This window comes from Rhizobium sp. S152, from assembly GCF_030380735.1.
Taxonomy (GTDB): Bacteria; Pseudomonadota; Alphaproteobacteria; order Rhizobiales; family Rhizobiaceae; genus Rhizobium.
This window is the reverse complement of sequence record NZ_JAUDRZ010000026.1, coordinates 735,365-961,438: the sequence shown is the minus strand read 5'-3', so window position 1 is coordinate 961,438 and position 226,074 is coordinate 735,365. Positions and strand designations below refer to the sequence as shown.

At 62.4% G+C, this 226,074-nt stretch carries 217 protein-coding genes and 1 pseudogene (1 of these 218 running past the window's edge); 102 read left to right on the top strand and 116 right to left on the bottom strand.

The window, feature by feature from the left end:
- Together QTL95_RS23815 and QTL95_RS23810 are read right to left on the bottom strand one after the other, a co-directional pair.
- A protein-coding gene (locus QTL95_RS23815; RefSeq protein ID WP_289722344.1) for a hypothetical protein crosses the window boundary here: on the bottom strand, positions 1–73 show its 5' end (the start). 566 nt of this gene lie to the left of the window's left edge; 73 of the gene's 639 nt are visible here — the first part of the coding sequence; its start codon is at positions 71–73; its stop codon lies beyond the left edge, outside the window.
- Entirely contained in the window at positions 73–414 is a 342-nt protein-coding gene (locus QTL95_RS23810; RefSeq protein ID WP_289722343.1) for a type II toxin-antitoxin system prevent-host-death family antitoxin, read from the bottom strand. The genes QTL95_RS23815 and QTL95_RS23810 overlap by 1 nt, the downstream gene beginning before the upstream one ends.
- A 235-nt stretch (positions 415–649) precedes the next feature.
- On the opposite strand from QTL95_RS23810, the gene QTL95_RS23805 reads away from it, so the two are divergent.
- Positions 650–982 carry a hypothetical protein gene (locus QTL95_RS23805; RefSeq protein WP_289722460.1) on the top strand — a complete coding sequence of 111 codons (333 nt, stop codon included), beginning with the start codon at positions 650–652 and terminating at the stop codon, positions 980–982.
- On the opposite strand, the gene QTL95_RS23800 is transcribed toward QTL95_RS23805, so the two are convergent.
- Positions 976–1,881 carry a LysR substrate-binding domain-containing protein gene (locus QTL95_RS23800; RefSeq protein WP_289722342.1) on the bottom strand — a complete coding sequence of 302 codons (906 nt, stop codon included), beginning with the start codon at positions 1,879–1,881 and terminating at the stop codon, positions 976–978. The genes QTL95_RS23805 and QTL95_RS23800 overlap by 7 nt on opposite strands.
- A gap of 101 nt (positions 1,882–1,982) precedes the next feature.
- On the opposite strand from QTL95_RS23800, the gene QTL95_RS23795 reads away from it, so the two are divergent.
- Complete coding sequence (locus QTL95_RS23795) at positions 1,983–2,198, top strand: hypothetical protein (RefSeq protein WP_289722341.1); 216 nt, start codon at positions 1,983–1,985, stop codon at positions 2,196–2,198.
- Here QTL95_RS23795 and xdhC read toward each other — a convergent pair.
- From xdhC to QTL95_RS23770, 5 genes are all read right to left on the bottom strand, one after another.
- Positions 2,171–2,989 carry a xanthine dehydrogenase accessory protein XdhC gene (gene xdhC, locus QTL95_RS23790; protein ID WP_289722340.1) on the bottom strand — a complete coding sequence of 273 codons (819 nt, stop codon included), beginning with the start codon at positions 2,987–2,989 and terminating at the stop codon, positions 2,171–2,173. The genes QTL95_RS23795 and xdhC overlap by 28 nt on opposite strands.
- A gap of 187 nt (positions 2,990–3,176) precedes the next feature.
- Positions 3,177–3,719, bottom strand: coding sequence for an endonuclease domain-containing protein (locus QTL95_RS23785; protein WP_442981347.1), 543 nt, complete (start codon positions 3,717–3,719; stop codon positions 3,177–3,179).
- Positions 3,644–5,986: a xanthine dehydrogenase molybdopterin binding subunit gene (gene xdhB, locus QTL95_RS23780; RefSeq protein ID WP_289722339.1), complete on the bottom strand. Its 2,343-nt coding sequence runs from the start codon at positions 5,984–5,986 to the stop codon at positions 3,644–3,646. The genes QTL95_RS23785 and xdhB overlap by 76 nt, the downstream gene beginning before the upstream one ends.
- Positions 5,986–7,452 (bottom strand): xanthine dehydrogenase small subunit, encoded by a 1,467-nt coding sequence (gene xdhA, locus QTL95_RS23775; RefSeq protein ID WP_289722338.1) that lies wholly within the window; start codon positions 7,450–7,452, stop codon positions 5,986–5,988. The genes xdhB and xdhA overlap by 1 nt, the downstream gene beginning before the upstream one ends.
- Positions 7,453–7,485: 33 nt before the next feature.
- On the bottom strand, positions 7,486–8,262 hold the full coding sequence (locus QTL95_RS23770; protein ID WP_289722337.1) for a 3-hydroxybutyrate dehydrogenase: 777 nt from the start codon (positions 8,260–8,262) through the stop codon (positions 7,486–7,488).
- An 895-nt stretch (positions 8,263–9,157) separates the two neighbouring features.
- On the opposite strand from QTL95_RS23770, the gene glpK reads away from it, so the two are divergent.
- The gene (gene glpK, locus QTL95_RS23765) at positions 9,158–10,651 is read left to right on the top strand and encodes a glycerol kinase GlpK (protein WP_289722336.1); all 1,494 of its coding nucleotides are present in this window, start codon (positions 9,158–9,160) and stop codon (positions 10,649–10,651) included.
- Positions 10,652–10,690: 39 nt separating this feature from the next.
- Here the strand turns inward: glpK and QTL95_RS23760 are convergent, their stop codons facing one another.
- From QTL95_RS23760 to QTL95_RS23750, 3 genes are all read right to left on the bottom strand, one after another.
- Complete coding sequence (locus QTL95_RS23760; protein ID WP_289722335.1) at positions 10,691–11,719, bottom strand: acyltransferase family protein; 1,029 nt, start codon at positions 11,717–11,719, stop codon at positions 10,691–10,693.
- Positions 11,720–11,825: 106 nt separating this feature from the next.
- On the bottom strand, positions 11,826–12,767 hold the full coding sequence (locus QTL95_RS23755) for an HlyD family secretion protein (protein WP_289722334.1): 942 nt from the start codon (positions 12,765–12,767) through the stop codon (positions 11,826–11,828).
- The gene (locus QTL95_RS23750; protein WP_289722333.1) at positions 12,764–13,009 is read right to left on the bottom strand and encodes a DUF3302 domain-containing protein; all 246 of its coding nucleotides are present in this window, start codon (positions 13,007–13,009) and stop codon (positions 12,764–12,766) included. The genes QTL95_RS23755 and QTL95_RS23750 overlap by 4 nt, the downstream gene beginning before the upstream one ends.
- Before the next feature lie 186 nt (positions 13,010–13,195).
- Here QTL95_RS23750 and QTL95_RS23745 point away from each other — a divergent pair, with 186 nt between their 5' ends.
- The 7 genes and pseudogenes from QTL95_RS23745 to map all read left to right on the top strand — a co-directional run bounded on the left by QTL95_RS23745 (position 13,196) and on the right by map (position 18,229).
- Positions 13,196–13,570 carry a YciI family protein gene (locus tag QTL95_RS23745; RefSeq protein WP_289722332.1) on the top strand — a complete coding sequence of 125 codons (375 nt, stop codon included), beginning with the start codon at positions 13,196–13,198 and terminating at the stop codon, positions 13,568–13,570.
- A complete protein-coding gene (locus QTL95_RS23740) occupies positions 13,567–14,841 on the top strand; it encodes an RNA polymerase sigma factor (RefSeq protein ID WP_289722331.1) in 1,275 nt (424 codons plus the stop codon). The genes QTL95_RS23745 and QTL95_RS23740 overlap by 4 nt, the downstream gene beginning before the upstream one ends.
- A gap of 96 nt (positions 14,842–14,937) precedes the next feature.
- Entirely contained in the window at positions 14,938–15,399 is a 462-nt protein-coding gene (locus QTL95_RS23735) for an SRPBCC family protein (RefSeq protein WP_289722330.1), read from the top strand.
- Positions 15,400–15,429: 30 nt separating this feature from the next.
- Positions 15,430–15,846 (top strand): annotated as a pseudogene (locus QTL95_RS23730) (DoxX family protein).
- 72 nt (positions 15,847–15,918) lie between these two features.
- Positions 15,919–16,176, top strand: a complete 258-nt coding sequence (locus tag QTL95_RS23725) for a type II toxin-antitoxin system Phd/YefM family antitoxin (RefSeq protein ID WP_289722329.1) — start codon at positions 15,919–15,921, stop codon at positions 16,174–16,176.
- Between the two features lie 119 nt (positions 16,177–16,295).
- Positions 16,296–17,357: an LLM class flavin-dependent oxidoreductase gene (locus tag QTL95_RS23720; protein ID WP_289722328.1), complete on the top strand. Its 1,062-nt coding sequence runs from the start codon at positions 16,296–16,298 to the stop codon at positions 17,355–17,357.
- Positions 17,358–17,470: 113 nt separating this feature from the next.
- Positions 17,471–18,229, top strand: a complete 759-nt coding sequence (gene map / locus QTL95_RS23715; RefSeq protein WP_112536873.1) for a type I methionyl aminopeptidase — start codon at positions 17,471–17,473, stop codon at positions 18,227–18,229.
- A gap of 106 nt (positions 18,230–18,335) precedes the next feature.
- On the opposite strand, the gene QTL95_RS23710 is transcribed toward map, so the two are convergent.
- On the bottom strand, positions 18,336–18,902 hold the full coding sequence (locus tag QTL95_RS23710) for a PadR family transcriptional regulator (RefSeq protein ID WP_289722327.1): 567 nt from the start codon (positions 18,900–18,902) through the stop codon (positions 18,336–18,338).
- 151 nt (positions 18,903–19,053) lie between these two features.
- Between QTL95_RS23710 and QTL95_RS23705 the strand changes: the two genes are divergently transcribed.
- Both QTL95_RS23705 and bacA read left to right on the top strand, forming a co-directional pair.
- Positions 19,054–20,250: a YbfB/YjiJ family MFS transporter gene (locus QTL95_RS23705; RefSeq protein WP_289722326.1), complete on the top strand. Its 1,197-nt coding sequence runs from the start codon at positions 19,054–19,056 to the stop codon at positions 20,248–20,250.
- 154 nt (positions 20,251–20,404) lie between these two features.
- Positions 20,405–21,670 (top strand): bacteroid development protein BacA, encoded by a 1,266-nt coding sequence (gene bacA, locus QTL95_RS23700; RefSeq protein WP_289722325.1) that lies wholly within the window; start codon positions 20,405–20,407, stop codon positions 21,668–21,670.
- An 874-nt stretch (positions 21,671–22,544) separates the two neighbouring features.
- On the opposite strand, the gene QTL95_RS23695 is transcribed toward bacA, so the two are convergent.
- Positions 22,545–23,585 carry a polysaccharide deacetylase gene (locus QTL95_RS23695; protein WP_289722324.1) on the bottom strand — a complete coding sequence of 347 codons (1,041 nt, stop codon included), beginning with the start codon at positions 23,583–23,585 and terminating at the stop codon, positions 22,545–22,547.
- 134 nt (positions 23,586–23,719) lie between these two features.
- On the opposite strand from QTL95_RS23695, the gene QTL95_RS23690 reads away from it, so the two are divergent.
- The 3 genes from QTL95_RS23690 (at position 23,720) to der (ending at position 26,546) form a co-directional block, all read left to right on the top strand.
- A complete protein-coding gene (locus QTL95_RS23690; RefSeq protein WP_289722323.1) occupies positions 23,720–24,304 on the top strand; it encodes an NnrU family protein in 585 nt (194 codons plus the stop codon).
- A 103-nt stretch (positions 24,305–24,407) separates the two neighbouring features.
- On the top strand, positions 24,408–25,091 hold the full coding sequence (locus QTL95_RS23685) for a tetratricopeptide repeat protein (protein ID WP_037184134.1): 684 nt from the start codon (positions 24,408–24,410) through the stop codon (positions 25,089–25,091).
- Positions 25,092–25,106: 15 nt separating this feature from the next.
- Positions 25,107–26,546, top strand: a complete 1,440-nt coding sequence (der, locus tag QTL95_RS23680) for a ribosome biogenesis GTPase Der (RefSeq protein ID WP_289722322.1) — start codon at positions 25,107–25,109, stop codon at positions 26,544–26,546.
- Positions 26,547–26,575: 29 nt separating this feature from the next.
- Here the strand turns inward: der and QTL95_RS23675 are convergent, their stop codons facing one another.
- Positions 26,576–27,748: a glycosyltransferase family 4 protein gene (locus QTL95_RS23675; protein ID WP_289722321.1), complete on the bottom strand. Its 1,173-nt coding sequence runs from the start codon at positions 27,746–27,748 to the stop codon at positions 26,576–26,578.
- A gap of 215 nt (positions 27,749–27,963) precedes the next feature.
- Here QTL95_RS23675 and QTL95_RS23670 point away from each other — a divergent pair, with 215 nt between their 5' ends.
- Together QTL95_RS23670 and QTL95_RS23665 are read left to right on the top strand one after the other, a co-directional pair.
- Positions 27,964–28,875 (top strand): hypothetical protein, encoded by a 912-nt coding sequence (locus QTL95_RS23670; RefSeq protein ID WP_289722320.1) that lies wholly within the window; start codon positions 27,964–27,966, stop codon positions 28,873–28,875.
- A gap of 2 nt (positions 28,876–28,877) precedes the next feature.
- Positions 28,878–29,195: a hypothetical protein gene (locus QTL95_RS23665; protein ID WP_289722319.1), complete on the top strand. Its 318-nt coding sequence runs from the start codon at positions 28,878–28,880 to the stop codon at positions 29,193–29,195.
- On the opposite strand, the gene QTL95_RS23660 is transcribed toward QTL95_RS23665, so the two are convergent.
- Complete coding sequence (locus tag QTL95_RS23660) at positions 29,192–30,235, bottom strand: hypothetical protein (RefSeq protein WP_289722318.1); 1,044 nt, start codon at positions 30,233–30,235, stop codon at positions 29,192–29,194. The genes QTL95_RS23665 and QTL95_RS23660 overlap by 4 nt on opposite strands.
- Before the next feature lie 266 nt (positions 30,236–30,501).
- The gene (locus tag QTL95_RS23655; RefSeq protein WP_289722317.1) at positions 30,502–31,413 is read right to left on the bottom strand and encodes a sugar kinase; all 912 of its coding nucleotides are present in this window, start codon (positions 31,411–31,413) and stop codon (positions 30,502–30,504) included.
- Between the two features lie 191 nt (positions 31,414–31,604).
- On the opposite strand from QTL95_RS23655, the gene bglA reads away from it, so the two are divergent.
- The 3 genes from bglA (at position 31,605) to QTL95_RS23640 (ending at position 33,906) form a co-directional block, all read left to right on the top strand.
- Positions 31,605–33,254 (top strand): beta-galactosidase BglA, encoded by a 1,650-nt coding sequence (bglA, locus tag QTL95_RS23650; RefSeq protein WP_289722316.1) that lies wholly within the window; start codon positions 31,605–31,607, stop codon positions 33,252–33,254.
- Positions 33,255–33,317: 63 nt separating this feature from the next.
- Positions 33,318–33,623, top strand: coding sequence for a type II toxin-antitoxin system RelE/ParE family toxin (locus tag QTL95_RS23645; protein WP_289722459.1), 306 nt, complete (start codon positions 33,318–33,320; stop codon positions 33,621–33,623).
- On the top strand, positions 33,616–33,906 hold the full coding sequence (locus QTL95_RS23640) for an addiction module antidote protein (RefSeq protein ID WP_289722315.1): 291 nt from the start codon (positions 33,616–33,618) through the stop codon (positions 33,904–33,906). Before QTL95_RS23645 ends, QTL95_RS23640 begins: the two co-directional genes overlap by 8 nt.
- A 22-nt stretch (positions 33,907–33,928) precedes the next feature.
- Here QTL95_RS23640 and ade read toward each other — a convergent pair whose 3' ends face one another.
- The 4 genes from ade to QTL95_RS23620 all read right to left on the bottom strand — a co-directional run bounded on the left by ade (position 33,929) and on the right by QTL95_RS23620 (position 40,036).
- A complete protein-coding gene (gene ade / locus QTL95_RS23635; protein ID WP_289722314.1) occupies positions 33,929–35,626 on the bottom strand; it encodes an adenine deaminase in 1,698 nt (565 codons plus the stop codon).
- Between the two features lie 1,062 nt (positions 35,627–36,688).
- Entirely contained in the window at positions 36,689–37,792 is a 1,104-nt protein-coding gene (locus QTL95_RS23630; RefSeq protein WP_289722313.1) for a branched-chain amino acid ABC transporter substrate-binding protein, read from the bottom strand.
- A gap of 276 nt (positions 37,793–38,068) precedes the next feature.
- Positions 38,069–39,061 carry a CorA family divalent cation transporter gene (locus QTL95_RS23625; protein ID WP_289722458.1) on the bottom strand — a complete coding sequence of 331 codons (993 nt, stop codon included), beginning with the start codon at positions 39,059–39,061 and terminating at the stop codon, positions 38,069–38,071.
- Between the two features lie 141 nt (positions 39,062–39,202).
- Positions 39,203–40,036 (bottom strand): helix-turn-helix transcriptional regulator, encoded by an 834-nt coding sequence (locus QTL95_RS23620; protein ID WP_289722312.1) that lies wholly within the window; start codon positions 40,034–40,036, stop codon positions 39,203–39,205.
- Positions 40,037–40,133: 97 nt separating this feature from the next.
- Here QTL95_RS23620 and QTL95_RS23615 point away from each other — a divergent pair, with 97 nt between their 5' ends.
- Entirely contained in the window at positions 40,134–41,033 is a 900-nt protein-coding gene (locus QTL95_RS23615) for an SDR family oxidoreductase (RefSeq protein WP_289722311.1), read from the top strand.
- A 208-nt stretch (positions 41,034–41,241) separates the two neighbouring features.
- Here the strand turns inward: QTL95_RS23615 and QTL95_RS23610 are convergent, their stop codons facing one another.
- The 5 genes from QTL95_RS23610 to choX form a co-directional block, all read right to left on the bottom strand.
- The gene (locus tag QTL95_RS23610) at positions 41,242–41,559 is read right to left on the bottom strand and encodes an ArsR/SmtB family transcription factor (protein WP_289722310.1); all 318 of its coding nucleotides are present in this window, start codon (positions 41,557–41,559) and stop codon (positions 41,242–41,244) included.
- A 101-nt stretch (positions 41,560–41,660) separates the two neighbouring features.
- On the bottom strand, positions 41,661–42,413 hold the full coding sequence (locus tag QTL95_RS23605) for a HugZ family pyridoxamine 5'-phosphate oxidase (protein WP_289722309.1): 753 nt from the start codon (positions 42,411–42,413) through the stop codon (positions 41,661–41,663).
- Between the two features lie 31 nt (positions 42,414–42,444).
- Positions 42,445–43,497, bottom strand: a complete 1,053-nt coding sequence (gene choV, locus QTL95_RS23600; RefSeq protein WP_289722308.1) for a choline ABC transporter ATP-binding protein — start codon at positions 43,495–43,497, stop codon at positions 42,445–42,447.
- A complete protein-coding gene (gene choW / locus QTL95_RS23595; RefSeq protein WP_289722307.1) occupies positions 43,494–44,339 on the bottom strand; it encodes a choline ABC transporter permease subunit in 846 nt (281 codons plus the stop codon). The genes choV and choW overlap by 4 nt, the downstream gene beginning before the upstream one ends.
- 90 nt (positions 44,340–44,429) lie before the next feature.
- Positions 44,430–45,383 (bottom strand): choline ABC transporter substrate-binding protein, encoded by a 954-nt coding sequence (gene choX, locus QTL95_RS23590; RefSeq protein WP_289722306.1) that lies wholly within the window; start codon positions 45,381–45,383, stop codon positions 44,430–44,432.
- Positions 45,384–45,626: 243 nt separating this feature from the next.
- On the opposite strand from choX, the gene QTL95_RS23585 reads away from it, so the two are divergent.
- From QTL95_RS23585 to QTL95_RS23575, 3 genes are all read left to right on the top strand, one after another.
- Complete coding sequence (locus QTL95_RS23585) at positions 45,627–46,229, top strand: thymidine kinase (protein WP_289722305.1); 603 nt, start codon at positions 45,627–45,629, stop codon at positions 46,227–46,229.
- A gap of 69 nt (positions 46,230–46,298) precedes the next feature.
- Positions 46,299–47,372 carry a hypothetical protein gene (locus QTL95_RS23580; RefSeq protein WP_289722457.1) on the top strand — a complete coding sequence of 358 codons (1,074 nt, stop codon included), beginning with the start codon at positions 46,299–46,301 and terminating at the stop codon, positions 47,370–47,372.
- Between the two features lie 108 nt (positions 47,373–47,480).
- Positions 47,481–48,611 carry a DUF2333 family protein gene (locus tag QTL95_RS23575; RefSeq protein WP_289722304.1) on the top strand — a complete coding sequence of 377 codons (1,131 nt, stop codon included), beginning with the start codon at positions 47,481–47,483 and terminating at the stop codon, positions 48,609–48,611.
- Between the two features lie 5 nt (positions 48,612–48,616).
- Here the strand turns inward: QTL95_RS23575 and QTL95_RS23570 are convergent, their stop codons facing one another.
- The gene (locus QTL95_RS23570) at positions 48,617–49,345 is read right to left on the bottom strand and encodes a helix-turn-helix transcriptional regulator (RefSeq protein WP_289722303.1); all 729 of its coding nucleotides are present in this window, start codon (positions 49,343–49,345) and stop codon (positions 48,617–48,619) included.
- 411 nt (positions 49,346–49,756) lie between these two features.
- Between QTL95_RS23570 and QTL95_RS23565 the strand changes: the two genes are divergently transcribed.
- Entirely contained in the window at positions 49,757–51,436 is a 1,680-nt protein-coding gene (locus QTL95_RS23565) for a formate--tetrahydrofolate ligase (protein WP_289722302.1), read from the top strand.
- A gap of 73 nt (positions 51,437–51,509) precedes the next feature.
- On the opposite strand, the gene QTL95_RS23560 is transcribed toward QTL95_RS23565, so the two are convergent.
- The gene (locus QTL95_RS23560; protein WP_442981337.1) at positions 51,510–52,409 is read right to left on the bottom strand and encodes an extensin family protein; all 900 of its coding nucleotides are present in this window, start codon (positions 52,407–52,409) and stop codon (positions 51,510–51,512) included.
- A 268-nt stretch (positions 52,410–52,677) separates the two neighbouring features.
- Between QTL95_RS23560 and QTL95_RS23555 the strand changes: the two genes are divergently transcribed.
- The 8 genes from QTL95_RS23555 to queF all read left to right on the top strand — a co-directional run bounded on the left by QTL95_RS23555 (position 52,678) and on the right by queF (position 61,065).
- Positions 52,678–54,933, top strand: coding sequence for a TonB-dependent hemoglobin/transferrin/lactoferrin family receptor (locus tag QTL95_RS23555; RefSeq protein WP_289722301.1), 2,256 nt, complete (start codon positions 52,678–52,680; stop codon positions 54,931–54,933).
- 247 nt (positions 54,934–55,180) lie between these two features.
- Positions 55,181–57,370 (top strand): anthranilate synthase, encoded by a 2,190-nt coding sequence (locus QTL95_RS23550; protein ID WP_289722300.1) that lies wholly within the window; start codon positions 55,181–55,183, stop codon positions 57,368–57,370.
- A gap of 278 nt (positions 57,371–57,648) precedes the next feature.
- Positions 57,649–57,885 (top strand): hypothetical protein, encoded by a 237-nt coding sequence (locus tag QTL95_RS23545; RefSeq protein WP_289722299.1) that lies wholly within the window; start codon positions 57,649–57,651, stop codon positions 57,883–57,885.
- An 8-nt stretch (positions 57,886–57,893) separates the two neighbouring features.
- Positions 57,894–58,580 (top strand): DUF2161 domain-containing phosphodiesterase, encoded by a 687-nt coding sequence (locus QTL95_RS23540; protein WP_289722298.1) that lies wholly within the window; start codon positions 57,894–57,896, stop codon positions 58,578–58,580.
- Between the two features lie 352 nt (positions 58,581–58,932).
- Positions 58,933–59,142 (top strand): cold-shock protein, encoded by a 210-nt coding sequence (locus tag QTL95_RS23535; protein ID WP_289722297.1) that lies wholly within the window; start codon positions 58,933–58,935, stop codon positions 59,140–59,142.
- 114 nt (positions 59,143–59,256) lie between these two features.
- Positions 59,257–59,439: a hypothetical protein gene (locus QTL95_RS23530; protein ID WP_289722296.1), complete on the top strand. Its 183-nt coding sequence runs from the start codon at positions 59,257–59,259 to the stop codon at positions 59,437–59,439.
- 246 nt (positions 59,440–59,685) lie between these two features.
- Positions 59,686–60,600 carry a CDF family cation efflux transporter EmfA gene (gene emfA / locus QTL95_RS23525; protein WP_289722295.1) on the top strand — a complete coding sequence of 305 codons (915 nt, stop codon included), beginning with the start codon at positions 59,686–59,688 and terminating at the stop codon, positions 60,598–60,600.
- Entirely contained in the window at positions 60,601–61,065 is a 465-nt protein-coding gene (queF, locus tag QTL95_RS23520; protein WP_112432626.1) for a preQ(1) synthase, read from the top strand.
- Positions 61,066–61,612: 547 nt separating this feature from the next.
- Here the strand turns inward: queF and QTL95_RS23515 are convergent.
- Positions 61,613–62,410, bottom strand: a complete 798-nt coding sequence (locus QTL95_RS23515; protein WP_289722294.1) for a DUF2076 domain-containing protein — start codon at positions 62,408–62,410, stop codon at positions 61,613–61,615.
- Positions 62,411–62,635: 225 nt separating this feature from the next.
- Between QTL95_RS23515 and QTL95_RS23510 the strand changes: the two genes are divergently transcribed.
- From QTL95_RS23510 to leuA, 6 genes are all read left to right on the top strand, one after another.
- On the top strand, positions 62,636–63,220 hold the full coding sequence (locus tag QTL95_RS23510; RefSeq protein WP_289722293.1) for an ATP-dependent Clp protease proteolytic subunit: 585 nt from the start codon (positions 62,636–62,638) through the stop codon (positions 63,218–63,220).
- A 91-nt stretch (positions 63,221–63,311) separates the two neighbouring features.
- Complete coding sequence (locus tag QTL95_RS23505; protein ID WP_289722292.1) at positions 63,312–64,040, top strand: class I SAM-dependent DNA methyltransferase; 729 nt, start codon at positions 63,312–63,314, stop codon at positions 64,038–64,040.
- Positions 64,041–64,159: 119 nt separating this feature from the next.
- Positions 64,160–65,338, top strand: a complete 1,179-nt coding sequence (locus tag QTL95_RS23500; protein WP_289722291.1) for a benzoate/H(+) symporter BenE family transporter — start codon at positions 64,160–64,162, stop codon at positions 65,336–65,338.
- A 38-nt stretch (positions 65,339–65,376) separates the two neighbouring features.
- Positions 65,377–65,646: a BrnT family toxin gene (locus tag QTL95_RS23495; RefSeq protein ID WP_289722290.1), complete on the top strand. Its 270-nt coding sequence runs from the start codon at positions 65,377–65,379 to the stop codon at positions 65,644–65,646.
- Positions 65,627–65,869 (top strand): type II toxin-antitoxin system BrnA family antitoxin, encoded by a 243-nt coding sequence (gene brnA, locus QTL95_RS23490; protein WP_289722289.1) that lies wholly within the window; start codon positions 65,627–65,629, stop codon positions 65,867–65,869. Before QTL95_RS23495 ends, brnA begins: the two co-directional genes overlap by 20 nt.
- Before the next feature lie 338 nt (positions 65,870–66,207).
- Complete coding sequence (gene leuA / locus QTL95_RS23485) at positions 66,208–67,917, top strand: 2-isopropylmalate synthase (protein WP_289722288.1); 1,710 nt, start codon at positions 66,208–66,210, stop codon at positions 67,915–67,917.
- 76 nt (positions 67,918–67,993) lie between these two features.
- Here the strand turns inward: leuA and QTL95_RS23480 are convergent, their stop codons facing one another.
- From QTL95_RS23480 to QTL95_RS23465, 4 genes are all read right to left on the bottom strand, one after another.
- Positions 67,994–68,842, bottom strand: a complete 849-nt coding sequence (locus QTL95_RS23480) for an anti-sigma factor family protein (protein WP_289722287.1) — start codon at positions 68,840–68,842, stop codon at positions 67,994–67,996.
- A gap of 1 nt (position 68,843) precedes the next feature.
- Entirely contained in the window at positions 68,844–69,344 is a 501-nt protein-coding gene (locus tag QTL95_RS23475) for an RNA polymerase sigma factor (protein ID WP_289722286.1), read from the bottom strand.
- Positions 69,345–69,513: 169 nt separating this feature from the next.
- Complete coding sequence (locus QTL95_RS23470) at positions 69,514–70,074, bottom strand: tetratricopeptide repeat protein (RefSeq protein WP_289722285.1); 561 nt, start codon at positions 70,072–70,074, stop codon at positions 69,514–69,516.
- A gap of 158 nt (positions 70,075–70,232) precedes the next feature.
- Positions 70,233–71,141, bottom strand: coding sequence for a metallophosphoesterase family protein (locus QTL95_RS23465; RefSeq protein WP_442981346.1), 909 nt, complete (start codon positions 71,139–71,141; stop codon positions 70,233–70,235).
- A gap of 112 nt (positions 71,142–71,253) precedes the next feature.
- On the opposite strand from QTL95_RS23465, the gene QTL95_RS23460 reads away from it, so the two are divergent.
- A complete protein-coding gene (locus QTL95_RS23460; protein WP_289722454.1) occupies positions 71,254–71,691 on the top strand; it encodes an NUDIX domain-containing protein in 438 nt (145 codons plus the stop codon).
- Positions 71,692–71,694: 3 nt separating this feature from the next.
- Here the strand turns inward: QTL95_RS23460 and QTL95_RS23455 are convergent, their stop codons facing one another.
- Positions 71,695–72,681 carry a glutathione S-transferase family protein gene (locus QTL95_RS23455; RefSeq protein WP_289722284.1) on the bottom strand — a complete coding sequence of 329 codons (987 nt, stop codon included), beginning with the start codon at positions 72,679–72,681 and terminating at the stop codon, positions 71,695–71,697.
- Positions 72,682–72,744: 63 nt separating this feature from the next.
- Between QTL95_RS23455 and QTL95_RS23450 the strand changes: the two genes are divergently transcribed.
- The 3 genes from QTL95_RS23450 to QTL95_RS23440 all read left to right on the top strand — a co-directional run bounded on the left by QTL95_RS23450 (position 72,745) and on the right by QTL95_RS23440 (position 74,842).
- A complete protein-coding gene (locus QTL95_RS23450; protein ID WP_289722283.1) occupies positions 72,745–72,906 on the top strand; it encodes a hypothetical protein in 162 nt (53 codons plus the stop codon).
- A 49-nt stretch (positions 72,907–72,955) separates the two neighbouring features.
- Complete coding sequence (locus QTL95_RS23445) at positions 72,956–73,456, top strand: GNAT family N-acetyltransferase (protein ID WP_336622296.1); 501 nt, start codon at positions 72,956–72,958, stop codon at positions 73,454–73,456.
- Positions 73,457–73,528: 72 nt separating this feature from the next.
- Complete coding sequence (locus QTL95_RS23440) at positions 73,529–74,842, top strand: MFS transporter (protein WP_289722281.1); 1,314 nt, start codon at positions 73,529–73,531, stop codon at positions 74,840–74,842.
- Here QTL95_RS23440 and QTL95_RS23435 read toward each other — a convergent pair.
- The 5 genes from QTL95_RS23435 to QTL95_RS23415 are packed head-to-tail and all read right to left on the bottom strand — an operon-like array spanning position 74,839 to position 82,104.
- Positions 74,839–75,261: a GNAT family N-acetyltransferase gene (locus QTL95_RS23435; protein WP_289722280.1), complete on the bottom strand. Its 423-nt coding sequence runs from the start codon at positions 75,259–75,261 to the stop codon at positions 74,839–74,841. The genes QTL95_RS23440 and QTL95_RS23435 overlap by 4 nt on opposite strands.
- Positions 75,262–75,264: 3 nt before the next feature.
- A complete protein-coding gene (locus tag QTL95_RS23430) occupies positions 75,265–77,334 on the bottom strand; it encodes a hypothetical protein (RefSeq protein ID WP_289722279.1) in 2,070 nt (689 codons plus the stop codon).
- Between the two features lies 1 nt (position 77,335).
- Positions 77,336–80,149 (bottom strand): DUF4159 domain-containing protein, encoded by a 2,814-nt coding sequence (locus QTL95_RS23425; protein ID WP_289722278.1) that lies wholly within the window; start codon positions 80,147–80,149, stop codon positions 77,336–77,338.
- A complete protein-coding gene (locus tag QTL95_RS23420) occupies positions 80,146–81,066 on the bottom strand; it encodes a DUF58 domain-containing protein (protein WP_289722277.1) in 921 nt (306 codons plus the stop codon). The genes QTL95_RS23425 and QTL95_RS23420 overlap by 4 nt, the downstream gene beginning before the upstream one ends.
- Positions 81,067–81,093: 27 nt before the next feature.
- Complete coding sequence (locus QTL95_RS23415; RefSeq protein WP_289722276.1) at positions 81,094–82,104, bottom strand: AAA family ATPase; 1,011 nt, start codon at positions 82,102–82,104, stop codon at positions 81,094–81,096.
- Between the two features lie 157 nt (positions 82,105–82,261).
- Between QTL95_RS23415 and QTL95_RS23410 the strand changes: the two genes are divergently transcribed.
- The 3 genes from QTL95_RS23410 to QTL95_RS23400 are packed head-to-tail and all read left to right on the top strand — an operon-like array spanning position 82,262 to position 84,782.
- Positions 82,262–82,885 carry a DUF1285 domain-containing protein gene (locus QTL95_RS23410; RefSeq protein WP_289722275.1) on the top strand — a complete coding sequence of 208 codons (624 nt, stop codon included), beginning with the start codon at positions 82,262–82,264 and terminating at the stop codon, positions 82,883–82,885.
- On the top strand, positions 82,882–83,532 hold the full coding sequence (locus QTL95_RS23405) for a CoA pyrophosphatase (protein ID WP_289722274.1): 651 nt from the start codon (positions 82,882–82,884) through the stop codon (positions 83,530–83,532). The genes QTL95_RS23410 and QTL95_RS23405 overlap by 4 nt, the downstream gene beginning before the upstream one ends.
- The gene (locus tag QTL95_RS23400) at positions 83,529–84,782 is read left to right on the top strand and encodes a CCA tRNA nucleotidyltransferase (RefSeq protein WP_289722273.1); all 1,254 of its coding nucleotides are present in this window, start codon (positions 83,529–83,531) and stop codon (positions 84,780–84,782) included. Before QTL95_RS23405 ends, QTL95_RS23400 begins: the two co-directional genes overlap by 4 nt.
- 7 nt (positions 84,783–84,789) lie before the next feature.
- Here the strand turns inward: QTL95_RS23400 and QTL95_RS23395 are convergent, their stop codons facing one another.
- From QTL95_RS23395 to hemF, 3 genes are all read right to left on the bottom strand, one after another.
- On the bottom strand, positions 84,790–84,975 hold the full coding sequence (locus tag QTL95_RS23395) for a DUF1059 domain-containing protein (RefSeq protein ID WP_289722272.1): 186 nt from the start codon (positions 84,973–84,975) through the stop codon (positions 84,790–84,792).
- 115 nt (positions 84,976–85,090) lie between these two features.
- Positions 85,091–85,366, bottom strand: a complete 276-nt coding sequence (locus QTL95_RS23390; RefSeq protein ID WP_289722271.1) for a hypothetical protein — start codon at positions 85,364–85,366, stop codon at positions 85,091–85,093.
- Between the two features lie 100 nt (positions 85,367–85,466).
- Positions 85,467–86,381 carry an oxygen-dependent coproporphyrinogen oxidase gene (gene hemF, locus QTL95_RS23385; RefSeq protein ID WP_289722270.1) on the bottom strand — a complete coding sequence of 305 codons (915 nt, stop codon included), beginning with the start codon at positions 86,379–86,381 and terminating at the stop codon, positions 85,467–85,469.
- Between the two features lie 164 nt (positions 86,382–86,545).
- Here hemF and QTL95_RS23380 point away from each other — a divergent pair, with 164 nt between their 5' ends.
- Entirely contained in the window at positions 86,546–86,806 is a 261-nt protein-coding gene (locus tag QTL95_RS23380; RefSeq protein WP_289722269.1) for a hypothetical protein, read from the top strand.
- A gap of 6 nt (positions 86,807–86,812) precedes the next feature.
- Here the strand turns inward: QTL95_RS23380 and QTL95_RS23375 are convergent, their stop codons facing one another.
- Positions 86,813–88,459, bottom strand: a complete 1,647-nt coding sequence (locus tag QTL95_RS23375; protein WP_289722268.1) for a Na/Pi cotransporter family protein — start codon at positions 88,457–88,459, stop codon at positions 86,813–86,815.
- Positions 88,460–88,685: 226 nt separating this feature from the next.
- Entirely contained in the window at positions 88,686–89,147 is a 462-nt protein-coding gene (locus tag QTL95_RS23370; protein ID WP_289722267.1) for a tRNA (cytidine(34)-2'-O)-methyltransferase, read from the bottom strand.
- 382 nt (positions 89,148–89,529) lie between these two features.
- Between QTL95_RS23370 and QTL95_RS23365 the strand changes: the two genes are divergently transcribed.
- A complete protein-coding gene (locus tag QTL95_RS23365; RefSeq protein ID WP_289722266.1) occupies positions 89,530–91,383 on the top strand; it encodes an ABC transporter ATP-binding protein in 1,854 nt (617 codons plus the stop codon).
- Between the two features lie 50 nt (positions 91,384–91,433).
- Here the strand turns inward: QTL95_RS23365 and QTL95_RS23360 are convergent, their stop codons facing one another.
- Positions 91,434–91,661 (bottom strand): hypothetical protein, encoded by a 228-nt coding sequence (locus QTL95_RS23360; RefSeq protein WP_289722265.1) that lies wholly within the window; start codon positions 91,659–91,661, stop codon positions 91,434–91,436.
- A gap of 163 nt (positions 91,662–91,824) precedes the next feature.
- On the opposite strand from QTL95_RS23360, the gene QTL95_RS23355 reads away from it, so the two are divergent.
- From QTL95_RS23355 to QTL95_RS23335, 5 genes are all read left to right on the top strand, one after another.
- Positions 91,825–93,738, top strand: a complete 1,914-nt coding sequence (locus QTL95_RS23355) for an ABC transporter ATP-binding protein (RefSeq protein WP_289722264.1) — start codon at positions 91,825–91,827, stop codon at positions 93,736–93,738.
- 285 nt (positions 93,739–94,023) lie between these two features.
- The gene (gene petA / locus QTL95_RS23350) at positions 94,024–94,602 is read left to right on the top strand and encodes a ubiquinol-cytochrome c reductase iron-sulfur subunit (RefSeq protein WP_037184323.1); all 579 of its coding nucleotides are present in this window, start codon (positions 94,024–94,026) and stop codon (positions 94,600–94,602) included.
- Positions 94,603–94,615: 13 nt separating this feature from the next.
- Entirely contained in the window at positions 94,616–95,893 is a 1,278-nt protein-coding gene (locus tag QTL95_RS23345) for a cytochrome b (protein ID WP_289722263.1), read from the top strand.
- 23 nt (positions 95,894–95,916) lie between these two features.
- Entirely contained in the window at positions 95,917–96,783 is an 867-nt protein-coding gene (locus QTL95_RS23340) for a cytochrome c1 (protein WP_289722262.1), read from the top strand.
- A gap of 114 nt (positions 96,784–96,897) precedes the next feature.
- The gene (locus QTL95_RS23335; protein WP_289722261.1) at positions 96,898–97,440 is read left to right on the top strand and encodes an adenine phosphoribosyltransferase; all 543 of its coding nucleotides are present in this window, start codon (positions 96,898–96,900) and stop codon (positions 97,438–97,440) included.
- A gap of 10 nt (positions 97,441–97,450) precedes the next feature.
- On the opposite strand, the gene QTL95_RS23330 is transcribed toward QTL95_RS23335, so the two are convergent.
- A complete protein-coding gene (locus QTL95_RS23330; protein WP_289722260.1) occupies positions 97,451–97,918 on the bottom strand; it encodes a MaoC family dehydratase in 468 nt (155 codons plus the stop codon).
- Positions 97,915–98,385 (bottom strand): MaoC family dehydratase, encoded by a 471-nt coding sequence (locus tag QTL95_RS23325; RefSeq protein WP_289722259.1) that lies wholly within the window; start codon positions 98,383–98,385, stop codon positions 97,915–97,917. Before QTL95_RS23325 ends, QTL95_RS23330 begins: the two co-directional genes overlap by 4 nt.
- Before the next feature lie 82 nt (positions 98,386–98,467).
- Between QTL95_RS23325 and QTL95_RS23320 the strand changes: the two genes are divergently transcribed.
- On the top strand, positions 98,468–99,541 hold the full coding sequence (locus QTL95_RS23320; protein WP_289722258.1) for a hypothetical protein: 1,074 nt from the start codon (positions 98,468–98,470) through the stop codon (positions 99,539–99,541).
- A gap of 124 nt (positions 99,542–99,665) precedes the next feature.
- Here the strand turns inward: QTL95_RS23320 and ychF are convergent, their stop codons facing one another.
- Positions 99,666–100,769 carry a redox-regulated ATPase YchF gene (gene ychF / locus QTL95_RS23315; RefSeq protein WP_289722257.1) on the bottom strand — a complete coding sequence of 368 codons (1,104 nt, stop codon included), beginning with the start codon at positions 100,767–100,769 and terminating at the stop codon, positions 99,666–99,668.
- A gap of 192 nt (positions 100,770–100,961) precedes the next feature.
- Here ychF and clpS point away from each other — a divergent pair, with 192 nt between their 5' ends.
- Complete coding sequence (clpS, locus tag QTL95_RS23310; RefSeq protein WP_037184351.1) at positions 100,962–101,273, top strand: ATP-dependent Clp protease adapter ClpS; 312 nt, start codon at positions 100,962–100,964, stop codon at positions 101,271–101,273.
- A gap of 3 nt (positions 101,274–101,276) precedes the next feature.
- Here clpS and QTL95_RS23305 read toward each other — a convergent pair whose 3' ends face one another.
- The 5 genes from QTL95_RS23305 to QTL95_RS23285 all read right to left on the bottom strand — a co-directional run bounded on the left by QTL95_RS23305 (position 101,277) and on the right by QTL95_RS23285 (position 106,439).
- Positions 101,277–101,729, bottom strand: coding sequence for a GNAT family N-acetyltransferase (locus tag QTL95_RS23305; RefSeq protein WP_289722256.1), 453 nt, complete (start codon positions 101,727–101,729; stop codon positions 101,277–101,279).
- A 2-nt stretch (positions 101,730–101,731) separates the two neighbouring features.
- Complete coding sequence (gene pth, locus QTL95_RS23300; RefSeq protein ID WP_289722255.1) at positions 101,732–102,463, bottom strand: aminoacyl-tRNA hydrolase; 732 nt, start codon at positions 102,461–102,463, stop codon at positions 101,732–101,734.
- An 89-nt stretch (positions 102,464–102,552) separates the two neighbouring features.
- Positions 102,553–103,272 (bottom strand): substrate-binding periplasmic protein, encoded by a 720-nt coding sequence (locus QTL95_RS23295; protein ID WP_289722453.1) that lies wholly within the window; start codon positions 103,270–103,272, stop codon positions 102,553–102,555.
- Between the two features lie 22 nt (positions 103,273–103,294).
- Positions 103,295–105,637, bottom strand: coding sequence for an EAL domain-containing protein (locus tag QTL95_RS23290; RefSeq protein WP_289722254.1), 2,343 nt, complete (start codon positions 105,635–105,637; stop codon positions 103,295–103,297).
- Between the two features lie 184 nt (positions 105,638–105,821).
- Entirely contained in the window at positions 105,822–106,439 is a 618-nt protein-coding gene (locus QTL95_RS23285) for a 50S ribosomal protein L25/general stress protein Ctc (protein ID WP_289722253.1), read from the bottom strand.
- Positions 106,440–107,072: 633 nt separating this feature from the next.
- Here QTL95_RS23285 and QTL95_RS23280 point away from each other — a divergent pair.
- Together QTL95_RS23280 and QTL95_RS23275 are read left to right on the top strand one after the other, a co-directional pair.
- Positions 107,073–109,853 (top strand): bifunctional diguanylate cyclase/phosphodiesterase, encoded by a 2,781-nt coding sequence (locus QTL95_RS23280; RefSeq protein WP_289722252.1) that lies wholly within the window; start codon positions 107,073–107,075, stop codon positions 109,851–109,853.
- Between the two features lie 82 nt (positions 109,854–109,935).
- Positions 109,936–111,387 carry a hypothetical protein gene (locus QTL95_RS23275; protein ID WP_289722251.1) on the top strand — a complete coding sequence of 484 codons (1,452 nt, stop codon included), beginning with the start codon at positions 109,936–109,938 and terminating at the stop codon, positions 111,385–111,387.
- A gap of 78 nt (positions 111,388–111,465) precedes the next feature.
- Here the strand turns inward: QTL95_RS23275 and QTL95_RS23270 are convergent, their stop codons facing one another.
- The 7 genes from QTL95_RS23270 to lgt form a co-directional block, all read right to left on the bottom strand.
- Positions 111,466–111,936, bottom strand: coding sequence for a Kazal-type serine protease inhibitor family protein (locus QTL95_RS23270; RefSeq protein WP_289722250.1), 471 nt, complete (start codon positions 111,934–111,936; stop codon positions 111,466–111,468).
- Positions 111,937–112,021: 85 nt separating this feature from the next.
- Positions 112,022–112,954 (bottom strand): ribose-phosphate pyrophosphokinase, encoded by a 933-nt coding sequence (locus tag QTL95_RS23265; RefSeq protein ID WP_289722249.1) that lies wholly within the window; start codon positions 112,952–112,954, stop codon positions 112,022–112,024.
- A 106-nt stretch (positions 112,955–113,060) separates the two neighbouring features.
- Positions 113,061–113,888, bottom strand: coding sequence for a hypothetical protein (locus QTL95_RS23260; RefSeq protein ID WP_289722248.1), 828 nt, complete (start codon positions 113,886–113,888; stop codon positions 113,061–113,063).
- Between the two features lie 98 nt (positions 113,889–113,986).
- Positions 113,987–115,138, bottom strand: coding sequence for a M24 family metallopeptidase (locus QTL95_RS23255; protein WP_289722247.1), 1,152 nt, complete (start codon positions 115,136–115,138; stop codon positions 113,987–113,989).
- Positions 115,139–115,143: 5 nt separating this feature from the next.
- Positions 115,144–115,938 (bottom strand): peptidoglycan editing factor PgeF, encoded by a 795-nt coding sequence (gene pgeF / locus QTL95_RS23250; RefSeq protein ID WP_289722246.1) that lies wholly within the window; start codon positions 115,936–115,938, stop codon positions 115,144–115,146.
- Between the two features lie 95 nt (positions 115,939–116,033).
- Positions 116,034–117,134 carry a class I SAM-dependent methyltransferase gene (locus QTL95_RS23245; RefSeq protein WP_289722245.1) on the bottom strand — a complete coding sequence of 367 codons (1,101 nt, stop codon included), beginning with the start codon at positions 117,132–117,134 and terminating at the stop codon, positions 116,034–116,036.
- A gap of 22 nt (positions 117,135–117,156) precedes the next feature.
- A complete protein-coding gene (gene lgt, locus QTL95_RS23240; RefSeq protein ID WP_289722244.1) occupies positions 117,157–118,005 on the bottom strand; it encodes a prolipoprotein diacylglyceryl transferase in 849 nt (282 codons plus the stop codon).
- Positions 118,006–118,296: 291 nt separating this feature from the next.
- On the opposite strand from lgt, the gene QTL95_RS23235 reads away from it, so the two are divergent.
- The 4 genes from QTL95_RS23235 to QTL95_RS23220 all read left to right on the top strand — a co-directional run bounded on the left by QTL95_RS23235 (position 118,297) and on the right by QTL95_RS23220 (position 120,623).
- On the top strand, positions 118,297–118,557 hold the full coding sequence (locus QTL95_RS23235; RefSeq protein WP_289722243.1) for an accessory factor UbiK family protein: 261 nt from the start codon (positions 118,297–118,299) through the stop codon (positions 118,555–118,557).
- A gap of 392 nt (positions 118,558–118,949) precedes the next feature.
- Entirely contained in the window at positions 118,950–119,450 is a 501-nt protein-coding gene (locus tag QTL95_RS23230; protein ID WP_289722242.1) for a YbjN domain-containing protein, read from the top strand.
- Positions 119,451–120,269 carry a pyrroline-5-carboxylate reductase gene (gene proC, locus QTL95_RS23225; RefSeq protein WP_289722241.1) on the top strand — a complete coding sequence of 273 codons (819 nt, stop codon included), beginning with the start codon at positions 119,451–119,453 and terminating at the stop codon, positions 120,267–120,269.
- Between the two features lie 12 nt (positions 120,270–120,281).
- A complete protein-coding gene (locus tag QTL95_RS23220) occupies positions 120,282–120,623 on the top strand; it encodes a tRNA-binding protein (protein WP_289722240.1) in 342 nt (113 codons plus the stop codon).
- On the opposite strand, the gene QTL95_RS23215 is transcribed toward QTL95_RS23220, so the two are convergent.
- The 5 genes from QTL95_RS23215 to QTL95_RS23195 all read right to left on the bottom strand — a co-directional run bounded on the left by QTL95_RS23215 (position 120,624) and on the right by QTL95_RS23195 (position 124,786).
- A complete protein-coding gene (locus QTL95_RS23215; RefSeq protein ID WP_289722239.1) occupies positions 120,624–122,003 on the bottom strand; it encodes an ATP-binding protein in 1,380 nt (459 codons plus the stop codon).
- 28 nt (positions 122,004–122,031) lie between these two features.
- A complete protein-coding gene (locus tag QTL95_RS23210) occupies positions 122,032–122,733 on the bottom strand; it encodes a response regulator (RefSeq protein WP_289722238.1) in 702 nt (233 codons plus the stop codon).
- Between the two features lie 17 nt (positions 122,734–122,750).
- A complete protein-coding gene (locus QTL95_RS23205) occupies positions 122,751–123,182 on the bottom strand; it encodes a MarR family winged helix-turn-helix transcriptional regulator (RefSeq protein WP_442981345.1) in 432 nt (143 codons plus the stop codon).
- 472 nt (positions 123,183–123,654) lie between these two features.
- Positions 123,655–123,921 carry a hypothetical protein gene (locus QTL95_RS23200; protein WP_289722236.1) on the bottom strand — a complete coding sequence of 89 codons (267 nt, stop codon included), beginning with the start codon at positions 123,919–123,921 and terminating at the stop codon, positions 123,655–123,657.
- A 250-nt stretch (positions 123,922–124,171) separates the two neighbouring features.
- The gene (locus QTL95_RS23195; protein WP_289722235.1) at positions 124,172–124,786 is read right to left on the bottom strand and encodes a DUF1236 domain-containing protein; all 615 of its coding nucleotides are present in this window, start codon (positions 124,784–124,786) and stop codon (positions 124,172–124,174) included.
- Positions 124,787–125,071: 285 nt separating this feature from the next.
- Between QTL95_RS23195 and QTL95_RS23190 the strand changes: the two genes are divergently transcribed.
- Entirely contained in the window at positions 125,072–125,719 is a 648-nt protein-coding gene (locus QTL95_RS23190; RefSeq protein WP_289722234.1) for an MBL fold metallo-hydrolase, read from the top strand.
- A gap of 63 nt (positions 125,720–125,782) precedes the next feature.
- Here QTL95_RS23190 and QTL95_RS23185 read toward each other — a convergent pair whose 3' ends face one another.
- The 6 genes from QTL95_RS23185 to QTL95_RS23160 form a co-directional block, all read right to left on the bottom strand.
- Complete coding sequence (locus QTL95_RS23185; protein ID WP_289722452.1) at positions 125,783–126,202, bottom strand: BA14K family protein; 420 nt, start codon at positions 126,200–126,202, stop codon at positions 125,783–125,785.
- 143 nt (positions 126,203–126,345) lie between these two features.
- On the bottom strand, positions 126,346–126,561 hold the full coding sequence (locus QTL95_RS23180; protein WP_018897410.1) for a cold-shock protein: 216 nt from the start codon (positions 126,559–126,561) through the stop codon (positions 126,346–126,348).
- Positions 126,562–127,016: 455 nt separating this feature from the next.
- Positions 127,017–127,931 (bottom strand): DMT family transporter, encoded by a 915-nt coding sequence (locus tag QTL95_RS23175; RefSeq protein ID WP_289722233.1) that lies wholly within the window; start codon positions 127,929–127,931, stop codon positions 127,017–127,019.
- 110 nt (positions 127,932–128,041) lie between these two features.
- On the bottom strand, positions 128,042–129,187 hold the full coding sequence (locus tag QTL95_RS23170; RefSeq protein ID WP_289722232.1) for a PQQ-dependent sugar dehydrogenase: 1,146 nt from the start codon (positions 129,185–129,187) through the stop codon (positions 128,042–128,044).
- 56 nt (positions 129,188–129,243) lie between these two features.
- Positions 129,244–130,023, bottom strand: a complete 780-nt coding sequence (locus QTL95_RS23165) for a class GN sortase (protein ID WP_289722231.1) — start codon at positions 130,021–130,023, stop codon at positions 129,244–129,246.
- A complete protein-coding gene (locus QTL95_RS23160) occupies positions 130,023–130,382 on the bottom strand; it encodes a hypothetical protein (protein ID WP_289722464.1) in 360 nt (119 codons plus the stop codon). The genes QTL95_RS23165 and QTL95_RS23160 overlap by 1 nt, the downstream gene beginning before the upstream one ends.
- 373 nt (positions 130,383–130,755) lie before the next feature.
- Between QTL95_RS23160 and QTL95_RS23155 the strand changes: the two genes are divergently transcribed.
- Positions 130,756–131,958 (top strand): pyridoxal phosphate-dependent aminotransferase, encoded by a 1,203-nt coding sequence (locus QTL95_RS23155; protein ID WP_289722230.1) that lies wholly within the window; start codon positions 130,756–130,758, stop codon positions 131,956–131,958.
- 141 nt (positions 131,959–132,099) lie between these two features.
- The gene (locus QTL95_RS23150) at positions 132,100–133,263 is read left to right on the top strand and encodes a GGDEF domain-containing protein (protein ID WP_289722229.1); all 1,164 of its coding nucleotides are present in this window, start codon (positions 132,100–132,102) and stop codon (positions 133,261–133,263) included.
- Between the two features lie 75 nt (positions 133,264–133,338).
- Here the strand turns inward: QTL95_RS23150 and QTL95_RS23145 are convergent, their stop codons facing one another.
- Positions 133,339–134,445 carry a calcium:proton antiporter gene (locus QTL95_RS23145; RefSeq protein ID WP_289722228.1) on the bottom strand — a complete coding sequence of 369 codons (1,107 nt, stop codon included), beginning with the start codon at positions 134,443–134,445 and terminating at the stop codon, positions 133,339–133,341.
- 229 nt (positions 134,446–134,674) lie between these two features.
- On the opposite strand from QTL95_RS23145, the gene QTL95_RS23140 reads away from it, so the two are divergent.
- A complete protein-coding gene (locus QTL95_RS23140; RefSeq protein ID WP_037184440.1) occupies positions 134,675–134,956 on the top strand; it encodes a DUF2188 domain-containing protein in 282 nt (93 codons plus the stop codon).
- A 5-nt stretch (positions 134,957–134,961) separates the two neighbouring features.
- On the opposite strand, the gene QTL95_RS23135 is transcribed toward QTL95_RS23140, so the two are convergent.
- Positions 134,962–135,879 carry a LysR family transcriptional regulator gene (locus tag QTL95_RS23135; protein WP_289722227.1) on the bottom strand — a complete coding sequence of 306 codons (918 nt, stop codon included), beginning with the start codon at positions 135,877–135,879 and terminating at the stop codon, positions 134,962–134,964.
- 92 nt (positions 135,880–135,971) lie between these two features.
- Between QTL95_RS23135 and QTL95_RS23130 the strand changes: the two genes are divergently transcribed.
- The gene (locus tag QTL95_RS23130; protein WP_289722226.1) at positions 135,972–136,982 is read left to right on the top strand and encodes an NAD-dependent epimerase/dehydratase family protein; all 1,011 of its coding nucleotides are present in this window, start codon (positions 135,972–135,974) and stop codon (positions 136,980–136,982) included.
- Between the two features lie 88 nt (positions 136,983–137,070).
- A complete protein-coding gene (locus QTL95_RS23125; RefSeq protein ID WP_289722225.1) occupies positions 137,071–137,478 on the top strand; it encodes a DUF1801 domain-containing protein in 408 nt (135 codons plus the stop codon).
- 8 nt (positions 137,479–137,486) lie between these two features.
- Here the strand turns inward: QTL95_RS23125 and QTL95_RS23120 are convergent, their stop codons facing one another.
- The 6 genes from QTL95_RS23120 to trxB form a co-directional block, all read right to left on the bottom strand.
- Complete coding sequence (locus QTL95_RS23120) at positions 137,487–138,290, bottom strand: aminoglycoside phosphotransferase family protein (protein WP_289722451.1); 804 nt, start codon at positions 138,288–138,290, stop codon at positions 137,487–137,489.
- Positions 138,291–138,366: 76 nt separating this feature from the next.
- Positions 138,367–139,488 carry an alkene reductase gene (locus tag QTL95_RS23115; RefSeq protein WP_289722224.1) on the bottom strand — a complete coding sequence of 374 codons (1,122 nt, stop codon included), beginning with the start codon at positions 139,486–139,488 and terminating at the stop codon, positions 138,367–138,369.
- Between the two features lie 28 nt (positions 139,489–139,516).
- Complete coding sequence (locus QTL95_RS23110; RefSeq protein ID WP_289722223.1) at positions 139,517–140,683, bottom strand: MFS transporter; 1,167 nt, start codon at positions 140,681–140,683, stop codon at positions 139,517–139,519.
- A gap of 2 nt (positions 140,684–140,685) precedes the next feature.
- Positions 140,686–140,979: an ArsR/SmtB family transcription factor gene (locus QTL95_RS23105; protein ID WP_289722222.1), complete on the bottom strand. Its 294-nt coding sequence runs from the start codon at positions 140,977–140,979 to the stop codon at positions 140,686–140,688.
- Between the two features lie 545 nt (positions 140,980–141,524).
- Positions 141,525–142,421, bottom strand: a complete 897-nt coding sequence (locus QTL95_RS23100) for a LysR family transcriptional regulator VtlR (protein WP_037184465.1) — start codon at positions 142,419–142,421, stop codon at positions 141,525–141,527.
- A 22-nt stretch (positions 142,422–142,443) separates the two neighbouring features.
- A complete protein-coding gene (gene trxB, locus QTL95_RS23095; protein ID WP_289722221.1) occupies positions 142,444–143,418 on the bottom strand; it encodes a thioredoxin-disulfide reductase in 975 nt (324 codons plus the stop codon).
- A 230-nt stretch (positions 143,419–143,648) separates the two neighbouring features.
- Here trxB and QTL95_RS23090 point away from each other — a divergent pair, with 230 nt between their 5' ends.
- Positions 143,649–144,116 (top strand): Lrp/AsnC family transcriptional regulator, encoded by a 468-nt coding sequence (locus tag QTL95_RS23090; protein WP_037184645.1) that lies wholly within the window; start codon positions 143,649–143,651, stop codon positions 144,114–144,116.
- Positions 144,117–144,133: 17 nt separating this feature from the next.
- Here QTL95_RS23090 and QTL95_RS23085 read toward each other — a convergent pair whose 3' ends face one another.
- The 3 genes from QTL95_RS23085 to QTL95_RS23075 form a co-directional block, all read right to left on the bottom strand.
- On the bottom strand, positions 144,134–144,919 hold the full coding sequence (locus QTL95_RS23085) for an FkbM family methyltransferase (protein ID WP_289722220.1): 786 nt from the start codon (positions 144,917–144,919) through the stop codon (positions 144,134–144,136).
- Positions 144,916–145,887 carry a hypothetical protein gene (locus QTL95_RS23080; RefSeq protein WP_289722219.1) on the bottom strand — a complete coding sequence of 324 codons (972 nt, stop codon included), beginning with the start codon at positions 145,885–145,887 and terminating at the stop codon, positions 144,916–144,918. Before QTL95_RS23080 ends, QTL95_RS23085 begins: the two co-directional genes overlap by 4 nt.
- 273 nt (positions 145,888–146,160) lie before the next feature.
- On the bottom strand, positions 146,161–146,955 hold the full coding sequence (locus QTL95_RS23075; protein ID WP_289722218.1) for a glycosyltransferase family 25 protein: 795 nt from the start codon (positions 146,953–146,955) through the stop codon (positions 146,161–146,163).
- A gap of 284 nt (positions 146,956–147,239) precedes the next feature.
- Between QTL95_RS23075 and QTL95_RS23070 the strand changes: the two genes are divergently transcribed.
- Complete coding sequence (locus tag QTL95_RS23070) at positions 147,240–148,262, top strand: glycosyltransferase (RefSeq protein WP_289722217.1); 1,023 nt, start codon at positions 147,240–147,242, stop codon at positions 148,260–148,262.
- Here the strand turns inward: QTL95_RS23070 and QTL95_RS23065 are convergent.
- Positions 148,246–149,304: a glycosyltransferase family 4 protein gene (locus QTL95_RS23065; protein WP_289722450.1), complete on the bottom strand. Its 1,059-nt coding sequence runs from the start codon at positions 149,302–149,304 to the stop codon at positions 148,246–148,248. The genes QTL95_RS23070 and QTL95_RS23065 overlap by 17 nt on opposite strands.
- Before the next feature lie 30 nt (positions 149,305–149,334).
- On the bottom strand, positions 149,335–149,811 hold the full coding sequence (gene greA, locus QTL95_RS23060; RefSeq protein ID WP_037184477.1) for a transcription elongation factor GreA: 477 nt from the start codon (positions 149,809–149,811) through the stop codon (positions 149,335–149,337).
- 250 nt (positions 149,812–150,061) lie between these two features.
- Here greA and QTL95_RS23055 point away from each other — a divergent pair, with 250 nt between their 5' ends.
- The 4 genes from QTL95_RS23055 (at position 150,062) to QTL95_RS23040 (ending at position 154,395) form a co-directional block, all read left to right on the top strand.
- On the top strand, positions 150,062–151,294 hold the full coding sequence (locus tag QTL95_RS23055; RefSeq protein ID WP_289722216.1) for a putative DNA modification/repair radical SAM protein: 1,233 nt from the start codon (positions 150,062–150,064) through the stop codon (positions 151,292–151,294).
- Positions 151,294–152,754: a UdgX family uracil-DNA binding protein gene (locus tag QTL95_RS23050; RefSeq protein WP_289722215.1), complete on the top strand. Its 1,461-nt coding sequence runs from the start codon at positions 151,294–151,296 to the stop codon at positions 152,752–152,754. The genes QTL95_RS23055 and QTL95_RS23050 overlap by 1 nt, the downstream gene beginning before the upstream one ends.
- A 126-nt stretch (positions 152,755–152,880) precedes the next feature.
- Positions 152,881–153,909, top strand: a complete 1,029-nt coding sequence (locus QTL95_RS23045; protein ID WP_289722214.1) for an alpha/beta fold hydrolase — start codon at positions 152,881–152,883, stop codon at positions 153,907–153,909.
- A gap of 108 nt (positions 153,910–154,017) precedes the next feature.
- Positions 154,018–154,395, top strand: coding sequence for a VOC family protein (locus QTL95_RS23040; protein WP_289722213.1), 378 nt, complete (start codon positions 154,018–154,020; stop codon positions 154,393–154,395).
- A gap of 60 nt (positions 154,396–154,455) precedes the next feature.
- On the opposite strand, the gene carB is transcribed toward QTL95_RS23040, so the two are convergent.
- Both carB and QTL95_RS23030 read right to left on the bottom strand, forming a co-directional pair.
- On the bottom strand, positions 154,456–157,944 hold the full coding sequence (gene carB, locus QTL95_RS23035; protein ID WP_289722212.1) for a carbamoyl-phosphate synthase large subunit: 3,489 nt from the start codon (positions 157,942–157,944) through the stop codon (positions 154,456–154,458).
- A 173-nt stretch (positions 157,945–158,117) separates the two neighbouring features.
- Entirely contained in the window at positions 158,118–159,146 is a 1,029-nt protein-coding gene (locus QTL95_RS23030; RefSeq protein WP_289722211.1) for a zinc-dependent alcohol dehydrogenase family protein, read from the bottom strand.
- Between the two features lie 264 nt (positions 159,147–159,410).
- Here QTL95_RS23030 and QTL95_RS23025 point away from each other — a divergent pair, with 264 nt between their 5' ends.
- The 4 genes from QTL95_RS23025 (at position 159,411) to QTL95_RS23010 (ending at position 164,512) form a co-directional block, all read left to right on the top strand.
- Positions 159,411–160,457, top strand: coding sequence for a phosphatase PAP2 family protein (locus QTL95_RS23025; RefSeq protein WP_289722210.1), 1,047 nt, complete (start codon positions 159,411–159,413; stop codon positions 160,455–160,457).
- Positions 160,458–160,568: 111 nt separating this feature from the next.
- Positions 160,569–161,495, top strand: a complete 927-nt coding sequence (gene ypfJ / locus QTL95_RS23020; protein WP_289722209.1) for a KPN_02809 family neutral zinc metallopeptidase — start codon at positions 160,569–160,571, stop codon at positions 161,493–161,495.
- 211 nt (positions 161,496–161,706) lie between these two features.
- Positions 161,707–162,951, top strand: a complete 1,245-nt coding sequence (locus QTL95_RS23015; RefSeq protein WP_289722208.1) for a TCR/Tet family MFS transporter — start codon at positions 161,707–161,709, stop codon at positions 162,949–162,951.
- A gap of 145 nt (positions 162,952–163,096) precedes the next feature.
- A complete protein-coding gene (locus QTL95_RS23010; protein ID WP_289722207.1) occupies positions 163,097–164,512 on the top strand; it encodes an MATE family efflux transporter in 1,416 nt (471 codons plus the stop codon).
- Between the two features lie 72 nt (positions 164,513–164,584).
- Here QTL95_RS23010 and carA read toward each other — a convergent pair whose 3' ends face one another.
- Positions 164,585–165,790 (bottom strand): glutamine-hydrolyzing carbamoyl-phosphate synthase small subunit, encoded by a 1,206-nt coding sequence (gene carA / locus QTL95_RS23005; protein WP_289722206.1) that lies wholly within the window; start codon positions 165,788–165,790, stop codon positions 164,585–164,587.
- Between the two features lie 271 nt (positions 165,791–166,061).
- Here carA and QTL95_RS23000 point away from each other — a divergent pair, with 271 nt between their 5' ends.
- Entirely contained in the window at positions 166,062–166,514 is a 453-nt protein-coding gene (locus QTL95_RS23000) for a GatB/YqeY domain-containing protein (RefSeq protein ID WP_289722205.1), read from the top strand.
- Here the strand turns inward: QTL95_RS23000 and QTL95_RS22995 are convergent, their stop codons facing one another.
- Complete coding sequence (locus QTL95_RS22995) at positions 166,515–167,393, bottom strand: hypothetical protein (RefSeq protein WP_289722204.1); 879 nt, start codon at positions 167,391–167,393, stop codon at positions 166,515–166,517. It abuts the gene before it with no gap.
- Positions 167,394–168,050: 657 nt separating this feature from the next.
- On the opposite strand from QTL95_RS22995, the gene dnaG reads away from it, so the two are divergent.
- The 10 genes from dnaG (at position 168,051) to QTL95_RS22945 (ending at position 179,673) form a co-directional block, all read left to right on the top strand.
- Entirely contained in the window at positions 168,051–170,048 is a 1,998-nt protein-coding gene (gene dnaG, locus QTL95_RS22990) for a DNA primase (RefSeq protein ID WP_289722203.1), read from the top strand.
- Complete coding sequence (gene recQ, locus QTL95_RS22985) at positions 170,048–171,904, top strand: DNA helicase RecQ (protein ID WP_289722202.1); 1,857 nt, start codon at positions 170,048–170,050, stop codon at positions 171,902–171,904. The genes dnaG and recQ overlap by 1 nt, the downstream gene beginning before the upstream one ends.
- A gap of 85 nt (positions 171,905–171,989) precedes the next feature.
- On the top strand, positions 171,990–173,177 hold the full coding sequence (locus tag QTL95_RS22980; protein ID WP_289722201.1) for a glycine C-acetyltransferase: 1,188 nt from the start codon (positions 171,990–171,992) through the stop codon (positions 173,175–173,177).
- A gap of 75 nt (positions 173,178–173,252) precedes the next feature.
- Positions 173,253–174,287: an L-threonine 3-dehydrogenase gene (gene tdh, locus QTL95_RS22975; protein WP_289722200.1), complete on the top strand. Its 1,035-nt coding sequence runs from the start codon at positions 173,253–173,255 to the stop codon at positions 174,285–174,287.
- Between the two features lie 15 nt (positions 174,288–174,302).
- The gene (locus QTL95_RS22970; RefSeq protein ID WP_289722199.1) at positions 174,303–174,650 is read left to right on the top strand and encodes a GFA family protein; all 348 of its coding nucleotides are present in this window, start codon (positions 174,303–174,305) and stop codon (positions 174,648–174,650) included.
- Positions 174,651–175,083: 433 nt separating this feature from the next.
- Entirely contained in the window at positions 175,084–177,138 is a 2,055-nt protein-coding gene (gene rpoD / locus QTL95_RS22965; RefSeq protein ID WP_289722198.1) for an RNA polymerase sigma factor RpoD, read from the top strand.
- A gap of 173 nt (positions 177,139–177,311) precedes the next feature.
- A complete protein-coding gene (locus tag QTL95_RS22960; RefSeq protein ID WP_289722197.1) occupies positions 177,312–177,605 on the top strand; it encodes a GYD domain-containing protein in 294 nt (97 codons plus the stop codon).
- Between the two features lie 80 nt (positions 177,606–177,685).
- Entirely contained in the window at positions 177,686–178,924 is a 1,239-nt protein-coding gene (locus QTL95_RS22955) for a DUF930 domain-containing protein (protein ID WP_289722196.1), read from the top strand.
- 89 nt (positions 178,925–179,013) lie between these two features.
- The gene (locus QTL95_RS22950) at positions 179,014–179,175 is read left to right on the top strand and encodes a hypothetical protein (protein ID WP_197069554.1); all 162 of its coding nucleotides are present in this window, start codon (positions 179,014–179,016) and stop codon (positions 179,173–179,175) included.
- Between the two features lie 117 nt (positions 179,176–179,292).
- Positions 179,293–179,673 (top strand): DUF427 domain-containing protein, encoded by a 381-nt coding sequence (locus QTL95_RS22945; protein ID WP_289722195.1) that lies wholly within the window; start codon positions 179,293–179,295, stop codon positions 179,671–179,673.
- A 185-nt stretch (positions 179,674–179,858) separates the two neighbouring features.
- Here QTL95_RS22945 and QTL95_RS22940 read toward each other — a convergent pair whose 3' ends face one another.
- Complete coding sequence (locus QTL95_RS22940) at positions 179,859–180,896, bottom strand: porin (RefSeq protein WP_289722194.1); 1,038 nt, start codon at positions 180,894–180,896, stop codon at positions 179,859–179,861.
- Between the two features lie 492 nt (positions 180,897–181,388).
- Here QTL95_RS22940 and QTL95_RS22935 point away from each other — a divergent pair, with 492 nt between their 5' ends.
- The 5 genes from QTL95_RS22935 to QTL95_RS22915 all read left to right on the top strand — a co-directional run bounded on the left by QTL95_RS22935 (position 181,389) and on the right by QTL95_RS22915 (position 184,207).
- A complete protein-coding gene (locus tag QTL95_RS22935) occupies positions 181,389–182,339 on the top strand; it encodes a LysR substrate-binding domain-containing protein (RefSeq protein ID WP_289722193.1) in 951 nt (316 codons plus the stop codon).
- Positions 182,340–182,463: 124 nt separating this feature from the next.
- Positions 182,464–182,817, top strand: coding sequence for a DUF1428 domain-containing protein (locus QTL95_RS22930; RefSeq protein ID WP_289722192.1), 354 nt, complete (start codon positions 182,464–182,466; stop codon positions 182,815–182,817).
- A gap of 36 nt (positions 182,818–182,853) precedes the next feature.
- Positions 182,854–183,276 carry a secondary thiamine-phosphate synthase enzyme YjbQ gene (locus QTL95_RS22925; protein ID WP_289722191.1) on the top strand — a complete coding sequence of 141 codons (423 nt, stop codon included), beginning with the start codon at positions 182,854–182,856 and terminating at the stop codon, positions 183,274–183,276.
- Between the two features lie 104 nt (positions 183,277–183,380).
- Positions 183,381–183,686 carry a hypothetical protein gene (locus QTL95_RS22920; protein ID WP_289722190.1) on the top strand — a complete coding sequence of 102 codons (306 nt, stop codon included), beginning with the start codon at positions 183,381–183,383 and terminating at the stop codon, positions 183,684–183,686.
- 158 nt (positions 183,687–183,844) lie between these two features.
- Positions 183,845–184,207: a hypothetical protein gene (locus QTL95_RS22915; RefSeq protein WP_289722189.1), complete on the top strand. Its 363-nt coding sequence runs from the start codon at positions 183,845–183,847 to the stop codon at positions 184,205–184,207.
- 88 nt (positions 184,208–184,295) lie between these two features.
- Here the strand turns inward: QTL95_RS22915 and QTL95_RS22910 are convergent, their stop codons facing one another.
- The 3 genes from QTL95_RS22910 to QTL95_RS22900 form a co-directional block, all read right to left on the bottom strand.
- On the bottom strand, positions 184,296–185,249 hold the full coding sequence (locus tag QTL95_RS22910; protein WP_289722188.1) for a DMT family transporter: 954 nt from the start codon (positions 185,247–185,249) through the stop codon (positions 184,296–184,298).
- 95 nt (positions 185,250–185,344) lie between these two features.
- The gene (locus QTL95_RS22905; protein WP_289722187.1) at positions 185,345–185,848 is read right to left on the bottom strand and encodes an NUDIX domain-containing protein; all 504 of its coding nucleotides are present in this window, start codon (positions 185,846–185,848) and stop codon (positions 185,345–185,347) included.
- Positions 185,849–185,854: 6 nt separating this feature from the next.
- Positions 185,855–186,115, bottom strand: a complete 261-nt coding sequence (locus tag QTL95_RS22900; protein WP_289722186.1) for a hypothetical protein — start codon at positions 186,113–186,115, stop codon at positions 185,855–185,857.
- A 356-nt stretch (positions 186,116–186,471) separates the two neighbouring features.
- Here QTL95_RS22900 and QTL95_RS22895 point away from each other — a divergent pair, with 356 nt between their 5' ends.
- Positions 186,472–186,960, top strand: coding sequence for a GAF domain-containing protein (locus QTL95_RS22895; RefSeq protein WP_289722185.1), 489 nt, complete (start codon positions 186,472–186,474; stop codon positions 186,958–186,960).
- A gap of 70 nt (positions 186,961–187,030) precedes the next feature.
- Here QTL95_RS22895 and cydX read toward each other — a convergent pair whose 3' ends face one another.
- From cydX to hemN, 7 genes are all read right to left on the bottom strand, one after another.
- Positions 187,031–187,141: a cytochrome bd-I oxidase subunit CydX gene (gene cydX, locus QTL95_RS22890; RefSeq protein ID WP_037184568.1), complete on the bottom strand. Its 111-nt coding sequence runs from the start codon at positions 187,139–187,141 to the stop codon at positions 187,031–187,033.
- Between the two features lie 14 nt (positions 187,142–187,155).
- A complete protein-coding gene (gene cydB / locus QTL95_RS22885; protein WP_289722184.1) occupies positions 187,156–188,310 on the bottom strand; it encodes a cytochrome d ubiquinol oxidase subunit II in 1,155 nt (384 codons plus the stop codon).
- A gap of 6 nt (positions 188,311–188,316) precedes the next feature.
- Positions 188,317–189,897, bottom strand: a complete 1,581-nt coding sequence (locus tag QTL95_RS22880) for a cytochrome ubiquinol oxidase subunit I (RefSeq protein WP_289722183.1) — start codon at positions 189,895–189,897, stop codon at positions 188,317–188,319.
- Between the two features lie 77 nt (positions 189,898–189,974).
- The gene (locus tag QTL95_RS22875; protein ID WP_289722182.1) at positions 189,975–191,663 is read right to left on the bottom strand and encodes an amino acid ABC transporter ATP-binding/permease protein; all 1,689 of its coding nucleotides are present in this window, start codon (positions 191,661–191,663) and stop codon (positions 189,975–189,977) included.
- Positions 191,660–193,327 (bottom strand): thiol reductant ABC exporter subunit CydD, encoded by a 1,668-nt coding sequence (cydD, locus tag QTL95_RS22870; RefSeq protein WP_442981336.1) that lies wholly within the window; start codon positions 193,325–193,327, stop codon positions 191,660–191,662. The genes QTL95_RS22875 and cydD overlap by 4 nt, the downstream gene beginning before the upstream one ends.
- Positions 193,328–193,331: 4 nt before the next feature.
- Complete coding sequence (locus QTL95_RS22865) at positions 193,332–193,910, bottom strand: GbsR/MarR family transcriptional regulator (protein ID WP_289722181.1); 579 nt, start codon at positions 193,908–193,910, stop codon at positions 193,332–193,334.
- A 143-nt stretch (positions 193,911–194,053) separates the two neighbouring features.
- Positions 194,054–195,400 (bottom strand): oxygen-independent coproporphyrinogen III oxidase, encoded by a 1,347-nt coding sequence (hemN, locus tag QTL95_RS22860; protein ID WP_289722180.1) that lies wholly within the window; start codon positions 195,398–195,400, stop codon positions 194,054–194,056.
- A 186-nt stretch (positions 195,401–195,586) separates the two neighbouring features.
- On the opposite strand from hemN, the gene QTL95_RS22855 reads away from it, so the two are divergent.
- Positions 195,587–196,234: a Crp/Fnr family transcriptional regulator gene (locus QTL95_RS22855; protein WP_289722448.1), complete on the top strand. Its 648-nt coding sequence runs from the start codon at positions 195,587–195,589 to the stop codon at positions 196,232–196,234.
- A gap of 111 nt (positions 196,235–196,345) precedes the next feature.
- Positions 196,346–197,506: an aminotransferase gene (locus QTL95_RS22850; RefSeq protein WP_289722179.1), complete on the top strand. Its 1,161-nt coding sequence runs from the start codon at positions 196,346–196,348 to the stop codon at positions 197,504–197,506.
- A gap of 721 nt (positions 197,507–198,227) precedes the next feature.
- Here QTL95_RS22850 and QTL95_RS22845 read toward each other — a convergent pair.
- Complete coding sequence (locus QTL95_RS22845; RefSeq protein ID WP_289722178.1) at positions 198,228–198,470, bottom strand: hypothetical protein; 243 nt, start codon at positions 198,468–198,470, stop codon at positions 198,228–198,230.
- 161 nt (positions 198,471–198,631) lie between these two features.
- Between QTL95_RS22845 and QTL95_RS22840 the strand changes: the two genes are divergently transcribed.
- Positions 198,632–198,970 carry a hypothetical protein gene (locus QTL95_RS22840; RefSeq protein WP_289722177.1) on the top strand — a complete coding sequence of 113 codons (339 nt, stop codon included), beginning with the start codon at positions 198,632–198,634 and terminating at the stop codon, positions 198,968–198,970.
- 13 nt (positions 198,971–198,983) lie between these two features.
- On the opposite strand, the gene QTL95_RS22835 is transcribed toward QTL95_RS22840, so the two are convergent.
- Both QTL95_RS22835 and QTL95_RS22830 read right to left on the bottom strand, forming a co-directional pair.
- Positions 198,984–200,648, bottom strand: coding sequence for a sensor domain-containing diguanylate cyclase (locus QTL95_RS22835; RefSeq protein ID WP_289722176.1), 1,665 nt, complete (start codon positions 200,646–200,648; stop codon positions 198,984–198,986).
- A gap of 173 nt (positions 200,649–200,821) precedes the next feature.
- Positions 200,822–201,715, bottom strand: coding sequence for a LysR family transcriptional regulator (locus QTL95_RS22830; protein ID WP_289722175.1), 894 nt, complete (start codon positions 201,713–201,715; stop codon positions 200,822–200,824).
- A gap of 212 nt (positions 201,716–201,927) precedes the next feature.
- Between QTL95_RS22830 and QTL95_RS22825 the strand changes: the two genes are divergently transcribed.
- Positions 201,928–202,584: a hydrolase gene (locus tag QTL95_RS22825; RefSeq protein ID WP_289722174.1), complete on the top strand. Its 657-nt coding sequence runs from the start codon at positions 201,928–201,930 to the stop codon at positions 202,582–202,584.
- Between the two features lie 140 nt (positions 202,585–202,724).
- Here QTL95_RS22825 and QTL95_RS22820 read toward each other — a convergent pair whose 3' ends face one another.
- The 5 genes from QTL95_RS22820 to QTL95_RS22800 form a co-directional block, all read right to left on the bottom strand.
- Complete coding sequence (locus tag QTL95_RS22820) at positions 202,725–203,831, bottom strand: Gfo/Idh/MocA family protein (protein WP_289722173.1); 1,107 nt, start codon at positions 203,829–203,831, stop codon at positions 202,725–202,727.
- Between the two features lie 10 nt (positions 203,832–203,841).
- Positions 203,842–204,627, bottom strand: coding sequence for a ThuA domain-containing protein (locus QTL95_RS22815; RefSeq protein WP_289722172.1), 786 nt, complete (start codon positions 204,625–204,627; stop codon positions 203,842–203,844).
- A gap of 232 nt (positions 204,628–204,859) precedes the next feature.
- Positions 204,860–205,690 (bottom strand): carbohydrate ABC transporter permease, encoded by an 831-nt coding sequence (locus QTL95_RS22810; RefSeq protein ID WP_289722171.1) that lies wholly within the window; start codon positions 205,688–205,690, stop codon positions 204,860–204,862.
- Positions 205,690–206,676 (bottom strand): carbohydrate ABC transporter permease, encoded by a 987-nt coding sequence (locus QTL95_RS22805; RefSeq protein WP_289722170.1) that lies wholly within the window; start codon positions 206,674–206,676, stop codon positions 205,690–205,692. The genes QTL95_RS22810 and QTL95_RS22805 overlap by 1 nt, the downstream gene beginning before the upstream one ends.
- 84 nt (positions 206,677–206,760) lie before the next feature.
- Positions 206,761–208,026: an ABC transporter substrate-binding protein gene (locus QTL95_RS22800; protein ID WP_289722169.1), complete on the bottom strand. Its 1,266-nt coding sequence runs from the start codon at positions 208,024–208,026 to the stop codon at positions 206,761–206,763.
- A 308-nt stretch (positions 208,027–208,334) separates the two neighbouring features.
- Here QTL95_RS22800 and QTL95_RS22795 point away from each other — a divergent pair, with 308 nt between their 5' ends.
- The 4 genes from QTL95_RS22795 to ligD all read left to right on the top strand — a co-directional run bounded on the left by QTL95_RS22795 (position 208,335) and on the right by ligD (position 213,103).
- A complete protein-coding gene (locus tag QTL95_RS22795) occupies positions 208,335–209,348 on the top strand; it encodes a substrate-binding domain-containing protein (protein WP_289722168.1) in 1,014 nt (337 codons plus the stop codon).
- 96 nt (positions 209,349–209,444) lie between these two features.
- Positions 209,445–209,708: a hypothetical protein gene (locus QTL95_RS22790; protein WP_289722167.1), complete on the top strand. Its 264-nt coding sequence runs from the start codon at positions 209,445–209,447 to the stop codon at positions 209,706–209,708.
- Positions 209,709–209,720: 12 nt separating this feature from the next.
- A complete protein-coding gene (gene ku, locus QTL95_RS22785) occupies positions 209,721–210,566 on the top strand; it encodes a non-homologous end joining protein Ku (RefSeq protein WP_289722166.1) in 846 nt (281 codons plus the stop codon).
- Between the two features lie 2 nt (positions 210,567–210,568).
- Positions 210,569–213,103 carry a DNA ligase D gene (ligD, locus tag QTL95_RS22780; protein ID WP_289722165.1) on the top strand — a complete coding sequence of 845 codons (2,535 nt, stop codon included), beginning with the start codon at positions 210,569–210,571 and terminating at the stop codon, positions 213,101–213,103.
- A gap of 7 nt (positions 213,104–213,110) precedes the next feature.
- Here ligD and ku (QTL95_RS22775) read toward each other — a convergent pair whose 3' ends face one another.
- The 10 genes from ku (QTL95_RS22775) to QTL95_RS22730 all read right to left on the bottom strand — a co-directional run bounded on the left by ku (QTL95_RS22775) (position 213,111) and on the right by QTL95_RS22730 (position 225,895).
- Complete coding sequence (ku, locus tag QTL95_RS22775) at positions 213,111–213,920, bottom strand: non-homologous end joining protein Ku (RefSeq protein ID WP_289722164.1); 810 nt, start codon at positions 213,918–213,920, stop codon at positions 213,111–213,113.
- Between the two features lie 80 nt (positions 213,921–214,000).
- Positions 214,001–215,008 carry a DNA topoisomerase IB gene (locus tag QTL95_RS22770; RefSeq protein ID WP_289722447.1) on the bottom strand — a complete coding sequence of 336 codons (1,008 nt, stop codon included), beginning with the start codon at positions 215,006–215,008 and terminating at the stop codon, positions 214,001–214,003.
- Positions 215,009–215,127: 119 nt separating this feature from the next.
- Positions 215,128–215,547 carry a hypothetical protein gene (locus tag QTL95_RS22765; protein WP_289722163.1) on the bottom strand — a complete coding sequence of 140 codons (420 nt, stop codon included), beginning with the start codon at positions 215,545–215,547 and terminating at the stop codon, positions 215,128–215,130.
- An 86-nt stretch (positions 215,548–215,633) separates the two neighbouring features.
- Positions 215,634–217,967 (bottom strand): tetratricopeptide repeat protein, encoded by a 2,334-nt coding sequence (locus QTL95_RS22760; protein ID WP_289722162.1) that lies wholly within the window; start codon positions 217,965–217,967, stop codon positions 215,634–215,636.
- Positions 217,964–219,013, bottom strand: coding sequence for a glycosyl hydrolase family 8 (locus QTL95_RS22755; protein ID WP_289722161.1), 1,050 nt, complete (start codon positions 219,011–219,013; stop codon positions 217,964–217,966). Before QTL95_RS22755 ends, QTL95_RS22760 begins: the two co-directional genes overlap by 4 nt.
- Positions 219,010–221,619 (bottom strand): cellulose biosynthesis cyclic di-GMP-binding regulatory protein BcsB, encoded by a 2,610-nt coding sequence (locus QTL95_RS22750; RefSeq protein ID WP_289722160.1) that lies wholly within the window; start codon positions 221,617–221,619, stop codon positions 219,010–219,012. The genes QTL95_RS22755 and QTL95_RS22750 overlap by 4 nt, the downstream gene beginning before the upstream one ends.
- Positions 221,619–223,808, bottom strand: coding sequence for a UDP-forming cellulose synthase catalytic subunit (bcsA, locus tag QTL95_RS22745; RefSeq protein ID WP_289722159.1), 2,190 nt, complete (start codon positions 223,806–223,808; stop codon positions 221,619–221,621). Before bcsA ends, QTL95_RS22750 begins: the two co-directional genes overlap by 1 nt.
- Positions 223,809–223,864: 56 nt before the next feature.
- Positions 223,865–224,872, bottom strand: coding sequence for a cellulose biosynthesis protein BcsN (gene bcsN / locus QTL95_RS22740; RefSeq protein WP_289722158.1), 1,008 nt, complete (start codon positions 224,870–224,872; stop codon positions 223,865–223,867).
- Between the two features lie 370 nt (positions 224,873–225,242).
- Positions 225,243–225,689, bottom strand: a complete 447-nt coding sequence (locus QTL95_RS22735) for a type II toxin-antitoxin system HicB family antitoxin (protein WP_289722157.1) — start codon at positions 225,687–225,689, stop codon at positions 225,243–225,245.
- Between the two features lie 17 nt (positions 225,690–225,706).
- Positions 225,707–225,895 carry a type II toxin-antitoxin system HicA family toxin gene (locus tag QTL95_RS22730; RefSeq protein ID WP_289722156.1) on the bottom strand — a complete coding sequence of 63 codons (189 nt, stop codon included), beginning with the start codon at positions 225,893–225,895 and terminating at the stop codon, positions 225,707–225,709.
- Positions 225,896–226,074 lie beyond the last annotated feature (179 nt).

Below are 226,074 nucleotides of genomic sequence, written 5' to 3'. Positions count from 1 at the left end.
CCATCGAAAGCAGGGATAGAGGTGAGGTGTCGGGGATCAACAGGCGAGGGATGCGCGCAACCTCCTCGTCCATCAGCGCAGTCTCCAGCGGCGCATCGCGTCGTCGATTTCGCGCATGATTTCCTCGGGGTGCTTTCCATCCCTCGCGTCGCTCGCCGCCTGCTTGATATAGCCGGGATCGCGGGTGTCGTAGCCCAGCGGGTCCGCGGTCCGGCGATGAAGCGTGGGGCGGGATTTGCGCACCTCGTTCGGCACCGGCTCGCCGGCGGCCGTCTTCAGCCGAATGAACTCTTCCGCTGACATGACGACGGCTCGTGGTTGATCCCGGTTCGTCACCAGCACCGCTTCCACGTCCGCCGTTCTCAGGACATCGCCAAGGTTTTTCTGCAGGTTGATCGAGCGAATGGTCTGCATTGGTTCGCCTCCCGTCCATTTACGTAAATTTACATATCGTCGAGCTTCTCGGCAATACCTCTAATGGGCATCCGCCTCATGGTTGCATCAACTCGCCTCCTGCATCCTCCTAATATTCAGGATCGAAAATTTAGCGGCAATTGAAATGTCGGGACTCGGTTACACTTTCTTAACTGAGGCCGCCGGCTTTGTTGCAATCTGTTCGGCGGCGCATTCATCGATGGAGAAGATGCCGATGCGCAGTATTCTTATGTTTTTGATGATTGCTTTTCCTTTTGCCGCGCAGGCCCACGATGCGCCGTCCGGATGGGCCTATGAGCCCTATTGCTGCAATGGCGACAACGAGACCGGCGATTGCCAGATGATCCCGCCGAAGAGCGTGGCAGTGACGCCTCAAGGCTACCGGGTGACGCTGATGCCGGGCGACCACAGGCTCGTCACCCATGCCCATGTCTTCGTGCTGCCGATGGGGCGGGCGATGAAATCGGGCGATGGCGATTACCATCTCTGCCTGTTTCCCGATGAAAACACCCCGCGCTGCTTCTATGCACCTGAAATGGGTTACTGAGCTGCGTCCCTGTCGCGGGCGATTTCCTCCAGAATCCAGGTCCTGAACGCCTTGATCTTCGGAACGTTGCGGCGGCTTTCGGCGTAGACCAGCCAATAGCCGCGATCGTCGCTGCAGATCATCTCGAAGGGCTGATAGAGCCGCCCCTGGGCAAGCTCGTCGCCGTAGAAGGCGGGCGTCAGGATGGCGACGCCCTGGCCGGCCATCGCCGCACTCGCCTCGAATGTCTGCGAGCCGTACTGGCTGCGCGGGCGCGATTCCAGGCCGAGATCGGTCAGTCCCGCTGCCGTAAACCAGATCTGCCACCAGGGATCGGTGGCGCCGATGATCGGCAGCTTCATCAGATCCTCGGGCCTATGGATGCCGCCGATGCTCTCTGCCAGCTTCGGGCTCAGCATCGGGGTGAAGTCGACATCAAGCAGCTTGTCGGCGATCAGCCCGCGCCAGTTGCCGTCGCCGGAGCGGATGGCAACGTCGACGGATTCGCGGGTGAAGTCGATCAGCGCCTCGGAGGTCGATAGCCGCACCGCGATCGCCGGATGCCTGAGCTGGAAGGTGCCCAGGCGGCGCGCCAGCCAGTGCGAGGCGAAGGTGGCGATGGTGTTGATCAGAAGCGTCGATTCGATCTCGCCGCGCGCCTCGGCCATCGCCTCGTTCAAAAGTACGAAGGCCTCCGTCACTTTCGGCAACAGCAGTTCGCCGGTGTCGGTGAGGCTGATCTGGCGCGGACGGCGCAGGAAGAGCGGCTCGCCGATATTCTCTTCCAGCAGCTTCACCTGATAGCTGACGGCCGTCTGCGTCATGCCGAGCTCGTCGCCGGCCTTGGTGAAGCTGCCGAGCCTTGCCACGGCCTCGAAGACGCGCAGCGCATTGAGCGGAACCTGCTTGGACAGCTTCATGGATAAGTTCTCTTCATGCATGCAGTCGGTTGTTCGATTGGAATTGCAGCATTTTCAGGAGCAATCTGCAAGCCATCAGATCAGATTGTCGAGGTGATGTAATGGCTTGCGTAACGAACGAACAGACCGTCGGCCGCGTAGACCAGCCAACCCAAAGCAGGGCTTTCGAGTGGCTGGCGCATCTGTTGAGGGGACTTGCCGTCCGCCTTGCTCGGCCGGACCGGCTGGATCTCGAGGGCATGCCGGATCGCGTCAAGCGCGACCTCGGCTTCATGGATGGCCGCGAGCCCTACATCGAGGATGCGCGGGCACGGTAAGCGGCGAGCGCGGTCAGGATTTCGGCAGCGGTCATGGCGGCGATCACTTCCGGTCGCTTGTCGCGCACCTGTTGACCGCCGATCGGCAGCGTCAGCCGCTCCATCCACGCTCTCTCGCCACCCGCCTCGCGCTGCAGCCAGTTTGCGAAAGTGGCGCGCTTGGTGGCCGAGCCGATCATGCCGACATAGGCGAGATCGGTGCGGGCGAGCGCCTCGCGGGCGATCAGGAAATCCAGCGCATGGTCGTGGGTGAGGATGACGACGACGGCGCCCTCGCGCATCTCTTTCACCAACGCTTCCGGCATTGGCACGAGCCGGGCATTGATGCCTTCAGGCAGATGCGCAAGCTCGTCTTCGCGGGTCTCGATCACTGTTACGTCGAGCGGTAGCGGCGAAAGTGCCGAGGCAAGCGCGCGGCCGACATGGCCGGCGCCGAACAGCCAGACCTCCGGCCGCCGCTCGGCCTCATCGTTGCGCCTTTCCTCCAATTCACGAATCACCGCGTCCGTCACCTTGCGAAACCGCAGCTGCGTGCGGCCGCCACAGCATTGGCCGATTTCCGGCCCGAGCGGGATGTCCATCATCTCGCTGGCGTCAGCGCCCTGCAGAAGCTTGCGGGCGTTGGTGATCGCCATGAACTCGAACTGCCCACCTCCGATCGTGCCCCAGATGGTGTCGGCTGCGACCAGCATGAAGGTGCCGGTTTCGCGCGGGGTGGAGCCCTGCGTGCCGGTGATGTCGATCAGGATGGTTTCGGCGTGGGTGACGAGGAATTGGGGGAGGGTGGTCATGAGGATGCGCCGCGCTTTTGCTGGCGACGTTGCGCCAGCCGCGCCCCCTCATCTGCCTGCCGGCATCTTCTCCCCATGGGGGAGAAGAGACTCGTGGCGGCCGCTCGTGCCTCTTGCTCCCTCTTCTCCCCAACGGGGAGAAGGTGGCCCGAAGGGTCGGATGAGGGGGCGTGGTTCGAAGGTGAGGTCAACGCCGCATCTCCCGCGGAACGATCGCAGGATAGAATCGCAAAACCTCATCGCGCGCGAAGATACGCCCTTCCACGGCCGCCAAGATCGTCTCCAATACCGCCTGGCGTTCGCGGGTAATCTCATGGTTCCGGAAGCGCAGGATCGAATAGCCGTTGGCGTTCAGCCAGTCTGTTCGCCTGTCATCCTTCGCACTATCTGCATGCTGGAAGCCGTCGATCTCGACGATCAAGCGGATACGCCTGCAGAGAAAGTCCGCAATGTAAGGTCCGATCGGAACCTGCCGCACGAATTTGTACCCATTGAGCTCGCGGTTGCGCAGATCGCGCCAAAGCTGATGTTCCTCGTCCGTTTCATCATGCCGCAAGCGGCGAGCCTGCGTCGTCTTGCCTGGCCTACGCTTGGTGATGACGGGACGAGGCGGCTGCACACGACACCTCAGCTCTCTCGTGCCAAACGGGTCATTCATCCCACCGCCTTCATCCGCTCGACCGCCATCAGCACCCGCTCCGGCGTCGCCGGCGCGTCCAGCCTCGGGCAGACCTTGTAGTCCGCCACGCTCGCCACCGCCATCGACAGCGCTTCCAGCACCGAGATCGCCAGCATGAAGGGCGGTTCGCCGACGGCCTTGGAGCGGCCGATGGTGGCTTCGGCGTTTTCGGACCATTCGGCGAGCTTCACGTTGAAGATCTTCGGACGGTCGGAGGCGAGCGGGATCTTGTAGGTGGAGGGGGCGTGGGTGCGCAGACGGCCCTTGTTATCCCACCAGAGTTCTTCCGTCGTCAGCCAGCCCATGCCCTGCACGAAGGCGCCCTCGACCTGGCCGATGTCGATGGCGGGGTTGAGCGAGCGGCCGACGTCGTGGAGGATGTCGGTTCGGTCGACGAGGTATTCGCCGGTCAGCGTGTCGATCGACACTTCGGTGCAGGAGGCGCCGTAAGAGTAGTAGTAGAAGGGCGTGCCACGGCCGGCGGCGCGGTCCCAGTGGATCTTCGGGGTCTTGTAGAAGCCGGCGGCCGAGAGCTGGACGCGGGCGAAATAGGCCTGCTTGACGAAATCCGGGAAGGAGATGTCCCGGTCGCCGACACGCACGCGGTTCGGCAGGAAGATGACGTCAGTCGGTTGCACGTTCCACTTCTCGACGGCGAAGGCGACAAGGCGTTCCTTGATCTGCCGTGCGGCATCGTAGGCGGCCATGCCGTTGAGGTCCGAGCCGGAAGACGCGGCGGTGGCCGACGTGTTTGGCACCTTGCCTGTGGTGGTCGCCGTGATCTTCACATGCTCGATATCGACCTGGAAGCTGTCGGCCAGAACCTGTGCCACCTTGGTGTAGAGCCCCTGGCCCATCTCGGTGCCGCCGTGGTTCAGGTGGATCGAGCCATCCTGGTAGACGTGCACGAGGGCGCCGGCTTGGTTGAAGGCGGTCATGGTGAAGGAAATGCCGAACTTCACAGGGGTGAGCGCAATGCCCTTCCTGATGTAGCGGCTGTCGCGGTTGAATTCGATGATTGCCTGGCGACGCGCCTGGTAATCGGCGCTCTCCTCGAGTTCGCCGACGATCCGCTCCAGGATGCTGTCCTCGACTTCCTGGTGGTAGGGCGTCAGCGTGCGGCCGGAGCCGGGCTGGCCGTAAAAGTTCAGTTTTCTGATATCGAGCGGATCCTTGCCGACGGCATAGGCGATCTCCTCGATGAAGCGCTCGGCACCGAGCATGCCCTGCGGTCCGCCGAAGCCGCGGAAAGCGGTGTTTGAAACGGTGTGGGTCTTCAAGGGCTTCGAGGTCAGGTGCACATGAGGGTAGAAATAGCTCGAATCGGCGTGGAACAGCGCGCGATCGGTGACCGGGCCGGAGAGGTCGGACGAGAAGCCGCAGCGGGCCGCATAGGTGGCGTCGACCGCATGGATGCGGCCTTCCTCGTCGAAGCCGAGTTCGTAATCGACCATGAAGTCGTGGCGCTTGCCGGTTGCCGCCATGTCCTCGTCGCGGTCGGGGCGGAATTTCACGGCGCGCTTCAGCTTCTTGGCGGCGATGGCGGCCAGTGCGGCAAACTGGTTGCCCTGCGTTTCCTTGCCGCCGAAACCGCCGCCCATGCGCCTGACGTTGACGGTGATGGCGTTGGAGGGAATGTTCAGCACATGGCCGACGATATGCTGGATCTCGCTCGGATGCTGCGTCGAGGACCAGATCGCGACATCGTCGTCCTCGCCGGGGATGGCGAGCGCGATGTGGCTTTCGAGATAGAAATGCTCCTGGCCGCCGATGCGCATGCGGCCCTTCAGCCGGCGCTGCGCATTCTCCATCTCGGCCTTGGCCTCGCCGCGTGCCAGTGTCATCGGGGTGATCACCAGCGGGCTGCCGTTTTCGATCGCGCCGTCTATGTCGCTCCAGTGCGGCAGATCGCGATACTCGATCTTCGCCTTGCGGGCGGCGCGGCGCGCGATGTCGCGGGTCTCGGCGATCACGGCGAAGATCGGCTGCTGGTGGAACTCCACCCTAGTTTCGGCGAGCAGCGGCTCGTCATGGCTGCCGTTGGAGCTGACGTCGTTGACACCAGGCACGTCCTTGCCGGTCAGAACGCAAACGACACCAGGCGTGGCGGCCACTTCGGAGAGGTCCATGCTCAGGATATCGGCGTGGGCGCGGTCGGAAAGGCCGAGCGCGCCGTGCAGCAGGCCTGCCGGTTCCGGCAGGTCGTCGATGTAATCGGCGGTGCCGGTCACGTGCTTGTGGGCGCTGTCATGCTTCAGCGAACCATGCATGGCGCCGGAGATGATGAACTGCGGATCGGGGAGGGCAGACTTGTCCATCACGCCACCTCCTCGAACCGCCGCAGTTCCGCCGGCGCACCCGTGGTCTCCAGATAAAACCGCGTCAGCAAGTTCTTCGCGGTCAGCTGGCGGTACTCGGCCGTGGCGCGCCAGTCGGTCAGCGGCTGATAGTCGCTGTCGAAGGCGTCGCGGGCGGCGGCGATGGTGTCTTCGGTCCAGGGTTTACCCATCAACTCGTTCTCCACGGCGCGCGCGCGTTTCGGGGTGCCGGCCATGCCGCCGAAGGCGATGCGGATGTCGTTGACGTCGCCCTGTTCGTCAAGCGTCAGGTAGAAGGCGCCGAGCACGGCGGTGATGTCCTCGTCGCGGCGCTTGGTGATCTTGTAGACGGCGAATCTGGTGTCCTCGGCCGGATATGGCACGAAGATGCTTTCGACGAACTCGCCGGGGCGGCGATCCTGCTTGCCGTAATCGATGAAGAAGTCCTCCAGCCGAAGCATGCGCGTGCCCTCGACCGATCGCAGCTTGACGGTGGCGCCGAGCGCGATCAGTGGCGGCGGGCTGTCGCCGATCGGCGAGCCGTTGGCGATGTTGCCGCCGATCGTGCCCATATTGCGCACCTGCTCGCCGCCGATCCGATCGATCAGCCGGCCGAGCGTCGGCATTTTCGCCGCGATCGCCGAGAAGGCGCGGGTATAGGTGACGCCGGCGCCGATGGTGAGCCCGCCTTCGCCCGTCGTGATTCCCTGCAGTTCGGAGAGGTGGTTAATGAAGACGACGGGGTTCAGCGCCCGCATCTGCTTCGTCACCCACAGGCCGACATCGGTGGAACCGGCAACCACAGTCGCGTTCGGCTCGGCGGCAAGGACGCGGGCGAGCGCGTCGAGCGAACCCGGCACGACGAGCCGGTCATCGCCGGAGACGATGGTGATTGTCTGATTGTTCTTCATCGCCCAGAGGCGGGCGATGATGTCGGCGCGGGTCTTTTCCAGGGGGTCGAAGAGCGTGCTCGGCCGCGTCCGGCTCACCTGCTCGGCCGCCTTGACGATCGGCTCATAGCCGGTGCAGCGACAGAGGTTGCCCTGCAGCGCCTTTTCGATATCGGCACGGCTGGGCTTGTCGTTGGAGAGCCACAACCCATAGAGCGACATGACGAAACCGGGGGTGCAGAAGCCGCATTGCGAGCCGTGACAGTCGACCATGGCCTGCTGCACGGGATGCAGCGCGCCGTTCTTGGCCGCCAGATGCTCGATGGTGACCACATGGGTGGCATTGAGCGAGCCGATGAAGCGGATGCAGGCATTGACCGATTCGTAATAGAGCTTGCCATCGACCAGCCGGCCGACGAGCACCGTGCAGGCGCCGCAATCGCCTTCCGCGCATCCTTCCTTCGTTCCGGTCAGCCGGCGCTGCAGTCTGAGGTAATCGAGCAGCGTTTCGGTCGGCCGGACGTCTTTCAGCGAAACGTCCTCGCCATTGAGTATAAAGCGGATGCAGTCGTTCATGTCGTTCCCGATTTTATTCTTTGCCTTGAATGGTTATGCCGCGGTCCAGCCACCGTCAATCGAGATGTGCGTGCCTGTCACCTGCCGGGCCTCGTCGCCGGCGAGATAAAGCGCCAGCGCGCCGATCTCCTCGGCCTTGACGAATTCATGCGTCGGCTGGGCCTTGAGGATGACCTCGGTCTTCACCTCATCCTCGGTCATGCCGCGGGCCTTGGCGGTGTCGGGTATCTGCTTTTCGACCAGCGGTGTCAGCACGTAGCCCGGGCAGATCGCGTTCACCGTCACGCCGAACTCGGCAAGCTCCAGGGCCGCGGTCTTCGTCAGCCCCAATATACCATGCTTTGCCGCCACATAGGCGGATTTGAACGGCGAGGCCACCAGCGCGTGCGCGGAGGCGATGTTGATGATGCGGCCGCGCTTCCTTGCCTTCATCAGCGGAATCGCTGCGCGCATGGTATGAAACGAGCTGGACAGATTGATGGCAATGATCTGGTCCCACTTGTCGACCGGGAAATCCTCGATCTTCTCGACATGCTGGATGCCGGCATTGTTGACGAGGACATCGACCGTTCCAAAGGTTCTGGCGGCGGCGGCGATCAGGTCGGCGATCTCGTCGGGCCTGGTCATGTCGGCCGAGTGATGGATGACGCCGGCTTTCGAGAGCGATTCAAGCCGTGCCGTTATCTCCTTGATATCCTCGGGCTTTCCAAAGCCGTTGATGACGAGGTTGTCGCCCTTGCCGGCAAAGGCCGTGGCGATCGCCAGCCCGATGCCGCTGGTTGATCCGGTGACGACGACTGTTCTTGCCATGGTTCTCTCCGCTTCGGTTGCCGCAACGCAATGTTGCGAGCCTAGTCCCAAACCGGAGGGGCTGGCAATCGGGGAGGTGTGGTGGGTGGGGGAGGCAGCATTGGTAAGCCATTGAAGTGACGCCATTCCCATCCCCGCAACGTCATTCTCGGCCTTGTGCCGAGAATCTAAGCACGTCTGCGGGAATGCAACGGTGCTGTTTGGCGCAGGCGGGCCAACATACGATGTTTGCGTCGGCCCTCACCGGGTGGTCCACTGGCGTTGAGGACGCGCAGGCGTGCTTAGGTCCTCGGGACAAGCCCGAGGACGACGGCGGAGACGGAGGCGGCGTCGGCAAGCCGTTGAAATGGTGAGGCCTGCATCCGCGCGACGTCATTCTCGGCCTTGTGCCGAGAATCTAAGCACGTCTGTCGGAATGCAACGGTGCGGCGTTGGCGCAGGCGGGCCAACATACGATGTTTGCGTCGGCCCTTACCGGGTGGTCCACTGGCGTTGAGGACGCGCAGGCGTGCTTAGGTCCTCGGGACAAGCCCGAGGACGACGGCGGAGAGGGAGGCGGCGTCGGTAAGCCGTTGAAATGGTGAGGCCTGCATCCCCGCAAGTCATTCTCGGCCTTGTGCCGAGAATCTAAGCACGTCTCCGGGGATGCAACGGTGCTGTTTGGCGCAGGCGGGCCAACATACGATGTTTGCGTCGGCTCTCACCGGGTGGTCCACTGGCGTTGAGGACGCGCAGGCGTGGTTAGGTCCTCGGGACAAGCCCGAGGACGACGGCGGAGAGGGCGGCGGCGGCATCTCCCGCAACGTCATTCTCGCCCCGATTTTCGTTTTAATTTCTTTTCACATTCGTTTTGCTGATTTATTCATTCATTCGACGCAGCCAACGGGAGGACGATATGGCGGGGTATGTTCTGGCGATCGATCAGGGGACGACGTCCACGCGGGCGATCATCTTCGATGGCGAGATGAAGATGGCCGGAGTTGGCCAGAAGGAATTCAAGCAGATCTATCCGCGTTCGGGCTGGGTCGAGCACGATCCGGAGGAAATCTGGGATTCGGTGGTCTCGACCATCAAGATGGCGCTCCGGCAGGCGAAGATCAAAGCCTCGGAGATCGCGGCGCTCGGGATCACCAACCAGCGCGAGACGGTCGTGGTGTGGGAGCGCGACAGCGGCAAGCCGATCCACAACGCCATCGTCTGGCAGGACCGGCGCACGGCCAGCTATTGCGAGAAGCTGAAGAAGCAGGATCTGGAAAAGACCTTCACCAAAAAGACCGGGCTGCTGCTCGATCCTTACTTCTCCGGCACCAAGCTTTCGTGGATGCTCGCCAACGTCAAGGGCGCGCGGGCGCGGGCGGCCAAGGGCGCCTTGTGCTTCGGCACCATCGACACCTTCCTGATCTGGCGGCTCACCGGTGGCAAGAGTTTCGTGACCGACGCCACCAATGCCTCGCGGACGCTGATGTACAACATCGCCGACAATGCGTGGGACGAGGATCTGCTCGATATCCTGCGCGTGCAGGCGGCGATGCTGCCCGAGGTGAAGGATTGCGCCGCCGATTTCGGCGTCACCGATCCCGATATCCTCGGCGCGGCCATCCCCATTCTCGGCGTTGCCGGCGACCAGCACGCCGCGACCATCGGGCAGGCCTGCTTCGAGCCGGGCATGCTGAAATCCACCTACGGCACCGGCTGCTTCGCCCTGCTCAACACCGGCAGCGACATGGTGCGTTCCAGAAATCGGCTGCTGACGACCATCGCCTACCGGCTCGACGGCGAGACCACCTATGCGCTGGAGGGCTCGATCTTCATCGCCGGGGCTGCCGTGCAGTGGCTGCGCGACGGGCTGGGGATCATCGACAGCGCGGCGAAGACCGGCGAACTCGCCGAGGCGGCCGATCCCTCGCAGGACGTCTATCTCGTGCCGGCCTTTACCGGGCTCGGGGCGCCGCATTGGGACCCCGAGGCGCGCGGCGCCATCTACGGGCTGACGCGCAACAGCGGCCCTAGGGAATTCGCCCGGGCGGCGCTGGAGGCCGTCTGCTACCAGACGCGCGATCTCCTGGAAGCGATGCAGAAGGACTGGAAGGGCGGGGCGGCCGATACCGTGCTGCGCGTTGACGGCGGCATGGTGGCGTCGGACTGGACGATGCAGCGGCTGGCCGACCTTCTCGACGCGCCGGTCGACCGGCCGACGATCCTGGAGACCACGGCGCTGGGCGCTGCCTGGCTTGCCGGCAGCCGCGCCGGCGTCTGGCCGGATCGCAAGGGCTTCGCCAAGAGCTGGAAGCGCAACCGCCGCTTCGAGCCCGCCATGGACGAAAAGACACGCGCCGCCAAGTTCAAGGGCTGGCGCAGCGCTGTGAAGCGGACGCTCAGCGACGCCTGAGACGAAGCCTTGGATGCGGAGGGCTCTGGCGGCTCCGAACTACGCCGCAACCACCTGCCGCTGGCGTCGGGCCGGCGGTGAATACAGCCAGCCGGCGCCGGTGCGGTCGGCGACCGCGCGGATGGCAAGCGAGAGGCCGATGGCGACGGTGACGACAACAGGCGCGGTGAGGTAGCCGAGCGTGGTGCCGGTGCCGATCAGCGCGGCGATGGTGGCGACCAGCAGCGAGACGATCATCACGTGGGTGACGTAGACGGGAAGCGTGTTGCGGCCGAAATAGGCGAAGGCGCTGCGCACCGCCTGCCAGCGCGACATCAGGACGGCGGTGCCGCAAAGCCAGGCGAGGCCGGCGATGGAGGACACCAGCGCCCAGCTACCCTTGTCGACGGCCTGCAGGCGCCAGCGCAGCACATAGAGCGCCGCAAAGATCAGGAAGCCGCCGAGCGCCGTCAGGACCGGGCGCTCGGTGATGCCGTTCACGACCGATTTGCCATACCAGCAGCCGAAGAGAAAGAAGACGAAGTACTGCAGCACGTTGCGGTGCGTGAAGAGATCGATCGGCAGCCGGTCGCCGAAGGTGAGGATCGAGACGATCGCGGCGGCTGCGATGGTCAAGGCGTGCGGCGTCGCCTGCAGCGCCTTGGTCGCGACCATGAAGATGGCGAGCGCCCAGATGAACCAGATGCCGGTGTTCGGCGCCCACCACATCTGGATGAGCTGATAGGGGTCGCTGCCTTCGGTGGGCACCAGCACGTTGGTCTGGACATAGCGGAAGAACAGCCAGCGGGCGGTGCTCCAGATGGCGAAGAGATAGACGAGTAGCCAGATCTTGCGGCGCAGGAAATCGCCCCATGGCGCGCGCATGGCGGATGCCGCCAGGAAGCCGGACACGGTGAAGAACAGCGGCATGCGGATCGGTGTCATGACGGCGCTGAAGCGGGTGTAGAGATCGGGCGCGATGGCATGAAAGTCGTGATAGAGCAGGGTGTGATAGATCACCACCAGGATGATCGACATGCCCTTGGCGATATCCAGCCACTCGATCCGCGTCTTCTGCTGCCGCTCCACCTGCCGCCCTCCGTTTTGCGTTGCAGCAAATAAAGCGGCCTAATGCGGCGAAAACGTGGGGTGGCATTCGTTTTTGTAGGCCGCCATCTTCGGTTGTCTCGTTTGCTCAGAACGGATTGACGTAGTTGGTGATGGCGATCTGGCGCAGCAGCACCTTGCGGATGATGTGGGTCGGCTTGACGTGGTCGGTGTAGATCGCCGCAGCGCCGGTGCTGCCGGCCGGCAGCACGTCGGCGAAGTCCTTGTCGTCGAGCCTGATCCTTACGGCAAGCGGCAGGGAGGCGATCTCCTTGGGCGCTACGGCGAGGCCCGAGGTCTGCGTCTGGCCGCTCGCCACCGCCTGCAGCACGCTTTCCACCTTGCCGGCATAGACCTTGCCCGGCGCATATTTGAAGGTGATCTCGACCGGCTGGCCGGGGGTGATGTAGCGCGCGTTGATTTGCGCGATCTCGACGCCGATGATCGTGTCCGACGTATCGATGAAGGCCATGACGGGGGCCAGCGGCAGGCTGCTGACGCGGGCGCCCTTGCGCAGCGCGAGATTGGTGACGTAGCCATCGGCGGGCGCGCGGACCACCGTCTTGTCAAGATTCCACTGTGCCTCGGCGATCTCGGCCGTCAGCTGGTCGGTTTGTGCCTGCGCCTGTTCCACGTCGAAGCCGCGGCCGGCGCCCGTGGTTTGCAGCCGTGTCGTCTCGGAGAGCCGCAGCGTGGCGAGTTCGAGTTGTGCCTTCAAGGCGTCGAGCTTGGCCTGGTAGGGCACGGGGTCGATGCGGAACAGCACATCGCCCGCCTTCAACGGCATGTTGGCGAGAACAGGGACATCGATGACCTCGCCGGCGACATTGGGGACGATGGCCACGGAATTGCGCACGACGAGCGCCGCGCCCTGCGGCGCGCCCCAGCCCATCGGGATGAACAGGCCGATCAAGAGAAGCAGGAAGACCAGTGCCGGGGAGACCTTCCAGAACAGGTTGAAGGGCACGATCCTCAACTTCACCAGCAGGAAGAGAATGACGAGATAAACGTTGAGGAGAACGACGATCATCGGTTCTTCTCCGCATCAGGTACGCGGGGGATGTCGACATAGGCCCAGATCACCACAAGGGGCCAGAAGGCGAAGCCGAGCAGCAGCGTTACCCAGCCGCCGACGCTGACGGCCTGCGCCCAGGGGTGGTTGCGCCTTCGGGCGATCATGCCGGGCAGCATCGCCAGGAAGAGGATGACCGCCAGCGTGCTTGCCGCAAGCACGATGAGGACGATCCACGCGAAAATATCCACGGCGCTCATGCCGGTTCTCCTGCCGATCGAGATCGGCGGCAAGAGATCATGCGAGGCCGGTGAAGGGGAAGTACGTTACCGTAAATGCGACCTTGCCACCCAGACGTAGCCTGACCGAGATCCGCGCCCGAAATTTTTGCTGCGCCCTGTCGGCAGCTGCGCTACTCCTTCGTCATTGAGGAAGAGGAGTATGAGATGCTGTATGCGATCCTTTGCTATGCCGATGAAGAGCGGGTTTTCTCCTGGACCAAGGAGGAAGAGGACGCCGTGATGGCGAAGCTCTATGCGGTTCAGGCGCCCTTGGCCGAAAGCGGCAAGCTCGGGCCTGTCGGCCGGCTGATGCCGACGACGGCGGCGACCACGGTGCGCAAGGGGAAAGAAGAGCCGCTGGTGCTCGACGGTCCGTTTGCCGAGACAAAGGAAGCGCTGCTTGGTTTCTATGTGGTCGATTTCGACACGCTGGACGAGGCCGTTGCCTTTTCCAAGGAGCTTTCCGACGTCAATCCCGGCTCCACATCCTATGAGATCCGGCCGTTCTACGTGTTCAGGCCGGGAGAGAGTGCGACATGACGGACATTGCCTGGATCGACGTGACGCTCTCATCGGCTCGGCCGAAGGCGCTTGGCGCGCTGCTCAGATACTTCCGCGATCTCGATATCGCGGAAGAGGCCTTCCAGGAGGCCTGCCTGCGCGCTGTCAGGACTTGGCCGGAAAAGGGGCCGCCGCGCGATCCGACGGCATGGCTGATCTTCGTCGGCCGCAACAGCGGTATCGACGCGGTGCGCAAGCGATCGAAGACGCAGGCGCTGCCGGATGAGGAACTGATCTCCGACACGGAGGATGCCGAGAGCGATATCGCCGAGCGGCTGGATAGCTCCAACTACCGCGACGACATCCTGCGGCTGCTCTTCATCTGCTGCCATCCCGACCTGCCGGCAACGCAGCAGATCGCGCTGGCGCTGAGGATCGTTTCCGGTCTTTCGGTGCAGCAGATCGCGCGGGCCTTTCTGGTCGGCGAAAGCGCCATGGAGCAGCGCATCACCCGGGCCAAGGCGCGCGTCGCCAAGGCCGGCGTTCCATTCGAGACGCCGGATGCGGCGGAGCGCGCCGAGCGGCTGTCGATCGTCTCGACGATGATCTACCTCGTCTTCAACGAAGGCTACAGCCAGGCCGATCCCAGAGCGGAGGCCTGTGCGTTTTCCGACGAGGCAATCCGGCTCGGCCGGCTGATGCTGCGGATGTTTCCCGGCGAGCCGGAGTTGATGGGTCTTCTGGCGCTGATGCTCTTGCAGATCTCACGCCGCCCGGCGCGCTTCAGCGCCGACGACGAGATCGTGCTGCTGGAGGATCAGGATCGGTCGCTCTGGAACCGCGAGCTGATCAATGAAGCGCTGGTTTTGCTCGACAAGGCGATCCGCCACCGGCAGCCGGGGAGCTATCAGTTCCAGGCGGCAATCGCGGCGCTGCATTCGCGCGCAAAAAGGGCTGAAGATACCGACTGGGAGGAAATCGAGCTGCTCTATCGCGCCTTGGAGCGCATGCAGCCGTCACCCGTTATCACGCTCAACCGCGCGGTTGCCGTGTCGAAGCTCAGGGGACCTGAGGAGGCGCTGGCGCTGGTGGAGACGCTTGGCGAAAAGCTCGACGGCTATTTCTATTATCATGGCCTGCGGGGTGGGCTGTTGAAGCAGATCGGCCGCCCGCGCGAGGCGCGCGAGGCTTTCGATAGGGCGATCGCGCTGGCGCATTCGGCGCCCGAGGCCGCGCATATCCGCCGGCAGATCGATAGCCTGAAGACGGATTGCCTCAAGGCGGCACCGGCGCTGCCGGCGGTGAAATAATTCCGGATATTTTCCGTACGATGTCGGATCGGAGCAACCAGCCGCGTCCTTGCAACAGACTGATGCGAATGTGCTTTCACGAATAGGAGACGACCTATGACCGCCACCCACGAACTCACCCTCGTCCGCGAATTCGACGCGCCGCGCGAGAAGATCTTCAGGGCCTGGACCGATGCGGAGCTGATGAAGGAATGGTTCGTGCCGCGGCCGTGGACGATCGCCAGCGCCGAGCTCGACGTTCGTCCCGGCGGCGCCAATCTGATCGTCATGCGCAGCCCGGAGGGCCAGGAGTTTCCCAATCGCGGCGTCTATCTCGAGGTGATCGAGAACGAGAAGCTGGTCTTCACCGACGCCTATACCAGCGCCTGGGTACCATCCGAAAAGCCGTTCATGACGGCGACCGTGCTGCTCGAGGACCTCGGCAATAGCCGCACCAAATACACGGCGACGGCCGCGCACTGGACGGCGGAGGACAAGAAGGCGCACGAGGAAATGGGCTTTCACGAGGGATGGGGCAAATGCGCCGACCAGCTCGCCGAGCTTCTGGCGCGGATGTGATTTGACGAGTTGAAACAGGGGGATGGGACGATGTCCGCAGTCATTGATTCAAATCCGGCGCAGCCGCGCCGGCAAACGATCGCAGGCCTTGTGCTGAGCGGCCTCATCGTCGCCTTCCTCGTCTTCGACGGCGCAATCAAGCTGGTGCCGATCGCGCCCGTCACCGAAACGCTGACGGCGCTCGGCTACTCCGCCGACCCGATGCTGGCCCGCAGCCTCGGCATCATCACTCTCGCCTGCGCCCTGCTATACGCCATCCCGCGCACCTCGGTGCTGGGAGCGATCCTGCTCACCGGCTTGCTCGGCGGCGCGATCGCCACGCATCTGAGGGTCGGGAGACCGGTATTCTCGCATCTGTTGTTCGGCGTTTAACTCGGGCTGATGGCCTGGGGCGGGCTTTACTTGCGCTATGAGGCGGTTCGCGGGATGATTCCGTTCAGGCTCTGAAGTGGTTGAAATGAGAGTCGGATTTGGCGGCGAGGGCGGGATGTCGTAACATCCCCGACGAGAGGTGTTGCCATGACGGTCATCAGCAGTCGGGAATTTTACAGAAAGCGGCGATCGGACGTTTTTCATGCCGCCGCGCGGGAGCCTCTGATCATCACCCGCAGAGGGCAGCCGGCCTATGTACTGATGTCGATCGAAATCTATGAGGCGACGGTCAAGGCCAAGCGACCAAGCCTCATCGAAGCCCTCACGATGCCGGGAGCAGAAGATATCGAGTTCGAGATTCCCAAGTTCGATGATATCGGTATCAAGCCCGTAGACTTCGATTGAGTGGCCGCCCTGACGCCATTCTCTCATCAAGTTTATCGAAGAATTCGTTCTAGAATTTGTCATTGCGCCCCTGCTGCCCCATCCTTATCTGCAAGGATGATGACAACGGGATGCACGCCATGGAACTCGGCCTTTATACCTTCGCAGACGTCAACCCCAATCCCGAGAGGAGCAAGGGGGCGGAGGGGGCCGAGAGGCTGAAGCATCTGATCGAGGAGATCGAGCTGGCCGATCAGGTGGGGCTCGACGTCTTCGGGCTCGGCGAGCATCACCGCCCTGATTACGCGGCGTCTGCGCCCGCCGTGGCGCTGGCGGCGGCGGCCGTGAAGACGAAGAACATCCGGTTGACGAGTGCAGTCACCGTGCTCTCCTCCGACGATCCGGTCAGGGTGTTCCAGCAGTTCTCGACGCTGGATCTTCTCTCCAACGGCCGCGCCGAGATCATGGCGGGGCGGGGGTCGTTCATCGAATCCTTCCCGCTATTCGGTTACAATCTCGAAGATTACGACCAGCTGTTCGAGGAGAAGCTCGACCTGTTGCTGGCACTTCGCGACAGCGAAATGGTGACGTGGTCGGGGGAGACGCGCGCCGCCATCAACGGGCGCGGCGTCTATCCGCGGCCGTTCCAGGATCCGCTGCCGATCTGGGTCGCCGTTGGCGGGACGCCGCAGTCGCTGGCGCGCGCCGGCGCGCTCGGGCTGCCGGTGGCGCTGGCCATCATCGGCGGCGAGCCGCATCGCTTCGCACCGCTGTTCGATCTTTACCGCGAGGCAGCGCGGCGGGCAGGGCAGGACCAGTCGAAGCTCAAGACATCGATCAACGTCCACGGCTTCGTCGCCGACACCACGGATACGGCGGCCGATCAGTTCTATGGGCCGCAGGCCGAGGTGATGAACCGGATCGGCCGCGAGCGCGGTTGGGGCCCGACCAACCGGGCGCATTTCGATGCCTCACGCGGGCCGAAGGGGGCGCTGTTCGTCGGCGATCCGGAAGTGGTGGCCGAGAAGATCATCGCCCAGCACAAGCTCTTCAAGAACGACCGCTTCCTGCTGCAGATGGCGATCGGCCTGATGCCGCACAGTGAGATCATGCGCGGCATCGAGCTCTACGGCACGAAAGTCGCGCCGATCGTCAGAAAGGCATTGACTGAGAGCGGCGAAGGGGCGAAAGCCAGCGCCTAAAGCAGGAGCATGATGGCGTAAAGGATGAATTGGATTTCCCGCAGCGTCGTGCTTCCTTCCTGATCTGAAAGCAGGCCGACCGGCCGCACAGGCAAGGCCGGAAACGGAATTCCATGATTATCGAGACTGAAGACGAACTCCTGAAGCTGAAAGAGATCGGCCGCATCTGCGCCAACGCGATCCAGATCATGTCGGCGTCGCTGGAGCCCGGGATCACCACGCAGGAGCTCGATGATATCGGCCGCCGCGTGCTGGAAAGCGCCGGTGCACGCTCGGCGCCGGAGTTCTGCTACCAGTTCCCGGGTGCCACCTGCATCAGCGTCAACGAGGAGATCGCGCACGGTATTCCCGGTTCGCGCGTCATCCGCCCGGGCGATCTCGTCAATATCGACGTTTCGGCCGAGAAGGACGGCTTCTTTTCCGATACCGGCGCCTCCTTCGTGGTGCCGCCGACGAAATCCAAGCTCGACAAGCTCTGCCGTGACGGCAAGCGGGCGCTTTGGGTGGGCCTCAACCAGGTGAAATCGGGCGAGCCGCTGGCCAAGATCGGCCAGGCGATCGGCGCGTTCGCGGCCAAGAACCGCTATACGCTAGTGGCGAACCTCGCCAGCCACGGCGTCGGCCGCTCGCTGCACGAGGAGCCGGGCGAGCTATCGACATGGCCGGATCCGTCCGAAAAGCGGATCATGACGGATGGGCTGGTCTTCACGGTCGAGCCGTTCCTGTCGCTCGGCGCCACATGGGCCGAGGGCGGCGACGATGCCTGGACGCTCTATGCCGATCCGCAGGCGCCCACCGTGCAGTATGAGCACACGGTTGTCGCGACCCGCAACGGGCCGATGATCCTGACGCTGCCGGATGGGCAGGCGTGAAATCGCTTCGACGATCTGTCTTACGATATAGCGGCCCATAATGCGAGACGCCCTGCTGCTGAGCAGGGCGGCCTGGCTTGGTTTGGCTTGATGAATCCGGTCAAGTTCAGTCGTTCTTTGGCGACTGCAGGATCTCGGCGGCGGCGCGTTCCAGAATGCCGGCAATGCGTTTGGCTTCGTCCTTCGACCAGGGATAGCGCAGCTTCAGCGCGGACTTCAGAAGCATGCGGGCGGCGGCGACTTCGCTCTTGTCTTCGGGGAAGGCCTCTTCCTCGCGCTCGCCATGACGGCTTTCCGGATCGAAGATGCGGCGCACATGCGCCATCTTCTCGCCGATCTTCTCCAGCTTCCCAAGCGTCATGTCGATCATGGAACTGTTCTCCTCGACCTGTTTGCGGCCGGTTTCGGTGATGCGATAGAGCTTCTTCGTGCCCTCCGCCTCGACCTCGGCGAGGCCGGTTTCTTCCAGATAGGTCAGCGCCGGATAGATGACGCCGGGGCTCGGGACATAGAAGCCGCCGGAGCGCTCTTCCAAGAGCTTGATCAACTCGTAGCCATGGCGCGGCTGTTCGGCCAAAAGCGCCAGGATCACCAGTTGCAGGTCGCCGGCCGCGAACTTCCGCCCCATGCGAAAGCCGCCGCCACCCATCATTCCACCTCTAAAACCTCTCATCGATCACTCCTTATGATGTATCGTTGATTATGTCGTAAAACATATATCGTAAGATATGGCGTTTCAAGGGCGGCATGAAAATTCCTGAAATTGATGGATCGATCAGAAAATCTTGATTGCGGCCGGCGTTGTGCAGCGCGATAAGCGGGGCATGTTGGCTCGCAATGAACTTCCCTCCGCACCCGCTCATGCACCGTTGTTTCGCACGGCTCTGGCCGGAATGATCGCCATGGCGGCGGCCATGGGCTTCGGGCGGTTCTCATACACGCCGATCCTGCCCGGCATGATGAGCGGCGTGCCGCTGTCGGCCGCCGATGCCGGTTTCGTCGCGTCCGCCAATTTCGTCGGCTATCTCGTGGGCGCGGTTCTCGCTGCCTATGGCTGGGCGGCGGGGCGGGAGCGCAAGGTGGTGCTGTCAGCGCTTGCGGCGAACGCCATCCTGTTGGCCGCGATGGCGATGACCCATTCCGTCATGGTCTTTGCCGTCATCCGCTTTTTCGCCGGCGTTGCCAGCGCATTCGCGATGATCTTTACCTCATCGATCGTGCTCAGCCATGGCGCCGCCGCCGGCAACGACCATGTGCAATCGGCGCATTTCGGCGGGCCGGGGGCGGGGATCGCTTTGTCGTCGGTCATGGTCTTCGTCATCGGTCTGATCTCGCATGGCGGCCCTGACGCCTGGCGGATCGACTGGATCGGCGGGGCGATCTATTCCGCGATCAGCCTCGGGCTCGTCTGGCTGCTTCTGCCTGCGGGCCCTGTTTCGGGCGGGCAGACGGGAAAGGAGCCGCCGATCGTGTGGAGCCGGCCGATGCTGCTCGTCACGCTCTCCTACGGTCTGTTCGGCTTCGGCTATGTCATCACCGCCACCTTCCTCGTCACCATTGCCCGAATGGCCGCCGCAGGTGCCGTGGTCGAATTCCTCTGCTGGTTCATCGCCGGGCTGACGGCGGCCGTGGCACTGTTCGTCTGGAAGCCGTTGGTGCGGCCGCTCGGCCTCGGCTGGATCTATGTCGCGGCCCTTCTCGTTGAAGCGCTGGGCGTGCTCGCAACCGTCATGCTGCCGCCATCGGTGGCGCCGTTGATCGGCGGCGCGCTGTTCGGTGCGACCTTCCTGGCGATCACCGCCTACGGTCTGCAGATCGGCCGCAAGCTGGTGCCTTCAAGCCCGCGCCGGGCCTTCGCGACGATGACGGCCGCCTTCGGCCTCGGCCAGATCGTCGGCCCGATCGTTGCCGGCGCACTGGCCGAGCGCACGGGAAGCTTCGTGGCGCCGACCTATGTCGCGGCGGCGGCGCTGGTCGTCTGCGCCGTCTTGGTCGTGCCTGTTATCAGGAAGCTCTCCTAGATTGTTGCCGTTTGGCAATGAACGGCGCTAAGCGGTTACAATTGCGTAACAATGCTTTGGGGCCATTGCCGCGTTTGGCGAACTGCCTTAATTTCCGGCGCAATCGCTCTTATAGAGCTTGCGAAGACACTCGTTCAGGAAAGCAATCCCTCCCGTGTTCCTATCCTACTTCCCGAAGCCGAAACTCTTCTTCACATCCGCCGTCGTCTGGGCACTCATCGGCGTCCTCCTCTGGTATTTCGGAGGCTCGAGCCTCGGCGCTGTGATCGGCCTGCCGCCGCTGCCGGCCGGACAGGATGCGCCGATCGGTGTTTCCCTGTTCTGGTCAGCGCCGTTCCTGTGGTTCTACATCTACTACGCCGTCTTCGTGGCGCTTTTCGCGGGCTTCTGGTTCACCTACAGCCCGCATCGCTGGCAGATGTGGTCGGTGCTCGGCTCGGCGCTGATCATCTTCAACACCTATTTCTCGGTGCAGGTGAGTGTCGCCATCAATGCCTGGTACGGCCCGTTCTACGACATGATCCAGCAGGCGCTGGCAAAGACGGCGCCGGTCACCGCCTCACAGCTCTATCTCGGCATGCTCGGCTTTGCCGGCATCGCCTTCGTGGCGATCACGGTCGGCGTGCTCAACCTGTTTTTCGTCAGCCACTGGATCTTCCGCTGGCGCACGGCGATGAACGAATACTACATGGCCCACTGGCCGAAGCTGCGTCACATCGAAGGCGCCTCGCAGCGTGTCCAGGAAGATACGATGCGCTTCTCGACGACGGTCGAGAGCCTCGGCGTCAGCCTCGTCAGCTCCGTCATGACGCTGATCGCCTTCCTGCCTGTTCTCTTCAAGATCGGCGCCAACATCACCGAGCTGCCTCTCATCGGCGAGGTGCCGCATGCGCTCGTCTGGGCGGCGATCTTCTGGTCGGTGTTCGGCACGGTGTTCCTCGGCCTCGTCGGGATCAAGCTGCCGGGCCTGGAATTCCGCAACCAGCGCGTCGAGGCGTCCTACCGCAAGGAACTCGTCTACGGCGAGGACCACGCCGACCGCGCTACGCCGCCGACGGTGGCCGAACTCTTCGCCAATGTGCGCCGCAACTACTTCCGGCTCTATTTTCACTACATGTACTTCAACGTCGCCCGCATCTTCTATCTGCAAGCCGACAACCTGTTCAGCCTGATCGTGCTGGTGCCGTCGATCGTCGCCGGCAAACTGACACTCGGCCTGATGACGCAGATCAACAACGTCTTCGACCAGGTGCGCGGCTCCTTCCAGTATCTCGTCAATTCGTGGACGACGATCGTCGAGCTGCTCTCCATCTACAAGCGCCTGCGCACCTTCGAATCCGCCATCGATGGCGAGCCGTTGCCGGATATCGACCAGCGCTATCTGGAGCGCGAGCAGGGGATCATTCACGCCGACGGCTAGTTGGGGTGAGGTTGGGTTTGGGAGACGCCGCGTGTCTTGGATGCGCGGCGTTTTTTGTTTGTGGGGTAAAAGACCCTCTCTGCCTGCCGGCATCTCCCCCACAAGGGGGGAGAACGCTGGGGGTGGCCGCTCGCTCCACGTTTGCTGTCTGGGCGAGCGATATCCGCGAGTCTTCTCCCCCCTTGTGGGGGAGATGGCCGGCAGGCCTGAGAGGGCATGACCCGGCAAAGCGCCAAACTTATCCCACCCACCACGCACGCCAAAACCGCGCGCGCAGCAAAGCTCCGCGACGGCCGGCCTTCGCAAATTGGGAAGGGCAGGCGATTGGTTGTCGGTGGTATTGGATGTCAGGTCGTTCGCCTGCCCGATCACCTCGGTTTCCGGTTCGCCCGACCCGACAGGAGCGTCTCTCGGATCGGTCTTGCCGGTGGATCATCCGCCCTGACGGCATCCGATTCCCTTGGCAACCATCACCACACGCCGGATTTCGAGCGGCTGAGCCTCCGGTTCGCGACCCGGCTCCCTGTGCGGTGACGAGAGGAGTATGGCGGAGTCGGGTTGGGTGGGGATGAGAAATGTGTGGTGGTGGGCTCAAGGTGTTGAGCGGGTTGAGGGATTTGTTTTGTGGGGTGGGTGGTCGTGCCCGTGGGGCGGGGTGGTGTTATGGGGGCTGATGCTGTGGCTCAAATACCCTCTCTGCCTGCCGGCATCTCCCCCACAAGGGGGGAGAGCGCTGGGGGCGACCGCTCGTTCCACGTTTGCTGTCTGGGCAAGCGATAGCCGCGAGTCTTCTCCCCCCTTGTGGGGGAGATGGCCGGCAGGCCAGAGAGGGCGTTACACGGCAAAACGTTGACTGCCCTAAGTGAGCCCCCAATCACAACCCCGAAGCCGGCGTCGCCTGCAGCTTCCCGCGCGCCTTGATCACAGGGATCGCCTCCGAATAGCTCACGCAAGCGACATCGGCGCGATGGCAGACATCGCTGACCAGCCGGTCTAGCGCCCGCCAGTAGGCGCCGCCGTTCATCTCAACGAAATGGAAGCCGAGCTGCAGCGGGATGCGGTCGCCGGAATATTGCTTGTCGAAGGCTTCCTTGAACGCCGTGTAGGCGCGTTGTTCGAACTCAGCGCTGTCGGCCTTGTCCTCCTCGCCCTTGGAATGGCGGACGAAGAGGTTGTAGTCCATGCCGATGATCGGTCTTTCGCGCGGGCCCTCGGGGATGAGGGGGAGACCGAAGCGGATGATGCCGCCTTCCTCGACCGGCATGGCCGGGCCCTTGGTGACGAGGCTGGCGTCATAGGTGAAGCCGGCCTTCTTTTCCGCCGCGATCATGTCGGCGCCCGCGGTGGCCGAGAGGTAAGGCGCGCGAAAACCGTGGATGCCGTGGTCGACCAGATCCTGCCAGCCCTTCGGCTCTTCGAGGTCGACGCCCGTCCAGGCATTCTTCAGGGTCCGGTGGAAGGTGGCGTATTCCGCCGACCAGTCGGCCTCGCTCCACTGGCGACCGTCGAAATGGCCGCAGGCGTGGCTGGAAATGTCGTGGCCCTCGAGATGGGCGTGCCAGATGTTGCCGAGGCGCTCGCGGATCTCGTCGTCGCTCTGAGCGAAGCCGATGTTGGAGCGGCCGGGCTTCTGGTGCGGCGCCTGGTAGGCCTTCTTCGCGTCCTTGTTCATCAGGAAGGTGCAGGAGAGGAAATAGGTGAAATGCGCGCCGTTCCTGGCCGCCATCTCGCGGCTCTTCGCCCACAGCGCGTTGTCGTGGGCGCCGTCGAAGGAGATCATCACCAGCTGCTTCGGCTTTTCCGTCGTGTTGGCGGCAGCATTGGCGACGCCATCAGCGGTCTGTGCGAGCGACGGGGCAGCGGCCGGAGCGAGCAGCGAGAGGGCAAGCGAAATGGAAAGCAAGGAGCGAGACATAAAACCAGACATGGACACCGCGACAATTTGTTTCGGGCTTTTCTGTTACAGAATTGAGGCGAAGCTGCGGTGCCGCTGGCATTTTCCTGCTCACGACGATAAGCCTGTCTCATAATCAAAACAGGAATTTAGCGATGCAGCTTCTCATCTTGAGCCTCATCCTCTTTATCGGCCTTCATCTGATCCGCGTGGTCGTGCCGGATTTCCGCCGGTCGATGATCGACAAGCTCGGCAAGCCGGTCTGGGGCGCGGTCCACGGCATCCTCAGTATCGTGACGCTGCTGTTCCTCGCTTACGCCTTCGATCAGGCGCGCGGCATGTATGGCACGCTCTACGATCCGCCGATCTGGATGAAGCATATCACGCTGACGCTGATGCTGATCGCCTCCATCTGTCTGGTGGCGGGTTTCCTACCCGCCGGGCATATCCGCGCCAAGCTCAAGTTTCCGCTTCTGGTAGCGATCAAGATCTGGGCGCTGTCGCATCTTCTCGCCAATGGCGAGCCGGAGGCGATCGTGCTGTTCGGCGCCTTTCTCGCCTGGGCGGTGCTGCTTCGGATCTCGATGAAGCAGCGGCTGCGCAACGGCGAAATCACGCTGCCAGTGTTCGTCTCGGCCAAGTATGATCTCTACGCCGTCATCGTCGGCGCGGTGCTCTGGGCGGTCATCCTGTTCAAGCTGCACGAACTGGTGATCGGCGTTTCTCCGCTCGTGATGTGACTTTCCTTTCACATCCCCCTTACAACGGCTGCAAAATGGGGTAGAAGGCCCGACAATGTGCGTGCAACCCGCATGATTTTGCATATCCGTGCCGGAGACGAGAATGGCATTCAACGACGATAGCTTCATTCGTGAAGTCAATGAGGAACTGCGTTCCGACCAGATGAAGGGTGCGTGGCAGCGGTTCGGCCGCTACCTGATCGTGCTCGCCGTTCTCATCGTTCTCGGCACTGTCGGCTATAAGGTGTTCGAATACTGGGACAACAACCAGTCATCGGGCACCGGCGACCAGTTCATCGCCGCCATGAAGCTCGCCGACGAGAACAAGAGCGACGAGGCGCTGGCAGCGCTAGAAAAGCTCGAGAAGGAAGGGCACGGCGACTACCCGATCCTGGCGCGGCTGCGCGCCGCCTCGGTGCTGGCCCAGAAGGGCGATACGGCGGGCGCGGTTGCTGCCTTCGACGTGATCGGCAAGGACCAGAAGGCGCCGGCTCCGGTGCGCGATGCCGCCAAGATGCGCGCCGGCTGGCTTTTGATCGATACCGGCACCTACGAGCAGGTCTCCGCCCAGCTCGAGGAAATGGCCGTTCCGACCAACGCATTCCGTCATTCCGCCCGCGAGGCGCTCGGTCTTGCCGCCTACAAGGCCGGCAACCTGACCCAGGCCCGCCAGTGGTACCAGGCGATCGTCGACGATGCGCAGACGCCGCGCAATGTTGCCAATCGCGCCCAGATGATGCTTGATAACATTACCGCATCCGGCAAGGCGCCCGCCGCACAGGGCTGAGTTTAGGGTATTTCAATGAGCTTTACGGTCGCGATCGTCGGTCGCCCGAATGTCGGCAAGTCGACGCTTTTCAACCGCCTCGTCGGGAAGAAGCTGGCGCTGGTCGACGACACGCCCGGCGTCACCCGCGACCGCCGCCCCGGCGATGCGCGGCTGATGGGGCTGACCTTCACCATCATCGACACCGCCGGCCTCGAAAAGGCCGATGCCGAGAGCCTGCAGGGCCGCATGCGCGCCCAGACGGAAGCGGCGATCGACGAGGCCGATATCTCGCTCTTCGTGGTCGATGCCAAGTTCGGCCTTACGCCTGTCGACAAGGAACTGGCCGAGATGCTTCGGCGTCGCGGCAAGCCGGTCGTGCTGGTCGCCAACAAGTCGGAAGCCAAGGGCTCCGATGGCGGTTTCTACGACGCCTATACGCTTGGCCTTGGCGAACCTGTGCCGATTTCGGCCGAACACGGCCAGGGCATGCTCGACCTTCGCGACGCGATCGTCGATGCCGTCGGCAAGGATCGCGCCTACGCCAAGGACGAGGAAGACGTCGCCGAGACCAACGTCGACCTTCCCCATGAGATGGAGGAGGACGAGGACTACGAGCCCGAGTATGACGACACCAAGCCGCTGCGCGTGGCGATCATCGGCCGTCCGAACGCCGGCAAGTCGACGCTGATCAACCGCTTCCTCGGCGAGGACCGGCTGCTGACCGGCCCCGAGGCCGGCATCACCCGCGACAGCATCTCCGTCGAGTGGGACTGGCGCGGCCGCACGATCAAGATGTTCGACACGGCAGGCATGCGCCGCAAGGCGCGCGTCACCGAGAAGCTGGAGAAGCTTTCCGTCGCCGATTCGCTGCGTTCCATCCGTTTCGCCGAAACCGTGGTCATCGTCTTCGACGCCACCATCCCGTTCGAGAAGCAGGACCTGCAGCTGGCGGATCTGGTTATCCGCGAGGGGCGTGCCGCCGTGCTCGCCTTCAACAAGTGGGACCTGATCGAGGATCCGCAGGCGGTGCTGGCGGATCTGCGCGAAAAGACCGAGCGGCTGCTGCCGCAGGCACGCGGCATCCGCGCCGTGCCGATCTCGGGCCAGACCGGTCGCGGCCTCGACAAGCTGATGCAGTCGATCGTCGATACCGACATGGTGTGGAACAAGCGCGTTTCGACCGCCAAGCTCAACCGCTGGCTCGACGCAATCACCACGCAGCATCCGCCACCGGCGGTTTCCGGCCGCCGCCTGAAGCTGAAATACATGACCCAGGTCAAGGCCCGCCCGCCTGCCTTCATGATCTCCTGCACCCGTGCCGACGCATTGCCGGAGTCCTACACACGCTACCTGACCAACAGCCTGCGCACGGATTTCAACATGCCGGGCGTGCCGATCCGGATCATGTATCGCGAGAAGGACAATCCGTACGAAGCGAAGAGCGGCGGTCGCCGGAAGCCTCAGCCGAAGTAGGGCGATCGGGCGCCGCCGGGCTTTTGCCGTCAAGCCCCTGACTTCATCGGTCCCGCGGCATCAGCCGTCTTCCGCCGCGGCAGCGTCCTGGCGTATTGCCAGGCCTTCTTCCACTTCGGGGTGATGACGCCGTTGGCTGCCCTTATGTTGTTGATGAACTGCTGGCTGGCGGCCTCCCAGGAATATTGCATTGCGAGCTCGCGGGCCTTTTCGCGCGAGGCGGTGAGCGCTGAAAGGCAAGCGGTCTTCAGGTCGTCGTCCAGCGCGCCAACATCGCTGTCCTCGCCGATGATGTCGAGCGGACCGGTGACCGGGTAAGCTGCAACGGGGACGCCGGAGGCGAGCGCTTCCAGGATCGTGTTGCCGAAGGTATCCGTCAGCGACGGAAAGACGAAGACGTCGGCCTGGGCGTAGATATCCGCCAGTTCTCGGCCCACCTTCATGCCGGTGAAGAGCACGTTCGGATAGCGTTTCTCAAGGTCCACGCGGGCGGGACCGTCGCCGACCACGACCTTGGAGCCCGGCAGGTCGAGATCGAGGAAGGCCGGCAGGTTCTTTTCCAGCGCAACGCGGCCGACCGTCATGAAAATAGGCCGCGGCAGGCCGAAAGGTGCTTCCTCGAGTTCCGCCGGATGAAACTGGCCGGCGTCGATGCCGCGGCTCCACGGCATGAGGTTGCGGATGCCGCGGGCGGCGAGTTCGCGCGCCAGGCTCGGCGTTGCCACCATGCAGCCGGCGCCGGAATTGTGGAACCAGCGCACGAAGGCGTAGAGCCAACTCTCCGGCACCGGCAGGCGGGCTGAGACATATTCCGGGAAGCGGGTGTGGTAGCTGGTGGAGAACGGCATGCGGTTCTTCAGGCACCAGCGCCGGGCCGTCAATCCGAGCGGGCCTTCGGTGGCGATGTGCACATAGGACGGCTTGTGCTTCTCGATTTCGCGGGCGACGCGGCGATAGGTGGCGATCGACAGGCGGATCTCGGGGTAAGTCGGGCAGGGGATACTGGTGAAGCCCTGCGGCGTCACCATGGCGACATCGACACCCATGGCCGAGAGCTCGCGGTTGGTATTCTCGATCGAGCGGACGACGCCGTTGACCTGCGGGTGCCAGGCATCGCTGACGATGACAAGACGCTCTGGCTGGCCGTTGCGCGTGGCGTCGGTGACTTCGCCGGAATAAGTGTTCGACAAACGCTGCAGCATGACCCGGTTTCCATCCGCGCCCTCGATAGGCGCACCATGCCGGGCGGGCGCCGGCCATCGATTCCCGCGCCGCTATTGTCGCTGTGGTCGATGATGGAAATATTACAGCCCCTGCTACACGCGCCTACAACCGTTTGCGCCATTCCTGACTGTGGTCGATTTGTTGTTTGCAATCAGCAATCTGCTATCCCTTGGCGAGGTCAGGGGAACAATTCATGTTGAAACGATTGCGGATGCTTGCATTGCTTGCGGCCACGGCTCTTGCCGGCTGCGCGAATATCGACGCCGAGGATATCCAGACGTTCGGCGTGGCCACGACGGCGGTGGCGGACGCGGCCAAGAGTACCGGCGCAATGCGGCGGACAATGGATGGGCGCTACTATATCGAGCAGCAAGCCTACCTATTCTCTTTGGGCGATGCGCCCTACAAGTTTCCTCCGCCAAGGACCAAGCCCTCAGACGTCGACAGCCAGTGGAACCAGCGCGTTGCGTTTGCGCAGGCGCTCGCCGACTACGGCGCCGCCCTAGCGAAAGCCGCGGCCGGCGTCGCTGGAGACGATCTCGGGACGGCTCTCGGCAATCTTCAGAAGACGGTCGACGGCGTCATTCCCGCTACCGCCAAGACCAGCAATTACGGCCCGGTTTCCGACGCTACGCTGCTCGTTGCGCGAAAGGCCATCACCGAAATGCAATATCGGCGAATACAGCGGATCGTCGAGAAAGCCCATCCGTCGATCGTCAAGGGAAGGGCACTGCTGGCGGCGGATTTCGCGGCGATGGCCGACAACATAGCCGGGCTACACAAGACATGGCAGGCACAGCAGGCAGTCGCGCTTGCAAAAATCCATGGCGCGCGCGCGTCCCATAGCCCGGCCGACACAGGCGCACGCTATCGCGCTTATCGGGAGTTCCTGAAGGATCGGCAGGAAATGGACGCCGCCGTCGAACCCTTCCTGCCCGCCGCGCCGGGAAAAAGGCCACCCTATGAAACGCTGCTCGATAATTTTGTGGCCGCGCACAAGGAGCTCGCCGAGAACAAACCGGACCCGCTCACCCTGGAGCGCTTCATCGAAGCGGCAAAGGAACTGCAGGCGGCAGTCGAACCGTTTCTATCCGCAAAGGGATGACCATGACGAGTTACAGGACCGCATATAATCGTATCGTGAATGGCATGCTGACAATGACCGAGGCCAGCGGCAACGCTGTCGATGGCGCTGCGGCTGCGCGATGTATCGATGAGGCCAACATGTTCAAGGACGAGCTGGATGCCTTGACCGCCGCACAGCTCAAGACCAGTTCGAAGCAGTACCAGGCACTCACCGCTGCGATGAAACAGTCGAAGCAGAGGCTCGACGAACTCAGTCAGGAGATCGCCGATCTCGTCAAAACGGCGGAGACAGTCGCCAAGGTCGTCGCGGCGCTGGCAAAGATCATCACACTTCTTTAGGTCTGACCGACGTTGCCATACGGCAGCGTCTCCACCTGCTGAATCCTATCCCGAAGCGCCTGCATTTCCTTGTCCAGCCGTGGGGACTTGACGTCAAGCGCGTTCAGAAGCTTTGCAAATCTCCAACGCCAATCGAGTTGACGCAAAGCGCCCAGATGATTTCTCGCGGCCACGGCCGGCGTCCAGTCGGCCAACGCGGACTGGAGCTGATCGAGGCCGTCGCGGCGGTCGAGATTGCGAAACCTCAGCAGCGCCTCCGGCCAGTCGAGCAGGGCGATATCGCCTTCCGGAGGAATGCCCGCGACCGTGGCGCCGCAGGCAAGCGCATCGGTCCAACGCCCTGTCATATAAGCCTTCGTGGGGTGGGTGTATGGCGCCGGGGCTGCAATGTTGGAGTTCGCGAGAACGTATTTCGTCCTGCTGTAATGGGCGCGCATCAGTTCAGGGAAGTCATCGACCTTGGATAGAAGGGGGGGCCGTCCGCGGAACCTGATGCCTCTATTCGCGCAATCCTGCATGGTCACGTCGTCGTCTTCCCAATCGGCGGGTTGCCGGCCCATCCTGAGAAGATCTACTTCCCTGTCCGCACCCGCCGTACCGAGATTGAGCGCGTCGCTGCCCCATTCCAGCCGGAGCGCGCGATCACCGAACAGCTTCCGGTAAAGCTCGTCGTCGTAGGACTGCATGTAGGCCACGATGTCGAAGTGCCTGTCGATCAGTTTCCTTTCCTGAACCGCGGCGTCCGTCCAGAAGCTGTCGATGATCCAGATCGCGGTGCGGGAAAATCCTCCGAGCGCCTTGGCGACAGGCACAAACTTGCGGGCTTCCATGGCGCTCGTCGTAATGAACAAGGCGACACGATCATCCGTCGAGTAAGGTCTCGGCGCATATCGGTAATACAGCGACTTCAGCCGATTGCTCTTGCTTTGCGAGACATCCTCAATCTTGGAATCGGTCAGGTCCGCCAGCAGTTGCTGCATGTGCGAGATCGGCGACCAGCCCGTTTCAAACGGAACTTCACTTACAATTGTCAGACCCATCCAAAGGAGACCTTGAATTCAACTGAAAAATAGCAACGATACAAACGGTCATGAAGACTTACGTATTTCATCGTTCAGTTTCAGTGTTGATGCGATTTCCGTTGGGATGAAATACTAAAATCGAATGCGATTCAAATACTGTTTACAAACAGTATTAACTCAGGCAGCCCGTCGATCAACGTTCTTCCCAAGTATAGGTCTGCTTTATTTGTCGTCGGGGACTTTGGCGAGATCGAGAAACTCGGTTGGGCAAGGGGCAGTCGGTCTCAAATTCCCAGCTTGTCGTGCGCCACCAGCGCCCCGTGCTCGCTCACCACGCGGGCGGCGATCCTCGCGGCGAAGCGGGCGGCCTCGGGGGCGTTGCGGTCATTGAGGTAGCGGGCCAGGAAGGCGCCGTTGAAGCTGTCGCCGGCGCTTGTCGTATCGACCACCTGCTCGACCTTCTCGGCCGGTACGAAGGTTTCCGCGCCTTCGAAGTTCAGCGTGACGCCGTCGGCGCCGTTCTTGACGACGACCTCAGGCACGCCGAGCGCCCGGTAACGGCGGATCGTCGCCTCGATCGAATCGTCGCCGAAATGGGCGGCCTCGTCGTCGAAGCTCGGCAGCACCAGCGAGGAGGCGCGCGCACCTTCGGTGATCGTCGCGTGCATGACGTCGTAGCTCGACCAGAGGCGCGGGCGGATGTTGGGGTCGAAGGCGACGAGCTTGCCGGATGCCTTGGCGCGACGCACTTCGGCGAGCAGCGTATCGGCGTCGTCGCGCGACAGGATCGCCAGCGTGATGCCCGAGAAATAGACGACGTCGGCGCTTTCGATCGCGGTGCGCAGCAGATCCGGATCGGCGGCGAGCTGGCGGGCAGCCGAGCTTTCGCGCCAGTAGCTGAAGGAGCGCTCGCCGTCCTTCAGGCTGATCATGTAGAGCCCGGGCGCCTTGCCCTTGATGCGGCGGATGAGATCGCTGCCGATGCCAGCCTCGCGGAAAAAGGCGATCATCTCGTCCGACATGGCGTCATCGCCGAGCGCGGTGAAATAATCCACCGACCAATCCTTCGTGAAGCAGGCGCGGGCATACCATGCGGTGTTCAGCGTGTCGCCGGCAAAGCCCTTTCGTAGCAGACCGGCTCCGGCCTGCGACAGCTCCACCATGCATTCGCCCATCGATAGAAAACGCCCGCCCACTGATAACCTCCCTGAAATGTCCCTGTTCGCTGATACGCGCAGAGGAGGCCGGTGACAAGCGCGGAGCAGTGGCGGAACTGGTCCACGGCCTACACGGGGGTGTGATCGGCAAAGATTTGCCCAGCCGGTTGTCTTTTATGCGCCGCGCTTTAGTCTGGCAGCGGTTCGAAAAAGGCAGGGAAGAGCGGCAGATGGGTTTGCAGACAGGCGGAATTTCCGATTGGTGGCGCGGCGCGGTGATCTACCAGGTCTATCCTCGCTCCTTCCAGGACACCAACGGCGACGGTCTCGGCGACCTCAAGGGCATCACCCGCCGTCTTCCCTATATCGCCAGCCTCGGCGTGGACGCCATCTGGCTGTCTCCCTTCTTCAAGTCGCCCATGGCCGACATGGGCTACGACGTGTCCGACTACTGCGACGTGGATCCGATCTTCGGCACGCTCGCCGATTTCGACGAGATGATGGTGGCCGCGCATGCACTGGGCCTGAAGGTGATCATCGACCAGGTGATCTCGCACACCGCTGATGTGCACCCGTGGTTCGTCGAAAGCCGCTCCAGCCGCACCAACGACAAGGCGGACTGGTATGTATGGGCGGACCCTAAGCCGGATGGAACGGCGCCGAACAACTGGCTGTCGATCTTCGGCGGGCCGGGCTGGGAATGGGACGGCGTGCGCCGGCAATATTATCAGCACAATTTCCTGACGTCGCAGCCGGATCTCAACTTCCACAACACGGAGGTTCAGGACGCGCTGCTGAAGACCGTGAAGTTCTGGCTCGACCGCGGGGTCGACGGCTTCCGGCTCGACACCGTGAACTACTATTTCTGCGACAGGCTCCTGCGCGACAACCCTCCGCACGAGCCCGATGCCAGCGACGGCGGGCTGGATGCGCCGGATACCAACCCCTATGGCATGCAGAACCACCTCTACGACAAGACGCAGCCCGAAAACATCGGCTTCCTGCAGCGCTTCCGCGCGCTGCTTGACCGCTACGAGGGGCGCACCACGGTCGGCGAGGTTGGGGACGGGGCACGCTCGCTGAAGACGGTTGCGGCCTACACCACGGGCGGCGACAAGCTGCACATGTGCTACACCTTCGACCTGCTTGGCCCGGATTTCACGGCCGCCCATATCCGCAACTGCGTCGATGCCTTCCAGACATCGGTGGCCGACGGCTGGGTCTGCTGGGCCTTCTCCAACCACGACGTCAACCGCCACCTCAGCCGCTTCGCCAGGACGGTGGAGGAGCGGCCCGTGGTCGCGAAGCTGGCGATCTCGGTGCTGTCTGCGCTGCGCGGCTCGATCTGCCTCTATCAGGGCGAGGAACTGGGGCTGCCGGAAGCCGATCTCGCCTTCGAGGACCTGCGCGACCCCTACGGCATCCGCTTCTGGCCGGCCTTCAAGGGCCGCGACGGATGCCGCACGCCGATGCCCTGGGAAGCGGCCAAGGCGCATGCCGGCTTCACCACGGCCGAGAAATCCTGGCTCCCGGTTCCGTATGAGCAGGCGGCATTGTCCGTCGACGTGCAGGAAGGCGACGCGCATTCGGTGCTCAGCCATTACCGGGACACGCTGGCCTTCCGCAAAAAGCATCCGGCGCTGATCGACGGTTCGATGACCTTCCTGGATACCAACCAGGATCTGCTGGTGTTCACACGGAAGAAAGACGTTGAGACGCTGCTTTTTGTGTTCAACCTGACACGCGAGCCGGCGGCGTTTGGCTTGCCTGCGGGCATGGTGCTTGGCGAGCGGCTGGCGATGCCGGGGATGGGGGGAACGGTTGACGGCGACAAGGTGATGCTCGGGGCGCTGGATGGGTTTTGCGCGCGGGTTGCCTAGAGAGATATGCCCACGCTGCTTGCGCCGAGTTTTATTGACAATTGTAACTTTAAACGTACAGTCATGATCACTTTGAAACAGACTGCCACGTTTCAGAAGTGGCAGAAGCGGCTGCGAGATGGACGGGCAAAGGCTATCATCGCCTTGCGCTTGCAACGGCTTGCCGCTGGGCTTGTTGGAGATGCCGAACCCGTCGGGGAGGGCATCAGTGAACTGCGTATCCACTATGGGCCTGGCTACCGCATCTATTTCAAGCGGAGAGGCGAGGTCATCATCATACTCCTGTGCGGTGGCTCCAAGAGCACGCAGGAGGCCGATATCAGGATCGCGAAGCGGATTGCTTCGGAATGGACGAACGACGATGACTGAAGAGATATTCGACTTTGATCCCGCCGAAATGCTCGATTCCGATGAGGCCGTCGAAGCCTATCTCGATGAGGTGCTGAAGACGGGCGATGCGAAGTTCATCGCTTCTGCGCTCGGCGTCGTCGCCCGCGCTAAGGGCATGACGAAAATTTCGCGAAAAACCGGGCTGGCGCGCGAGCATCTCTATGTGGCGCTCAGTGAAAACGGCAACCCGACGCTGGAGACGACGCTGGCGGTGCTCAAGGCCTTTGGGCTCGAGTTGACCACCAAACGTCACGCCGCGTAGGCAACATCTGCCAACCCAGACCTCATCCGATCAGCTTGAACTGATCGACATCCACCATGCCCATGTCCGATATCTTCAGATGCGGGATAACCGGCAGCGGCAGGAAGGCGACCTGGAGGAAGGGTTCTTCGAGGGTCGTGCCGAGGGCGTAGGCGGCCTTTCGCAGGTCGTGCAGCGTGTCGCGCACGGTCTCGTAGGGCTCAAGGCTCATCAGGCCGGCGATGGGGAGCGCGATCTCGCCCGTAACCTTGCCATCCTCGACGACGACGAAGCCGCCCTTGATGTCGCCGAGCCGGTTGGCGGCCATCGCCATGTCGTCTTCCGAAACGCCGACCACGCAGATGTTATGGCTATCATGACCGACGGTGGAGGCGATCGCGCCCTTCTTCAGGCCGAAACCCTGGACAAAGCCGTTGGCGTGGTTGCCGTTCTTGCCGTGGCGCTCGATGACGGCGACCTTGATGATGTCGTTATCCAGATCGACCGCCGTCTGGTTGCCCTTCATCGGCAGGCGGTAGCGGCGGTGTTCGGTGATGATCTTGCCCGGCATGACGCCGATGACGGGCGTTTCGCCATCGGCAACCGGCACGCCGAAGTGAGCGGCGTTGACCGGGCGGGCCTTGACGCTGTCGAGGCCGACGGGGGAAACGGGCTTGCGGGTCGCGAAGAGCTCCGGTGTCACCTCTCGACCAGCCGCAAAGATCGTCTCGGCCTTGCAGTTCTCCAGGCTGTCGATGATTACAAGATCGGCGCGCCAGCCGGGGGCGACGAGGCCGCGGTCTCTGAGGCCAAAGGCGCGGGCGGCCGAAATCGAGGCGGCGCGGTAGATGGCGAGCGGCTCGACGCCGTGTTTGATGGCGGTGCGGATCATGTAGTCGAGGTGGCCCTGCTCGGCGATATCGAGCGGATTGCGGTCGTCCGTGCAAAGCGCCAGATGCGGGGACAGGCGCTCGGTGATGATTGATATCAGCGCGTGAAGATCCTTGGAGACGGAGCCCTCGCGCACCAGGATGTGCATGCCTTTGCGAATCTTTTCGAGCGCTTCCTCGGCGCTCGTGCATTCATGCTCTGTGCGGATGCCGGCCGAGAGGTAGCCGTTGAGGTCGTTGCCCGAGAGAAGCGGCGCGTGGCCGTCGATATGGTCGCCCTGGAATGCCGCCAACTTCGCCATGCAGACGGGATCCTTGTGGATCACGCCGGGGAAATTCATGAATTCGGCAAGACCGATGACTTTCTTGTGGTCGCGGAAGGGCAGGAGCTTTTCGATCGGCAGGTCGGCGCCGGAGGTTTCCAGATGCGTGGCGGGGACGCAGGAGGAGAGCTGGACGCGGATGTCCATGATCGTTTGTTCGGCAGACTCCAGGAAGTAGCGGATGCCTTCGGCGCCGAGCACGTTGGCGATCTCGTGCGGGTCGCAGATCACGGTCGTCACGCCATAGGGGAGAACGCAGCGGTCGAACTCGTGCGGGGTGACGAGCGAGCTTTCGATGTGCAGGTGCGTGTCGATGAAGCCGGGGACGACGATGCGGCCAGATATGTCGATCTCGGTCTTGCCGTTGTAACCGCCGCAGGTGCCGACGATGGTGTCGCCCGAGATCGCGATATCCGACGCCACCAGTTCGCCCGTCACCAGATCAAAGAACCGCCCGCCCTTGAGCACGATATCGGCCGGTTCGCGGCCGGTTCCCTGGTCGATGAGGCGTTCGAGGCGTTCGGTCATGGGGCTCTCTGGTTTGTTTTGAATCATCGGGGTTATAGCGCATTTGAGGTGGTGTGTGGATCGGATGATGCGGCTTTGTGGACGGCGGGGCTGGGTCCATGCACGTCGCGTGCGCCGAGGCGTGCTTAGATCCTCGGGACAAGCCCGAGGACGACGTCGCGGGTGGGGTTTTGGTATTACTCCAAAGCAGTATCGGTGCCAGGCGCTGCCGTTTCGAAACGCAATCTTTGCGTTCTATCCGGGCGCTTAGCCACGCTCTCGGCGTCATCCTCGGCCGTCGTGCCGAGGATCTAAGCACGGTGCTGCGAATGCAACGTTCATGGCTGTGATGGCTTAGGCCTGCGATCCGCTCGGGGCAGGGTCCATGAGCGTTGAGTGCGCGGAGCCGTGCTTAGGTCCTCGGGACAAGCCGGAGGACGACGACCGCGGGTGGGGTTTTGGTATTACTGCCAAAGCAGTATCGGTGCCAGGCGCAGCCGTTTCGAAACGCAATCTTTGCGTTCTATCCGGGCGCTTAGCCACGCCCTCGGCGTCATCCTCGGCCATCGTGCCGAGGATCTAAGCACGGTGCTGGGAATGCAACAGTCGTGGATGTGACGGCTTAGGCCTGCGATCCGCTCGGGGCAGGGTCCATGAGCGTTGAGTGCGCGGAGGCGTGGTTAGGTCCTCGGGACAAGCCCGAGGACGACGTCGCGGGTGGGGTTTTGGTATTACTCCAAAGCAGTATCGGTGCCAGGCGCTGCCGTTTCGAAACGCAATCTTTGCGTTCTATCCGCGCGCTTAGCCACGCTCTCGGCGTCATCCTCGGCCGTCGTCCCGAGGATCTAAGCACGGCGCTGCGAATGCAACGTTCATGGCTGTGATGGCTTAGGCCTGCGATCCGCTCGGGGCAGGGTCCATGAGCGTTGAGTGCGCGGAGGCGTGCTTAGGTCCTCGGGACAAGCCCGAGGACGACGACCGCGGGTGGATTGCCTGTGTCTCTGAACATCATAGTCACGGCGTCGCCCACAAACGAAAACGGGCGCCCAAGACGCCCGTTCCTATGCGTATCGACTGGCCGAATTACTCGGCGGAGACGATCTTGCCGGCTTCCCACTTGTAGAGGGAGAAGCTCTGCGAGGTCAGGTCGCCGGTTTCGCCGTAGGTGAGCTTGCCGATGGCGGTGGCGATCGGTTCGCCGGCCTTGAGCGCGGTCGTCACGGCTTCGGAATCCTCGGCGCTGCCGGCCTTCTCGATGCCGGCCTTGATGACTTCTACGGCGGCATAGGCGTTCAGCGTGAAGGCTTCGGCCGGGATGCCCTTGGCCTTCAGCGCGTCGGCGGCTGCCTTGGAATCGGGGCTCTTGGTGGCGTCGACGGCGTTGGTGAAGATGGTGCCGGCGGCGGCATCGGTGCCGATGTTCCAGAACTCGCTGTTCGACAGGCCGTCGCCGCCGATGATCACGGCATTGACCTGCAGGTCATGCAGCTGGCGAGCGAGCAGGCCGCCTTCCGGGTGGTAGCCGCCGAAATAGACGACGTCGACCTTCTCGGCCTTCAGGCGCGTGGTAAGCGCGCTGAAGTCCTTGTCGCCGGGCGAGAGCGCGTCGTCGAGGACTTCCTTGATGCCGCCGGCGTTCAGCGTCGCCTTGAACGAGTCGGCCAGGCCCTTACCGTAAGCGCCCTTGTCATTGATGATGGCGACGCGCTTGTCCTTGAAGTTCTTCAGGACGTAGTTGGCGGCGACTTCGGCCTGCTGGTCGTCGCGGCCGCAGGTGCGCAGCACGTTGGCAAGGCCACGCTTCGTCAGGTCAGGGGCGGTCGCGGTCGGGGTGACCATCAGCACGCCGTTTTCAGCGAAGACGTCGGACGCCGGGATGGCGACGCCCGAAGTGACCGGGCCAACGACATAGCGGATGCCGTCGCCGACGAGCTGGTTGGCGGCCGAAACACCCTGCTTGGGTTCGCCGGCGTCGTCGGCGAACTTCAGCACGACCTTCTCGCCGAGGATGCCGCCGGCCTTGTTGATTTCGTCAACGGCGGTCTGGGCGCCGTTCTTCACCTGGTCGCCGTAAGCGGCAACGGGGCCGGTCAGCGGCGCGATGAGGCCGATGGTGATGTCGGCATGCGCCAGCGATGCGAAAGAGATGGAGGCAACCAGCGCCGCCGTCAGGGTCTTCAGGATCATTTTGTCTCTCCTTGGATGGGTCTTCGACCCGCGTTGGGAGATCGCATTCCGGATCGTTCCGCGGCTTGGAGCCGCGCCAAAGGACGATCGACGGCGATGCGATCAATACGCGATACGGCCATGTTTGGCTCGCAGCGCGCAGGGGAGATTTTCTAGGAATTTTGGCGGGATTCCGCAAGATAATAACAAAAGGACCGATGTTTTTGTCCGGATTGCCATGGACCGGGCGCGTTTGTTGTTCGGATTGCGATTTTTCTGGAATTCTTCCTCCGGCCCTCACAGCCAGTTGATCCGCTTCAGCACCCATAGCGTGGCGACGGATACGATGGTGACGCAGCCGACGATGGCGAGGAAGGCCCAGCCGTCGTTGACGCCGGGAATGCCGCCGACGTTCATGCCGAAGAGGCCGGCCACCACGCTTGGCGGCAGGAGCAGGGCGGCGAGTGCCGCGAGGCGGTTGGAGCTGTGGGCGATGCGCTCGCTGATCACGGTGGAAAGGTCGTCGTGGAGGATGCCGGTGCGGTCGCGGATGGCGTCGAGGTAGTCGATGTAGCGCATCAGCTTGTCGATCACCTCGCGGAACCGCAGGCGGTCGCGTTCGGTGATCCAGGGGGCATCCTCGTGCTCGATGCGGTTGAGCGCGTCGCGCTGCGGGTAGAGGTAGCGGCGCAGCTGCACGGCGCGGCGGCGCAGGAGCTTCAGCCGCTCGCGCACGGCCCCGGCATCGCCGTGGAAGATCATCTCGTCGAGTTCGTCGACCTCTTCGTCCATGGCGTCGAGGACGGGCTCGATGTCGCGCACCAGCTTTTCGCTGACGAGGGCCAGCAGTTCGCCGGCCTGCTTCGGGCCCTTGCCCTTGTCGAGCGCGAGCCGGATGTCGCGCAGGGCGGTCAGGTAATGGCCGCTGTCGCGGAGGGTGATCAGGCGATGCTCGTCCACCCAGATATGCAGCGGCACCAGATCGATCTCCTCGTCGGGAAGCGGCGCTTCATCGGGCGGGGCGGTGCAGACGCCGCGCAGGATAATCAGCAGGCCGTCATCGATCTGCTCGACGCGCGGGCGGGAATCCTCATCGATCAGTGCTTCCACGACCAGAGGATCGAGCGCCGCCTTGTCGCTGACCCATGCAGCGGCGGCCGGATGGTCGCGCTCGAGGTGGAACCAGGCAATGCCGTCTGCCGGCGTCCAGTTGCACATCTCGGTCATGGTCAGCGCGCGGCTGCCGCCCTGTCCGTCGAGCAACTGGGCGAAACGCAGGCCGGGCTCCATGCCGTAGCGCAAGGTGGTTTTCGTCTGGTCCACGACGCTCTCCTCCCGTCCGCTTTTCCGCCCTCCCGGCGGAATGCCAAAGCGACACATCATAGCAGAAAATCGTGGCCTGACGAAGAGATAGCGAAGAGGCGGGGGCTTCTAGAGAGGGGCCGCGGCGCTCTCGGCGACCATTGCGCGGACGCGCGCGGCCACTGCTGGATCGACGGGGTTGTAGACGACCAGATTGAGATCCGGGCGGCCATCGACCGCAAAGCCGGAATATTCGAGTTCGATGTCGCCGAGCACGGGATGGCGCAGGCGCTTGGTGCCTTCGCTCGGGCCGACAACCTCGTTTTCGCGCCAGAGAGCCTCGAATTCGGGGCTGGTGCGGCAAAGCTCGTCCACCAGTTCGGTGATCTCGGAGGTGGCGCCGGCGCGGGCGACGTCGGCGCGAAACGAGCCGACGATGAAGCGGGCCATCGTCTGCCAGTCGTGCTGGATGTTGCGGATATCGCGCTTGACGAAAAGCAGCCGAAGGATGTTGCGGTCGCCGGGCGCGAGCTTGCCGTAATCCGTCATGACGAACGTCGCGGCGCGGTTCCAGGCAACGACGTCCCAGGCCGCGGTCCTGACGAGCGCGGGACTGCCGTCGAGCGTGTCGATCAGGCGCTGCAGGCGTGGGCTGATGCCCTCGGCGCTGTGGTAGCGGACTTCCGGCGGGCGGCCGAGCGCCAGCATGAAGACATGCTCACGCTCCGGCTCGGTGAGCATGAGGCCGCGCGCGATGCGGTTCAGGACATCGGAGGAGGGGGCGCCGCCGCGTCCCTGTTCGAGCCAGGTGTACCATGTGGGGCTGATGTTGGCGCGCTGGGCGACTTCCTCGCGCCTGAGGCCGGGCGTGCGCCTGCGGCCGGAGAATCCGAAGACGGCGGGATCGAGCCGCATGCGGCGATCGCGAAGGAAGAGGCCCAGGGCGTTGGTCTCGGCGGTCATGGCATTCCTGTTGAGAATTATAATAGGATAATGTCACTACTTTAACAGCATAAAAGATACGCGATAGTTGGCCTGTCATCAAGAAGGAGACATCCAAATGCGTATCTTCCTCACGGGAGCAACCGGCTTCATCGGATCGGCGGTCGTGCCTGTACTTCTGAAGGCCGGGCATCAGGTGATCGGCATGACCCGGTCGGACGCCGGCGCGCGGGCGCTGGAAAAGGCGGGTGCGGAGGTTCATCGTGGCACGCTGGAGGAGCCGGAAAGCCTTCGCAGTGGCGCGGAGAAGGCCGATGCCGTGATCCACACGGCCTTCGACCATGATTTCTCACGCTTCGTCGAGAATTGCCAGAAGGACAGCCGCGTCATCCATGCCATGGGCGAGGCGCTGAAAGGATCGAACCGGCCGCTGGTCATCACCTCTGGAACCGGGCTCGGCAATTCCGAGCTCGGTAAGCCGGCCAGCGAGGATATCTGCAATCTCGAGCATCCCAACCCGCGGGTCGCTTCGGAACTGGCGGGCAACGCGCTGCTCGACGAGGGTGTGAACGTCTCGGTCGTGCGGCTGCCGCAGGTGCACAACACGGTCAAGCAGGGGCTGATCTCGCCGCTGGTGGAAATCGCGCGGGAGAAGGCCGTGGTCGGCTATGTCGGCGAAGGGCGCAACCGCTTTCCGGCGGGTCATCTCGCGGACGTCGCCTTGCTCTACAGGCTGGTGATCGAGCGGGCGGAGCCGGGCGCGCGCTATAATGCGGTGGGTGAGGAAGGGATTACCACCCGTGACATCGCCGAGGCGCTTGGGCGTGGGCTGAAGCTTCCCGTGGTCTCGATCCCGGCGGAGCAGGCGGCCGCGCATTTCGGCTGGATGGCGATGTTCGCCGGGCTCGATTTCCCGGCATCGAGCGAAAAGACGCGCCGCGTCCTGAACTGGAACCCGACCGGTCCGGGGTTGATCGCCGATCTCGACGCAATGGACTATCGCAGCCTCGCGGCCTGACGCCGGGAGCTCGAACCGTCCGCCATATAGCGAGGCCGCCTGTTTTGTGCAGGCGGCCTTTGTCGTTTCAGCCTTGCAAAACAAAACCGGCAAACCTTGGTTTGCCGGTTCACAAATATGGTCAGGTGCTGAAATGATGTTGCCGAACTATTCCGGGTTCATCTCCGGATAGCGCGGCTTATGAACCGACGTGATGTCGGAGCATTCGTCAGGCCGCAGACTTGTTCTGGTTGTTGACGGCGTAGATGTCTTCGAGGGTCTCGAGGATCTTCAGAACAGGAGCGGAATTGCTGGAGTAGTAGATCGTCTGCGCATCGCGGCGGGTCTTGACCAGCTTCTGCGCGCGCAGCTTCGAAAGGTGCTGGGAAAGAGCCGACTGGCTGAGGCCGACCTGCGTTGCAAGCGCACCCACCGGAATCTCGCCTTTCACCAAATTACAGAGGATCAGCAATCTTTTCGGGTTTGCCATTGCCGAGAGCAAAGCGGCCGCTACGTTTGCATTGGCGGCCAAATCTATTGTGTCCATAATCGTCTTCCCGATGTGAAACAAATTTGAAAAAAAGCCTGTCCGCAATCAGGGACGGCGGCGGAGGGAAATTAGCAATTGGGTCTCAAGATTGTATATAGCTAAATTTCAGGTATTGAGTATTTTATGTTAGATATATGTGAATAAAGAGCGTTAACGTCGGTCGCGACGGTATCCAGTTCGCAACGCAGCAACAAATCCCCCGAAATAAGGTCAAAACCCCCGCAATCCAGGCCATAGATGCGCCAATTACCTTTTGGCGCCTTAAGGCCGGTCGCTGTTGCGGAGGCGAGATTCGGGTCTCTTTCTACTAGATCTCGCACTATCTCGTCGGCTCGCGCCGCCACCGCCTCATTGGCGGGAGACAGAATCAGCAGGTCTTCGCCGGTCAAAACATAGGCTCTGCCGAAGCCGCCGTTGAGGCTTGCCGACTGAGGAGCCAAACGAAAGAAACGAAAGTCCGGGAAATCGATATAGAGATTCGCCTTTGCGTGGCGGGCGAGAAATCGGGTGCGAATTCGCGCATGCGTATCGCTGTCGCGCTCGACGGGCTCGGCCAGGCACAGTGTCGTCAGGCGGGCATAGGCCAGCGGATCGCCCTTGCCGGGCTCGCCGGTGAGAAGTGACGCGCGACGGTCCTTTTCCAGCGCACGCGTGTGCGCCGAAAGGCCGGAAACGAGGATCACGGGCGCGCCGTCGATATCGGTGCCGACGAGCACGCGGCTGGCGAAGGGGAAGCCGGTCTCGGGATCGAGAACGGCAATGGCGGCGTAGCGGGCCGAGCGCAGAAGCGTGCGCGCGAGCTTGCGCGCTTCCGCGTCGGTTTCTCTCAGAACGGATGGTTTGTCTGTCATCCCCGCTTTCTGACGGAAGCAGGGATGGGGATCAAGCCTGTTCCTTGCGGCGGTGCTGGGTCAGGCCGTTGACGATGTCCTGGGCGGAGATCGTGCCGACGATCGAGCCGTTCTCGACGACGCCGATGCTGCCCGGCTGGCGGGCGAGCGCATCGAGGATGTCGATCAGCGGCGTTTCCGCCTTGGCGGTGCCGCTGACACTGGCGCCGGCCGCGGTGTGGCCGAGACCGCGCTGCATGACGTCCTGCGCCGTCAGCATGCTGATCGGATTCATGTGCTGGACGAAATCGGCGACATACTGGTCGGCAGGGTTCTTGACGATATCCTGCGGCGTGCCGCACTGGATGATGCGCCCACCTTCCATGATGGCGATACGGTTGCCGATGCGGAAGGCCTCGTCGAGGTCGTGGCTGACGAAGAGGATCGTCTTCTTCAGGCGACGCTGGAACTCGAGCAGTTCGTCCTGCAGGCGGGTGCGGATCAAGGGATCGAGCGCGGAGAACGGTTCGTCCATGAGCAGGATCGGCGCACCTGTTGCAAAGGCGCGGGCAAGTCCCACGCGCTGCTGCATGCCGCCGGAGAGCTCGTTGACCTTGCGGTCCGCCCATTTCGTCAGATTGACGAGCTCGAGCTGTTCGGCGACGCGCTTCTTGCGCTCGCCTTCCGGCACGCCCGCCAGTTCCAGGCCAAAGCCGACATTGTCGGCCACCGTGCGCCAGGGCAGCAGCGCGAACTGCTGGAACACCATGGAGACCGTGTGCATGCGCAGGTCGCGCAGGCCCTTGGCGTTGGCTGTGTAGGGGTTGACCGGACCCGAGGAGGTGTTGACCGTGACCTCGCCGCGCACCACGGGCGCCAGTCCATTGACGGCGCGCAGCAGCGTCGACTTGCCGGAGCCGGACAGGCCCATGAGGACGAGGATTTCGCCTTCCTGGATATCGAGTGTGGCATCGGCGACGCCGAGCACCTTGCCGGTGGCGGCGCCGATCTCGTCGCGGTTCTTGCCCTGGTCGGCGAGCGCCAGCGCCGCCTGCGGGTCATCGCCGAAGACGATGCTGACATTGTTGAAGCGAACGGCCGTCATGCAACGTCTCCTTCATCGGCGATGCGCAGCATGCGGTCGAGGATGATGGCCAGCATGACGATGCAGAAGCCGGACTCGAAGCCTGCCGGGATGTTGAGCGTGTTCAGCGCGGTTACGACAGGAACGCCGAGGCCCGGCGCGCCGACGAGAGCGGCGATAACCACCATCGAGAGGGAGAGCATGATCGTTTGCGTTAGGCCGGCCATGATCTGCGGCATGGCGTAGGGCAGTTCCACCTTGCGCAGCACCTGCGAGGGCGTGGCGCCGAAGGCTTCGGCGGCCTCGACCAGCGAGGGTGGTGTCGAGACGATGCCGAGCCGCGTCAGTCGAATAGGGGCGGGTATCGCGAAGATGACGGTCGCGACCAGACCGGGAACCATGCCGAGACCAAACAGAATAAGCGCCGGGATGAGGTAGACGAAGGTCGGGATGGTCTGCATCAAATCGAGGATCGGTCGAATCGCCTCGTTGAGCCATGGACGGCGGGCTGCGGCGATACCGATCGGGATGCCGATGATCATACAGACGAACGTCGCGGCGAGAACCAGCGCCATCGTCTCGGTCGTTTCCGTCCAATAGCCCTGGTTGATGATCAGAAGCAGTCCGACGCAGGTGAAGACGGCAAGCGGGATCGAGCGGCGCATCCAGTAGGAAAACCCGGTCATGACGGCGACCACGACCAGTGGATGCGGCCACTGGAAGGCCAACAGAATGCCGTTGATGATGGAAAGCAGGAGCGCGGAGAGAAAATCGAAAAATCCGGCGCCGTTGTCGGTCAGCCAGTCGACGGCAATCTTTGCCCATGGGCCGATCGGAATGGGGTTATCGGTCAGGTAGTCCACAGATTAAGGCCTCTCTGTCATGAGCCAAGAACGACCCGGCACGCCGGGCAGAGACAGAAAGGGCGGGATCGCTCCCGCCCTTGATGAGCCTTAGAGGCCGAGCTCTTTCTTGACCGCAGCGAGGCCGTCGCCGCCGTCAACCGTGGTCACGCCGGCAAGCCACGGCTCGAACACAGCCGGGTTGGCCTTCAGGTAGTCCTTGGCGGCCTTGGCGGGCTTTTCACCGTCGTTCATGATCTTGCCCATGAGATAGTTCTCGATGTCGAGCGTGAACTTGGTGTTGGAGAGCAGCTTGGCCACGTTCGGGCACTCGGCCGCATAGCCACCGCGCACGACGGTGTAGACCGTGGCGCCGCCGTAGTTCGGGCCGAAGACGGTGTCGTCACCGCCAGCGAGATAGGTGACCTCATGAGCGGTGTTCATCGGGTGCGGCGCCCAGGCGAGGAAGATGACCGGCTTGTTGTCCTTGTCGGCGCGCGTCACCTGCGTGAGCATGCCCTGTTCAGAAGACTGAACGAGTTCAAAGCCCTTCAGGTCGAAGGTGTTCTCGTCGATCAGCTTCTTGATCATGCCGTTGCCTTCGTTACCGGCTTCGATCCCGTAGATCTTGCCGGCGAGATCGGCCTTGTGCGTGGCGATGTCCTTGAAGTCCTTGATGCCGAGCTTGGCGCCTGCGCCATTGGTCGCAAGCGTGTACTTCGCGCCTTCGAGATTGACGCTGAGGCTTTCGATCGTCTTGTCGTCGAGATAGGGCTTGATGGCGCCCGTCTGTGCCGGCATCCAGTTGCCGAGGAAGACGTCGATGTCCTTGTTCTTCATCGAAGCATAGGTGACCGGCACGCCGAGCTTCTTGGAATCGACCTTGTAGCCAAGAGCTTCGAGGACGTTGGTCGTCAATGCGTTCGTGGAAGCGAGGTCGGTCCAGCCGACGTCGGAGATGCGGACGGTTGAACAGCTGGCCGGCTCGGCGGCGAAAGCAGTGGTGGCAGCAAAGAGGGCCGCAACGGCCGTAAGCGTCGTCAGTTTGTATGCGCTTGTTGTCATTTGAAGACTCCCAGTCTTTATCGTTTATTCCCCAAGCCAATCATCAATAGCCGACTTTGACAAGCGACCTCATTGCGTTTGCGCCGCATTAACCTATCCGATTGCGACGTCGGGCATTTTTCTTGAATTCAACGATTTAAGGGGTTCTCGCCGGTTTTCGGGCGGCAATTTCCTGTGATTATAAAAATGAGAGGCTTTTCTTCGTGGTTTCCAGCTTCCAAGAAGCGAAAGACGGAGAAAAAGATGGCAAAACTCTATTTCAACTACTCGACGATGAACGCCGGCAAGTCGACGATGCTGCTGCAGGCCTCCTACAATTACCAGGAGCGCGGCATGCGGGTGGTTCTCCTGATTGCCGCCTTCGACGAGCGCGCCGGCAGGGGCGTGATCGGTTCGCGGATCGGGCTCGAGGCCAGTGCCATCGCCTTCGAGCCGGACACCGATTTGCAGGCGCTGATCGGCGCGCTCAGTGCCGAGGGCGAGCCGATCGCCTGCGTGTTCGTCGACGAGGCTCATTTCATGACGCGCGAGCATATCTGGCAGCTCGCGCGCGTCGTCGACCGGATGAACATTCCGGTCATGGTCTACGGCCTCCGGACGGATTTCCAGGGCAAGCTGTTTCCGGCTTCGCAGGAGCTGATGGCGATTTCGGACGAAATGCGCGAGGTGCGCACCATCTGCCATTGCGGCCGCAAGGCGACCATGGTCGTGCGCCTCGATGCGAACGGCGAGGTCGCCCACGAGGGCGCCCAGATCGAGGTGGGCGGCAACGAAAAATACGTGTCGCTCTGCCGCCGCCACTGGGACGACGCCATGAACGGGGAATGGCGCGCCGAGCCGGTTTGATGCCGCAACTGCTTCCATTTGGCGGTGAACGGCTCTAATTTCGTGGCGATCGATTCCCTGGGGCATCCGGTGCGCAAGCCATTTTCCTTCGACATGCAATATGAGGCCGCGCTTGCGCTGGCGGAGGAACTGCGGCCCGAGGCGAAGCTTTGCGCCGATTTCATCGCCGAGTTCGCCCGCGACAACGCGCAGGCCGACGACGATCGCTTCCTGACCGAGAACGGTCGCTTCCAGGGCTTTGTCTCGAACGGCGCCAATCTGACCGATATTCTGGCTGAACTGGTGTCCGGGCTGGATGCGATGACCGTGAAGGTATCGGCTGATCTCGACAGTTTTCGCGGACTCACAGCCGGCGAGAGGCTGATCGGCAAAATCTCGCGCCAGCGAATGTGGCGGCGGCACAGCGCCCGGGTGCGGGCGGCACCTGTCGTGCAGCGGCTCGCCGATCTGCTGTCGAAATCCAATTCACTCGCCGGCCTCATCGAGAAGCATCGCGTCATGGCAATGGAGGCGCACAAGTCGGCGGAGCAAAAGCTGGTCGATATCGTCGATCACCGTCGTCGACTCGTCGACGAGATCGACATCGCCCGCATGCGCATCAGGGAGCTTAACGCCAAGGCGCTGACCACGCAGGGGCGTATCGGGGTTTACGGCAACCGGGCCGAATGGGACCGGATGGAGGAGGAGCGCCGGGTTCTGAAGGCCGAGGCGGACGACATTTCGGAGAACGAAAAGCGGATGCGCGACGACAGCCAGCGCCGCGAACGCTTCATAGGTCTTTTCGAGATGTTCGTGGACGGCCTGAACAGGCAGGCAGGGCTCTGCAACGCTCTGATCCGCAAGGTCATGATCGATACCGAGGAGCGGCTGCTGATCTATATCGCGCAGGTGGATACCGACGTTCCCGGATCCAAGGTGCGGATATCGACGGAGATCTATCCCGATATAGCAGGTCCGATCTCGCTGTTCGAGCGCGACATGCTGGTGCCGCAGGAGCTTGAGATGCGCAAGCGCGACGCGGATGCGAATTTCCACAAGAGGTTTCCTGCTTTTGCCGGAGATCACGATGTGGAGGAGGGGGCGCCGCTCATCGACTTCACGAAAATTTCCTCGCGGCTGCGCATTCGTTTGCCGCACCGCTAGTTCAGGGCGGAACCAACAATAATATCAGCGTCATGTTGTCCTCGGCGGGGCGAGCACATATGTCTGTGCTGAGATGAACGCGCGGCTGGCATGGCCGAGGAGGGGACGATGCTCGACCGGATCACCGGTTTCTTCAGGATGATCGGCCGAACCATTGGTCGCTGGCTGCGGCTGTTTGCGGCATGGGCCTTCTGGCCGGTGATGGCGGCGCGGGGCTGGTATGTCCAGCGGACCTGGCTGGTGCGGCTGCCGATTCTGGGCTTCGTGGCGCTGATGGTCGTTCTGTATGGTTATTTCGTCTGGCAGACGCAGGTGTGGAGCGGTTTCAACCCGAATTTCGTCGCCGAATATCGGCTTGCGGAGCGCAAGGTTCCGGCCGGGCAGGAACTGCCCGGCGCCGCCGATGCCGCGGCCGGCGCGCCGAAGACCTGCCAGCGTTCCGCGATCGTCGACGTTTCGGCCGATCTCATCGATTTCAACGTCAACCAGAACGCATGGATCTCCTCCATGCTGCTTTATCGAATGGGCTTCTTCGGGGTCGACTGGGATCACACGCCGTTCCTCGACAACAAGGCCTCGTTCCAGCGCGGCATCAACCAGGCCGTTCGCCGCACCTCGGCGGAGCTCGTCGATACGCTCGGCCGCGTGCGGGGCACGTCGGGCATCAACAACGACCTACAGAGCGCGCGCGGCAACCTGCAGTTCGACGAATACAGCTGGTACTTCGGCTTCAATCCATTCGGCTTCAAGACGCCATCGCCGAGCTACTACCGGTCGGCCATGGACAGCTTGCGCAAGTTCAACACCTCGCTCGCCGGCTGCAACGCGGTGTTCGACGGCCGTGCCGACAATCTGATCCAGTTCATCGACCGCGTCGCCAACGATATCGGCGGTACGTCGGACATGCTGGCGGAGCGCTCTGAGAACCACCACCGCGGCTGGTTCGATACGCGTGCGGACGACCGCTTCTGGTTCGCCTACGGGCAGCTCTATGCCTACTACGCGATCCTTTCGGCGGCACAGTCAGACTTCTCGAATGTGGTGGCGGAGCGCAATCTGAACGCGATCTTCAATGCTACGATCAAGCAGTTCCAATCCGCGCTGAGAATCCAGCCCGCGATCATCTCGAACGGGCGGGAAGACGGCTGGATCATGCCCAGCCATCTGGCGACGATGGGCTTCTACATCCTGCGTGTACGCTCGAACCTGGTGGAAATGCGCTCGGTCCTCGACCGCTGATCAGCTTAGCTGATCAGCTTCATGCGGATCGCCTTGGCGACCAGCTGCGTGCGGTTGACGCAATCGAGCTTGCGGATCGCGCTCGTCATGTAGGCGTTGACCGTATGATCGGAGAGAGACAGGATCTGGCCTATCTCGATCGATGTCTTGCCCTGCGCCGTCCAACGCACGACTTCACGCTCGCGAGCGGAAAGGGTAGGCAGCGAGGCGTTCGCACCGGATTGCCTGACGAGATTGTAGGCGCCCACCAAGTGGTGCGTAATCATCATCAGCTCGTTGAGCTCGATCTGCCCGAGTGGCGCGCGATCGCCGCCATACCATATGACAACGCGTTCTCCGTCCACCAGATAGGCGGGGAAGGTTACGCCCATCGTCATGCCGTAGGAGAGCAAAAGCTCCTTAAGATCACTTGTCAGCACGATCGGCGATGTCGCGCTGAAGTTATTCCACACACGTGGCAGCGTCGACTGGTGCAGCCCAGCCGAAAAATGAGGGGCGCTCATCATCCGGGCGCGGTCGAACTGGTTGAAATAGGCCGATTGCAGCGTGGTTTCGATAACGAGTGCCTTCGACAAAATGTTTTCCGGCGTCGCGGCATTCATCAATGTCACGTGTTCGAAACCGAATGCCCGCGCGCTTCTGCCGAGCGCCTGAGCGAACTCGGCTCTCGTCTTGACACTCCCGATTTCCGCGGACAAAGACATCTGTCTTTCCGAGGTAGTCATGTACGACATCAATGCGTCCCTGCTTACCTTCATGCCCAATCCATAAAATATGGAAGCTGATATATTTGCTAGTGCTATCCAGTGTGGTGCGCATTGATTAATTTTAATCTGCCCATTTAATCAGTGAATAATCGCCATACGGTTGCGCATTTGCCACGGTCGAATGTGCGGTAGCGTACGAATGGCGGCGTTCTGAGCGCACTTTTCATGCGACAAATGCAGTTCCGGATGCGACAGCCCGCTGGATTTCAAGAATTCTCGGGGTTCGCGAATCGGCAGCCTCCTAATTCCGTCAATTGTGGAAACCAAAGGCATGGACTGTGCCTTGGACAGGCGTGAATCTTCACAACGAGCGGATATTTCGGTATCCGGTCGGGACATTCCCGTCCGTGGCCGGGTGCAACAGGTGAGGGAACTGCGATGGCAACCTATAAATCCGATATCGAGATTGCGCGCGCGGCCGATAAAAGGCCGATCTTCGAGATCGGCACGAAGCTCGGCATTCCGGCGGATCAGCTTTCTCCCTACGGCCATGACAAGGCGAAGGTGAGCGCGGATTTCATCGCCGCGCAAGCGGGAAAGCCCGACGGCAAGCTGATCCTCGTGACGGCGATCAATCCGACGCCGGCGGGAGAGGGGAAGACGACGACGACCGTCGGGCTCGGCGACGGGCTCAATCGCATCGGCAAGAAGGCGGTCGTCTGCATCCGCGAGGCGTCGCTCGGTCCCTGCTTCGGCGTGAAGGGCGGGGCAGCCGGTGGAGGATACGCGCAGGTGGTTCCTATGGAGGATATCAATCTGCACTTCACCGGCGATTTCCATGCGATCACCTCGGCGCACAATCTGCTCGCGGCGATGATCGACAACCACATCTACTGGGGCAACGAGCTCGACATCGACCTGCGCCGCGTGACCTGGCGGCGGGCGATGGACATGAACGACCGGGCGCTCCGGCAAATGGTCTCATCGCTCGGCGGCGTCGCCAACGGGTTTCCGCGTGAGAACGGCTTCGACATCACCGTGGCCTCGGAAGTGATGGCGATCCTTTGCCTGGCGACCGACCTCAAGGATCTGGAAGCGCGGCTCGGCAACATCATCATCGGCTACCGCCGCGACAAGACGCCGGTCTATGCCCGCGACCTGAAGGCGGACGGGGCGATGGCGGTGCTCTTGAAGGACGCGATGCAGCCGAACCTCGTGCAGACGCTGGAGAACAATCCGGCCTTCGTGCATGGCGGTCCCTTCGCGAATATCGCCCATGGCTGCAATTCGGTGGTGGCGACGAAGACGGCGTTGAAGCTCGGCGACTACGTGGTGACCGAGGCGGGCTTCGGGGCCGATCTCGGGGCGGAGAAATTCTTCGACATCAAGTGCCGCAAGGCGGGGCTGAAGCCGGATGCCGCCGTCATCGTCGCGACCGTGAGGGCGCTGAAGATGAATGGCGGCGTGAAGAAGGAGGACCTCGGCGCGGAAGACGTGGCGGCCCTGAAGAAGGGGTGCTCCAATCTCGGCCGGCATGTCGCCAATGTCAGAAAGTTCGGCGTGCCCGTCGTGGTCGCGATCAATCACTTCGTTTCCGACACCGAGGCTGAGATTGCCGCGGTGAAGGACTACGTGTCGCGGCTCGGAGCGGAGGCGATCCTCTGCCGGCACTGGGCGGAAGGCTCCGCCGGCATCGAGGAACTGGCCTACAAGGTGGTGGAGCTTGCCGAATCCGGCCAGGCGAAATTCGAGCCACTCTATCCGGACGAGGTGTCGCTGTTCGAAAAGATCGAGATCGTGGCCTCGAAAATCTATCATGCCGGCGAGGTAACGGCCGACAAGGCAGTGCGCGACCAGTTGCACGCCTGGGAGGAACAGGGCTACGGCAATCTGCCGGTCTGCATGGCGAAGACGCAATATTCCTTCTCGACCGATCCCGCGTTGCGCGGCGCGCCGGAAGGCCACGTGGTGCCGGTGCGCGAGGTCAGGCTATCGGCCGGCGCCGGCTTCATCGTCGTCATCACCGGCGAGATCATGACCATGCCAGGCCTGCCGAAATCACCATCGGCGGAGCGGATCTATCTCAACGAGCAGGGGTATATCGAGGGGCTGTTCTGACTTCTAAAGTCGATTCAACGGCTTCGGTTTTCGATTCATGTTCTTCGGGTAAGTCGCTGACCTCATTGCCGTTTCAATGGCAATAGCGATATCCGCCCTTCCGCTCCAGCACGTCGAGATGGAAGTGGGTTTCGTGGGCCGCGTCGCTTTCGGGGTCGAGCACGGTCGTGAAGTAGAGGCAGCCGGCGGCGCTGACGGTGCGCTGGAAGGCGCCGATCAGGGTTGAATCCTCGCGCCTTGGCTTCACGGCGATATCCTCGCCCTTCTCGAAGCTGAAGCTCGCGATGTCGACGGCGTTGCCGCGGGCGTGCTCGGAGACCTTGCCGGTTTCGGCGCTGTTGCGCAGGCGGCAGATATAGGACGAGGCCTGATTGACCGTGGTGATGGCGCCCTGATCAGCAGCGGCAACGCGGGCGGCGGGGATCACGGTCTCCTTCATCCAACGCGCCAGCGCCAATGCGACCGGGCAGCGGAAGACGGCGTCGGGCTTCAGCTTGATGCCGGGAAGAACCTCCGAGACCTTGATCGGCTTGTCGATGCCGCAGCCATTGCCGTCGTCGATGCGGGAGATGTCCTGGAAGACGACGCCGAGGCTCTGCAGTTCCTTGACGCACTCAGAATGATCCGCCTCGCTTTCCGGCGCGATCGTCAGGTGCTGCTCTTCCAGTGTCTGCTGCGAGGGCAGCTTCGGGCCTTGCTTCTCGGCAGGGGCGGCGGGCTTGTCTTCGGGAGTGGGCGTTGCGGTGTCCGGCGCGGCGGGCTGCGGCTCGGCCGGTACATCCGATCGGGTTTCCGGCTTTTTCTCGGACCCGCTTTCAGGTTTTTGCTCCGGTTTCGGTACATCGCCCGACGCCGGAGCCTCGCTCGCCTCTGCGGGCTTCGGCAGCGGTACGGGCGCCTGTACAGGCAGCCGCGCCGAGGTCAGGAGAGCCAGGCAGACAAGAGACATCGCGATTGCCAGTGTTTTTCGCACCAATCCATCCTGCGTTGTTTTTTCGTGCAGGATGAGAACGCACGGCTGCATATTTCGTTGCAATTTCGCAACGTTGGCCAGTGTGGCGTAAACATGATTGAATAAATCAAGATAACGGCGGTGCGATATATTGACAACGAAACTCATGTTTTTTATGCGGCAGAAAGAAGGCGGAATTTTCCGCCGAAACACCTAGCCAGCCCCTCCAAGCGCGGATGCGTGAAGACCAGCCAGCCCGGTACATTCTGTCACTTGAGGGGTTGATTTTATGGTTATCCGACACTGGCGCTCGGCTTTGCTCGGCGCGGCGTTTGTTGCTGTGCCTGTTGCCCAGGCCTATTCGCAAAGTGCCAACACATCCACGCAGGCTGCTGCTGCAACGGATGAGAACGATACGACGCTGCAGAAGATTGTGGTGAAGGGCAAGCGTGTCGTCAACGCAGGCGATGAGGCAAACACTCCGCTTGCCACGGAGACCAGCGAGGTCACGCTGGAGGCAAAGCAGGTTCGTAGCATTGAGGACTTTGGTCGTACCATCGATCCGGGTGTGAATTATAACCGCTCCACAAACACAGTGAACATTCGCGGTTTGGAAGGTAATCGCGTCGCAACGTTGGTAGACGGCATTCCGCTGACCTATTTCAGAGACGGCGCGCGCGGGACGAGCGGCGGTACCGACAGCTTCGACTTCTTCTCGCTAACGACCGTCGACGTTTTGAAAGGTGCGGATTCGAGTCGCATTGGCGGCGGTGCACTCGGTGGCGCCCTTCTGTTGCGCACGCTCGAGCCCGCAGACCTTATTGGGGAAGGGAAGGATTGGGGTGGTAAGGTCGGAACCGGTTACGACGGCACCGACAATAGCTGGTTCAGCGGTGCGGCTGTAGCCAAGCGGATCGAGAACACTTCGATCATGTTCCTCGGTAGCTACAAGAAGGGACACGAGAGAGAGAACCAAGGCACGGTCGACACCTATGGTTCGACTCGTACGAAGGCAAACCCGGCTGACTATGATCAGTACAATATGCTTTTCAAGGTTCGCCAGGATACAGATTCCGGGCATTCATTTGGCTTCACTGCGGAGCGCTTTCGTTACGACAAGGACACAGACCTCAAGCAAGGACAAACTCCGACCGGAAACTACCGACCGGGAAACTACTCCTCCGGCGAACTTAACGAGCGTACCCGCGTTTCGCTTGACTACGAATATGAAGCGCCAAGCACCGATGGGCTCATTGATGCAGCGCAGGCATCGCTTTACTGGCAGAAGCAGGAGCGAATGCTGAGCACAGATGCCTATCGTTTTACCACGGTGCCAGGCGTCTACCTTCGTCGTAACAGCATGGACCAATCCGGTTTTGGCTTTAACGGCTATATAGACAGCGGTTTCAAGACAGGTAATGTTGATCACGTCCTGACGTTGGGAACGACTGCGTTTCTTGCTCAGGCGGGGCAGTATTCAGCAGGTGTTGACTCTTGCCCGGCAGCGCCCCCGTACCTGCCTCCCTACACAGCTTGCTCCAACCTCCATACGAACCAGTCCGACATGCCTGATGTCGACAGTAAAGACTTCAGCGTCTTTGCCCAGGATCGGATGGCTTTCGGCAACAGTGGATTTTCTTTGACGCCGGGCCTTCGATTCGACTGGTATGATCGCGATCCACAGGACACGCCTGCCTATACCAATAGTCCTCTCGGACCATCGATGCCACGAGGCTCGCAGGACAGCGCTTTCTCACCCAAACTGCTAGCAGAATATGAGTTGAACGATAGCGTCACCCTCTTTGCGCAGTGGGCAATGGCTTTCCGCGCTCCTACCACAAACGAGCTGTACCTAACCTATGGCGGTGTAGGCACCTATCTCTCGGTGGGCAATCCGGACCTTAAGCCAGAAACGAGCAACGGCTTCGATATAGGCGCGCGCTTTGGCGATGATGATTTTGGCGGCTCGGTCAGCGTGTTCTATAACCGCTACCGCAACTTTATCGACACTCGAGCGCTCACAACGGCCGAAGCATTGTCTATTGGATATGATCCAGCGGACTACGGCAACAATATCAGCGGCTATCAGAACGTCGCCCGTGCTCAAATCTCGGGGGTCGAACTCGGTGCCCACAAGCAGTTCGCCAACGGTTTCAACGTCCGTGCCGGCTTTGCCTACACTCGCGGCATGAATCTGATCACGAACAAGGAACTCAACTCGGTAGCACCGATGAAGGGCACAATCGGCGTGGGTTATGCAGCGGAGCAATGGGGCGTGGATGCTCTGCTAACCGGTGTCGCCGGGGTCTCCGACAAGTCCACCGCAACCTTCAAGGCTCCAGGCTATGGTCTTGTAGATCTGACGGCATGGTGGGAGCCCGAGCAGATGAAGGGGTTGAGGATCAATGCAGGCGTCTACAACGTCTTCGATCGGACGTATTTCGATGCGCTCAACCTGAAAACCACCACAGTCGCCGCAGCTACGAAGGACTACTATTCAGAGCCGGGCCGCACCTTCAAGATCTCGCTCACGCAGCGCTTCTAATCACCGAAAGGCCGGCCTCGTTGCCGGCCTGTCTCATTCCGCCAAACCGCCCCTTGCGCTCTCCTTCATCTCGCGCTAACAATTCCGCCATGACCATGTCCTTGAACATCGCAATCTGGTGGTGGGCTCGCTAAGGCGGCCTCGACCAATCGTGTCCAAAGACGACGATGAGCCGCCCGGAAAACCCCAGGCGGCTTTTTTTGTTTTTAAGGCCGCCTGTCATCCGGGCCGATAACGGAGTGAAGCAATGGTAACGATCATCAGGGATGACGGAGCGGAGATTTACGAGACCAAGGGGGGCATCACAGTCACGCGGCAGCGCCGGGCGATCCCTTATGCCGATGCGGTCTCGTCCTATATCGACAAGCTCGACGAGCGCCGCGGAGCCGTGTTCTCGTCGAACTACGAATATCCGGGCCGCTATACGCGCTGGGATACGGCCGTGGTCGATCCGCCGCTCGGCATCTCCTGCAACGGCCGCAAGGTCTGGATCGAGGCCTATAACGAGCGCGGCGAGGTGATCCTCGGCTTCGTGACCGAGCGGCTGAAGACGATCTCCGAGCTGGAACTCGGCGCATCGACCAATCGGCGGCTCGATCTCACCGTGAAGGCGCCGGACCGGGCGTTCACGGAAGAAGAGCGCTCGAAGATCCCGACCGTCTTCACCGTGCTGCGCGCGGTTACCGATCTCTTCTATTCGCAGGCTGATGCCAGCCTAGGGCTCTACGGCGCCTTCGGTTACGATCTCGCCTTCCAGTTCGACGCCATCAACCTGAAGCTGACGCGTCCTTCCGACCAGCGCGACATGGTGCTCTATCTCCCTGATGAGATTCTGGTCGTCGACAATTACTCGGCCAAGGCCTGGATCGATCGCTACGATTTCGAAAAGGGCGGGCTGACCACTGAAGGCAAGGCGGGCGATATCGCGCCCGAGCCGTTCCAGCGCACCGACGCCATCCCGCCGAAGAGCGATCATCGCCTCGGCGAGTATGCGGAGTTGGTCACCAAGGCCAAGGAGAGCTTCCGGAAGGGCGATCTGTTCGAGGTCGTGCCCGGGCAGAAGTTCATGGAGCGCTGCGACAGCAAGCCGTCCGACATCTCCAAGCGGCTGAAGGCGATCAATCCGTCGCCCTATTCCTTCTTCATCAATCTCGGAAACCAGGAATATCTGGTCGGCGCATCGCCGGAGATGTTCGTGCGTGTGTCCGGCCGCCGCATCGAGACCTGCCCGATATCAGGGACGATCAAGCGCGGCGACGATCCGATCGCCGATTCGGAGCAGATCCTGAAGCTCCTGAACTCGAAGAAGGATGAGAGCGAGCTCACCATGTGCTCGGATGTCGACCGCAACGACAAGAGCCGCGTCTGCGAGCCGGGTTCGGTCAAGGTCATCGGCCGCCGGCAGATCGAGATGTATTCGCGCCTCATTCACACGGTCGATCATATCGAGGGGCGCCTGCGCGACGACATGGATGCGTTCGACGGCTTCCTTTCGCACGCCTGGGCCGTGACGGTGACGGGCGCGCCAAAACTGTGGGCCATGCGCTTCATCGAAAGCCATGAAAAGAGCCCGCGCGCCTGGTATGGCGGGGCGATCGGCATGGTCGGGTTCAACGGCGACATGAACACCGGGCTGACGCTGCGTACCGTGCGCATCAAGGACGGGATCGCCGAAGTCAGGGCAGGGGCGACCTTGCTCAACGACTCCGACCCGCACGAAGAAGAAGCCGAAACCGAACTGAAGGCGTCCGCCATGCTTTCCGCCATCCGCGATGCCAAGGCCGGCAATTCCGGCAAGGTCTCCCGCGACGTCGCCACTGTGGGCAAGGGCGTCAAGATTCTGCTGGTCGACCACGAAGACAGCTTCGTGCATACGCTGGCCAATTATTTCCGCCAGACAGGAGCGGAGGTCTCGACCGTGCGCTCGCCGGTGGCCGACGAGATTTTCGACCGGCTCGATCCCGATCTCGTCGTGCTTTCGCCCGGTCCTGGCAATCCCAAGGATTTCGACTGCAAGGCGACGATCAAGAAGGCGCGTGCCCGCAACCTGCCGATCTTCGGCGTCTGCCTGGGGCTTCAGGCGCTTGCCGAAGCCTATGGCGGCGAGCTGCGGCAGCTGGCACTGCCGATGCACGGCAAGCCCTCGCGCATCCGCGTGCTGGAGCCGGGCATGGTGTTTTCGGGTCTCGGCAAGGAGGTCACCGTCGGCCGCTACCACTCGATCTTCGCCGATCCCTCGACGCTGCCGCGCGATTTCATCATCACGGCGGAAAGCGAGGACGGCACGATCATGGGCATCGAGCACGCCAAGGAACCGATCGCGGCCGTGCAGTTCCACCCGGAATCGATCATGACGCTCGGCGGCGACGCCGGCATGCGGATGATCGAGAATGTCGTGGCACATCTGTCGAGGAAGCGCGCGACGAAGGCGGCCTGAGGGGGCGGCTCGGTTTGCCAGGCTGGTGGGTGTGATACCCCCTCTGGCCTGCCGGCCATCTCCCCCACAGGTGGGGAGATCGGCTGGGCGCGGCCGCTCGCTCCACGCTCATTGGTTGGCGTAAATCTCACCGCCAGTCGATCTCCCCCGTTGTGGGGGAGATGCCCGGCAGGGCAGAGGGGGGCCACAGGCTCGATGCATCCTTTCATCCACCCACACCATTGACATCCGCCTCCAAATCAGAACGTTTCAGGAACGATCAATCGGGAAGAATGCGCGTGTCCACTGGTGAAAAGTTTATCGTGATCCCTTACCGCAAGAACCGCGGCAACCTCGTTCCCGGCGAGATGCGGCAGGCGTCTAACCCTATCAGCGCGGAGAAGATCGCGTCGGCCATGTCGGAGCGCTTCGCGGGCGTCGCGGCCTATGCGATCACCGTCGACGAGGAAAGCGGCGACATGCTCTCGCCGCGGCTGCTCGCGCAGTTCGGCGAGATCGCCGAGCTCAATCCGTAAGCCTCGCGATGGAGACCTCGCTTTATCTGCCGGTGAAGACCTTTCTGGAGGCGGCGGGTTATGTCGTGAAGGGGGAGGTCGCGAGCTGCGATGTCGTGGGCTTGAGCGAAAGCGAGCCGCCGGTCGTTGTGGTCTGCGAACTGAAGATGTCGTTCAATCTCGAGCTTATCCTGCAGGCGGTCGACCGGGCAGCGATGGCGGATGAGGTGTGGATCGCGGCCAGGGTCTCGGCCAAGGGGCGGGGGCGCGAGGCGGACAAGCGCTATCGCGATCTCTGCCGGCGGATGGGGATCGGCATGCTCGGCATATCCGATACCGGCGAGGTCAGCATCATCGTTAGTTCCGTATCGCCGATGCCGAGGACCAACCCGAAGCGGCGGACACGGCTTGTGAAAGAACACAGGAAACGGCAGGGCGATCCGGCGCTCGGCGGCGCCACGCGCTCGCCGATCATGACCGCCTACCGGCAGCAGGCGCTGATCTGCGCCTCTGCGTTGCAACAGGGGCTGGCACGACCGCGCGACATGAAGGCCTGGGCACCGCAGGCGGGGCGGATCCTGCTCGACAATGTCTATGGCTGGTTCGACCGGCAGGGGAAGGGCGTCTATGCGCTGAACGAGGCTGGCGAGGCGGCGTTGTTGCGCTGGCCGCAGACGGTGGTGGTGGTTGGCGAAGTCGAGGAGAGCGGGGAATAGGGCGCGCGGCTGCTTTCAGCCCTAAGCCGATATCACGAAGATCACTGTCCAGGCCACATCCCGCCGTCGAGCCTCAGCTTTGCTCCTGTGATACAGCCGGCGCGCACTTGCAGGGAGAGCGATGGTTTTCCCGGCGGGTTCCGCGACCTCTTGTGGTCTCTGGAAAACTATCGGTTGACTTTCGGTCCAATGTCTCTATTTTTGGTTTTATCGATCTTTTGCTTGCCGAGCTTTGTCTACTGCGCGATTGGCACCGCGTCTATTCGAACCTTCTCTTTCAAAAATAGTCGTATCACCGTCCGCGAAGCATCGCTTCTGCGGTTCTTCACTCTATGCTTTGAAAGGGTTCATCATGACCACAGGCACAGTAAAATGGTTCAATTCCACCAAGGGCTTCGGCTTCATTCAGCCGGATGACGGCGGCGCTGATGCGTTCGTCCATATCTCTGCGGTAGAGCGTGCCGGAATGCGCGAAATCGTCGAAGGTCAGAAGATTGGCTACGATCTCGAGCGAGACGCCAAGTCCGGGAAGATGTCTGCCTGCAACCTGCAGGCTGCATAATTGAAGATGCTGTCCCATTGACCACGGATGTACTGGCAAGGGGACGCGCGTTTGAAGGGCCGGGCAATGTTGTCCGGCCTTTTCGCTTTCTACCCCGAAACCCGAGGAGGTTTCATGACCCATAGTAAATCCAGACAGCAGGCCGAAATCGCATTCGACCGCGTTCAATCGCAGTTCTTCGCACGCGGCCAGGCTGCCGAGGAACTCCAGACCGAAGAACAGGCGCGCCAGGCTAAGACTCAACGCCTTCGAGAAGCTCGGCTCGCTCGTGACGAGGCAGAGTATCAAACTCGCTGAGTTGGCTTCGCCTGCGATTTTAAGTGACGTGGCCCCTCCAGAGGTACCCGAGCGGTCGGAACACGATCGCCGCGCCTCACCCCACGCACTTCCACTTTGACAAATCCGCATTTCTGGCCCATATCCCCCGCAACAGCCGCCTGCGCGATTTTCGCGCGGGCGGTTTTGCGTTTGAATGGCGTTGTTTCTGCAATTCGTTCGCATCCGCACTCGCATTGAAGACTTGGGTAAGGCAGAGGGACAGAGATGAGCGAACAGGGGAATCTGACCGTCCGGCGGCTGGCATTCTGGGGTATTCCGATGTCGCTCGGGGTCATGGGCCTTAAGATGGTGGCCTGGTGGGTCACGGGGTCGGTGGCGCTTCTGTCCGATGGGCTGGAATCGACGGTCAACGTCGTTGCCGCCTTCATCGCCTTCTTCGTCATCCGCTACGCGCAGAAGCCGGCCGATCACGATCATCCCTTCGGGCACCACAAGGCGGAGTATCTCTCGGCGGTCACCGAGGGTGTGCTGATCGTGGTCGCGGCCCTTCTGATCGTCAACGAGGCGGTGGGGCATCTGGCCGATCCCCGCATGCTTGAGGCGCCGGTGCTGGGTCTTGCCATCAACTTCGCGGCCGGCGTGATCAACGCCGTCTGGGCGCGGCTCTTGATCACCACAGGGCGCAAGTATCGCTCGGCGGCGCTGACGGCCGATGGCCAGCATATCATGTCGGACGTCGTCACCTCCGTCGGCGTGCTGATTGGCCTGTTGCTCGCGATCGCCACCGGCTATGCGATCTTCGACCCTGTTCTCGCCATTCTGGTTGCCATCAACATCCTCTATCAGGGCTGGAAGGTGATCTCGCATTCGATCGGCGGGCTGATGGACCAGGCAGTCGAGCCGCAGGAAGAAGAAGCGATCAAGACGGCGATCGCCACGCATGCGGCCGGTTCGCTCGGCGTGCACGACCTCAAGACCCGGCGCGCCGGTGCCGTCACTTTCATCGATTTCCATCTTGTCGTGCCGGCCGCGATGTCTGTAAGGCAGGCGCACGATATCTGCGACCGCCTTGAAGATGCCATCCGCGCCGTGCATCCGGGCTCCAGCATCGCCATTCACGTCGAGCCGGAGGGCGAAAAGGCCCACGGCATCCGCGTCAAAGTCATCAAGGAGGCTTGAATGCCCAATACCGACGTCTCCAGCCTGTCCATGCTGGGAAAACAGACCGAAGCGCCGACCTCGCCGGAAGAAGCCGTGCTGGAAAAGGTGCCGTCCAATCACGCAGGCACCGATTATGTCGTGCGCTTCACCGCGCCCGAATTCACCTCGCTCTGCCCGATGACGGGCCAGCCGGATTTCGCCCATATCGTCATCGACTACATCCCGAACGAATGGCTGGTGGAATCCAAGGCGCTGAAGCTCTTCCTACACTCCTTCCGCAACCACGGCGCCTTCCATGAGGATTGCTCGATCTATATCGCCAAGCGTCTGGTCGAGCTGCTCGATCCGAAGTGGCTCAGGATCGGCGCCTACTGGTATCCGCGCGGCGGCATCCCGATCGACGTGTTCTGGCAGACCGGCAAGCCGCCCGAGGGCGTATGGCTGCCCGACCAGGGTGTCGCGACCTATCGGGGTCGCGGGTGAAGGGTGTGGACGGCGGCCGGATGGTCGCCGTTTTTGTGTGTGCGGCGAATGATGTAATTTCAGATGGTTAGAGGCGGGTGCTCCGCGTTCGACCGTCGTCCTCGGGCTTGTCCCGGGGACCTAAGCACGTCTCCACGCGTTCAACGCCAATGGACCTGCACACTGATGGCCGATACGTGCACCAAATGCTGGCTCGTCTGTGCCCCACCGCGCCGTTGCATTCATGGAGGGGTGCTTAGATTCTCGGCACAAGGCCGAGAATGACGTCGCGAGTGTGGAAATGTTACGATTTCAGATGGTTGTAGGCGGCAGCTCCTTACTCGACCGTCGTCCTCGGGCTTGTCCCGAGGACCTAAGCACGTTGCCGCGCGTTCAACGCCAATGGATTCCTGCGTCGACGGCTTATACGGGCACCAATGGCCGGCTCGTCGGCGCTCCGGCAGCACCGTCGCGTTTCTGGAGACGTGATTAGATTCTCGGCACAAGGCCGAGAATGACGTCGCGAATGGGGGACGTGTCATAATTTCAGTCGGTTAGCCTCAACGGCTCACACGTCGAAGCTGTCGTCGTTGCCGAAATCCTGTTGGTCGTCGCCGTCGTCGTAGTCCGCCTGCTGCAGGCCGTCGTCATCGGTGGTGGCGTCGTCGTCCTTGTTGTCGTCGGCCACGGTCTGCGTCTTGTCCTTGTCGTCACCGAAATAGTTGTTGATGACGGTTTCCTCGACGGGGCTGTTGCCGAGCGGATTGGCGCCCGAGGCAAGCGAGCCGAGGCCCAGCGAGGACATGTGGTTGCCGCTGAAGATGCCGCTCAACGAATTGGCGAGCAGCATGCCGCCGGCAACGCCGGCCGCGGTGCCTAGCGCGCCCTGCAGGAAGCTGCCGCCGGCCGAGGGAGCCGCGGCCCTTGCGCCCCACGGGCCGGAGGGCTGCTGCTGCATCGGGCGCGGGCCGCCGTCGAAGCCGCGGTCCTCGCGGATCTGCTGGCGCGGCGCGTTCGCGTCCGTGCTGCCCCAGGGGCCGGATTGCGGCTGTGGGGCGGGCTGCGGCGGCTGGGCGCTGCCGAAGATCGAGCTCAGGAAGCCGCCGCCCTGTTCGGCCTGGCGGTGCTCGGTTTCACCGCTTTCCAGCTGCTTGATGCGAGCCTCGAGATCCTTGATATGGCTGGCCGCCGCCTCGAGCCCCTTTTCCTGGACGATGACGGCCTGCGCCAGATAATAGGCGGCATAGGGTTGATCGCGTGTGCCCTGGTCGATCAGGGCCTCGGCGTCGCGGTCGCGCGGGGTGGTGGCGGCGGTGCGCACGCGGTCGAAGAGGGAGGTGAGCAGCTGGCGTTCTTCGGGTGACATCGCGGTCTCCTTGATGGCGGGCGGATACGAGCCTTGAGCATGAGGTAGGACCGGATCTGGGCTTTTCAAAGCCTGCGCGAGTTACATTTCGGTAAGCCGGGTTCGCGGACATTCCGGCCCTAACCATATCTTCACCCGTTCCGTGGCTTGTCTTTTTCCCGCATTGTTTTACGCATTGAGTCGCACTATGTGCGAGGAACCCGAATTTACGTGAGAGAGGTTCGAATGAACGACGAAGACCAGGACGACAAGACGAAGGAACTGCCGCTCGGCAAGGAAACGGAGGCGAACCTTTTCAAGTCGCGTTCGATCTTCATCTATGGACCGATCAACCAGGAACTGGCGCAGAAGGTCTGCTCGCAGCTCGTGGCGCTTGCCGCGGCCAGCGACGACGATATCCGCATCTACGTCAATTCGCCCGGCGGCCACGTCGAATCCGGCGATTCGATCCACGACATGATCAAGTTCATCAAGCCGAAGGTCTGGATGATCGGAACCGGCTGGGTCGCTTCGGCCGGCGCGCTGATTTTCGTCGCCGCCCCGAAGGAGCAGCGCCTTTGCCTGCCCAACACACGCTTCCTGCTGCACCAACCCTCCGGCGGCACGCGTGGCATGGCATCCGACATCGAGATCCAGGCACGCGAGATCATCAAGATGAACGAGCGCCTGAACAAGATCATGTCGGCGGCCACCGGCCAGCCCTACGAGAAGATCGCAGCCGACACCGACCGCGACTACTGGCTGTCGGCCGAGGAAGCCAAGGCCTACGGCCTGGTGTCGCGCATCGTGACGTCGCAGAGCGACATCTGATCGGATTGAGATGAGAGCGCCCTCGGCTGCCGGATGGCGGGCGGGGGCGCTTTTTTTGTTTTGTGGTAGGGCAACGATCGGGAGGAGCGAGATGCCGGATCTACATTACGAACACCCACGGCTTGCCGCGCTTTACGATCTGGACAGCGGCTGGTCGGAAGATCGGGACTTCTATGTCGCCCTGGCAGGCGAGGGCCGCAAACGCATCCTCGATCTCGGCTGTGGCACCGGGCTGATCTGCAATGCCTATGCAGCACTCGGCCATGACGTCACCGGCGCCGATCCCTCCAAGGCGATGCTCGACGTGGCGCGGCGGATGCCACAGGGCGACCGGATCGAATGGGTGCAATGTTTCGCCCAGGACTTTCATTCCGATCAACGTTTCGATCTGATCATCATGACCGGTCACGCCTTTCAGGTGCTGCTCGAGCCGGCCGACATTCGCGCCACCTTCGACGTGATGCGACGACATCTGGCTGAGAGTGGATTGATCGTCTTCGAGTCGCGCAATCCCGCAATCGACTGGCGCGCGCGGTGGGATGGCGGCAGCTTCGACTTCGAGATTGATGGCACTGCAGTTCGGGAAACACGCGAGGTGCTTTCTGTTGGTGACCAACGAATTCGTTTCGACACGCGCTATGTTTTTCCGGATGAAGTTCTGGTTTCGTCGAGTGAGCTTTTATTTCCGGATATCGATGAGATCGAGAGCCACCTCGTCGCCTCCGGTCTCCGGCTCGAAAGTGTGATGGGAGATTGGGGCGGGGGACCGTTTGATCCTGCGCATTCCGACGAGATGATCTTCTTCGCCAGGCATCCATAGCAGCATCCGCGGGCGTGGCTGCTCAATAGCTCAGAGGCGACGAATTGGGCGCGATCTGCCCTTGCGTGTTCACGGTCTCTGATGCTCCATGCGCATATTCGCGTTCACGAGTCCCCGTCATGCTCAAAGACTTTTCCGTCCAGGCCCTGTTCATGGGCGTTCTCACCGCTTTTGTTGGTTTCGCCAGTTCGTTCGCCGTCGTGCTCCATGGTCTGCAGGCGGTTGGGGCGACGGAGGCGCAGGCGGCTTCGGGGTTGATGGCGCTATCGGTCTCGCTCGGGCTCTGCGCGATCGTGCTCAGCGCCACGTCGCGGCTGCCGATCAGCATGGCGTGGTCGACGCCGGGTGGGGCGCTGCTCGCAGCCACCGGTGTGGTCGAGGGCGGGTTCAATGCGGCCGTCGGGGCCTTTATCATCTGCGCGCTGCTGATCGTTATCGCCGGGCTGTTCAAGCCGCTGGGGCGGGCTGTTGCGGCCATTCCGGCGCCGCTTGCCAATGCGATGCTGGCGGGGGTGCTGATCGGGCTCTGCTTCGCGCCGGTCAAGGCGGTCGGGTTCAATCCGCTGCTCGGGCTGCCGATCGTGCTTGCGTGGATCGTCGTCGGTGCCTTCAAGCGGCTATGGGCGGTGCCGGCGGCGCTGGCGGCTTTCGTGCTGGTCGTGGTCTTCGGGGTCGATGTGCCCGTGGGTGCGCTCGATACGGTCAAGCGCTCGCTGGTGCCGACGGTCGAGTTCGTCATGCCGGTGTTCAACCTGCCGGCCTTCATTTCGATCGCGTTGCCGCTCTTCATCGTCACCATGGCCTCGCAGAACATTCCCGGCATCGCCGTGATGAAGGTCAACGGCTACGAGACCAAGCCCGGCTCGCTGTTCGCCTCGACCGGCTTCTTCTCGCTGCTGTCGGCGCCGTTCGGCGGCCATGCGGTCAATCTGGCGGCGATCACGGCTGCCATGTGCGCCGGGCCGGATGCGCATCCCGATCCGAAGCGGCGCTACTGGGCGGTGATCGTCTGCGGCGTCTGCTATCTCATTCTCGGGCCGCTTGCGGGTGCGGTCACCGCATCCGTGGCGCTGGCGCCGCCGATCCTGATCCAGGCTGTGGCGGGGCTGGCGCTGGTCGGCGCCTTTTCCGGCTCGGCCATGGCGGCGTTCCAGGCGCCCGATACGCGGGAAGCCGCGGCCATCACCTTCCTGGTGACGGCGTCGGGCGTGTCTTTCGGGGGGATTTCCGGGGCGTTCTGGGGGCTGCTTGCGGGCGGGCTGATGATGGGCTTGCAAAGGTTGGTGCGGCGCGCGTAAAATCACCCCCGTCAGGCTTTGTCTGCGCGGGCGCGTCCATGGATTTTGAATTCGATCCGGAGAAGAGTGCGTCCAACAAGGACAAGCACGGCATCGACTTTGTCGAGGCGCAGGCGCTGTGGATGGATGCGCGGGGTGTCGAGGCACCGGTGATGTCCGCGCCGGAATTGCGATACATCCTGACCGCTCGGATCGCGGAGAAATATTGGACGGCGGTCTATACCTGGCGAGGCCATCGCTGCCGCCTTATATCCGTAAGGCGGGCAAGGGATAAGGAAATCCAACGCTATGAAGACAATCACGGCTGAAGAGTTCGACAAGAAGTTCGATGATGGCGAAGATATCAGTGACTATGTCGACTGGTCGCAGGCGCGCCGCCTCGGTGATGTTCACGAGCGTATCGATCTTGATCTGCCGATTTCGGCGGTGCTTACGCTCGATACCGAAGTCAAGCGTCTGGGGACAACGCGGCAGGCTCTGATCCAGCGCTGGATTGAAGAACGCCTTGAAGGCCTGTCCGAGCCTAGATAGAGGCCTAGCCGAGATAGAGGCTTGCCAGTCTCCCTCCCTGTCGCTATACAAGCCGCCATGAAGAGCACGGGCATCATGATTTCTGAGCAGATTGCACGCGGGCGTATCGCCTTGAGTGACAATACGCGCGCCCTGACCTCGCTTCTTCTCCTCGGCCTTACGCGCGGTTGCCGGGTCCGTTGAGGAGCGCCCGGCGGCCGAAAGCCCGCCCGGCCATCGCTCCTCGCGACTAATCCCAAAAATCGATCAACCGGACGCTTTGCGCCGGATTCGTCATCGCCAACAGGCAGGCCATGCGCTATGACCGCGGCCAGATGACGGGAATAGGAAGAGAAGACATGGACACGAAGACCCGCTCCCACGGCATGCCTGACGCGGCGATGAAATATCGCCCTTATCCGCAGGTCAACATCCCCGATCGCACATGGCCGACCAAGACGCTGACCAAGGCGCCGATCTGGTGTTCCGTGGACCTGCGCGACGGCAATCAGGCTCTGGTCGACCCGATGGGCCACGACCGCAAGGCGCGGATGTTCCAGCTGCTGCTCGACATGGGCTTCAAGGAAATCGAGATCGGCTTCCCGTCGGCCTCGCAGACGGATTTCGACTTCGCGCGCTGGTGTGTAGAGCAGGGCAACGTGCCCGAGGACGTGTCGCTGCAGGTGCTGGTGCAGTGCCGTCCGGAGCTGATCACGCGCACCTTTGAAGCCCTGGAAGGCGCCAACAAGCCGATCGTTCACTTCTACAATTCGACAAGCGAGCTGCAGCGTCGCGTGGTCTTCGCCAAGGATGTCAACGGCATCAAGCAGATCGCGGTCGACGCGGCGAAGATGATTTCCGACATGGCGGCCAAGGCCGGCGGTGGTTATCGCTTCGAATATTCGCCCGAGAGCTTCACCGGCACCGAGCTGGAAGTTGCGCTGGAGATCTGCAACTCGGTCATCGAGGTGATGAAGCCGACGCCCGACAACAAGCTGATCATCAACCTGCCGTCCACGGTCGAAATGGCAACGCCGAACGTCTATGCCGACCAGATCGAATGGATGTGCCGCAATCTCGACAATCGCGAGAACCTGATCATCTCGCTGCACCCGCATAACGACCGCGGCACCGGCATCGCCGCCGCCGAACTGGCCTTGCTGGCGGGCGCTGATCGTGTCGAGGGCACGCTGTTCGGCAACGGCGAGCGCACCGGCAATGTCGACGTGGTGACGATGGCGCTCAACATGTTCACGCAGGGTGTGGATCCGGAGATCGACTGCTCCGACATCGTGCGCATGAAGGACGTGTTCGAATATTCGAACCAGATGCCGATTGGCGAGCGCCACCCTTATGTCGGCGAATTGGTCTACACGGCGTTCTCCGGCTCGCACCAGGATGCGATCAACAAGGGCATGAAGGCGATCAAGGTCGCCAACCACCCGGTCTGGGAAGTGCCGTATTTGCCGATCGACCCGCAGGACGTCGGCCGTTCCTACGAGGCGATCATCCGTATCAACTCGCAGTCGGGCAAGGGCGGCATCGCCTATATCCTGCAGCAGGATTACGGCCTCAACCTGCCGCGCAACCTGCAGGTGGAGTACCGTGAGGAGATCCAGAGGATCACCGACGAAGAGGGCAAGGAATTGCCGTCGAAGCGGATCTACGATCACTTCATCGAGCGCTACGTGACGCAGCCGAAGGGCCGCATCAAATTCGTCGATCACCAGACCTTCGCCGATCCGGAGCGCAAGGGCGTTCGCATCGTGTCCGCCGAGATCACCGACAATGGCGTGACCAAGCAGATCGAGGGACGCGGCAACGGCCCGATCGATGGCTTCATCAATGCGCTCTCGGACTATCTCGGGGTCGAAATGGCTGTGCAGGACTATTCCGAGCACTCGCTGCAGCACGGCTCGAATGCGTCCGCCATCTCCTATGTCGAGACGTCTTACCCCGGCGGCAAGCTCTTCGGCGCCGGCATCAGCACCAACATTGTCGGTGCGTCGCTGGAAGCGATCGTCTCGGCGGCGAACCGGGTGCTTGATGTGAGGGCCGGCAAGGCCTGATATTCGGCTATGACAATTACAAAGCGGGCGTCGCATGCGGCGCCCGCTTTTTTGTGTCCGCTTCTTATTTGTCGCTTCAGATCGCGGTTGCGATCTCCATTGCCAGCTGGCTTAGCGATGCCTCGGAGGAGGGGCCGACGAGGACGTAGGTGGTGCCGGCATTGTGCCAGCTCACCAGGCCGATCTCGTCACGGATGGTTTCCTTGAAGTCATCGGTATCGGGCGACTGAAGCTGACCTTCCTTGAGGAAGGCGATCGAGACCAGGTCGCCGTCGGCGCTGGTGTAGATCAGCTGTCCGGTGGGCCGGCCTCCGGCGAGCAGCACGCGCGCGCCCTGGAAGGTCCAGCCGCTGGCGGATAGATCGGGAACGCGGAAGGCGACGCCGACGGTCGAGGTGAGCCAGGTCGAGATTTCCTCGGCCTGGGAGGCTGGAACCTCGACGATGTGGCGCGGCTGGCGGGCGATCAGGCGCTGGTAGGCGGTGACGTCGGCGAGCCAGTCGGCGGGATTGACGATGGTGTCGATCGCCTGCGGCTGCGTGCCGGTCAGGCCGTCCTGGTTGCCGGCGGCGAAATAGCCGATGCAACAGCCGACGATGAGAAGTGCCAGCGCGCCGGCGATCGCCTGCGGACCCGATGGCGTGAACTTCATGGCCGGGCGGGAGATGCGCGAGGCGACTGGCGTCTTCGGCGGCTGGACGTTCTTGATCGAACGTACCAGTGCCAGCGGCACGGGCTCTTTCAACACGTCCTCAAGGCGGTGCTTGCCGAAATCGGTGCCGGTGCGCAGCTTGTCGTAAAGCCGCCTTGCGCCTTCGTCCGTCGTCAGGCGCTTTTCCAGATCGTGCTTCTGTTCGGGCGTCGTCTCGCCGTCGAGGAGGGCGGTCAGCTGGGCGTCGAGCGGCAGTTTCTTGAAGTCGAGCAAATCAGTACCTGTGCGGGTAGTTGTCGGCGATGCTGGCAAGATGCAGTCTGGCCGCGGCGAGATGTGAGACGACGGTATCGAACGGCAGGCCCATGATGTCGGAGGCCTGCTGGTAGCTGTGGCCTTCGACCGCCACCAACAGGAAGACGCTGGCGATGCCCTCGGGCATCTCGCCGATCATCCGGTGGATCGCGTCGGTATCCATGATCATGCCTTGGCCGCCGCTTCGAAACTCGGTGACGTTGGTCTTCTGCGGGGGATGCGGCTTGCGCCGGCGGCTGTCTTCGGCCCATTGCTGGCGGGTGACGGTATAGACCCAGCTCTCCAAACGGCCTTCGCCCTTCCACTGGGCGCTCTTGGCTATGGCGCGCTGACAGACGACCTGGACGAGTTCGTCTGTCGCGGCCGCGTCACCGGCGAGCGTCATCGCGAAACGACGCAACCGGGGCAGCAATCCCACAAGGTCGCGTCTGATATCGATGGTCGTCACGGCTTGACGCATAGTCTTCCCAGATGGTGGCTAAGCAGTCGGGCGGAAGGCCCAGCATGAAAGCGATTTATATTGCCTCTGTAACACTTATGAAACAATCCGCTGATGCTTCGCAAGCATTCGTCGGCGTATCACACGGGTTCTCAAGGTTTTTCTTCGTCAGGTTGCATCGGTCCGGACTTCAGTAGGTCCGGTATCCGTTCAGCGACTGCAGAAGAGACCTGTAGGCCCATGTCTGCTCGCCGCCGCGATCGCGGATTTCGACGAGCTGGACGCGGGCGGCCTGTACGTCACCCTGTTCCACCAAAGCTTGGCCCATGTATGACCGGGCGAGAATATAATTCTCGTCGGCCTGCAGCGCCTTGCGGTAGTAGGACATCCCCAGTTCCATGCGGCCGGCCTTGCGGTTGGCGTAGCCGAGGTAATTCAGGATGCGTGGGTCGTTCTGGTTTTCGGCGAGATCGAGCACCTTCAGCGCGTTGTCATACTGGCCGGCATAGGCGAATTCGCGGGCGGCCTTGTAGAGGTCGTCGTCGTTGAAGCTGTGCTTCTTCGGCGTTACGCATTCCTTGCGCTTCTTGTCCCAGATCTTGCCATCGGCGCATTTGGTCGTGGTTTCGGTCTTGGGCGGTGGCTTGGTCTCGTCGCTCTCCTCGCCGGCGGCGAAGGCGGGCAGGGTGAAGGCAAGCGTGAGACAGCCGGCGAGCGCGAGGCCGCGAAATGTTTGGCGCGCGATATACATGCGATTGCTCCCTGAATTGACGACACAGGACGACGCAGACGCAAATGATTGTACTCGCAGTCCTTAAAATACCAAGAGGGCGGGGCGATCTTGTTTCAGGGAAGCGTCACGTTCGCGCGATGATTCAAGTGGGTGCGAAAGTGATTCCGCCGGTAGAGCTAAAGCTTGAAGATATCAGTGCTTTTCTGGATCACGCCGTCGCCTGTCTCGTTGAGGCTGAAGCGCTCGCCCTTCAATTCCCAGGCGCCCGGCGAGCCGTCGATGCTGAAAAGATTGTAGGCGGCGGGCGGCTTCATGCCGCCGGGGCCCTGCGAGGCGGAGGCGATGCCGACGACGGGCACCGGGCCGGTCTGGCCGCGAAGCCAGGAGAGCGTGTTCAGGTGCGTGTGGCCATGCAGCACGAGCTCGGCACCGCCGGTCGAGATCATGGCGCCGAAGCGGCGAATGCCGATCATCCGCTTGTGGAAGGAGGTGGCGCCGCGGATCGGCGGATGGTGAATCATCACCACGCGAAAGAGGCCGGCCTCGCCGGCGGCGCGCAGCATGTTCACCGTGTCGCGGGCCTGGCGCTCACCGAAGAAGCCGCTGGCGGCAAACGGCGGTGTGGCGACGGCCGTGGAGCAGCCGACGATGGCCACCTTGCCGCGCACGCGCAGGTACGGGAAGATATGGCGACCTTCCGGCCATTCGGCAGGCGCAAGGTCGCCACGTACGTTGGCGTACCAGGCACGCATCGATTTCTCGTAGGCGCCGGGCACGTAGGCGTCGTGATTTCCAGGAACGACCGAGGTTTTTTCGGGGTCGCCGAGCTCGGCCAGCCAGGCGGCGGCGGCGCGGATCTCGATGCCGCTCGCGAGGTTGACGAGATCGCCGGTGACGGCCAGGTGATCGGCCTCGCGCGCGGCGATGTCATCCAGCAGCAGATCGAGCGTGCTGCCGAAAAGGTGCTTGCGCCGGTTGCGATGCCAGTTCACAAAGCCTGTGATGCGTTTGGAAAAGAGTTCGCGGACTGAAAGTCGGGGCAGGGGTCCGAGATGAATGTCTGAAATGTGCGCGAGCTTGAACATGCTTGCACACATAGCCCATGATCTTTGTATTTCAAACACATCTGCTTGATCGGATTGAAGAACTGGAAAACGCTTGACGCTCAACATCCGCCCCTGGCAGTCGCGCATCCTGATGCGCATCGTGCATGTCTACTTCGCGCTGTCGCGCGGGATGACGATGGGGGTGCGGGCGGCCTGCTTCGATTCGGCGGGTCGCATCTTTCTCGTCAGACACAGCTACGTGCCGGGCTGGCATATGCCCGGCGGCGGCCTAGAGCGCGGCGAGACGGCGCAGGACGCGCTGGTCAAGGAACTCAGGGAGGAGGGGAACCTCAGGATCATCGGGCAGGCCCGGATGTTCCATGTCTATTTCAACACCGGCGCCAGCCGACGCGATCATATCGTGTTCTATCGCGCTGACGTCGAGCAGACCGCGCCGCGGGCGCCTGACCGCGAGATCGTCGAATGCGGCTTCTTCGCGCTCGATGCGCTTCCCGCGGGGACGACGGAGGCGACGTATCGCCGCCTCGCCGAACTGTCCGGCGAGGCCGAGGTTTCGCACCGCTGGTAGCGATCAGGCGGCGGCGCGTGCGTCGCGGCCGTGCGGGCGGTCGAGATCGAGCTCGGGACCGACAGGGACGATGCCGGTTGGGTTGATCGTCTTGTGGCTGCGATAGTAGTGGTTCTTGATATGGTGGAGGTTCACCGTCTCCTTCACGCCCAACGTCTGGTACAGATCGCGCAGGTAGGCGGAGATGTTCTTGTAGTCGGCGATGCGGCGGATGTTGCACTTGAAGTGGCCGACATAGACGGCATCGAAACGCACCAGCGTGGTGAACAGGCGCCAGTCGGCTTCCGTCAGCCGGTCGCCCAGGAGGTAGCGGCCCTTACCGAGGCGTTCTTCCAGCATATCCAGCGTCTCGAACAGCTTGACGACGTTTTCCGCGTAGGCGTCCTGCGTGGTGGCGAAGCCCGCCTTGTAGACGCCGTTGTTGACGGTGTCGTAGATGAGCGCATTCAGCTCATCGATATCGGCGCGGAGATCGCTCGGGTAGAAATCGAGCGTCGAGCCCGTCAGGTGATCGAAGGCGGAGTTGAACATGCGGATGATTTCCGCGGATTCGTTGCTGACGATCGTATTCGTCTTCTTGTCCCAGAGAACGGGAACGGTGACGCGGCCGGAATAATGCGGATCGGCCTTCACATAAACCTGCCAGAGGGTCTTGAAGCCGAAGAGCTGGTCGCCGGTGGCGCCGTGTCCCGTCTTGAACTCCCAGCCGTTTTCCACCATCAGCGGGTCGACCACGGAGACCGAGATCAGATCCTCGAGCTTCTTCAGCTTGCGGAAGATCAGCGTGCGGTGCGCCCAGGGGCAGGCCAGAGAGACATAGAGATGGTAGCGGCCGGGTTCGGCCTTGAAGCCGCCGGTGCCCGAAGGGCCAGGTTCGCCATCGGCGGTGATCCAGTTGCGGAACTGCGAGGCCGCGCGCTTGAAATGGCCCTTGGTTTCCTTCGTGTCGTACCAGACGTCCTGCCAGACGCCGTCAACGAGCATACCCATCGTGTTCGATCCTTCAATCCATGCGTTGATGGCTAGATATCGCAGCTGGAGCGGTTTTGCAGTGTGGCAAAGATTGAACAGTGCGTCACAACGTTTTCCAGTCGTGATTTTTCCATTGGACGCCCGATTCTTTTCCTGCTATCGGCCATTTCACCTTTTCAGGAAACCCGATTTGATGACCGCACCAAGAAACCTGCGACGACGCTGATGCTCCCGAACGCCTGACGGCGTGTTCGAGATTCCATCCATTCGCATATCCGGTTTCTTTCTCATCATGCACAAGCACGATCTGGTCTACCTCACCGAGGACGCGTCGCACGACGCCGCCATCGAACACATCAACGAAGAAGCATTCGGCCCAGGCCGGCACGCGCGCGCCGCAGCCCGCATTCGCGAGCAGGGGCCGCACGACCTGTCGCTGTCCTTCATCTGCGCCGACGACGGCGAGACGATCGCCTCCGTCAGGATGACGCCGGTGCAGGCGGGCGGCGTGAAGGGGCATCTGCTCGGGCCGCTCGCGGTGCGGCCCTCGCACAAGAGCCGGGGCATCGGTCGCGAACTGGTGCGGATCGCAGTGGAGGCAGCCAAGCGCAAGGGGTCCGAGGGCGTGATCCTCGTCGGAGACCCGCCTTATTACGGGCCGCTCGGCTTCGAGAAGGTCGCCTACAACGCGCTGACCTTTCCCGGGCCCGTCGATCCCGGCCGCGTTCTCGTCGTGCCGCTGGCGGACGACACCCACGCCCGGCTGAAGGGCGTCATCGGCTGGCGCAAATAGACCACGTGCTTTATTGACGCCCTGTCGAAGGGCGTGCTTTGCTCGGCCTTCTATCGGCTTGAGGGGAGAAGCATGAGTCGCATTTCGATGGACGAGGCGCTGGACCGCGTCGGCACGGGTGCATTCCAGAAACGGCTGATGGGAATCTTCGGCCTCGTCTGGGCGGCCGACGCCATGCAGGTGCTCGCCGTCGGCTTCACGGCGGCCTTGATCGCCAAGAGTTTTGGGCTGACGGTGCCGCAGGCGCTACAGACGGGCACGCTGTTCTTCCTGGGGATGCTTATCGGCGCCGTCGTTTTCGGGCGGCTGGCGGACAGGATCGGGCGGCGGCGGGTGCTGATCGTCACGGTCGCCTGCGACGCGCTGTTCGGCACGCTGTCGATCTTCGCCCCCGACTTCACCTTCCTGCTGGCGCTGCGCTTTCTCACCGGCATCGCCGTCGGCGGCACGCTGCCTGTCGACTACGCGATGATGGCCGAGTTCCTGCCGGCCAAAAGCCGTGGGCGCTGGCTCGTGGCGCTCGAGGGCTTCTGGGCGATCGGAACGCTGATCGTGGCGCTTGCCGCCTGGGGCGCCAGCGTCGCCGGCGTCGCGGACGCCTGGCGCTATATCTTCGCGGTGACGGCGCTGCCGGCGCTGATCGGTCTCGGCCTGCGCTTCTTCGTGCCGGAATCGCCGCTCTATCTGCTGCGGACCGATCGTCCGGCGGAGGCGCGCGCCATCGTCGAGCGTATGCTTGCGCTGCACGGCAAGTCGCCGCTCGGGCCCGACGAGGAGATTGTCACGATCCAACACGGCGCGTCGGAAGGCGTGTTCTCGCCGGCACTGCGTCGTCGCAGCGTGATGATCCTGGCGATCTGGTTCCTCGTCTCAGTCTCCTATTACGGCGTCTTCACCTGGATGCCGGCGAAGCTCGCGAGCGATGGTTTCGGCTTTGTGCGGGGCTACGGCTTCCTGGTGTTCGTAGCGCTGGCGCAGGTGCCGGGTTACGCACTGGCCGCCTATGGCGTCGAGGCCTGGGGCCGCAAGCCGACGCTGATCGGTTTCTGCCTGCTGTCGGCGCTCGGATGCCTGCTCTTCGTGGTATCGCCAAGCGACATGCTGGTCGGCGCCTCGCTGCTTGTCATGAGCTTCGCGCTTCTCGGCACCTGGGGCGCGCTCTATGCCTTTACCCCGGAACTATACCCGACCGCCTCGCGCGGCACCGGCATGGGAGCCGCCGGCGCGATGGCGCGGCTTGGCGGGCTAGTGGCGCCGAGCCTCATGGCCTTCGTGGTGGCGGAAGGGCTTGGCGTGGCGATCGGCCTGTTCGCCGGTTTCCTGGTGCTCGCGGCCATCGCGGCGGTGGCAATCGATGCGGAAACGCGGCAGGTGGCGCTGAACTAGCGACCGAGCGACTTGCGCAGGAAGGTGCGCGTGCGGCCCTTGGGGAAATCCGGCAGTTCGCCGAAGATTTCGTAGCCCTGCCTGAGATAGGCTTTGAGCGCGTGGGGGCTGAAGGTGTCGATCCAGGCGCCGTGGCAGCCGCGTGCGGTGGCTTCCTCCTCGGCTTTCGAGAGCAGCTGGCCGGCGAGGCCTTTGCCGCGCTCGCTTTCGGGAACGAAGAGCAGTTGCGTGAACAGCCAGCCCCAGGCGGTGTAGCCGGAGAGGCCGCCGATAACCTTTCCTGAAACGTCGCGGATAAGGACGGCGAGGAGCTGGCGTTCGGCGGGGTCGACATCCGCGGCGTTGAACGCCGTCAGTTCCTCGCCGATGACCGAGAGATCATCGGGGGAGGGTGTTGCGGTCAATTCAAGCTTGTTCATGGATCAGCGGCCTTCGCGCCACCACATGGCGCCGAAGGCGAGCAGCAGGACACCGACGCCGGCGAAGCCCGCGAAGAGCGGTAGCGTGTTGATGCCCTTCAGTACCGTCTCGTTGGTCAGGTGGATCTGCATGCGATCGTTGTCGGCGACGCGGACCTGGCCTCGAACGGGCAGGATCGGCGGGATCGTTATCGCGCCGTCCTTGTCGGAAACGCGGGTAACGAGGCCGCGCGTCTTGTCGGCGATAGGCTTCAGGCTCTCGGTGGTCGAGATCATCGCCTTGAACTCGGGCGCATCGACGGCGCCGACATGCACCAGCGTCGAGAGTTCCCCGTTGCTGATCTCGAACAGGCCGATCTCGTCCATCCTCTTCTCGGCCTTGAAGAGGCCGGGTTCGGACTGGGTGAGCGGCAGGGTCTCGGTCTTGCCGGAGGGATAGAGGACCGTGGCGTTGCCAGGATTGTCGCCGATGGTCTGGCGGGTAATCTCGAGCGTGCGGCCGGAGGCGCGGGCGGTCAGCGCTTCCTCTTCCAGCGCCGGCTCCTTCATCAGCCAGTGGGCGATGCGGCGATAGAGCGAGACGTGCGGCCCGCCGCCTTCGAAGCCGCGGGCCCACAGCCAGCCCTGATCGGAAAGCAGCATGGCGACGCGGCCCTGGCCGGCGCGGTTCAGCACCAGCAGCGGATTGTTGTCGGCGCCGACCATGACGGTCTCGCCCTGCGGCGGCTCGACGCCGACCGAGCGGAACCAACGGCCCCAATGCGGTGGCTCGTCGGCGGATCCGTCGAGACCACGGGTGACGGGATGCTTCTTCCCCTCGTCCGAGAGGCGGGGATAGAAAGGCTTCTCGATCATCTGGCCGGTGGGGGCCGCGGGCAATACCGAGGAGAGCGGCGTCAGCGCAATCGAATCCTGGCCCGCATGTTCGGGGCCGGCCGCGATCAGCAGCGCGCCGCCGTTTTCGACATACTGGGCGATGTAGTCGTAATAGAGGATCGGCAGGACGCCGCGATGCTGGTAGCGGTCGAAGATGATCAGGTCGAAGTCCTTGATCTTGTCGACGAATAGTTCTCGTGTGGGAAAGGCGATCAGCGAAAGCTCGTTGATCGGCGTGCCGTCCTGCTTTTCCGGTGGGCGCAGAATGGTGAAGTGGACGAGATCGACGGAGGCGTCGGACTTCAGGAGGTTGCGCCAGGCGCGCTCGCCGGCATGCGGCTCGCCGGAGACGAGGAGCACGCGCAGGTTCTCGCGGATGCCGTCGATGACGTGAACGGCGCGGTTGTTGGCCTCCGTAACCTCGCCGGGAAGAGCGGCCACGGAAAATTCCAGTACATTGCTGCCGCCGCGCTCGACCTTGAAGGAGAAGGGCGTGTCCTGGCCGGGCGTCGCCTGCAGCGTGCCGATCTCGTTGCCGTTGAGCTTGACGGTGACGTCGGCGGTGCCGCCGGGGCTCGGGCCGTCGTCGAAGACGCGCAGGACCAGCTGCTGCTCCTCGTTGACGATGCCGAAGCGCGGCGCCTTGATGACTTCGATGCGGCGGTCGAACTCGTCTGCCTTGCCCGTGATCAGTCCGTGGATCGGCGCGTTGAAGCCAAGAGCCTGGTTGACGCCGGGAACGTCATGCACCTCGCCGTCGGTCAGCATGATGGCGCCGCCGATGCGGGCGGGGGGCACGTCTGCCACGGCGGCGGACAAGGCGTTGAAGAGGCGGGTGGAGGGGGCGTCGGAGTTGCGCTCCTCATGAACTTCGACGAAGCGAGGCTCTATTCGCGGAAAGCGGGCCAATTGCTCCTTCAGCTTGGCAAGCGCCTTGTCGGTCATATCGGTGCGTTCGGGCGTCAGCTGACTTTGGCTGCGATCGATCACCACGGGAACGACCGTCGAAAGCTGATCACGGTCTTCTTGCTGGAGGACTGGATTCGCCAGCGCGGCCAGGAGCGCAAGGGCGGCGAGTGCACGAATCCATGCTCCACGCATCCGGCGCCAGAGCGCAAAAATCGACAGCAACCCGATGACGACCGCGAGTGCGACAATAATGGGCCATGGGACGAACGGAACGAAATCCAGTGTCATGTCATTGCCCCAGACGTTGGAGGAGGTCGGGGACGTGCACCTGATCGGTCTTGTAGTTGCCGGTCAGCATATACATCATGATGTTGACGCCTGTGCGAAAGGCATATTCGCGTTGAGCCTCGTCCGACGGGACCGTCGGTAGCATGGGCGCGCCGTTCTGATCGACGGCCCACGCCCCGGCGAAGTCATTGCCGGTGATCAGTATAGGCGAAACGCCATCAGATGCTGCGGTCGATTTTGCTTCCGAGTTTCCCTTGTCCTGCCTCGCTTCGATCCACAGGGGGCTGCCGCTATAGCGTCCGGGAAAGCTTGATAGCAGATAGAAGGACTTCGTCAGCACATGATCGGAAGGCACGGGCTCGAGCGGAGGAATGTCGAGATTGGCCAGGATTTCCTGCAATCGTCGACCATTGGCGCTGGTGTTGCCTCCATTGCTGTCGAGCGAGCTGAAAGCGTCGCGGGTGTCGAACAGGACGGTCCCGCCATTGCGCATATAGGCGTCAATGCGGCTTATCGCAGATGCGGAGGGCATCGGCGCCGTCGCTGATACCGGCCAGTAGATGATCGGATAGAATGCCAATTCGTCGGTCGCCGGATCGAGGCCGACGGGAGGCGCCGGCTCGAGTGTCGTGCGGAATGTGAGATATTCGGTCAGTCCTTCAAGACCCCGCTCCGATACCTGGTCGACATCATTCTCGCCGGTCACGACATAAGCCAGGTGAGTGTTGTCCAAACGTTGCAGGAAAAGATCATCTCCCGGCCGGCTGTCGTTCGCTCGAAGGTCTCCGGGCCTGACGATAATTGCGATGGCGACGGCAAGCAGCAGCACGGACACACTCGCGGCACGGCGCAGCCGTGGCAGGGCGTTGTTCATAACGATCATGATGATGCCATCGGCCAGAAGCAGAAGAAAAGCGATCAGAAGCAGAGATGGCTTCGCCGACCAGCTTTCGCCCCCGATGAAGCCCTCCCGGATAACGGATACACCGTTTGTATCGAGCGGCTTGAGCTCCGCGTTCTCCGGCAAGACATTGACGGACGTAAAGCCTTCTTCCGAGCCGTACAAGCCGGGAGGGTTGTCAAAACTTGCCAGCGAGGCATTGTTCTGGTTCGGCAGAAGGGGACGGGCGATGCCCGTTTCGGTCACCAGCATGCCCTTGGCGTTCAGCATCCGGAATGGCGGCAGACTCTCGGAAAGGCGCACGTTCTTGGTCGCTTCGGCCGTGGCGCCGCCCGATCGGGAAATCTGGACGATGCGGCGCAACATTTCGACAAAGCTTCCCGATATTGGCAGGTCCGACCATGTGGCCTCTGCCGTCACATGAAAAAGCACGATCTGTCCCGCGTCTACCTGCTTCGTCGTCACCAGCGGCGTGCCGTCCTGAAGACTGGCCCAAGTTCGCTCCGCCAGATCAGGGGTAGGCTCCGCGAGGACCTGACGCTTGACCGAGACGTTGTCGGGGCGAGCAAGTCCGGCGAAGGGACCGAATGCCGGGAACTCGGCAAGCGGCTGCGGCTGGCTCCAGGACAATGTTCCCCCGAGTGCTCGCTCACCCTGGCGCAATATAACGGGGATCAGCGGATCGTCCGCTGGGGCGGCCGCCATGCGGGCACCGGCGAAACGCAATAGCAGACCGCCATTCGATATCCAGCGCTTGAGCGGCTCATAGGTTTCTTCAGGCAGGCGGCCGATGTCCGCCATGACAATAACGGACGGGTTATTGGCGAGCAGCTTCGGGATTGCCACGGCAAGATCGGAATCGCTAGGCTCGACCAGATCGGCGTAGGGTTGGAGGGCTCTCTGGATATAATAGAGCGGCGAGAGCAGCGGTTGGAACTGGTCCGCGCCCTCGCCAGACAAGAGCACGACGCGGCGGCGCTTGAAGGCATCGTCGAGAAGGTGCACAGCGCCCGCCGTTCCACCGTTGTTGACGGTGATACGCGCAAAATCATTCCGCATCTCGAACGGCGCGGAAATGGAGCTCGTCGCGATGCCTTGGCCGTTTGCGAAATCCACTCGCCCATTCGCGATTGCACGACCCTGGGGGTCGAGAGCGTTCAACGCGAAAGACGCCGGGCCATTCCTATTGAGGCGCGTCACCTTGACGGACATCGTATCGGCCGCGTTGCTCGCCGAAGTGATGGCCAGCGCACCGGCGTTGCTGCCTTCCAGCACGCGCAGCTCAGCCGGCTGCAAACTTGCCAGATCGCGGACAATGGTCTCGTTGTCTTTCGAGGCGGCGCCATCGGTCAGGAAGGCGAGCGTGCCGGGATGGACGCCGTTCAACGCTGCGCGCAGCGCCGTGAAGGCGCGTTCGCGATCGGGCACTAGCGGCTTCGGTTCGGCGGCGCGTAGCTTGTCGCGGGCGACGGCGGCGGTGCCGGCGACTGCGTCATTCGAGGGATCGGCGGTAAAGGCGATGGCGACGGGGGTGCCTGCGGCCTCGGCGTCGTCGATCAGGGCATCGGCCGTTTGGACGCGACGTTCCCAATCGGGCGAGGAGGCCCAGCTGTTATCCACGAAGAGGACGAGCGGGCCGCCTGATTCGATCGAGCTGGTCCGCGGGTTGAAGACCGGATCGGCGATGGCGAGGATGACGGCCGCGGCGAGCAGCATGCGCAGCAGCGTCAGCCACCATGGGCTCTGCGACGGCGTCTCCTCGCGCTTCAGCACGGTCGCCAGGATCTTCAGCGGCGGGAAGACCTCGCTCTTGGGGCGCGGCGGCGTCAGGCGCAGCAGCCACCAGATGACAGGCAGGGCCACGAGGGCGCCGAGGATGGCGGGAAAAGCGAAGGCGAAGGGAAGGGCGTTCATAGCTGCCCTCCATGCGTGGCTTTGGCGGGCGTGCCGGAGAGATACATGTGAACGGCGACCAGCGCCTCCGATGCGAGATGGTCGGTGCGGTGGCTGACGAAGGTCCAACCGAGATGGCGCAGCGATTGGCGAAGATCGTCGCGGCGGGCGAAATAGGCGTGGCTGTAGGCGTCGCGGATGTTCTCTGCGCGGCCCGAGGTCAGCTTGTCGCCGGTTTCGGGGTCGGTGAACTCGATGCGGCCGTTATAGGGGAACAGCTCCTCGGCGGGGTCGGCGACCTCGATGACGTGGCCGCGCAGGCCGCGACGGGCGAGCGGCGCGATGCGGTCCATCACGGCTTTCGAGCTGTCGAGGAAGTCACCGATGAGCACGAGTTCGCTCCAGCCGCGGATCATCGCGGTATCGGGCAGGCCGCCGCTGAGGGGGGCGTGCATCAGCGCGGTCGCCAGCCGTTCTGCGGCGTTGCGGGCTGACACCGGCTCCATGACGCCAGGGCAGCCGATGCGTTCGCCTGAGCGTGCGAGGATTTCGGCCAGCGCCAGCATGATGACGAGCGCGCGGCTTTCCTTGGAGACACCGGCATAACTCGACTTGTACATCATCGATGGCGACATATCGGCCCAGAGCCAGACGGTGTGGGCGGCTTCCCATTCGCGGTCGCGGATATAGGTGTGGTCGTCGCGGGCGGAGCGACGCCAGTCGATGCGCGACAGGCTCTCGCCCTCGGTATAGGGGCGGAATTGCCAGAAATTCTCGCCGATGCCGCGCTTGCGGCGACCGTGCCAGCCGCTGATCACGGTGTTGGCGATCCGCTTGGCCTCGACCAGACAATCCGGCACGAGGCTGGCGCGCTGCCTTGCGCGGGCGAGCGCATCGCTGCCTGGGGTCGGATTGACGATCTGTCCGATAGATGCCACGCGTGAGGCTTCCCTTATCCCGATCCGTTAGGCCTTGGCCTGCTTGACCAGTCCGGCGATGACGTCGCGGACGGACATGCCCTCGGCGCGGGCGGCGAAGGTCAGCGCCATACGGTGCTGCAGAACGGGCTCGGCCAGCGCGTGCACGTCGTCGAGAGACGGGGCGAGGCGGCCTTCGTAGAGCGCGCGGGCGCGGGCGCAGAGCATCATCGCCTGGCCGGCGCGCGGACCCGGGCCCCAGGCGACGTGCTTGTCGGTATCGGCATTGCCCTGGCCCGGACGGGCGGAGCGCACGAGCGAGAGGATTGCGTCGACCACCTTGTCGCTGACAGGCATCTGACGGATCAGCGTCTGGATTTCGAGCAACCGCTCGGCGTTGAGGATCGCCTGCGGCTTTGTTTCGCTGAGGCCGGTGGTTTCCAGGAGGATCTGGCGTTCGGCCGCGAGCTCGGGGTAGTTGACGTCCACCTGCAGCAGGAAGCGGTCGAGCTGAGCTTCGGGCAGCGGATAGGTTCCCTCCTGCTCCAGCGGGTTCTGCGTGGCAAGCACGTGGAAGGGGGCTGGCAGGTCGTAGCGCTGGCCGGCGACGGTGATGTGGTATTCCTGCATCGACTGCAGCAGGGCCGACTGGGTGCGCGGCGAGGCTCGGTTGATTTCGTCGGCCATCAGCAGCTGCGCGAAGACAGGGCCCTTGACGAAGCGGAAGGAGCGGCGGCCGCTCTCGTCCTGATCCATCACCTCGGAGCCGAGAATATCCGACGGCATCAGGTCGGGCGTGAACTGGATGCGGTTGCCGGCAAGGCCAAGCACGTCGCCGAGCGTGGTGACCAGCTTGGTCTTGGCGAGACCGGGAACGCCAACGAGCAAAGCGTGGCCGCCCGAGAGAACGGCGAGAAGCGTGTTCTCGACCACGCTCTCCTGACCGAAGATCACCTTCGAGACCTCGCCGCGGACCAGCGCGATATCGGCCAGCGCCTTTTCGGCTGCGGCGACCATCGCCTTTTCATCGAGCGGGGCTTCGGTCTTCATCATACCCATCAGGCATCTCCAGCGGCTGAAATCATTCGTCGCGAATCGTCGGACTTACAGGCAAGCCTCATACCCGATAGACTTATGGAGTTGTTACGGGCTGACAAGTTCGTTTCGAATGACTATCTCGTGACAGTGTTGAGTAAAAGCAAACCGGGACGGAAGAATGGCAGCTGAAGAGATCAAGGCGACGACTGACGCGGCTGGTCTCGCGGCGCTGATTTCGCGCGCCGCCGGCGACAGCGGCGACGGACAACGGGGTTTGCCGCCTGTCGACAAGTGGAATCCGCCCTTTTGCGGCGACATCGATATGGAGATCCGCGCCGACGGCACATGGTTCTACATGGGCACGCCGATCGGTCGCGCGCCGCTGGTGCGGTTGTTCTCGACGGTGCTGCGCCGGGACGAGGACGGAAAAACCTATCTCGTAACTCCTGTGGAAAAGGTCGGCATCCGCGTCATCGACGCGCCCTTCGTCGCCGTCGAGATGACTGCGACCGAGCGCGACGGCGAGCAGCTACTGACCTTCCGCACCAATGTCGGCGATGTCGTTGAGGCAGGGGCGGAGCATGAACTGCGGTTCGTCATCCATGGTGATAACAGCGAGCTGAAACCCTACCTGCATGTGCGCGGCCGGCTGGAGGCGCTGGTGGCGCGGCCGGTGATGTACGAACTGGTCGAACTCGGCGAAACGCTTGATATCGATGGCGTTTCGATGTTCTGCCTGCGCTCCGGCGGTACTATCTTTCCCGTCATGCCGGCGGCCGAGCTGGAAGCGCTTTCGAGATGAGCGATTTGATGCCGGGCCACAATCCGCTCTATTCCGCCGCCGAGTTTCGCCGCCGCGCGCTCAACCAGAACGGCGGGCCGGTGGAGCGGTCCTGGCGCGAGCATGGCGACCATATCCTCAACCCCGAGATCGTCGCGCAGGTGGAGACCTTCAAGCTGCGCGATGCGGCGGTGCTGGTGCCTGTCGTCGACGATGGCGACGAGGCGCATGTCATCTTCACGCTGCGCACCGCGACGCTGCGCAAGCATTCCGGCCAGATCGCCTTTCCCGGCGGCGCGATCGACGCGGTCGACGCATCGGCGGAGCAGGCGGCGGTTCGCGAGACGGAGGAGGAGATCGGGCTCGACGGCTCCTATGTCGAGACGATCGGGCGGCTGCCGGTCTATCTGGCATCGACAGGTTTTCGCATCACGCCGGTTCTTGGCATCGTCAAGCGCGGCTTCGAGCTGAGACCGAACCCCGACGAGGTGGCCGATGTCTTCGAAGTGCCGCTGTCGTTCCTGATGGATCCCGACAATCACACGCGCGACAAGCGGATGGTTGACGGCCTCGATCGGCATTTCTATCGCATGCCCTATGAAACCCGGATGATATGGGGCATCACCGCGGGCATTGTCCGCACGCTCTACGAAAGGCTCTACGCATGACCAACCTCGCCGACCAAGCCTGGTTCAACGACCCGGCGCTGAAGCGCGTGTTCGCGCTTTTGAACGCCGATGGCGGCGAGGGGCGCGTGGTCGGCGGCGCGGTGCGCAACAGCCTGATGGGGCTCGACGTGAACGACATCGACGTCGCGACGACGCTGACGCCGGAGACCGTCATCGAGCGGGCCGCCAAGGCCGGGATCAAGGCCATTCCGACAGGCGTCGAACACGGCACGGTGACGCTCGTGATCGACGGCAAGCCGTTCGAGGTGACGACGCTACGCACCGACGTCGAGACCGACGGTCGCCGCGCCAAGGTGGCGTTCAGCACCGACTGGCAGGGGGACGCCGAGCGCCGCGACCTCACGATCAATGCACTCTATGCTGACGAGAAGGGTGATGTGGTCGATCTGGTGGATGGGCTTGCCGATATCGGGAAGCGCAACATCCGCTTCATCGGCGATGCGGCGACGCGGATCGCCGAGGATTATCTGAGGGTGCTCAGGTTCTTCCGCTTCTTCGCCTATTACGGTTCGGGCCGACCGGATGCGGACGGGCTTAGGGCGAGCAGTGCGGCACGCTCGAAGCTGAAGACGCTGTCGGCGGAGCGGGTCTGGTCGGAACTGCGCAAGCTGCTTGCGGCGCAAGATCCCGGACGTGCGCTGCTCTGGATGCGGCAGGTGGCGGTGCTGACCGAAATCCTGCCGGAAACCGAGAAATGGGGCATCGACGCCATTCCGGGGCTGGTAGCGATGGAACAGGCGCTAGGCTGGACGCCGGATCCCTTGCTGCGGCTGGCATCGATCGTACCGCCGGATGCGGAGCGGCTGGCGAAGATGGCGGCGCGGCTGAAGCTTTCCAATGCCGAGGCGGCCTATTTCAAGGCCTGGGCGAGTGCCGCGCCCGTCAACGACGAACTCTCGTCGGCCGCGTTCGAGCGGTTGCTCTATCGCAACGGCGCCGATGGGATCATCACACGGCTGAAGCTGGCACTCGCGGTCGCAAGGTCCAAGGCGGAAGGGGATATGGCGGAGATGAGCCGCTCCGGCCGACTGAACAAGCTGTTGGATCAGGCACAAGCCTGGTCCAAGCCGCAGTTTCCGCTCAGCGGCGGCGACGTCATGGCCGCCGGCGTTCCTGCAGGGCGACGGGTGGGAGAGCTGTTGTCGGTACTGGAGAACGAGTGGGTCGAGGCAAACTTTAACATCGACCGGGCGGCACTGCTCGCCCGGCTCGATGATCTAGCCAAGTGAGCTATGATCAGGCCGCGTTCGCCTCGTTGCGTATGCGGGCCTTGATATTGTCGACCATGTTTTCGCGGATGACGGTCTCGCCGTGCGCTTCGCGCATATGCTCGACGGCGCGGCGAACGACTTCGGCGTCGTCATTGGCCCTGGTGTGCCAATCGCAGCCAGGCACAAGCGTTCCACATTCGAAGAGTCTCATCGTTTCCTCCTTCATCTGAAATTCGGGGTCGTCATTGCGCCTCCACGCAATGTCTGAATGCTCGACTTGACGAGAGGTTCCGGCCGAACGGAAAACCGGCCGGAGTTTTACCTCATCAGTGCTCGGACCAATGGTCGGGCATGGCCCAGGCCTTATAGCAATCGTTGGTCGATTTGCCTTGGTGACCGGTCAGCTGATGTTTCAGGTCTTCCGGCGTCCTGCCGCCGGCGATCTGGAGCTTCACCTGTTCGACGAAGCAGGAAAGAGGCAGGCCGGAGCCGCTCTTTGCCCGAAGTTCTTCCGCGATCCTGTTCAGAAATTCCGGTGTCTCAATTGCGCGGGGTGTGTCTTCCACCTCCCGAGATACCGCTACGCCGCTTTGTACCGTCATGACAACCTCCTCCGATTGTGACGCACATAGATATGTAGATAGTATTTGGACTGCCGATTGAAAGCATCTCAGTGCAATTTTGCCGCGATCTCCTCCAAGCTCACGGCCAGCGAACCATCGGGGGAAGCGAGGAGAGAATCGACTCCACATTGCCGCCCGTCTTCAGACCGAAGATGGTGCCCCGGTCGTAGAGGAGATTGAACTCAACGTAGCGGCCGCGGCGAATCAATTGTTCGTCACGATCCTGTGCTGTCCACTGTTTGTTGAAGTTGGAGCGGACAATGCGCGGGTAAACCATGGAAAACGCGCGGCCGACATCGCGGGTGAATGCAAAATCGGCGTCCCAGCCGCCGGCTTCGTCGCTGGAATGCAGCCAGTCGTAGAAGATGCCGCCGATGCCGCGGGCCTCGTTGCGATGCTTGAGGAAGAAGTATTCGTCACACCACTTTTTGTAGGCGGCATAGTCCGCCACGCCGGAATGGCTGCGGCAGGCGATCTCCATCGCCTTGTGGAACAACTGGCTGTCCATGTCCTCTTGGGTGCGGCGGCGGTCGAGCACGGGGGTCAGGTCGGCACCGCCGCCGAACCAGCGGCTGGAGGTCACGACCATGCGGGTGTTCATGTGCACGGCGGGCACGTTGGGATTGACCGGGTGGGCGATCAGCGAGATGCCCGAGGCCCAGAATCTCGGATCGTCCTTGGCGCCCGGCATCTGGGCGCGCAGGTCGGGCGCGAATTCGCCATAGACGGTGGATGTGTGGACACCGACCTTCTCGAAGACGCGGCCTTCCATCATCGACATGCGACCGCCGCCGCCGGCGCCATTTTCGCGCTGCCAGTCCTTGGCGACGAAACGGCCGGGCTGACGATCGGACAGCGGGCCGGTCAGTTCGTCCTCGAGCGCCTCGAAGGAGGCGCAGATGGTGTCGCGCAGGCTTTCGAACCAGGTGCGCGCCTGCGTCTTCTTCTCCTCGATGTCCTCAGGCAGGCCGATCGGGAGTTCGGGTCGTTCCATAGTCTTCGTCTCCGGCGGGCGTCGCAGATTCGCGCATGCTTGAAAAAAGCCCTGATAGCAGGTGCTTCAGCACCTCGCCAGCGCCGAACGTCGATTGCCAGGCTTCAGATTCGACTCGCAAATTCACGATTTCGATATTACGTTTTTCGCCAGAGGTAGCTTTTATGGCGAAAATTCCGGGTCCTCCGTCGTTCGACGGCCTGAAACGACGGATTGCATCTCACCGCGCCGGGGACACAACCCGGAAGAACGACCGCTTCGTGCGGCAGACCTACTGTCTCGGATTGCTCGAGGCCCGTGCCAAGGCGCGCGAGTGGTTCGACGAATATCCCAAGGCGGCGTACTGGACCGAGGTCGAAAGCTGGCGGCAGCTGGATGGCGACCAGATCGAGTTCACCATGCGCCGGCTTCCCTCGGCCGATTGATCCCTGTCACTCCGCAGCCTTACGCAGACGGCTTTCGATCAAGAGGCCGCTTTCGTCCAAGATGGGGTGCGCGACCGAGACGATATGGGCGTTGATGCGCTTCAGGTCGCGCAGCATGTCGAGATGCAGCGAGCTGGTTTGCAGACTGTCGGCGCGGCCGTCGCGCAGCCGTTCGAGATGGCGCTCGGCCGATTGCTTCTCCATACGCCGCACCTCGACCTTCACCTCCATCAGCTGCCTGGCGAGATTGAAATCGCGGGTAACGAAGATGGTCTGGGCAATGCGCAGGTTGTCGATCGTCAGATGGAAGAGCTTGGTCAGTTCGGCGTAGCCGTCCTCGGAGAACTTCAGGCCGAGCGAAATCTTCTTGGTTGCCTGCGGCAGCAGGCCCTTTTCGATGATGTCGCCGATGTGTTCGAGATTGATGGCGTAATCGATGATGACGATCGAGCGGCGGCCGTCCTCCTCGCTGAGGCCGGCGCGGCCGAGCTTGGAGAGGTAGACCTTCACCTCCTGCTGCAGCGTATCGACGCGCTTTTCCAGCGCGGGGATCTCCTTGAGCTTGGAGAGATCGTTGCGCTCGAAGGCGGCGGAAGTGCGCATCAGCATGCGCTCGATCAGGTCGCCGACGCCGAGCACCTCGCGAGTGGCACTGGCGAGCGCCACCACGGGTGTCGAGAGTTCCTGGCTGTCGAGATACTTTGGCGCGGTGTCGGCCTGGGCATCTTCCGGCACCAGCCGCTGCATCAGCTTCGAGAGAAGCCGTGAGAAGGGCCAGGCGAGGGCGGCCAGGATGAGGTTGAAGCCGAGATGCGCGTCGACGGGCAGCTTGGCGGCGGAAAGCGGCAGCATTTCCAGAAGATCGGCGCCGAAGCCCGCCAGCGGCAGGGCGATCAGGCAGCCGATGGCACGGACGATCAGGTTGCCGAGCGTCACGCGTTTCGCCGAGGCCGGGCCGCTCAGCGACGCAATGACAGGCGGGATGGCGCCGCCGAGATTGGCGCCGAGAACGAGCACGATGATCAGCCCGGCCGACAGGATGCCGGTCGAGGCGAGCGACAGGATGAGGACGACGGCCGCGAGGCTCGAAGACGAGACGAAGGCGATGCAGGCCGAGAAGGCAAGCGCAACCGGCCAGGCATTGTCGAGCAGGCCGATGAAGGCCGCCAGCGCCGGAGACTGGCGCATCGGCTCGGTGGCGCTGCTCAACAGGTGCAGCGACAGCAGCATCAGGCCGATGCCGATGAGCGCCGCGCCGCCGCCCTGGCGGGAACTGGAGCCGCTGCGATAGAGCACCAGGCCGGCGAGGATGACAAGCGGCGACAGCCACTCGATGCCGGTCGCGACGATCCAGGCGGTGACGGCGGTGCCGACATTGGCGCCGAGCAGCACGATCTGCGCCATACGCGGCTTGACCAGTTCACGCTCGACAAAGGAGGCGACCATGAGCGCGGTGGCGGTGGAGCTCTGCAGCGCGATGGTGGCGAGGAAGCCGGAGACGAAGGAGCGAAGGCCACTCTTGGTGCCTGATGCCAGCCCGGTCCTCAGCCGTGCGCCAAAAGCTCTCGACACGCCGTCCTTCACCTGTGCAAGGCCGAACAGCAGCAGGGCCACCGCGCCAAACAGGTTGATCATGACGATTGTCGATTCCATTCGGTCTTGGTCTTCTTCTTTTTTCGCGCTGCGGCGCGATCTTTGTTCGAATCTCTTATCGTCAACTGCTTGAAATTGCGGTGATCACGAGAGATTTTTGTTTGCCCGGCTAAAAACTATACGCCGGTCGCGCGATTTCACAACGCCGTTTCCGACATATTGTGGAACTGTACCGGCATTTGCGTCAGGACATGGGGAAATCAACCCCGGCCAGCCAGATCAGCTGTCAGATCCAGACGGTCTGGCGCATGGCCTCGCCGACGATCATGGCGGCGGAAACGGCGACGTTGATGGAGCGTTGACCTTCGACCATCGGGACGATGACGCGGGCATCCGAGGCCTCGTGCACGTGATCGGGGACGCCGGCGCTCTCGCGGCCGAAGAGCAGGATGTCGTCGTGGCGGAATTCGAACTTCGTATAGGGAACGGATGCCTTGGTGGAGGCAAGCACGAGGCGGCGCCCGGTCGTGGCGCGCCATTCCTCGAAGCGGTCCCAGTTCACATGGCGGGTGAGGGCGGCGGCGGCGATGTAGTCCATCCCCGATCGCTTCAGGTTGCGGTCGGAAATGTCGAAGCCGGCGGGCTCGATGATATCGACGCCGAAGCCGAGGCAGGCGGCGAGGCGCAGGATCGTTCCCGTGTTGCCCGGAATATCCGGCTGGTAGAGTGCCAGTCTGAGGTTCGCCATGAAGTGCCGTCCGTTGCGTCTTTTTGGCCGAGACACCTATTGCAACTGTCGTTTCAGTGCAACAGAGGGGCTTTTGACCACGAAATGTTCAATTTCCGGTATGGTGGGACTGGAAATTGCCTCCGTTTCGCGTTATCGGTGCACATCTTTTAATCGCCAGCAGGGAGCGCCATGATGAATACATTGCTGTTTACGCGTCTTCCGCGCACCAATCCGCGCATGGCGATCCGACGCTCCTAGCGTCTTCCTTCCCTGACTTCTCATTTTTAATCCATTGCGCGGCTGTCGTGGCCTCGCCCCTTGAACGTCCGGTTCCCATATGTGCCGCATTGCGCTTTGCGCGGGGCCAGGGAACGGAACGCTGAAGTTCCGGAGCATTTTCATGTTTGGCTGGTTTGAACAGCGACTTAATCCCTTTCCGAGCGAGGAGCCCACCGCGCCTCCGAAAGGTCTCTTTGCATTCTGCTGGCACTACACCAAGCCGGCGGCGCCGTGGCTTGCCGCGATGGCGGTGCTGACGGCGCTGATCGCGATCGGTGAAGTGGCGCTCTTCCAGTTCCTCGGCGACATCGTCGACTGGTTGACGAATGCCGACAAGGCGACGTTCCTGCAGACGGAATGGCACCGGCTTGCCTGGATGGGCGCGCTGATCCTGATCGGTCTGCCGCTGGCGGCGGTGCTGGACTCGATCATCATGCACCAGGTGCTGCTTGGCAACTATCCGATGATCGCACGCTGGCAGATGCACCGCTTCCTGCTGCGCCACAGCATGACCTTCTTCGCCAACGAGTTCGCCGGACGCGTTGCCACGAAGGTGATGCAGACGTCGCTGGCTGTGCGCGAGACGGTGATGAAGATCCTCGACGTCTTCGTCTATGTCGTCACCTACTTCATCTCGATGATCATCGTGATCGCGGCGGCGGACTGGCGGCTGATGATCCCCATTCTGGCCTGGCTCGGCGTCTACATCGCCATCGTGTCCTACTTCGTGCCGCGACTTCGCAAGATCGCCGCGCTGCAGGCGGACGCGCGCTCGATGATGACGGGCCGTGTCGTGGACAGCTACACCAACATCGCGACGGTGAAGCTGTTCTCGCATGCGGGCAGGGAAGAAACCTACGCCCGCGAGAGCATGGACGGCTTCCTGCAGACGGTGCATCAGCAGATGCGCCGGGTGACGATGTTTCACGCATCTGTTTATATCAACAACTGCGTGGCGCTGTTCGTGATCTCGGGCCTGTCGATCTGGTTCTGGCTGAACGGCCAGATTTCGGTCGGCGCTATCGCGATCGCCATCGGCCTTGCCATGCGCGTCAACGGCATGTCGCAGTGGATCATGTGGGAAGTCTCGGCGCTGTTCGAGAACATCGGCACGGTCTATGACGGCATGGAGATGATGACCAAGCCGCACGACATCATCGATCGCCCCGCGGCGACGGCGATGACGGCCAAGAAGGGCGCGATCCACTACGAGCGGATCGGGTTCCACTACGGCAAGGGCAAGGGCATCATCGACAACATGTCGCTCGACATCAAGGCGGGCGAGAAGGTGGGTCTGGTCGGTCGCTCCGGCGCCGGCAAGACGACGCTGATGAACCTCTTGCTGCGTTTCTACGACCTGGAAAGCGGCCGTATCACGATCGACGGGCAGGACATCTCGCATGTGTCGCAGCAGAGCCTGCGGTCGCTGATCGGCGTGGTGACGCAGGATACCTCGCTGCTGCACCGCTCGATCCGCGACAACATCGCCTATGGCCGGCCGGATGCGACGGATGCCGATGTGATCGAGGCCGCGCGGCGCGCGAATGCGTGGGACTTCATCGAAGGTCTCGTCGACATGCAGGGCCGCAAGGGGCTCGACGCGCAGGTCGGCGAACGCGGCGTGAAGCTTTCGGGCGGCCAGCGCCAGCGCATCGCGATCGCCCGCGTCTTCCTGAAGGACGCGCCGATCCTGGTGCTCGACGAGGCGACCTCGGCGCTCGATTCCGAAGTCGAGGCGGCGATCCAGGAAAACCTCTTCGCGCTGATGCAGGGCAAGACGGTGATCGCGATCGCCCACCGCCTCTCGACGCTGACCGAGATGGACCGGCTGATCGTGCTCGACAAGGGCCGGATCATCGAGGCCGGGTCGCATGCCGATCTTACCCGGCAGGGTGGCGTCTACGCCGATCTCTGGAGCCGGCAGTCTGGCGGGTTTCTGGCAGATCACGAAACGGCCGAAGAAGCGGCGCAATAACAAAAGGCCCTCCCGGCGGGAAACCGGGAGGGCCTTTTCAATTCTATTGTTCAGAGGCTGTCCGCCCAGTCGATGACGCGGTTGCGTTCGACGAATATGCTGTTCGCCGATACCAGCATCCGCAGGTCCATCAGGCGCCGCTCTTCCTCCCGATCGATCCACGCGGCAATCGCGTCTGTCACGACCTGATCGTGAGATAGCTCGACGTGCTCCACCAGAGCGTCGAGCCGTTCCGCGAGCGGCAGCGGAATGCTCGACATGATCGTCTTCATCTGCATTCGACCGTCTCCCCGTGAAAGGTCAATCTACCCCGAGATTGTGGCAAGCTTCGTCTCATTCAACGGCGATGCCGTCGATGTTATCAATTGTTACAAAAATATAAGGTTGCGGCAGCAGCGTCTTCGGCTTTCCGGCCGGAGCCATCAGGACTATATCGCAGACATGCCGATAAAACGACTCCTCCATTTCTTCGAAAACTGGATCGATCCTTTCTACCCGAAGGACAATATTCAGCCGCCGCGACAGACACTCGGGTTCATCTGGTTCTATATCGGCCAGGCGAAGGCGCCGTTCATCGCCATGCTGGTGCTGGGCGGCCTGTCGGCGGCGATCGAGGCGGCGCTGTTCTGGTTCGTGGGACGGCTGGTCGATATTCTGGCGACGATCAAGCCTGATGACGGGTGGAACGGGCTTTTGGCCGCACACGGCTATGAGCTATTCGGCATGCTGTTCCTGATCGGGATAGTGCGCTTCGTCGTGGCGCTTTTGATTGCGTTGGTGGATCAACAGGTGATCACGCCCGGTTTCTACAATCTGGCACGTTGGCAGTCCTATCTGCATGTGTCTCGGCAGTCGCTGTCCTTCTTCCAGAGCGATTTTTCCGGGCGCATCGTCAACAAGGTCTGGTCGGCGGGGCAGGCGGCCGGAGATCTGGTGACGTCGCTGATGGAGAGCGTCTGGTTCGTCGGTATCTATGCGGTCACGACGATCGTGCTGGTGGCGCGGCTGGATTTTTCGCTGGCCGCCGTCGTGCTCTTCTGGCTCGCCGCTTTCGGCGTTCTCGCGCGCTACTTCGTGCCGCGCATCCGCTTCCACTCGCGCGAGACGGCGGAAGCTGCCTCGATGATCAACGGCCGCATGGTGGATGCCTACAGCAATATCCAGACGCTGAAGCTCTTCGCCCGTGATGAAGAGAGCGACCGCTACATGCGGCAGGGCTTCGATATCTTCCAGGACACCGTGCTGCGCTTTACACGGTTCATCACCGGCGTGCGCGCGTCCATGGCGCTGCTCTCGGGCCTGATGATCGTGACGATGTCGGGGCTCAGCGTGCATCTCTGGCTGCAGGGGCTGGTCAGCTCCGGCGCAGTGGCGTTTTCGCTGGCGCTGGTGCTGCGCCTCAACTTCCTGCTCGGGCGGCTGATGACGCAGTTCAACGGCATCATGCGCAATCTCGGCACGATCCAGAACTCGGCCGAACTGATCTCGCAGCCGCTGTCGCTGGTGGACCGGCCCGGCGCGCCAGACCTCGTCATCCGCCAGCCGGGTATCCGCTTCGAGAACGTCTCGTTCCATTATGGTCGGGCGAAAGGCGTGATCGACAATTTCTCGCTGACAATCAAGCCCGGCGAAAAGGTCGGCATCGTCGGCCGCTCCGGCGCCGGCAAATCGACGCTGGTGAACCTGCTCCTGCGCCTCTACGATCTCCAGGGCGGGCGCATCCTTGTCGATGGACAGGATATCGCCGATGTCCGGCAGGAAACGCTGCGCATGCAGATCGGCGTCGTCAGCCAGGATACGTCGCTTCTGCACCGCTCGGTGCGCGACAACATCCTCTTTGGGCGGCCGGATGCCGGCGAGGAGCGGCTGATCGAGGCGGCGCGGCGGGCACAGGCGCTCGAATTCATCGAGCGGCTGCATGACCAGCAGGGACGAAGCGGTTTCGACGCGCATGTCGGCGAACGCGGGGTGAAGCTTTCGGGCGGCCAGCGGCAGCGCATCGCCATTGCCCGCGTGATGCTCAAGGACGCGCCTATCCTCGTTCTCGACGAGGCGACGTCGGCGCTCGATTCCGAGGTCGAGGAGGCGATCCAGTCCAGCCTCAACGAGATCATGCACGGGAAGACGGTGCTGGCGATCGCGCATCGGCTCTCGACGATCGCCGCCCTCGACCGGCTGATTGTGGTCGACAACGGCCGCATCATCGAAGAAGGAACGCACGAGGCGCTGCTGAAAGAGGGCGGGCTTTACGCCGAACTATGGGCGCGGCAATCGGGCGGCTTCCTGGCCTCGGACTACGACGACCCGACCGTTGCCGGCAGCGGGAAGGTGGGCGAGGGCGCCAAGGTGGATTGAGGGACGGCACCCGGCTCTCCCCACCTGATCTCCGCGAGTGCATCGCACACGGAATCCGCTGCGCTGCAACACTGTTGCAAGCATGTGAATATCCTGAAAAATCGCCTGTCGCCCCCCGCGACATTGTGCCCTCATGGCCCTGCCAAGGCTGGACTTAGCTTGCGATCAAAGTTAGAACGCGCCTTAGTGGGTGGGGAATCTTGATACGAATTTATTTGACAGATTCGTCGCCTTGGAGGGATGGCGCGGAAAATTCCGCGGGATTTGGGCAGAGGATGTTAAGCCGTGAGCGAACACGAAACGACAGGCGGGGTCTCCAGCGAGCCCACACGCCGAGATTTTCTTTATCTAACCACGGGTATGGCAGGCGCTGTCGGCGCCGTCTCTGTCGCCTGGCCGTTCATCGACCAGATGCGGCCTGATGCTTCCACATTGGCGCTCGCATCTATTGAAGTCGACGTTTCTAGCCTCGAACCGGGCATGTCGCTGACCGCGAAATGGCGCGGAAAGCCGATCTTCATTCGCAACCGTACACCTGAGGAAGTGAAGGCCGCCGATGAAGTTCCGATGTCCGAACTGAAGGATCCTGTCGCGCGCAACGCCAATCTGGCGGCCGATGCACAGGCAACCGGCGTCGATCGGTCCGCCGGCAAGGACAAGGAGAACTGGATCGTGATGATCGGCTCCTGTACCCATCTCGGCTGTGTGCCGCTCGGCCAGGCCGGCGAATACAACGGGTGGTTCTGTCCCTGTCATGGCTCGGTCTACGACACGGCCGGCCGCATACGCAAAGGTCCGGCGCCGCAGAATCTCGCGATACCGACCTATGCGTTCGTTTCCGACAAAGTTATCAAAATCGGTTGAGGGGGACTGATTTATGAGTGGCCATTCCAGCTACGAGCCATCAACCGGCATTGAAAAATGGATCGATTCGCGCCTGCCTTTGCCGCGCCTGGTCTATGACAGTTTCGTCGCCTATCCGGTTCCGCGCAACCTGAACTATGCCTACACCTTCGGCGCCATGCTGTCGGTGATGCTGGTCGTGCAGATCCTGACCGGGGTCGTGCTCGCCATGCACTATGCCGCCGAAACCACGGTGGCGTTCAACTCCGTCGAAAAGATCATGCGCGATGTCAACCACGGCTGGCTGCTGCGCTACATGCACGCCAACGGCGCGTCGTTCTTCTTCGTCGCGGTCTATCTGCACATTGCCCGAGGTCTCTACTACGGCTCCTACAAGGCGCCGCGCGAAATCCTCTGGATCCTCGGCGTTCTCATCTATCTCCTGATGATGGCGACCGGCTTCATGGGCTACGTTCTGCCCTGGGGCCAGATGTCCTTCTGGGGCGCGACCGTCATCACCGGCTTCTTCTCGGCGTTTCCGCTGGTAGGCGAATGGGTGCAGCAGTTCCTGCTCGGCGGCTTCGCGGTCGAGAACCCGACGCTGAACCGCTTCTTCTCGCTGCACTACCTGCTGCCCTTCGTGATCGCCGGCGTCGTCGTCCTGCACATCTGGGCGCTGCATGTGGTTGGCCAGACCAACCCGACGGGCGTCGAGATCAAGACCAAGACGGATACCGTGCGCTTCACGCCCTATGCGACGCTGAAAGATGCGCTCGGCGTTTCGGTGTTCCTGCTGGTCTATGCCTACTTCGTTTTCTATCTGCCGAACTTCCTCGGCCACGCCGACAACTACATTCCGGCCGACCCGTTGAAGACGCCGGCGCACATCGTTCCGGAATGGTACTTCCTGCCGTTCTACGCGATGCTGCGCTCGATCACCTTCAACATCGGGCCGATCGATTCCAAGCTGGCGGGCGTGCTCGTGATGTTCGGCGCGATCATCGTCCTGTTCTTCCTGCCCTGGCTCGATACGTCGAAGGTCCGTTCCGCGGTCTATCGCCCGTGGTACAAGGTGGCCTACTGGCTGTTCGGCGCCAACGCGATCCTCCTCGGATGGCTCGGTTCTCAGCCGGCGGAAGGGCTCTACACCACGATTTCGCAGATCTGTACGCTGCTCTACTTCTCGTTCTTCCTGATCGTCATGCCGGTCCTGGGTCTCGTCGAGACGCCGCGCCGACTGCCGAACTCGATTACGGAGGCCGTGCTCGAAAAGCGCAACAAGGTTGCGTCCGCCGAAGCGGCCAAGGCTTGAGCGGGCGAGGGGAGAACAGATCCATGAACAAGCTTCTTGCTGGCATTCTATCGCTCGCCTTCGTCGGCTGTCTCGGCACCTCGGCTCTGGCCCAGGATCCGGGACCGTCCGAGCATCACGAGGCGGCGACGCCGCATTATCCGCTGAAGGAGCCCAAGGAGGTCGACTGGACCTTCGCCGGCCCGTTAGGCACCTACGACAAGGGCCAGCTGCAGCGCGGCCTGAAGGTCTACACCGAAGTCTGCGCCGCCTGCCACTCGATGAAGCTGGTGCCGTTCCGCATGTTGGGCGACCTCGGCTACTCCGAGGCGCAGATCAAGGCGTTCGCGGCCAACTACGAGGTCCAGGACGGCCCGAACGCATCCGGCGACATGTACACCCGCAAGGCTGTGCCGTCGGACTACTTCCCGTCGCCATTCGCCAACGCGGAAGCGGCGGCCGCCTCCAACAATGGTGCCGCACCGCCGGACTTCTCGCTGATCGCCAAGGCGCGCGAAGTCGAACGCGGCTTCCCGCGCTTCGTCTTCGACATCTTCACGCAGTACCAGGAAGGCGGGCCGGATTACATCTACTCGCTGCTGACTGGCTACGAGAACCCACCGGCCGGCGTGACGGTATCGCAGGGGCAGCACTACAACCCCTACTTCCACGCCGCTTCGGTGCTGGCCATGCCGCCGCCGCTGTCGGACGGTCAGGTGACCTACGACGACGGCGCTCCCGCTACCGTCGACCAGTACGCCAAGGACGTCGCGTCGTTCCTGATGTGGGCCGCCGAGCCGCATCTCGAACAGCGCAAGCACACCGGCTTCATGGTGATGGTATTCCTGCTGATCTTCACGGTCCTGGTCTATCTGACAAAGCGTTCGGTCTACGCCAACAAGGAACACTGAGGGCCTGGTTTCAAGCTTCAGCAAAAGGCGCCTTTCGGGGCGCCTTTTTTGTTGGTTCAGAGCAGTGCAGTTGATAGGGTGCAGCCGATTTTACGACCACGCACTGGACACCTCATGACCGATACGACTTCGGAGCTCGCAGCTGCCATCCGCTCCATCCCGGACTATCCCAAGCCTGGTATCATCTTCCGTGACATCACGACGCTTCTCGGCAATCCTCGCGCGTTTCGCCGGGCGATCGACGAGCTGGTGCAGCCTTATGCCGGGATGAAGATCGACAAGATCGCCGGGATGGAGGCGCGGGGCTTCATTCTGGGTGGTGCCGTGGCGCATCAGCTTTCCGCCGGTTTCGTGCCGATCCGCAAGAAGGGCAAGCTGCCGCACGAGACCGTGCGCATCGCCTACAGCCTGGAATATGGCGTGGATGAGATGGAGATGCATGTCGATGCGGTGAAGCCGGGCGAGAAGGTGATCCTGGTGGACGACCTGATCGCCACTGGAGGTACGGCCGTCGGCGCGACGAAGCTTTTGCGGCAGATCGGCGCCGAGGTGGTGTCGGCCTGCTTCGTGATCGACCTGCCGGATCTCGGCGGCCGCGCCAAGCTCGAGGAGCTCGGCGTCGACGTGCGCACGCTGGTCGAATTCTCCGGCCACTGAGGACGGAAATCTAGTCGAACTCTATGACGGTGCTTTCGAAGCGGATGACCGGCGTGCCGTCGGCGGTCGCGCCTTCGCAGCGTATCGTGTTCAGCCGTCGCCCGGGACGCGAGGTCAGGGGGCGGCTGTCGAGGAGCGTCACGGAATAGAATATCTCCTCGCTTGCGAAGACCGGGCGGATCCATTGCAGATTGCGGAAGCCCGGGGAGGGGCCGAGTTTCGGCGGCGCAAGGCCCTCGCTTGCCATCCGTGTCATTTCCTTGGTCCAGTAGGCAACGAACAGCCGCATCCACACGGCGGCGGTGTGCCAGCCCGAGGCGCAGAGGTCGCCAAACAGCGAGCGTTTCGCCGCTTCCTCGTCCACATGGAAGGGCTGCGGATCGAAGCGCTCGGCATAGCGCAGGATTTTCTCACGCGTGAACACGTAAGAGCCGATCTCGGTCTTCTCGCCGATGGCATAGCGTTCGATCATGATCATCTCACGGTCTCCGGCGCGGCGCGCATGACGAACATGATCGAGTTTTCCGAGTTGCAGACAAGCTCGCCCTTCTGGTTGCTGAGTTCGTGGCGAAACCTGGCGATGCCGATGCCCGGGCGGGATCGCAACGGGCGAGCTTCCAGCACGGTAGAGTGGCCGCTGAGCGTGTCGTTTGCCAGCACCGGCTTGCGCCACTCCATGATGTCGATACCGGGCGCGCCCTCGGAGCGGGAGTTCAGAAGATAGCTGTCGATCATCATGCGCATCAGCATGGCCGAGGTGTGCCAGCCAGATGCGGCAAGGCCGCCCAGGATGCTGGCGCGGCCGGCTTGTTCGTCGAGATGCATCGGCTGCGGATCGAACTCTCTAGCGAATTCCACGATCTCCTCGCTGCTCACCGTCTTCGGGCCAAGCACGAAGCGTCGGCCGGGCGTGAAATCCTCGAACGCCAGTTTCTCCTCGGGCATTGCCTTCCCCGCATCCTATGAAGTTGCCGTCACTTCAAATAGCATAACGCCACGGCCAATGATTCCAAGAGGATAAACCGGCATGACGGAATTGCGATCGGTGCTTGATGAAGCTCAGCGCGAGGGCATCATATCGGGCGAAGCGAACGAGCGGCTGTTGCCGTTCCTGATCGAGCGCGGCGTCACCGTCGGCGCGCGTGCGGCCAAGCCGGTAGAGGACATCGCATGGTCCGATACCGAGACGCCGCGCTTCATCCGCGGTTTCCACGACGTGCTGATCAGCATCGGTGTCATCGTGGCGCTGAGCGGGCTGTGGGGGCTTGCATCGATCCTATCGGTGCTGCCAGCGATTGTCGTCTTGTCGGAGATCCTGGTTAAGCGCCAGCGGCTGGCATTGCCTGCGGTCGTGCTGACCATCGCGCTGGTCTGCGCCACGACGACACTGACGGCGTTCTGCGTATCGAGCGGCGTGAACTTCCTCGAGAACGGCAACGACGCCATCCGCTTCATCGCGCCGTTTCCCGTCCTGCTCGGCCTTTATTACCTGCGCTATCGCGTGCCGCTGTCGCTGGCGCTCTGCATCGTTTCGGCGCTAGCGCTGGTGCTGGCGGTGATCATCAAGCTGATCTTGTCGGCAAGCGGCGATCCGCTCCTGCTCGTCAACAATCCGAGCATCCTGTCCTGGATCGGGATCATCTCGGCGGCGGGCCTGTTCGCGACGGCTCTGAAGTTCGATCTCAGCGATATCAACAGACGCACGACGCGATCGGACATCGCTTTCTGGCTGCACATGGCGGCGGCGCCGGCGCTGCTTTACAGCATCGTTTCGCTGTTCGTGCTGCGGGGCGGGCTGATCGAGCTTACGCAGACGGTATCGTTCAAGACGCCGGTCGTGGTGCTCACCGTGGCGGCGCTGATGCTGGTGGGGCTGATCATCGACCGGCGCGCATTCGTGACGTCGGGTCTGCTGTCGCTCGGCTTCGCGCTGTTCGGGATATTCCGGCAGGGAAGTGCGACGATCGATACGTACTTCTCCACGACGCTCTTGGTCGTCGGTGCGATCGTGCTGGTCATCGGGACCGGCTGGATGCCGCTGAGGCGGCGGGTGGTCAATGCGCTGCCTTCAGGGCTGGCGCGAAGACTGCCGCCCGCATAGAGCAATTCCGCTTTTCTTCGAATCGCGGAACAGCTCTATCCTTTTGTTTTCACGCAATTTCGGACGGAAAACCGCTTCGCACTTTTCCTGGAATTGCTCTAGGCGGCAGTCCTGTCGTTTCAATTCAGGTGTTGAAGCGGAAGTGGATGACGTCGCCGTCCTGGACGACGTATTCCTTGCCTTCATCGCGGCCCTTGCCGGCTTCCTTGGCGCCAACTTCACCCTTGAAGTTGATGTAGTCGTCGTAGCCGATGGTGAAGGCGCGGATGAAGCCGCGTTCGAAATCGGTATGGATGACGCCTGCCGCCTGCGGGGCCTTGGTGCCGCGCACGATGGTCCAGGCGCGGGTTTCCTTGGGGCCGACGGTGAAATAGGTGATCAGGTCGAGCAGGTGGTAACCGGCGCGGATCAGACGGTCGAGACCCGCTTCCTCGAGGCCGAGCGCCGACAGGAACTCGGTGGCTTCTTCTTCCGGCAGCTGGGCCACTTCGGATTCGATTGCGGCGGAGATGATGACGCATTCAGCGCCCTGCTTTTCCGCCATTTCCGCGACGGCCTTGGTGTGCTCGTTACCAGTCGAGGCATCGCCTTCGGCGACGTTGCAGACGTAGAGGACCGGATGCGAGGTCAGGAGGTTGAGGCCCTTGAGGATCTCGATCTCTTCCGGCGCCAGGGTCTTCAGGAGAAGACGGGCGGGCTTGCCTTCGTTGAGGAGCTTGATGACCGCTTCCATGACGGGAAGCTGGGCCAGCGATTCCTTGTCCTTGCTGGCGGCTCGCTTGCGGGTCTGCTCGACGCGGCGCTCCAGGCTTTCGAGGTCGGCGAGCATCAGTTCGGTCTCGATCGTGTCGGCGTCGCCGACAGGATTGATGCGACCCTCGACGTGGGTGATGTCGTCGTCCTCGAAGCAGCGCAGCACGTGGACCACGGCATCGACTTCGCGGATGTTGGCAAGAAACTTGTTGCCGAGGCCTTCACCCTTCGACGCGCCGCGCACGAGGCCGGCGATGTCGACGAAGGAGATACGGGTCGGGATGATTTCCTTGGAACCGGCGATGGCAGCCAGCTTCTGCATGCGCGGATCGGGCACGGCGACTTCGCCGGTGTTCGGTTCGATCGTGCAGAAGGGATAGTTCGCCGCCTGCGCCGCCGCCGTCTTGGTGAGCGCGTTGAAGAGGGTCGACTTGCCGACATTCGGCAGACCGACGATACCGCATTTGAAGCCCATGGCCTGAAACCTGCTGTTCTTGAATTCCTTGGCCGTGCGTATGGGGTAAAAGGCGCCTCCGGGTCAAGCTTTTCGAGCACATCTTGCTTGTTCAAAGCGGCTTTGGCTTGAAAGCGCCGCTTGCGGTGCAATATAATATGGAGGTCGAGCAAGGCTCGCCCCCTTCCTGTCATCAAAGAATGGACTTGCGCGATGAGTGACAACGACGTCGCCCTGAAGCCGAAGGTCAAGTCGAAGCCGAAACTCGATCGGCCAAAGCTCTACAAGGTCATCCTCGTCAACGACGACTTCACGCCGCGCGAATTCGTGACCGTGGTGTTGAAAGTGGTGTTCAAGATGAGCGAAGAGGCGGGCTATCGCGTCATGCTGACCGCGCACAAGCTCGGCACCGCTGTCGTAGTCGTCTGTACCAAGGACATCGCGGAGACCAAGGCGAAGGAGGCGATGGATATCGCCAAGGAAGCGGGGTTCCCGCTGATGTTTACGACCGAGCCCGAGGAATAGGCGTTAGGGTCGTCTTATCTGGTAGCCGGTCTTGTCGCTGACAAAGCCGCAGTTCTCGTAGAAGCGCAGCGTCGCCGGGTCCTTCGAGCCCGTGAGCAGCATCACCTTGTAGCAGCCATCCTGCCATGCCGTCTCGACCGCGTGGGCGATCAAGGCGCCGGCATAGCCGCGCTTGCGGTAGCGTTCGGCGGTGACGACATTTTCGATCAACGCGTAGGGCGCGCCGCCGCGTGTCAGATTGGGGATGATGACGAGGGTCACGGATGCGGCCGGACTTTCGTCCGCGAGGCCGATGAACAGTTGCATGCCGGGATGGGCGGCAATCGTCTCGAAGCGCGCTTTTGCGATCTCGGCATCAATCGGCAAGTCGGCCGGGTTCAGTTCACGATAGAGCGCCAGCAGCCCCGGCAGATCGGATGGCTCGGCGGTGCGGATGGCGAGAGGCACGGGCGCCATTCTCAGTCTTCCTTGTTGCCGAACATCTTCTTCAGCATCTCGGCCATCGGGCCCGTTGCCGGCAGCTTCTTCGGCTGGGCATTGTTGCGGGCCTGATGGATGTGGGATTTCCCTGTGGGCTTAGGCGTGGCTTTGCCCTGCCTGGCGGGCTTGTCCTCATCAGCCTTGCCGCCGACCGCGAGCGCCAGCTTGTTCATCAGCTGCGAATCCTCGCGCTTGACCAGCAGCTCGACATTGTCGGCCAGCGCATCAAGCATCGGCTCCAGCCAGGTGCGGTCGACCTTGGCGAAATCGCCCAGCACATAGTTGTGCACCAGATCCTTGTTGCCGGGGTGGCCAATGCCGAGGCGCAGGCGGCGGTAGTCCTTACCGCAGTGGGCATCGAGCGACTTGACGCCGTTATGGCCGCCATGGCCGCCACCGACCTTGATGCGGGCCTTGGCCGGGGCGAGGTCGAGTTCGTCATAGATGGCGACGATATCGGATGGCTGCAGCTTGTAGAAGCGCATCGCCTCGCCGACGGATTCGCCCGACAGGTTCATATAGGTCTGCGGCTTGATCAGCAGCACCTTGTCGCCCGCGATCTCACCCTCGGAGATCTCTGCCTTGAACTTCTTCGACCATGGCGAGAAGCTGTGGCGGCGGTGGATGGCGTCCACGGCCATGAAGCCGATGTTGTGGCGGTTGCCGGCATATTGGCTGCCGGGATTGCCGAGGCCGGCGATAACAAGCATGGGCGTCCAGTTCCTCGCAGTTGAGCTTGGAACGTTCACCACCGCGAAATGACCTCAAAGTCAAGTCGAAGGAGGCACGCGGCGGGAAATCAGTTGCCGCCCTCGAGCTTGTATTTGGCGAAGATCGCCTTCTGCGTGCCGTCCGCGATCAGAGCGTTCAGGGCGGCCTGCATCCTTGCCAGGAGATCATCCGGGAACTCTTTCTGGCAAGCGATCGCCATAGGCTGCGACGAGAGCACCAGTACCTGCTCCAGCGGTTGTTCCGATTTGAGCTGGCGGAAATAGAGTTCCGAGATCGGCATCATATCGATGCGGCCGTTAAGCAGCTTGCGGAACGTCGCGTTGAAGTCCGAGGTCACATCGAGCTTGGTGAAGCCTTTCTCCCTGAGGATGGTGTCGGTGTAGTCTTCCCGTTGGGTGCCTATCGTGTAGCGCTTGGCATCTTCCAGATCCTTCGGCGCCACGCCGGCGCCCGCCTTGGCGATCAGGATGTTTCGATCCATCAGCAGCGGCTCCACCCATTTGAAGAGCGGGTCCCGCTTGGCGGTGTGCGCGGTGCTGAAGACACATGTCATGGGCTGGCTCTGGGCAAGACTGTAGGCGCGGGCCCAGGGCAGCATCTCCATGGTGTAGTCGATACCGGCTGCCGCCATCAGCTTTTCGACCTGTTCGACGGAGGTACCCTTGAGAACGCGTTCTTCGCGGTAACTGAACGGCGGGTATTCCTCCGTTACGAAGTTCACCGGTTCCGCATGCGCACGGATCACAGCGGAAAGACCAAGGAAAGCACTCAGGGCCAGCCTTTTCATCATGTTGCGCTCCCCGCCAAGACTACGATGCTACCGATAGCCGGATCGTTCGCAACCGCTCGACCAGGCTTGCGGCGCTTTGCGGACGGTGGAAGAGATAGCCCTGGCCGAAGTCGAGGCCCATCTCACACAGCGTTCGGCATTCGTCCTCGGTCTCGATACCCTCGGCGATGACGGTGCAATCCATCTTGTGCGACAGGGTGGTGATGCTTTCGACCAGCATGCGACTCTTATGGCGGATCTCGGGATTGGCGTCGTTGATCGAACGGGTGAAGGACTGGTCGATCTTGATGATGTCGACGGGGAAGCGGTTGAGGTAGCTCAGCGAAGAGTAACCCGTGCCGAAATCGTCGAGCGCGATGCGGCAGCCGAAATGGCGCATCTCGGTCACGATCATGCGAATCTCGGGGTTGTTGTGCATCAGCACCGCCTCGGTGATTTCGACCACGATGCGGTTGGGACGGATGCCGTGGCGGACGAGCAGCGCGGCCAGCCGGGCGGGCAGGGCGGGCTCGAATTGCAACGGCGAGAAGTTGATGGCCAGATAGCTGTCTTCCATGCCGGGAAGGCGGGAGATCTCGGCGAGGTGGGCGATCGCCTTTTCCATGATCACGTTGCCGACGCGGTTGATCTTCCCTGTTTCCTCGGCAACGTTGATGATCTCGGCAGGCGCCATCAGTCCCTTCTGCGGATGGTTCAACCGCATCAGCGCCTCGAAGCCGGCGACGCCGCGACCGTTCAGCCTGACGATCGGCTGCAGGTAGGCGTCGAACCAGTCGTCCGCGAGCGCTGCTTCGATGTGGCTTTCGATCTCGGCGCGTGCGCGTGCGTGATCAAGCATCGTGGGGTCGAAGATCTGGGCGCCGTTCTTGCCGTCGCGCTTCTTGGCGTACATCGCCATGTCGGACTTCTGCAGCAGTTCGGCGGCGTTGGAGGCGTGCAGCGGATAGACGGCGATGCCGATGCTGGCGCTGAGATGCAGATCGGCGCCGAACGGCATCTGGAAGATCGAGGCGATCTGTTCAGCCATGGCGGAGGCACGGCGCGTGGCGTCTATGGCCGGCAGCAAGATGGCGAACTCGTCGCCGCCAAGGCGTGCGGCCTGGTCGGAAGGCGCCAGATGGGTATGGAGGCGCGAGACAAATTCGCGCAACGCCCGGTCCCCCTCCGCGTGCCCCATATTGTCGTTGATCCACTTGAACCGGTCGAGATCGACGAACAGGCAGGCCAGTTCCTGGCCGGCGACGTCGGCCTCTCTGATCTTGGCGTCGAGCGCGGCCTCGAAACCCTGGCGGTTTAGCAGGCCGGTGAGATGGTCGCTGATCGCCTGTCGATGGTTGCGGGCTTCCGATGCCTTGAGATCGGTGACATCGGTCATAACGGAAAGCGACAACGTGTCGTGACCGCCGGTGGCGGCCTTCGATTCCAGGATCAGCACGTCCATCACGCGACCGTCGGCGCAGAGGAATTTGACGGTAAGATCGCGTGCGGTGGCGTTCTTGCGACCGAGGAAGGCTTCCCGCGTGTCCGCGGTGACGAGATCGGCAAAACGCCCACCGATGACGCGTGCGCGGTCGTAGCCTGTCGCAACGAGCCAGTAGTCGCTGACGGCGGTGATGCGGTCGTCCTCGTCGAGCGAGAAAAGCATGGCGGGCGTCAGGTCGTATATGTCGATGGCGCGGCGGTGGGCGAGCTTCAGCTCGCGTTCCTCGCGTTCCAGCTTCGACTGCATGTCGTTGAAGCCGCTGGCGAGGCGTCCCATCTCGTCATTCGAACGCCAGTCGACATGATGGCGGGAGCCGAGCTGGCGCGTGGCCTCGATGGCGGCTGTGAGACGCATCAGGGGGCGGATCACGAAGATGCGGTTTCCGATGATGGCGGCGCCGACAACGGCGAGAACCGCGAAGATAAAGATCGACATGAAGACGATCTCTTCATGCTTCAGGCCGGAGAACAGGCCGAGCGCCGGATAGAACACCGATATGCTGCCGAGGTTTTTCGGGCCGTCGACGGTGTTGTAGATGATGGCGCGCGAGACCTGGATCAGGTCCCCGTTGAAGGAGCGCGGAATGGTCGACTGCATGATGTCGAGTTGGCCGGACTGGTCGCGAACCTGAACCTTGACGATTGCCCCTTGCGCAACAACGGTGGCGCTGATCTGTGCAACACTGTCCTCGTCCAGATCCCAGAGCGGCTTGGCCAGCGCCTGGGCGTTGGCGACGAGAAGCACGGCGATGTGATCTCGCGTCTCTTTCGCGGCGCGTTCAGAAGAAAGAAACAGAAACAATACGAAAAGCGGAGCAACAAAAAGCAGTAATGCTCCGCAGATGATCGCCAGAAAGCGGTTCTGAACGGAATTGTTCATTATTTCGGCTGGCTCCCTGCTGCCTTTGCTTTTGTCGTCTTCTACAAGTTGTGCACCTTGCAGGACCGTCAGGAATGCTTCGCCGAAATGTATTAAATGTTGTTGAAACCGGTACGCCGGCTCAAATGATAAGGCCCGCTTTCGGGAGAAAGCGGGCCTTATGCTTTACAAATTATGGAAGCGATCAGGCTTCTGCTTCGCCTTCGCCTGCGGCTTCTTCCTCGTCGGAGACGCCGGCAGCCGGAGCAACGATCGTCGCGATCGTGAAGTCGCGGTCGATAACCGTGGTCACGCCCTTCGGCAGGGTGACTTCGGAAATGTGGATGCTGTCGCCGATCTTCTTGCCGCTGAGGTCAACGTTGAAGAATTCCGGGATCGCATCGGCCGGGCAATGAACTTCGACTTCGTGACGAACGATGTTCAGAACGCCGCCGACCTTCAGGCCCTGGGACTTCTCTTCGTTGATGAAGTGAACCGGGATCTGGACGGAAACCTGGGTGTTGCCGGATACGCGCAGGAAGTCCACGTGCATGGTGAAGTCGCGGACCGGATCGAGCTGGTAGTCCTTCGGCAGAACCTTGTACTTCTTGCCGTCGACGTCGATCGTTGCAACGGTGGTCATGAAACCGCCGGCGTGGATGCGCTTCGTCACCTCATTGGTGCTGAGCGAGATGGAAATGGGGGCCTGCTTGTCACCATAGATGACAGCCGGGATGAGACCATTGCGGCGAAGTTCACGGGCGGACCCCTTACCAACCCGTTCGCGCGCCTCGGCCTTGAGCTCGTAGCTTTCGTGGCTCATGACATTACCTTTCGAGGTTATATGGAGAGCTCGGCGCAGGCACATGCCCATCGCTGAACTGGAGGCGGGTTTCCCCATCCTCATCCGCGTTGCCTCCAAGGGTGTCTACACGGACGCGTGCGCTATAGTATAGATGGCGCGCAAAGGCAAGCCTAGCCGCTGAACCGGCTATCCCGGCGGGCATCGCCAGCCCGGGGGCGTAACCGCCATCAGTCCAGAGCTCTAAAGGCTTGCGGAAACAAATAAACCCAGCGCAACCCAAAACAGCATGGAAAGCTCGGCAGCCAGCAAAAAGCCCATTGCTTCATCGCTCATGCACAGTCCTCCTCCGCTACCCTCCCGCAGCACAGGGATGATTGCATCTATTGGATGAAACTTCCATCGCTTATATATGCCAATGCGGACGCTACATCGCTGCGTTTTCGGCTGTGTTGCTATATGGATACAAGAATTTTCTAATACAACTTGAACATCGCGAGCCAAGCGACTGCAAAACCTCAGATGATCAGGCGTTGACACGCTGTTAATGACAGTCGCAGCCAGTCCCGGACAATTGCATGGGAGATCACTTCAATTATTGCTTTTTTAAGCGGCTGCGTATGAAGCCAGACATCAAATTTGTTTGGATCCGTCATGTTTACCGTTCTCACCTGCATTGCCTACATGCACGACATCAGGCTCGTCGCTCTGGCAGGCTGCCTTTGCTTTTTGTCGTCCTTGGCGGCTCTCACGCTTCTCCAGCGCGCCCGTAGCGCCGCGAAGATTGCGCGGCTGATCTGGCTGCTGATGGGCGGTGCCGCGGGTGGCTTCGGTATATGGGCAACGCATTTCGTGGCCATGCTCGCTTACGACAGCGGTATCGTCATGGGATACGACACGTCGCAGACGCTGACGTCGCTCGGCATCGCTCTCGGGACAACGCTTGCCGCCGTCAGCCTTGCAGCAATCACCGAAGGCAGGGTGGGACGTGCGTTCGCCGGTGTTTTGTTCGGCATCGGCGTGACGTTGATGCATTTCATGGGGATGATCGCGGTGCAGTTTCCCGGCACGATGGTCTGGGACCGGTCGCTTGTGGTGGCGGCTATGGGCTGCGCGGTCGTGATCTCGGCGGTGGCCTTTGCGCTGTTGCCGAACGTAGAGCTTACCGCGCGCAAGCTGCTTGTTCCCGCCGGCACACTTTGCCTTGCGATCGTTTCGATGCACTTCACGGCCATGGGTGCGCTGACGGTCGTGCCCGCTGTCGGCATCGAGATCGATCCGAGCGAGACGATGTCGACAGGCTTCATGGTGGTTACGCTGCTTGCCGTTTCGCTTTCGATGATCGCGTCAGGCTTTGCCGCCTCGGTCTTCGCCATACGTGCCGAGAGCTCGACGATGGAAAGCGAAGCGCGTTTCGAAATGCTGGTGCAGGGCGTAACCGACTACGCGATCTATATGCTCGACGTGGACGGGCGGGTGACCAACTGGAACGCCGGGGCGCAGCGTGCCAAGGGTTATACCGCCGCCGAGATCGTCGGCGAGGATTTCGGTCGCTTCTATTCTCCTGAGGACCGAGCCAACGGCTTGCCGCAGAAGGCGTTGATGATTGCGCGTACCGAAGGCAAGTTCGAAGCGGAGGGGCGCCGCTTCCGCAAGGACGGCACATCCTTCTGGGCACATGTGGTCATCGATCCGATCTGGGCGCCTGACGGCAGCCTTGCCGGGTACGCGAAGATCACCAAGGACGTGACCGAGCAGAAGGCGGATCGTGACCGGATCAAGGAGATCAGCCGCAATCTCGATCTGGCGCTTGAAAACGTTTCGCAGGGCATCTGCCTCTTCGACGCCGAGGAGCGTCTGGTGCTTGCCAATCGGCGCTACAGTGAGATCTTCAGCTTCAAGGACGGCATGATCCGGCCCGGCATGTCCTACCGCGAGATCGTCACGATGGGCTACACGATCTGCAGTCCTGATGCAGCTTCGGCTGCAACGCGGGCCTCCGAGCACTATGACAAGCTGACGCGCGCCATGCGCTCCGGCGATCATTCGCTCATTCACAAGATGACGCACGGGACGTCGATCCAGGTGAACCTGAACAAGCTGCAGGACGGCGGCTGGGTCGCGACCTATGAGGACATCACGGCGCGCCTGCAGTCAGAAGAGAAGATTGCTTTCATGGCGCAGCACGACGCGCTGACTGGCTTGCCGAACCGTTCGCAATTCTCCGATCGGTTGGAGCAGGAACTGGCCGTGGCGAAACGCTCGGGCACCCAGGTTGCCGTCATCGGGATCGACCTCGACAAGTTCAAGGAGATCAACGACCAGCGTGGCCACAGCGCCGGCGACCAGGTGCTCATGAAGCTGGCGTCTGGTATGGCAGGAATACTGCAGGAAGATGAGTTCGTATCGCGTTTCGGCGGTGACGAGTTCGCGGCGATCAAGCAGTTCTCCGATATCGCCGATCTGCGCGACTTCATCGCACGGCTCGAGGGCAGCCTGATCGTCGACCTGAAGATCGAGGACTTCGAAGTCAGGTCGGATGCCAGTATCGGCGTCGCCATCTATCCGCAGGACGGCGAGACCGGCGAATTGCTGATCGCCAACGCCGATCTTGCCATGTATCGCGCCAAGGCGGCGCTCACCGAGCGCATCTGCTTCTATGAAGTGGCAATGGACGAAGCCGCACGCGATCGCCGCAATATCGCAAGCGATCTCTGGTCGGCGATCGAACGGCGCGAACTGCATCTGCACTACCAAGTGCAGAAGTCCGTCTCGACAGGCGATATCACCGGCTACGAGGTGCTGCTGCGCTGGCAGCACCCGACACGCGGCAACGTGCCGCCTGGTGACTTCATCGCCATTGCCGAGGAATGCGGTGCGATCGTGCCGATCGGTGAATGGGTACTGCGCGAAGCTTGCCGGGAAGCCGCGAGTTGGCCGGAGAAGCACAAGATCGCGGTCAATCTCTCGCCGATCCAGATTGCCAACCAGGACATCGCCCGGCTCGTTCACACGGTGCTCCTGGAAACAGGGCTGGAAGCCTGGCGGCTGGAGCTCGAGATCACGGAATCCTCGATCATCGTCGACAAGGACCGCGCTCTGCTGACGCTGCGGCAGGTGAAGAGCCTCGGTGTTTCGATTGCCATCGACGACTTCGGGACCGGCTACTCGTCCCTGGAGACGCTGCGGGCGTTTCCGTTCGACAAGATCAAGCTCGACCGCAGCTTCATGAACGAAGTGGAGACGAGCGATCAATCCAAGGCGATTATCCGTGCTATCCTGGCGCTGGGCCAAAGCCTGAGCATTCCCGTGCTTGCCGAGGGTGTCGAGACCGATGTCCAACTGGCCATCCTTCTCGACGAGGGGTGCGATGAGGCACAAGGCTATCTGCTTGGGCGGCCGATGCCGATGCGGTCGCAGAAAATAGCCGCCTGATGACGCCGGCTGCACGGCTGGGTTGACACGGGCGGATTAGAGACATCACATGCGCCGACAAACGGGTATGGAGAGATTCAGCATGCAACTCAAGACGATAGCAGCCACCGGTCTTATCTCTATGGCGTCGCTCTCGACAGCGGCCGCGGTCGATATCAACCAGAAGGGCGCCGAGGATATCCAGAGGAGCCTGTCGTGGTTCGTTCCGAAGGAGGTCGGCAAGGGCTTCGTCACGGTCAATCCGGCCGGAACGCGCTACGAGGTCATCTATGATTTCGCCAAGCTGCTGACGAAGGTCGATCCGGCCGACTTCGCTGTCAAGGGCCTGCAGCCGTGGTCGCTTTTCGCGACACCCGAGGACGGCGAGCTGTGGAAGATCGAGGGCAACAACTCGCTCGACGTGACAGGAAGTTTCAAGGCCGCCGGCCAGCCGAAGACCGAGTTTACCTATCTGATCGACAGCCTCGTTTCCAACGGCGTATTCGATCCAGCGATCAGATACCTGAAATCCGGCGACTTCACGATGAAGGCGGTGCGGTTCTCGTCGAAGACGGAGAAGGAAGAGGTCAGCGCCGAGACAGGCGCCTCGACCTACAAGATGACGTCGTCGGACAGCGACCTGCCTGATCGCACGAACTTCGCCGGCAGCGGCACGATGTCCGATTTCGTCGAGAAGATCAGCGGCAAGGACGTGCCGCCGGTCGAGATCCGCGCGGACTCGGTCGATTTCGCCGCCGCCGTCAATGGCGTCTCGGTCAAGAATATCATGGACCTCGTCGCCTTCTTCATCGAGCATTCGGAAGAGAAGAAGCTTCGCCGTGCCGAGAGCGAAGAGATCAAGGATTTGCTGCGCAAGTCCTTCCCTCTGATGACATCGCTCAACGAGACGGTGACGCTCAACAAACTCAACGTCAGCAGCGTCGGCGGCAATGGCGGCGCGGAGACGGTCGACTACACCATCGGCATGAGCGGCCCAACGAATGCCATGCGCTTCGACGTCGGGCTCTCGGCGCGGCAGATCACCTTCGACAGCCCGCTGGTGCCCGAGATGTACGCCGCGTTCGTGCCCGAGGAACTGCAGATGCAGATGGCGTTTCCCGAGATCAATGCCGCGGCGTTCGGCGAGGAATTGCTGAAGGCGGACTTTACGGAAGGCAAGAAGTCGGATCCGGAGATGGACAAGGCGTTCGAGAAGCTTCTGTCCGATGGCAACATGGTCGTCGCCTTCCCGAAGATCTCGGCGAAGTCAGGCGTCTATGACGCCGAAGTCTCCGGCGAATTGCGGGGCAAGCCGGGCTCGTCGAAGGAATATTCGATGAACGCCTCGGTCGTGGCGCGCGATTTCGACAAGACGATCGCGGCCATCCAGGACCTTGCAAAGGTCAATCCGGAACTCAATCAGGTGTCCTTCGGCCTGATGATGGCGAAGGGCTTCGCCAAGGCCGATCCAGACGGGCGCCAGCGCTGGGATATCGACGTCGCCCGCGACGGGTCGGTGAAAATCAACGGCCAGGTGATCAAGGGCGCCGACTAAGGCGCTCTCAATGATGCTCCGGCGTGGCTGTCACGCCGGAAGTTAGCCGTCCTGTCGGGCTTTGTCAGATCTATCCGCTCAACGGCGGCATTGGCCCTGCGCGACAATCCTGAAGCCGCTGTTGCCGGCCTCGCAGGCGTTCGGGAAGGTCTGCATCTGAGGTCCGCGCTGGCCGCAGACCGGACGATATTCGCGCGTGCAGATACCGCCGGGACGTGTCGGAGGCTCGGGCCGTTCAGGGCGAGGGGGCCGCGGCGGCTCGGGGCGTGGCGGGGTGATGGGGGGCTGGCGCCGGCATTCGCCGCGGCCGACGATCCTGAAGCCGCTGTTGCGTGCCTGGCAGGCATTGCCGAAGGTCTGCGTGCGTCCACCGCGCTCACCGCAGACGGGTGCGTATTCCATCGTGCACATTTGCGGCTGCGAGGGGCTTGGACGCGGTGGTGGCGGGCGTGAATAACCGGGATCTGCATCGACCGTGCAGGCGCTCAACATCGGGATCAGGACGATCAGGGCGAGCTTTTTCGGCTGCAGCAGTTCGGTCAGTCTCATGCGTTCCCCTCCGGCTGAACTTTTGACAAGTCTAGCCGAAGCGGGTTCGTCGAGAAAGATGAAATCCTTGAGGAATTTCGCAGCGTCAGTCAAACAGGCTGGAGACGGACTCTTCCTGGCTCGTGCGGTTGATGGCTTCGCCGATCAGGCTCGCCGTGCTGACGACGCGAATATTGTGCGCGGACTGAACGGCCGTCGTCGGCTGGATCGAGTCCGTGATGACGAGTTCGCGCAGCTTGGAAGAGGTGACGCGGGTCACGGCGCCGCCCGACAGCACGCCATGCGTGATATAGGCGGTGACGCTGGTCGCGCCGTTCTTCAGCAGCGCTTCGGCAGCGTTGACGAGGGTGCCGCCGGAATCGACGATGTCGTCGACCAGAATGCAGTCCTTGCCGGTGACGTCACCGATGACGTTCATGACTTCGGATTCACCCGGGCGATCACGGCGCTTGTCCACGATCGCCAGCAGACAGTCGAGGCGTTTGGCGACCGAGCGGGCGCGCACGACACCGCCAACGTCGGGCGAAACCACCATGACGTTGCTGATATCGTAGTTCGCCTTGATGTCGCGCGTCAGGATCGGCACGGCATAGAGGTTATCGGTCGGGATATCGAAGAAGCCCTGGATCTGTCCGGCGTGCAGGTCGAGCGTGAGAACGCGATCGGCGCCGGCTTCGGTGATCAGGTTGGCGACGAGCTTGGCCGAGATCGGCGTGCGCGGACCGGGCTTGCGGTCCTGGCGGGCATAGCCGAAATAGGGAAGAACGGCCGTGATGCGGCGGGCTGAGGATCGGCGCATCGCGTCGATCATGATCAGCAGTTCCATCAAATGGTCGTTTGCCGGAAACGCGGTGGATTGCACAAGAAAGACGTCCTCGCCGCGGACGTTCTCCTGGATTTCCACGAAGATTTCCTGGTCGGCAAATCTTCTGACACTGGCTTTGCCCAAGGGCACGTTGAGATAGTTGCAGATCGCTTCGGCGAGGTGCCGGTTCGAATTGCCTGCGAAAACCTTCATCTTGGTCCGCCTGTTACCTGCTGATAGCCGCGCTTTTTAGCCAGCTTCGTCCTGAATGCAAGCGCAAAGGCGCCACATGCTTCCATATTTGTAAAAAGCCTGTGGCTTAACCACCGCTGCTCTCCCGCCACGAGGAGAACTCGTCGATCGTTTTCGATGCTATCTGCTGCATCACCGAAGCGGGAACCGCCGCCCATGGGTCCTGCGCCGCGGACGGCACGCTTTCCTGTCCCTGGATCCGGTGAAGCCGCGCGCCGCCATTGTCGAGCACGTCCCAGACATAGACGATCGTCACCTTGTCGTTATCGGAAAAGGCGGAAAGATATCCCTTCAGGATATAGGCGCTGCTGTTGTCGTTCGAGCTCTTGATGGAAAGGCCATGCGCGCGCGCCTCGCTCCCCAACTGTCGCGAAAGGGGCGTGACGGCCTGCACCGGTGCCCCGATGATCGGCAGGAAGCGAACCGTCGTTCCACGAGAGGGAGATTTGGCGAGCGAGGCGGTCTCGGTCCGGCGCGGTGCGCGCGGACGGTCGGCTGCCGCCATGTCCTCTTCCTCGGCCTGGGCGTTCGACACCGGCTCGGGCAGGTCTTGGCTTTCGATCGAGGGGGCGGAGGCGCGGCTGCGCGCCGGGCCATCGAGCGCGCGGGCCTGGGCCTCCATCGTCGTCGGCGGCGTGCCGGGGCCGGCGCGCATATATTCCTGCTGGTCGTAGGCCGGATGGTAGCCGTTCTGTTTCGGCGTCGCGAAGGTTTGCTGGCGCGGCGCGGCACCTGCCATGCGCTCGGCATCACCTTGGGTGACGGGGGAGGAGGAGCGGATCGTGCTCGATGTGTCGCCGATATCGACCTGGGGGATCAGCGCGTCGGTGGTGTTGCAGGCGGAAAGCAGGGCAAGGCAGGTCAGGAGCGTGGGCGCTGTCGCAAATCGCGTCATCCCTCTTTTCGTCCTTCCGCATGCATCAATGAGCCCCGATCACCTTATGGCGGTCGGGGCCGTGTCGTGTCAATTCCGGATTCTTAAGGGTGGCCGGATCAGGCGACGATCAAGTCGAGCGCGTGGCGCGAGAGGCTGCGCGGCGCGTCCGCCGTGGTCAGATAGGTCTGGCCAAGGGTCATTGCGGTGCCGCTGTCGGAATCCATGATGATCATGTGGACGAACAGCGACATGCCCGGCTCGATCGGCTGCGGATTGCCGACATGGAACATCTGGTGCTCCATCCAGGATGGGGCGAAGCGGGCGCCGAGCGAGTAGCCACAGGCGTTCAGCCGGTGCCGGGAGAGGCCGCGTTCGTCCATGATCCTGGCGTGCACATCGAACACATCGCCGAAGGTATGGCCAGGCTTGAGCACGGTCTCGATGGCCTGAATGTTCTCAAGGCAGGCATTGTAGAGCTCGCGGTGGCGGTAGCTCGGCTCGCCGACGACGATCGTGCGCATCATGGCGGCGTGATAATGGGCATAGACGCCGGCCCATTCGAGCGTCAGCTGATCATTGGCATCAAGCTTGCGGCGGCCGGCCTTGTAGCGGCAGAGCAGGGCGTCTTCGGCCGAGCCGATGATGAATTCGTTGGCGGGATAATCGCCGCCGCCGGCAAAGACGGCCCCCTGCATGGCGGCCAGGATATCGGCCTCGTCGGCGCCGGCCTTCGTGAGCGCGATCGCTGCGTCGAGCGCGTCGTCGGCCAGCGCCGCCGCGCGTTCGACATAGGCGATCTCGGCCGGGCTTTTCACCAGCCGCAGGCGGCTGACGAGGTAGGAGGCGTCGACGATCTGGCCAAAGGTCATCAACTGCGCGTCGAGCAGGCGGGCGACGCGGCCAGTTATGCCGTGTGTGTCGTATTCGACGCCGATGCGGGCGCCGAGCAGATCCATCTCGACCAATAGGTTCTTGAGATCAAGGGTCGGGTCGGCGTTGACCCGATCGACCCAGATATGAATGTTGTCGAGGATCGAGGTCTGCTTGGCCTGGCGCAGGTCCGCCGAGCGGGTGATCAGCGCCATCGTTCCATCTGCCTTGACGACGAGCGTCTGGAAGAAGCAGTAGCCGAAGGTGTCGTAGCCGGTCAGCCAGTACATGCTTTCCTGAGCAAACAGCAGGACGGCGTCGAGCTTTTCCTCGCGCATCTGGTCGGTGAGGCGAGAAAGGCGGGCGGCGAATTCGGGTCTGTCGAAGTGGAGGGCCATAGCGGTCAGGTCTCCCTTATGGCAATCGCTGAAATCTGCCGGCCATAGTCCGGCTCCTGGTTGTGTGTCGTGCGGCGGTAGGAGAAGAAGCGCTCGCTGTCGGGATAGGTGCAGACGCCGAGGCTTTCGGCGCGCACGCCGGCTGCGCGCAGTCGAGCGACAGTCAGCGCGGGCAGGTCGAACATGGCGTGTCCCGGCTTTGCCGAAGCCACGAAGTAGCGCTTGTAGGACGGGTCCTCGCCAAGAAAGCGTTCGACGAATTCGGGGCCGACCTCGTAGCTCGCCTGGCTGATCGACGGTCCCAGGCAGGCGACGATTGTCTCGCGCCTCGCGCCAAGGCCTTCCATCGCCTCGATGGTGTTTTCGAGAACGCCGGTCAGCGCGCCCTTCCAGCCGGCATGTGCAGCGCCGATGACGCGGTTTTCGGGATCGGCGAAGAGGATCGGGCCGCAATCGGCGGCAAGCACGCCAAGCGCGATGCCGGGAGTTGCCGTCACCAGCGCATCGGCTGGCGGGCGCGTGCCGTCATATGAGCCGTCGACGACGATCGCATCCGGAGAATGGACCTGGTGCACGGTGGCGAGGCGCTCGACCGGCAGGTCGAACCAGTTGGCGACGCGGCGGCGGTTCTCGCTCACCTTTTCGCGGTCGTCGTTCGAGCCGAGGCCGACATTGAGGCCGCGATAGATGCCGTCGGAAACGCCGCCTTCACGGGTGAAATAGCCATGCATGATCGCACTTCCGGTCGCTTCGTTCAGCAGCGCGCTCTGGATCGGTGCTGGAGATACCGCATCTGTCATCAAAAAGTTCCGAGATCCAATCGAATTGGCTTGAGGCTTCGCTTTCGAAGCAGTGTCGATAGAGGCCGGATGTTGACCCGGCAGCGCGCGCTCTGTCAATCCACCGGCCGGAATGGCATCAGGTCGACCGCGGGGCTCGAGACCGCCATGACCTTGAAGAGCTGGCCCATGCGGCCTTCACCTTCGCCGGCGAGCCGATCGACGGCCGTCTGGATGATGCCCTGCGTGTGGGCGGTGTGGTCGCGGCCGAGGGCGGCGGCGCGTTCGAGGATGCCGAGGCCGACCAGAAAGTCGCCCTGGTGCAGCAGGCCGTTGACGTGGAGGCCCGATGCCGTCGCGGTTTCCGAGAGCGCCTGGAAGTCGACATGGCTGGTGAGATCCGCTTCGCCGGGATGGGCGAGCGGCGGGTCGAACTCGTGCATGCGAACGGCCTGCAGCGTGTCGCCGAAGCCGGTGACGAGGTGGCCGTAGTCGATCGCCAGCGCAGTGCCGCCGAATGCCTTCAACCGGTTGCAGAGCGCCAGCATGACCGACTGGCGGGCAGGCGAGATCTCGAAGAGGGTGCCGACCGGCATGGTCTGCGCCTGATCCGGCAGTAGTGCCGGATCGATGCCGGCGACGCCGACGCCGAAGGACAGTTCGTCATTGGCGTCGAGGCCGACCATGCGCTCGCGAAAGCCGGTCGCTGTCTTGACGAACTGGCGGATCGGGATCGCGTCGAACAGCTCGTTGGCGGCCACCAGCACGAAGCCGGGCGGCACGTCGTCGAAGTCCTCGTGCCAGGCGATCTTGCCGCCGTATTGGGAAAGCGCTTCCTTCTGGATGTCGCGCAGGCGCTCGCTGGTTTCGACCAGATGGATGGTCATGCTTTCGAAAAGCGGCGGCGCGAGGCGCGAGATGACGCGCAGCATGTCCGACATCATCGTGCCACGGCCGGGACCGATCTCGACGAGGCGCGCGCCCGAGGGCGTGCCGTGGCGCTGCCATGCATGGACCACGAAGACGCCGATCATCTCGCCGAAAAGCTGGCTGACCTCGGGCGCGGTGACGAAATCGCCGGCGCGGCCGAAAGGTTCGCGCGTGCGGTAGTAGCCGTATTCCGGATCCGCGAGGCAGAGCGAGAAGAAATCCGTGACGCTGATCGGCCCGTTCGCCTGGATGATCGTCTTGATCTTTTCACCAAGTGCGGTGGTCATGCGATGCCTCCTGTCGCCGCGATCAGTTCTGAACGGCAATCTGACGGCGGGCGCGAACCATGGCCCATATGCCCAGCAGGATCATTGGCGACGAGAGCACCATGCCCATGGTCAGCCAGTTGGTGCCCAGCAAGTATCCGAGCTGGGCATCCGGTTCACGAAAGAACTCGACGAAGATGCGCGACATGGCATAGCCGCAGACGAAGACGCCGGAGATGAAGCCGGGGGTCTTCAGGGCGCGCAAGACATAGATCATCAAAGCCAGCACGAGGACGAGCACGACGCCTTCGAGGCCCGCCTCGTAAAGCTGGCTCGGATGACGGGCGAAGGGGCCGCCGGTCGGGAAGACCACCGCCCACGGAACGTCCGTGAGGCGGCCCCACAATTCGCCATTGATGAAATTGGCGATGCGGCCGCAGAACAGGCCGATCGGCACGACGGCGGCGACGATGTCGAACAGGCTCCAGATCGGAATGGAATTGCGGCGAGCGAAGATCAGCATGGCGATCGTGGTACCCGTCAGGCCGCCATGGAAGGACATGCCACCGTTCCAGATCTGGATGGCGCGGATCGGGTTCTCGATGATGGCGCCGAGATCGTAGAACAGGATATAGCCGATGCGGCCGCCGAGCACGATGCCGAGCGCGACCCAGACGATGAAGTCGTCGAGCTGGGCCTTGGTGATCGGCGACTGATTGCCCGGCCACAGGCTGTCGTTGCCGGCGATGAGGCGGGCGTAGTACCAGCCGAGCATGATGCCTGCGACATAGGCCAGGCCGTACCAGTGAACGGCCAGCGGTCCGATCGAAAAGGCGATCGGATCGATATTCGGGAACGGCATGATCGCCAGGAGATTGGCTACTGTCGGCAAGGTTTTCTCATCCGCTGGCGCATGCTTTCCGGTTCGATCGAGCCGCAAGCGATGCGCAGATTCAAAGTGTTGAAGCGTTTCACCCGCGCTTTTTTATGGCGCGGGATGTTTTTCGGTTGCGGAAGATGGCGGCGGTAGCGGGGGTGGTCAAGTCGATTGTTCGCAACCGCTGATGCAGCGGCGGCTTATCCAGTGCAAAGCGCTTGCATCTGCGGCGGCAAGGCCCTACCTCAATTCCAGAGGGCCCGTAGGGCCGCAGGATCAATCACCACGACCAAGGAGAAGGCCGCCATGACGACTGGAGCCAACCGCATCATGGACGAATTCGCCAAACTTATGACGGATGCCGCCGGCGCGGCGCAGGGCGTGCGCAAGGAAGTCGAAACGGCTTTCAGCGCCCAGGCCGAGCGCTGGCTGAACAGCATGGATGTCGTCAAGCGCGAGGAATTCGAAGTCGTCCGCGAAATGGCGATCAAGGCCCGCGACGAAAACGACGCTCTGCTCGCGCGCATCGAGGCACTGGAAGCCAAGCTTGCCGCCAAGGGCAAGTAATTCCCGATCCGACACAGCTCGCGGTGTGTCCTTTATGCGACACGCCGCGGCAACGCTCTAAAATACGGGTGAGCTTATCCACCTGTGGACACTGCCAAAAAAGCCAATGGGCAGAGTCGTTTAAACCCTCCTTCTGAATCTTGTTGCCAACACCTTTCCACAGTGCCGTTCCCTAAAACGGGCTAAAGGGGCTGGCGTGTCGGCATGCCCGTTATACACTGATTTTAAATGATGATTCGAACAGTTGGTAAGCTCCGGACAGGGTAGTCGCGTCAGTCTGGTAGTGGTTCAACGGGTCATCTGGGTTGGTGGTTTCCGGTCGTTGCGTATGTTCTCCTTGTGTCGTCGTTGACCAAGTCGGTACGTATTCACTCCGGTCAAGAAGGTGCTGCATGAGCCTCATGGAATTGGAAGTCGAGCGTCAGTCGAACCCGGTCGATATGATCGAGTACGTCGCCGCCAACAACGACTGGGCTTTCGAGCGGTCGGGCGATGACGAAATCGCAATGACGGTCGAAGGCAAGTGGACCGACTACCACGTTTCATTTTCCTGGATGGAAGAGTTCGAGGCGCTGCATCTCGGCTGCGCCTTCGATGTGAAAATTCCCGATCTCAGAATGAACGAGGTGACCAAGCTGCTGGCCGGCATCAACGGCCAGGTGCTGATGGGGCACTTCGACGTATGGCGCCAGGAAGACGTGATCATCTTCCGGCAGTCGCTGCTTCTCGCCGGCGGCGCCGAGCCTACCAATCGCCAGGTAGAAGTGCTGCTCGCCAGCGCGCTCGATACCTGCGAGGCCTACTATCAGGCATTCCAGTTCGTGATCTGGTCCGGCATGGACGCCAATCGTGCGCTCGAAGCGGTCCTCTTCGAAACCGTGGGCGAGGCGTAAATGTCTGCTGCGGCCTCAGGTTCGATCGTTCTCGTCGGCGCCGGCAACATGGGCGGCGCCATGCTTTCCGGCTGGCTGAAGAACGGCGTCCCCGGCTCGTCCGTCGTCGTCATCGATCCCGGCCCGTCCGAGAAGATGATGGCCGCGATCAACGAAGCAGGGGCCACGCATGTCACGTCCGCGCCGGCGGATCTCAAGGCTGGTGTTCTGTTTCTTGCGGTAAAGCCGCAGGTGATGGAGACGGTGCTGCCGCCGGTCAAGGCGACCGTCGGCGACGATACGGTCGTCGTCTCGGTTGCCGCCGGCAAGACGCTCGGCTTTCTGGAGACGCATCTCGGCCAGGCCGCGATGGTCCGGGCCATGCCGAACACGCCCGCCATGGTCGGCCGTGGCGTGACCGGCGCCTTTGCCAATGCACGCGTCAGCGCTGAACAGCGCCAGCGCGTCGATTCTCTCCTGCGTGTGTCGGGTCCTGTCGAGTGGGTCGCGACCGAAGCCGATATCGATGCCGTCACGGCATTATCGGGCAGCGGTCCGGCCTATGTGTTTTATCTCGTCGAGTGTATGGCAGAAGCAGGCCGTAAACTTGGCCTGCCGGCGGACCTTGCCATGCGCCTTGCACGGGAAACGGTCGCGGGGGCTGGTGAGCTTTTGCACCAGTCCCCCGACGACGCTTCGCGCCTGCGAGAGAATGTGACCTCTCCGGGAGGCACGACGGCCGCGGCACTTTCCGTATTGATGGCTGACGATGCGATGCAGCCGTTGTTCGACAAGGCTCTGGCGGCTGCTCGCAAGCGGGCCGAAGAGTTGGCCGGCTAGAGTTTTGATCCGATGAGCGAAGAAATCACCTATAGCGACTTCGAGCGCGTCGATATCCGCGTCGGCACTGTTATCGAGGCCCATCCTTTTCCCGAGGCGCGCAAGCCGGCCTTCAAGCTGCTGATCGATTTCGGACCCGAGATCGGCGTGAAAAAGTCCTCGGCGCAGATTACGGTTCACTACACGCTGGAGAATCTCGTCGGCCGGCAGGTGCTCGCGGTCGTGAATTTCCCGCCGCGCCAGATCGGCCCGTTCCGCTCCGAGGTGCTGACACTCGGTTTCGAGGACGAGGCGGGCGCCATCGTGCTGGCTGCTTCCGACAAACCGGTGCCTAACGGCAAGAAGATCATGTGATCACGCTGGAATGCGGATGGTGGCCCGCAGGCCGCCGAGCGGGCTGTCGCCGAGGGTAACGTTGCCCCCGTGACTGCGGGCGATGTCGCGGGCGATGGCAAGGCCGAGCCCCGTCCCCGAGGCGTCGAGGTTGCGCGCCTCATCGAGACGGAAGAAGGGTTTGAACACGTCCTCGCGATTTTTTTCCGGAATGCCGGGGCCGTCATCATCGAAGGTGATGGTCAGCCACTTGGCGCCGTGCTTGGCGTCGATGTTGAGCGTGCGGGCATAGCGGCGGGCGTTCGAGGCGAGGTTGGTGACGAGGCGGGTGAACGCGTTGGGGCGGACGGAGATGTCGTCGTTGCCTTCGATCGAATAGGTCAGCGCCTTGCCGTCATGAAGCGTGAAATCGGCCTCGACCTTGGCGAGAATGTCGCTCAGCCGGACTTCGCCGACATCTTCCTCCACCTCGTTGCGGGCGAAGGCCATGTAGGCTTCGAGCATGGACTGCATATCGTCGACATCGTCGCTCAGACCCTGCAGATCGGGATTGTCGCCGGCCAGTGCCAGCTGCAGCTTGAAGCGGGTAAGGATGGTGCGCAGGTCGTGGCTGACGCCTGTCAGCATCGCCGTGCGCTGCTCGATCTGGCGCTCGATGCGTTCGCGCATGAGAATGAAGGCAAGGCCGGCGCGGCGAACCTCGTCGGCGCCGCGCGGGTGGAAGCTCTCTGCCTTCTGGCCCTTGCCAAAGCTTTCCGCGGCATCGGCCAGCGACAGGATCGGCCGGATCTGGCCGCGCAGGAAGAGAATCGAGATGCCGATCAGCACCAGCGAGGCGCCCACCATCCAGACGATGAAGATATGGGTGTTGGACGCATAGGTTTGGCTGCGCTTGGCAAGTACCCGCAGGATCTTGTCATCAAGCTTGATCCTGATCTCGACAAGGTTTGAATCGCCGACGGTATCGATCCAGTAGGGGCGCTTGATCTGGTCGCTGATCTCGTCGCTCAGAATGCCGTCGAGAATCGAGAAGAAGGGCTTGATGCGCGGCGGCGGCAGGTCGCCATCCGGCTCCACCGAGATCTGCAGGCCCATCTGCTCGCGGGCGATGCGCGTGATGTCTGTGTAGTCGGTATCCTGCGGATAAGTCTGGATAATCTGGATAACGGAGGCGATGTCGCGGGTGACGGCCATGGATAGCCGCTGCGTGACCATCTGCCAGTGCCGTTCCATGACAAGGGCGGCGACGACCGATTGCAGGAGCAGCATCGGGATGATGATGATGAGGAGTGAACGGACATAAAGGCCCTTGGGCAGGCGGTGCCGCAGCCATCGGGTAAATCCGCGCCAGCCGTAGCCCGGCGAGCGGTCGTCGCGCCGAATGAAATCGAAGGTCACCATCTGATCGTCTGGTCCTGGGTTGGGGCTTTCAATCGATGCTCAACCGGTATCCTATACCACGCACCGTCTGTAGCCAGACCGGATTTGCGGGATCGTCCTCGATTTTACGGCGTAGCCGGTTGATCTGGACGTCGATCGTCCTCTCGCCGACATCGACATCGTTGCCGATGAGTTCATGGCGCGGAATGGTGTCGCCGGCGCGGCGGGCGAAGAGCAGCATGATTTCCTGTTCGCGATCGGTCAAACGCACGATCTCGGACGCCTTCTTCAGCTCCCTGCGCGTCAGCGAGAAGGTATAGGGTCCGAACATGACCTGCTCGATCTTCGGCGCATCGGTGGAAGCATTGCGGCGCAGGATGTTGTTGATGCGCAGGACGAGCTCGCGCGGATCAAAGGGTTTAGCCAGATAATCGTCGGCGCCGGCCTCAAGGCCGGAGATGCGGCTGCCGGATTCGGCAAGCGCCGTCAGCATGATGATCGGCACGTTCTTGATGGTGCGCAGGTGCTTGGTCACCTCCACGCCGGTCTCACCGGGCATCATGACGTCCATGATGATCAGGTCGAAGTCGAGCCCCGCCAGCTTGCGCTTGGCCTCGGCGCCATCGGCGGCAACGGTCACGCGAAAGCCGTTCTCGCTCAGATAGCGATTGAGCAGGGCGCGGATACGCGTGTCGTCGTCGACAACAAGCAGATGCGCAGCATCGTCCGAGATCACTGTCTTTGGCGTCATTCCGTCCGCTTTCGAATTTACCTGTTCCGCATGCCCTGCAGGAAGGATTTTACGCCCTCCCGCACCTCCGGCGAAGCCCCGTCGAATGCTCTCTCAATACGGCGCGATTGCGGCTCTGCCAATGCAAAGGCCAGTTCGCGCCCTGTCTTGGTCGGATAAAGCTTGCGTTGCCGTCTGTCCTCCGGCCCCGCAACCTGACGAATATACCCCGAATCAATCAGTTGTTTGAGTACCCTTGCGAGACTCTGCTTGGTTATCTTCAATGTATCCAGGAGATCGGCAACGGTCATGCCCGGGTTGCGGTTAACGAAATGCACCACGCGGTGATGCGCCCGGCCGAAGCCGCTTTCGGCGAGGATGGCGTCCGGATCGGACACGAAATCGCGGTAGGAAAAGAACAGAAGCTCGATGATGTCGAAGTCGATGGTATCGGTGTTTTCCATCGGCATCTTCAAAGGCTCGGGCTTGCCGGCTTTCGGGCTGATCTGTTTCGCCAATGTGGCATGTCCTTTCTATTCGGCGTTCTGGGAAGCTCTCGCATGATATGTCAGGAATATTGACTGTTTTGCGATTGGTAACTTTCCCTGGCCTTGCGAAGCCGACGAGACCGCCCGTTCAGAAGAAAGGCGGTTGTCTTCGCAGGTTTCCCCTTTTATGCGCAAATTCCCCTGCATTGAGTGGATACCTTATTCGGGACAACAATCAACAGGGTTGCGCGTGCCGGCGGACTGGAATGCGAAACACCGGCCATAGGTTAGCGGTTTGCGCCATTTCGGGGCAAAGGGATCCGGGTCTGAGTTGTGCATAAGGGGCAAGGTGTCCCGATCATGAACGACCGGGCGGTGAAGGCGGAATGGGCTTCGAGGTTGCTTTTGGAAAAGCGAGGGCGGAGCGCTGCACGCCCCGCCGTCACTTTTCACCCTATCTCGCCTTAGCGGCAACCGCGCCGACGATCGTCGACAGAATGCCACCGCCGATCAGGCCGCCAATGCCGTCGGCGATCAGGCCCGTAAGGCCGGCTTCTCCGCCGAACATGGTGAGCAGCATGCCGCCGCCGATGCCGCCCACGGCGCCTGCGATGGTGCGGGCGACAGTGTTGACGGCCATCTGCTTGAGCGCTCCGCTCGCCAGATTGCCGCCGATCGCGCCCGCGATCAATTGCGTGATGAGTGGTAACAAGGTTTCCATTCTTTCCCTCCTTCGCGCTCCTCAAGCGCTGGTCGCCGGCTGCGCTTGTCTCTCCCGGAGACAGCCAGCCTCACAGGCGATCCGGCGTCCGACGAGGGCAGGGATATCGTCTGAATTTCAGTAGTTTATCATATGCGATGGGGGAATGGAATGGATGGCAACTCGTGCGGGAGATTGAGGCAAGTGCTGCGACGCTCCCACGCAAGAAGGGCGGCAACATGGCCGCCCTTTGTGTCTGATGTGCATTCGCTTACTGGTAGACGTAAACAATGCGGCGCGAGCCCGGATCGACCAATACGGGGCGATCGTTGATGCGCACGTAGCGGTACTGATAGTCCGGAATCTCCTGGAACGTCACGTCACCCGGTACCTGAGCGCCAACCACGACGTCGCCGCCAAGCCGCACGGTTTCGCCAGGATTCGTCTGGACATATGTCGTCACCGTTTCAGGCGGAGCGATGGTTTCAGGGGAGCCGACCGGTCCGATCAGCTCGTCGCCCGGAGCCGGATCCGCAGGGCCGGGGACGCTGGCCGTTGTTTCATAGGTCACGACAGGTACGCCGAGATCGGCGCGGTGATCCTGAACGATAACGGTCTCGCCGCCCTGATCCATCTGCAGATATTCGGCATAGACCCAGCCACGCACGCCATTGGCGTCGATACGGCACCAGCGACTATCCTCGACGCAGCCGTCGAGATAGGCTTCGGAGCCACGAGGCGCTACACCCACCGATGGATATTGCGTGCCCGGGCCGGCATGAATCGTCAAGTCGTTGACGGCCGTCGCTGCCATTTCCGCACGCGCCAGACCGGCACTTGCCGCAACGATCGCACCCGCAAGAAAAAGGTTTCGCTTCAAGGTCATCTCGGTTCTCCTTCTTTCCGATGGGCTGGTAACGCCTTGGCCGTCAGGAGGTTCCGCCGATTTGGAAACGAGACGGAGCCCGTGGGAGGCGAGCTCCTCCATCCGTTTGAATTTTCAGATGAAAAGCATGCAATGCAGGTTCATCACCAACGGTATCGCGTTTGTGATCTTTCGTGATTATCGCCTGTTTCCGGCGGTCGGCGCGACGCAGTGTTCGCAAAAGCGTGGCTGTGCGCGACGCGAATTGCCGCTATACCGGTGAGACAAGATATAAGCGAGGCGACAATGGGCATGCTCCAGGCCGGTATAATTCCGGTGACACCCTTCCAGCAGAACTGCACGATCCTGTTCGATCCCGATACGAAGGAAGGCGTGGTTGTCGATCCTGGTGGTGACGTCGCCAACATCCTGCAGGCGATCGAACAGAACGGCTTCCTCATCAAGGAAATCTGGCTCACGCACGGCCATCTGGATCACGCGGGCGGCGCCAAGGAGTTGCGCGAGGCGCTCGGGGTTCAGGTGATCGGCCCGCACGAGGACGACCTTCCGCTGCTGCAGCGGATCGAGACGCAATCGCAGAAGTACGGCCTGCCGCCGGGCATGCAGAATGTCGTGCCCGATCGCTGGCTGAAGGATGGAGACAAGGTTTCCTTCGGCGCGCATGAGTTCGAGGTCTATCACACGCCGGGCCACGCGCCGGGACATGTCATCTATTTCAACCGTGCGCAGAAGTTCGCCCATGTCGGCGATGTCTTGTTCAGCGGCTCCATCGGGCGCACGGATCTGCCGGGCGGGGATCACCAACAGTTGCTCGATTCCATTCGTGACAAGGTCCTGCCGCTCGGGGACGAGGTCGGCTTCATCTGCGGCCATGGTCCGGGCAGCCGCATCGGCGACGAGCGGCGCAGCAACCCCTATCTGCAGGGGATCTAATCCGGGCAAAAGAAAAGCGCCGCTCGATGGCGGCGCTTCGTCTCTCGCATGCCGGGAAGTGGATCAGCCGGCGGTGCAGAAATGGCTGCGGTTGTCGTAACCGATATAGGTGCCGCTACGCGGGTCGAACGAACGGTAGCGGTAAGCGCAGTAGCGTTCCCACTGCGGAGTCCACGGCTCAAGGCCGGCGGCGGCTGGATAGTAGCGCGGCGGCGGTGCGCGATAGACAGGGGCGCCATAGACCGGAGCGGGCTCGTAGTAATCCGGCTCGTAGGGCGGGTCGATGTAGCGCGGGCCGGAGTTGGCGATCGCCGAGCCGACGATCAAGCCGGTGGCAAGGCCCACGGCACCGCCCACCAGCGCGTCATTGCCATGGTGATACCGGTGGCGGCGCCAATCGTCAGCCGATGCGGCGCCGATCGAGGAAAGGGTCAGGGCAACAGCTGCTGCCGTCAGAAAGAGCGTTTTCGCGAGCCTATTCATCATGTCTAGTCCTGTTAAAACCGAGCGCCGGTCTTGCACCGTGATAATGGCAAGGTAAGGGCTGCGATCTGAATGCAGGCTGAACGACAGAACCCGGCATTGCTGCCGGGCCTCGCTTCCAAACTGACAGCGCTCAGGCGATATCAACCATCGATCTGAAGGTTGACGGCCTTGGGGCCCTTTCCGCGGCGATCCGGCTCCGTATCGAAGCTCACCTTCTGATTTTCCGTCAGTCCGGCCAGTCCCGAAGCCTGAACGGCGGAAATGTGAACGAAGATATCAGCGCCGCCCTTGTCAGGCTTGATGAAGCCGAAGCCCTTGTCGGTGTTGAAGAATTTTACAGTGCCAGTCTCGGCCATGCGTCAGGTCCTTTTAGCTCCGCCCGCCATCCACACGGGCAGCATTATGACATTGCCTCCTCACGGAGACGTTGCAGGCAATCGAAATTTGAGAAAAAGGTCCCCTCTTACTCGGTTGGATCATCGCGAAACTTTGCCCGCTTTACTGATCCCCCGACCGGAAATTAGCGTCTCCGGCGCGCATATTATGTAGGACTTCCCATGCTCGCAAAATGCCCGAACGAGGCGAGATTGATGCGATTATTAAATTTTGGCAAGCAAAAGTTTTTTAACTGATCTGTGCTGGAAGCCGTGCGCCGGCTGCGCTTTTGACCGCGATACGCAAAAAATCGCTCATGACGCGTGCCAGATGTACGGTTTTATATCGTGGGCAATATAATAACAGGGCAGATTTTTCCCAGAATACACCCATAGCGCGACTGTCTCGCCGCCTCATTTTTTTTGATTTTTTGCGTTCAGCCGGCTTTTGGCATCGATTTGAGGCCCATTGCGGCGCGTCGGCGCGCGATTTCCGGTACGACTTCAACTAGAAGCATAGCAGTGAACATCAGGGCGCAGCCCGCATATCCAAGCGACGAGATGGTCTCGCCGAGCAGCAGTGCGCCGAGCATGGCGCCGAACAGCGCCTCGGAGGAGAGGAAAATAGCGGCTTGCGACGGTGTCGTGTAGCGCTGGCCGATGATCTGCAGCGAAAAGGCCAAGCCGGAGGAGAAGAGGCCCACATAGAGTATCTCGGGTGCGGCGCCGGAAATGGCCGACCAGCTGATCGGCTCCATAGCGATCGCGATGGCGAGCGCACAGACCGCGGTTACAGCGAACTGCGACAATGCGAGGGCAAGCGGGCGCCCGGTTTGCGAAACAGCGATGCCGGCGAAGGTGATCTGCCCCGCCCAGAAGACCGCGCAGACAACAGTGAGCAGATCGCCGCGTGTAAGGGCCGAGAGCTGGCCACCGGAAAGCAGGTAGATGCCAGCGACCGCGAGACCCGCGCCCGGCCAGATCACCCAATGCGGCGCGCGGCGCAGGAAGACCACCGCTATCAGCGGCACGAAGACCACATATAGCCCGGTAATGAAGCTGGAATTGGTGACGGTCGTGGTCTGCAGCCCGATTTGCTGCGTCACCGCGCCGCCGAAGAGGGCGAGGCCGGTGAGAAGATAGAGCGTGAGGTGACGCGGCGTGGTTTTGCCCGTTGCCTTGCGGGCTTCCCTCATCGCGAAGGGCAGGACGGCAAGAGCCGCGATGGCGAAGCGCAGGCCGATGAACCAGTAGGGACCGATCGCCTTCATCGCCGTCGACTGCGCGACGAAGCCGCCGCCCCAGATCGCGGCTGCGAGCAATAGAAGAAGGTTCGCCTGAACGCGCGTCATCTCGTCCTCGATTTGGGGGAGGGCCATTTGTACCGGAGAGCGCTATCAGTTGCCGCGGGAACGGGCAAGATCGGTTCGGCTTTTGTCTAGACCTAGAGTTTCGAAAGGTTCTAGCCGTTGCTCGCCGGTGCGCGCGAGACGCGCAGGAGGGCGCCGTCGTCCTCGTCGGTGAGGATCAGCAGCGCGCCGTCGGGCGCCACGACAACGTCGCGCATCCGGCCGTAGTCGCCGTCGAACATCCGTTCCTCGGCGACGAAGTTGCCGCCGTCGTCACGCTCGAGGCGCGAGAGGAGCTTGAACTTCAAGGCCGCGACCAGGAAGCTTCCATCCCATTCCGGGAACATTGCGCCGCGATAGATGGCGAGCGCGCCGGGGGCGATGGACGGATCCCAGTAATAGAGCGGCTGTTCGAGGCCTTCCTTGGTCGTGCCTTCGCCGATCTCGGCACCGGAATAGTCGCGGCCATAGGTGATGATCGGCCAGCCGTAATTCTTGCCGGGCTCGATATGATTGATCTCGTCGCCGCCACGGGCGCCATGCTCGACGGTGTAGAGTGCACCATCCTTGGCGTCGAAGGTGATGCCCTGCGGATTGCGGTGGCCCTTCGACCAGATTTCAGGAAGCGCCTTGGGGTCGGACTTGAACGGGTTGTCGGCGGGAATGCTGCCGTCGGCGTTGATGTGGATGATCGAGCCGGCGTCATCCTTCCAGTCCTGCGAACGATCGCGGTCGCCCCGGTCGCCGATGCTGATGAAAAGCGAGCCGTCCTTGGCGATGGCGATGCGGGCGCCGTACTGGATGCCGCCGCTGGTGAAACGCTTCATCCTGAAGATCGACTTCACGTTCTCGAGGGATCGGCCATCGGTGGAAAGGGTAGCGCTGAAGGCTTCGGTGCCCGAGCCGCTTCCGTCGCTGGTGGCGGCGGTGAGGTAAATGGTGCGGCTCGTGGAGAAATCGGGGGCGAGCGCGACATCGAGCAGGCCGCCCTGGCTTCTGGCGCTGACTTTGGGCACACCGGAGATCGGATCGGATGCCTTGCCGTCACGAATGATGCGCATCGTGCCGGAGCGCTCGGTCACCAGATAGCCGCCATCGGGAAGCACTTCCACCGCCCACGGATGGTCGAGGCCGTCGGCGATGGTTTCTATCTGGACCGCGACCTTCTTGGTCTGGATGATATCGGCTGCCGTCACCGGTGAGGCGATCGTTGCCGCCAGTATCGCGACGCCAAACTGAAATCCCGCCAATGCCTTCATGATCGCTCCCGTTGCTGTGGGGCCAAGGTGGGGCAGCGGCGCGGACGCTTCAACCCTTACTCGGCGTGCGATAACGGCTTTGTGTTTGGCGCGGGAACAGCGCCGGTCGCCTGTGTATCGACCAGATCGGCTTCGACGACATAGCGTAGCGGGCCGCGCTCGGTGGCGCCGAACGGCCAGCAGGTCGCCAGGACCAGCCGCTTGCCCTGCGTGGTCGGGTCGATGCCGCTGTCGTCCCAAGGCACGATGCGGCCTTCGCCGGCCTTGAAGGTCAGGACCTTGCCGTCGCCGCGCGTCACCTCGATATCGTCGCCAGGATGCACATCCTTCAGCCAGAGGAAATGCGCGTGACGGCGTGCCGAGATCACCGACGTGCCGTCGTCGCCGGGCTGCGGTGTTCCCGCGATCCAGGAGGGGCCGAACGAAGAGGGCTCCGAATTGCCGGCGAGAACGATGGCGTGTTTGCCAAGCCTCGGCGCGCTCACCTTGGCTTCGGTGGTAAAGTCGGCCCAGGGCCAGGGGCGTGCATCCTCACCGCGCAGTTCGGCGGCGAAGGCGCGCTTCAGCAAAATGTGGGAGAGATGGGTCTTGGCCTTGATATAGAGGCCATCTCCGATGAGGATCAGGCCGTAAAGCGCCAATATCGCGATGCTGGCGGCGATCGCCTTTTCGATCAGTGAAAGGCGAGGTAAGAGAGAACGTCGACCGTTCGCGTCTACTACGTCGTAGGCGGTTGCGGCGGCCATCGCCATTTCAAGCTCGATATAGGTCGGAAGCGGCGAGAACGCGCCGGCATCGTCGTCGGCAAGGTTCGGCTTGCCCGGTCGGCCCAGCATTACCGGCGGCTCCCGAACACGCCGCGCAGGCGCCGGTGCCAGACGGCAAGGCCGCTGGTCGCCATCAGCGCCAGCAGCATGGCGGTCAGGCCGCGCATGATCTGCTGGTCGGCGTGGTTTGGCGCATGCACGGCCGATCCGCCACTCAAGATCGGGGAGGAGGCCAGCTGGAGGAAGCTGTTGTCCTGGCTGATCAGCACGCCGTCCACCGCCGTCCCCATATCCGCGGCGTGGGCGGCCGAAATCAGGCCCGAAATCATCAGGCTCGACGACGTGATCGCGACGACCGCGACCAGCAGTGAAATGGAAATGCGACTGGTACGGTTGCGCCGTGCCGCGAACTCGTCTGCCAGAAACATGGTGTACCCTCGATGACCATTGTTTGAGCGTCAAATTTGAGGCCCGGATGTCGGCATGCTCGCGACCGAATTGAGGCACGCCACAGCATTTGTTGCGGCATATTCGTGGCAGAGGCGAATAATGGGGGTTTTTCAGCGGGTGTGGGGCAAAAACGCACCGCTGGCGGCTGCGTCAACAAGCCGTGAAGAACGTAATTCCCGCGAAATGCGCGGAGTTCGGGATCGGCTGGCGAATCGGATCGGACCGATCACGAAGAATCATTGCTCCCATCACGCCTTTGGCCTTGAAAAGCCTGCCCACATTGGACATAGACCTTATCGCGGAATTCCGCCCCCGGCCTTCCGCTAAAATCAACCGTATAGGACCGATATCATGGCCTTTCTTGCCGATGCTCTTTCCCGTGTGAAGCCTTCCGCCACCATCGCCGTTTCCCAGAAAGCGCGCGAATTGAAAGCAAAAGGCCGTGACGTGATCGGTCTCGGCGCCGGCGAGCCGGACTTCGATACGCCTGATAACATCAAGCAGGCGGCGATCGACGCGATCAACCGCGGCGAGACCAAGTACACGCCGGTTTCCGGTATCCCTGAACTGCGCAAGGCGATCGCCGCGAAGTTCAAGCGCGAGAACGGCCTGGATTACTCCTGGGAGCAGACGATCGTCGGCACCGGCGGAAAGCAGATTCTTTTCAACGCCTTCATGGCAACGCTGAATGCCGGCGATGAAGTCGTCATCCCGGCACCTTACTGGGTATCCTACCCGGAGATGGTGGCGCTGTGCGGCGGTACGCCCGTTACCGTCATGACGACGCAGGAAAACAACTTCAAGCTCCAGCCTGCCGACCTCGACAAGGCCATCACCCCGAAGACGAAGTGGTTCATCTTCAACTCGCCGTCCAACCCGTCGGGTGCCGCCTATACGCATGACGAACTGAAGGCCCTGACCGACGTGCTGCTCAAGCATCCGCATGTCTGGATCCTGACCGACGACATGTACGAGCACCTGACCTATGGCGACTTCAAGTTCGTCACGCCCGTCGAAGTCGAGCCGAAGCTCTACGACCGCACGCTCACCATGAACGGCGTCTCGAAGGCCTACGCAATGACCGGCTGGCGTATCGGCTATGCGGCCGGCCCGATCCAGCTGATCAAGGCGATGGACATGATCCAGGGCCAGCAGACCTCTGGCGCGTCGTCGATCGCGCAGTGGGCTGCCGTCGAGGCGCTGAACGGCACGCAGGCGTTCATCCCCGAGAACAAGAAGATCTTCGAAGGTCGCCGCGATCTCGTGGTCTCGATGCTGAACCAGGCCAAGGGCATTTCCTGCCCGAACCCGGAAGGCGCCTTCTACGTCTACCCGTCCTGCGCCGGCCTGATCGGCAAGACGGCACCGACGGGCAAGGTCATCGAGACGGATGAGGACTTCGTGTCCGAGCTTCTGGAATCGGAAGGCGTTGCCGTGGTTCACGGTTCGGCCTTCGGTCTCGGCCCGAACTTCCGTATCTCCTACGCGACCTCGGAAGAACTCCTGGAAGAAGCCTGCAAGCGCATCCAGCGCTTCTGCGGCGCCTGCAAGTAAGGCTTCACGCTTCAATCTGAAACCCGCCGGCGACGGCGGGTTTTTTGTTAGGGGTATGTTTTGCCTGTCGCCATTTAGGGATCGCTAATGACTGCGGCCTAGATACTGCACTCTGTTTCGATAATTCATGTTTCCGATACGATGACGCTTCAATCCTTTCAGCTCGACCTCGCGACCGTCCTCCTGCTGCACCAGTGTTCCTTTCTAGTCGGCGCCCTGTGTTTTCTCTACGCACGCTGGCAGTCGAGGCGAGGAGAGGGGCTGGGGACGCTGGCGATCGGCTTCATGGCCTTGGCGATGTCCTCGACGCTGGCGGGTCTGGGTGACCGCTCCATCATCTCACGGGAAATCTGGACATTCGGAACGTTCGCGTCCGGCGTGATCGGCTATGCGATCTTTTGGGTAGGTATGCGGCGCCTGAGCAGCGGCGGAGAGCGTCGCGCGGACTGGCTGGTGATGATCGCGCCCGCCGTGCTGATCCCGACGGCGCTGGTCACGCAATTCTATCTCGTCGACCCGATCCGGGGCGCTGTTTCCAATTTCATCTCATTCCTCTCGCTTGCCGCGGCCGCCACCACCGTTCTGCGTGACCGGCGCCCGGAGAACCTGCCTGTTCGCCTCGTGCTGTCGGTTGTCATCGCGCTTTCGTCGCTGCTGGCATTGATGATCGTCGTGGCCATGCTGACACCGGCGATAGCGCCGATGACGCCGCGCTGGGCCTTCTTCATTCGCATCATCTGCCATTTTGCCATCGCGCTCTTCGTGATCATTCTCGTCAAGGAGCGGGCCGAGGCGGCACTCAGGCGCGCGGCCGACACCGATATCCTGACCGGGGTCGGCAATCGCCGCTGGTTCACGTCGCGCGTGCCCAAGGTAATGCGCGAAGACGATGCGCTCTTCCTGATGGATCTCGATCTGTTCAAGCAGGTCAACGACCGTTTCGGCCATGATACCGGCGACCAGGTGCTCGTGAGCTTCGCCGATGCCATCGAGAAGAACCTTCGGGCCGACGGCAGCTTCGCGCGGCTGGGCGGAGAGGAATTCGCCGCCTATCTACCGCACACCAGTGCCGAAGAGGCGATGGCGGCCGCGGAGCAGCTTGTGGACGTGGTGCGCAAGCTCGTCGTCGACAGCAATGGCGAGCGCGTGCCGTTGACGGTCAGTATCGGTGTCGCGATGGGCGAGAGCAAGGAGCATTCGTGGAGCGAATTGCTCAAGATGGCGGACGTCGCCCTTTACGATGCCAAGAATGCCGGACGCGATCGCGCGGTATTGTTTTCCGAGCCGGCAAAAGCGGCAGCCTGAGAGATTGATTCAACTGCCGGCGAGATCGAGTCCGGATCCGGCTTCAACGCCTTGAATTCCGATTCCTATTAGCAATCACAGTCCGATCGCCGACAGCATGAGGAAAGTAGCGAAGAGGATGAAATGCGTCATGCCTTCGATCGCATTGGTCTCGCCGTCGTTCAGGTTGATGGCAGCGGCGATGAGGGTAATCGCGACCATCACGGTCTGCACCGGCGTCATCGCCATGATGAAGGGCTGGCCGGTATAGAGCGCGATGGCTTCCATGACGGGCACGGTCAGGATAACCGTTGAGAGCGATGCGCCCATGGCGATGTTGACCGTCGCCTGCATGCGGTTCTTCAATGCGGCACGGAGCGCCGTCATGATTTCGGGAGCGGCGGAGATGGCTGCGACGACGATGGCGGTGAGGGCTACCGGGGCGCCGGTACCCTCGAGGCCCGAACTCATCAGCGTCGACATGATCTCTGCAAGGCCGCCGATGATGACCACACCGATGAGAATGATGGCGATCGAAGCGGTCGCCGATTCCTCGTCCGCGTCGGCATGCGCGTCATGTCCGCCGCTCATGCTCTTTTCCGCGCGTGGATAGGCGTAGCTGAAGAAGTAGCTATGCTGGCCCACCTGCATACGCAGGAACAGACCATAGAGGGCGATCATCGCCACGATGGTGAAGGCCGAGTAGTAGTGCCACTTGTCTGATGGAACGAACTCCGGGACGATCATCGAAATGCCTATCGCCGTCAGGATCATCACGCCATAGGTCTTGCCGGAGTTGTCGTTATAGGGCTGTTCGCCGTGCTTGAGGCCGCCGAGCAGAGCGGCCAAGCCGAGGATGCCGTTGATATCAAGCATCAGCGCCGAATAGATCGTGTCGCGCACCAGCGTCGGCGAACTCTCGCCGCTCATCATGATGCCGAGGATGATGACCTCGACTGCGACGGCGGAGAGCGTCAGGATCATCGTGCCATAGGGATCCCCCACCTTGCTCGCCAGGATCTCGGCGTGGTGCGCGACGCGGATGGAGGCGAGAACGATGGTGACGACAAGGAGCGCTGCGCCGATCAACGCTGCCGCCTGGCCCATCTCGAGCAGCGCGTGCTCCATGGCATAGGCGGCGATCGCGACGATCACCGCGAGCACCAGGAACTTCTCATCTTTCAACCGCGCCGTTATTGTCACATCGAGCTCCCGTGCTGATTCATGCGATATATCTAACCCGATGATTTTGCATGGCAAGTGGGGTCTCGCCCAAGGCTATTTGCAGTCGCGCGGATTTAATGGAATACTAACCCATCGGTCAGCCGGAAGCATAACGCGGCGCCCTCTCGTCTTACCCAGCGGCCCGCGCAGCACCGGATGCAATCCGGTCGGTCTTTCGCGGCAGGAAAAACGAAGAGGAGTGATTTGCATGGTCAAGGTGGTCTACGAGGTCGTCCAACACGACGGAGGATGGGCCTATCGACTCGAGGGGGTCTATTCCGAGGCGTTTCCGACGCATGCGGAAGCGCTAGAGGCAGCCCGGATCGTCGCAGCCGAACAGCAGGTCGGCGGTGATTCAGCCGAGATCAGCTGGCAGGACGACAAGGGCAAGTGGCACGAGGAATATGCCGAAGGCGGCGATCGTCCAGAAACAGAAGTCGTCGATGGTCCTTGGAAGAGTCGTTCCGCCGAAACCTCGCCACGCGCATGAACCGGTCATTGCGGCCAGTCGATCGACCGGGCCGCTCCCCTGACATAATCAGTCAATCCTGCCACCAGCGCATCGAAAGTCACGCGATAGCGCGGTGACGTCCTGATGCCCTCATGCATGACCGCCCAGGTGCCAAGCGGTATCTGGAACGCCTGCTGCAGCACGGGCACCAGATCGGGATCACGGCTGGCGAGCCCGGTCTGGCAGATGCCGATGCCGAGCCCGGCGCGAATGGCCGAAAGCTGCGCCAGCGTGCTGTCCGTCCTGAAGCCGAAGATGAGATCGTCGGCCAGCGGAAAGCGCTTCACCATCGTCCTGACATAGGCCGTCTGACGGTCGAAGCCGACCAGTCGGTGCGCGCCGAGGTCTGCCAAGGTCTGCGGTGTGCCGGTGCGCTCGAGATATCGGCGGTGGGCGTGGAAGCCGAGCGGGATATCGCCGATGCGACGCACGACGAGCGCCTCCTGCGTCGGTTCGGCCATGCGTATCGCGATATCGGCCGCGCGGCTGAGGAGATCCTCGACAGTGTCGGATGCCGAGAGCTCGATATCGAGTTCGGGGTGGGCTTCGATCAGCGGCGCGAGAACGGCCGGCAGTACCTCTACCCCGATGACCTCGCTGGCGCTGATGCGGACGGTTCCGGAGATACGTTCACGATGACCGGAGGCGGTGCGCAGAAGCGCCGCCGATGTCGCGGCTAGGGTTTCGGCATAGGGCTTCAGTTCTAGTGCTGCGTCGGTAGCGATCAGGCCGTTCGTCGAGCGCACGAAGAGCCTGGCGCCGATCGCTTCCTCAAGCGCGTCGATGTGCCGACCAATGGTCGGCTGCGTCAGTCCGAGTTCGCGCGCGGCGGCCGAGAGCGAGCCGTGCTGCAACACGGCGAGGAGCGTTCGGTAGAAATCCCAGTTCGGTTCGCTATTCATAAAAATATGTATAGCTGCGCCACGCATTTCGTCAATTTTCTTTATTTGCACGGCGCGGCATTCTGAGCTCCATCAACGAGATGGAGAGTTCCATGACTGAGCATTCGGAAAATATCGCATTGGTTCTCGGCGCCACCGGGGGCATCGGCGGGGCTGTGGCGCGCGGGCTTGTGGCACGTGGCTGGCAGGTGATGGCGCTGAGCCGCAATGCCGCAGAGGCGCGCGCCAAGATGCCGGGGCTCAAGTGGATGCAGGGTGACGCGATGAACGCGCGGGATGTTATGATGGCGGCAGAAGGTGCCGGCCTCATCGTTCACGCGGTCAACCCGCCGGCCTATCGTGACTGGGAAAAGCTGGTGTTGCCGATGCTCGACAACACAATCGCGGCTGCCCGTGCGGTTGGCGCTCGGATCGTGCTGCCGGGCACCGTCTATAATTTCGGACCGGATGCCTTTCCCGTTCCGAGCGAGGACAGCCCTCAGCATCCGGTCACCAGGAAGGGTGCGATCCGTGTCGAGATGGAGAAGCGGCTTGAGGCTGCGGCGCGCGGTGGCGTGCCCGTCATCATCGTTCGCGCCGGCGATTATTTTGGGCCGGATGCTGGGAACACGTGGTTCGCGAAGGGTTATGTCACGCCGGGAAAACCGGTGACGTCGATCCGGAACCCGGCGCGTCCCGGTGTCGGGCACCAATGGGCTTATCTGCCCGATGTCGCCGAGACGATGATCGCGCTCGTCGAGCGCGGCGACCGCCTGCCGCCTTTTGCGGTCTTTCACATGGCGGGTTTCTGGGATGATGACGGCAGCCGGATGGCTGCGGCCATCAGTCGGGCGGCCGGTGGTGGGGTGAAGCAGCGTGGATTTCCATGGTGGATGGTGCCGCTGGCAGCACCCTTTATCCCGTTCATGCGCGAACTTAAGGAGATGCGCTATCTGTGGCGGGAACCGCTGCGGATGCCGAACACGCGTCTGGTGGCCGAACTCGGCCGCGAGCCGCAGACGCCGATCGACGAGGCGGTACTGAAGACGTTGATTTCGCTCGGCTGCTTGCCTGACAGTGCCGCTGCGATCCCGCATGGCAAGTCGATGCCGGCGGCCGGATAGGCGTTTTGCCGTTGCATCGGCGGGGTGTCCGAGGGTAGCTTTCGCGGCCATGGGAGACAGAGCGCTTCGTTGGAAGGGGAGGACCGGGATGGACGCATCGGAAGAGATCGATCGGCTGATCGAGGGCATCACGGATTGGCGCGGCGCGGCTTTCGCCGATGTCCGCAAGGCCGTGCTTTCGGCGGATGCCGATATCATCGAGGAATGGAAATGGATGGGCAGCCCGGTCTGGTCGTGCGACGGGATGATCGCGGTTGCCAACGCCCATAAGGGCAAGGTGAAGCTCACCTTCGCGCATGGCGCCAAGCTTGCCGATCCTGACGGCCTGTTCAATGCGGGATTGGAGGGCAATGCGCGACGGGCGATCGATTATCTCGAGGGAGACAAGGTCGATGCGGCGGCACTGCAAAGGCTGGTGCGCGCCGCCATCGATTTCAACCGGACGAAGCTGAAGAAGAACGCCTCTGATAAGGCGAAGAAGAACAAGGAAGCCTAGCGGCTACGTCAACCCTGCCGCAACTCGTTGAGCGCGATACGGGCGACCGAGAGCGGGCTTTCGGCTTTGTCCACCGATCCATCGCCGAGGAACCATGCGGCCGACAGGCCGGCGTAGGCAGCGATCCATTGCAACAGGCGTTTCGGTGGAAATCGCGCTTCGGAGGCGACGATGGCGAGCTGCCGTTGCAGGCGGCCGGGGTGGGCGATGGTGGCGAGCTCTTCGTTGACGAAGGTATTGGCGTAGTCGAAGCCGCGCTCGCCAATCAGTCCTTTGGGATCGATCGCCAGCCAACCGTCCGCTTCGAAATCGAGGATATTGCCGTGGTGGATGTCGCCGTGCAGGACGACGGGGTCGATTGGGCTTGCCAGCAGTTCCTCTGCGATGCGGCTGCATTCGACCAGCGTGCCGCCATGGGTATTTGCCGCCGGCGCCAGTTCTCGAAACCAGCGGGAGAGGGGAATGAGCGCCGGCGGCTGGTCCCGGCGCGGGGCGTGGAGCCTCGCCACCGTGGCGCAGATGATCCGGCTTGCCGCATCGTCCTCGGCGCCGGCCGCCATCCGGAGAAGCGATTGCTTGCCCATGGCGCGCTCCAGAAGGACCGCCTCGGCGTCATGTTCGTAGACTTTGGCCGCACCGCCGCCGTCCCACCATTGCATCAGCGCGCCGCCGGCCCGCTCGGCCTCGTCGCTCGATAGTTTCAGCATGGCCGGCTTGCCGTTCCAGAGAACCGGGAGAAGGTGACTGCAGTGGGTGACGATCGGTTCGCCGTCGGCCACAAGCCGCCAGCGCTTGATGTGGGATTCGAACATGGCAGGCATGTTAGCGGCCTGCTGGAAAAAGAAAATCCCGCCGGGCGGCGGGATTTTCATAAGGCTTCGAAAAAGCTCAGGCCGCCTTTTCGAGGGCGGGGTAGTCGATGTAGCCGGTCGGGCCGCCGCCGTAGAGGGTCGCCTGGTCGAGTTCATTGAGCGGGGCATTGATCCTCAGTCGCTCGACGAGATCGGGGTTGGAGATGAAGGGCTTGCCGAATGCGACGAGATCAGCCCTGCCGCTCTCGATGGTATCGATGGCGAGCTGACGGTCGTAGCCGTTGTTGACCATCCAGCTGCCCTTGCCGCCGGCCTTCTCGTAAACCGCGCGCAGGCCAGCGTAATCGAAGGGCTTGTCGCCCTGCTGGAAGTTGCGATCGCCGCCCGTGGCACCTTCGATGACGTGGATGAAGGCGAGATCATACTTCGCCAGGCCTTCCACGACATGGTCGAAGAGCGGCTGCGGAGCCGGGTCGGATGCGTCGTTGGCAGGCGTGACCGGCGAGATGCGGATGCCGGTGCGGCGGGCGCCGATTTCCTTTGTGATCGCATCCGTCACTTCGAAGAGGAAGCGGGCACGGTTTTCGATCGAGCCGCCGTACTGGTCGGTGCGGTCGTTGATGTCGGCGCGCAGGAATTGGTCGATCAGGTAGCCGTTGGCGGCGTGGATCTCGACGCCATCGAAGCCGGCATCGATCGCGGCGCGAGCGGCCTTGCGGTAATCCTCGACGATGCCGGCAATTTCAGCGGTTTCAAGCGCGCGCGGCTCGGAGGTCTCGGCGAAGGAACCGGTGCCGTCTTCGTTGACGAGATAGGTCTTCGACTTAGCGGTCTTGTTGCTCGATGAGACCGGCTTGCCGCCGTTCGGCTGCAGCGTGGTGTGCGAGATACGGCCGACATGCCACATCTGCACGACGATCTTGCCGCCTTCGGCATGAACGGCATCCGTCACCCGCTTCCAGCCGTCGAGGGCTTCCTGGGTGTAGAGGCCGGGAACATCGGCATAGCCCTGGCCCTGGTGGGTGATGGCGGTGGCTTCGGTGATGATGAGACCGGCCGAGGCGCGCTGGCGGTAATATTCAACGTTGAGATCGTTGGGCGTGGCGCCCGGCGAACGGTTGCGCGTCAGCGGCGCCATGACGATGTGGTTCTTGAGGGCGATATCGCCGACCTTTGTGGGTTCGAAAAGCTTGCTCATGGTCGTCCTTTCTTGGTCGATGTGAAGATCACGCGGCAGGGGTGGGGGCTGTCTGTTGCCCGGCCGAGCGATAGGTGAGAAGGGTGGCGCCAAGGCCGATCACGGCCATCAGCGCGGCTGCGAGGGGAACGTCGGTCATGTCGAGCCCGGCATCGATTACCATGCCGCCGGCCCATGCGCCGAGCGCGTTTCCGGTGTTGAAGGCGCCGATGTTGATCGTCGAAACCAGGTTCGGCGCATCGCGGCCGAAGCGCACGACGCCGACTTGCAGCGCCGGCACGGCGGCGAAGCTCGCCATGGCCCAGATGAACAGGGTGATTTCGGCACCGATGAACGAGCGGCTGGTGAAGCTGAATGCGATCGAGGTGATGGCGATCAGCGCGAAGGTGCCGGCAAGGGCCGGGCCGAGCTTCCAGTCGGCGAGCTTGCCGCCGATGAGGTTGCCTACCGTCAGGCCGAGGCCGATCAGGAACAGTGTCCAGGTCACGCCCTCCGGCGAGAGGCCGGTGACATCGCGCAGGAGCGGCGCGATATAGGTGAAGAGCGCGAACATCGAGGCGGCGAAGAAGACGGTGGTGGACAAAGCCAGCCACAGATGGCCGTTCCTGAGCGCGGCGATCTCGCGGAAGATGTTGCCCTGTTCCTCGTTGCGGTCCTTGGGCAGGATGGCGATCAGGCCGATGAAGGTGAGCACGCCGATGACGGTGACGACCGCGAAGGTGGAGCGCCAGCCATAGGCCTGGCCGATGGCGGTGCCGAGCGGAACGCCAAGCACGTTGGCGAGCGTCAGGCCGGTGAACATCAGCGCAACGGCGCGGGCCTTGCGATCAGGTGCCACGAGATTAGCGGCGACCACCGAGCCGATGCCGAAGAAGGCGCCATGGCAAAGCGCGGTGACGATACGGGCGATCATCAGCACCCAGTAATCCGGCGACAGCGCACAGAGCAGGTTTCCGGCGACGAAGAAGGCCATCAGCGCGATCAGCGCCGTGCGGCGCTTCAGGTGCGCGGTCGATACCGCCATGATCGGCGCGCCGATGGCGACGGCCAGCGCATAGCCCGTGACCAGCCAGCCGGCCTGCGGGATGGTAACAGCAAGGTCGGACGCGACCTCTGGCAGCAGGCCCATGATGACGAATTCGGTCGTGCCTATCGCAAATGAGCTCAAGGCGAGAATGACGAGGGCGAGAGGCATGCTCAAAGATCCTGGGAAAGTTGCTTCAAAAAGGCAGCGATGGTTTCTTCATTACGCTTGTAAAAAATCCACTGGCCGACGCGCTTGGTGGTGACAAGGCCGGCGCGGTGCAATGTGCCGAGATGGGCGGAGACAGTGGACTGTGACAGGCCGCAGCGCTCGAACTGGCTGGCGCAGACACCCATTTCCAGTGGGTGCTCCTGAGTAGCGAAGTGCTCCCCTGGGTTCTTCAGCCAGGTCAAGATTTCCATGCGCGCCGGGTTGGACAGGGCCTTTAGGATTTCGTCTTTTTCCATCGTCGTTTGCCGAACTATAAATCGTCGATCTCCGATATATGGATTGACGATTTTCGATATTCAAGACGCATCGCGAAAACACATGCACTTTTATCGGGAGGCTAAATTTTAGGCAAAAAAAGAGGGCCGCCGAGTGAACGGGGCCCTTTAAGGTGTGAAGGTCAATAAACCTCCAGAGGGGAACAGCTAACGCGGTGGCACTGGGAGAGAGCCACGAAATGCATCAGCTGAGGGTGATATGATGCTTTGCCGGGCAAATTTCAATGACCGTTTGCGCATGCCTGCTATGCATTGCAACATTTTTAGGTGCGGTGCGAAATGAATGGGCAAAAAAAGAGGGCCGCCGAACGAACGGGGGCCCTTTATAGGTATGAAGGTCAATAAACCTCCAGAGGGGAACAGCTAATGCGGTGGAACTGGGAGGAAAGCCACCGTGTGCATCAGCTAAGTGCGATATGGTGCTTTAATGAGCAAACGGCAACCCTCTTTTTGTGCATGCCAGACATGCAAGAGTTGCACGGCTTGTATTTTTGGTCTAAAAACAACTAGAAGTTCCAGTTTCTGGCCTTGCTGACGATGAAGTCGCGGAAGGCCTTGAGCTTGGCGGCGTTCTTCATTTCGTCGGGGTAGCAGAAGTAGGTGTCGAAGGACGGAACGTCCGCATTGATCGGCAGCTGGATCAGCCCGGGGTCGCGGCCGACGATATAGTCGGGCATGCAGGCGACGCCCATGCCGAGCAGGCAGGCCCGCTTGATCGAAGTCTGGCTGTTGATCTGCAGGTGAGGGATGCGCTTGTTGTCGGACGAACGGCCGGCGATCTCCAGCCAGTTGACGTCGAGCAGGTAATTCGGCGCCGGCTCCCCGAAGGTGATGATGCGGTGATTGTCGAGATCCTCGACCGTCTGCGGCTCGCCGTGGCGGTTGATGTAGGAGGGCGCGGCGTAGACGTGCATGTGCACGGTGAACAGCTTGCGCTGAATAAGATCGGACTGCTGCGGCTGGCGCAGGCGGATCGCGCAATCGGCATGGCGCATGTTGACGTCCACTTCCTCGTTATCGAGGATCAGCTGGATCTGGACGTCGGGATAGAGCTGCATGAACTCCTGGATCTTGTCCGTGAGCCAGCCCTGACCAAGACCAACCGTCGTGGTGACGCGCAGCTTGCCCGACGGCGTTTCCGTCGTCTCGGTAAGCTGCATCTTCACGGTTTCGAGCTTCAGCAGCACGTCATGGGCGGTGCGGTAGAGCAGCTCGCCCTGTTCGGTCAGAATCAGGCCGCGGGCGTGGCGATGGAACAGCTTGGTGCCGACATCCTGCTCCAGCGCGCTGACCTGGCGGCTGATCGCCGATTGGGACAGGTGCAGCTTGTCGGCCGCATGCGTGAACGATCCGGCTTCGGCAGCTGCGTGGAAAATACGCAGCTTGTCCCAGTCCAACGGCATCCCACCACCCCTCATGCCGATATTACTCCGCAGCTACTGCGACGGGCATCTGGCCCGTGAGATAACGTTCGGCCTCGAGCGCTGCCATGCAACCCATGCCGGCGGCGGTGATCGCCTGGCGGAAGGTGTCGTCGGTGACATCGCCGGCCGCGTAGACGCCATCGACCGAGGTCGCGGTCGAATCGGGCGCGGTCCAGAGATAGCCGTTGTCCTTCAGCTTCAGCTTGCCCTTGAAGAGCTCGGTTGCCGGCGCATGGCCGATGGCCACGAAGACGCCGTCGATCGTGTGGTCGGCGAGGGCGCCGGTTCGCGTGTCGCGCAGGCGAACGCCTGAAACGGACGGCGGCATCGGCGGCTTGGCCGGGGCGCCGGTGATCTCGGCGATCTCGGTGTTCCAGAGGATCTTGACGTTCTCCTTGGCGAAGATGCGTTCCTGCAGGATCTTTTCCGAACGGAAGCTGTCGCGGCGATGCACGACGGTCACGGTCTTCGCGATATTCGAAAGATAAAGCGCTTCCTCGACGGCCGAATTGCCGCCGCCGACCACGATCACGTCCTTGTTGCGATAGAAGAAGCCGTCGCAGGTGGCGCAGGCGGAGACGCCGAAGCCCTGGAAGGTCTGTTCGCTCTCGATGCCGAGCCACTTGGCCTTGGCGCCGGTGGCGATGATCAGCGTATCGGCGGTCCAGACCTGACCGCTATCGGTGCGGGCGACGAAGGGACGCTGGTTCATCTCGACTTCGGTGACGATGTCGTTGACGATCTCGGCGCCGACATGCTTGGCCTGCTGCAGCATCTGGTCCATCAGCCAGGGGCCTTGGATCGGATCGGCGAAGCCCGGATAATTTTCCACGTCGGTGGTGATCATCAGCTGTCCGCCTTGCTCCATCCCTGCAATGAGGACCGGCTTCAGCATCGCGCGTGCCGCATAGACGGCAGCGGTGTAGCCGGCGGGGCCGGAACCGATGATGAGCACCTTGGTGTGGCGGGCGGACATGTGATTTCCTTTCAACTGTCAGACGGCGGCGGCTAAAAGGCTTTTGAAAACCGTTCGCGATCCATCCGTCATTTATGGACGTCCAATGTTATTATTCAAGGGCAGCCGTGCGTTACCAACAAGGCATTGCCGTTGTCAGGGGAAGAATCCGTCACAATTGCGAAAGATTCTTGCGTAATCCGATGCTTTATATAGAAGCTGGCATTCGCAAATTAAAGAAAGGCCTGAACGTGCTTCGCGCGGAACTCGATGCTATCGACATAAAAATCCTGCGCGAGCTGCAGACCGACGGCCGCATGACCAACGTCGAACTTGCCGACCGCGTTGGAATCTCGGCTCCGCCCTGCCTGCGCCGCGTGCGCAAGCTTGAGGAAGCGGGGGTGATCGAGGGCTATCACGCGATGCTGAACAGCCCGAAGCTCGGCTTCGACCTCGTCGCTTTCTGCATGGTGGGACTGAAGCACCAGTCGGAAGCCAACCTCAAGGCGTTCGCCGCGGCCACGGCGCAATGGCCACTGGTGCGCCAGGCCTGGATGGTCTCCGGCGACAGCGACTTCCTGCTGCACTGCGTGGCCGAAAACCTGACGCGCTTCCAGGACTTCGTGATCGAAGTGCTGACCGCCAACGAGCATGTCGATACGGTCAGGACCATGCTGACGATCCGGCAGGTGAAGAAGCTGGGGTTGGTGGAGGTCTGACGGGCTCCAGCGTGGGTTTATTGGGCCGCCGGCGTTCTTTCGTAGAGCATTGTCATCCGGCTGAAATTGGCTTTTTTGACCCGAAAACCGTAGTCAACAAGGACCGTATTTGTCTCCACGAATGTGTGAGTCTGTTCCTTGCCGCGCTCAAAACCGCAATCCACTGCAACGTAATCTATTTTTGGGAGCAGATTTGCCGCGCCCGCCAAAACCTCCGGCTCCGCACCTTCCGCCTCCAGCTTCAGGATAATCTTTGCTCCCGGCGGTATATCGTCAACGACTGTGTCCAGCCGTCGTGCCTCGATTTCGTGAACGCTATCGAAATCGTTCATCTCGATTGCCGAGCTGTCAGCCGTGCCAGCTTTGCTGAAGAAACGCAGCACAGTATTTTCAGACCACAAAGCCAAGCGATGAGTTCGGCTCGCGCCGTCAAACGCATTCAGATCTGCACATCTCGCTTCCAAAGGTTCAGGTTCGAAAGCGATATACTGCATTTGCCGCTTCTTCGCCCATAATCCCAACTCGCCGATATTGGCGCCGCAGTCTATGAGCAAGTCCCCGGGGTTCGTGGGGATCTCGCCTAGATTATACTGATTGGCCAGGGCGTCTACGCCTGCCGCCACTCCCTTCTTGGAGCGATTATGCCTTGATCTGCGGCAAATATATAAACTCTGATTGTCGTCGCTGACCTTGTAGATACGAGCTTCAGGAACAGGCGAAATCTGATGTTTCTTGCCTCTGAGCTTGTTTCTGATGTTTATGAAGAAGCAATAAAGTGCTGGGGGAACAATTTCTGTTTTCATGCGATGTTTTCGCCTACGTCATTGCCTAATTTAGTGTGTTGTTTATCCGCCAGATAGGCGCTCACTGCGAGCCGTAGCTGCGCCCATCCGGCCATCGGCGCGACGCGTTGTTGCGCACGGCGCTTAATTCGCGATACTGTGGCGGATGTCAGTATATCGTGCTCTCTGTTTTCCCAGAGCATCTCAACATCAGCTGTCTTCGCACGCCACTTGAACGGCTCAAAATGATAGAATGTGTAGCGAGGATCATCACTGGGAAGCAGGTCGATGTCTGGTCGTTGGCTGGGATTCAGCATTCCCGCAACCGGAAAATGAATCCTTCTTGCGTCTGACAACCAGGCGGCAGCCCAAGCGAAGGAGCTTATGGATATGGCAATCTGACTCGATTTTCTAAGTGTTTCAAAGTCCTCAATCGGTGACTTTGGGGGTGAGAAGATCGCCTTAGGATATTTTTCCCTAAGTTTGGCCGTGTAATAGCTATCTTCCAACTGACCTAGAAAGACCGGATTTGCATCCGCGTTCTTTAATACTCCGTCGATGTATGAGAATGGAACGGGATAGTAATCTTTATGGGCATCGCGAAGAATATCACCTCCCCGAATATGGAACACAATATGGTTGTCTCCGTATCCAGTAACGTTTCTCGCTTCCGGTCTGATTTTATTCCTATAAAAATCTGCGCTAGCATAGTTTGACAGACGGAATGCCAAGCCTGACAGAGCCAGAGAACACGGCGAACGCGCCTGCAGAATCTTTACTACGCCCCTCGACGTAATGCGATTTCCCTTGATTTTAAGTTCCTTGCCGCCGGCTTTTACTGGATTGTCGCAAACGAGACCCAATTCGGGGATGTGATACCCGTGCAACGATAAATCTGGAAACTGGCGTTGAACATTCGCAGCAAAAAAATATTGAAGTAGCTGGTTAGCCGTGCCGCCCCTCGGCACAATTCGCAGTGAGGAGTTCATGATTACTTTCTACATCTTTGTAATATTAATTTAGCAAATAACGTATTAACACGTAACAATCGCAGATTTTTATGGATTCGTAGTCTATGACTCGAATTCTGTACAGGGGGTTTGAAAATCCCCCCAAAAATAATTTTATTGAAAAGATATACGCGCGTTTACTTACTCTGCGTGTATTTCAAATTGAAAGAATCTGACGTGCGGTGAGGTGGTATCAAAATATAGTGTAATAGTGTTGGCGGCTTGAAAAATCCGCCTTAAGTCTCGCAGAAGTTATCCGTGACGGCGGGCCGCCTTGATGTGGCGGCGGAACCGCTTCTTGTGGACGAAGGCGATCAGCTTGTCTTCCATCAGGCGGCGCTGCTTGGTGATCCCGTAGTACCACTTTCTCTTGTTGGTCTTTCGCTGCTGGCCTGAGCTGGCGAGGATCTGGCTTGCGGCGTCCGTCGTGGTCACAGGGGCGGGCCAGAAGCTGTAGCCGTGGCCGGAGCGGGTCAGCCAGTAGCGGAAGTAGTTGTCGACAGGCGCGAACATCTTGCGATGTCCCTCGACGAAGAGCCGGGCGCCCTCGCGCGACCAGACGATGGCGCTGGTCGTCATCGGGAAATAATGCGCGGCCACGAGCTCGCAGGCGTGGTCGTTAACGGTGTAGCTCGCCAGCGGCGTTGCAATCTTCAGTTTGTTGTTGCCGATGTTGATGAGCCGCCAGTTGGGGTCTATCTTCTCGAGGTCGGGGAGTGCCTTTTCCAGCAGTGCGACCGGATTGCAGAGCGGCAGCGCGTCGTCCTCGAGGATCAGCAGGTAGCGCGCATCGGACGCCAGAAAGCGGGTGGCGGCGTCGAGGTGGCTGCGGTAGCAGCCGATCTCGCCGCCGACGAGGCTGCGGCCCATGTAGCGTTCGGCCCTGTTCTCGTCGTAGTCGGCCACGGTTGCGAGATCGAGCTTGCGGCCATCGAAAGCCGACACGCGCTTGAACGTCACGCCATAGGCCGCAAGACGCCCGCTGATGGCCTCAAGGCGGTCATTGCTGCCATCCAGATTGATGACGTAAACGTCGAGCGATTGCATGTCTTGCCGTTCCTGCGGTGAGAATTCGGCTCCTTGTGATGGATCGCGCCGATCTTTGCAATATTGCAGCTGCCGCAAACAGCGAGGTGCGCTCGGTGGAAGAGGGTGCGTACGGGTTCGCCAACGCCTCAAACCACGCTGGCGGCAGTGGTTTTGTTGCAACATTCCTGTGGCAACGCCCTATCAAGCCTTGTTCGCCATGCCCCCAACCTATAGATGAGGCCGCTATGCGTGCCAGTGGCCGGCATCGGCGACGGCAGATGTGAACAGATCGGGGCGGGGCAATGCGCGTTCATCAGTATATTTTCGGCAAGGACGGCGGCGCGGAGCGGTTTTTCGTGCATCTGGTGGCAGCACTTGCCAAGCGCGGCGTTGATCAGACAACCGTTATGCGCTGGAACCGCCGCTGGAAGCCGGATGTCGAGCCCTATTCCCGGGTGATTGAAAGCAACTTCAGAAACCTCTCCATCGACCGCCTGTTGCTGCCGATCCGCGTGCGGATGATGGCGGAGATGCAGAAGCCGGACGCGATCATCTCCTGGTCGACGCGCGGCGCGCGCCTGATGCCCGCCTACAAGGGCGGCATGAAGCTCTCACGCCTGGGCGATTACCCGACCCATCTCGGCTACTTCAAGAACACCGATATCCTGGTGTGCAACACGCCCAGCATCGGCGATCATGTGCGCCAGCTCGGCTGGGATCGCGGCGTCGAGGTGATTTCCAATTTCACGGATACCGCTCTCGTCGAGCCGATCTCGCGGGCGGAAGTCGACACGCCCGAGGGTGTGCCCATCGTCATGACGATGGGTCGCTTCGTCAAGCGCAAGCGCTTCCACCTGCTGATCGAGGCGATGACCTCGGTGCCGGACGCCTATCTCTGGATCGCCGGTGACGGCGAGGAGCGCGAGGCGCTGGAAGCCACGATGCGCCAGCACAAACTCGAAAACCGCGTGCGCTTCCTCGGCTGGCACAAGGATACCCGTCGCTACGTGGCGGCCTGCGATATCTTCGTCATGCCGTCGAGCCACGAGCCCCTCGGCAACGTCATTCTCGAGGCGTGGGCGCAGAAGAAGGCGGTGGTTTCGTCGCGTTCGGAAGGACCGCTCTGGTTCGTGCGCGACGGCGACAACGGTCTGCTCGTCGATATCGACGATGTTCCCGGCTTCGCGCGCGCCATCAACCAGCTCATCGCGCAGCCGCAGTTGGCCGCGACGCTCGGCGAGAACGGCCGCGCATCGCTGATCGGTCAGTTCTCCGAAGACGCGATCTGCGATGCCTATATCGAGCTGTTCAAGCGGAAGCCATAGTCCGGTAGATTTCGCCGAGGCTCATCGCTTCACCTTCGATGCTGAAATTGGCGATCGCGTGCTCGCGTGAGCAGGCGGATGCCTTTTCGCGCCTGGCGTCATCATCCATGAACGTGCCCGCGGCCTCGACCATCGCGTCGAGGTCATCGCGGGGGATGATCAGGCCGGTCTCGTTTTCGCCTGTTACCAAAAGTTCCGGGAAGGCGCCGACGTCGGTGGCGATGACGGGGACGGATGTCGCCATGGCTTCCAGCGGCGTCAGGCCGAAGCCTTCCCAGCGCTGCGGGGCGATGAAGAGATCAAGGGCGCGGTACCAGTCGTTGATGTTGGTGTGCTCGCCGACGAAGAGGATGCGGTCGGCAAGGCCGGCGGCGGTGACCCGCGCCTTCAGGCCGCTTTCAAAATCCACATGCTGCGAGGTCGCGCGGCCGGCGACGATGGCGATCCAGTCCGGCCGCGAGGGGAGGAGGCGGATCATGCTGTCAACGAAGAGATCCGTGCCCTTCTGGTGGCGGACACGACCGAAGCAGCCGGCGATCTTCTTCGTGGCGTCGAGGCCGCAGGCGCGCTTGGCGTCGGCCTTGTCCGCTGGCGGCGAGAAGCGTTTCGTGTCGATGCCGTGGAGTGAGACGCTGTTGGGGACTTCGAGATAATCGGCCGTCTTGCCTGAAGTGGCGATGATCGCGTCCATCTTCGAGATCAGCCACTTGGTCCAGCCGGTGTGGCGGCGCTGCGAGGCGGAGGTAAAGACGATCTTCAGCGGCATGCGCAGGCCGTCGCGCATGATGATGGCGGGAAGCATCTCGATGTTGCGGCGAGCATGCCAGATACGGAAGGATTTTCCGCGCGGCGGCGTCCACAATTTCGGCAGGTCGCGGAAGCGGATATGGGGCAGGGTGCGGGGCAGGCCGGGGCCGAGAGCCGCGACCTTCTGGCCGAGGCTGCGCTGCACCGGGATCAACTGGATGATCGTGGAGGTGACGCCGGAAAGCCGCTTCTTGAAATTCGGAGCGATGATTTCGACGTCATCTATGTCGATGATGTCAGCCTTGTCCCTGTCCGCCACCTGATATCAGCCCCAGGTGATGGCGAGAACTTCGTAAGCCTTGGAGCCGCCCGGCGCGTTGACCTCGATCGAATCGCCGACTTCCTTGCCGATCAGCGCGCGGGCGATCGGGGAGGAGATGGAGATGCGGCCCTGCTTCACGTCGGCTTCCTGGTCGCCGACGATCTGGTAGGTCTTTTCTTCCTCGGTGTCCTCGTCGACAAGCTTTACCTTGGCGCCGAACTTGATCGTGCTGCCGGACATCTTCGAGAGATCGATAACCTCGGCGCGCGCCGTCAGGTCCTCAAGCTCGCCGATGCGGCCTTCGTTGTGGCTCTGTGCTTCCTTGGCTGCATGGTACTCGGCATTTTCCGACAGGTCGCCATGGGCGCGCGCTTCGGCGATGGCCTCGATGATTCTCGGGCGCTCTTCCTGCTGGCGCCAGCGCAGCTCTTCGTTGAGCTTCACGAAACCACCCTGCGTCATCGGTACCTTATCAACCATGTCTTTGTCCTTTAGTCCTTGTGTCCGCGCACATTGGCAACGACACAAAAGAAAACAGGTCCCGAAGGGGAGCTTCGGAACCGTGCAATAACCTATTCGCCGATTTATAGCAGATTGCGCTCACGGATTTCCAGAAAATTCGATGGATAGCCGAGCAAGGCTTTTCAGCTTTTCGCGTCAAACTTGAAAAACATCAATTGCAGCGGGCTTTTCTTGACTGTTAGCGGTGGAACATATAGTGAACATTGGTATGAAGAAGTCCCTAGAAGAGCGTTTGGCCATTCTTTCGGATGCGGCCAAATATGATGCCTCCTGCGCCTCCAGCGGAACAACCAAGCGCGATTCCGGCAAGAGCGGCGGGCTTGGCTCGACGGAGGGCGCGGGCATCTGCCACGCCTACGCGCCGGATGGGCGATGCATTTCACTGTTGAAGATCCTGCTCACCAACTTCTGCATCTACGACTGCGCCTATTGCATCAATCGCTCGTCCAGCAATGTGGAGCGGGCGCGCTTCACGCCCGACGAGGTGGTGTGGCTGACGCTGGAGTTCTATCGTCGCAACTATATCGAGGGGTTGTTCCTGTCATCAGGGATCATCAAATCCTCCGACCATACGATGGAGGAGATGGTGCGGATCGTGCGCGAGCTGCGCACCACGCATAATTTCCGGGGCTATATCCATCTGAAATCCATTCCCGAGGCGTCGCCGCACCTGATCGAGGAAGCCGGGCTTTATGCCGATAGGCTGTCGCTCAACATCGAGCTGCCGACCGATCGCGGCATCGCGCAGCTGGCGCCGGAGAAGAAGCCGGCCAGTATCCGCCGCTCGATGGGTGATCTGAGACTGAAGATCGAGGCGGCGTCCGAGCCGACATTGCAGACCAAGCGGCGCAAGCGCTTCGTGCCGGGCGGGCAGAGCACGCAGATGATCGTTGGCGCCGATGGCGCGAACGACGCGACAATCCTCGGCACCAGCGCACAGCTCTATGGGAGCTATGGGTTGAAGCGCGTCTACTACTCGGCCTTCAGCCCTATCCCAGACTCGTCGAAGAACCTGCCGCTGATCAAGCCGCCGTTGATGCGCGAGCACCGACTCTATCAGGCGGACTGGCTCTACCGTTTCTATGGCTTCGGGATCGACGAGATCACCTCGACGCAGGCGGGCGGCATGCTCGACCTCAACCTCGACCCGAAGCTTGCCTGGGCGCTCGGCAACCGCAACGATTTCCCTGTCGACATCAACAAGGCGCCGCGTGAGACCCTGCTTAGGGTGCCGGGGCTGGGGACGAAGACGGTGAAGTCGATCCTGTCGGCGCGCCGTTTCAGACGGCTTAGGATCGAGGATCTGACGCGGCTTGGCGTCTCGATCAAAAAGGTGCAGGCGTTCATCTCGGCGGAGGGCTGGTCGCCGCGCCGGCTGATCGACCGGCCGGATCTGAGGGCGATGTTCGAGCCGAAGCCGGAACAACTGTCGTTGCTGTGATGATTACCGTGTTGCTGGAGGGCAGGGGAGAGTTGGCCGAGTGGCGGGACGCTGCGCGGCGACTGGCTGCGTCGGGTGTCGCGCCAGAGGAGATCGATTGGCGGGAGCGGCATCGCGAGACGGATCTGTTTGCCGCGCCTGACATCCTACCGAAGCTCCCGGCGCTGGATGCTTCCAAGCCGTTGACGGTGCCGCCCGCCTTCATTGGGCTGGCGGAAGCGGTGATCTGCCATAGCGATCCAATGCGGTTTTATCTGCTCTACCGACTGCTCTGGCGGCTGCAGGGCGATCGGTCTTTGCTCGATGTCGCCTCGGACGAGGACGTGGCGCGGGCCCGTGCCATGGACAAGAGCGTGCGCCGCGACGCGCACAAGATGACGGCTTTCGTGCGCTTCAAGGAGGTGGGGTCCGGAATTTCGCTCAACGGACGGCGGAAGTTCCTCGCCTGGTTCGAGCCGGACCACCATATCGTCGCGCGTAAGGCGCCATTCTTCCAGAAGCGGTTCAACGACATGGACTGGGTGATCGCAACGCCGAAGGCGTCGGCTGCGTGGGACGGGGAGAAGCTGACCGTCAGCCATGATCCTTGCGAGAAACCGGATCTCACCGATGCGGCCGACCAGCTGTGGCGGACCTATTATGCCAATATCTTCAATCCGGCACGCCTCAAGGTGAAGGCTATGCAGGCGGAGATGCCGAAGAAATACTGGAAGAACCTGCCCGAGGCAGACCTTATTCCCGGCATGATCGCGGACGCGGAAAGCAAGGTGCTAGCGATGGCGAAACGCCAGGCGAGCGAGCCCTTGCCGTTCCACGATCGGCTGCAGGAGGCGGCGCGCCGTGTGCCTGCCGCGCCGAGAGCGCCTGCGGGCACGCTGGCGTCGCTACGCGAGGAGGCGGCCGGTTGCGCGCGCTGCCCGTTGCACGAAAAGGCGACGCAGACTGTGTTCGGCGAGGGACCTGAGGATGCGCGGGTGATGTTCGTCGGCGAGCAGCCGGGCGATCAGGAGGATATTGCCGGGCGGCCGTTCGTCGGGCCCGCGGGCAAGGTGTTCGACCAGGTGATCGTCGAAGCGGGGATCGACCGGCAGTCGGTCTATGTGACCAATGCGGTGAAACACTTCAAATACGAGCCGCGCGGCAAGCGCCGCATTCACCAGCGGCCGAACATGGGCGAGGTCACGCATTGCCGCTGGTGGCTCAACCTGGAGATCGAACTTATCAAGCCGAAGCTGATCGTCGCCATGGGGGCCACGGCGCTGGCCGCGCTGACCGATGCCAAGCACAAGGTTGGCGATATCAGGGGGCAACCGATCAAGATGGGGAAGGGACGGATGCTGTTCGTCACCGTCCATCCCTCCTATCTGCTGCGTATTCCCGACGAGCGATTAAAGGCGGAGGAGATGGCGTTGTTTCGCGGGGATATGAACATGGTAAAAGATCTTATAGGAGGTCTTTGAGTACAATTTGATCCTATCAGGTCAATGAGTTTGGAGATTGCATTTTATTTGCGTTTATATTTTTGGTTGTTCTTTGGTAAATCTTCTGCTTTTCTGTAACTTCATTGGTTGTGGTAGGAGTGGATCATGCCGGACAACTATATTGTTTGCGCCAGAAAGCGGGAGGGCACGCAGTTTACTGCGGAGCCGGGCCCGATAAAGTTTCTGAAAGTTCCGTCCAACGTTGCCGTTTATGATGAGAGGCATATCGTCACCAGCGCAAAGGATTGGGTCTCCGAGGTTCAGGGACTGGCCGATGGCGATGAAAATCCAAACTCAATCGGGCCGACCGGAGACGTGCTCGTCTTCGTCCATGGCTACAACAACGATATTCCGAGCGTCCTGAAGCGTATTCGACAGTTGCGCAAGGACATGCGCGCCGAAGGCTGGCATGGCGAAATCGTTGCCTTCGATTGGCCAAGCGACAACCAAACGCTGAACTACCTTGAGGACCGATCGGATGCCGCGGCCGTCGCAAGCGAATTGGTTTCCAAGGGAATACGTCTTCTCAGCACAAGCCAGAAAGCGGGATGTGAGACCAACGTCCATTTGCTCGGGCATTCGACCGGCTGCTATGTGATCATGGAGGCCTTCGCGCAATCCGACAAGAAGGGCGATTTGTTCAAAAGCGACTGGCGGATCGGACAGGTGGCGTTCATCGGCGGCGACGTGTCGGCAGACAGCCTTTCGCTGTCCAGCGATTGGAACCAGCCGATGTTCCGGCGCATCATGCGCCTGACCAATTACTCCAATCCGTTCGACGCCGTGCTCGCCGTGTCGAATGCAAAGCGACTGGGTGTGGCGCCACGTGTAGGCCGCGTGGGACTTCCGAAGAACGTCAATGCGAAGGCAATCAATGTCAATTGCGGTGAATACTTCAAGACAGTCGATCCCAATTCGCAGCCGCAGACTGGTTCCTGGACACACTCGTGGCACATTGGCAATCGTGTGTTTGCGCGCGATCTCGCCATGACGTTGGAAGGCGCTATTGACCGTCACGCCATTCCGACGCGCCATGTCGAGAACGGTGAGTTGATCCTGCAGGATGCGCCGCGTCCATCGTTCCAGCTTGCATGGGATATCAAGGCCGACACCAAACTTGCCGCGCGCATCTGACCAATCGTCCTGGAAGCTTCTATTCTTTCCTTTCGAATTGCCGTGGCGCAGCAGGTGGAATGCTGTAGCGTTGGTGCTCCGTAACGATAGCGAGCAGGAGACAGCCTTATGTTCGATCATGTGTCGATTGGTGTGAAGAGCCTTGAGAGATCGCAGGCGTTCTACGATGCCGCGCTGGCGCCGCTCGGTTATGAGCGTCTGACGAATTTCGGCAATGTCAGTGGCTATGGCGCCGAACGGGTGGGGCTCTGGGTCGGCGAGGTCGCAAGGCCGGTCGCGCCCGATATGGAGTCGGGGTTGCATTTCTGCTTCGTGGCGCCGACTGAAGCATCAGTCGATGCGTTCTATGCGGCAGGGCTCGCCAATGGCGGCACAGATAACGGCGCGCCGGGCGTGCGGCCCGATTACAGCGAATTCTACTACGCGGCATTCATCATCGATCCTGATGGTTACCGCCTTGAGGCTTATTTCAAGCGGCCGGAGTGATCGAGCCTGAAACGCAAATGAAAACGCCCGGCTTTGGACCGGGCGTTTTCATGAATTGGATTAGGCAAAGTAGCTCTGCAGCGGCCGGACTTCGAGGTTGCCGGCCTTGAGCGCCTTGATCGCCTGGGCGGCGGCTTCGGCGCCGGCCATGGTGGTGTAATAAGGCACCTTCTGCATCAGCGTGGCGCGGCGCAGCGACTTCGAGTCGGAGATCGCCTTGTTCGAGTCGGTCGTGTTGATGACCAGCTGGACCTGACGGTTGCGGATGGCGTCCTCGATGTGCGGACGTCCCTCGAGCACCTTGTTGATCTTCGTGGCCTCGATGCCGTTTTCGGCGAGGAAGCGCTGGGTGCCGCCGGTTGCCAGAACCTTGAAGCCGATCTCGGTCAGCATGCGGATCGCCGGCAGCACGCGTGGCTTGTCATCGTCGCGAACCGACACGAAGACCGTTCCGTCACGCGGCAGTTCGACGCTGGCGCCGAGCTGCGACTTGGCGAAGGCCAGCGCGAAATCGGTATCGAGGCCGATGACTTCGCCGGTCGAGCGCATTTCCGGGCCGAGCAGCGTGTCGACGCCGGGGAAGCGGGCAAACGGGAAGACGGCTTCCTTGACGGCGATGTGCTTCAGGTTGCGCGGGTCCGGCTTCTCGCCATAGGCTGCAAACAGCGGGTCGAGCTTCTCGCCAGCCATGGCGCGGGCGGCGATCTTGGCGATCGGGGCGCCGATGGTCTTGGCGACGAATGGAACGGTGCGCGAGGCGCGCGGGTTCACTTCGAGCACGTAGACGGTGCCGTCCTTGATGGCGAACTGCACGTTCATCAGGCCGACGACGTTGAGAGCCTTGGCCATCGACTTTGCCTGGCGCTCGAGTTCGTCGATCATTTCGGCGGACAGGGTGCGTGGCGGCAGCGAGCAGGCCGAGTCGCCCGAGTGGATGCCGGCTTCCTCGATGTGCTCCATGATGCCGGCGATGAAGGCGTCCTTGCCGTCGGAGAGGCAGTCGACGTCGACTTCGATGGCGTTCGAGAGGTAGCTGTCGAACAGCAGCGGGTTCTTGCCAAGCAGAGTGTTGATCTGGCCGGTCTTGTCGTTCGGGTAACGCTGCTTGATATCCTCAGGCACCAGTTCCGGAACGGTGTCGAGCAGGTAGGTCTGCAGCTGGCTTTCCGAATGCAGGATCTGCATGGCGCGGCCGCCGAGAACGTAGGATGGGCGAACGACCAGCGGGAAGCCGATTTCGGTGGCGACGAGGCGGGCCTGCTCGACCGAGTAGGCGATGCCGTTGTTCGGCTGCGTCAGGTCGAGCTTGATGAGCAGCTTCTGGAAGCGGTCGCGGTCTTCGGCAAGATCGATCATGTCGGGCGCGGTGCCGAGGATCGGGATGCCGTTCTTCTCAAGCGCTTCAGCGAGCTTCAGCGGGGTCTGGCCGCCGAACTGGACGATGACGCCGACGACTTCGCCCTTTTCCTGCTCCGCGCGCAGGATCTCGATCACGTCTTCGGCCGTCAGCGGCTCGAAATAGAGGCGATCTGACGTGTCGTAGTCGGTCGAGACGGTTTCCGGGTTGCAGTTGATCATGATCGCTTCATAGCCGGCGTCACGCAGCGCGAAGGCGGCATGGCAGCAGCAATAGTCGAACTCGATGCCCTGGCCGATACGGTTCGGACCGCCGCCGAGGATGACGACCTTCTTGCGGTCGGAGATCTCGGCTTCCGAGCGCAGCTGGCCGACGAAGGGCGTCTCGTAGCTCGAATACATGTAGGCCGTCGGCGAGGCGAATTCGGCAGCGCAGGTGTCGATGCGCTTGAAAACCGGGCGGACGTTCAAGGAGTTGCGCAGCTCGGCCACTTCCTTCGGCCGCTTGCCGGAGAGGGTGGCGAGGCGGGCGTCGGAGAAGCCCATGGCCTTCAGCGTGCGCAGGTTGGCGGCATCTTCGGGCAGGCCGTGCTCGCGCACGCGGGCTTCCATGTCGACGATCGCCTTGAACTGGGCGATGAACCACGGGTCGATCTTGCAGCCTTCGTGCACTTCCTCGGGGCTCATGCCCATGCGCAGCGCCTGGGCGACCATGCGCAGACGATCAGGGGTCGGCGTGCCGATGGCGGCGCGGATGGCGTTCTGGCTGCCTTCGCCTTCTTCCAGGCCGGGGATCTCGATCTCGTCGAGACCGGTCAGGCCGGTTTCGAGACCGCGCAGCGCCTTCTGCAGCGATTCGGCGAAGGTGCGGCCGATAGCCATGACTTCACCGACCGACTTCATGGCCGTGGTGAGAACAGGCGATGCGCCCGGGAACTTCTCGAAGGCGAAGCGCGGGATCTTGGTGACGACGTAGTCGATCGACGGTTCGAACGAGGCGGGGGTGGCGCCACCGGTGATGTCGTTGTCCAATTCGTCGAGCGTGTAGCCGACGGCGAGCTTGGCGGCGACCTTGGCGATCGGGAAGCCGGTGGCCTTGGAGGCCAGCGCAGACGAGCGCGAGACACGCGGGTTCATCTCGATGACGACGAGGCGGCCGTCCTTCGGGTTGACGGCGAACTGAACGTTGGAGCCGCCGGTCTCGACGCCGATCTCGCGCAGAACCGCGATCGAGGCGTTGCGCATCATCTGGTATTCCTTGTCCGTCAGGGTCAAGGCAGGCGCGACGGTGATCGAGTCGCCGGTGTGAACGCCCATCGGGTCGATGTTTTCGATCGAGCAGATAATGATGCAGTTGTCCGCCTTGTCGCGGACGACTTCCATTTCATACTCCTTCCAGCCGAGAACCGATTCCTCGATCAGGACTTCCGTCGTCGGGGAGGCGTCGAGGCCGCCGCCGATGATTTCGAAGAATTCCGAGCGGTTATAGGCAATGCCGCCGCCGGTGCCGCCCATGGTGAAGGAAGGGCGGATGATGGCGGGCAGGCCGACGACGTCGATCGCCTGGGCGGCAATCGCCATGGCGTGGCTGATATAGCGCTGCTTGCGGTCGGTCTCGCCGAGGTTCCACTGGTTTTCGAGCTCGTCCAGCGCCTTGTCGAGATCGGCACCGGAGAGGCTTTCCTTCAGCTTGTTGCGCTCGGCCTCGTGCGTCTTGCGGTCGGCGTCCTTGATGTCGGTGGCGTTGGCCAGCATCGAGCGCGGGGTTTCGAGGCCGATGCGTTCCATGGCTTCGCGGAAGAGTGCGCGGTCTTCGGCCATGTCGATGGCGGCCGGCTTGGCGCCGATCATCTCGACATTGTAGCGGTCGAGCACGCCCATGCGCTTGAGCGACAGCGCGGTGTTGAGCGCGGTCTGGCCGCCCATGGTCGGGAGCAGCGCGTCCGGGCGCTCCTTGGCGATGATCTTGGCAACAACCTCGGGGGTGATCGGCTCGACGTAGGTGGCGTCGGCCAGGCCCGGGTCGGTCATGATCGTTGCCGGGTTGGAGTTGACGAGGATGACGCGGTAGCCTTCCTCCTTCAGCGCCTTGCAGGCCTGGGTGCCGGAATAGTCGAATTCGCAAGCCTGGCCAATGACGATCGGTCCTGCGCCGATGATGAGGATCGATTTGATGTCTTGGCGCTTCGGCATGGGCTTTTTTCCGTTTCCTAGCTGCGCAGAAAGCCGGCCAGGGTGGGAGGCACCGGCCGGGTCGCGCATATGATGGTCTTTTCAGGCTAGAAGCGGCTTATAGGCAAATGTATTTGTAGAGGGAACCCCATAATTTACGGAATCGACAGGAATCGGAAAGGGTTCCTCGCGACCTAGCCGAGGTTCGGCAAAACGAGGGTGCGAATCTCGCCCGCCCGGGCAGGATTGCGGATCGCTTCCATCGCCTCGTTAAGCCCGATGCGGCGAGAGATCAGAGGTTCCACCTTGATTCTGCCCGACGCCACCAGATCGGCGGCGCGCTTATGGGTGAAGGGGTTGAGGAACGAGCTGACCAGCCTGATCTCCCGAAACAGCAGGTCGAATGGCTCGATCGACACTTTCTCCCCCTGCGGCATGACGCCGAGAATGACCACCGTACCGCCGTGACGGGCAAGGGCGGGCGCCTGTTCGACGGTCCCGGCGACACCGGCGCATTCGATGACGACATCGGCGCCGCCGGGCAAGAGGCCATCCGGCGCGGTGATGCGCTCGATGATGCCGCCGTCATTGGGGTCGACGGTCGCTGTCGCGCCGAGGCTTTCCGCCAGCCGGCGCTTTTCGGCGCTGCGCGTGATGAGCAGGATGTCGGTCGCGCCGGCAAGGCGCGCGAGTTGGACGACCAGGAGGCCGATGACACCCCCACCCAATATGGCGACCGACGAGCCGGTCCTGATCTCGGCCAGATCGACGCCGTGCAGGCAGCAGGCCAGCGGCTCGCAGAAGGCGCCATATAGAGGGTTGAGGTCATCGGGCAGGACGAAGGCCTGGTTTTGCGGAACGATCACATATTGCGCGAAGCCGCCGTCGCGGCTGATGCCGATGGCCTGAAGGTTGCGGCACAGGTTGACGCGGCCGCGCCGGCATTGGTCGCAGTGACCGCAGGCGATGTTCGGATCGCCGGTGATGCGGATCCCCTCGCGAAAGCCGGTGATATCGCGGCCGATCTCCTCGACGATGCCGGTAAATTCGTGGCCGAGAGTGAGGGGCGGCTCCGAGGGAAACTCGCCGTTAAAAAGATGCCTGTCGGTGCCGCAGATGCCACAGGCCTCCACGCGAACCAGCAGATCGCCCGGACCGGGGCGGGGCTTGTCCACATCACACAGGTTGATCTGCCCGGCTGCTTCGAGACGCACCGCCTTCATTCGATTTTCCCTCCCTCGCTCCTGGACATAAGGGAAGTGCGAAATCGGAGCCGGGTCAAGTGGCAGATGACTTGAATGTATTCGCGAGATTTACGGCCTGAGCGCTAGATATAGCGCAAAAAATATATATGAAAATTAATATTTGCAGCATTTCATACGTGCAAGCGATTTCACTCAAATCTAGCGCAGGTTGATATGCTGTTGCTTGGCAATGCGCCATTCGGAACGCGGTCGCCGGCCATGGAGCTGGCAAGGGAGATCAGGATGCGCATGCGCGACGATCTCTGCCTATATATAGCGGTGGCAGGCTATGCATGTGTCGGACTGGCCATCCTGACGTTCGCCGATCACACCGAAATGTTGTCCTATGGTCAGTATTTCGGTCAGTGGACCTATCTTTTTCTGGTGTTCATGCCGGCCATCGCCATTCTTGTCGACTGGATACATGTGATGGTCCGCTTCGATCGAAAACGCTCGCGCGCAATGCGGTCGGTGTTTTCGGCCCAGCGTCTGTCCTATCTGTTTTCCGGCATGGCGCTGCTGATGGCGCTGATGTTCTTTCAGGGTACCTTCACATCGATCAAGAATGCGCTCCCGCTTCTTCGCGGCGGCTTTCTTTATGATGCCACGCTCGCCGATCTCGATGCCCTATTGTGCTTCGGCGTCGATCCGTGGCGACCGCTTTTTTCATTCATGCGCAGTGAGATCATCTTTACGATTGTCGACTGGAACTACTCCGGCGCATGGTTTCTGGTCTGCTTCGGGACACTGTTCTTTGTGGTGACCTCGCCGCGGGCGGCAGCGGTCCGCGTGCGCTATGTGGCGATGTTCATGCTGGTCTGGGCCGTCTGCGGCAATGTGCTTGCGGCTGCCTTCATATCCGCCGGTCCAGCCTTCTACGGAGCGGTGACCGGCGATGTCGCGCGCTTCGCGGAACAACTCAGTTTCATCACCTCAGGCGATGGAGAACACAACATCGCAATGTTCCAGCACTATCTCTGGACCCTTCATGAAGAGGGGAGGTCTGGATTCGGTTCGGGAATCTCGGCTTTCCCCAGCGTGCACGTCGCGCTCGTGACCATGAACGCATTCTTCGCTGCCGAGATTTCGAAGCGGCTGGGGATCATCGCCTTCGCCTATGTCGCGATCATCCTGGTGAGCTCGGTCTATCTTGGCTGGCACTATGCGATCGACGGCTATGTGTCCGTGGTCGTCGTGGGGCTGTGCCATTTCGGCCTGAAGTGGCTGATGTCGGAAGAGCGCAGGCGGGTGCCGCTCGATCCCGGTGACGGTGCACCGGCGCGTGCGTGACCGCAGAACATCTGACTCCACCTCTCTTGAACGCTATGGAATTCATTCCGCCGCTGGTTATATAGCCTAGTATAGCGAGCGCGCGGATGCGCCACGGCGGGGAGATCTGAGATGGAATGGAAGGGTCGTCGTCAATCCGACAACATCGAGGATCGTCGTGGCGATCCGTCCGGAGGCGGAAACAGCCCGTTCGGGCGCGGCGGCGGCTTCAGCTTTCCATCTGGCGGCGGCGTCGGCAGACGTGGCGGCGGGCTCAGCATCGGTACGATCATCTTTCTCGTCGTCATCTACCTCATCTTCAAGTCCATGGGCATCGACCTGCTGCAGGTGATCGACGGCGGCTCGACGGGCGGTGGCGGCTACGAGCAGACCGAGCAGTCAGGCGGGCAGACGCCGGCCAATGACGAGATGACGGCCTTCGTGCGCACGGTGCTCGCGGAGACAGAGGATACCTGGAACGGCATCTTCCAGTCGCGTGGCGCCAATTACGAGGAGCCGAAGCTGGTGCTGTTCTCGCGGCAGACGCAGTCGGCCTGCGGCTTTGCCTCGGCGGCCACCGGCCCGTTCTACTGCCCCAGCGACCACAAGGTCTATCTCGACACGGCCTTCTTCCAGCAGCTCAGCAGCCAGTTCGGCGCGTCCGGCGACTTCGCCGAAGCCTATGTCGTTGCCCATGAGGTCGGGCACCACGTCCAGAACCTACTCGGCATCCTTCCCAAGTTCAACGAGGCACGCCAGCGGATGAGCGAGGCGGATGCCAACAAAATGTCCGTGCGCGTTGAACTTCAGGCCGATTGCTTCGCCGGTATCTGGGGCAAGTTCACCCAGCAGAAGGGCATCCTTGAGGCCGGCGATCTGGAAGAGGCGCTGAACGCCGCGCAGAAGATCGGCGACGATACGCTGCAGAAGCGCACGCAGGGCTATGTGGTTCCCGAGAGCTTCAATCACGGTACGTCAGAGCAGCGGGTGCGATGGTTCAAGCGCGGCTTCGACAGCGGCCAGCTTTCTGCCTGCGATACCTTCTCCGGTCCCGTCTGAGCCGACTGTGAATGCCGGCTCATCTCCTCGCGCCTGAGCGGGGAGATGCATGTGCGCCATTCGTTCACGGTCTTCCATCAGCGGAATTTGTGCGCCTATCAATTTAATTGAAGCGTTCACGCGTTGTTTCGCTTTTGACGCGGAGATGTGTAACATCACTCGCGCTGCGGTCGTCTTTTGAAAGAGACAATCGCGTCAAGAGGGATAATTCATGCCTGACCCGCAGTTCGTTCGCCGCGGCCTTTTCCTGGTCTTCATCATCCTCTTTCTCGATGTGATCGGGATCGCGATCATCATGCCGGTGCTGCCGGCCTATCTGGAGCAACTGACGGGTGGGTCCGTCAGCGATGCGGCACTCGACGGCGGCTGGCTGCTGGTGGTCTATGCCGGCATGCAGTTCCTGTTCGCGCCTCTGCTCGGCAACTTGAGCGACCGCTTCGGGCGCCGGCCGATCCTGCTGCTCTCGGTGCTGACCTTCGCGATCGACAATTTCATCTGCGCCGTGGCGACGAGCTTCTGGATGCTGTTCGTCGGCCGCATGCTGGCCGGCATCAGCGGCGGCAGTTTCGCGACCTGCTCGGCCTACATCGCCGACATCAGCGACGAGAGCAACCGCGCGAAGAATTTCGGGCTGATCGGCATTGCGTTCGGCGTCGGCTTCACCATCGGCCCCGTCATCGGCGGCGTGCTGGGGGAATTCGGGCCGCGCGTGCCGTTCTTCGGGGCCGCGGCGGTGTCTTTCCTCAACTTCGTCGCGGCCTGTTTCCTGTTGCCTGAAACGCTGTCGTCCGACAATCGCCGCGCGTTCGAATGGAAGCGCGCCAATCCGCTCGGCGCGCTTCGGCAGATGCGCAACTATGCCGGCATCGGCTGGATCTGCGCGGTAATGGTGTTGTTCTGGCTGGCGCATGCCGTCTACCCGGCGGTCTGGTCCTTCGTGTCCACCTATCGCTTTGGCTGGAGCGAGGGGCAGATCGGGCTGTCGCTCGGGATCTACGGGATCGGCGCGGCGGTTGTCATGGCCTTCTTCCTCCCGAAGATCGTGCCTGTTCTCGGGGAGTGGAAGACCGTAGTCGTGGGACTCTGCTTCTCCGTCTTCGGCCTCACGGGTTATGCCTTCGCCTGGGAGGGCTGGATCATTTATGTGGTCATCGTTCTCACGGTCATGGAGAACATCGCCGAGCCGCCGCTGCGCAGCATCGCCGCCGGCAAGGTGCCGCCCTCGGCACAGGGAGAGCTGCAAGGGGCGCTGACCAGCCTTTCCAGCATCACCACGATCATCGGTCCGCTGATCTTCACTCAGATGTTCGGCTATTTCACCAAGCCCGATGCGCCCGTCACCTTCGCCGGGGCGCCATTCCTGGCTGCCGCCATCTTCATCTTCATCGCCATGCTCGTCTTCGTGGCCAAGGTGCGGACGGGAAAGCAGACGGAGCCGATTGGCCTCTCCGCGTGAGATCGATCAGATTTCGTGATGCAATGATGAAAATTTCATCATTTGCACGTTTTCTAGTGGTTCTTTTGCCCCGTTTCATCTAAGGCCTAGCGGTATCCTGCCGCTACGTGCGGCCATTTTGCTATCCAATCACAGGACCGGTGTCATGGACACGCCAATCAACGAGCGCAAAATTGCGCCGAGCACCGATAATCGTTGGGAATCGCATTTCCGGGCGACGCTTGCGCTCGGCATCCCGCTGATCGGCGCGCAGCTTGCCCAGCTCGGCATCAACACGACGGATGTGATGATCGTCGGCCAGCTCGGCGCGGAGCATCTGGCGGCCATGGTGCTTTCGGCGCAGTTCCTGTTCACGATCCTGGTGTTCGGCTCGGGCTTTGCCATCGCCGTCATTCCGATGGTGGCGCAGGCCTATGGGCGCGGCGATATCGTCAGCGTGCGCCGGTCACTGCGCATGGGCCTGTGGGTCGTGCTTGCCTATTGGCTGCTGATGCTGCCGGCGTTCTTCAACTCGGAGCGCATCCTGCTTGCCGCCGGCCAGAAGCCGGAAGTGGCGGCGCTGGCGCATGGCTATATCATTATCGGCCAGTTCGCCGTCCTGCCGGGGCTGCTTTACAATGTCATCCGTTCGCTGGTGAGCGCGATCGGCCGCGCGGCGGTGATCCTGAACGTCACCATCGCGATGCTGGTGCTGAACGCATTCTTCGCCTATGCGCTGGTGCTTGGCCATTTCGGCTTCCCGGCCCTGGGTCTCGAGGGTGCCGCGATCGTTTCCGTGCTGGTGCAGCTCGCGGGCTTCATCTTCATCGTCGCTTATGTGCAGTCGCGGGCCGATACCCGCCGCTACGAAATCTTCGTGCGCTTCTGGCGGCCGGACTGGAAGGCCTTCTGGGAGGTGGTTCGTCTCGGTCTGCCGATCAGCGTTACCATTCTGGCCGAGGTCAGCCTGTTTACCGTGGCGTCGTTAATGATGGGCCGTATCGGCACGATCGAGCTCGCCGCGCACGGGATCGCGCTGCAATGGGCGTCGATTGCCTTCATGATCCCGCTCGGCCTGTCGCAGGCGGCGACCGTTCGCGTCGGCGTGGCGCACGGGCAGGGCAATCACGCCGCCGTCGTCAGGGCGTCGATCACGGTGATGGCGATCGCCTGCGCGATCGCGGCCATCGGCGGCATCGTGTTCGCGGTGGTACCGGAATTCCTGGGCAGCTGGTTCCTCGACACCAAGTCCCCCGAAGCATCGCAGGTTCTTGCCTATGCCGGACCGCTGATCGTCGTCGCGGGGCTGTTCCAGCTGGTGGACGGTATTCAGGCGATCGCCAACGGCCTCCTGCGCGGCCTCAAGGATGCGCGGGTGCCGATGATCCTGGCGTTGATCGCCTATTGGCCGATCGGCTTCTTCCTTGCCTGGGCCTTCGCCTTTCCGCTCGGCTTCGGCGGCATCGGTATCTGGTTCGGCTTCCTCGTCGGCCTTGCTGCTGCGGCGGTGATGCTGTGCGCACGCTTCTATCTTATGGTTCGGCGGGAGAGGGACGTGACGGGCAACGTGCTGGCGCGCTGAGCAGCGGCATATAGCGAAAACGAAAAAGGCTCGCCGCGCGGCGAGCCTTTCCGATTCTGGTCTTCGAAGACCTCAGCGTTCGGCCAGCGCCGCTTCGCCCTTCTTCTCGCGCACCATGTTGATGAAGCGGCGGAAGAGATAATGGCTGTCCTGCGGGCCGGGTGAGGCTTCCGGGTGGTGCTGGACCGAGAAGATCTGCTTGCCCGAAACGCGCAGGCCGCAATTGGTGCCGTCGAAGAGGGAAACGTGAGTCTCCTCAACGCCTTCGGGCAGAGACTTCGTGTCGACCGCGAAGCCGTGGTTCATCGAGACGATCTCGACCTTGCCCGTCGTGTGGTCCTTGACCGGATGGTTGGCGCCGTGGTGGCCCTGGTGCATCTTCTCGGTCTTGGCGCCGAGCGCGAGCCCCAGCATCTGATGGCCGAGGCAGATGCCGAAGACGGGGATGTCCGTCTTGATCAGCGACTGGATGACCGGAACGGCGTATTCGCCTGTTGCGGCCGGGTCGCCCGGGCCGTTCGACAGGAAGATGCCGTCCGGCTGCATGGCGAGCACGTCTTCGGCGCTCGTCGTCGCCGGCATCACGGTGACCTTGCAGTCGAGGCCGGCAAACAGGCGCAGGATGTTGCGCTTGACGCCGTAGTCGAGGCAGACGACGTGGTACCTGGCGTCTTCGGCCTTCAGTTCGCCGTATCCTTCGTTCCAGATCCACGGGGTCTGCGACCATTGCGAGGACTGGCCGGAGGAAGCGATCTTGGCGAGGTCGAGGCCTTCGAGGCCGCTCCAGGCCTTGGCTTCGGCCTTCAGCGCGTCGATGTCGAAGACGCCGTTCGGATCGTGGGCGATGACGGCGTTCGGTGCGCCATTCTCGCGGATCCAGGCGGTTAGCGCGCGGGTGTCGACACCGCAGAGGCCGATGACGCCGCGGGCCTTCAGCCAGGCGTCGAGGTGCTTGGCGGCGCGGTAGTTGGACGGGTCGGTCATGTCGGCCTTGAAGATGACGCCGACCGCGCCGTGGCGTGCCGCCGGCGTCAGGTCTTCGATGTCTTCTTCGTTGGTGCCGATGTTGCCGATATGCGGGAAGGTGAAGGTGACGATCTGGCCGAGGTAGGAGGGATCGGTCATGATCTCTTCATAGCCTGTCAGCGCCGTGTTGAAGACCACTTCGGCCTGGACCTTGCCGGTCGCGCCGATGCCCTTTCCTTCGATGACGGTGCCGTCTGCAAGAACGAGCAGGGCGGTCGGCTTTTCGGTTGTCCAGGGTGCTGTCGCGGTCATCTTCATCCCGTTTCCGGCCGCCACACGCCTTGGGAACGTTGGCCGGCCATGTTGGTTCGCAAGCGTCGACGCGCGGCAAGGCGCGCGCTCTCAGGCCTGATCACGAATTTTGGTGCAGGTGGCGGTAAATAGCCACGCTATTTCCTGAGGTCAATCTTTCTACCGCAGATTCCAAGGGTTTTCTGCGGCTTTCTCGGCGGCTTTTCGCAATTTATTTGATCCCATGCATTCGTCTGGTTTATGAAGCGGCATTCAAACAGGAGTGTTTATGATGTTGCGCGATCAACTCGCCGCCGCCCTCAAGGATGCGATGAAATCCAAGAATGCCGAGCGTCTTTCGACCGTTCGCCTGATCCAGGCTGGTATCAAGGACCGGGATATCGCCAATCGCGGTGCCGGCAAGGAAGAGGCCAGCGACGACGAAATCCTGCAGATCCTCGCCAAGATGGTGAAGCAGCGCGACGAATCGGCGAAGATCTACGACGAGAACAACCGCCCGGAACTGGCAGCCAAGGAGCGCGCCGAAATCAAGGTGGTGCAGGACTTCATGCCGAAGCAGCTTTCCGATTCGGATGTGCGCGCCAACATCGCGGCGATCATCGCGGAGACCGGTGCTGCCGGTCCGAAGGACATGGGCAAGGTGATGGCGGTGCTCAAGGAGCGCTATGCCGGCCAGATGGATTTCTCCAAGGCCTCGGGTGCTGTCAAGGAACTCTTGAACTAATCAGGCGAGACCCGTCGTCCCATCAACGGCGGGTCCGAATACCGCTTGGGTCGCGGCGTCGACGACGGCGAACTTCGCTGCCTGGTAGCCCCAATATTCCATGACGAAGCCGCGCGAGAGCCAGGCGGTGCCCTTGTAGGGCGGCTCCGACCAGCCGATGCTTCCCATCTCGCCCGCCTGTGCCAGCAGCCGCTTCAGATGGGTGTTCGATATCATGAATCGGTCGCGAATCTCCTTCAGCGAAACCACGCCGATATCGATGCGTTCCTGCGAGACGTCCGAAGGGGAGACGCGGCTCATCAGGTAATCCATGACGAGGCCGCCGGAATTCGCCCAATTGAATAGATTGTAGGTATCGCCGGGATCGCGTACCGCGTCGCTTTCGATAATGCCCTTGGCGATCAATGGCTGGATGCGTGCGAAGGCCAGCGGCTCGGCAAGCGTCCGCTCAAGCCGTTTGCCGCCATCCAGCATGTCGAGGATATGGATGTGCGCGGAGAGCCATTTGGCGAAATGTTCCTGCGCGGTTTCCGTCGGTTCCAGGTAGCGCGTGCGCTTGTCCGAGGCGCTGTCGATCGGGCGCAGAAAGCGATAGGCGAGCATCTCCTGGATGAAGGCGGCGGCGGTGTTGCGGCTGGCGATCTTGTGCTGGACGACGAATGAGATGAAACGGCCGGAATAGAGGCCGAGCTTTGGCTCGTCGGGATAGCCGTAATGCAGGGCGAAACCGGCATGTGCCATCAGCCAGCGCTGTTGCGCTGCGAAGATCGAGGCAATGCGCGGGCTTTCCTTGTAGATCGCCAGCATCTGACCGGCGAAATCGAGTACGGCTGCGAAAAATGCACTGCTTTCCAGAAATTCTTCAACTTTATGGGGCATGCGACCATCCCAGTAAGGTGGCCTTCAATGACCACGGTGCCGGTCGCTGTCAATGCTCCTAAGGCGGTAGAGCGTCTGATATGTGAGAAAAAGTCGGGTTTTATACTCAGATTTTAGCAACCTAGAATTAAAGAAGGCAGGAGCTGGGGGAGCTCCTGCCTTCTTTTTCTTTGCTTCCGGCTGGCGACGCAGGACCGAGGTCCACGCCTGCGGGAGTTTGCAAAGACACCCTTGCAAGGCGGCGCCGGGGGTAGGGATGGTGCCTTGCGAGGGGATCGCTTCGTTGAATTTGAAGTTATTGCGGTGCGGCGAAGGATTCAAATTACAAAAAAATAATAATTGGCGATAAGCCTCGCCTTAAAGCGAACACCAGTTGCGGCGTCCGGCTCCCAATTGGATTCGAGTCTCTGCCGTAAAGCTTTGTTTTCCTTGGATCTGGGCCGAATGCCCGGTGCCTTCATACCCTGCGTTATCCTATGAACAATTCGCCATGGGCCGGATCCCCTGGCGGCCACGGTCACGCTTTCTTGAATGTATGAATCGGGCGGGACACCCCGCGTCGGTCGTTGAGCACCCTGTGTATAGCGTGACTATCGGCCAAAGGTCGTGGCGTGTGCTCTGGATTTTGCCTATATGGAGAATATCCAAGAGGTTTAGATGCGCTTTTCAAATTCCTTTCTCGACGAGATACGCGACCGCGTGCCGATTTCGGACGTGATCGGTCGCCGTGTGAGCTGGGACAAGCGCAAGACAAATGTCTCGCGCGCCGACTACTGGGCTTGCTGCCCGTTCCACGGGGAGAAGTCGCCGAGCTTCCACTGCGAGGATCGCAAGGGCCGCTACCATTGCTTCGGCTGCGGCGTGACCGGTGACCACTTCCGCTTTCTCACCGAACTCGAAGGCCTTAGCTTTCCCGAGGCGGTGCAGACGATCGCCGACATGGCCGGCGTCGCCATGCCGGTCGCGGATCCCGCCATGGAGAAGCGCGAGAAGGAGCGGACAACGCTTCTCGACGTGATGGAACTGGCCACGCAGTTCTTCCAGGATCAGTTGCAGACGGCGAACGGGGCGCGGGCGCGGGCCTATCTGCGCGACCGCGGGCTGACCGGCCGGACGATCGAAACCTTCCGGCTGGGTTTCGCGCCCGACAGCCGCAATGCGCTGAAGGAACATCTGGCCGGCAAGGGCGTCCCCAAGGAGCAGATCGAAGCCTGCGGGCTTGTCGTTCACGGGGCTGAGATTCCCGTTTCCTACGATCGCTTCCGCGACCGCATCATGTTCCCGATCCTGTCGTCGCGCGAGAAGGTGATCGCCTTCGGCGGCCGCGCCATGTCGCCGGATGCGCCTGCCAAATACCTGAACTCGAACGAGACGGAGCTCTTTCACAAGGGCAACGTGCTCTACAATTTCAGCCGCGCGCGGCGGGCGACGCAGGGTGCCAACGGCGAGGGCACTATCATCGCCGTCGAAGGTTACATGGACGTGATCGCGCTTCACCAGGCTGGTGTGGAAAACGCCGTGGCGCCGCTCGGCACCGCGCTCACTGAAAACCAGCTCGAGCTCTTGTGGAAGATGACGCCGCAGCCGGTGCTTTGCTTCGACGGGGACGGCGCCGGCATTCGCGCCGCCAACCGCGCGGCCGACTTGGCGCTGCCGCATATCAAGCCCGGGCGTACCGTGCGCTTCGCGCTGCTGCCCGATGGCAAGGATCCCGACGATCTCGTGCGCAATGACGGACGCGCGCCCTTCGACAAGGTGATGAGCCAGGCAAAGCCCCTCGCCGAGATGATCTGGGGCCGCGAGATCAATACCGGCAGCTTCGAGACGCCGGAGGCGAAGGCCGAGCTCGAGGCACGGCTGAGGCAGCTCGTCAGCGTGATCGCCGACGAGAACGTGCGTCGTCATTACCAGCAGGACATGCGTGACCGCCTGAACGGTTTCTTCCAGCCGCAGTTCCAGAACCGCGGCGGCGGCGAACGGCGCAGCTTCGAGCGTGGCGGCGGCGGTGGCAAGGGACGAGGACGCGGCGGGCTCGACGAGCCGCGCGGCGCGCGTCTGACCGGCGGCATTTCCGACCGGCTGGCGCGTTCCGGTCTGGTTCGCGGCCACATCGAGGTGCCGGCGCTGCGCGAAAGCGTGCTGGCGCTGACCGTCGTCAACCATCCGGCGCTGATGCTGGACGAGTATGACGAGATCGCTTCGATCGATTACGACAGCCGCGAACTGCAGCGGCTGTGGTCCGGCATGCTGGGCGCGGCGGCGGCCGTCGCCAGCCAGCACCTGACGCGGGAATATCTAGTGGAACGGCTGGAAGAGCAGGGGTTCGCGACGCTGCTCCAGAGCCTAGAGCAGCAGATACGCAATGCGCGCCTCTGGATCGCCACCGAAGAGGCGGCGATGGAAGACGCGCGTGAGGGCTACCGCCAGGCACTCGCCTTCCACAAGCGCTCCAAGGCGCTGCGCTGGCAGAAGATCGAGCTTGAGCGCGAGATCGCCGAGGCGACGGAAACCGGCAATGGCGAGGTGATCGAGCTTCTGATGCGAGCTCTGCAGGAAGTCCATTTCGAAGGGCTTCGGCTTGAGAACCAGGAAGCGATCATCGACGGTTTCGGCGTGCTGTCCGGCCGCGTCAAGAAAGTGGCGGCGAGCCATTGATGTTGGGAAATGAAACGGAATTTTCGGCGGGCGACGCGCTCTTCGGCGCGGAGCGTACGCCGTTAGGCATTTTGAACCGTGTCTATGGCTATCCGGCCTTTCGCGGCAAGCAGCAGCAGGTGGTCGAGCATGTGGTCGGCGGCGGCGATGCCGTCGTCCTGTTCCCGACGGGTGCGGGCAAGTCGCTCTGCTTCCAGATCCCGGCACTCTGCCGCGACGGCGTCGGCATCGTCGTCTCGCCGCTGATCGCCTTGATGCGCGACCAGGTGGAGGCGATGAAGCAGCTCGGCATTCGGGCCGCCGCGCTCAACTCGTCGCTGACGCGCGAGGAATATGTCGAAGTCCGCCGTGCGATATCATCAGGCAATCTCGACCTGCTCTACGTCACGCCCGAACGCATCCTGATGGATGGCTTTCGCGATATCATCGGGCAGTCGAAGATCGCGCTGTTCGCCATTGATGAGGCCCACTGTGTTTCTCAATGGGGCCACGATTTCCGGCCGGAATACCGCGAGCTCGGACGTTTGGCCGAACATTTCCCTGGCGTCCCCCGCATCGCGCTGACGGCAACGGCCGATCCGCATACGCGCGAGGATATCGTCGCGCGGCTGGGCCTCGACAATGCCGAGGTTTTCACCACCAGCTTCGACCGGCCGAACATCCGCTACGAGATCGTCGAGCGCGACCAGCCGCGCCAGCAGCTCCTGCGGTTCCTCTCCGGTCACGAGGGCAATAGCGGCATCGTCTATTGCCTGTCGCGCGCCAAGGTCGAGGATACGGCCGAGTGGCTCAATACGCAGGGTATCCGGGCGCTCGCCTATCACGCCGGCATGGACCGGACGCTGCGTGACGCCAACCAGGATGCCTTCCTCAAGGAGGAAAATCTCTGCCTTGTCGCCACCGTCGCCTTCGGCATGGGGATCGACAAGCCGAACGTGCGCTATGTCGCACATCTCGACCTGCCGGGCTCGGTCGAGGCCTATTACCAGGAGACGGGGCGCGCCGGGCGCGACGGGCTGCCCTCAGAGGTGTGGATGGCCTATGGCATGGCCGACGTGATCCAGCGCGGACGGATGATCGACGAGGGCAATGCCGCCGACGACATCAAGCGCGTGGAGCGCTCCAAGCTCAACGCGCTTTTGGCCATCTGCGAGACGGCGTCCTGCCGCCGTCAGGCGATCCTTGCGCATTTCGGCGAGAGCCATGCCGGCAATTGCGGCGGCTGCGATACCTGCATGAAGCCGGTCGAGACCTGGGACGGAACCGAGGCGGCGATCAAGGCGCTGGCGGCGATCTACCGCACCGGCGAGCGCTTCGGCACGGGCCATGTCGTCGATGTCCTCACCGGCAATGTCAACGAGAAGACCGAGCGGTTCGGCCACACCGGCATGCCCGTTTTCGGTGCCGGTAAGGAGATCGCCGCGCGCACATGGCAGTCGGTGTTCCGGCAGTTGCTCGCGATGGGCCTGGTGCGCGTCGACCACGCGGCCTTCGGCGCGCTGAAGCTAGAGGAGGGCGCCCGCGCGGTGTTCAAGCGCGAGCGCGAGGTGTTCTTCCGCAAGGATCGCCCGGCCTCGGAGCGGCGGACGAAGAAGGTGGCGCAGGCCGAGCGGCGCTCGGTGCTGTCGGGGTCCGACGACGCGCTGTTCCAATTGCTGCGCGCCGAGCGCACATCGATCGCCCGCTCGCTGAGCGTCCCGCCCTACGTCGTCTTCCCCGATACGACGCTGATCGCGTTTGCCACGGATCGCCCGCGAACGCACAAGGAGATGCTTGGCATCTCCGGCGTCGGGCAATCGAAGCTTGAGCGCTATGGCGATGCGTTTCTGGAGGTCATCCTGGGGTTTGATGGGTGAGGGGTGCGAGCCAAGGCTCGTCAAGACAATGTGGTCCCGATATGCTAGTCCGATACGACAGGAAGCATCATAGAAGGGCCATCCAATGACCTCACCGTTCCTCTCCCATCTGCGCACCGAGCTAGCCGGGCTGAAGGACGCCGGGCTCTATAAAGCCGAGCGGGTCATCACTTCGAAACAATCAGGCGAGATTGCCGTCGCTTCGGGCGAGCGGGTGCTGAATTTCTGCGCCAACAACTATCTGGGGCTCGCTGACAACGAAGAGCTTGCCGACGCGGCCAAGAAAGCTCTGGATCGCTATGGCTACGGCATGGCGTCCGTGCGTTTCATCTGCGGTACGCAGGAAGAACACAAGCAGCTTGAAGCCAGGATCTCGTCGTTTCTCGGGATGGAGGACACGATCCTCTATTCTTCCTGCTTCGATGCCAATGGCGGGCTGTTCGAGACGTTGCTCGGCGAAGAGGATGCAATTATCTCCGATGCGCTTAACCATGCCTCGATCATCGACGGCGTGCGCCTCTCCAAGGCCAAGCGCTTCCGCTATGCCAATAATGACATGGCCGCGCTTGAAGAGGAGTTGAAGAAGGCCGAAGGCAGCCGCTTCAAGCTGATCGCCACCGATGGCGTGTTTTCGATGGACGGGATCATCGCCAATCTCAAGGGTGTCTGCGATCTGGCCGAGAAGTATGGCGCGATGGTCATGGTGGACGATAGCCATGCCGTGGGATTCGTCGGCAAGCATGGCCGCGGTTCGGCCGAGCATTGCGGTGTCGAGGGGCGGGTCGATATCATCACCGGTACGCTCGGCAAGGCGCTGGGCGGCGCGTCCGGCGGCTATACGTCGGCGAAGGCGGAAGTGGTCGACTGGCTGCGGCAGCGTTCGCGGCCCTATCTGTTTTCCAACACCCTGGCGCCCGTGATCGCCGCAGCGTCCCTGAAGGTGTTCGACCTGATCGATCATGGCGATGCGCTGCGGGAACGGTTGTCAAAGAATGCGGATCTGTTTCGCTCGGAGATGACGAAGCTCGGCTTCACATTGGCGGGCGAGGGGCATCCGATCATTCCCGTCATGCTCGGCGATGCGAAGCTGGCGCAGGATATGGCGGCGCTGATGCTGAAAAAGGGCGTCTACGTCATCGGCTTCTCCTTCCCCGTGGTGCCGAAGGGGCAGGCGCGCATCCGCACGCAGATGTCGGCGGCACATTCGCGTGAGGATGTGGAGCGGGCGATTGCAGCGTTCGCCGACGCCGGGCGCGAGCTGAGTGTGATTTGAGGCGTTACGAGCGCTCCCCTTCTCCCCGGCGGAGAAAAGGGGAACGCACGGCTGGTGCCAATTGGGAGGAATTGAATGTCGAACACTATGAAGGCGCTGGTGAAGTCGAAGTCCGAGGTCGGGCTCTGGATGGAGCAGGTGCCGGTGCCTGAGGTCGGGCCGAACGATGTGCTGATCAAGGTCAGGAAATCGGCGATCTGCGGCACCGACGTGCATATCTGGAATTGGGACCAGTGGGCGCAGAAGACCATTCCGGTGCCGATGGTGGTGGGGCATGAATTCTGCGGCGTGATCGCGGAGATCGGCTCTGCGGTCACCAAGTATCATGTCGGCGAGCGGGTGTCGGGCGAGGGGCATATCGTCTGCGGCAAGTGCCGGAACTGTCGCGCCGGGCGCGGGCATCTCTGCCGCAATACGCTGGGTGTCGGGGTGAACCGTCCGGGCTCCTTCGGCGAGTTCGTCTGCATTCCGGAAGCCAATGTCGTGCCGATCCCCGATGACATCCCGGACGAAATCGCGGCGATCTTCGATCCGTTCGGCAACGCCGTGCACACGGCGCTGTCCTTCGACCTCGTCGGCGAGGATGTGCTGGTGACCGGGGCGGGGCCGATCGGCATCATGGGCGCGCTGGTCGCCAAGCGGTCGGGCGCGCGCAAGGTCGTGATCACCGACATCAACCCGCACCGCCTCGACCTGGCCCGCAAGCTTGGGATCGATCACGTCGTCGACGCGTCGAAGGAAAACCTCTCCGACGTCATGAAGTCGATCGGCATGACCGAGGGCTTCGATGTCGGGCTGGAAATGTCAGGCGCGGCGCCCGCCTTTCGCGACATGATCGACAAGATGAACAATGGCGGCAAGATCGCCATTCTCGGCATCGCGCCCGCAGGATTCGAGATCGACTGGAACAAGGTGATCTTCAAGATGCTCAATCTCAAAGGCATCTATGGGCGCGAAATGTTCGAGACCTGGTACAAGATGATCGCCTTCGTTCAAGGCGGGCTGGACCTTGCACCCTTGATCACCCATCGCATCGGCATCGACGATTTCCGCGAGGGTTTCGAGGCGATGCGGTCGGGCAACTCAGGCAAGGTCGTGATGGACTGGTAATGGGAGGAGAATGACATGATCTATGAAGGAAGCTGTCACTGCGGCAAGATCGCCTTCGAGGTCGAGGGCGAGTTCACCTCGGCGCTCGATTGCAACTGTTCGCTCTGCCGGCGCAAGGGCGGGCTGCTCGCCTTCGTGCCGCGCGACAAGTTCGACCTGAAGACGCCGAGCGAGGCGGTTTCGACCTACACATTCAACAATCACGTCATCCAGCATCACTTCTGCGCCACATGCGGAGTTGCGCCCTACGCAGAGGGGAAGATGCCCGATGGCACGGAGATGGCCTGCATCAACGTACGTTGCATCCCCGCGATCGACCTCGCGGCGATCGAGATCCAGCCTTGGGACGGCAAGTCGGCATAGAGTGTTGATGCGCTTGCCGATATCAGACTGGCCGCGCTATTTCGAAGAATGCACACCACTCTTGTCTTCTGGCGGTGACATCCTATGTAAGGGTGGCAATCGCTTGCACGGCGCCGAGCCTGTGGATAAGGCGTTTTCCGGGTTTTCTGATGCTTTTTTTCGGTAAAAGCTTGACGAAAACGAAAAATGTGGGAATCACCGTTCGACTGGAAAACGGTGAACTGGGTCAAGGGCAGATCGCACAACCATGGCCAGACATTTGGTGACAATGAATCTCTGTCGTCCGGCGCCGGCAATCGTGGTTAATCAGGCATTAAATCTCATCCCTTTATTTGGGACCGTGTGATTCGAGACGGCCGTATGCGGCGGGCCGGCTATGAAATAGCCGTTCATCGCAACGAGTTTGAATAGCGTCAGGAAGGCGACGATATAAATGGCAACGAAGGTCAAAGAGAACGAAGAAGCGGAAGTCGAACGCGACGGCGGCACCGACGGCCCTCTTCTCGATCTTTCCGATGACGCGGTCAAGAAAATGATCAAGGCCGCGAAGAAGCGCGGCTATGTGACGATGGACGAGCTCAATGCCGTTCTACCGTCCGAGGAAGTGACGTCCGAACAGATCGAAGACACGATGTCGATGCTCTCCGACATGGGCATCAACGTGATCGAGGACGAGGAAGCGGAAGAGGCCGGCGCCAGCGACAGCAGCGACGACGATTCCGGCTCCGACGACGAGAGCGAAGGCGGCGAGCTTGCTCCTTCCAGCGGTACCGCACTTGCGACCGCCAAGAAGAAGGAGCCGACCGATCGCACCGACGATCCGGTTCGCATGTACCTGCGCGAGATGGGCTCGGTCGAGCTCCTGTCGCGTGAGGGCGAAATCGCGATCGCCAAGCGCATCGAAGCCGGCCGCGAAACGATGATCGGTGGTCTCTGTGAGAGCCCGCTGACCTTCCAGGCGATCATCATCTGGCGTGACGAGCTCAACGAAGGCACGACGCTGCTGCGCGAGATCATCGATCTCGAAACCACTTATTCCGGTCCCGAGGCCAAGGCTGCGCCGCAGTTCCAGAGCCCCGAGAAGATCGAGGCCGACCGCAAGGCCGCCGAGGAGAAGGAAAAGAGCCGCCGCAGCCGTTCCGGCGACGACGACATTACCAATGTCGGCGGTGAGGGCCTGCCTCCGGAAGAGGAAGAAGAGGACGAGGACGAATCCAACCTGTCGCTGGCCGCCATGGAAGCGGAACTGCGGCCGCAGGTCATGGAAACGCTCGACATCATCGCCGAGACCTACAAGAAGCTGCGCAAGCTGCAGGACCAGCAGGTCGAGCAGCGCCTGACGGCGACCGGCACGCTGTCGTCCGCCCAGGAGCGCCGCTACAAGGAACTCAAGGATGAGCTCATCAAGGCCGTCAAGTCTCTGTCGCTGAACCAGAACCGCGTCGACGCTCTCGTCGAGCAGCTCTATGACATCTCCAAGAGACTGATGCAGAACGAAGGCCGCCTGCTGCGCCTGGCCGAATCCTACGGCGTGAAGCGTGACTCGTTCCTCGAACAGTATCAGGGCGCCGAGCTCGATCCGAACTGGATGAAGTCGATCGGCAATCTGGCCGCGCGCGGCTGGAAGGAATTCGCCAAGAGCGAAAACACCACGATCCGCGACATCCGCCAGGAGATCCAGAATCTGGCCACGGAAACCGGCATCTCGATCGCCGAATTCCGTCGCATCGTGTCGATGGTGCAGAAGGGGGAGCGCGAAGCGCGTATCGCCAAGAAGGAAATGGTCGAAGCGAACCTTCGCCTCGTCATCTCCATCGCCAAGAAATACACGAACCGCGGTCTGCAGTTCCTCGATCTCATTCAGGAAGGCAATATCGGCCTGATGAAGGCTGTCGACAAGTTCGAATACCGTCGCGGTTACAAGTTCTCGACCTATGCGACATGGTGGATCCGTCAGGCGATCACCCGTTCGATCGCCGACCAGGCCCGTACGATCCGTATCCCTGTTCATATGATCGAGACGATCAACAAGATCGTTCGTACCTCGCGCCAGATGCTGCACGAGATCGGCCGCGAGCCGACCCCGGAAGAGCTGGCCGAAAAGCTGGCCATGCCGCTCGAAAAGGTCCGCAAGGTCCTGAAGATCGCCAAGGAGCCGATCTCGCTCGAAACGCCAGTCGGTGACGAAGAGGATTCGCATCTCGGTGATTTCATCGAGGACAAGAACGCGCTTCTGCCGATCGACGCTGCCATTCAGGCGAACCTGCGCGAGACGACGACCCGCGTCCTGGCATCGCTCACGCCGCGCGAAGAGCGCGTGCTGCGCATGCGCTTCGGCATCGGCATGAACACCGACCACACGCTCGAAGAAGTCGGACAGCAGTTCTCGGTTACCCGCGAACGTATCCGCCAGATCGAGGCGAAGGCGCTCAGGAAGCTGAAGCATCCGAGCCGCTCGCGCAAGCTGCGGTCGTTCCTCGACAGCTAAGCTTCCAGACTGCATTCGACATTCAAAAAGCCGGGCCTCGTGTCCGGCTTTTTGCTTTTTTGCTGCCGGCAACAGGCGTAATATGTCCGGATGGGGAGGGGATCGCCGCAGCGTCGGCGAAAAGTTCGCCGATATGTCTGCACGGATCAAAGCCCTCCGCCGGGAGGTGTGCCATGACAACTTATATCGTGCTGATCAACTGGACCGACCAGGGCATTCGGAATGTGCGTGAATCCGCCAAGCGGCTCGATGCCGCCAAGCGGCTCTTGGGCGAGATGGGCGGCAGCTTCCAGCATTTCTTCCTGACGCTTGGCGATCACGATCTCGTGGCGGTGTGCGAGGCTCCCGATGACGCGGTGATGGCGCGGTTCGGGCTGTCGCTCGGCATGGCCGGCAATGTCAGGACGCGGACGCTGAAGGCATTTCCCGAGGCTGCCTATCGGGAAATCATCGGTTCGCTCGGATAGCGCGCTTTTTCGTTTTACGGCTTGATGCTGCCTTCTTAAAAGACCACATCGGTAGTTTGTGGTCTAGCATTCGCGTCGGTATGCAGCAGGTTTCGGGAAAGCGATGGGGAGCATTCGGCTGGGGCGTCTTCGCCTCGGTGCTGCTGCATGTCGTCGTCACCGGCGCCTTCCTGTTGAAGCTGCCCGAGCCGCAGAAGGCGCCGGAGGAAGAGACGGTCAATGTCGATCTGGTGCCGCCGCCGGAAGAAAAGAAGCCCGAAGAGGAGAAGCCGGAGGAGCAGGCCGCGCTGAAGGTGCCGGAAGAGCCGAAGCCCGAGGAGAAGAAGCCGGAAGAGCCGAAGGCGGCTGAGAAGCCTGCCGACGAGCCGAAGCCGGAAGAACAGAAGGCCGAGCAGAAGCCGCCTGAACCGCCGAAGGAGGAGGCCAAGGCCGAACCGCCACCGCCGCCAAAGCCGCCCGAGGAGAAGCCACCGGAGGCGCCAAAGCCACCACCTCCACCGCCTGAAAAGCCGCCGGAGGAGAAGAAGGCCGAGGAGCCGCCAAAGCCGGATCCGGCCGAACAGGCAAAGGCAGACGAGCAGCCGAAGGGACAGGAGGGCAAGCCGCAGCCGATCCAGCCGCTGCGCCCCGTCTTCGAATTTGGCGACAAGGCGAGTGGCCCGAGGAAAGCCGAGGATGGCGACGCTTCGACCGAGGCGGGCAAGCCCGCGGGCGCGCCTGATGCGGAAAAGCCAACGGATGATCCCGTGTCGGCCGGAAAACCCGAGGCCGATGACAAGCCGCCGGCCAAGCCCGTGCCTGACGATATCAACCTGCCACAGGTCGATATCGCCGACGCGCATCAGGAAAACAACGGTCCGCCCGCCGAGGCAACCGGCGTGGTGACGACCGAAATCACGCAGGCCAAGCCGACGCCAAAGCCGGACCCCGCCGCTAAGGCCGCGCCGGCGGCCGATCCGCTGACCGAGGTGAAGAAGCTCTACTCGCAGAACGACACGGGCGGCGCCGTGGCGCGCACGGCGATCGACGGCATGCCGCGCGGCATGCGCGCCGCCGAGCTCTGCGCGACGGAACTGCGCGAACAGCTCAGGCACTCGCCGCAGGGATACCGGCCGGAGCTTTTGCCGTCCTATCGCCTGCAGCAGGGCAATGTGCTGGAGATCAAGAGCGGCGCGTTTCGCGCCAACGGCCGCTGGTACAATCTGAGTTTCCGCTGTGAGGTGGACGAGGGGGCGACGAAGATCGCGTCTTTTGCGTTCCAGGTGGGCGACCCGGTGCCGAAGAGCCAATGGAGGAGCCGGGGCTTCCCGCAATTCTAACCGCTGGGGCGGAGTCCAGTTCCGGGCAAGACAGGCGACGTAGTGCTTGCTGATTGCAGCATGGTGCTGCGTCACATGAGGTGAATGGAATGTCGAACGAGTTTGAGCGGTTTTTCGAGTTGCAGGACGAAGCCAGCAAGGTGGCGTTCATCGAGAGCCGTGGCGACGAACTGACCGACATTCTGGTCGCCTCCCTGGAAGAGGCACTGTCGATCCTCGAGACCGAGCTCTATCCCGACACCGTCCACTGAATGCGCCGCGCCTTGCCGCTACGAGGCAGGCGCGTTGACGCACAAAATCGTGTCCGCCGCTGAAAAGTGCCGCGTCATGGCCTACATCCATCTGGTTCGCCAAAAAAGGAGAAGCAGATGTCCGGCCAGCCCTTCAAGATTCCCGGTCCTGATCATCCGATCACGGTGGCGCCCAATGCCGGGCGTGTCGTCGTCAAGCTTGATGGACGCGTTCTTGCCGACAGCCGTTCCGCGCTGACGTTGAAGGAAGCGTCCTATCCCGCTGTCCAGTATATTCCGCGTGAAGACGTGGACATGGCGCAGCTGCAGCGCACCGATCATCACAGCCACTGCCCGTACAAGGGAGAGGCGTCCTATTTCAGCATCATATCGGGCGGTAAGCGCGGGAAAAACGCGGTCTGGACCTATGAGACCCCGCACGACGCAGTCAGCGCCATCAAGGATCATCTCGCCTTCTATGCCGATCGCGTCGATTCGATCGAGGTGCGGCCAGCTTAAGCCAAATCTCTGGAAGGTGAAGCATGCGTGGGCTGTGCGGCGCGCAATGGCCGACCGCAAAATAAAACAAGGATCGGTCCGGCAGGGAAACCGGACCAATCCCCGTAACTGATCGGAGGTCAATCGGATCAGGAAACGCAAAACTGTGGTATACCCCGGCAAAGCCGGGGTACTTGATCGTCAGATTAGAATGCGCGCTGCAGGCGGAAGAAGCCCTTGGTCACGTCGTCGCCGCCGTCAACGTCGGTGTAGTCGACGGTTGCCTTGGCGTAGAGGTTGTCAACGATCTGGTAGTCAACAGTTACGCCGACCTTCCAAGCGTCGTCGAGACCGTCGAAGGATTCCGGAATAGCGCCGTTGTCCATGTCGGTGACGTAGCTGCCGAAGTACTGAGCCATCGGGGTAACGGTCCACTTGTCGGTAACCTTGACTGCGTATTCGGCAGCGACGGTCCATTCCGAGTTGGCGTAGTAGGAGTTCGGGCCGGAAGCCCAAACGCCGGCCAGGCCGAGCGTGCCAGGTCCGATGTCGGCGAAGAGCATGCCGCGGATTGCGCCTTCTTCGTTGTCGGTGTCGTAACCGCCGGTAACCTGGTAGCTGATCGCGCCGGCCTTGCCGCCGATGCCGAAGGCTACGCCAACGTTGTTCGTGCTTTCGCCGGCCTTGTAGTAGCCGTCTTCCAGTTCGTCGACGCTAACGCCAGCGTAGAAGTCGCCGGATTCGTACTGGTAGCGGATCGAGTTGTGCAGCGTTTCGAAGCTGGACAGAACGTCCGGCTCGCCGCTCAAGTCGTCATCCCACCAGCTGTAGAACAGACCGGCGCGGATACCGGCGATGTCAATGTAAGCCGAATCCAGCGTCGTGCCGGTCGAGGTGTTGTCGCCGTTGTTGCGGAAAACGATGACGCTGGTGAGCGGGCCGTATTCCGTGTCGCTCTTGGCGGTGAACGATACCTGGGCGCGCGTACGAGCGTTCCAATCCGAGCTGCCGTTCGAACCGGTCGACTGGTTCGGGCCGCCGTAAACTTCAAAACGCAGGTAGCCGCCAACCTTAAGGCAGGTTTCGGTGCCCGGGATGTAGAAGTAGCCGGTGCCGTAGGCGTCGCAGACGCGAACGTATTCAACGGCTTCAGGCTCAGCAGCAACGATCGCGTCTGCTGCGAAGACAGGCGAAGAGGCAGCAAGGGCTGCGCCCGACGCCAACAATACCATCCGAATGTTCATTTTAAATCCATTTCCTTGTTCATCGAACTGCCGCCAGATCGCCGAAGAGAGTTGGGGCTGCTCCGTGTAATTGCCTTTCGGCGCGCGGATCAGCGAACCGCTTCGTCCTAATCTCATCCCAATCCAAAACTCGCAATCGGGATATGCCTTAAATTACCAAGTACGCTATTGTTTGTGTTTTCAATGTTGTTTTATTGCAACAATATCAACACGTTAATGTGAAAACGCGTTATGCGCCCCACCGTGGGACGTGATTGCTTCTGAACTGTTACGAGGGCGCTTACATGCGCACGCGGCGCTGTCCAACAGACAGGCCAAAATCGAAATGCGATCTGCTGATACTGCGCTGCGGTATAAAACTGAAGCTCGTGAGTTGGAACGCAGCGTTCCAAATTTGGAACGAAATGTTTTGTTGGTCGGTTGCCATATGCCCCGGCGGAGGAATAAAGGGCGGAAGGCGAGCCAGCTTTGCCCTATCAATGCGAGGACTCCATGCCGAATTACGGTATGCTACAGGATCTGAACGATTTCGTCTATTTCGCGGCTGTCGTGCGGCATGGCGGCTTCTCGGCGGCTGGGCGGGTGCTCAATGTGCCCAAGTCAAAGCTCAGCCGGCATATCGCCGCGCTAGAAGAGCGGCTTGGGGTGCGGCTGCTCGAACGCACGGTCAAGCGGTTCCGGGTCACGGAGATCGGAAACTCCTTCTATTCGCACTGCGAGAACATGCTGCGCGAGGCGGAGCGTGCCGCTCGAACGATCAGTGATGCATCCGGCGAGCCGCACGGACCAATCCGGGTGAGTGTGCCGAACGGTCTGCTGCAGGGCTCACTCGGCACGATGTTTCCGGAGTTCCTGAACCGCTATCCAAAGGTCCAGCTTCAGATTCTCGCGACCGACCGGCGTGTCGATATTATCAACGAACGGCTGGATCTGGCAGTGCGCGCGCAGTTCGCGGAAGAGACCGATTCCGAATTGACGATGCGTGTCCTGAGCAAGGTCGACCTTATCCTGGTTGCCAGCGCCGAACTGGCCGGCTCTCTGCCGCCTGCCGGCGGTATCGATTCGCTTGCCGATGCGCCGACGGTCTCCTTCCTTTCGCCGTCGGTGGATTGGCAGGATTCGGACATATGGGAGTTCACCGGACCGGATGGTACGCCGTACAGGCACGAGCACAAACCGCGGCTAAGCTGCAAGAGTGTTCCGGCACTTCTGGAAGCCATCTACGCGGGTGTCGGTGTCGGTCTGCTTCCCGACCACGTCTGCGCGGAGGGAATCAAGGAGGGGCGTCTCGTTCGCCTGCTACCCGAATACCAGATGTCACAGGCGACGATCTATCTGGTCTTCACGGCATCTCAGGGCCTGCCGACCGCGGTTCGGGCCTTGGTCGATTTCCTTGTCGAACAGTTCCGCAGCCTGCGGGCCACGACGCAGTGCCGGCAATAATCGATACCGCCTGGCTCCTTGCCGAAACCGCAGCGCGCCTATTCTCCTAATCTGATGTTCACGACTGTCGGATCGGCGAGCGTTCGTTCGTCCTTAGTGCGTGGAGCAAACGAAGGAGAAGACAATGTCTTATGTCGATGGTTTCGTGTTGGCCGTGCCGAAGCAGAACGTCGAGGCGTACAAGGCGCTTTCGGCGACGGCCGGGGCCGTGTGGAAAGAGTATGGCGCCAGGGAATATGTCGAATGCGTCGCCGACGACGTGCCGTACGGCGAACTCACATCCTTTCCACGTGCCGTGCAGGCGACCGATGAAGAGGTGGTCGTCTTCTCGTGGATCATCTACGAAAACCGCCAGCAACGCGACGATATCCTTGCCAAGGTCATGGCCGATCCCAGGCTTCAGGGCGACGAGTGGAAGGAGATCTTCGACGGAAAGCGGATGATCTATGGCGGTTTCGAAGCCTTCCTGCGACTGTAGTTGCAATCGCCATTCCATCGAATCGGAACACTGCTCATGCCGCAGAAGATCATTTCCCTGGCCACGCGCGGCCAGGGCCTTTACGAATTCACCGGCGAGGCAGCCGCCTTCGTCCGCGCGAACGGCATGGACGAAGGCCTGCTCACCATTTTCGTTCGCCACACCTCGTGCTCGCTCCTCATTCAGGAAAACGCCGATCCCGATGTGCGTACCGACCTCGACGGATTTTTCCGGCGATTGGTGCCGCCATCGTCGGATTCATCGATGAGCTGGGTGATTCACACGGCCGAAGGGCCGGACGATATGCCTGCTCATATCAAGTCGGCGCTGACGCAGGTTTCGATCGGAATTCCTGTCATGGGCGGACGGCTGGCACTGGGCACCTGGCAGGGGATCTATCTCTTCGAACACCGTGATCGGCCGCATCGGCGCGAGGTCGTGCTGCATCTCGGCGGCTGAACGTCGGGTGAATGCCGGGTTCGAACAGCGTTCATTTTCAGTGGCTTATGGTCAGGTCAATCTCCTCCTCGGAGATCGATTTAACCTGATTAGAGAGTATTGTCATGACCCACTTCATCGCCAAAGCCTCGTTTGCCGCTCTTCTCGCACTCGCTTCCATTCCTGCAACGATGTCTACGGCGGCTGCTGCTGCTCCGGAACGTGCACCCATTGTCGACGTTCAGTATCATCGTCCGGTCCACGGATGCTCGCCGGTCCAGGCCGTGCGGAAGGCGCGCTGGAGCGGCATGCGCAATGCCCGCATCACCAACATCACGCCGCGTCGTGTCGTCGTTTCGGGCCGTGACCGTTACGGCTGGAACCGGATGGTTTTCGCCAATGTCCGCGGTTGCCCGCTGATCCGTCGCTGACGCGCATGTGAAGTGGAGCGCCGCCCGCCTTGGCGGTGCCATTTTCAGGCTGCCATGTGCGAATCGTATATCAGTCACTTATCCGTGAAGGCTAATGCCGGCTGGTAGCAACGAATGGATGTGGTTGCGGTTTGTGCCGCGGCAAAAGGGAGAATTCGATGATGCATTTTCTTGCCAAGGCGGGCGTCGCAACGCTGCTCGCCGCCGGCACGCTGGCGGGGACGGTGATGCCGGCCTCCGCTCAGGTCGACGTCTATATCGGTGGTGGTCGTCCGCCACCGCCGCCGCCACCGCCGGGCTACTACCGCCCGCCGCCGCCGGATTACTACCGTCCGCCACCGCCGCGTGCGCGTGGCTGCGATCCGCGCCTAGCCGAGGATATCGCCCGTGACTACGGGTTCCGGCGCGCTCGCGTCGTCGATATCACGCCGCGCCGCGTCGTGGTCGAAGGTTGGACGCGCCGTGGCGCCGACGAGATCAGCTTCGGCAATGTCCGCGGCTGCCCGGTCCTGCGCCGTTAACCTCCAGCGCTGACTAAAAAAGAACCGCCCCCGTTCTGTCTTGCGACATGGCGAGGGCGGTTTCTTTTTGTTTGCTGTCCGCAAGTGATCAGCCGGCGGCCGGCTGGTCCTCCGGTTCGGTCGCGGTCGCGAGCGTCGCCTGGTTGTCGGTCGAGACGACGGCGCGGGGCAGGGCGGTGCCGCGTTTCTTCTCGCGCGCCAGCGTCAGGAGGCCTGAGAAGGCGATGAGAACGATGCCGGCCGCCATCGGCAGGTCGATGCTGTCGTCGAAGATGAGATAGCCGAAGGCGATCGCCCAGAGCATCTGGCTATATTGCGGCGGGGCGACGAGATTGGCCGGCGCCATGCGCGCCGCCGTCATCAGGAGAATGTTGCCGGCGGCACCGAGAAGACCGTAGCTTGCCATGAACAGCCATTGGCCCGGCGTCGGGACGACGATTTCGGACAGCGTCAGGACGCCGCTGACGCCGAGCGTGCCGATAAGGGCGGCGCCATAGAGCGACAGGCGCTTTTCCGCCGGACCCATCTTGCGCAGGATGACGATCGAGATCGCGGCGACGATGCCGCCGATCGCCGCCGCCAGATGGCCGATCGAAAGTTCGCGGAAGCCGGGACGTAGCACCACGACCACACCGGCAAAGCCGACGATAACCGCCGCCCAGCGCTGCCAGCGTACATCCTCCTTGAGAAAGATCACCGAGAGGATGGTGACGAAGGAGGGAAGCAGGAAGAGAAGACAGAAGGCTTCGGCCATCGGCAGTTCGGTGAAGGCGATGATCGAGGCGATGGCGCCGATCGCGCCGCAGACCATGCGCACGAGCCACAGCGTCCTGTTCTGGGTCCTGACGATATCGAGCCAGGAATCGTCCTTCGCCTTGATGAAGGGCAGAGCCGCGATGCCGAATACCGCGCCGATGAAGGCGATCTGGTAAGGCGGAATGGCGCCGTCGATGATCTTGATGGACGCGTCGCTGAAGGCGAAGACGGCATAGGCGGCGAATGCAACGAGAACGCCGCGCAACGGGGAGTGTGGGACTGTCATGAAGCCGGAATCGTTTTGAGAGGAAGCTTGCTGCTCTCTTATCTCTCACGGCCGACGAATTGCACTAGCCGATTATGCGTGGCTGCCCTGCTAAATCAGGGGTGTGGCGGCGCTGCATCGCCTTTGTCCGCAGTCATATCGATGGGATAGCGCCGGCTGAATTCGCGCAGCAACGGCTGCTGGCCTTTCAGCAGTTTTCGACCGGCCTCATCGAGGGTGAACCATCCGGCCCTGTCGACCTCGGGAAACTCGGCCATCGCACCCGAGCGCGGCGGCCATTCCATCTGGAAGAGATTGCTGCGGATGTTTTCCGTGTCGACCTCGGCCTGCACGGCCCAGGCGACTACGATTTTGCCGCCCGGCTGCCTGTATTCGCCGAGATGCTCGAACCGGCCGTCGATACCGACGCCCAGCTCTTCCCGGGTCTCGCGCCGTGCTGCCTCGAGCTCATCCTCGCCGGGCTCGACCAGCCCTTTCGGGATCGACCAGGCACCGTCGTCCTTCTTCGCCCAAAATGGACCGCCCGGATGAACCAGAAGCACTTCGCAACCGGCGCCGCGTATGCGATAGATCAACAGACCGGCGCTGCGTTTCGGCATCCGGCATCAGTTCGGCGGGCGGCGCAGAGCGGCGCCGTAGTCGCGGTAGACGCTCAGGCAATCGGTATAGCTCAGCGAATGGTGCTCGCCATAGATCACATGGGCACTCGCAGAGCTGGTCGCGGCTTCCTCCGATACGAACAGGATCGCTTCTCCGAGCGATTTTCCCGTGATCGGCGTCTCCGAGCCGTCTTCCTGCGTGATGCCCTTGATGATGGCTGCGATCTGGCGGTGGCTGAATACCGCGCGTCTGTCTTCCGGTGTCATCGTCCTTACCTCAACTAAAATAAATGGCTCTATCTGCCAGCCGGGAAAATCAAGGAACCCTTCCGGCCTGTTGTCATGAAGACGATCGAGGCCGGCACGGGATGCCACAATAGGCTTCGTCAACGCGTGCCGCGCCCTTCGTCTTGCCACCACGCATTCCGGGTGGGCCGGCCACGATCTCAAATCGGTCGTGATCGAAATTTCTAGATAGAGTCCGATTGGAGCCCGGCAAGTCCGGCTGGTCGATATCACCGTGAAGTGACCCGCCGGCTGCAAGCTGCTCGTCAAGCAATTGGCAAGAGGGGAGGGCGCGACTATATCGGGGTGACATTCACCAGGCAGAAGCGAAATCAGACATGTTCCAGGTAGCTACGATCGACACCGCCGACAAGACGGAATTCTACCGCGAACTCTGCCAGCAGCTCAAAGGTCTGCTGGAGGGCGAGCGCGACGTGATCGCCAATGCCGCCAATACCTCGGCGCTGATGTTCGAGATGATGCCCGATCTGAACTGGGCGGGCTTCTATTTCCTCAGGTCGGAGGAGGAGCTGGTGCTCGGGCCGTTCCAGGGGCGAGCGGCTTGCGTGCGCATCGCCGTCGGCCGCGGTGTGTGCGGCACGGCGGTGAAGGAGGGGCGCTCAATGCTCGTCGAGGACGTCCATGCCTTCCCCGGCCATATCGCCTGCGATGCCGCGTCGCGTTCCGAGCTGGTGGTGCCGCTTCATCACGACGGCCGCATCCTCGGCGTCATCGATCTCGACAGCCCCAGCGCCGCGCGCTTCGACGCGCAGGATCAGGCCGGGATCGAGGCGCTGGCCAGGATCTTCGTCGAAGCGAGCTACTGAGCCTTCGTTGTTCATCGAAAAAGGGTGGGCCCGGAGACGAGCGCACCCTTCCGTTTTTAGCGAGCGACGATCAGCGTTCGTGCTTCTTCGTCGCGTCGTCCACCAGCTCGTACCACATGGCGTTGAGGACGGCGAAGGCGGCGGCCAGCGGTAGGCCGAGTAGCCAGGCGAAATACCACATCGTCTAATCTCCTTCTAATAAGCGTGACCGCTCTTGTCGTTGACGGTATCGGCATCGACCTTGCCCCAGAGCACCTTGTAGACCCAGCCGGTGTAGAGCACGATGATCGGCAGGAAGATCGCGGTCGCGACGAGCATGTTGAACAGCGTCATGTGGCTCGACGAGGCATCCCAGACCGTCAGGCTCGACTTCGGATCGAGCGAGGAGGGCAGGATGAACGGGAACATCGAGACGCCGACCGTCGAGATGATCCCGAACACCGAAAGCTTGCTGAAGAGCAGCGTCGCCACTTCCCATCTTGCGCGCATGGCAAGCAGGGTGGCGGCGGCGCCGAGGAAGCCGCAGACCGGGGCGATCAGCAGCCACGGATAGCTGGCATAGTTCGCCAGCCACGAGCCGTCGTGCGATGCGATCTTCATAAGCGGGTTCGACGGGCCTGCCGGGTTGATGTCGCTCGTGATCCGGTAGCCGTGGACGCCGAGCGCCAGGCTGATGCCGGCGAGCGCGAACAGCAGGATGACGGCGACGGCCGCAACGCTGCCGTAGCTTCGCGCCCGGATCGCAACGGGGCCGTCGGCTTTCAACGCCAGCCAGGCCGCGCCGTGCATGACCAGCATCGCCACCGATAGCAGGCCGCAGAGCAGGGCGTAGGGGTTGAGCAGGCCGAAGAAGGTTCCTTCGTAGAAGATCCGCATGTCGTTCGGATCGAAGCGGAAGGGCACGCCCTGCAGCACGTTGCCGACGGCAACGCCGAAGATCAGTGATGGAACGAAGCCGCCGATGAACAGCGCCCAGTCCCAGTTGTTGCGCCAGCGCGCGCTTTCACGCTTGGAGCGGTACTTGAAGCCAACCGGTCGCAGGATGAGCGCGAAGAGGATCGCGAACATGGCGAGGTAGAAGCCCGAGAAGGAGACCGCGTAGAGCGGCGGCCAGGCGGCGAAGATGGCGCCGCCGCCGAGGATCAGCCAGACCTGGTTTCCTTCCCAGACCGGGCCGATCGTGTTGATCGCGACCCGACGCTCGGTATCCGTCCTGGCAACGAAGGGGAGCAGCGTGCCGACGCCGAGGTCGAAACCGTCGGTGGCGGCGAAGGCGATCAGGAGGATGCCGAGCAGCAGCCACCAGATCACCCGCAGGGTTCCGTAGTCTATGAGTTCGAAGAGGATCATGATGCGTCACTCCGCGGCGGGAACGAGGGTGGTTGAGATCAGGGTCGCTTCCGGATCGTGATCCGGCTCCGGTCCCTTGCGGATCGCCCGGATCATCAGTGTCATCTCCACGACGATCAGGGCCGTGTAGAGGGCGGCGAAGCCGATGATGGTAAGCAGCACCGTTTCCGCGCCGAGGCTGGACACCGCCATGGCCGTCGGCAACACGCCCTCGATGACCCATGGCTGGCGGCCGATCTCGGCGACGATCCAGCCGGCCTCGATGGCGATCCAGGGCAGCGGTATCGCGAGCACGGCGATCTTCAGGAGCAGCGGGTACTTGTCGAGGTGGCGGCGGGCCGAAAGCCAGAAGAAGGTGGCCGTCAGAAGGATCAGGAACATGCCGACGCCGACCATGATGCGGAACGACCAGAAGAGAACCGGCACATGCGGGATGGTGTCCATGGCCGCCTGGGTGATCTGCGCGTCGGTGGCGGTGCGGGGATCGTCGACGTAGCGCTTCAGAAGCAGGCCGTAGCCGAGGCGGCTGCCATGGGTTTCGAAAGCGGCGCGGGCGTCTGGCGCAACCTGCTCGGGCGAAGGCGCGGCGCGGATATTCATCAGCGCGTCATAGGCCTTGATGCCGTCGCGGATGCGGGCTTCAGCCTGCAGTTCCAGTTGGTCGATACCGGGAATCTCCGTCGTCAGCGACCGGGTGCCGATGAGACCCATGACCCACGGGATATGGACGGCGAAGTGGGTTTCGCGTGCTTGCTGATCGGGGAAGCCGAAGGCGGTGAAGGCGGCGGGCGCCGGCTCCGTCTCCCACATGGCCTCGATCGCCGCGAGCTTCATTTTCTGGTTTTCCGTGGCGAGGTAGCCGCTCTCGTCACCGAGCACGACGACCGAAAGTGCCGAGGCGAGGCCGAAGGAAGCGGCAACCGTCATCGAGCGCTTGGCGATCTCTATGTGGCGGCCCTTCAGCAGGTACCAGGCCGAGACGCCGAGCACGAAGACGGAGGCACAGACGTAGCCGGCCGAAACCGTGTGGACGAACTTCGCCTGGGCGACCGGGTTGAACACCACGTCGAAGAAGCTCGTCACTTCCATGCGCATGGTCTGCGGATTGAAGGCCGAACCGACGGGGTTCTGCATCCAGCCGTTGGCGATCAGGATCCACAGTGCGGAGAAGTTGGAGCCGAGCGCCACGCACCATGTCGCCACCAGGTGACCGACCTTGGAGAGCTTGTCCCAGCCGAAGAAGAACAGGCCGACGAAGGTGGCCTCGAGGAAGAAGGCCATCAGGCCTTCGATCGCCAGCGGCGCGCCGAAGACGTCCCCGACATAGTAGCTGTAGTAGCTCCAGTTCATGCCGAACTGGAACTCCATGACGATGCCGGTGGCGACGCCGATGGCGAAGTTGATGCCGAACAGCGTGCCCCAGAATTTCGTCATCTGCCGCCAGATCTGGCGACCGGTCATGACATAGACGGTCTCCATGATGGCGAGCAGCACGGACAGGCCGAGTGTCAGCGGTACGAACAGGAAGTGATAGAGCGCGGTCAGCGCGAATTGGAAACGCGATAAATCAACGATGTCTAGTTCCATTGTCTTTCTCCCACGCCCCATGGGGGTATTGAAGATCTCCCGCCCAGCCGAATTGCGTGGCGGTCATGCGGTGTCGCTCAGTCCGGTCTCAGCCGGTTCAAAGCCTCTTCGAACGCCGTCTCTCCGCGGCGTGAAACCTGTTTGATGCGTCCGCCTTCGACGACGGCGACGATGTCGGCCGCCGCGGCTTCGCGGCGGATATGGGTGGCGACGACGAGCGTATGGTCGCTCGCTGTGACCGACAGCCGCTCCATGACATCGCGAGCGGTCGCGCCGTCGAGGCCCTCGGTCGGTTCGTCAAGCAGCCAGAGCGGGGTGTCGCGCAGGAACAGGCGTGCCAGCGCCAGGCGGCGCGACTGGCCGCCCGAAAGCCCCATGCCGCCTTCGGCGAGTTGGGTATCCAGGCCACAGGGCAGGGCGGCGACGTCGGCCCACAGACCAGCGGCGGCGAGCGCGTCCCGAAGTTCGTGATCCGTAGCTGCGGGCCTTGCAAGCTGCAGGTTGCCGCGCAGCGTGTCGTGGAAGAGTTCGGTGCGCTGCGTGAGCAGGGTGGCCGGCCGGGCCGCGACGCTGCCCTCGGCCGGCTCAAGCTCACCGGCAAGCAGCGCCAACAGCGTCGATTTTCCGGCGCCGCTTTCTCCGACCAACGCAAGCCTGCCTCCGACGGGAAGATCGAGATCGATGCCCTGAAGCGTCGGGCGGCTCGATGTGTCGTAGCGGGCGGTGACGCCGGAGAGGCGGAATGCGAGGCTGCTGTCCGGCGCATCCGGCCGACAGGTTGCTTCTTTTGCGGAAAGCCGAGGTGCGACGCGTCGGACGGCAAGAAGGGTGCGGCCGAGTTCGATCGCGCCGCGCCGCAATCCGCCGAAGGGCTCGACGGCGGCGAAGGCGATGAGCAGGCCGAGGGCTGCCACCGGTGCTGTGATCGCGCCGGTGCCGGCAAGTGCCGCGACGGCCAGGAGACAGCCGGTCAGAAGCAGGGTCGAGCCGATGCCGAAGCCGAAGGTGACGCCGGCTTCGATGCGGTTGAGGCGGTCGTCTGCGGCGGCGCCATAGCGGTCGGCTGCGGCGATCGCGGCGCTTTGTGCTTCGAGACGACCGGCCATCATCAGGTCGGTCTGGCCGGCGACGAGGTCGATGGTACGAGCCCGCATGGCTTCGAGGCCGTGGGTGCGGCGGCGCGAATGCGGGATCGCCCGTCGACCGGCCCATAGCGGGATGCCGAAACCGGCCGATAGCAGCCAGGCGCCGGCGGCGAGCCCGAGCAGTGGGTGCAGCAGGCCGAGCGCGACGCTGGTGCCGATCGCTGCCGCGATTGCAACACCTGCCGGAACGAGGATTCGCAGGTAAAGCGAATCCAGCGCATCGATATCGCCGGTCAGGCGAAAGAGCAGCCGCGCGGGGCGGCGAAGCAGGTCGCGGGCTGTGCCTGCTCCGGCCCAGCCGCGGAAGAGACGTTCGCGCAGGGCGGCGAGCACGGAGAGCGTGGCGTCATGCGTGGTCAACCGTTCGCCATAGCGGGCGGCAGTGCGCACGATCGCAAGGAAGCGGATGCCGGCGGCCGGGGCGAAGACGTCGAAGGTGAAGGCCGCCGCCGAAAGCCCGGCGATCGCGGTCGCGGTGATGAACCAGCCGGAGAGGCCGAGCAAGGCGATGCCGGCCGCGACCGTCATGGTCGCCATCAGCGCACCGAGAAGCAGGCCGGTCCGGCGCTCGGCGAAGAACAGCTTCAGGATGGGTTTCAGGTGGGCGAGCGAGCGGGTCATTCGGCGGCCTCCTGCAGAAGGTCCTGATCAAGACGGATGGTGCTGTTCATGCGGGCGGCGAGGCGCGGGTCGTGGGTGGCGACGACGAGCGTCTTGCCATCCGCCAGTGCGATGAGGCTTTCGGCGATCTCGTCCGACGTCCTGCTGTCGAGGTGGGCGGTCGGTTCGTCGGCGAGGATGATGCGGATATCAGGGTCGGCGGCGGCGCGGGCGATGGCGAGGCGCAGCGATTCTCCGCCCGACAGGCCGATACCGGCATCGCCGAGCGGCTGGTGGCCGTAGGCCGCGGCGACCGGGCCGAGATGGGCTGTTTCCAGCGCATGCGTCGCCACCTGCTTCGAAATGCCGGGGCGGCCGAGCGAGACGTTCTGCCGGATCGTGCCGGCGAAGATATGCGGCTTCTGGCCGATCCAGGCGATGCCGTTCCTGCCGCCTACTGCGATGCGACCAGTGTCTGGTGGCGCGAGGCCGGCCATCAGGGCGAGCAGCGTCGACTTGCCCGAGCCGCTGGCGCCGAGCAGCGCGATGTGCTCGCCGCGTCCGATCCGCAAGTCGAGATTGTCGAGGACGAGCGGAGCGTCCTTGCAGTAGGCGAAGCTGACGGCTTCGAGGCGGATTTCGCCGGCCTCGACATGGTCGTCGTTCTCGGCACTAGCGAGCGTCATGCCTTCTGCGCTCAGCGCGTCGAGCGCCTTGATTGCGGCTTCGCCCGAAGCGCGGTCGTGCCAGACGGCCGAGAGATCGCGTAGCGGTTCGAAGAAGGCGGGGGCGAGCAGCAGGATGAAGAGGCCGGTGGTGAGGTCGAGGCCGCTAGTCCAGGCGCCGACGGTGATCTGGCCGAGCAGCGTAAAGCCGATATAGACCGCGACCATGGCAACGCCGAGCGCGGAGAAAAGTTCGAGCACCGCCGACGACAGGAAAGCGATCCTGAGGACGGCCATCGTGCGGTTCTTCAGGCTGTCGGCGTCGGCGCGCAGCTTCAGCGCGGTGGCGTCGACGGCGCCGAGCGAGCGGATCGTCGTCAGCCCCCGAAAGCGGTCGAGCAAGAAGCCGTTGAGGCCGCCGGTGGCTGTCAGTTGCTTCTCGCTGGCGGCCTGCGCCTGCCAGCCGATGAGCGCCATGAAAACCGGGATGAGCGGCATGGCGACGAGGAGCACGAGGGCGGCGACCCACGAGATGGGGAAAACGCAGACGAGGATGGCGAGCGGCACGACGGTCGCCTTGAAGCGGGCCGGCAGGAAGCGCGAGAGGTAGGGTACGATCATCTCTGCCTGCTCGGCGATGACGCTCGCCGCCTCACCCGAAGCGGGGCGGGTGGCATCGAGCGGCGAGCGGCGCGACAGGGCCGCGATTGCCGCGGCGCGGCGGGCGCTGAGGTCGGCGCGAGCGGCCTTGAACGCCAGGCGGCCGCCAGCCGCCTCGAGACAGCTTTTTCCTATACCGAGCAGTGCTATGCCCAAGGCCGGCCAGAGGACGGCGAGGTGATCGCCGCCATCGGCCATGCGGCCGACCGAAAGCGCCAGAAGGGCGGCCTGCGGGATCCAGAGGAGGGCGGCCAATGTCTGCACGGCGGCAGCGCGGCGTAGTGCCGGCGGCTGCCGCACGGCTCTTCGCGGCTTGTCCGAAGCCATCTTTCCATTCGCGTCTGAGGAAGCACGTGCCATGGCGCTAGCTCTTGTTCGCAGGATTGGGCCGACGGCCGCGACCGAGTGAAACCACCCGATCCTTGGCCTCGAGAAACTTCGTCACTTTCGCTCCTAGCGAGAGTAGCGTTGCAAGCCTCTCGGTTTCAAGTTGTTTCACGTCCTCGTACCAGTGCGTGAGTTGTTCGATCAGGGCGTGCATTTCACCCATCCGTTCCTGGGCATGCCGCTCCGCCTCGCTGGCGGGGCGCTGCATGAGGATCTCGCGCAGCACGGAGAGCGTCGGGTCGACCTCGCGCTTCTTGCGCTCCTCGGCCAGCGTTCTCAGAATCAGCCAGACGTCGTCGGGCGTGGTGAAGAAGTCGCGGCGGTCATCCGGCTTGTGCTTGAGGAGCACGAGATTCCAGGTCTGCAGTTCTCGCAGGCTCATCGAAACGTTGGAACGCGAGATGCCGAGCGCATCGGCGATCTCCTCGGCGCAGAGCGGATTGGGCGAGACGTAGAGGAGCGCGTAGATCTGGCCGACGGTGCGGTTGATGCCCCATCGCGAGCCCATCTCGCCGAAGTGCAGGACGAAGGATTGTACGAGCGGGGGCAGGTTCATGGGTTTCCGTTCCGTCTGTGATTTCAGAAATTTCTGAAATTACTGTAGTTGCGAATTGACCTTGAGCAATCGGCAAATGCCGGCTGCGTCAATTTGGTATGGTCAGCTATAGGGGAGTTCGGTGGCCCTAGAATTGATCCTGGTCAAACCGCGAGAGAATGTTTCGCGCCGCCCCGATCGAGATAGCGGTCGAAATTCGCGGCGATGGCGCGCACGAAAGGACGGCCCTCCGGCGTCAAGGTCAGGGTGCTGCCGTCGAAGCTGGTGAGCCCGTCCTCATCGGCGTGGTACACCCGCATGGCATCCCGGCAGACGGCGTCGGCGGCGCGGCCGAAGCGGGCGCGCAGGTCGGGGAGGGACAGGGCGTTGTGGCACATCAGGCTTTCGATAGCGGCGGCGGCGGCGCGGTCGGTGTCCGACAATGCAAAGCCGCGCGCGATGGGGAGCCTGCCTTCCGAGACCGCCTGGATGTACTGGCTGGTCGGCACGATGTTCTGCGCATAGCCCTGCGGCAGGCGGCCGATCGAGGAGGCGCCGAAGCCGATCAGGGTGTCGGCGTCGTCGGTCGTGTAGCCCTGGAAATTGCGCCGCAATCCGCCGTCGAGCAGGGCCTGTGCCATGCTGTCGGCCGGCTTGGCGAAGTGGTCGATGCCGACGGTCATGTAGCCGGCAGCAAGGATGGCCTCGGCGCCCGATCTCGCCATTTCGAAGCGCTCGGCGGGGCCGGCGAGTGTCGCGGTATCGATCTGCGACTGGTGCTTCTTCACCCACGGCACATGGGCATAGCCGAACATCGCCAGCCGGTCGGGGGCGAGCGACAGCGAGAGCGCGATGGTGCGAAGGAGCATCGCCTTGTCCTGGTGCGGCAGGCCGTAGACGATGTCGAGGTTGATCGAGCCGATCCCGAGTTCGCGCAGCGTGCCGACGACGGAGAGCGTCTGCTCGAAGCTCTGCGGCCGGTTGATGGCGGCCTGCACCACGGGTTCGAAATCCTGAACGCCGACGCTGGCGCGGGTCATGCCGAAGGCCTTCCAGGCCCGGAGCTTCTCGGCGTCGACATGCGTCGGGTCGATCTCGACGCCGATCTCGCAATCCGGCGCGATGTCGAAATGGCGATCGAGCGTGGCGCGCAGCCGTTCGAGATCGGCACGGTTGACGATCGTCGGCGAGCCGCCGCCGAAGTGGATGGCGCTGACAGGCCGGCGGTGGGGGAGCGCGTTCGCGACCAGTTCGATTTCGGCGTTCAGTGCCTCCAGATAGGTGGCAATGGGGTCGTAGCGGCGGACCTGCTTGGTGTGGCAGCCGCAATAGAAGCAGAGACGATCGCAGAAGGGCACATGCAGGTAGAGCGACAAGGCGCCACATGTGCTTTCTTCCAGCCACCGCCGATACATGGCCTCGTTGACGCCGGCGTGAAAGTGCGGCGCGGTCGGATAGCTGGTGTAGCGCGGAACGGGGGCGGAATAGCGGGCGATGATATCTGGGTTCATGGCTAAGTCCTTTCGATCGACAATTAACCCCGCCCCGACAGGTGGACTTTGATCTTGATCAAGAAAAAGCTGTTCTTTCGCGATTGCTCTGATTATGCTCCCTACGGGGCCGATTTGATGCGAAAAGACATACATAATTCAAATATTCCAGTGCGTTGCCGCAGTTGCGAAGTCCGCCATCAGGGGATGTGCGGGGCGCTGACGGCTGACGAGCTGCTGGCGCTTTCCGCCCATACCCACCTCGCCAACCATTCCGCCGGCGAGGAGTTGGCAGGCGAGCGGATGCCGGTGGAATCCTACGCGACCGTCATTCGCGGCGTCGTCAAGCTCACCAAGACGCTTGAGGACGGCCGCCAGCAGATCGTCGGCCTGCAGTTCGCGCCGGATTTCCTCGGGCGGCTGAATGCCGAGGAAAACGCGGTCTCCGTGGAGGCGGCCTCCGACGTGAATATCTGCCGCGTTCCCAAGGCCACGCTCGAGCGACTGGTGAAGTCCAGCCCCGCGCTGGCGGAGCGGCTGATGGACCAGACCATGCGCGAGCTCGACGAGGCCCGCGACTGGATGGTGACGCTCGGCCGCAAGACCGCGGCCGAGAAGGTCGCAAGCTTCCTGATGCTGATCGCGACACATCTGGAACCCGAGGCCGACGGCGAGCGGCGCGCCTTCGACCTGCCGCTGTCGCGCGCCGAGATCGCCGATTTCCTCGGCCTGACGATCGAGACCGTGTCGCGGCAACTCTCGAAGCTGAAGGCCGATAGCGTCATAGCAATCACGGCCAGCCGGCACATCGAGGTGCCGAAGCTCTCCAAGCTGCAGATGCGCTGCGGCGCCTGAGGCGGTCCGCCCGGCGATATCCTGCCGGGCGACGATATTGCCGAGCGCAGGTTTCCGTGCAGAAGTGCTGATGGCCACGCCATCCGGCCTTTCAACGCCCACGAGATTCCCATGCCCGCTGCCTTTCCAAATCCGCTCGTCTCGCTGCTCTCGCCGCCGCCCATCCCGTCCGTCATGGCCTGGGCGCGCTCCTATGACGGGGCGCGGGGGGCGCTCATCGATCTCTCGCAGGCGGTGCCCGGCTATCCCGCGCATCCCGACATGCTGCGGCTCCTGGGAGAGGCGGCCGCGTCGCCCGCCATGACCGGCTACGGGCCGATCGAGGGGGAGCGGGTGCTGCGCGAGGCTTATGCTGGTCATGTCGGCGCGGTCTATGGTGCGGACGTTTCGGCCGAGAACATCCATATGACGGCTGGCTGCAACCAGGCCTTCATGTCGGTTGCGATCGCGCTTGCGGGGGCGGGCGATACGGTGGCGCTGACCAACCCCTTCTATTTCAACCACGACACGACGCTTTCGATGCTCGGCATCAACAGGGTCATGGTCGATTGCGACGCCGATAACGGTTTCCTGCCGGACCTCGGATCCGCCGAGGCGGCGCTGGCCAAGGGCGCCAAGGTGCTGGCGATCGTGACGCCGAACAATCCCACCGGCGCCGTCTACCCGCCGGAGCTGCTGGAGGCGCTTTTCCTGCTTTGCCAGCGTCACGGCGCCTGGCTGATCGTCGATGAAACCTACCGCGATTTCCTGCCCGGGGATCATGGCCCGCCGCACGGGCTTATCGGCATGCCAGGCTGGGAGGAGACGCTGGTGTTGCTCTACAGCTTCTCGAAATCCTTCTGCATTCCCGGCCACCGCTTGGGCGCGGTGACGGCGGGCAGGCGGGTGATCGGCGAGATCACCAAGGTGATGGATAACATGCAGATCTGCGCCCCGCGCGCCGCCCAGGCCGCAGTGGCGCAGGCGCTGCCGCTGCTGGCGGACTGGCGGGCGGAAAACCGGCTGGAGATTGCCCGCCGGGCCGACGCATTGCGGGCCGTCATCGCCGCGCTGCCCGGCTGGGAAATCGGCGCGATCGGCGCCTATTTCGCCTTTGTGCGGCATCCGTTCGCGGAGCTTGCTTCGGCCACCGTCGCGGAGCGGCTGGCGAAGGAGGCGGGAGTTGTGTGCATTCCCGGAAGCTATTTCGGGGAGGGGCGGGAGCGTTATCTGCGGCTGGCGTTCGCGAATGCCGATGTGGGGTCGATCGGGTTGTTGGCGGGTCGGCTGTGAGGGCATTTGGCCGGCGCGGCTTGCCATGATCGAGAGGTGGTGTGGTGTCCTACGGGCGATGATGTGCAGAGTGGTACCCCCTCTGCCCTGCCGGGCATCTCCCCCACAGGTGGGGAGATCGGCTGGGCGCATCCGCTCGCTGTTACCTCAACGTTGGGCAAAACCTCACCGCGAGTCGATCTCCCCCCTTGTGGGGGAGATGTCCGGCAGGACAGAGGGGGTAATCCACGGCAAAACCTTTCGACAAACACACGACGTGCTCGCAGACACACTAAAACCCCACACCGCCCCAGGACCCGTGGTTCCGCCATGCACTTCACTTCACTCGGACGGGGTGCTGGAAACCACCTCGATTGAGTAAGTAAAATATGGTGCCTTCCAGCACCCCGTTCGGCGGTTTATGCCCGAACTCCGGTCCCTCTGCAGCCGCCTTCCAAGCCTTCGCGGCGGCGTTGTGTGCCTCACAGGCACGTCCAGGGCACTACAACGGATGACACGTTCGACAAACGTGACCAACCGCCAGCCCCGGAGGGAGACCATTTTCTCGGACCCGGTGCATGAGGTTTCGCGTCCTACCCTCACGCCCCGCGCCGATCCCGCCTCGCCGGCACGCCTGCCGGTGTATCCGATGACGGGACGCGTGTATTGTAGGATGCGGTTTCAGGCGCGGGGAAAATCGAGAAGCGATTTTTTTGATGCGCGCAATTTTGATCCGTTGCGCTCAGTAATGACAGTTGGACGGCGCGCCCGGCTTGAAGCCCTGGGCGCAGACCGGGTTCATCGGGCGCTTGCGGTCCATCATTCTGGGCGTGAGCATCGGATTGCCTGATGGCGCAGGCGCGGTCGTCGCGGTCTTCTTCGGCTGCTTGGATGCAGCCGATGACGCCGGAGCGGCTATCGACGGCGCGGCGGTCGAGAGGCTGAAGGTCGCGGCGAAGATTGCGATCACGAGAGCACGCTTCATTGGCATTCTCCTTCGGATGTCTGCGATCCCGGTCCCCGAAAACGCCGGGAACCATCGGCGCCCATTTTGCCGATGCTCCGTGAACCGGTGATGTCAACATGTGGTATGGTCCTCCGCGTCACGTGCAAAGTCATATGCATCCGAGATCACGGAGGTAAGGCATGCCCCGATTTCTTGCCGTCTACACCATGAAGACCGAAGACGTCGTTTCTTTCCGAAACCTGCCGAAGGCCGAGCAGGATGCCATCGACGCGGTCGGCGTCGCCAAGTGGAAAGCCTGGGAGGAGAGAAACGCCGCTGTCATCCTCGATCGCGGCGGCATGGTGGGGAAGACGACGCGCGTCAGCAGGGACGGCGTCGGCAAGGCCGTCAATCCGTTCTGCGGTTATCTGGTGGTCGAGGCGGACACCGCCGATGCCGCTGCGAGGCTCTTCCTCGACCATCCCCATATCACTGTCTTTCCCGGCGATGGCGTGGATATCATGCCGTTTGTGACGTGACTGCCGGTTTCTTCTACGCGGCCTTTGTTCGGTTTCGCCCCGCGCTCTTGGCTTCGTAGAGCAGCTTGTCGGCCTGGTCGTAAAGTGTTGCGAAACCCTCATCGCCGGAAAGGCGCGTGACGCCCATGCTGGCGGTGACGGGGCGTTCGAGGCCCGAGACCATACGAGCGATCGTCGACGGGATCGCCTTGCGCCGAAGCTCGGCCTGGATTTCGGCGTCGTCGCCACGCAGGAGTAGCACGAACTCCTCGCCGCCGAGGCGGTAGGCGCGAACATCAGGGCCCGGCTGCAGCGCGGTGGCCACGGCCTTGAGCACCTCGTCTCCGACACTGTGACCGTTCATATCGTTGATCGCCTTGAAATGATCGAGGTCGATGACGGCAAGGGCGGTGAAGCCTTCGGTTCGAAGCCGCTCGAACTCTCTTTCGATCGCACGGCGGTTGAGCAATCCCGTCAGCGCGTCCGTTTCGGACAGCCGTTCGAGCAGTTCGGCCTCATTGCGGGCGCGGTCGCGTTCGCGCTTGATGGTCACGAAGCGCTCCGCCACGCCAAGCGTCGTGAAGACGACTTCGCAGACGCAGCCGACATAGAAAAGGAGCATGGCGTCGGTGCTCGTCAGCCACGGAACGACACCCGTCACCAGGCGGACCAGGCCGACCACGACCATCGGCGTGTAGCCGATCGCCTGGAAGCGCGCGGCGCGGCTGCCGCGACGCAGGGCGTCGATCATCGACAGGATGAAGACCGCAAGGATCGGTGCGAAGGCCGCCGTGTAGGCGCTCGACTGGATGGGGCGCGCGACGAAGGGGAAGGCCGCGTGAGCGGTGCTCAGGAGGATCGCTGATGCCGCGCAATAGGGCAGCAGCCGCCGCAGCAACGGATGCATCAGGCCGGGTTCGATGAAACTCCAAGTGAACATCGCGCCCGACGCGACCGTCATGCCGAAGATCACCGTCGTCATCCAGCTCAAGGTCATCGCCTTGGGATCGAAGAGCGCAACCGACAGGCCCGAAGACACCAGGATGGTCATCAGCAGCGAAAATGTCAGCGCCGAGTGCCAGAGGACGAAGGGTTCGCGCAGCGCCCGGTAGAAGGCCGCGTTGAAGATCAGGGGCATGACCAGCATGCCTGCCAGCCCGGCCAGAACAAGCAGGAACCTGATGTCGCCGATGCCGCCGGCAGCGTCCGCCGGCGCAACATAGGCGCGCTCCAGCGTCATCCGGTGGCTCGGCAGGTCGAATGCGGCGACGACCTCTCGGGTTTTTGTGGTTACGTCAGGCAGGGCGGCCTTGAAATAGCCGCCGGCCATCGAACTCGAAAGGGCGGCGGCGGGAATGGTGTTCTGACGGACCGTACCGTCGCGATCGATCGCCAGCAGATGCACCGCCTGAAGCGCGCTTCGCCGCGAGAGCAGGTAGCGGGGAAGGGGTTGTCCGGGGGCGATGTCGAAGCGGAGCAGGACGCGCTCGGCATCGATGGAGGGGGCTTGCTCGCCGCAGGACCAGCGTTTCTCATCCCTGGAGATCGCGACCACGTCTTCCGACAGACCGGCCGATGCCCAGCAGGCGCGAATCTCCGGCGAATCCGCTTCCCCGGCCGATGCGGCGCTGAAGTGCGCCAGCATGGCCAGAAGCAGGAAGGCCGCCAGGAGTGCTGTTCGAAGTCCACTGGAAAACATGACTTCACGCTAGGGCGGAAAGATTTTGATGGTGTTAATCGGGGGTGGTGAGAGTCTGCCATTGGTTTGTTGGAGCGGGCGGACGAGTTGTTCCTATCTTCGACTGGAACGGAAGACTTCTAGCCGAAGTCATATATCGCTGATTTCGCGGAGAAGCTGCCGAGGCCGTCATCTCAGCCTGCGCCAGGATCGGCGCTAGAAGGTTCTGTGAAGCAGTCGATCAACATCTCGGTCAGGACACGCACCTTGCGGGAGGGATGTGGTCCCGGCGGACGGACGACGTAGATGCCGGCTGGCGGCGGCGGATGCTGCGTCATCACCCGGACCAATGCACCGGTTTTGCGATGAGCCAGCGTGACACCATCGGGGAGATAGGCAATGCCTAGCCCGGCGACGGCCGCAGCGACGAGAGCGGCACCATTGTCGGCCTTGAAACGCCCGCGCGGGTTGACGGTAACGATGTCGTCCCCATCCTGAAGCTGCCAGGATTCCGTTCCTTGCATTAGCGCCTGGTGGCCCGCGAGTTCGCCCGGCGTCTCGGGAGAGCCATGGGCCCGGATATAGTCGGGGCTGGCAACCAAGTTGCCGTAAAGCGGCCCGACGCGTCTTGCGATCAAGTTGGAATCCGGCAGATAGCCCACCCGGATTGCGCAATCGAACCCATCGGCGATGAGGTCGACGAAGTGATCGCTGTAACAAGTCTGAATTTGCAGCTGTGGGTGGCGTCGCGCCATTTCGGCGAGTACCACAGCGAAATGCGTCGGGCCGAAGGAAAGTGGAGCGGCGACCCGAAGCCGGCCGCGCAGTTCGCCCGCCGGCAATATCGTCTCTCTCGCCAGATCGATCTCAGCGCAGACCTTGGCCGCATGATCCCGGAAGATGGAGCCCGCCTCGGTGAGCGAAGCCCCGCGTGTCGAGCGTGCCAGCAGCTGTACCCCAAGCTCGGTCTCCAACCGCATCAGCCGCCGGCTGACCATCGATTTGGAAACGCCAAGCCGGACCGCCGCGGCCGAAACACCACCCGCATCCGCGACCTCCACGAATGTTCGCAGATCTTCGATTTCCATTACGGCGTTCCTCCTTTTGCGACACAGCTCACCAAAACTGAAGGCTACCGTATCGATACGGGGAGTGACAGTGTCGTTTCGCAGGCGGCACAGCTATCCGTGCCTGTTTTTCCGGCCGTCGACGTTCCGCAACTCGGCGCCAGCAAATCGTCCGCCGGCAGGCATCGACTTCCGGCGACCGATCTCACCCAACTGCAGCAGAGGATATATGCATGACATTTCGTAACGGCCTTTCGTCGCTTCTTCGTCCTGAAGATTCCGTCCTCGTCCTGATCGACCACCAGCCGTACCAGCTCACCAACCTCAACAGCCACGATCCGCATATGGTGGTCAACAATGCGACGGCTCTGGCGAAATCGGCAAAGGTCTTTGGTGTTCCCACCATCCTGACCAGCGTCATCGCCGACCGCGGGGGCGTCATTTTCCCACAGATTACGGAGGTCTTTCCGGATCAGGAGGTGATCGACCGGACGTTCATCAACACCTGGGAAGACAAGAAGGTGGTGGACGCGGTCAAGGCGACGGGCAGGAAGCAGCTCATCATCGCCGGGCTCTGGACGGAAATCTGCGTTGCAATGCCGGTGATCCAGGCGCTGGGCGAAGGCTGGGATGTGACCGTCATCACCGATGCGTCGGGTGCGGTCTCTACCGAGGCCCACGAGGTGGCCATCCAGCGCATGATCGCGGCTGGTGCGAACATGATGACGTGGCTGGCGCTGGCCGCCGAATGGCAGCGCGACTGGGCGCGGGTGGAAACTGCGCTGAAGCTGAATGACGAGGTGATCAGGCATCATTGCGCCGGCAGCGGCATCGCATATCTGTGGGAGCAGCAATTGCTCAACACGCCGGTTTCGGGCAGCGCGGTGTGACCTAAGAGGGATGAACCGAAAACCTCGACGGTGGCCGACACGCGCCATCCTTATTTGGCGCGCGCCCGGCTGCAGTTACCGATAGTTCGAAAGACCGCTCGCAAGGCCCGCTTTCGCGGGCCTTGCTTTTCAATGAGGCCTTACACCACCACCGTCAGCGGCGGGATGCGCTTGTCGGGGGCGCTGTCCTGTTGCTGTGCGGCGAGAAGGTTGAGCTCGCGGCGTTCGCGTTCGGAGACGATCGCGAGGTCGATGACCTTCTGCAGGTTGGCGGCGTGGCGGAAGGTGGGGTCGTCCGGCTTGCCCGTCTTCACGGCCTCGGCGAAGCGCTGGTAGTTGGTCAGCACCGGCGGCACCTCGATGTCGCGCCAGGTGGCGCTCTCGATGTCCTCGCCGAAGCAGCCGCGCAGGTCGGATCCATCTGGACGATGGGTGACCTCGAGGCTGCCCTTTTCGCCGTAGATGCGCAGCTTCAGTTCGTTGAGGTGGCCGGTCGCCCAGCGTGTGGCGTGTATGACGCCGAGCGCGCCGTTGGTGAAATCGACCGACATGGTGAAGCTGTCGTTGGCATCCAGCAGATATTCGCCGATCTGGCCGCCCGGTGCCTTGTTGAAGGTCTTCAGGCGGGCGAAGACGTGGTCGATATCGGTCGCGGCGCCGTAAGCGGCGAAGTCGAGGATGTGGATGCCGACGTCGCCGAGCACGCCGTTCGAGCCGTGGCCGGTGGACAGACGCCACAGCCAGCGCGATTCCGTGCGCCAGTCGCCCCAGGCGCGCGAGACCAGCCAGCTCTGCAGATAGGAGGCCTCGACGTGCCTGATGGTGCCGAGTTCGCCCGCCAGCACCATTTCGCGGGCGCGCTGCAGCGGGGCAACGTTGCGATAGGTGAGGTTGACCATGTTGATGACGCCGGCGGCTTCGGCGGCCTCGGTCATCTCCAGCGCGTGGTCGTAGTGTTCGGCCAGCGGCTTTTCGCAGAAGACGTGTTTGCCGGCCGCGATCAGCGCCAGGCTGGTCGGATAGTGGATACGGTCCGGCGTGACGTTGGTGGCGCTGTCGAATTCACCCCATTCGATTGCTTCCTCCAGCGTGCGGAAACGCTTTTCGATGTGGAAGTGATCGGCGAATTCGGTCAGGCGGGCCAGATCGGTATCGACCGCGCCCACCACTTCGACGCCGTCGATGGCCATGAAGTTGGCAACCTGGTTTTTGGCCATGACGCCTGTACCAAGAACGAGTAGTCGCATGCTGTGCTCCTCAGCGGTAACCGGCTTCGCCGGCCTGGTGCAGTCTCGGGCCGCGTTCTGTAATCGGCTCCAGCGCCTTGTCGACGGGGACGTTCGGGGCATCGGTGATGCTCTTCAGGTCGCCTTCAGGATTATAGGCCCATTTGACGCCATTGATCAGCACCTTCTGGACGTTGGCGTCGTGGTAGGTCGGATAGGTTTCGTGGCCCGGGCGGAAGTAGAAGATGTTGCCGGCGCCGCGGCGCCACGTCAGGCCCGAGCGGAAGACCTCGCCGCCCTGGAACCAGGAGATGAACACGGTTTCCAGCGGCTCCGGAACGGAGAACTGCTCGCCGTACATCTCTTCGTTTTCGAGCACGAAGTTCTCGCCGATGCCGGCCGCAATCGGGTGGCGCTGGTTGATCGTCCACAGGCGCTCGCGCTCGCCGGCCTCGCGCCACTTCAGCGCGCAGGGCGTGCCCATCAGGCGCTTGAAGATCTTCGAGAAGTGGCCGGAATGCAGCACCAGCAGGCCCATGCCCTCCCAGACGCGCTTGGCGACGCGCTCGACGACGACGTCGGAAACCGCGCCGTGGTCCTTGTGGCCCCACCAGGTCAGCACGTCGGTTTCGGCGAGACGCGCTTCGGTGAGGCCGTGTTCCGGCTCCTGCAACGTCGCCGTCGTGGCGCTGATCGCGGGATCGGTGTTCAGCGCGCTGGCGATCGTCGTGTGCATGCCATCGGGATAGATGCCGCGGACGATCTCGTTGGTGTTCTCATGGATGTTTTCACCCCATACGATGGTGCGAATAGCCAAGTTATGCTCCTTCATGCGCGTGTTGGATCGAAACCGTTGGGAAGCGGCCGGGATCCGGTTGTTCGGGTTGGGTTCAGGCTGCGCCCTCGAGGGGGATCCTTTCGAGCGCGGTTCGGTGATGGCCGACGTGGCGCGCCGTGGTCCGCTTGCACGATGCGGCGGCTTCGCTCACGACCGGCGATGCGGCCGGTGGAACTTCGTCGGGTCTAATCTGTGCCATATCGTGCTTTCTTCAACCTTTGACGCCGCCGGCGGTGAGGCCGGAAATGATCCGGCGCTGGAATATGAGCACCAGGACAACGACGGGAACCGTGACGATGACGGATGCCGCCATGATGTTGCCCCAGGGAATCTCGAACTGGCTGCCGCCCGACAAGAGGGCGATGGCAACCGGCACGGTTCTCTGCGCGTCCGAAGAGGTAAAGGTTAGGGCGAAAAGGAATTCGTTCCAGGCCGTAATGAAGGCGAGCAGCCCGGTCGTGACCAATGCCGGCCACATCAGCGGCATGAAAACCTGAGTAATGATCACCCACGGAGAGGCGCCGTCGACGATCGCCGCTTCCTCGATTTCGATGGGCAGATCGCGCATGAAGGTGGTCAGAACCCAGACCGTGAATGGCAGGGTGAAGATCATGTAGGAGAAGATCAGCGCAAACGGCGTGTTGAAGATGCCGATCCAGCGGATCAGTTCGAACAGGCCGGCCAGCACCGCGATCTGCGGGAACATCGAGACCGAGAGGATGGTCAGCATCAGCAGCGCGCGGCCGCGGAAATGGACGCGGGCCAGCGCGTAGGATGCGGTGACGGCGAGAAGCAGCGAGGCGGCGACGACGCAGACCGCCACCAGCAGCGAATTGCCGAGACTGCGGATGAAGCTGCCCGTCGTCAGCACGTTGGCGTAATTCGCAAACGAGATCGAGGTCGGCCAGTAGTTGATCTCGAACAGCGCCGTGCCGGCTTTGAAGCTGGTCAGGATCGCGTAGTAGAAGGGGAAGACCGCGATGATGACGATGACGCCGACGAGGAGATAGAAGAGGGTGTTCTTGGTGGCTGTGAGAAGCATCAGCGTTCACTCCCGCCGAGGTTGACGCGGCCGAGCCACATGTAGATCACCGTGACGGTGGCGATGAGCAGGAAGAGAACCGTCGAGGCGGTCGCGCCATAGGCGAACTTGTCGAAGTCGAAGAGGTTCTCTCGGGCCATGACGGACATGGTCTTGGTCTGCACATTGTTCGGCGTCAGCACGTAGATCAGGTCGAAGATGCGCATGGCGTCGAGCATGCGGAAGATGACGGCGACCATGATCGCCGGGCGGATCAGCGGCAGGGTCAGGCGCCAGAAGACCTTGATGGGATTGATGCCGTCGAGCTTCGCGGCCTCGTAGATATCGCCGGGCACCATCTGCAGGCCGGCGAGGATGAGAAGCGCCATGAAGGGCGTGGTCTTCCAGACGTCGACGATCAGGACGGCGATCATCGCCGTATCAGGGTTGGCGGTCCAGGCGATCTTCTGGCTGATGAGGCCGAGCGCCATGAAAAGGTCGTTCAAAATGCCGAACTGGTCGTTGAGCATCCAGGCCCACATCTTGGCCGAGACGATGGTCGGGATCGCCCAGGGGATGAGGATGGCGGCGCGCACGATGCCGCGGCCGACGAACTGGGCATTGAGGACGAGGGCGACGATCAGGCCGAGCGCGGTCTCGATGGTGACTGAGAGCAGCGTGAACTTGGCGGTGTTCCACACCGCGTTCCACCAGGCGGGATCGGCGAGCAGGCCCCTGTAGACCGTGCGACCGCTCTTCAGCGTGATCCAGGAGAGGTAATTGTCGAAGCCGACGAAGCTCGCTCCGCCGAGATTGGTGAGCGAGGCGTTGGTGAAGCTGAAATACATGGTGCGAAACAGCGGCCAGCCGGCGACGACGGCGAGGATGAACAGCGTCGGCGCCAGGAACATCCAGGCGGAACGGACGCGGTCGGCCCGCATGTTCGGCGAGCTGGTCTTGGCGCGCGCAGGCGCCTTCAGGCCTTCAGAAACTGCAACTTCACTCATGAGATACCCGCTTCCTGACACGATTGACGATGGCACCCTTCGGAGCGCCGGCAGCGGAGGGGCCGCCGCCGGCGCGTCGATGGATTACCAGTTGTCGCCCTTGAGCGACGTCAGGTCGGCTTCGAGAAGCTCGAGGTTTTCAGCGGCCGTGCCATTGCCCGACAGCGTGTTGTGGACGGCGGTCCAGAACTTGGCGGAGACCTCGTTGTACTTGACCTTGGCCGAGGCCGAGGGGCGTGGCACGGCGCTTTCGAAGATCGGCTTCCAGGCCGGCATGAAGGGGGCCGCGGCAGCGATGTCCTTGTCGTCGTAGAGCGCCGACAGCGTCGGCAGGTTGGAGAGCTCGATGGCGCGCTGCTTCTGGCTATCCTTCGACGCCAGGAACTTGACGAGTTCGATCGCTACCTCGGGGTTCTGCGAGTATTTGGAGACGGCGAGGTTCCAGCCGCCGAGCGCCGAGGAGGGCTTGTCACCGTCGGTTGCTGCCGGGAGCGGAGCCACGTCGAACTTGCCCTTGACGGCGCTGTCGGGGCCGTTGCCGAGCGCGTAGGCGTAGGGCCAGTTGCGCATGAAGACGGCGTTGCCGGTCTGCCAGACGCCGCGCGATTCTTCTTCCTGGTAGGCAAGCACGCCACCCGGCGAAATGGTGCCGACCCAGCCCTTGGCGCGCTCGATGGCGGCCGCGGCCTTCTCGTTGTTGATCGAGATGGTGCCGTCGGTTTCGATGATCTGGCCGCCGCCGGAGGACTTGATCCATTCCAGCGCGTTGCAGGTCAGGCCTTCATAGGCGTTGCCCTGGAAGACGTAGCCCCAAAGGTCCTTCTGGCCGGCTTCGCGCTCCTTGTCCTGAATTTCCTTGGCGGTGGCCGCCATTTCGTCCCAGGTCTTCGGCGGCTGCTTGCCGTATTTTTCGAGCAGGTCCTTGCGGTAGAAGAGGGCCGGCGCGTCGGTATAGAGCGGCATGGCGACGAGGCGGCCATTGACGGTCTGCGACTGGATGATCGAGGGGAAGAAATCGCCCACGACGTCCTTGGCGGCGTCCTTCAGGTCGAGGAACTGGTCGGCCAGTTGCGGCGCCCAGATGACGTCGGTCTGGTAGACGTCGACGTCCTTATTGCCGGCGGCGAGCCACAGGCGGTACTGCGAGAACTGCTCGGTGGACGAGGACGGCATGGTGACGATGCTGACCTTGTTGCCGGTCGCCTTCTCGAACTCGTCGAGCTGCTTGCGGAACAGGTCCAGGTTTTTGCCGGTGGAGCTTGCAGATATGCTGATGTTGGCGGCGAGCGACGGCAGGGCCGTGCCAACGAGTGCGGCCGCGACGACGGCGGCCGTAAGACGAAACTTCATGATCTTCCTCCCAAAAAGAACCATTGCGCCTTCCAATTTGAAAACGATTTGGTTTCGAAAAACTGTCAGATGCGCTACGGCAAGTCAAGCGGGTCACTTTATGAACAATCGTCGATAGGCGCGGTCAGCGATTCTGGAATGATATCATGCGGATGATGCAATTTTTGCATGTGGAGAAAGACTTACGCTGGCATATTGCGATATAGAAAATTGAAATCGATTTGGCTAGTTGTCGGCGATCGGCTGGATCATCGGGCCAAGCCTCGCTAGGTTAGGGGAATCGCGGGGATCGAAAGACGTGGCTGGGCATGAAGCTTAAAGAGTTCGCAAAGCAGCTTGGGCTGTCGCCGACGACCGTCAGTCGCGCGTTGAGCGGCTATCCCGAGGTCAGTGAGATCACCCGCGCCCGGGTGGCGGAGGAGGCGGTGCGGCTCGGCTATCGCCCCAATGTTAACGCTGTCAGGCTTAAGACCGGGCGGGTGGGGGCGATCGGCGTGGTCATGGGACGCGCCGGCGAGTTCCACTTCGCCGAGTTCATGGCCGGCATGGCCGAGCAGCTGGTGGGCGAGGATACCGACATCCTCGTCATTCCGCTCGCCGATGCCAACTACGAGGAGGAGATGCAGCTCTATCGCCGGCTGGTGGAAAGTCGCCGCGTCGATGCGATCATCATGCATTCGCCGCGGCCCAACGACGAGCGCATCGCGCTGCTACACAAGCTCGGAATGCCGTTTCTCGTGCATGGCCGATCCGATATCGACGTGCCGCATGCCTGGCTCGACATCGACAACGAAGGTGCGGTGCGGCGGGCGACCTCGCACCTGATGGACCTCGGTCACACGAGGATCGCGATGATCAACGGGCGGCCGGGCGCGACCTATGCGCTGCACCGCGACAACGGCTATCGCAATGCGCTTCAGGTGCGCGGGATCGAGTTCGATCCGGAGCTGGTCGCCAGTGGCAATTTTACCGACGAGCTCGGCTTCCGCTTTGCGCGCTCGTTCCTCGAGCAGCCGAACCCGCCGACGGCGATCGTCGCGGGCTCGATGATGACGGCGCTCGGGGTCTACCGCGCAGCGCGGTCGCTGGGGCTGCAGGTGGGGCGGGACGTGTCCGTCATCGCCCATGACGACGTGTTTCCCTATCTCAGCGCCGACAACATGGCGCCGTCGCTGTCGGCGACGCGTTCCTCCATGCGTGCGGCCGGAACGCGTTGCGCCGATCTCGTCCTGCAACTCCTGGCAGGGCGATCGGCGAGCGAAATTCACGAGCTCTGGCCGGTGGAGCTGATCCTTCGCGAGTCGACCGGGCCGATGCGCTAACAGCGACTTTCAGAAAATCGCGGCTTTGCCTGCATTGGCGGAACTTTTCCGCGTCTGACAGGTTGATTCGGCTGGTTCACGGATTGGGCGGACGCGATGGCTCAAATGAGGAAAATCAAGCAGGAAAACGGGATGGATGGCCGCGATCGGCTGATCGTGGCGCTCTACGCGCAGCTGAAGGCCGAGCGCGAGACCCGCGAGACGCTGGAATGGGTGATCCGCAACGGCGAGATTTCCCGGGAGGTGCTGCAGGCGATCGCCGCCGATCCGGTGCCTGTCGTCACCAGCGACGATATCGCCTCCATCGAAGAGATCATCGCGATCGACAAGCGGCACAGGAAACCTCAAAACAGCAACTGACGGGAGCGGATCATGGCAGCGAGGGCAAGCTGGAAGGGGCACCTGAAGGTGGGTGACCTCGTGTGTGCCGTGGGGCTTTATACCGCGATCTCCGCCTCCGATCGCATCTCCTTCAACATCATCAACCGCAAGACCGGCCACCGCGTCGAGCGCGCCTTCGTGGACAGCGAAACGGGAAAGCCGGTGGATCGCGACGACCAGGTGAAGGGCTATCAGCTCGACAGTGGCGATTACATCATGATCGAGGGCGACGAGATCGCCGGGCTGATGCCCGAGAGCGACAAGGTTCTGAACGTCCAGAACTTCGTGCCCTATGACGAGATCAACATGCTCTACTTCGACAAGCCCTATCATCTGGCGCCCGTTACCGATGACGACGCGGAGGCGCTTGTCGTGATCATGGAGGCGATGCGCAAGCAGAAGGTGGCGGCGATCGCGGAGGCGGTGCTGTTTCGCAAGAACCGCACCGTGCTGATCCGGCCGCAGGACGACCACGTGATCGCGACCACGCTCAACTTCGACTACGAGGTGCGCAACGCCGATACCGTGTTCAAGGACATTCCCGACATGAAGTTCGACAAGGAGATGATCGAGCTCGCAGGGCATATCATCGGCACCAAGAAGGGAAGCTTCAATCCGCAGGAATACGAGGACCGCTACGAGATCGCGCTGGCGGAACTGGTGAAGGCGAAGATCGAGGGCAAGGCGCCGCCGAAGAAGAAGCCGAAGCCCGAAGGCAAGGTGATCGATCTGATGGAAGCGCTGCGGCAGAGCGCCAAGCTTAGCGGCGGCGCTAAGGCGGCAAAGGGTGCCAAGACGTCCGCCAGCGCCGGTCGGGGCGCCAAGAAGGCGAGCTGACCATGGCGCTCGAGACCTATCAGGCCAAGCGCAATTTCAAGCTGACGCCGGAGCCGCGTGGCGGGCGCCGCGCCACCGAGGCTGCAGGCAGCAATGCGCTGAGCTTCGTGATCCAGAAGCACGACGCGACGCGGCTGCATTACGATTTTCGCCTGGAGATGGACGGGGTATTGAAAAGCTGGGCGGTGACGCGTGGGCCGAGCCTCGATCCCGACGAGAAGCGGCTTGCGGTGCATGTCGAGGACCATCCGCTCGACTATGGCGATTTCGAAGGCATCATCCCGAAGGGCCAGTATGGCGGCGGCACCGTCATCGTCTGGGACCGAGGGACCTGGGCGCCGCACGGCGATGTCCACAAGGCCTACAAGAAGGGCCACCTCGAATTCGATCTCGATGGCGAGAAGCTGAAGGGCCGCTGGCATCTGGTCAGGATGCACGGCAAGCCGGGCGAGAAGCGCGAGAACTGGCTGCTGATAAAGGCGGAGGACGAGGAGGCCCGGCACAAGGGCGATATCCTCGAGCTCATGCCCGAATCAGCCAAGACCGGGCGCCGCATCGAGGATGTCGCGAAGAACCCGGACGCGACCTGGCAATCCAGGCCGAAAGGCGATGCGAAGCCTGCTGCGGACGCGAAACCGGCGAACAAGGCCGCGCCCAAGACGGCGAGGCCGCGCAAGCGGACATGGCCTGATGGGGCGCAGGAAGCCGCGATGCCCGATTTCATCGAGCCGCAGCTCGCCAAGCTGAAGACCAAGCCGCCTGCAGGCGAGGAATGGATCCACGAGATCAAGTTCGACGGTTACCGGCTGCAGGTGAGGATCGAAGACGGCAAGGTGGCGATGCTGACGCGCAGCGGCCTCGACTGGACGGAGAAGTTCGGCAAGGAGATCGTCGGCGCTTTCGCCGGCCTCGGCGTTCGCGCCGCCGTCATCGATGGCGAGATCGCCGTCGAGCGGGAGACCGGCGCTTCGGATTTCTCGGCGCTGCAGAACGATCTCAGCGAGGGGCGCAGCGATCGCTTCGTGTTCTATGCCTTCGATCTCCTCTATCTCGACGGGCACGACCTCAGGCAGGCGGCGCTGATCGACCGCAAGGCGTTGCTTCAGACGGTGATCACGGGCGAGGAGGGCAGGCTGCGCTACAGCGCGCACTTCGAGGAGAGGGGCGCGGTCGTGCTCAACCACGCCTGCCAGCTCGGCCTCGAAGGGATCATCTCGAAGCTCGGCAGCAGCACCTACAGCTCCGGTCGCAACGGCGACTGGATAAAGTCGAAGTGCTCCAACCGCCAGGAATTCGTCATCGGCGGCTATGTGCCATCCACCGCGACCAAGAATGCGATCGGCTCGCTGGCCATGGGGTATTACAGCGGCGGCAAGCTCAAGCATGTCGGCCGGGTGGGGACGGGCTATACCGTCGCCACCGCGCAGATGCTCTACGAACGGCTTTCGGAGATGGAGCGCAAGGACAGCCCTTTCGATGACACGCTGACATCGGTCGAGCGGCGCGGTCTCGTCTATGTGGAGCCGAGGCTTGTCGCCGAGGTGGAGTATCAGGCAATGTCGGCCGACGGCAATCTTCGCCACGCCGCCTTCAGGGGATTGCGCGAGGACAAGCCGGCCGAAAAGGTCGTGCGCGAGACGGGCAAGATGGAAAAACAGCAACTGCCGCAGACCAGCGTGAAGCTGACGCATCCCGATCGGATCTACTGGCCCGACGAGGGTGTCACCAAGGAGGGACTTGCGGGCTACTACGCGCAGGTGTGGCGGTTCATCGAGCCCTATGTCGTCAAGCGGCCGCTCGCCCTGCTGCGCTGCCCCGACGGCATCGACGGCCACCAGCGTTTCTTCCAGAAACACGCCTGGAAGGGCATGAACGCGCATATCGAGGAGATCACCGATCCCAAGGACAAGGGCGGCGAGAAGCTTCTGAGGATTTCCGATTTCGACGGTCTCGTCGCGCTGGTGCAATCGGCGGTCTTGGAGATCCACCCCTGGGGCGCCACCACCGACGCTTGGGAGAAGCCTGATATGATCACCATGGACCTCGATCCCGCCGAGGGCGTCGCCTGGACCGAGATCATCGCGGCGGCACGGGAGCTGAAGGAGCGCATCGAGGCCGCGGGGCTCGCGGCCTTCGTCAAGACCTCAGGCGGCAAGGGGCTGCATGTGGTGACCCCGCTCGCCCCCAAGGCCGGGTGGGCGGAGGCGAAGGCCTTCGCGAAATCGCTGGCCGACGACATGTCGGCGGATCAGCCGGAGAAGTACCTCGCCACGGCCACCAAGGCGAAACGGACGGGCAAGATCTTCATCGACTATCTCAGGAACGGCCGCGGCAATACGGCGGTCGCCGCCTATTCGACGCGGGCCCGTCCGGGTGCGGCCGTTTCGATGCCGCTTGCCTGGGAGGAGCTGACCGAGGAGATCGGCCCGGCCTATTTCACCATCGACAATGCGCCGCTCAGGCTAGAGAGCCTGAAGAGCGATCCCTGGGCGGATTTTTTCGACGCGGCGGCACCGTTGCAGAAGCGGAAGAAATAAGCCGTCTCTAGTGCGACTTCGGCCGGCCGCCGGTTTCCTTGGCGAGGCTCTTCTTCAGGGCGTCCATCATGTTGACGACGTTGCCTGTCGATTTCACCGGTGCGCGCTTGGTCGACGGTGTCGGCTTCGGCAGGCTCTTCTGCTTGGCCTTGATCATCGCCCTGAGACGCTTCTGGATCGGGTCCTGAACCATGGAGGGCTTCCAGTCCTCGGTGCGGTCCTTGACCAGCTTGTTCATCAGCCCGACGACGGTCGAATCCACCTTCTGGTGGCTGTCGAGTGCTGCGACCGGCTGGCGGACCTCGTCGCCGAAATGCAGCGTCCAGAGGATGATGCCCTTGCCCTGCGGCTGCAGCAGAACGGCGCGCTCGCGGCGGTAGAGCACCAGACGCGCGATGCCGACGACGTCGCTCGCCTTCATCGCCTCGCGGATGACGCAGAAGGCCTCGATGCCGACCTTGTCCTCGGGGGCGAGAAAATGCGGCTTGTCGTACCAGATCCAGTCGATCGAGCCGCGCGGCACGAAGGTGTCGATGTCGATGGTGCGGGTGCTCTCCAAGCCGACCTCGTCGAGCTCCTCGTCCTCCAGCACGACATAGTCGTCCTCGCCGCGCGGATAGCCCTTGGCCTGGTCCTTGGCTGATATGGGCTTGTGGGTGACACTGTCGAGATAGCGGCTTTCGACGCGGTTCTTTGTCTTGCGGTTGAGCACATGGAAGCGCAGCTGGTTGCTTTCCGTGGTCGCGGGCGTCAGCGACACGGCGGCTGTAACGAGCGAAAGCTTGAGGTAGCCCTTCCAATAGGTCTGACGTGCCATCTGGCCCTCTCAAAAAGCAAAGTCCGGCTATCCGGCGATAACGGGCGAAGGGCGATTTCGTTCCGGCGGAGCGCGGACGATCAATCGCCGTTCGTCCGCTGCAGCCAGCGCATCACGGCGATCTCGTCCTGCTCCATCCACTGGCCTAGCTTCCTGCTGCGGCTCGGGCGCATGCGGGCGATGGCGGCGAGGTCGCCGCTCTCGAAATCCTCGAAAACCTCGGGATGGATATAAGAGGAGCGGCAGACGGCGCGGGTGTTGACGAGGCGTGCCGCGACGGCGTCGATAACCTCGTTGACCTGGATCTTGCGGGCGCGGATGCTTTCCATCGGCTCCTGCGCCGCAAGCGCCGTCGCCGCCATGCGCGTCGCGCCCCAGGTGCGGAACTGGCGCGAGGTGAAGTCGTCGCCGGTCGCCTGCTTGATATAGGCGTTGACGTCCTGCGAGCGGATCGGATGGCAATCGCCGTCTTCGTCGACATACTGGAACAGCTGCTGTCCCGGCAGTTCCTGCAGCATGCGGATGGCGCGGGTGATGCGGCGGTCGCCGTGGCTGAGGCGCCACTCCTTGCCGGATTTGCCCTTGAACCGGAAATGCACGTTCGATCCCGTGATCCTGACGTGACGGTTGCGCAGCGTGGTCAGACCGTAGGAACGGTTCTCCTCGGCATAGGCGGCATTGCCGACGCGGATGAAGAGGTTGTCTAGCAGCCAGACCACCGTTGCCAGCGCCTTGTCCATGGTCGGCGAGCGCAGCCGCAAATCCTTGTCGACCTTCTGGCGGATGGCGGGAAGGGCTTCGGCGAACTCGGCCAGCCGCTCGAACTTGGTGCGGCCGCGCTCGGCCGTCCATTCGGGGTGATAGCGGTACTGTTTGCGCCCGCGCGCGTCGCGACCGGTCGCCTGCAGGTGCGAGCGAGGGTCGGCGGAGATCAGCACGTCGGTATAGGCGGGCGGGATGGCGAGCGCGTTGATGCGGTCGATCTCGGCGCTGTCGGTCAGGCGCTTGCCGTCGGCATCGTAATAGAGAAAGCCATTCTTGCCCTCGCGACGGGTGATGCCCTCGTCGAGGCTGGGTACGAATACCAGACTCTCGCCCGCGGATGCGGTCGCGATCGAGGTCTCGGGTTCTCTTTTGTAATTTGCTCTCTGATCCACAGTGAGCGAAGAACGTCGGAGCCGGGCTTAGGTTCCGGGCCGCACCTGCATCACTGGTTGTTGGCGGTCTCGCCCGTTGCCACGCGCTGGTTCGGCACGCTTCTCGACTTGAGCGCCTGGGTTGCGTAGGCGTTGCACTCTTCCATCAGCGCGCGGATGATCCTCGTCGTGTTCATCGGATCGCGGACGAGTTCCGGCTCATAGCTTGCCTTGGCGTCGTTGACGGCGGCGATGTAGACCGACATGTCGGCTGTGGCGTCCGATGGCAGCAGCTTCCTCAATGCGAGAGCGGCATCCGCGCGCGATTGCTGCTGACCCGGAACGTAGCTCTCATAGGGAACAGCCGCCGCGAACTTGCCGACGCATGACGTCAGTTTCGACGTCAATCCGACGTCAGGACCGGACGTGCCCGCGAAGGCGACGGAGGAGGTTGCGGCAAGCGCGATTATGAACGGCAATGAGCGACGCATGTTGAAACCACCTCAAGAGATATCGAGGCAGCCTAGCGCTTTCCGTTTTAATTTTTTGCTATCGAAGCTCGCACGGTGCGCTAGGCTCAGTCCACGGAGTCCGGATGCGTCGCGGCCTTGACGTCGGCGAGGCCGCGGTTGGCGTCTTTGCTGCCGGTGGCTGCGGCGGCGTTGAAGATGCGCTCGGCATCGCCGTACATCTTGAGATTGAGGTAGGCATAGCCCCTCAGAACCATCAAATCGATGCGCTCCTGCTGCAGCTGGGCGCGCTGGTCGAGAAAGATCAGGGCTTCGCGGTAGCGCTTGGCGTCGAAGGCGGCGAGCGCGCGGTTGGCGAGGATCGAGACCTGCAGCTCGGCGGCGCGCTGGCGGGTCTGCGGCGCCTTGGTGGCGGCGACGGCGGCATTGTTGGAGAGGCCGGCGCGCAGATACGCGAGGCTCTGGCCGTAGGCGGCGTCTTCGCGGGTCTTGCGGGTCGGGCTGTTCAGCGCCGCCTGGAAGGCGTCGGCTGCTTCCATCGGGCGGTTGAGGTCCATCAGGCACCAGCCGCGGGTCAGCGCGTCGTCGGGATTGAGGAGCTGGGCATTGACGGTTGTCGAGCAGCCGCGTGTCTGCGGGCGCGCGGCGCGGCGCGGGGCCGCCGCCTGGATCGGGGCCGGGCGAACGTATTCGGCGCTGGCGGGGGTGCTGACCTCCCGCGGCGCGGCAGCGGCGGCGGGAGCCGCCATGGTGGGCGCGTACTGGCCGGCCGCGGTCTCCTGAGCGATCGGCGCCTGCTGCACGGGCTCGCCCGTCGGCGAGGGGAGCGGTGCCCGGTTCTGTGTGATCGAGACATTCGTCTCGCCGAGATTGGCGATGCGCTCGGAGCGCCCGGCCCACAGGCGTTGCACCTCGGCGACGCCGCGTCGGTCGTTCAGCTGGGCGCGGGTGATCGCCAGGCCATAGGCGGACGGCTCGTCATCCGGCTTCCAGCGCAGCGCCGTCTCGAACCAGCGCGCCGCCGTCTGCGGCTGGTTGAGGGAACGGGCGTACCAACCGAACTGCTGGGCGGTGGGCACGTATTTCTGGGCGATGATCTCGGCGGCCATGCGGGCCAGCACGTCCTCGCTCATGCTGGCGGGAGGCTGCATCGCCATGAGGTTGGCGGTGGCGGCGAGATAGGTGGCGGTCGCGTCCTTTGAGGAGTCGCGCCACTTGTACATGATGTCCTCGGCCTCGGGATATTTCTTCTGCGCGATCAGCACCAGCGTGAGCCCCTGCGAGGCGCTGGTAGAATCTTCCTTGGCGCGGGCGGCGCGGAACCACTTCTCTGCCTCCGGCCAGTTTTCGCGGCGAAGGTCGTACCAGCCGAGCAGCAGATTGTCGGACGGCAGGTTCTGGGTCTCGGCCAGGCGCTGGACCTGGGTGATGTATTCGGGCGAGACGGCAAGATCGGCATCGTCGTCGCCGGCGGCGACGAAGCTGCGGGCGAGATCGTTGCGGATGGGGTCGAATTCGCGACCGCCATTGCCGTCGGGACGCTCCAGCGCCATCAGCTCCTGCATCGGGCCATAGGCGAGCAGGCCCGAAGCCTTCTGCATGGTCGCGAGGCGTTCCTGCGGATTGGTGCAGTTCTTCAGGATGTAGACATAGGCGGCCTGGGCGCGCGGCACGCGGTCGGTGCGGGCGAAGGCTTCCGCTACGCGCCAGAGAATATCGATGTCGCTGCAGGTGAGCAGGCTCGGCGTTTCCGCTCCGATCTGGACGACGGTGGCGTATTGCTTGAGGTCTGAGGCGTTGACCAGCCGCGAGCGGGCTTCGGCGACGTCGAGACGGTCGAGCAGGTCGGCGGGCGGCTGCCAGCCTGTCGCCTGGCGGTCGGCGATCGCCTTGCGCAGTTCGGCGTAGCGACCTTCGGAATAGAGCTGCCACATCGCCTCGAGCTGCTTGTCGCCACCCTGCGGGATTGCCAGCGGATCGGCCGGCGGCGTCCAGTTCGGATAGAGCGCCTGCAGGCGAGAGATTTCGGCTTGCAGGCGCGCCTTGTCGCCACGGCCGGCGAAGTAGCGCAACGCGCTTTCATCGACCTTCTGCTCGGGTGCGGCCTGCGCGGGCGGTGGCTGCTGCTGGCGCGCCTGGGCGACGACTTCGGGTGTTTCGGATTGTTGGTCGGCTGCCGGCGCAGGCTGCGGCGGTTCGTCGGGCAGGGTGGATGCCGGCGCGGCCGCCTGGATCTGCTGCGCTACCGACTGCACGTCGATCGGCGGCTTGACCGGAGCGTTGTCCGGTCCGCTGATGCGGCCCATGAGCATGAGCTGCGGAATCTGGTGGTCGGAAGAGCCGATGCCGAGTGCCTCCTGTATCGCGGCACGGTCCTTCATGGCGACGACGACACCCGCCACCACGACTGCGACCGAGACTGCAACAAAGGACGATTTCACAGACACTCCGGATGTTTCTCCGCGACGAAGGCCAACCCCAACAGCTGGAGAGTTGACGGATAGTAGAGCGACGGCGTGAACTGCCGGGACGATGCAGGAAGCTTCATTCCTTCGGTTACACAGGCCACAACATAGTTAACAATTCGATAACCGGGGTCGTCGAGCAGTTGCTTCGGCTGCCCGGTCGTCAGGTCGATGGTGGCGGGAATCCCGCCCGCCGCTGTCATTCCCTGCTGCAATCGTAGCAGCAGATCCTTGTCCGAAACTCCCGCGCGGGCGAGGTAGAGCGGGATGCGGATGGCGTTGTAGCCGAATTCGGCGTCGAAGCCCTTCGCCGGCTCCGGCTGGCGATGAATGCTCACCCAATCGGCCGGCAGCTTGCGCGGTCCGAACTGCATGGAGCGGATGAGTGCCAGGCCGTCGTCGGAGAGCTTCTGCCACATGTCTGATGGCGCAAGCAGCGCCATGACCGGGATCGCCTCGAAGATCCAGTAGGAAGGGTTGATGACCGGGCCGTCGGGCCGCGCCTTGGCGTCGAAGCCTTCTCCACCCGGCAAGAGGATCGTGCGGCCGCCCCAGTTGACGACGCCATGCGCGAGAAGGGCGCGTGCCATCGCTGCACCCGCCTCGACATAATCGGGCTTGTTCCAGGCCGATCCGGCGAGCGCCAGCGCATAGGCGATCAGCATGTCGCCGTCGGTGGCGTTGTTGGCGTCGGTGACGTGCGGCGTGGTCGACGGGTTCCATTTCCAGACGGCGAGGCCGTCGTCGCGCAGCAGCAGCTCCGTGCGGGTGAAGTACCAGATCTGCTCGAAATCGGCGGGGCTGTTGGCAAGGTAGGCGAGGAGCAGGCCGTAACCCTGGCCCTCACTGTGGCTGATGCCGTCATTGGCATTGTCGACGATGCGGCCGCTGGGATCGAGGAATTTCGCCTTGTAGGCTGTCCAGGCGTCGGGATCGACGGCGGCGCGCTGCGCCGCTGCCGGCTGGCAGAGTGCGGCCAGCGCCAGACCGCCGGCCGCCAGCCATGTGCGCCAGCGCCTCATGCCTTGCGCCCCAGCCTGGCCAGCATGCGCGATGTCGTCAGGCCGATCAGCAGCGAGAGAATGACGAGCAGGACGGCGTAGGACAGGATGTTGGTCGATAGCCAGTTGGCGGCGATCAGGCGATAGTTGGCGAGCGTCGACGTCTGCGATTCGACGAAGTCGAAGCGGGTAACCGGGACGGTGTCGATCTTGCCGGTCTTGCCGGAATAGGTCGTGACGTGGCCGGCGATCTCCGGCCAGTTCTGCTGGCTAGTCATTGCTTCTGCGCCCTCGCGCAGGTCCTTCGACGACGGCGCGGTGATGACGGTCCAGGACGATTCGCCCGAAGAGCTCGTTCCCTGCGCGATCATGAAGCTGTTGGTGCTCGACGGCGTGAAAAGTGCCTCGGCGCCGGGAATGAACTGCAGCGAGCTCATCGATATGTCGAAGTTGCGCCGCAGCCATTCCTGGAACGAGGTGATCTGGCCGCGCCAGACGCCGCCGCTGACCTTGGAGCGCCATTCGTCGAAGGTGGCGCGTCCGTCATCGGGCGTCGGCTGTACCGCGGAGGCGGGGCGCCAGGCGGCCTGGCTCGTGGTGGCGATGTTCAGCTGAGACAGCACGGCGGCCGGCATCTGCGAGATCGAGCCGATAAAGATCGCGTCGCGCTGGCCGATCGCGCTCGGCGAGGCGGAGGGCTCGAGGTCGAGCGGGCGGCCCGCGACCATGGCCATCTGCGCCAGCACCGTCGCAGCGGCCGAGAGTGTATCGGCATCGGCGCGGTCGATGAAGAGCGGGGTCGGTTCCGCGCTGCGGTTGAAGGGGTAGCCGGTGCCGGCAAGGGCGGCCAGGTTCGGGCGCTGGCCGATGCGGGCGAAGTCGGGCATGTGGAATTCGCTGGTATCGAACAGCGCGAAGCGCGGGGTGCCGCCGGCATTCGTGCCAGGCACGCAGACATCGTCCTCCTTGGTGCGCAGGATCGCTTCCAGCGCGATCGCGTTCAGGCCGGGCTTGAAATGGCGCATCGTCACGCGGATCGGCAGATGCCGGTAGATGCCGCCGCCGGTCGAGGTGATCGGCACGGTGGAAGCGATGTTGCCGTTGACGTAGACGTCGATGTGGCTGCCCGGCTGGACGCTTTCGGTGAAGGCGGCGTCGAGAAGGATCGTGGCCTCGCCATAGGCATTGGCGTAGAAATCGGCGGGTACGGCAAGGTTGAAACCGGTGCGGAAACGGCGGCCGGAGAATTCGGTCGTCTTCACGCCGAGCTGCGAGAAGGCGATGCTCGTATCCGAGAAGAGCAGCGGCGCATCCGGTGCCGACCAGCGGTCGGTGGCGATCGTGTCGCGGCGAACGCTGACGGCGCGGTCGGTGGTCGAGACGATGGTGTCGATCGCCGAGGCGATCGAGGGCCAGGTGGGGCCGCTGATCAGGAGGATCGGCGAGCCGGAACGCGGGTCGGTGACGAAGGTCGCGAGCGGCGCCGTCTGCGCCGCGACGGGCACGGCGAAGAGCGGCTGCAGTTCGGCCGGGGTGCCGATGACCACGGCCATCTTGCCAGGGCCCGAGGGCGGCAGGCTGTCGGCGGTGAAGGAAAAGGTCTGGTTCGGCATGCCGCTCAGGACCGCTAGGCCCTGCGCCAGGCGCATCAGCGGCTTGGTGGTGCCAGGCTGCTCCATGGCAGGCACGACGAAATTGAACTGCGTCTTGCCGGCGCCGTCGACGCCGATGGCACGGATCGCGTCGGTGCTCGACAGCTTGGCGGCGTCGCGGCCGGCAAAGCTCAGATAGGTCTTGGCGGGATCGATGTCGGACCACAGCTCGTAAGTGGAATCGACGGTGCAATCCGTGCGGTGACGATGGCTCGCCTCGAAGGTGACGAGGTTCGCCCCTGGCTGCAGCAGGCCGGGCGGAATGTTGAAGGATATGTCCGACTGCGCATCGGGCGAGCCGATCGGCTGTTCGCCGATCACCCGGTTGTTGACCATGATCGAGAGCTTGGAGGATTCCGGCGCGACGACGATGTCGTTCTGGTAGGCGAAATTGAATTTCGCGGGCGCCGCGGCCTGTTCCGGCGTCAGGTACACCGACCAGGATTTGCGGTCATACTCGCCATCGAGGCCGAGCTTGGCGAAGGGGACGATGTAGCGGATGACGGTATCGGCATTGGCATTGGCATTGGCCGGCGCGGTCGCCGGGCGCTGGACGGGAGGCGCCGAAGGGGATGGCTGTTGCGCCGGTGCCGCGGTGGCGGGGACGACGGCGGGCGGGATGGTGACGGGCGCCGGCTGGGCCGTGGCGGCCGGCTGCGGTTGAGCCTGCGGCTGCTGCGGTGTTTTTGCCGGATCGGCATAGAAGGGCGGAGTTGCCGCGGGCGCGGCTGGCTGCGCCGGCGCGGAGGGTGTCTGCGGAGCAGCGGGCGCGACCGATGCGGCCGGCGGCGCGGGTTGAGTTACGGGCGCGGCAGGCGTCACGGACGTCGGAGCCGTGGAGGGTAGCGTCAGGCGAGGGGTCATCGGCTGCGCGCCGGCGGGCCGTTCTCCCGACATGTCGAAGGGCGCCGTCTGCGCATAGGCGATGACCGAGGCACTGAGAAGAAGAGCGGAGGCGGTGATCAACGTCCTCATCAGTTGGCCGCCTTCGCCGTCTGCTGTTGCTGCTCGCGCTCGGGGCGCATGCTGCGGAAGAAGTACACCAGGCCGCGGCTCGTCTGGTAGAGCGCCAGGCCGAGGAACCAGATCGTGCCCCGGATGAGGCCCGGATTGTGGCGGCGACCCTGCTGGAACTGCGTCCACTGATCGGAATTGGCGAACATCAGGTCGGCGATCAGGCGGTGATCGAGGGCGCTTTTCGGAATGTACTGGCAGCCGACGGTGAGGATTTCGCCTGTTGGCTGGATGTTGCGGATGATGAGCGGCAGGGTCTCCACCTCGGCGCCGCTATAGGGCCGGAAGCGGATCTCGCCCTCGGCGCCGACGACCATCGGGTCGAGCAGCTTGTTGGAGATATGCAGCCGCGCGCCGTGAACCGAGACGTCCTCGATCGATGCGGTGTGCCACTTGCCGTTGACGCCGAATTCGCAGCGGCGGTTGACGCGCACGCGGCGAGAGGAGGCGCGTTCGCCGCGCTCGGAAACGACACCCAGCGCGCAGCCGGCCATGATCAGGTTGATGACGTTCCAGCCGCCGACCACCAGCGTCACGTCTGCCTTGTAGGGCTCGGTGTAGATGCGGAAGATGGTGACGGCGAGCGCGATCAATTGCACCGCGAAGATCACGAAGAAGGGACGGCTGATTTCCGACAGGCGGCTGACGGCGATCGATTCATCCTTGGCTGTGACCTTGAAGGTGGGCTTGCGCGGATTGAGCATGACCGAGACGACCGCTGGGAGCAGGTGCACGGTCTGCACATATTCGTAGAGCTCGGAGATCCACGGCCAGCGGAACGAACCGTAGAGGTAGTTCTGCATCATCAGGTTCACCAGCATGTAGGCCAGCGTATAGGCGAGGAACTCGCCGCCCGATGCCGTGAAGATCTCGAGATCGAAGAACAGGTAGAAGAGCGGCGCGAAGAGGAAGATCGTGCGCGGGAAGGGGAAGAGCCAGAAGAGCGTCGACGACATGTAGCAGAAGCGCTGCGGTAGCGTCAGGCCGCCCTTCAAGAGCGGGAAGCGGAAACGCAGGATCTGCATCATGCCCTGCGCCCAGCGGCTACGCTGGCCGATGAAGCTGGCGAAGGTGGCGGGCTGCAGGCCGGCGATCAGCGGCTTGTCGACATAGATGGAGTTCCAGCCGCTGCCGTGCAGCGCCAGCGCGGTTTCGCAATCCTCGGTGATGCTGATGCCGCTGAAGCCCTGTTGCGATTCCAGCGCCTTGCGGCTCAGCACCGCGGCCGAGCCGCAGAAGAAGGCGGCGTTCCACTTGTCGAGCCCACGCTGGATGATGCCGTAGAACATCTCGTTCTCGCTCGGCATCTTGTCGAAGGTTCTGAGGTTGCGCTCCAGCGGATCGGGATTGATAAAGAAGTGCGGCGTCTGGACAAGGAAGAGCTTGGGATCGTCGTCGAAATAACCGACGGTTTCCTTCAGGAAGTCGCGCGCAGGCGCGTGGTCGGCGTCGAAGACGGCGATGAGCTCGCCGGTCGAATGCGCCATGCCGTTGTTGAGGTTGCCGGCCTTTGCGTGCTCGTTGCGCTCGCGGGTGAGGTAGTGGACATCGAGATCCTCGCAGAGCTGCTTCAGCTCGTTGTGGCGGGCGACAGCGGCCTGGGCTTCCAAGAGCTTGTTGGAATTGCGCTTCTGCAGCGTGCCGCCATCGTCGAGCAGCCACACATGCAGCTTGTCGGCGGGATAGTCCATCGCTTTCGCCGCTGCGAGCGTGTTGGCGAGCAGGTGCGAATCCTCGTTGTAGGAGGGCACGAATACATCGACATGCGGGAAGCGCTCGAGCTTGGCGGCGCGCGAGGGGCGCGGCGGCAGTGGCGTCGCGACGATGAACAGGCTGAGCGCCAGCATGGCGACGCTGTACATTTCCGCGAGGTAGAGCAGCAGGCCGGGAATGAAGTTTTCGAGCTGGTTGACCGGGGGCAGCGTGTTGGTCGTGCGCCAGTAGACATAGCGCAGCACGATCGACGTTCCGAAGGCGAGCGCCACGAGGCGCCAGATGCCTTCTCCCTTCAGACCCTTGATGATGGCCATGAAGGCGACGACGGTGATGCTGGCGATGAGCTGCGTCTGCAGGTTCACCGGCAGGGTGATCAGCACCACGATGCAGATCGTGACGATTGCCCATATGATGATGCTGCGGGCTTTATGCATCGGCGTTCCTTCGAAGGTCCTTCAACCGGTGCGCCTTACGCCCCGGCCCGTTCTGTCTATCTCCGGCAGGCGGCCGTCATGGCCGCATCGCCTATGCAATCGGGCGAGGGCACGCTGACGCCGCTCGCATTCGTTGTCTGGGTCTGCTGCCGGACCGTAGCGGACGTGGGTGAAGGAGCGGTTACCGTGCCCGACTGCTGTGCATCGCCGTTCGTATCCGGCAGGGGCACGCGCGGGCCGATCGGCTGCGGCAGGACGGGGGCCGCCTGCACGGGCGCCGCGCGGGCCGGAGCGGCTGCACGGCGTACGGCGGGTGCGCGCGAGATGACCGTCGGCTGCGGCTCGTAGCCGATCCCCATCGGCATCTCGCGATAGCCGCCGGCATCGGGATAGATCGGGCTGCCGGTGCGGCCGATGGTGGGATCGGCGCCCTGCTGGGGACCGTAGGGGTTCCAGATTTCGCCGTCGAGCGTGCCTATGATGGTGTAGCCGTAAACGACGGCGAGCAGCTGGCGCTCAGTGGCGCGCGCGTCGCAAAGGCGCAGCCGGACCTGGATCATGCCGAAGTTGCGGGCTTGCGTCATGGCGCTGCGGCTGGAGCGGATCTGCTGCCAGGCGAAGATGCAGGTATCGCCATCACGGCTGCGGCCGGAGGCGTACCCGAAGGGGCCGTAGCTGTTCTGCAGGAAGGTGGCGGAGCGCGTCATCGGCACGCCGGGGGCCGCGGCAAACATCTCGCGCGAGATGCCGCTTTCGCTGATCATCCTATAGGGCGCGCCGCCGGTGCCCGATGTCGAGCCGCTGGCGCCAAGCATCTGGATCTTCAGGAAATTCTGGCCCTGGACCGAGGACGAGGTGAAGAGCGATATGTTCTGTTCGACGCCGTTGCCGCGCCTGTGCTGGACGACGCTGACGATCGACGGGCCGCCCGGCGGCGGCAACGCCAGCGCCTGCTCGCTCGCGACCGTCTCGGCGGCATTCGGCAACCTGACATTGCCTGATGACGTGCAGGCCGCCAGCATGCCGGCGAGGCCCGCAAGCGATATCATTCTCAGAAGCTTCATGTGTCGGCGTGCCGCAATCGTCTGTCTCCACGCTCACGCGCGAAACCCGCGCATTCACTGCGAATCAACGACCCGAAGGGCCGTAAGCGCATGGTAGACGATGATTATGGTTAAGCTGAAGTTAATATTGGTGCTGGGGAGGGGAAGGCTGCATCTACAAAAAAGGGAGTGGTTTAGCTAGGCACTTATAGCAGTGCTGGCACCAGTGCAGCATTGGCAGCTCGCCGTCAGTTTAACGAAGCAAATAAGTCCTTTTGATCGTCAAGATAAATTATCCGTGAGGCTGAGTGCCCTTAAAGTGAAATGCGGCGCTTCAGGATGTAGCGTGAGTTCGAATGCGCAGACGGTCCGAACTCACGTTATAACTTCATTAGGCTGCCGCAGCCGACGCGTGAAATGGTACGTCAACTTTTAGCGGGACGCCCAAAGCCTTGAATGCATCCTCTATCGCGTCCAGCTTGGTCTGGTGATCCAACCGAAACAGACGGTCGATCTGCTCCCTATGGTTCCAGCCGAGAGCTCGTTGAAGGTCTGCGCGTGTCCACCGCTTTTCGCGCATCAGCATGTAGATGCCGGATTTCAGGTAAACCATCATTGGCACTTCGACCCATCGACCCTGGCCTTCCGGTTCCTGAGCAGGGTGCGGAATATCCTCTCCATCTGCTATGCGGCCAGCAATAGCCTCTTCGATCGCATTGCGACCATTACGGCAAGCCTCCTCCTGGGTTTTTCCGAACGAAGCCACCTCTTCGAAATCGGGGGAAGTAACCAGCCACACATCGCCATCCGGCTGTATTGCCAGTTTATACCAGGCCATGTCATATCCTCTCATTCTTATTTTATTCCGAGCTGCTTTTTTATGTTGCTGATCAAGCCCGGGCCGAGTTCTTTATTCCCACCGTGCATGGGTAGCTGGGACTTCTTGCCGTCGCGATAGATGGTGAGATGACCACTGCCTCCGCGATGGTTTTCAAATTTGCATCCCTGCTTTGCCAGCCAGCGTTTAAACTCGTTTGCGTTCATAAGTATAGGTTATTCAACACATCTGTGGAAGTCAACATAAGTGTGTACTTTATTTTAACCTTTTGTTTACGCTTTCGTTTCGAGGGGAAATTATCTCCCAAAGCGGTTCTATTGCCACTGCACTTTGCTTTCTGCGCCTGCGTTTGCTTTTCGCAGGCGTAGCGGAGGCGGACGCGGCT

Coding starts and splice junctions, on each gene's coding strand:
- QTL95_RS22850 (WP_289722179.1), top strand. CDS start 196,346: ATGCCCGCTGCCTTTCCAAATCCGCTCGTCTCGCTGCTCTCGCCGCCG.
- QTL95_RS23070 (WP_289722217.1), top strand. CDS start 147,240: ATGCGCGTTCATCAGTATATTTTCGGCAAGGACGGCGGCGCGGAGCGG.
- QTL95_RS23455 (WP_289722284.1), bottom strand. CDS start 72,681: ATGGGTATGCTCGTTGACGGCGTCTGGCAGGACGTCTGGTACGACACG.
- QTL95_RS23105 (WP_289722222.1), bottom strand. CDS start 140,979: ATGGAAAAAGACGAAATCCTAAAGGCCCTGTCCAACCCGGCGCGCATG.
- QTL95_RS23735 (WP_289722330.1), top strand. CDS start 14,938: ATGACCGCCACCCACGAACTCACCCTCGTCCGCGAATTCGACGCGCCG.
- bcsN (WP_289722158.1), bottom strand. CDS start 224,872: ATGAAGCTTCTGAGAATGATATCGCTTGCGGGCCTCGCCGGCATGCTG.
- QTL95_RS23215 (WP_289722239.1), bottom strand. CDS start 122,003: ATGGTGACCTTCGATTTCATTCGGCGCGACGACCGCTCGCCGGGCTAC.
- QTL95_RS23795 (WP_289722341.1), top strand. CDS start 1,983: ATGGCTTGCGTAACGAACGAACAGACCGTCGGCCGCGTAGACCAGCCA.
- ade (WP_289722314.1), bottom strand. CDS start 35,626: ATGACCGAACGCCTCGAACGCCTCATCGACCAGGGAACCGGCCGCGAA.
- QTL95_RS23810 (WP_289722343.1), bottom strand. CDS start 414: ATGCAGACCATTCGCTCGATCAACCTGCAGAAAAACCTTGGCGATGTC.
- QTL95_RS23475 (WP_289722286.1), bottom strand. CDS start 69,344: ATGCGTCAAGCCGTGACGACCATCGATATCAGACGCGACCTTGTGGGA.
- QTL95_RS23220 (WP_289722240.1), top strand. CDS start 120,282: ATGAGCGAAGAAATCACCTATAGCGACTTCGAGCGCGTCGATATCCGC.
- QTL95_RS23610 (WP_289722310.1), bottom strand. CDS start 41,559: ATGGACACAATAGATTTGGCCGCCAATGCAAACGTAGCGGCCGCTTTG.
- QTL95_RS22875 (WP_289722182.1), bottom strand. CDS start 191,663: ATGACCCGCTCGCTCGCCCACCTGAAACCCATCCTGAAGCTGTTCTTC.
- brnA (WP_289722289.1), top strand. CDS start 65,627: ATGAAGACAATCACGGCTGAAGAGTTCGACAAGAAGTTCGATGATGGC.
- QTL95_RS23660 (WP_289722318.1), bottom strand. CDS start 30,235: ATGGGTCTGACAATTGTAAGTGAAGTTCCGTTTGAAACGGGCTGGTCG.
- QTL95_RS22920 (WP_289722190.1), top strand. CDS start 183,381: ATGACCCACTTCATCGCCAAAGCCTCGTTTGCCGCTCTTCTCGCACTC.
- QTL95_RS22855 (WP_289722448.1), top strand. CDS start 195,587: ATGTGCGGGGCGCTGACGGCTGACGAGCTGCTGGCGCTTTCCGCCCAT.
- QTL95_RS22950 (WP_197069554.1), top strand. CDS start 179,014: ATGTCGAACGAGTTTGAGCGGTTTTTCGAGTTGCAGGACGAAGCCAGC.
- QTL95_RS22800 (WP_289722169.1), bottom strand. CDS start 208,026: ATGAAGTTTCGTCTTACGGCCGCCGTCGTCGCGGCCGCACTCGTTGGC.
- QTL95_RS23160 (WP_289722464.1), bottom strand. CDS start 130,382: ATGTTTCTGGCAGACGAGTTCGCGGCACGGCGCAACCGTACCAGTCGC.
- QTL95_RS23040 (WP_289722213.1), top strand. CDS start 154,018: ATGTTCGATCATGTGTCGATTGGTGTGAAGAGCCTTGAGAGATCGCAG.
- QTL95_RS23540 (WP_289722298.1), top strand. CDS start 57,894: ATGGAGACCTCGCTTTATCTGCCGGTGAAGACCTTTCTGGAGGCGGCG.
- QTL95_RS23640 (WP_289722315.1), top strand. CDS start 33,616: ATGACTGAAGAGATATTCGACTTTGATCCCGCCGAAATGCTCGATTCC.
- QTL95_RS23630 (WP_289722313.1), bottom strand. CDS start 37,792: ATGATCCTGAAGACCCTGACGGCGGCGCTGGTTGCCTCCATCTCTTTC.
- emfA (WP_289722295.1), top strand. CDS start 59,686: ATGAGCGAACAGGGGAATCTGACCGTCCGGCGGCTGGCATTCTGGGGT.
- bglA (WP_289722316.1), top strand. CDS start 31,605: ATGGGTTTGCAGACAGGCGGAATTTCCGATTGGTGGCGCGGCGCGGTG.
- ychF (WP_289722257.1), bottom strand. CDS start 100,769: ATGGGCTTCAAATGCGGTATCGTCGGTCTGCCGAATGTCGGCAAGTCG.
- QTL95_RS23405 (WP_289722274.1), top strand. CDS start 82,882: ATGAGCGATTTGATGCCGGGCCACAATCCGCTCTATTCCGCCGCCGAG.
- hemF (WP_289722270.1), bottom strand. CDS start 86,381: ATGGAACGACCCGAACTCCCGATCGGCCTGCCTGAGGACATCGAGGAG.
- ypfJ (WP_289722209.1), top strand. CDS start 160,569: ATGGAATGGAAGGGTCGTCGTCAATCCGACAACATCGAGGATCGTCGT.
- cydD (WP_442981336.1), bottom strand. CDS start 193,327: ATGGCACGTGCTTCCTCAGACGCGAATGGAAAGATGGCTTCGGACAAG.
- QTL95_RS23725 (WP_289722329.1), top strand. CDS start 15,919: ATGACGGTCATCAGCAGTCGGGAATTTTACAGAAAGCGGCGATCGGAC.
- QTL95_RS23685 (WP_037184134.1), top strand. CDS start 24,408: ATGGCATTCAACGACGATAGCTTCATTCGTGAAGTCAATGAGGAACTG.
- QTL95_RS22910 (WP_289722188.1), bottom strand. CDS start 185,249: ATGACAGTCCCACACTCCCCGTTGCGCGGCGTTCTCGTTGCATTCGCC.
- carA (WP_289722206.1), bottom strand. CDS start 165,790: ATGACCGCGACAGCACCCTGGACAACCGAAAAGCCGACCGCCCTGCTC.
- QTL95_RS23380 (WP_289722269.1), top strand. CDS start 86,546: ATGGCGAAAATTCCGGGTCCTCCGTCGTTCGACGGCCTGAAACGACGG.
- QTL95_RS23375 (WP_289722268.1), bottom strand. CDS start 88,459: ATGGAATCGACAATCGTCATGATCAACCTGTTTGGCGCGGTGGCCCTG.
- QTL95_RS23365 (WP_289722266.1), top strand. CDS start 89,530: ATGTTTGGCTGGTTTGAACAGCGACTTAATCCCTTTCCGAGCGAGGAG.
- QTL95_RS22955 (WP_289722196.1), top strand. CDS start 177,686: ATGCAGCAGGTTTCGGGAAAGCGATGGGGAGCATTCGGCTGGGGCGTC.
- QTL95_RS23235 (WP_289722243.1), top strand. CDS start 118,297: ATGACGACTGGAGCCAACCGCATCATGGACGAATTCGCCAAACTTATG.
- clpS (WP_037184351.1), top strand. CDS start 100,962: ATGAGTGACAACGACGTCGCCCTGAAGCCGAAGGTCAAGTCGAAGCCG.
- tdh (WP_289722200.1), top strand. CDS start 173,253: ATGTCGAACACTATGAAGGCGCTGGTGAAGTCGAAGTCCGAGGTCGGG.
- QTL95_RS23285 (WP_289722253.1), bottom strand. CDS start 106,439: ATGAGCCACGAAAGCTACGAGCTCAAGGCCGAGGCGCGCGAACGGGTT.
- greA (WP_037184477.1), bottom strand. CDS start 149,811: ATGGTTGATAAGGTACCGATGACGCAGGGTGGTTTCGTGAAGCTCAAC.
- QTL95_RS22880 (WP_289722183.1), bottom strand. CDS start 189,897: ATGGAACTAGACATCGTTGATTTATCGCGTTTCCAATTCGCGCTGACC.
- QTL95_RS23500 (WP_289722291.1), top strand. CDS start 64,160: ATGCTCAAAGACTTTTCCGTCCAGGCCCTGTTCATGGGCGTTCTCACC.
- hemN (WP_289722180.1), bottom strand. CDS start 195,400: ATGAACCCAGATATCATCGCCCGCTATTCCGCCCCCGTTCCGCGCTAC.
- recQ (WP_289722202.1), top strand. CDS start 170,048: ATGTTGGGAAATGAAACGGAATTTTCGGCGGGCGACGCGCTCTTCGGC.
- QTL95_RS23690 (WP_289722323.1), top strand. CDS start 23,720: ATGCAGCTTCTCATCTTGAGCCTCATCCTCTTTATCGGCCTTCATCTG.
- QTL95_RS23400 (WP_289722273.1), top strand. CDS start 83,529: ATGACCAACCTCGCCGACCAAGCCTGGTTCAACGACCCGGCGCTGAAG.
- QTL95_RS23110 (WP_289722223.1), bottom strand. CDS start 140,683: ATGCCTCTCGCCCTCGTCATTCTCGCCTTGAGCTCATTTGCGATAGGC.
- QTL95_RS22820 (WP_289722173.1), bottom strand. CDS start 203,831: ATGCGACTACTCGTTCTTGGTACAGGCGTCATGGCCAAAAACCAGGTT.
- QTL95_RS23750 (WP_289722333.1), bottom strand. CDS start 13,009: ATGAGCGCCGTGGATATTTTCGCGTGGATCGTCCTCATCGTGCTTGCG.
- QTL95_RS23115 (WP_289722224.1), bottom strand. CDS start 139,488: ATGAGCAAGCTTTTCGAACCCACAAAGGTCGGCGATATCGCCCTCAAG.
- QTL95_RS23620 (WP_289722312.1), bottom strand. CDS start 40,036: ATGACCGCCGAGACCAACGCCCTGGGCCTCTTCCTTCGCGATCGCCGC.
- QTL95_RS23135 (WP_289722227.1), bottom strand. CDS start 135,879: ATGAATAGCGAACCGAACTGGGATTTCTACCGAACGCTCCTCGCCGTG.
- QTL95_RS23430 (WP_289722279.1), bottom strand. CDS start 77,334: ATGACACTGGATTTCGTTCCGTTCGTCCCATGGCCCATTATTGTCGCA.
- QTL95_RS22840 (WP_289722177.1), top strand. CDS start 198,632: ATGCCCCGATTTCTTGCCGTCTACACCATGAAGACCGAAGACGTCGTT.
- QTL95_RS23190 (WP_289722234.1), top strand. CDS start 125,072: ATGGGCATGCTCCAGGCCGGTATAATTCCGGTGACACCCTTCCAGCAG.
- pgeF (WP_289722246.1), bottom strand. CDS start 115,938: ATGACAGATGCGGTATCTCCAGCACCGATCCAGAGCGCGCTGCTGAAC.
- QTL95_RS23165 (WP_289722231.1), bottom strand. CDS start 130,023: ATGCTGGGCCGACCGGGCAAGCCGAACCTTGCCGACGACGATGCCGGC.
- QTL95_RS23415 (WP_289722276.1), bottom strand. CDS start 82,104: ATGGGTATGATGAAGACCGAAGCCCCGCTCGATGAAAAGGCGATGGTC.
- QTL95_RS23755 (WP_289722334.1), bottom strand. CDS start 12,767: ATGATCGTCGTTCTCCTCAACGTTTATCTCGTCATTCTCTTCCTGCTG.
- der (WP_289722322.1), top strand. CDS start 25,107: ATGAGCTTTACGGTCGCGATCGTCGGTCGCCCGAATGTCGGCAAGTCG.
- QTL95_RS22750 (WP_289722160.1), bottom strand. CDS start 221,619: ATGAGGACGTTGATCACCGCCTCCGCTCTTCTTCTCAGTGCCTCGGTC.
- QTL95_RS22810 (WP_289722171.1), bottom strand. CDS start 205,690: ATGCTTCTCACAGCCACCAAGAACACCCTCTTCTATCTCCTCGTCGGC.
- QTL95_RS23290 (WP_289722254.1), bottom strand. CDS start 105,637: ATGAACAATTCCGTTCAGAACCGCTTTCTGGCGATCATCTGCGGAGCA.
- QTL95_RS23120 (WP_289722451.1), bottom strand. CDS start 138,290: ATGTTCGAATCCCACATCAAGCGCTGGCGGCTTGTGGCCGACGGCGAA.
- QTL95_RS22830 (WP_289722175.1), bottom strand. CDS start 201,715: ATGGAAATCGAAGATCTGCGAACATTCGTGGAGGTCGCGGATGCGGGT.
- QTL95_RS22845 (WP_289722178.1), bottom strand. CDS start 198,470: ATGAAGCGTGCTCTCGTGATCGCAATCTTCGCCGCGACCTTCAGCCTC.
- QTL95_RS23435 (WP_289722280.1), bottom strand. CDS start 75,261: ATGAACAAGCTTGAATTGACCGCAACACCCTCCCCCGATGATCTCTCG.
- QTL95_RS22895 (WP_289722185.1), top strand. CDS start 186,472: ATGTTCCAGGTAGCTACGATCGACACCGCCGACAAGACGGAATTCTAC.
- QTL95_RS23210 (WP_289722238.1), bottom strand. CDS start 122,733: ATGACGCCAAAGACAGTGATCTCGGACGATGCTGCGCATCTGCTTGTT.
- QTL95_RS23665 (WP_289722319.1), top strand. CDS start 28,878: ATGACGAGTTACAGGACCGCATATAATCGTATCGTGAATGGCATGCTG.
- choV (WP_289722308.1), bottom strand. CDS start 43,497: ATGACGGCCGTTCGCTTCAACAATGTCAGCATCGTCTTCGGCGATGAC.
- leuA (WP_289722288.1), top strand. CDS start 66,208: ATGGACACGAAGACCCGCTCCCACGGCATGCCTGACGCGGCGATGAAA.
- QTL95_RS23200 (WP_289722236.1), bottom strand. CDS start 123,921: ATGGAAACCTTGTTACCACTCATCACGCAATTGATCGCGGGCGCGATC.
- QTL95_RS23705 (WP_289722326.1), top strand. CDS start 19,054: ATGTTGGCTCGCAATGAACTTCCCTCCGCACCCGCTCATGCACCGTTG.
- QTL95_RS23470 (WP_289722285.1), bottom strand. CDS start 70,074: ATGTATATCGCGCGCCAAACATTTCGCGGCCTCGCGCTCGCCGGCTGT.
- QTL95_RS22935 (WP_289722193.1), top strand. CDS start 181,389: ATGCCGAATTACGGTATGCTACAGGATCTGAACGATTTCGTCTATTTC.
- QTL95_RS23720 (WP_289722328.1), top strand. CDS start 16,296: ATGGAACTCGGCCTTTATACCTTCGCAGACGTCAACCCCAATCCCGAG.
- cydX (WP_037184568.1), bottom strand. CDS start 187,141: ATGTGGTATTTCGCCTGGCTACTCGGCCTACCGCTGGCCGCCGCCTTC.
- QTL95_RS23205 (WP_442981345.1), bottom strand. CDS start 123,182: ATGCCGATGGAAAACACCGATACCATCGACTTCGACATCATCGAGCTT.
- QTL95_RS23515 (WP_289722294.1), bottom strand. CDS start 62,410: ATGTCACCCGAAGAACGCCAGCTGCTCACCTCCCTCTTCGACCGCGTG.
- QTL95_RS22835 (WP_289722176.1), bottom strand. CDS start 200,648: ATGTTTTCCAGTGGACTTCGAACAGCACTCCTGGCGGCCTTCCTGCTT.
- QTL95_RS23575 (WP_289722304.1), top strand. CDS start 47,481: ATGCTCGACCGGATCACCGGTTTCTTCAGGATGATCGGCCGAACCATT.
- QTL95_RS23395 (WP_289722272.1), bottom strand. CDS start 84,975: ATGAGACTCTTCGAATGTGGAACGCTTGTGCCTGGCTGCGATTGGCAC.
- QTL95_RS23625 (WP_289722458.1), bottom strand. CDS start 39,061: ATGGAGCCCGGCCTGCGTTTCGCCCAGTTGCTCGACGGACAGGGCGGC.
- QTL95_RS22940 (WP_289722194.1), bottom strand. CDS start 180,896: ATGAACATTCGGATGGTATTGTTGGCGTCGGGCGCAGCCCTTGCTGCC.
- QTL95_RS23570 (WP_289722303.1), bottom strand. CDS start 49,345: ATGTCGTACATGACTACCTCGGAAAGACAGATGTCTTTGTCCGCGGAA.
- QTL95_RS22795 (WP_289722168.1), top strand. CDS start 208,335: ATGAAGCTTAAAGAGTTCGCAAAGCAGCTTGGGCTGTCGCCGACGACC.
- QTL95_RS23335 (WP_289722261.1), top strand. CDS start 96,898: ATGACCGATACGACTTCGGAGCTCGCAGCTGCCATCCGCTCCATCCCG.
- QTL95_RS22960 (WP_289722197.1), top strand. CDS start 177,312: ATGACAACTTATATCGTGCTGATCAACTGGACCGACCAGGGCATTCGG.
- carB (WP_289722212.1), bottom strand. CDS start 157,944: ATGCCGAAGCGCCAAGACATCAAATCGATCCTCATCATCGGCGCAGGA.
- QTL95_RS23670 (WP_289722320.1), top strand. CDS start 27,964: ATGTTGAAACGATTGCGGATGCTTGCATTGCTTGCGGCCACGGCTCTT.
- xdhA (WP_289722338.1), bottom strand. CDS start 7,452: ATGAACGACTGCATCCGCTTTATACTCAATGGCGAGGACGTTTCGCTG.
- QTL95_RS23010 (WP_289722207.1), top strand. CDS start 163,097: ATGGACACGCCAATCAACGAGCGCAAAATTGCGCCGAGCACCGATAAT.
- pth (WP_289722255.1), bottom strand. CDS start 102,463: ATGCTTGTTATCGCCGGCCTCGGCAATCCCGGCAGCCAATATGCCGGC.
- QTL95_RS23085 (WP_289722220.1), bottom strand. CDS start 144,919: ATGAAAACAGAAATTGTTCCCCCAGCACTTTATTGCTTCTTCATAAAC.
- QTL95_RS22900 (WP_289722186.1), bottom strand. CDS start 186,115: ATGACACCGGAAGACAGACGCGCGGTATTCAGCCACCGCCAGATCGCA.
- QTL95_RS23305 (WP_289722256.1), bottom strand. CDS start 101,729: ATGGCGCCCGTGCCTCTCGCCATCCGCACCGCCGAGCCATCCGATCTG.
- QTL95_RS23245 (WP_289722245.1), bottom strand. CDS start 117,134: ATGACCACCGCACTTGGTGAAAAGATCAAGACGATCATCCAGGCGAAC.
- QTL95_RS23015 (WP_289722208.1), top strand. CDS start 161,707: ATGCCTGACCCGCAGTTCGTTCGCCGCGGCCTTTTCCTGGTCTTCATC.
- QTL95_RS22825 (WP_289722174.1), top strand. CDS start 201,928: ATGACATTTCGTAACGGCCTTTCGTCGCTTCTTCGTCCTGAAGATTCC.
- QTL95_RS22925 (WP_289722191.1), top strand. CDS start 182,854: ATGCCGCAGAAGATCATTTCCCTGGCCACGCGCGGCCAGGGCCTTTAC.
- ku (WP_289722166.1), top strand. CDS start 209,721: ATGGCAGCGAGGGCAAGCTGGAAGGGGCACCTGAAGGTGGGTGACCTC.
- xdhB (WP_289722339.1), bottom strand. CDS start 5,986: ATGGACAAGTCTGCCCTCCCCGATCCGCAGTTCATCATCTCCGGCGCC.
- QTL95_RS23370 (WP_289722267.1), bottom strand. CDS start 89,147: ATGGCGAACCTCAGACTGGCACTCTACCAGCCGGATATTCCGGGCAAC.
- QTL95_RS23465 (WP_442981346.1), bottom strand. CDS start 71,141: ATGTTCAAGCTCGCGCACATTTCAGACATTCATCTCGGACCCCTGCCC.
- QTL95_RS23325 (WP_289722259.1), bottom strand. CDS start 98,385: ATGCCCGAGGAGAAACTGGCGTTCGAGGATTTCACGCCCGGCCGACGC.
- QTL95_RS23330 (WP_289722260.1), bottom strand. CDS start 97,918: ATGATCATGATCGAACGCTATGCCATCGGCGAGAAGACCGAGATCGGC.
- QTL95_RS23100 (WP_037184465.1), bottom strand. CDS start 142,421: ATGCCGTTGGACTGGGACAAGCTGCGTATTTTCCACGCAGCTGCCGAA.
- QTL95_RS23170 (WP_289722232.1), bottom strand. CDS start 129,187: ATGAAGGCATTGGCGGGATTTCAGTTTGGCGTCGCGATACTGGCGGCA.
- QTL95_RS23180 (WP_018897410.1), bottom strand. CDS start 126,561: ATGGCCGAGACTGGCACTGTAAAATTCTTCAACACCGACAAGGGCTTC.
- QTL95_RS23645 (WP_289722459.1), top strand. CDS start 33,318: ATGATCACTTTGAAACAGACTGCCACGTTTCAGAAGTGGCAGAAGCGG.
- QTL95_RS23800 (WP_289722342.1), bottom strand. CDS start 1,881: ATGAAGCTGTCCAAGCAGGTTCCGCTCAATGCGCTGCGCGTCTTCGAG.
- QTL95_RS23495 (WP_289722290.1), top strand. CDS start 65,377: ATGGATTTTGAATTCGATCCGGAGAAGAGTGCGTCCAACAAGGACAAG.
- QTL95_RS23740 (WP_289722331.1), top strand. CDS start 13,567: ATGACGGACATTGCCTGGATCGACGTGACGCTCTCATCGGCTCGGCCG.
- QTL95_RS23355 (WP_289722264.1), top strand. CDS start 91,825: ATGCCGATAAAACGACTCCTCCATTTCTTCGAAAACTGGATCGATCCT.
- QTL95_RS23710 (WP_289722327.1), bottom strand. CDS start 18,902: ATGAGAGGTTTTAGAGGTGGAATGATGGGTGGCGGCGGCTTTCGCATG.
- QTL95_RS23000 (WP_289722205.1), top strand. CDS start 166,062: ATGTTGCGCGATCAACTCGCCGCCGCCCTCAAGGATGCGATGAAATCC.
- QTL95_RS23345 (WP_289722263.1), top strand. CDS start 94,616: ATGAGTGGCCATTCCAGCTACGAGCCATCAACCGGCATTGAAAAATGG.
- QTL95_RS23340 (WP_289722262.1), top strand. CDS start 95,917: ATGAACAAGCTTCTTGCTGGCATTCTATCGCTCGCCTTCGTCGGCTGT.
- QTL95_RS23050 (WP_289722215.1), top strand. CDS start 151,294: ATGATTACCGTGTTGCTGGAGGGCAGGGGAGAGTTGGCCGAGTGGCGG.
- QTL95_RS23805 (WP_289722460.1), top strand. CDS start 650: ATGCGCAGTATTCTTATGTTTTTGATGATTGCTTTTCCTTTTGCCGCG.
- QTL95_RS23535 (WP_289722297.1), top strand. CDS start 58,933: ATGACCACAGGCACAGTAAAATGGTTCAATTCCACCAAGGGCTTCGGC.
- QTL95_RS23280 (WP_289722252.1), top strand. CDS start 107,073: ATGTTTACCGTTCTCACCTGCATTGCCTACATGCACGACATCAGGCTC.
- QTL95_RS23555 (WP_289722301.1), top strand. CDS start 52,678: ATGGTTATCCGACACTGGCGCTCGGCTTTGCTCGGCGCGGCGTTTGTT.
- QTL95_RS22945 (WP_289722195.1), top strand. CDS start 179,293: ATGTCCGGCCAGCCCTTCAAGATTCCCGGTCCTGATCATCCGATCACG.
- QTL95_RS23440 (WP_289722281.1), top strand. CDS start 73,529: ATGAGTCGCATTTCGATGGACGAGGCGCTGGACCGCGTCGGCACGGGT.
- QTL95_RS22805 (WP_289722170.1), bottom strand. CDS start 206,676: ATGAGTGAAGTTGCAGTTTCTGAAGGCCTGAAGGCGCCTGCGCGCGCC.
- QTL95_RS23125 (WP_289722225.1), top strand. CDS start 137,071: ATGGACGCATCGGAAGAGATCGATCGGCTGATCGAGGGCATCACGGAT.
- QTL95_RS22765 (WP_289722163.1), bottom strand. CDS start 215,547: ATGCGTCGCTCATTGCCGTTCATAATCGCGCTTGCCGCAACCTCCTCC.
- QTL95_RS23505 (WP_289722292.1), top strand. CDS start 63,312: ATGCCGGATCTACATTACGAACACCCACGGCTTGCCGCGCTTTACGAT.
- QTL95_RS23550 (WP_289722300.1), top strand. CDS start 55,181: ATGGTAACGATCATCAGGGATGACGGAGCGGAGATTTACGAGACCAAG.
- QTL95_RS22790 (WP_289722167.1), top strand. CDS start 209,445: ATGGCTCAAATGAGGAAAATCAAGCAGGAAAACGGGATGGATGGCCGC.
- QTL95_RS22730 (WP_289722156.1), bottom strand. CDS start 225,895: ATGAACGCAAACGAGTTTAAACGCTGGCTGGCAAAGCAGGGATGCAAA.
- cydB (WP_289722184.1), bottom strand. CDS start 188,310: ATGATCCTCTTCGAACTCATAGACTACGGAACCCTGCGGGTGATCTGG.
- QTL95_RS23565 (WP_289722302.1), top strand. CDS start 49,757: ATGGCAACCTATAAATCCGATATCGAGATTGCGCGCGCGGCCGATAAA.
- QTL95_RS23390 (WP_289722271.1), bottom strand. CDS start 85,366: ATGACGGTACAAAGCGGCGTAGCGGTATCTCGGGAGGTGGAAGACACA.
- ku (WP_289722164.1), bottom strand. CDS start 213,920: ATGGCACGTCAGACCTATTGGAAGGGCTACCTCAAGCTTTCGCTCGTT.
- map (WP_112536873.1), top strand. CDS start 17,471: ATGATTATCGAGACTGAAGACGAACTCCTGAAGCTGAAAGAGATCGGC.
- QTL95_RS22995 (WP_289722204.1), bottom strand. CDS start 167,393: ATGCCCCATAAAGTTGAAGAATTTCTGGAAAGCAGTGCATTTTTCGCA.
- QTL95_RS23080 (WP_289722219.1), bottom strand. CDS start 145,887: ATGAACTCCTCACTGCGAATTGTGCCGAGGGGCGGCACGGCTAACCAG.
- rpoD (WP_289722198.1), top strand. CDS start 175,084: ATGGCAACGAAGGTCAAAGAGAACGAAGAAGCGGAAGTCGAACGCGAC.
- QTL95_RS23150 (WP_289722229.1), top strand. CDS start 132,100: ATGACGCTTCAATCCTTTCAGCTCGACCTCGCGACCGTCCTCCTGCTG.
- QTL95_RS23360 (WP_289722265.1), bottom strand. CDS start 91,661: ATGCAGATGAAGACGATCATGTCGAGCATTCCGCTGCCGCTCGCGGAA.
- QTL95_RS23695 (WP_289722324.1), bottom strand. CDS start 23,585: ATGTCTCGCTCCTTGCTTTCCATTTCGCTTGCCCTCTCGCTGCTCGCT.
- QTL95_RS23510 (WP_289722293.1), top strand. CDS start 62,636: ATGAACGACGAAGACCAGGACGACAAGACGAAGGAACTGCCGCTCGGC.
- QTL95_RS23425 (WP_289722278.1), bottom strand. CDS start 80,149: ATGAACGCCCTTCCCTTCGCCTTCGCTTTTCCCGCCATCCTCGGCGCC.
- QTL95_RS23195 (WP_289722235.1), bottom strand. CDS start 124,786: ATGACCTTGAAGCGAAACCTTTTTCTTGCGGGTGCGATCGTTGCGGCA.
- QTL95_RS23265 (WP_289722249.1), bottom strand. CDS start 112,954: ATGAAGGTTTTCGCAGGCAATTCGAACCGGCACCTCGCCGAAGCGATC.
- QTL95_RS23745 (WP_289722332.1), top strand. CDS start 13,196: ATGCTGTATGCGATCCTTTGCTATGCCGATGAAGAGCGGGTTTTCTCC.
- QTL95_RS23770 (WP_289722337.1), bottom strand. CDS start 8,262: ATGGCAAGAACAGTCGTCGTCACCGGATCAACCAGCGGCATCGGGCTG.
- dnaG (WP_289722203.1), top strand. CDS start 168,051: ATGCGCTTTTCAAATTCCTTTCTCGACGAGATACGCGACCGCGTGCCG.
- QTL95_RS23460 (WP_289722454.1), top strand. CDS start 71,254: ATGCGCATCGTGCATGTCTACTTCGCGCTGTCGCGCGGGATGACGATG.
- QTL95_RS23410 (WP_289722275.1), top strand. CDS start 82,262: ATGGCAGCTGAAGAGATCAAGGCGACGACTGACGCGGCTGGTCTCGCG.
- QTL95_RS23615 (WP_289722311.1), top strand. CDS start 40,134: ATGCGTATCTTCCTCACGGGAGCAACCGGCTTCATCGGATCGGCGGTC.
- queF (WP_112432626.1), top strand. CDS start 60,601: ATGCCCAATACCGACGTCTCCAGCCTGTCCATGCTGGGAAAACAGACC.
- QTL95_RS23605 (WP_289722309.1), bottom strand. CDS start 42,413: ATGACAGACAAACCATCCGTTCTGAGAGAAACCGACGCGGAAGCGCGC.
- QTL95_RS23530 (WP_289722296.1), top strand. CDS start 59,257: ATGACCCATAGTAAATCCAGACAGCAGGCCGAAATCGCATTCGACCGC.
- QTL95_RS22930 (WP_289722192.1), top strand. CDS start 182,464: ATGTCTTATGTCGATGGTTTCGTGTTGGCCGTGCCGAAGCAGAACGTC.
- QTL95_RS22865 (WP_289722181.1), bottom strand. CDS start 193,910: ATGAACCTGCCCCCGCTCGTACAATCCTTCGTCCTGCACTTCGGCGAG.
- QTL95_RS23175 (WP_289722233.1), bottom strand. CDS start 127,931: ATGACGCGCGTTCAGGCGAACCTTCTTCTATTGCTCGCAGCCGCGATC.
- QTL95_RS23030 (WP_289722211.1), bottom strand. CDS start 159,146: ATGAAGGCGGTGCGTCTCGAAGCAGCCGGGCAGATCAACCTGTGTGAT.
- QTL95_RS23295 (WP_289722453.1), bottom strand. CDS start 103,272: ATGAAAAGGCTGGCCCTGAGTGCTTTCCTTGGTCTTTCCGCTGTGATC.
- QTL95_RS23320 (WP_289722258.1), top strand. CDS start 98,468: ATGACGGAATTGCGATCGGTGCTTGATGAAGCTCAGCGCGAGGGCATC.
- QTL95_RS23185 (WP_289722452.1), bottom strand. CDS start 126,202: ATGAATAGGCTCGCGAAAACGCTCTTTCTGACGGCAGCAGCTGTTGCC.
- QTL95_RS23270 (WP_289722250.1), bottom strand. CDS start 111,936: ATGAGACTGACCGAACTGCTGCAGCCGAAAAAGCTCGCCCTGATCGTC.
- QTL95_RS23140 (WP_037184440.1), top strand. CDS start 134,675: ATGGTCAAGGTGGTCTACGAGGTCGTCCAACACGACGGAGGATGGGCC.
- trxB (WP_289722221.1), bottom strand. CDS start 143,418: ATGTCCGCCCGCCACACCAAGGTGCTCATCATCGGTTCCGGCCCCGCC.
- QTL95_RS23230 (WP_289722242.1), top strand. CDS start 118,950: ATGAGCCTCATGGAATTGGAAGTCGAGCGTCAGTCGAACCCGGTCGAT.
- QTL95_RS23675 (WP_289722321.1), bottom strand. CDS start 27,748: ATGCTGCAGCGTTTGTCGAACACTTATTCCGGCGAAGTCACCGACGCC.
- QTL95_RS23045 (WP_289722214.1), top strand. CDS start 152,881: ATGCCGGACAACTATATTGTTTGCGCCAGAAAGCGGGAGGGCACGCAG.
- QTL95_RS23025 (WP_289722210.1), top strand. CDS start 159,411: ATGCGCATGCGCGACGATCTCTGCCTATATATAGCGGTGGCAGGCTAT.
- QTL95_RS22970 (WP_289722199.1), top strand. CDS start 174,303: ATGATCTATGAAGGAAGCTGTCACTGCGGCAAGATCGCCTTCGAGGTC.
- ligD (WP_289722165.1), top strand. CDS start 210,569: ATGGCGCTCGAGACCTATCAGGCCAAGCGCAATTTCAAGCTGACGCCG.
- glpK (WP_289722336.1), top strand. CDS start 9,158: ATGGCGGGGTATGTTCTGGCGATCGATCAGGGGACGACGTCCACGCGG.
- choX (WP_289722306.1), bottom strand. CDS start 45,383: ATGACAACAAGCGCATACAAACTGACGACGCTTACGGCCGTTGCGGCC.
- QTL95_RS23055 (WP_289722216.1), top strand. CDS start 150,062: ATGAAGAAGTCCCTAGAAGAGCGTTTGGCCATTCTTTCGGATGCGGCC.
- QTL95_RS22915 (WP_289722189.1), top strand. CDS start 183,845: ATGATGCATTTTCTTGCCAAGGCGGGCGTCGCAACGCTGCTCGCCGCC.
- QTL95_RS23585 (WP_289722305.1), top strand. CDS start 45,627: ATGGCAAAACTCTATTTCAACTACTCGACGATGAACGCCGGCAAGTCG.
- QTL95_RS23445 (WP_336622296.1), top strand. CDS start 72,956: ATGCACAAGCACGATCTGGTCTACCTCACCGAGGACGCGTCGCACGAC.
- QTL95_RS23130 (WP_289722226.1), top strand. CDS start 135,972: ATGACTGAGCATTCGGAAAATATCGCATTGGTTCTCGGCGCCACCGGG.
- proC (WP_289722241.1), top strand. CDS start 119,451: ATGTCTGCTGCGGCCTCAGGTTCGATCGTTCTCGTCGGCGCCGGCAAC.
- QTL95_RS22755 (WP_289722161.1), bottom strand. CDS start 219,013: ATGAGGCGCTGGCGCACATGGCTGGCGGCCGGCGGTCTGGCGCTGGCC.
- QTL95_RS22980 (WP_289722201.1), top strand. CDS start 171,990: ATGACCTCACCGTTCCTCTCCCATCTGCGCACCGAGCTAGCCGGGCTG.
- QTL95_RS22735 (WP_289722157.1), bottom strand. CDS start 225,689: ATGGCCTGGTATAAACTGGCAATACAGCCGGATGGCGATGTGTGGCTG.
- QTL95_RS23260 (WP_289722248.1), bottom strand. CDS start 113,888: ATGACGCGATTTGCGACAGCGCCCACGCTCCTGACCTGCCTTGCCCTG.
- QTL95_RS23155 (WP_289722230.1), top strand. CDS start 130,756: ATGGCCTTTCTTGCCGATGCTCTTTCCCGTGTGAAGCCTTCCGCCACC.
- bcsA (WP_289722159.1), bottom strand. CDS start 223,808: ATGCATAAAGCCCGCAGCATCATCATATGGGCAATCGTCACGATCTGC.
- QTL95_RS22905 (WP_289722187.1), bottom strand. CDS start 185,848: ATGCCGAAACGCAGCGCCGGTCTGTTGATCTATCGCATACGCGGCGCC.
- QTL95_RS23075 (WP_289722218.1), bottom strand. CDS start 146,955: ATGCAATCGCTCGACGTTTACGTCATCAATCTGGATGGCAGCAATGAC.
- xdhC (WP_289722340.1), bottom strand. CDS start 2,989: ATGACCACCCTCCCCCAATTCCTCGTCACCCACGCCGAAACCATCCTG.
- QTL95_RS23275 (WP_289722251.1), top strand. CDS start 109,936: ATGCAACTCAAGACGATAGCAGCCACCGGTCTTATCTCTATGGCGTCG.
- QTL95_RS23255 (WP_289722247.1), bottom strand. CDS start 115,138: ATGGCCCTCCACTTCGACAGACCCGAATTCGCCGCCCGCCTTTCTCGC.